The organism is Gilliamella sp. CG22 (genome assembly GCF_046635725.1).
GTDB lineage: Bacteria > Pseudomonadota > Gammaproteobacteria > Enterobacterales > Orbaceae > Gilliamella > Gilliamella apicola_I.
In genome coordinates this window covers 19,023-226,189 of the sequence record NZ_JBIDFK010000002.1, presented here as the reverse complement: position 1 = coordinate 226,189, position 207,167 = coordinate 19,023, and the positions used below count along the sequence as shown (strand labels likewise).

The 207,167-nt window shown below is 34.8% G+C and carries 171 protein-coding genes and 8 tRNA genes; 100 read left to right on the top strand and 79 right to left on the bottom strand.

All coding sequences use genetic code 11. The features are described 5' to 3' along the window. Positions 1-286 precede the first annotated feature (286 nt). The 3 genes from ACGH46_RS02755 to ACGH46_RS02745 all read right to left on the bottom strand — a co-directional run bounded on the left by ACGH46_RS02755 (position 287) and on the right by ACGH46_RS02745 (position 567). Positions 287-362 (bottom strand) — tRNA-Lys (locus ACGH46_RS02755). 18 nt (positions 363-380) lie between these two features. Further along, positions 381-456: transfer RNA gene (locus ACGH46_RS02750), tRNA-Val, on the bottom strand. Between the two features lie 35 nt (positions 457-491). Beyond that, positions 492-567, bottom strand: a tRNA-Val gene (locus ACGH46_RS02745). A 205-nt stretch (positions 568-772) separates the two neighbouring features. Between ACGH46_RS02745 and ACGH46_RS02740 the strand changes: the two genes are divergently transcribed. The 6 genes from ACGH46_RS02740 (at position 773) to tusA (ending at position 5,046) form a co-directional block, all read left to right on the top strand. Beyond that, positions 773-1,717, top strand: coding sequence for a PilN domain-containing protein (locus ACGH46_RS02740; RefSeq protein WP_411604008.1), 945 nt, complete (start codon positions 773-775; stop codon positions 1,715-1,717). Then, complete coding sequence (locus tag ACGH46_RS02735; protein ID WP_411604005.1) at positions 1,707-2,180, top strand: hypothetical protein; 474 nt, start codon at positions 1,707-1,709, stop codon at positions 2,178-2,180. The genes ACGH46_RS02740 and ACGH46_RS02735 overlap by 11 nt, the downstream gene beginning before the upstream one ends. Continuing rightward, on the top strand, positions 2,177-2,548 hold the full coding sequence (locus tag ACGH46_RS02730) for a hypothetical protein (RefSeq protein WP_267351261.1): 372 nt from the start codon (positions 2,177-2,179) through the stop codon (positions 2,546-2,548). Before ACGH46_RS02735 ends, ACGH46_RS02730 begins: the two co-directional genes overlap by 4 nt. A gap of 17 nt (positions 2,549-2,565) precedes the next feature. Beyond that, positions 2,566-3,861: a secretin N-terminal domain-containing protein gene (locus ACGH46_RS02725; protein WP_411604002.1), complete on the top strand. Its 1,296-nt coding sequence runs from the start codon at positions 2,566-2,568 to the stop codon at positions 3,859-3,861. A 121-nt stretch (positions 3,862-3,982) separates the two neighbouring features. Further along, a complete protein-coding gene (locus ACGH46_RS02720; RefSeq protein WP_267351257.1) occupies positions 3,983-4,798 on the top strand; it encodes a Cof-type HAD-IIB family hydrolase in 816 nt (271 codons plus the stop codon). An 8-nt stretch (positions 4,799-4,806) separates the two neighbouring features. After that, a complete protein-coding gene (gene tusA, locus ACGH46_RS02715) occupies positions 4,807-5,046 on the top strand; it encodes a sulfurtransferase TusA (protein WP_411597448.1) in 240 nt (79 codons plus the stop codon). Positions 5,047-5,083: 37 nt separating this feature from the next. On the opposite strand, the gene ACGH46_RS02710 is transcribed toward tusA, so the two are convergent. Beyond that, entirely contained in the window at positions 5,084-5,488 is a 405-nt protein-coding gene (locus ACGH46_RS02710; protein WP_267360425.1) for a protein YgfX, read from the bottom strand. Positions 5,489-5,904: 416 nt separating this feature from the next. Between ACGH46_RS02710 and ACGH46_RS02705 the strand changes: the two genes are divergently transcribed. The 4 genes from ACGH46_RS02705 to ACGH46_RS02690 all read left to right on the top strand — a co-directional run bounded on the left by ACGH46_RS02705 (position 5,905) and on the right by ACGH46_RS02690 (position 9,430). Then, the gene (locus ACGH46_RS02705) at positions 5,905-8,448 is read left to right on the top strand and encodes a penicillin-binding protein 1A (RefSeq protein ID WP_411604150.1); all 2,544 of its coding nucleotides are present in this window, start codon (positions 5,905-5,907) and stop codon (positions 8,446-8,448) included. 13 nt (positions 8,449-8,461) lie between these two features. Next, positions 8,462-9,025: a 16S rRNA (guanine(966)-N(2))-methyltransferase RsmD gene (gene rsmD, locus ACGH46_RS02700; RefSeq protein ID WP_267351251.1), complete on the top strand. Its 564-nt coding sequence runs from the start codon at positions 8,462-8,464 to the stop codon at positions 9,023-9,025. Further along, complete coding sequence (locus tag ACGH46_RS02695; RefSeq protein ID WP_267351250.1) at positions 9,025-9,282, top strand: DUF1145 domain-containing protein; 258 nt, start codon at positions 9,025-9,027, stop codon at positions 9,280-9,282. The genes rsmD and ACGH46_RS02695 overlap by 1 nt, the downstream gene beginning before the upstream one ends. A 72-nt stretch (positions 9,283-9,354) precedes the next feature. Then, positions 9,355-9,430, top strand: a tRNA-Gly gene (locus ACGH46_RS02690). 269 nt (positions 9,431-9,699) lie between these two features. Here ACGH46_RS02690 and ACGH46_RS02685 read toward each other — a convergent pair. The 3 genes from ACGH46_RS02685 to ACGH46_RS02675 are packed head-to-tail and all read right to left on the bottom strand — an operon-like array spanning position 9,700 to position 13,580. After that, entirely contained in the window at positions 9,700-11,055 is a 1,356-nt protein-coding gene (locus ACGH46_RS02685; protein WP_411603999.1) for a hypothetical protein, read from the bottom strand. 3 nt (positions 11,056-11,058) lie between these two features. Further along, positions 11,059-12,429 (bottom strand): DUF6384 family protein, encoded by a 1,371-nt coding sequence (locus ACGH46_RS02680; protein ID WP_411603996.1) that lies wholly within the window; start codon positions 12,427-12,429, stop codon positions 11,059-11,061. Beyond that, positions 12,429-13,580, bottom strand: a complete 1,152-nt coding sequence (locus ACGH46_RS02675) for a hypothetical protein (RefSeq protein WP_267351245.1) — start codon at positions 13,578-13,580, stop codon at positions 12,429-12,431. Before ACGH46_RS02675 ends, ACGH46_RS02680 begins: the two co-directional genes overlap by 1 nt. Before the next feature lie 730 nt (positions 13,581-14,310). Between ACGH46_RS02675 and ACGH46_RS02670 the strand changes: the two genes are divergently transcribed. The 5 genes from ACGH46_RS02670 (at position 14,311) to ACGH46_RS02650 (ending at position 28,707) form a co-directional block, all read left to right on the top strand. Beyond that, on the top strand, positions 14,311-19,485 hold the full coding sequence (locus ACGH46_RS02670; RefSeq protein ID WP_411603993.1) for an autotransporter outer membrane beta-barrel domain-containing protein: 5,175 nt from the start codon (positions 14,311-14,313) through the stop codon (positions 19,483-19,485). Between the two features lie 351 nt (positions 19,486-19,836). Next, complete coding sequence (gene sstT / locus ACGH46_RS02665) at positions 19,837-21,087, top strand: serine/threonine transporter SstT (RefSeq protein ID WP_267351241.1); 1,251 nt, start codon at positions 19,837-19,839, stop codon at positions 21,085-21,087. A 255-nt stretch (positions 21,088-21,342) separates the two neighbouring features. Further along, positions 21,343-21,948: a TetR/AcrR family transcriptional regulator gene (locus tag ACGH46_RS02660; protein WP_411603990.1), complete on the top strand. Its 606-nt coding sequence runs from the start codon at positions 21,343-21,345 to the stop codon at positions 21,946-21,948. A 406-nt stretch (positions 21,949-22,354) separates the two neighbouring features. Next, positions 22,355-27,400: an autotransporter outer membrane beta-barrel domain-containing protein gene (locus ACGH46_RS02655; protein ID WP_411603987.1), complete on the top strand. Its 5,046-nt coding sequence runs from the start codon at positions 22,355-22,357 to the stop codon at positions 27,398-27,400. A gap of 311 nt (positions 27,401-27,711) precedes the next feature. After that, a complete protein-coding gene (locus ACGH46_RS02650) occupies positions 27,712-28,707 on the top strand; it encodes an MDR family oxidoreductase (protein WP_411603985.1) in 996 nt (331 codons plus the stop codon). A 100-nt stretch (positions 28,708-28,807) separates the two neighbouring features. Here ACGH46_RS02650 and ACGH46_RS02645 read toward each other — a convergent pair whose 3' ends face one another. Genes ACGH46_RS02645 through ACGH46_RS02605 form a run of 9 tightly spaced genes read right to left on the bottom strand, consistent with a single transcriptional unit; the run spans position 28,808 to position 41,433 of the window. After that, a complete protein-coding gene (locus ACGH46_RS02645) occupies positions 28,808-29,644 on the bottom strand; it encodes a DUF6708 domain-containing protein (protein WP_411603982.1) in 837 nt (278 codons plus the stop codon). Between the two features lie 38 nt (positions 29,645-29,682). Continuing rightward, positions 29,683-30,522 (bottom strand): DUF6708 domain-containing protein, encoded by an 840-nt coding sequence (locus ACGH46_RS02640; protein ID WP_411603979.1) that lies wholly within the window; start codon positions 30,520-30,522, stop codon positions 29,683-29,685. Positions 30,523-30,565: 43 nt separating this feature from the next. Then, positions 30,566-31,405, bottom strand: coding sequence for a DUF6708 domain-containing protein (locus tag ACGH46_RS02635; protein ID WP_411603976.1), 840 nt, complete (start codon positions 31,403-31,405; stop codon positions 30,566-30,568). A gap of 45 nt (positions 31,406-31,450) precedes the next feature. After that, positions 31,451-32,278, bottom strand: a complete 828-nt coding sequence (locus tag ACGH46_RS02630) for a DUF6708 domain-containing protein (protein ID WP_411603973.1) — start codon at positions 32,276-32,278, stop codon at positions 31,451-31,453. Positions 32,279-32,322: 44 nt separating this feature from the next. Next, positions 32,323-33,150 carry a DUF6708 domain-containing protein gene (locus tag ACGH46_RS02625; RefSeq protein ID WP_411603970.1) on the bottom strand — a complete coding sequence of 276 codons (828 nt, stop codon included), beginning with the start codon at positions 33,148-33,150 and terminating at the stop codon, positions 32,323-32,325. 48 nt (positions 33,151-33,198) lie between these two features. Continuing rightward, on the bottom strand, positions 33,199-34,032 hold the full coding sequence (locus ACGH46_RS02620) for a DUF6708 domain-containing protein (RefSeq protein WP_411603967.1): 834 nt from the start codon (positions 34,030-34,032) through the stop codon (positions 33,199-33,201). 27 nt (positions 34,033-34,059) lie between these two features. Then, entirely contained in the window at positions 34,060-38,079 is a 4,020-nt protein-coding gene (locus ACGH46_RS02615) for a toxin VasX (protein WP_411603965.1), read from the bottom strand. Positions 38,080-38,107: 28 nt separating this feature from the next. Next, the gene (locus ACGH46_RS02610; RefSeq protein WP_411603964.1) at positions 38,108-39,037 is read right to left on the bottom strand and encodes a hypothetical protein; all 930 of its coding nucleotides are present in this window, start codon (positions 39,035-39,037) and stop codon (positions 38,108-38,110) included. A 2-nt stretch (positions 39,038-39,039) separates the two neighbouring features. Continuing rightward, positions 39,040-41,433, bottom strand: a complete 2,394-nt coding sequence (locus ACGH46_RS02605) for a type VI secretion system Vgr family protein (protein WP_411603963.1) — start codon at positions 41,431-41,433, stop codon at positions 39,040-39,042. 556 nt (positions 41,434-41,989) lie between these two features. Between ACGH46_RS02605 and ACGH46_RS02600 the strand changes: the two genes are divergently transcribed. The 8 genes from ACGH46_RS02600 (at position 41,990) to ggt (ending at position 50,784) form a co-directional block, all read left to right on the top strand. Beyond that, on the top strand, positions 41,990-42,217 hold the full coding sequence (locus tag ACGH46_RS02600) for a ChaB family protein (protein ID WP_411603960.1): 228 nt from the start codon (positions 41,990-41,992) through the stop codon (positions 42,215-42,217). A 384-nt stretch (positions 42,218-42,601) separates the two neighbouring features. Then, positions 42,602-44,038, top strand: coding sequence for a 6-phospho-beta-glucosidase (locus ACGH46_RS02595; RefSeq protein ID WP_267359201.1), 1,437 nt, complete (start codon positions 42,602-42,604; stop codon positions 44,036-44,038). Between the two features lie 51 nt (positions 44,039-44,089). Beyond that, positions 44,090-44,407 (top strand): PTS cellobiose transporter subunit IIB, encoded by a 318-nt coding sequence (locus ACGH46_RS02590; RefSeq protein ID WP_411603958.1) that lies wholly within the window; start codon positions 44,090-44,092, stop codon positions 44,405-44,407. A gap of 150 nt (positions 44,408-44,557) precedes the next feature. Further along, a complete protein-coding gene (locus tag ACGH46_RS02585) occupies positions 44,558-46,567 on the top strand; it encodes a BglG family transcription antiterminator (RefSeq protein ID WP_411603955.1) in 2,010 nt (669 codons plus the stop codon). A 2-nt stretch (positions 46,568-46,569) separates the two neighbouring features. Next, on the top strand, positions 46,570-46,911 hold the full coding sequence (locus ACGH46_RS02580) for a PTS cellobiose transporter subunit IIA (protein WP_411603952.1): 342 nt from the start codon (positions 46,570-46,572) through the stop codon (positions 46,909-46,911). A gap of 12 nt (positions 46,912-46,923) precedes the next feature. Beyond that, positions 46,924-47,415: a hypothetical protein gene (locus tag ACGH46_RS02575; protein ID WP_411603949.1), complete on the top strand. Its 492-nt coding sequence runs from the start codon at positions 46,924-46,926 to the stop codon at positions 47,413-47,415. Positions 47,416-47,429: 14 nt separating this feature from the next. Next, positions 47,430-48,791, top strand: coding sequence for a PTS cellobiose transporter subunit IIC (gene celB / locus ACGH46_RS02570; RefSeq protein WP_267351552.1), 1,362 nt, complete (start codon positions 47,430-47,432; stop codon positions 48,789-48,791). Positions 48,792-49,080: 289 nt separating this feature from the next. Further along, on the top strand, positions 49,081-50,784 hold the full coding sequence (gene ggt / locus ACGH46_RS02565; RefSeq protein ID WP_411603946.1) for a gamma-glutamyltransferase: 1,704 nt from the start codon (positions 49,081-49,083) through the stop codon (positions 50,782-50,784). A gap of 155 nt (positions 50,785-50,939) precedes the next feature. Here the strand turns inward: ggt and rplI are convergent, their stop codons facing one another. The 6 genes from rplI to ACGH46_RS02535 all read right to left on the bottom strand — a co-directional run bounded on the left by rplI (position 50,940) and on the right by ACGH46_RS02535 (position 54,781). After that, a complete protein-coding gene (gene rplI, locus ACGH46_RS02560) occupies positions 50,940-51,389 on the bottom strand; it encodes a 50S ribosomal protein L9 (protein ID WP_411603943.1) in 450 nt (149 codons plus the stop codon). A gap of 22 nt (positions 51,390-51,411) precedes the next feature. After that, the gene (rpsR, locus tag ACGH46_RS02555) at positions 51,412-51,639 is read right to left on the bottom strand and encodes a 30S ribosomal protein S18 (RefSeq protein ID WP_025314965.1); all 228 of its coding nucleotides are present in this window, start codon (positions 51,637-51,639) and stop codon (positions 51,412-51,414) included. Positions 51,640-51,643: 4 nt separating this feature from the next. Next, the gene (gene priB / locus ACGH46_RS02550; RefSeq protein ID WP_411596968.1) at positions 51,644-51,949 is read right to left on the bottom strand and encodes a primosomal replication protein N; all 306 of its coding nucleotides are present in this window, start codon (positions 51,947-51,949) and stop codon (positions 51,644-51,646) included. After that, positions 51,936-52,319 carry a 30S ribosomal protein S6 gene (rpsF, locus tag ACGH46_RS02545; RefSeq protein WP_065559156.1) on the bottom strand — a complete coding sequence of 128 codons (384 nt, stop codon included), beginning with the start codon at positions 52,317-52,319 and terminating at the stop codon, positions 51,936-51,938. Before rpsF ends, priB begins: the two co-directional genes overlap by 14 nt. Before the next feature lie 343 nt (positions 52,320-52,662). Further along, positions 52,663-53,736 (bottom strand): lytic murein transglycosylase B, encoded by a 1,074-nt coding sequence (mltB, locus tag ACGH46_RS02540; RefSeq protein ID WP_411596900.1) that lies wholly within the window; start codon positions 53,734-53,736, stop codon positions 52,663-52,665. A 55-nt stretch (positions 53,737-53,791) separates the two neighbouring features. Continuing rightward, on the bottom strand, positions 53,792-54,781 hold the full coding sequence (locus tag ACGH46_RS02535; protein WP_267351759.1) for a 2-hydroxyacid dehydrogenase: 990 nt from the start codon (positions 54,779-54,781) through the stop codon (positions 53,792-53,794). A 226-nt stretch (positions 54,782-55,007) separates the two neighbouring features. Here ACGH46_RS02535 and ACGH46_RS02530 point away from each other — a divergent pair, with 226 nt between their 5' ends. Together ACGH46_RS02530 and ACGH46_RS02525 are read left to right on the top strand one after the other, a co-directional pair. After that, a complete protein-coding gene (locus ACGH46_RS02530; RefSeq protein ID WP_267351559.1) occupies positions 55,008-56,270 on the top strand; it encodes an AmpG family muropeptide MFS transporter in 1,263 nt (420 codons plus the stop codon). A gap of 8 nt (positions 56,271-56,278) precedes the next feature. Then, positions 56,279-56,929 carry an NAD(P)H-dependent oxidoreductase gene (locus ACGH46_RS02525; protein WP_411603940.1) on the top strand — a complete coding sequence of 217 codons (651 nt, stop codon included), beginning with the start codon at positions 56,279-56,281 and terminating at the stop codon, positions 56,927-56,929. 65 nt (positions 56,930-56,994) lie between these two features. Here ACGH46_RS02525 and ACGH46_RS02520 read toward each other — a convergent pair whose 3' ends face one another. Next, positions 56,995-57,186, bottom strand: a complete 192-nt coding sequence (locus ACGH46_RS02520) for a hypothetical protein (RefSeq protein ID WP_267351562.1) — start codon at positions 57,184-57,186, stop codon at positions 56,995-56,997. A 392-nt stretch (positions 57,187-57,578) separates the two neighbouring features. On the opposite strand from ACGH46_RS02520, the gene trxB reads away from it, so the two are divergent. From trxB to ACGH46_RS02460, 12 genes are all read left to right on the top strand, one after another. Then, on the top strand, positions 57,579-58,532 hold the full coding sequence (trxB, locus tag ACGH46_RS02515) for a thioredoxin-disulfide reductase (protein WP_411603938.1): 954 nt from the start codon (positions 57,579-57,581) through the stop codon (positions 58,530-58,532). Between the two features lie 16 nt (positions 58,533-58,548). Continuing rightward, positions 58,549-60,264: a heme ABC transporter permease/ATP-binding protein CydD gene (gene cydD / locus ACGH46_RS02510; RefSeq protein ID WP_411603936.1), complete on the top strand. Its 1,716-nt coding sequence runs from the start codon at positions 58,549-58,551 to the stop codon at positions 60,262-60,264. After that, positions 60,258-61,889 (top strand): heme ABC transporter ATP-binding protein/permease CydC, encoded by a 1,632-nt coding sequence (cydC, locus tag ACGH46_RS02505; RefSeq protein WP_411603933.1) that lies wholly within the window; start codon positions 60,258-60,260, stop codon positions 61,887-61,889. Before cydD ends, cydC begins: the two co-directional genes overlap by 7 nt. A 225-nt stretch (positions 61,890-62,114) precedes the next feature. Further along, positions 62,115-62,432, top strand: a complete 318-nt coding sequence (rsfS, locus tag ACGH46_RS02500) for a ribosome silencing factor (protein ID WP_065559148.1) — start codon at positions 62,115-62,117, stop codon at positions 62,430-62,432. A gap of 4 nt (positions 62,433-62,436) precedes the next feature. Beyond that, positions 62,437-62,907: a 23S rRNA (pseudouridine(1915)-N(3))-methyltransferase RlmH gene (gene rlmH / locus ACGH46_RS02495; RefSeq protein ID WP_267351570.1), complete on the top strand. Its 471-nt coding sequence runs from the start codon at positions 62,437-62,439 to the stop codon at positions 62,905-62,907. A gap of 14 nt (positions 62,908-62,921) precedes the next feature. After that, positions 62,922-63,386 (top strand): rRNA maturation RNase YbeY, encoded by a 465-nt coding sequence (ybeY, locus tag ACGH46_RS02490; protein ID WP_267351572.1) that lies wholly within the window; start codon positions 62,922-62,924, stop codon positions 63,384-63,386. Between the two features lie 105 nt (positions 63,387-63,491). Further along, entirely contained in the window at positions 63,492-64,364 is an 873-nt protein-coding gene (corC, locus tag ACGH46_RS02485) for a CNNM family magnesium/cobalt transport protein CorC (RefSeq protein WP_267378026.1), read from the top strand. Next, positions 64,357-65,898 carry an apolipoprotein N-acyltransferase gene (gene lnt, locus ACGH46_RS02480; protein ID WP_411603930.1) on the top strand — a complete coding sequence of 514 codons (1,542 nt, stop codon included), beginning with the start codon at positions 64,357-64,359 and terminating at the stop codon, positions 65,896-65,898. The genes corC and lnt overlap by 8 nt, the downstream gene beginning before the upstream one ends. A 225-nt stretch (positions 65,899-66,123) precedes the next feature. Continuing rightward, the gene (locus tag ACGH46_RS02475) at positions 66,124-67,032 is read left to right on the top strand and encodes a glutamate/aspartate ABC transporter substrate-binding protein (protein ID WP_267351577.1); all 909 of its coding nucleotides are present in this window, start codon (positions 66,124-66,126) and stop codon (positions 67,030-67,032) included. A gap of 151 nt (positions 67,033-67,183) precedes the next feature. Continuing rightward, entirely contained in the window at positions 67,184-67,918 is a 735-nt protein-coding gene (locus tag ACGH46_RS02470; protein WP_065559143.1) for an amino acid ABC transporter permease, read from the top strand. A 1-nt stretch (position 67,919) separates the two neighbouring features. Then, positions 67,920-68,621: an ABC transporter permease subunit gene (locus ACGH46_RS02465; RefSeq protein ID WP_267351580.1), complete on the top strand. Its 702-nt coding sequence runs from the start codon at positions 67,920-67,922 to the stop codon at positions 68,619-68,621. After that, positions 68,618-69,343: an amino acid ABC transporter ATP-binding protein gene (locus ACGH46_RS02460; protein ID WP_065559141.1), complete on the top strand. Its 726-nt coding sequence runs from the start codon at positions 68,618-68,620 to the stop codon at positions 69,341-69,343. The genes ACGH46_RS02465 and ACGH46_RS02460 overlap by 4 nt, the downstream gene beginning before the upstream one ends. 60 nt (positions 69,344-69,403) lie before the next feature. On the opposite strand, the gene recD is transcribed toward ACGH46_RS02460, so the two are convergent. Then, positions 69,404-71,251, bottom strand: a complete 1,848-nt coding sequence (recD, locus tag ACGH46_RS02455; RefSeq protein WP_267351581.1) for an exodeoxyribonuclease V subunit alpha — start codon at positions 71,249-71,251, stop codon at positions 69,404-69,406. A 24-nt stretch (positions 71,252-71,275) separates the two neighbouring features. Continuing rightward, positions 71,276-72,853 carry a mucoidy inhibitor MuiA family protein gene (locus ACGH46_RS02450; protein WP_411603928.1) on the bottom strand — a complete coding sequence of 526 codons (1,578 nt, stop codon included), beginning with the start codon at positions 72,851-72,853 and terminating at the stop codon, positions 71,276-71,278. A 232-nt stretch (positions 72,854-73,085) separates the two neighbouring features. Here ACGH46_RS02450 and nadR point away from each other — a divergent pair, with 232 nt between their 5' ends. Further along, complete coding sequence (gene nadR / locus ACGH46_RS02445) at positions 73,086-74,321, top strand: multifunctional transcriptional regulator/nicotinamide-nucleotide adenylyltransferase/ribosylnicotinamide kinase NadR (RefSeq protein WP_220216660.1); 1,236 nt, start codon at positions 73,086-73,088, stop codon at positions 74,319-74,321. Positions 74,322-74,323: 2 nt separating this feature from the next. Next, the gene (pnuC, locus tag ACGH46_RS02440; protein WP_267351585.1) at positions 74,324-75,019 is read left to right on the top strand and encodes a nicotinamide riboside transporter PnuC; all 696 of its coding nucleotides are present in this window, start codon (positions 74,324-74,326) and stop codon (positions 75,017-75,019) included. A gap of 174 nt (positions 75,020-75,193) precedes the next feature. Here the strand turns inward: pnuC and ACGH46_RS02435 are convergent, their stop codons facing one another. From ACGH46_RS02435 to ACGH46_RS02410, 6 genes are read right to left on the bottom strand one after another with little or no spacing between them, the layout of a single operon-like run. Beyond that, positions 75,194-75,820 (bottom strand): protein-L-isoaspartate(D-aspartate) O-methyltransferase, encoded by a 627-nt coding sequence (locus ACGH46_RS02435; RefSeq protein WP_267351587.1) that lies wholly within the window; start codon positions 75,818-75,820, stop codon positions 75,194-75,196. A gap of 5 nt (positions 75,821-75,825) precedes the next feature. Then, positions 75,826-76,848, bottom strand: a complete 1,023-nt coding sequence (truD, locus tag ACGH46_RS02430; RefSeq protein WP_411603925.1) for a tRNA pseudouridine(13) synthase TruD — start codon at positions 76,846-76,848, stop codon at positions 75,826-75,828. Positions 76,849-76,878: 30 nt separating this feature from the next. Then, positions 76,879-77,355: a 2-C-methyl-D-erythritol 2,4-cyclodiphosphate synthase gene (ispF, locus tag ACGH46_RS02425; RefSeq protein WP_267359168.1), complete on the bottom strand. Its 477-nt coding sequence runs from the start codon at positions 77,353-77,355 to the stop codon at positions 76,879-76,881. Beyond that, positions 77,346-78,062, bottom strand: coding sequence for a 2-C-methyl-D-erythritol 4-phosphate cytidylyltransferase (ispD, locus tag ACGH46_RS02420; protein ID WP_411603923.1), 717 nt, complete (start codon positions 78,060-78,062; stop codon positions 77,346-77,348). Before ispD ends, ispF begins: the two co-directional genes overlap by 10 nt. Positions 78,063-78,073: 11 nt before the next feature. Further along, positions 78,074-78,367, bottom strand: a complete 294-nt coding sequence (gene ftsB / locus ACGH46_RS02415; protein ID WP_267359165.1) for a cell division protein FtsB — start codon at positions 78,365-78,367, stop codon at positions 78,074-78,076. 21 nt (positions 78,368-78,388) lie between these two features. Next, positions 78,389-78,706, bottom strand: coding sequence for a TusE/DsrC/DsvC family sulfur relay protein (locus tag ACGH46_RS02410; protein ID WP_065559132.1), 318 nt, complete (start codon positions 78,704-78,706; stop codon positions 78,389-78,391). Positions 78,707-78,898: 192 nt separating this feature from the next. Between ACGH46_RS02410 and ACGH46_RS02405 the strand changes: the two genes are divergently transcribed. Further along, a tRNA-Ser gene (locus tag ACGH46_RS02405) sits at positions 78,899-78,986 on the top strand. Positions 78,987-80,314: 1,328 nt separating this feature from the next. On the opposite strand, the gene ACGH46_RS02400 is transcribed toward ACGH46_RS02405, so the two are convergent. The 9 genes from ACGH46_RS02400 to ACGH46_RS02360 all read right to left on the bottom strand — a co-directional run bounded on the left by ACGH46_RS02400 (position 80,315) and on the right by ACGH46_RS02360 (position 89,850). Further along, the gene (locus ACGH46_RS02400; protein WP_267359164.1) at positions 80,315-81,499 is read right to left on the bottom strand and encodes an aminotransferase class I/II-fold pyridoxal phosphate-dependent enzyme; all 1,185 of its coding nucleotides are present in this window, start codon (positions 81,497-81,499) and stop codon (positions 80,315-80,317) included. 29 nt (positions 81,500-81,528) lie between these two features. Continuing rightward, complete coding sequence (locus tag ACGH46_RS02395) at positions 81,529-83,385, bottom strand: FAD/NAD(P)-binding protein (protein ID WP_267359162.1); 1,857 nt, start codon at positions 83,383-83,385, stop codon at positions 81,529-81,531. Continuing rightward, a complete protein-coding gene (gene leuD / locus ACGH46_RS02390; RefSeq protein WP_267359160.1) occupies positions 83,382-83,948 on the bottom strand; it encodes a 3-isopropylmalate dehydratase small subunit in 567 nt (188 codons plus the stop codon). Before leuD (ACGH46_RS02390) ends, ACGH46_RS02395 begins: the two co-directional genes overlap by 4 nt. Then, positions 83,941-85,362 (bottom strand): 3-isopropylmalate dehydratase large subunit, encoded by a 1,422-nt coding sequence (leuC, locus tag ACGH46_RS02385; RefSeq protein WP_411603921.1) that lies wholly within the window; start codon positions 85,360-85,362, stop codon positions 83,941-83,943. Before leuC (ACGH46_RS02385) ends, leuD (ACGH46_RS02390) begins: the two co-directional genes overlap by 8 nt. After that, complete coding sequence (locus tag ACGH46_RS02380; RefSeq protein WP_267359156.1) at positions 85,352-86,587, bottom strand: MFS transporter; 1,236 nt, start codon at positions 86,585-86,587, stop codon at positions 85,352-85,354. Before ACGH46_RS02380 ends, leuC (ACGH46_RS02385) begins: the two co-directional genes overlap by 11 nt. A gap of 80 nt (positions 86,588-86,667) precedes the next feature. Further along, positions 86,668-87,069: a cupin domain-containing protein gene (locus ACGH46_RS02375; RefSeq protein WP_267378004.1), complete on the bottom strand. Its 402-nt coding sequence runs from the start codon at positions 87,067-87,069 to the stop codon at positions 86,668-86,670. A 14-nt stretch (positions 87,070-87,083) separates the two neighbouring features. Then, the gene (locus ACGH46_RS02370; RefSeq protein WP_411603919.1) at positions 87,084-88,094 is read right to left on the bottom strand and encodes a taurine catabolism dioxygenase TauD; all 1,011 of its coding nucleotides are present in this window, start codon (positions 88,092-88,094) and stop codon (positions 87,084-87,086) included. A 10-nt stretch (positions 88,095-88,104) separates the two neighbouring features. Further along, complete coding sequence (locus tag ACGH46_RS02365) at positions 88,105-88,686, bottom strand: cysteine hydrolase family protein (RefSeq protein ID WP_267359150.1); 582 nt, start codon at positions 88,684-88,686, stop codon at positions 88,105-88,107. Between the two features lie 3 nt (positions 88,687-88,689). Next, on the bottom strand, positions 88,690-89,850 hold the full coding sequence (locus tag ACGH46_RS02360) for a LeuA family protein (RefSeq protein WP_411603915.1): 1,161 nt from the start codon (positions 89,848-89,850) through the stop codon (positions 88,690-88,692). Positions 89,851-90,057: 207 nt separating this feature from the next. Here ACGH46_RS02360 and gap point away from each other — a divergent pair, with 207 nt between their 5' ends. Next, the gene (gene gap / locus ACGH46_RS02355) at positions 90,058-91,059 is read left to right on the top strand and encodes a type I glyceraldehyde-3-phosphate dehydrogenase (protein ID WP_411604148.1); all 1,002 of its coding nucleotides are present in this window, start codon (positions 90,058-90,060) and stop codon (positions 91,057-91,059) included. 52 nt (positions 91,060-91,111) lie between these two features. Then, positions 91,112-91,678 carry a TetR/AcrR family transcriptional regulator gene (locus ACGH46_RS02350; protein WP_267351595.1) on the top strand — a complete coding sequence of 189 codons (567 nt, stop codon included), beginning with the start codon at positions 91,112-91,114 and terminating at the stop codon, positions 91,676-91,678. Between the two features lie 267 nt (positions 91,679-91,945). Here ACGH46_RS02350 and ACGH46_RS02345 read toward each other — a convergent pair whose 3' ends face one another. Both ACGH46_RS02345 and ACGH46_RS02340 read right to left on the bottom strand, forming a co-directional pair. Then, a complete protein-coding gene (locus ACGH46_RS02345) occupies positions 91,946-92,854 on the bottom strand; it encodes a LysR family transcriptional regulator (RefSeq protein ID WP_267351597.1) in 909 nt (302 codons plus the stop codon). A 14-nt stretch (positions 92,855-92,868) separates the two neighbouring features. After that, positions 92,869-93,759 (bottom strand): LysR family transcriptional regulator, encoded by an 891-nt coding sequence (locus ACGH46_RS02340; RefSeq protein WP_267351599.1) that lies wholly within the window; start codon positions 93,757-93,759, stop codon positions 92,869-92,871. Positions 93,760-93,865: 106 nt separating this feature from the next. Here ACGH46_RS02340 and ACGH46_RS02335 point away from each other — a divergent pair, with 106 nt between their 5' ends. From ACGH46_RS02335 to ACGH46_RS02280, 12 genes are all read left to right on the top strand, one after another. Further along, entirely contained in the window at positions 93,866-94,561 is a 696-nt protein-coding gene (locus ACGH46_RS02335) for an SDR family oxidoreductase (RefSeq protein ID WP_267351601.1), read from the top strand. 11 nt (positions 94,562-94,572) lie between these two features. Beyond that, positions 94,573-95,478, top strand: a complete 906-nt coding sequence (locus ACGH46_RS02330) for a DMT family transporter (RefSeq protein ID WP_267351603.1) — start codon at positions 94,573-94,575, stop codon at positions 95,476-95,478. 508 nt (positions 95,479-95,986) lie between these two features. Next, positions 95,987-96,607, top strand: a complete 621-nt coding sequence (locus tag ACGH46_RS02325) for a hypothetical protein (protein ID WP_267351605.1) — start codon at positions 95,987-95,989, stop codon at positions 96,605-96,607. Between the two features lie 34 nt (positions 96,608-96,641). Next, complete coding sequence (locus ACGH46_RS02320; RefSeq protein WP_267351607.1) at positions 96,642-97,391, top strand: AfsA-related hotdog domain-containing protein; 750 nt, start codon at positions 96,642-96,644, stop codon at positions 97,389-97,391. Positions 97,392-97,405: 14 nt separating this feature from the next. Continuing rightward, positions 97,406-98,236 (top strand): hypothetical protein, encoded by an 831-nt coding sequence (locus ACGH46_RS02315; RefSeq protein ID WP_267351609.1) that lies wholly within the window; start codon positions 97,406-97,408, stop codon positions 98,234-98,236. Position 98,237: 1 nt separating this feature from the next. Further along, entirely contained in the window at positions 98,238-98,486 is a 249-nt protein-coding gene (locus ACGH46_RS02310) for a tautomerase family protein (protein ID WP_267351611.1), read from the top strand. Next, entirely contained in the window at positions 98,467-99,144 is a 678-nt protein-coding gene (locus tag ACGH46_RS02305; protein ID WP_267351612.1) for an HAD family hydrolase, read from the top strand. Before ACGH46_RS02310 ends, ACGH46_RS02305 begins: the two co-directional genes overlap by 20 nt. A 54-nt stretch (positions 99,145-99,198) precedes the next feature. Continuing rightward, complete coding sequence (locus ACGH46_RS02300; protein ID WP_411603911.1) at positions 99,199-100,374, top strand: acetyl-CoA C-acetyltransferase; 1,176 nt, start codon at positions 99,199-99,201, stop codon at positions 100,372-100,374. 26 nt (positions 100,375-100,400) lie between these two features. Continuing rightward, the gene (locus tag ACGH46_RS02295) at positions 100,401-101,582 is read left to right on the top strand and encodes an MFS transporter (protein ID WP_411603908.1); all 1,182 of its coding nucleotides are present in this window, start codon (positions 100,401-100,403) and stop codon (positions 101,580-101,582) included. A gap of 14 nt (positions 101,583-101,596) precedes the next feature. Continuing rightward, positions 101,597-102,370 (top strand): SDR family NAD(P)-dependent oxidoreductase, encoded by a 774-nt coding sequence (locus tag ACGH46_RS02290; protein ID WP_411603905.1) that lies wholly within the window; start codon positions 101,597-101,599, stop codon positions 102,368-102,370. A 25-nt stretch (positions 102,371-102,395) separates the two neighbouring features. Beyond that, positions 102,396-103,187, top strand: a complete 792-nt coding sequence (locus ACGH46_RS02285) for a hypothetical protein (RefSeq protein WP_267351619.1) — start codon at positions 102,396-102,398, stop codon at positions 103,185-103,187. Positions 103,188-103,216: 29 nt separating this feature from the next. Then, on the top strand, positions 103,217-104,221 hold the full coding sequence (locus tag ACGH46_RS02280) for an aldo/keto reductase (RefSeq protein ID WP_411603903.1): 1,005 nt from the start codon (positions 103,217-103,219) through the stop codon (positions 104,219-104,221). A gap of 282 nt (positions 104,222-104,503) precedes the next feature. On the opposite strand, the gene ACGH46_RS02275 is transcribed toward ACGH46_RS02280, so the two are convergent. The 4 genes from ACGH46_RS02275 to ACGH46_RS02260 all read right to left on the bottom strand — a co-directional run bounded on the left by ACGH46_RS02275 (position 104,504) and on the right by ACGH46_RS02260 (position 109,720). Continuing rightward, positions 104,504-106,099 (bottom strand): bifunctional aspartate transaminase/aspartate 4-decarboxylase, encoded by a 1,596-nt coding sequence (locus tag ACGH46_RS02275; protein ID WP_411603900.1) that lies wholly within the window; start codon positions 106,097-106,099, stop codon positions 104,504-104,506. Positions 106,100-106,128: 29 nt separating this feature from the next. Further along, the gene (gene aspT, locus ACGH46_RS02270; protein WP_267359133.1) at positions 106,129-107,829 is read right to left on the bottom strand and encodes an aspartate-alanine antiporter; all 1,701 of its coding nucleotides are present in this window, start codon (positions 107,827-107,829) and stop codon (positions 106,129-106,131) included. A 387-nt stretch (positions 107,830-108,216) separates the two neighbouring features. Beyond that, entirely contained in the window at positions 108,217-108,615 is a 399-nt protein-coding gene (locus ACGH46_RS02265; RefSeq protein WP_267351626.1) for a hypothetical protein, read from the bottom strand. A 37-nt stretch (positions 108,616-108,652) separates the two neighbouring features. Further along, a complete protein-coding gene (locus tag ACGH46_RS02260) occupies positions 108,653-109,720 on the bottom strand; it encodes a class I SAM-dependent methyltransferase (RefSeq protein ID WP_411596971.1) in 1,068 nt (355 codons plus the stop codon). Positions 109,721-109,872: 152 nt separating this feature from the next. Between ACGH46_RS02260 and ACGH46_RS02255 the strand changes: the two genes are divergently transcribed. From ACGH46_RS02255 to ACGH46_RS02180, 16 genes are all read left to right on the top strand, one after another. Further along, complete coding sequence (locus tag ACGH46_RS02255; RefSeq protein ID WP_267351630.1) at positions 109,873-110,592, top strand: beta-ketoacyl synthase chain length factor; 720 nt, start codon at positions 109,873-109,875, stop codon at positions 110,590-110,592. Beyond that, the gene (locus ACGH46_RS02250; protein ID WP_411596918.1) at positions 110,574-111,368 is read left to right on the top strand and encodes a lysophospholipid acyltransferase family protein; all 795 of its coding nucleotides are present in this window, start codon (positions 110,574-110,576) and stop codon (positions 111,366-111,368) included. Before ACGH46_RS02255 ends, ACGH46_RS02250 begins: the two co-directional genes overlap by 19 nt. A gap of 26 nt (positions 111,369-111,394) precedes the next feature. After that, entirely contained in the window at positions 111,395-111,658 is a 264-nt protein-coding gene (locus tag ACGH46_RS02245; RefSeq protein ID WP_065559113.1) for a phosphopantetheine-binding protein, read from the top strand. A 4-nt stretch (positions 111,659-111,662) separates the two neighbouring features. Next, complete coding sequence (locus ACGH46_RS02240; protein ID WP_267351635.1) at positions 111,663-111,911, top strand: acyl carrier protein; 249 nt, start codon at positions 111,663-111,665, stop codon at positions 111,909-111,911. 222 nt (positions 111,912-112,133) lie between these two features. Next, positions 112,134-112,487 (top strand): hypothetical protein, encoded by a 354-nt coding sequence (locus ACGH46_RS02235; protein ID WP_267351637.1) that lies wholly within the window; start codon positions 112,134-112,136, stop codon positions 112,485-112,487. After that, entirely contained in the window at positions 112,457-113,842 is a 1,386-nt protein-coding gene (locus tag ACGH46_RS02230) for an AMP-binding protein (RefSeq protein WP_411603897.1), read from the top strand. The genes ACGH46_RS02235 and ACGH46_RS02230 overlap by 31 nt, the downstream gene beginning before the upstream one ends. After that, positions 113,835-114,212, top strand: a complete 378-nt coding sequence (locus ACGH46_RS02225; RefSeq protein WP_411603894.1) for a 3-hydroxyacyl-ACP dehydratase FabZ family protein — start codon at positions 113,835-113,837, stop codon at positions 114,210-114,212. Before ACGH46_RS02230 ends, ACGH46_RS02225 begins: the two co-directional genes overlap by 8 nt. Next, the gene (locus tag ACGH46_RS02220) at positions 114,203-115,954 is read left to right on the top strand and encodes a glycosyltransferase family 2 protein (protein WP_411603891.1); all 1,752 of its coding nucleotides are present in this window, start codon (positions 114,203-114,205) and stop codon (positions 115,952-115,954) included. The genes ACGH46_RS02225 and ACGH46_RS02220 overlap by 10 nt, the downstream gene beginning before the upstream one ends. Further along, the gene (locus tag ACGH46_RS02215) at positions 115,944-116,360 is read left to right on the top strand and encodes an acyl-CoA thioesterase (RefSeq protein WP_411603888.1); all 417 of its coding nucleotides are present in this window, start codon (positions 115,944-115,946) and stop codon (positions 116,358-116,360) included. Before ACGH46_RS02220 ends, ACGH46_RS02215 begins: the two co-directional genes overlap by 11 nt. Positions 116,361-116,362: 2 nt before the next feature. Continuing rightward, positions 116,363-116,968, top strand: a complete 606-nt coding sequence (locus ACGH46_RS02210; protein WP_411603885.1) for an outer membrane lipoprotein carrier protein LolA — start codon at positions 116,363-116,365, stop codon at positions 116,966-116,968. Positions 116,969-116,972: 4 nt separating this feature from the next. Next, positions 116,973-119,261 carry an MMPL family transporter gene (locus ACGH46_RS02205; protein WP_411603882.1) on the top strand — a complete coding sequence of 763 codons (2,289 nt, stop codon included), beginning with the start codon at positions 116,973-116,975 and terminating at the stop codon, positions 119,259-119,261. Between the two features lie 34 nt (positions 119,262-119,295). Continuing rightward, on the top strand, positions 119,296-119,874 hold the full coding sequence (locus ACGH46_RS02200; RefSeq protein WP_267351650.1) for a DUF3261 domain-containing protein: 579 nt from the start codon (positions 119,296-119,298) through the stop codon (positions 119,872-119,874). Beyond that, complete coding sequence (locus ACGH46_RS02195) at positions 119,871-121,052, top strand: beta-ketoacyl-[acyl-carrier-protein] synthase family protein (RefSeq protein ID WP_411603879.1); 1,182 nt, start codon at positions 119,871-119,873, stop codon at positions 121,050-121,052. Before ACGH46_RS02200 ends, ACGH46_RS02195 begins: the two co-directional genes overlap by 4 nt. After that, positions 121,052-121,522, top strand: a complete 471-nt coding sequence (locus ACGH46_RS02190; RefSeq protein WP_267351654.1) for a 3-hydroxy-fatty acyl-ACP dehydratase — start codon at positions 121,052-121,054, stop codon at positions 121,520-121,522. Before ACGH46_RS02195 ends, ACGH46_RS02190 begins: the two co-directional genes overlap by 1 nt. A 13-nt stretch (positions 121,523-121,535) precedes the next feature. After that, positions 121,536-122,267: a 3-ketoacyl-ACP reductase FabG2 gene (locus tag ACGH46_RS02185; protein WP_411603877.1), complete on the top strand. Its 732-nt coding sequence runs from the start codon at positions 121,536-121,538 to the stop codon at positions 122,265-122,267. Next, complete coding sequence (locus ACGH46_RS02180) at positions 122,264-123,490, top strand: beta-ketoacyl-ACP synthase (RefSeq protein WP_267351658.1); 1,227 nt, start codon at positions 122,264-122,266, stop codon at positions 123,488-123,490. The genes ACGH46_RS02185 and ACGH46_RS02180 overlap by 4 nt, the downstream gene beginning before the upstream one ends. A 95-nt stretch (positions 123,491-123,585) precedes the next feature. Here the strand turns inward: ACGH46_RS02180 and sohB are convergent, their stop codons facing one another. Continuing rightward, positions 123,586-124,695 carry a protease SohB gene (gene sohB / locus ACGH46_RS02175; RefSeq protein ID WP_267377952.1) on the bottom strand — a complete coding sequence of 370 codons (1,110 nt, stop codon included), beginning with the start codon at positions 124,693-124,695 and terminating at the stop codon, positions 123,586-123,588. A gap of 152 nt (positions 124,696-124,847) precedes the next feature. Here sohB and ACGH46_RS02170 point away from each other — a divergent pair, with 152 nt between their 5' ends. Together ACGH46_RS02170 and ACGH46_RS02165 are read left to right on the top strand one after the other, a co-directional pair. Then, positions 124,848-126,548: a formate--tetrahydrofolate ligase gene (locus ACGH46_RS02170; protein WP_411603874.1), complete on the top strand. Its 1,701-nt coding sequence runs from the start codon at positions 124,848-124,850 to the stop codon at positions 126,546-126,548. Next, on the top strand, positions 126,548-126,970 hold the full coding sequence (locus ACGH46_RS02165; RefSeq protein ID WP_411596925.1) for an RnfABCDGE type electron transport complex subunit B: 423 nt from the start codon (positions 126,548-126,550) through the stop codon (positions 126,968-126,970). The genes ACGH46_RS02170 and ACGH46_RS02165 overlap by 1 nt, the downstream gene beginning before the upstream one ends. A 62-nt stretch (positions 126,971-127,032) precedes the next feature. Here the strand turns inward: ACGH46_RS02165 and typA are convergent, their stop codons facing one another. Continuing rightward, positions 127,033-128,859, bottom strand: a complete 1,827-nt coding sequence (gene typA / locus ACGH46_RS02160; RefSeq protein ID WP_065559098.1) for a translational GTPase TypA — start codon at positions 128,857-128,859, stop codon at positions 127,033-127,035. A gap of 155 nt (positions 128,860-129,014) precedes the next feature. Beyond that, the gene (gene hemG / locus ACGH46_RS02155; protein ID WP_411604145.1) at positions 129,015-129,545 is read right to left on the bottom strand and encodes a menaquinone-dependent protoporphyrinogen IX dehydrogenase; all 531 of its coding nucleotides are present in this window, start codon (positions 129,543-129,545) and stop codon (positions 129,015-129,017) included. 149 nt (positions 129,546-129,694) lie between these two features. Here hemG and glmU point away from each other — a divergent pair, with 149 nt between their 5' ends. The 3 genes from glmU (at position 129,695) to ACGH46_RS02140 (ending at position 134,352) form a co-directional block, all read left to right on the top strand. Beyond that, positions 129,695-131,071 carry a bifunctional UDP-N-acetylglucosamine diphosphorylase/glucosamine-1-phosphate N-acetyltransferase GlmU gene (glmU, locus tag ACGH46_RS02150; RefSeq protein ID WP_411603871.1) on the top strand — a complete coding sequence of 459 codons (1,377 nt, stop codon included), beginning with the start codon at positions 129,695-129,697 and terminating at the stop codon, positions 131,069-131,071. 13 nt (positions 131,072-131,084) lie between these two features. Next, positions 131,085-132,917: a glutamine--fructose-6-phosphate transaminase (isomerizing) gene (gene glmS / locus ACGH46_RS02145; RefSeq protein WP_411603869.1), complete on the top strand. Its 1,833-nt coding sequence runs from the start codon at positions 131,085-131,087 to the stop codon at positions 132,915-132,917. A 550-nt stretch (positions 132,918-133,467) separates the two neighbouring features. Next, entirely contained in the window at positions 133,468-134,352 is an 885-nt protein-coding gene (locus ACGH46_RS02140) for a hypothetical protein (RefSeq protein ID WP_411603866.1), read from the top strand. Between the two features lie 519 nt (positions 134,353-134,871). On the opposite strand, the gene ACGH46_RS02135 is transcribed toward ACGH46_RS02140, so the two are convergent. Then, a complete protein-coding gene (locus ACGH46_RS02135; RefSeq protein WP_411604142.1) occupies positions 134,872-135,390 on the bottom strand; it encodes a DUF4225 domain-containing protein in 519 nt (172 codons plus the stop codon). A 397-nt stretch (positions 135,391-135,787) separates the two neighbouring features. Between ACGH46_RS02135 and ACGH46_RS02130 the strand changes: the two genes are divergently transcribed. From ACGH46_RS02130 to rlmKL, 4 genes are all read left to right on the top strand, one after another. Then, entirely contained in the window at positions 135,788-137,683 is a 1,896-nt protein-coding gene (locus ACGH46_RS02130; protein WP_411603863.1) for a PTS mannitol transporter subunit IICBA, read from the top strand. 77 nt (positions 137,684-137,760) lie between these two features. Then, complete coding sequence (locus ACGH46_RS02125) at positions 137,761-138,939, top strand: mannitol-1-phosphate 5-dehydrogenase (RefSeq protein ID WP_411603860.1); 1,179 nt, start codon at positions 137,761-137,763, stop codon at positions 138,937-138,939. Next, positions 138,929-139,480 (top strand): MltR family transcriptional regulator, encoded by a 552-nt coding sequence (locus ACGH46_RS02120; RefSeq protein ID WP_220215665.1) that lies wholly within the window; start codon positions 138,929-138,931, stop codon positions 139,478-139,480. Before ACGH46_RS02125 ends, ACGH46_RS02120 begins: the two co-directional genes overlap by 11 nt. 131 nt (positions 139,481-139,611) lie before the next feature. Further along, complete coding sequence (gene rlmKL, locus ACGH46_RS02115; RefSeq protein ID WP_411603857.1) at positions 139,612-141,732, top strand: bifunctional 23S rRNA (guanine(2069)-N(7))-methyltransferase RlmK/23S rRNA (guanine(2445)-N(2))-methyltransferase RlmL; 2,121 nt, start codon at positions 139,612-139,614, stop codon at positions 141,730-141,732. Between the two features lie 82 nt (positions 141,733-141,814). On the opposite strand, the gene ACGH46_RS02110 is transcribed toward rlmKL, so the two are convergent. After that, a complete protein-coding gene (locus ACGH46_RS02110) occupies positions 141,815-142,243 on the bottom strand; it encodes a universal stress protein (protein WP_065559088.1) in 429 nt (142 codons plus the stop codon). A 582-nt stretch (positions 142,244-142,825) separates the two neighbouring features. Here ACGH46_RS02110 and ACGH46_RS02105 point away from each other — a divergent pair. Continuing rightward, on the top strand, positions 142,826-143,410 hold the full coding sequence (locus ACGH46_RS02105) for a Maf family protein (RefSeq protein ID WP_411603855.1): 585 nt from the start codon (positions 142,826-142,828) through the stop codon (positions 143,408-143,410). Positions 143,411-143,444: 34 nt separating this feature from the next. On the opposite strand, the gene ACGH46_RS02100 is transcribed toward ACGH46_RS02105, so the two are convergent. The 10 genes from ACGH46_RS02100 to ACGH46_RS02055 all read right to left on the bottom strand — a co-directional run bounded on the left by ACGH46_RS02100 (position 143,445) and on the right by ACGH46_RS02055 (position 152,841). Next, positions 143,445-144,113 carry an ABC transporter ATP-binding protein gene (locus ACGH46_RS02100; protein WP_411603852.1) on the bottom strand — a complete coding sequence of 223 codons (669 nt, stop codon included), beginning with the start codon at positions 144,111-144,113 and terminating at the stop codon, positions 143,445-143,447. Further along, positions 144,113-145,324, bottom strand: coding sequence for an ABC transporter permease (locus tag ACGH46_RS02095; protein WP_411596939.1), 1,212 nt, complete (start codon positions 145,322-145,324; stop codon positions 144,113-144,115). Before ACGH46_RS02095 ends, ACGH46_RS02100 begins: the two co-directional genes overlap by 1 nt. Positions 145,325-145,373: 49 nt before the next feature. Continuing rightward, positions 145,374-145,847, bottom strand: coding sequence for a DUF4418 family protein (locus ACGH46_RS02090; protein ID WP_267377917.1), 474 nt, complete (start codon positions 145,845-145,847; stop codon positions 145,374-145,376). Between the two features lie 15 nt (positions 145,848-145,862). Further along, positions 145,863-146,522 (bottom strand): ABC transporter ATP-binding protein, encoded by a 660-nt coding sequence (locus tag ACGH46_RS02085; protein WP_411596940.1) that lies wholly within the window; start codon positions 146,520-146,522, stop codon positions 145,863-145,865. Between the two features lie 9 nt (positions 146,523-146,531). Then, positions 146,532-147,671: an ABC transporter permease gene (locus tag ACGH46_RS02080; protein WP_411603849.1), complete on the bottom strand. Its 1,140-nt coding sequence runs from the start codon at positions 147,669-147,671 to the stop codon at positions 146,532-146,534. 16 nt (positions 147,672-147,687) lie between these two features. Further along, positions 147,688-148,974: an ABC transporter permease gene (locus tag ACGH46_RS02075; protein WP_411603847.1), complete on the bottom strand. Its 1,287-nt coding sequence runs from the start codon at positions 148,972-148,974 to the stop codon at positions 147,688-147,690. Between the two features lie 23 nt (positions 148,975-148,997). Further along, entirely contained in the window at positions 148,998-150,248 is a 1,251-nt protein-coding gene (locus ACGH46_RS02070; RefSeq protein ID WP_411603844.1) for a Fe-S-containing protein, read from the bottom strand. 98 nt (positions 150,249-150,346) lie between these two features. Further along, positions 150,347-150,913 (bottom strand): iron transporter, encoded by a 567-nt coding sequence (locus ACGH46_RS02065; RefSeq protein ID WP_267351689.1) that lies wholly within the window; start codon positions 150,911-150,913, stop codon positions 150,347-150,349. Between the two features lie 77 nt (positions 150,914-150,990). Beyond that, positions 150,991-152,196 carry an FTR1 family protein gene (locus tag ACGH46_RS02060; RefSeq protein WP_411598934.1) on the bottom strand — a complete coding sequence of 402 codons (1,206 nt, stop codon included), beginning with the start codon at positions 152,194-152,196 and terminating at the stop codon, positions 150,991-150,993. Between the two features lie 6 nt (positions 152,197-152,202). Continuing rightward, the gene (locus tag ACGH46_RS02055; RefSeq protein ID WP_065559077.1) at positions 152,203-152,841 is read right to left on the bottom strand and encodes a nitroreductase family protein; all 639 of its coding nucleotides are present in this window, start codon (positions 152,839-152,841) and stop codon (positions 152,203-152,205) included. Between the two features lie 452 nt (positions 152,842-153,293). Here ACGH46_RS02055 and ACGH46_RS02050 point away from each other — a divergent pair, with 452 nt between their 5' ends. Both ACGH46_RS02050 and ACGH46_RS02045 read left to right on the top strand, forming a co-directional pair. Continuing rightward, positions 153,294-154,250 (top strand): TIGR01212 family radical SAM protein, encoded by a 957-nt coding sequence (locus ACGH46_RS02050; protein ID WP_411596943.1) that lies wholly within the window; start codon positions 153,294-153,296, stop codon positions 154,248-154,250. 63 nt (positions 154,251-154,313) lie between these two features. Then, positions 154,314-154,643, top strand: coding sequence for a DUF2645 family protein (locus ACGH46_RS02045; protein ID WP_411596944.1), 330 nt, complete (start codon positions 154,314-154,316; stop codon positions 154,641-154,643). 341 nt (positions 154,644-154,984) lie between these two features. On the opposite strand, the gene ACGH46_RS02040 is transcribed toward ACGH46_RS02045, so the two are convergent. Further along, on the bottom strand, positions 154,985-155,455 hold the full coding sequence (locus ACGH46_RS02040; protein ID WP_267351697.1) for a hypothetical protein: 471 nt from the start codon (positions 155,453-155,455) through the stop codon (positions 154,985-154,987). A 227-nt stretch (positions 155,456-155,682) separates the two neighbouring features. On the opposite strand from ACGH46_RS02040, the gene ACGH46_RS02035 reads away from it, so the two are divergent. Genes ACGH46_RS02035 through ACGH46_RS02025 form a run of 3 tightly spaced genes read left to right on the top strand, consistent with a single transcriptional unit; the run spans position 155,683 to position 159,250 of the window. After that, positions 155,683-156,807, top strand: coding sequence for a glycosyltransferase family 4 protein (locus ACGH46_RS02035; RefSeq protein ID WP_411603841.1), 1,125 nt, complete (start codon positions 155,683-155,685; stop codon positions 156,805-156,807). After that, positions 156,800-157,603 carry a lipopolysaccharide core heptose(I) kinase RfaP gene (gene rfaP / locus ACGH46_RS02030; protein WP_411603839.1) on the top strand — a complete coding sequence of 268 codons (804 nt, stop codon included), beginning with the start codon at positions 156,800-156,802 and terminating at the stop codon, positions 157,601-157,603. Before ACGH46_RS02035 ends, rfaP begins: the two co-directional genes overlap by 8 nt. A 15-nt stretch (positions 157,604-157,618) precedes the next feature. Continuing rightward, entirely contained in the window at positions 157,619-159,250 is a 1,632-nt protein-coding gene (locus ACGH46_RS02025; RefSeq protein ID WP_411603836.1) for a DUF2813 domain-containing protein, read from the top strand. 54 nt (positions 159,251-159,304) lie between these two features. On the opposite strand, the gene ettA is transcribed toward ACGH46_RS02025, so the two are convergent. After that, a complete protein-coding gene (ettA, locus tag ACGH46_RS02020; protein WP_267351704.1) occupies positions 159,305-160,972 on the bottom strand; it encodes an energy-dependent translational throttle protein EttA in 1,668 nt (555 codons plus the stop codon). 230 nt (positions 160,973-161,202) lie between these two features. Here ettA and ACGH46_RS02015 point away from each other — a divergent pair, with 230 nt between their 5' ends. Further along, entirely contained in the window at positions 161,203-162,057 is an 855-nt protein-coding gene (locus ACGH46_RS02015; protein WP_411603834.1) for a hypothetical protein, read from the top strand. Between the two features lie 53 nt (positions 162,058-162,110). On the opposite strand, the gene nfsB is transcribed toward ACGH46_RS02015, so the two are convergent. Next, positions 162,111-162,755 (bottom strand): oxygen-insensitive NAD(P)H nitroreductase, encoded by a 645-nt coding sequence (gene nfsB, locus ACGH46_RS02010; RefSeq protein ID WP_411603833.1) that lies wholly within the window; start codon positions 162,753-162,755, stop codon positions 162,111-162,113. Positions 162,756-163,203: 448 nt separating this feature from the next. On the opposite strand from nfsB, the gene leuA reads away from it, so the two are divergent. From leuA to leuD (ACGH46_RS01990), 4 genes are all read left to right on the top strand, one after another. Next, positions 163,204-164,751, top strand: coding sequence for a 2-isopropylmalate synthase (gene leuA, locus ACGH46_RS02005; protein ID WP_220215692.1), 1,548 nt, complete (start codon positions 163,204-163,206; stop codon positions 164,749-164,751). Between the two features lie 69 nt (positions 164,752-164,820). Then, the gene (gene leuB / locus ACGH46_RS02000) at positions 164,821-165,900 is read left to right on the top strand and encodes a 3-isopropylmalate dehydrogenase (RefSeq protein ID WP_220215693.1); all 1,080 of its coding nucleotides are present in this window, start codon (positions 164,821-164,823) and stop codon (positions 165,898-165,900) included. A gap of 68 nt (positions 165,901-165,968) precedes the next feature. Continuing rightward, positions 165,969-167,378 (top strand): 3-isopropylmalate dehydratase large subunit, encoded by a 1,410-nt coding sequence (gene leuC / locus ACGH46_RS01995; RefSeq protein WP_411603830.1) that lies wholly within the window; start codon positions 165,969-165,971, stop codon positions 167,376-167,378. Positions 167,379-167,388: 10 nt separating this feature from the next. Beyond that, positions 167,389-167,991 (top strand): 3-isopropylmalate dehydratase small subunit, encoded by a 603-nt coding sequence (gene leuD, locus ACGH46_RS01990; protein ID WP_267351714.1) that lies wholly within the window; start codon positions 167,389-167,391, stop codon positions 167,989-167,991. A gap of 322 nt (positions 167,992-168,313) precedes the next feature. Here leuD (ACGH46_RS01990) and ACGH46_RS01985 read toward each other — a convergent pair whose 3' ends face one another. From ACGH46_RS01985 to yccX, 5 genes are all read right to left on the bottom strand, one after another. Beyond that, positions 168,314-169,729, bottom strand: coding sequence for an RNA polymerase factor sigma-54 (locus tag ACGH46_RS01985; RefSeq protein WP_411596973.1), 1,416 nt, complete (start codon positions 169,727-169,729; stop codon positions 168,314-168,316). Continuing rightward, on the bottom strand, positions 169,729-170,454 hold the full coding sequence (gene lptB / locus ACGH46_RS01980) for an LPS export ABC transporter ATP-binding protein (RefSeq protein ID WP_065559064.1): 726 nt from the start codon (positions 170,452-170,454) through the stop codon (positions 169,729-169,731). The genes ACGH46_RS01985 and lptB overlap by 1 nt, the downstream gene beginning before the upstream one ends. Position 170,455: 1 nt before the next feature. Further along, positions 170,456-171,016 carry a lipopolysaccharide transport periplasmic protein LptA gene (lptA, locus tag ACGH46_RS01975; RefSeq protein WP_065559063.1) on the bottom strand — a complete coding sequence of 187 codons (561 nt, stop codon included), beginning with the start codon at positions 171,014-171,016 and terminating at the stop codon, positions 170,456-170,458. 3 nt (positions 171,017-171,019) lie between these two features. After that, positions 171,020-171,583 (bottom strand): LPS export ABC transporter periplasmic protein LptC, encoded by a 564-nt coding sequence (lptC, locus tag ACGH46_RS01970; protein WP_267359066.1) that lies wholly within the window; start codon positions 171,581-171,583, stop codon positions 171,020-171,022. 101 nt (positions 171,584-171,684) lie between these two features. Then, a complete protein-coding gene (gene yccX / locus ACGH46_RS01965) occupies positions 171,685-171,963 on the bottom strand; it encodes an acylphosphatase (RefSeq protein WP_411603827.1) in 279 nt (92 codons plus the stop codon). A gap of 163 nt (positions 171,964-172,126) precedes the next feature. On the opposite strand from yccX, the gene ACGH46_RS01960 reads away from it, so the two are divergent. Continuing rightward, positions 172,127-172,726, top strand: a complete 600-nt coding sequence (locus ACGH46_RS01960) for a CHAP domain-containing protein (RefSeq protein ID WP_411598940.1) — start codon at positions 172,127-172,129, stop codon at positions 172,724-172,726. A gap of 142 nt (positions 172,727-172,868) precedes the next feature. Here ACGH46_RS01960 and ACGH46_RS01955 read toward each other — a convergent pair whose 3' ends face one another. The 7 genes from ACGH46_RS01955 to ACGH46_RS01925 form a co-directional block, all read right to left on the bottom strand. Further along, complete coding sequence (locus tag ACGH46_RS01955; RefSeq protein ID WP_411603826.1) at positions 172,869-175,505, bottom strand: filamentous hemagglutinin N-terminal domain-containing protein; 2,637 nt, start codon at positions 175,503-175,505, stop codon at positions 172,869-172,871. Between the two features lie 332 nt (positions 175,506-175,837). Next, a complete protein-coding gene (locus ACGH46_RS01950; RefSeq protein ID WP_411603823.1) occupies positions 175,838-178,768 on the bottom strand; it encodes a filamentous hemagglutinin N-terminal domain-containing protein in 2,931 nt (976 codons plus the stop codon). A 706-nt stretch (positions 178,769-179,474) separates the two neighbouring features. Next, entirely contained in the window at positions 179,475-182,060 is a 2,586-nt protein-coding gene (locus ACGH46_RS01945) for a filamentous hemagglutinin N-terminal domain-containing protein (RefSeq protein ID WP_411603821.1), read from the bottom strand. Positions 182,061-182,573: 513 nt separating this feature from the next. Then, positions 182,574-185,408: a filamentous hemagglutinin N-terminal domain-containing protein gene (locus tag ACGH46_RS01940; protein ID WP_411603818.1), complete on the bottom strand. Its 2,835-nt coding sequence runs from the start codon at positions 185,406-185,408 to the stop codon at positions 182,574-182,576. A gap of 734 nt (positions 185,409-186,142) precedes the next feature. Then, positions 186,143-188,932 (bottom strand): filamentous hemagglutinin N-terminal domain-containing protein, encoded by a 2,790-nt coding sequence (locus ACGH46_RS01935; protein WP_411603815.1) that lies wholly within the window; start codon positions 188,930-188,932, stop codon positions 186,143-186,145. A gap of 1,009 nt (positions 188,933-189,941) precedes the next feature. After that, entirely contained in the window at positions 189,942-192,956 is a 3,015-nt protein-coding gene (locus ACGH46_RS01930) for a filamentous hemagglutinin N-terminal domain-containing protein (RefSeq protein WP_411603812.1), read from the bottom strand. Between the two features lie 832 nt (positions 192,957-193,788). Beyond that, complete coding sequence (locus ACGH46_RS01925) at positions 193,789-195,480, bottom strand: ShlB/FhaC/HecB family hemolysin secretion/activation protein (RefSeq protein WP_411603810.1); 1,692 nt, start codon at positions 195,478-195,480, stop codon at positions 193,789-193,791. 193 nt (positions 195,481-195,673) lie between these two features. Between ACGH46_RS01925 and ACGH46_RS01920 the strand changes: the two genes are divergently transcribed. Together ACGH46_RS01920 and pabB are read left to right on the top strand one after the other, a co-directional pair. After that, positions 195,674-196,243, top strand: coding sequence for an anthranilate synthase component II (locus ACGH46_RS01920; protein WP_411603807.1), 570 nt, complete (start codon positions 195,674-195,676; stop codon positions 196,241-196,243). A gap of 7 nt (positions 196,244-196,250) precedes the next feature. Continuing rightward, positions 196,251-198,005, top strand: coding sequence for an aminodeoxychorismate synthase component I (gene pabB, locus ACGH46_RS01915; protein ID WP_411603804.1), 1,755 nt, complete (start codon positions 196,251-196,253; stop codon positions 198,003-198,005). 45 nt (positions 198,006-198,050) lie between these two features. On the opposite strand, the gene ACGH46_RS01910 is transcribed toward pabB, so the two are convergent. From ACGH46_RS01910 to ACGH46_RS01900, 3 genes are read right to left on the bottom strand one after another with little or no spacing between them, the layout of a single operon-like run. Further along, entirely contained in the window at positions 198,051-198,635 is a 585-nt protein-coding gene (locus ACGH46_RS01910; RefSeq protein WP_411603801.1) for a membrane integrity-associated transporter subunit PqiC, read from the bottom strand. Continuing rightward, on the bottom strand, positions 198,635-200,272 hold the full coding sequence (gene pqiB / locus ACGH46_RS01905) for an intermembrane transport protein PqiB (protein WP_065559049.1): 1,638 nt from the start codon (positions 200,270-200,272) through the stop codon (positions 198,635-198,637). Before pqiB ends, ACGH46_RS01910 begins: the two co-directional genes overlap by 1 nt. A gap of 15 nt (positions 200,273-200,287) precedes the next feature. Next, complete coding sequence (locus ACGH46_RS01900) at positions 200,288-201,538, bottom strand: PqiA/YebS family transporter subunit (protein ID WP_411603799.1); 1,251 nt, start codon at positions 201,536-201,538, stop codon at positions 200,288-200,290. Positions 201,539-202,039: 501 nt separating this feature from the next. Here ACGH46_RS01900 and recA point away from each other — a divergent pair. The 7 genes from recA (at position 202,040) to ACGH46_RS01865 (ending at position 207,167) form a co-directional block, all read left to right on the top strand. Continuing rightward, positions 202,040-203,080 carry a recombinase RecA gene (gene recA / locus ACGH46_RS01895; protein ID WP_267351741.1) on the top strand — a complete coding sequence of 347 codons (1,041 nt, stop codon included), beginning with the start codon at positions 202,040-202,042 and terminating at the stop codon, positions 203,078-203,080. Next, a complete protein-coding gene (locus ACGH46_RS01890) occupies positions 203,080-203,580 on the top strand; it encodes a regulatory protein RecX (protein WP_267377868.1) in 501 nt (166 codons plus the stop codon). Before recA ends, ACGH46_RS01890 begins: the two co-directional genes overlap by 1 nt. A 206-nt stretch (positions 203,581-203,786) precedes the next feature. Further along, a complete protein-coding gene (gene alaS / locus ACGH46_RS01885; protein WP_267377866.1) occupies positions 203,787-206,420 on the top strand; it encodes an alanine--tRNA ligase in 2,634 nt (877 codons plus the stop codon). Between the two features lie 135 nt (positions 206,421-206,555). Continuing rightward, positions 206,556-206,756 carry a carbon storage regulator CsrA gene (gene csrA / locus ACGH46_RS01880; RefSeq protein ID WP_065559044.1) on the top strand — a complete coding sequence of 67 codons (201 nt, stop codon included), beginning with the start codon at positions 206,556-206,558 and terminating at the stop codon, positions 206,754-206,756. Positions 206,757-206,885: 129 nt separating this feature from the next. Next, positions 206,886-206,978 (top strand) — tRNA-Ser (locus tag ACGH46_RS01875). A gap of 20 nt (positions 206,979-206,998) precedes the next feature. Continuing rightward, positions 206,999-207,075: transfer RNA gene (locus ACGH46_RS01870), tRNA-Arg, on the top strand. Positions 207,076-207,096: 21 nt separating this feature from the next. Next, positions 207,097-207,167: transfer RNA gene (locus ACGH46_RS01865), tRNA-Arg, on the top strand.

Below are 207,167 nucleotides of genomic sequence, written 5' to 3'. Positions count from 1 at the left end.
CACTTCGTGTTGTTCAAATTCGTTCCAGACGAATTTGTCGAACGCTTGCGTTCTCATCGCTTAGGTTTACTTAAATTTATATTGTTAATTATGTTGAAAAACGAAGAAAGAAAGTGGTGGGTCGTGAGCTTGATTATTCGGCACTTCGTGTGCCTCACCCCTTCGGGGCCAACACTTCGTGTTGTTCAAATTCGTTCCAGACGAATTTGTCGAACGCTTGCGTTCTCATCGCTTAGGTTTACTTAAATTTATCTTGTTAATTATGTTGAAAAACGAGGAAAGAAAGTGGTGGGTCGTGAGCGATTCGAACGCTCGACAAACGGATTAAAAGTCCGCTGCTCTACCGACTGAGCTAACAACCCATATAAGAAAACTAAAAGTGGTGGGTGATACCGGGTTCGAACCAGTGACCCCCTCCTTGTAAGGGAGGTGCTCTCCCAACTGAGCTAATCACCCCAAATGTTTTATTGCTAAAACGTCACGGTAAAGATTGGTGGGTGATACCGGGTTCGAACCAGTGACCCCCTCCTTGTAAGGGAGGTGCTCTCCCAACTGAGCTAATCACCCTTACCGTGTGGATGTGCATTATAAGGCACGTCTTATTTCAGTCAACCTTTTTTTTCATAATTTCGCAAAATTAACTTTGTTCGATTTAATTTTAATCTTATTTTGCGTAATACTTCGCAAAAATCCCTTTTTTTCATTTTTATTTAATCAATCCTTATTATGCTTGGTCATAAGGTAATTTAAAATCATAAGTACACAATCGATCATGTTTATCCGAAAATGTCGTATTAAAATATATATTGAACCCCAATGGTTACGGTATCAAATTATCTATTTGGTTAACACTCAAACAGCAAAACAAAATGAGACTACCGTTAACTACCCTTATCAAAACTTGAGTGATGTTGAACAACTGATTCTTGAGCTGAAGAACCGTATTCCAACACAATCGGTTTTTGAACTTTATCTTAATGAAAATGATTTCCAAACCAAACAACTCAAACTTCCACCACTTAATTTAGCCTTAGGCGAACAAGCTTTATATGTTGAAGCATCGATTTATCAATTATTTGAACTCACCGCTACAAACGTTTGTTATGATTTTATTTATTCTGCTGACAAATCTTATCTTAATGTAACAATATGTAAACGTGATTATGTCAATGAGTGGCTGGATTTATTTAAAAAACACAATTTAAGATTACACTGTATTGGTGGAGTAATTAATGAAGAGATAATCAATTTTTTACCCTGGCGACAAGAAAAACAGAAAAGGCATAAATTTTCGTTACTTGTTACTATGGTGTGCATAATGGGGATTGCTTGCTGTTCTATGGGTTATTTATGGCATCAAACGCAACTTAAACTCAGTCATTACACCCTATTAAATGTCGAACAACAACATAACGAAAAACGGTTAACTCAACAATTAGCAACTTTTATTCCTAAGCTGTCGGTTAGCCAACAACAAATTTATCACTTTTTAACACTACTTTCAGAACAATTACCACCTGTTATATGGTTAGAATCATTCCATTATCAACCGCAACAAGTGATAATTTCCGGTTATAGCTTTCGTTATATTGAGATTATCAATTTTAATCAAACGTTATTACGGCAGGATAACATCATAAAAAGTCAGATTCATGACATAACCAGACAAGAACACAATTTGTCATTTAAAATGGAAATCACATTTAATGAAGAGTGATTTTTTTAATCGCCCACTTTGGCAGCAATATACTATCGGTTTTGTTACTATCATCACAATGATCATCATTAACTATCTATTTTTTATTGAGGATATTGCTAATCAAGCCAAACAGCAATTTAAACAGCATCAGATTCAGAGTGAAAAAATAAAACAGCTACAAACCCAAATTGACCGATATCAAACCAAAATGAATAGATCATTCATTTTACTTTCAGAAAAAGACTTGGCTCATGCGATTACACAAAACCAGTTAACTTTACATACATTCAGATACTATCGAACGGATAACAAAACGATGTGGGATATTGAGCTCCATGGACAATTTACTAATTTTCTAAACTTATTATCGACCTTTAACCACAATAGCTATTATCTTGATTTATCTGATTTTAGGATTCTTCGACAAAATACTTATCTAATCATATCGTTTACATTATCTTTCGATAAGGAAACAACATGAATCATTATTTATTCTCTAGCTTAATTTTTATCATGATGATTTGCTTTAATGCTGATGCAAATCACCGTTTGGCACGCGATCCATTCAATCTGACTGATTTGATATCGTGTACCGAACAAACTAACCAATTATTAGCACAGATACAAAGCTGGCAACTTAGCGGAATCATACAATCACAGCACAATAATTATTATCAAATCTGGTTAACGTCAACACAGCAATGGTTAGCAATAATCAATAGTGAGATTCCTCCAATGTTATTGCCTTGGCAAATCAAAACGCTTACGAATGATAACGTTGTTTGGCAAGCAAATCTGGCTCAATATTGTCAAGATAGTATTGTCTGGATGATGCCATTAAACAAGTGATATGAGGGAATTAACGTATGGCTAACATCCGATATCTTTTATTAAAACACCTCAAAAAATGGCAAATTATTAGCACTGTTTTATTCCTTGCTCAAGTCAATACTAGTTTAGCAACTAACAATCAATTATCTAAAATAAACCATTCGGAACTTATCACGTTAAATTTTAATCAAACTGATATTGGTATTATTTTGCAAGCATTAGCTGACAGTAAACAACTTAATTTGATTATGACTGAAGACATAGCACAAAAACAGACTATTAAGCTTCGAAATGTCGATTGGCATAAAGCTTTAATGATTATAATCAATAGCGCTAACTTACAAGCTAAAATTGAGGACAATATCTTATTTATTTCAAAAGCGGAAGATCCCGAACAGATTAATCAAAAACAACGATTAGATAAATTATCACTTGAACAGCGTTTACCCTTAGATACTTTACCTATACGTATTGAGCATGCCGATCTGAACACATTATTGGATATCATCCATAAGCAAGCGCTATTGTCAGAACGTGGTAAAGTGATTGTTGATAAACGGACTAACTCGCTAATCATCACTGATATTCCCCCTAAATTGACAGCGATTAAAAGTCTTATCACATTGTTGGACAAAGCAATACCACAAGTCCACATTGCCGCTCATATTGTCAATATGAGTGATGAAAGTATGTCAGAACTGGGGATTAAATGGGGTTATGTGGGGCAGCCTTCGCAGTTAATCAATAAGTTCGATGTAAAATTGGGCGCTGCCAGTTCAACGGCTAATCTGGGCTTTAATCTTGCGAAAATGTCTGGCAGTTTACTCAATTTAGAGTTATCTGCACTACAGGCGGAAAATCAACTTGAAATTATTGCCAGTCCTAACTTACTGACCGCCAATCAAAATATGGCTTCAATTAAACAAGGCACTGAAATTCCTTACGAAGTATCGAGCGGTAGCAGTGGCTCGACTTCCATTGAGTTCAAACAAGCCGTTTTAGGATTAGAAGTGACGCCTAAAATCATTGGAGAAGAGAAGATGATTTTAGATCTCCATATCACTCAAAACACCGCTGGGCAAGCGATTAAACGCAGTGATGGCGGTGAAGCCCTCGCTATAGATACGCAAGAAATCAAAACCCAAGTCAAGGTAAAAAGTGGCGAAACAATTGTACTTGGCGGTATTTTTCATCAAATAAATAGCAAAAACGATCATAATGTACCTTATGTTAGCCAAGTCCCTATTATCGGTAGTTTATTTAAGTACAAAAATAAAAAGCAACAAAAGCGAGAATTAGTCATTTTTATTACACCGCAATTAGTTGAGTAAATGTGTACAGAGTTGTATCATACCCTATATTTTATATTTTTACTTTGAGGTCAATAAAGGATTCAAAGTATTGTTTTTTAAATCATTGTGATTTTCACTTTTTACACTAGTAGAGAATATTATGTTTCATGTTGTCGCTTCAGATTTAGATGGCACCTTATTAACGCCTGAACACAGTCTTTCACCTTATACCAAACAAGTTTTGCAAGCATTACGTCAAAAAGGCATTCATTTTATTTTTGCTACAGGGCGACATCATATTGATGTTGCGCAAATGCGTGAAAATATGGAAATTGATGCATTCATGATAACGTCAAATGGCGCCCGAGTTCATGATAGTCATGGAAACTTAATTTTTAGCCAAAATGTCGAACCGACGCTCGCCAGTCAAATTGCCCAAGAGTGCACTGACGATCCACTAGTGTTTACCCATATTTACCGAGGTGATCAGTGGTTAATTAATAAAGAAGATGCCTATTCTCTTAGCTTTCATCAAGAAAGCCGCTTTACTTATGAGTTTTTTAATCCTTTTGACTTTGAAACAGATGACATTGCTAAAATCTATTTCACAACAAGTGATGATGCCCTTCATCCACATTTAGTCAAATTAAAAAATCGGCTTGATGAAAAGTATGGTGATCAAGTCAGTATTGCCTTTTCATCATTAAATTGCCTTGAAATTATGGGCGCTAATGTTTCCAAAGGCAGTGCGTTAAAAAAAGTGGTCGATAAATTAGGATTAGCATTAAACGATAGTATTGCATTCGGTGATGGCATGAATGATTATGAAATGTTAAAAATGGTTGGAAAAGGGTGTATAATGCAAAACGCCACACCAGATTTACGACAAAAATTACCTGAATTAGAAGTGATTGGTTCAAATGCTGATGATGCCGTACCGCATTATCTTGATAAACTTTTTTCAATTAATCCCTAACCAAATTATTGATAAAAATGAAAGCCGACAAAGAACTTAACACAATTGGATTACGCTGTCCTGAACCCATAATGATGGTTCGCAAAACGATGAGAGAGCTTGCTGTTGGGCAAGTTCTTCTTGTGATTGCTGATGATTTGGCAACAACTCGTGATATTCCCAGCTTTTGCCGGCATATGGATCATGAACTATTAAGTTCACAAATTGAATGCCCACCTTTCTATTACTGGATAAAAAAAACGCATTAAATGCAGGTCAACATGTCGCTAAAGATAGATATGTTTATCAATTAAAATCAAGTTGATATAGATAATATCGAAGTGTTCGCCAATCGCTAGTTGTCAAATTATCGCTCATCAAAAAAAGGGTACAGTGTTGCCCTGTTCGCCTTGATTTCAAATTCAAAAATAGACTATAACGAAGTATTAAGGGTTTTCGCATTAAATGCCATCGCTGATTGTGCCAATAAATCTGATTGATGTGATGAAATAAAGCTAATTCACCAGTTATTGTTTGAAAATAGCTAAGGCTGCGCCACCACTCAACTATCAATAAAATGATCACCACAAATGTATAGGCGTTAAATGAGGTATCGGCAAATAAAAATAGGCTAGCCATTATTAACAATAAATAAAAACTTGATGAAATGATGATTTGCAAGTAAGATTGCTTAAGTTTTGTACTCCACATAATGATCACCCAAAAATAATAACGTCTAACTTTCTCATACTTTGCTAGAAATATTTTAGAATTAATCAATAATTGTGAAACAACACGCACATAGAATCGTATACGATAAATCGTTACTTATTTATTAAAATGGTTAACTTTAAAATTACGATAGATACACTAAAATCAAATTTTTAATGTGCAATTGAAAGATGATTGAATGATTTTTAGAAAGAGTATTTTATTGTGTTGTTCGATTAAATTGAGTGCTAAGTATTGAAAACGAACAAAGGGACTTATCACTTTTTGTTTTATGCAATTTACTATAATTAGTATATACTCATCGACCTAAAAAAAGTTAAAAACCTTACAGGAAATAGAGTTTTTTTAATTATTTCCAAATTTACCTTAAATCAATTAGGTAGGAATGATTAGTGATGTTAGTTAGAGTAATAAAGTTTTTTCTCAAATTTTTTGCTGGTTGCTTACTGTGTGGCTTAGTCATCGGTATAGCTGGTTACGCCTATTATTCAAAGGATCTACCAGATGTTGCTACACTAAAAGATGTGCAATTACAAACACCGTTACAAGTACTCAGTAAAGATGGTGAGTTAATTGCGATTTTTGGTGAACGTCGACGTACGCCTCTTAAATATGATGAAATACCTAAAACGGTTATTAATGCGGTTATTGCCACCGAAGATTCCCGATTTTATGAACATTTTGGTATCGATCCAATCGGAATTATTCGTGCAATGTATATTGGATTAAAACAAAAAGGATTTTCACAAGGTGGAAGTACTATTACTCAACAAGTTGCTAAAAACTTCTTTTTAACTTCTGAAAAAAGTATTTCTCGAAAAGTAAAAGAAATGATCTTAGCGATCCGCATGGAAAAAGAGCTGTCCAAAGATGAGATCATGGCACTTTACTTAAACATGATTAACTTTGGTTCACGAGCTTATGGTGTTGCCGCAGCTTCCTATACTTTTTTTGGTAAAACACCTGATCAATTAACTTTAGATGAAGCCGCTTTATTGGCTGGTCTTCCGAATGCGCCTTCTGCATATAATCCAATTTCGCATCCTAATAAAGCATTAACAAGACGTAACTGGGTATTGGGACGAATGTTAGATCAATCCTACATTACGCAAGCGGAATATAATGAAGCCATAAAAAAACCTTTAAATGTCAGTTACCATTCTCCACAGATCGCCTTTTCTGCTCCTTATATTGCTGAAATGGCACGGCAATTTATGTTTGAAAAATTTGGCGAAAAAGCCTATACGGACGGTTATAAAGTTTATACAACTATCTCAAAACAAGACCAAAGTGCCGCAACAGAATCAATACAAAAATCGATCATTGATTACGACAAACGACATGGTTATCGTGGTGCTAATAAAATTTTATGGAAAGAAAATGAAACCGCGTGGGATGACGCAAAAATCCTCGAAACATTAAATAAATACACCTGTTATAGTGGAATCTGCCCAGCCGTTGTGCTGAAGTCTACGGATAAACAAGCATCAATTGTTTTAACTGATAATAGTCATGTTGAGATTTTGTTCGATGGCATGAAATGGGCAAGACCATTTATCAATGATAATAAACAAGGCGCTTATCCACATAAAGTATCAGATGTGCTAAAAGCGGGTCAGCTTATCTGGGTGAGAAAAGTTAACGACTTATGGGAACTGTCTCAGCTACCCACTGTCAATGCGGCATTGGTATCATTGGATTCTGAAAATGGTGCGATAAAAGCGATTGTCGGTGGTTTTGATTTCAATCTCAGTAAATTTAACCGTGCGACGCAAGCACTGCGTCAATTAGGCTCAAACATAAAGCCATTTATCTATACTGCAACGTTAGAACATGGCTTAACAATGGCAACACTCCTTAATGATGCACCGATTGTTCGAACAACAGGCAGCACGACCTGGAAACCCAAAAACTCACCACCGCAATACGCAGGCCCTTTACGTCTACGCATTGGTTTAGGTATGTCTAAAAATGTCATGATGGTACGAGCCTTACGTGCGGTTGGAATCGACTATGCAGCCACTTATTTAGAACGATTTGGCTTTCCTAAAGAAAATATTTCGCATAACGAATCGCTTGCTTTAGGTTCTGCATCATTTACGCCTTTACAAGTAGCAAGAGCGTATTCAGTTATCGTTAATGGCGGCTATTTGATTACCCCTTATCTAATTGAAAAGATTGAATACACAAGTGATAAAAGTATTATCTATCAACATCAACCTGTTATCGCTTGTCACGACTGTCAAGATGATCTCATTATTACTGACTCAACACCTCAAACTAATAACGATGTGGAAAATGCTACCAATGAATCTGGCAGTGAAGAGCCTGAACAAGCGAATCTCAAAGCGGATGATAATATCATTATTCCTGACATTGAAATTAATCATGAAAATAATAATAAGCCTATCACACCAATTTATGCACCACATACATTAAGTAGTGATATTGCCTTCATTATGAAAGATGGGTTACGTTCAACGGTATTTGGTGGTTCAGATTGGCAAGGAACAGCATGGCGTGTTAAAGCTTTAGGTCGACGAGATGTAGGCGGTAAAACGGGGACAACCAATGCATCTAAAGATGTTTGGTTTTCTGGATTTGGTGCCAATATTGTCACAACTGTATGGATGGGTTTTGACGATCATCGTCGTGAATTAGGAAAAACCTTCCGCGCTGAAGGCGGGGCCAATACGGCCAATCCAATATGGGTTGACTATATGAAAGAAGCATTAAAAGATGTGCCTGTTGTTACCGATGTTCAACCGGAAAACGTAATTAGTGTTACAATCGACCAAAAAACAGGATTATTACCACAATCTGGTGCAAACACCATGACAGAATATTTTATTAAAGGCACTGAGCCTACCCGTTATGCAACTAAAGAAGTCGGTACCGAAACAACAGATTCGGACGGTAACATTTCTGAACTATTCTAATTGAGGTATGATAATGAATGGTTCAATCAGAATAATTGGCGGAAAATGGCGAGGACGTAAATTAGCTGTACTTGACAAGCAAGGGTTGCGTCCGACCACAGATCGCATTAAAGAAACACTGTTTAACTGGCTAATGCCAGTTATTCATGACAGCACCTGTCTGGATTGTTTTTCAGGTAGTGGTTCATTGGGATTCGAAGCCGCTTCACGCGGGGCTAAAAGCGTGACGTTACTTGAAAAAGACAAGCAAGTCGCGAGCCAACTCAACAAAAATAAACAGCTCATAGCAAGTCATGCTATCGATATCTACCATACAGACACTTTAAATTGGTTGAATAAACCCGCCCAAAAAAAGTTTGATATCGTGTTCATCGATCCCCCCTTTCATCAAGGTTTAGTTGCCGATACGGTAAACTACCTTGAGAAAAATAACTGGCTAAACGCCTCATGCTACCTCTACATTGAGACAGAAATCGATCACAATGTATTAAGTTATATTCCGAATAACTGGCATTTACATCGCGAAAAAACCGCCGGTCAAGTTCATAGTTATCTATTTATACGAGAAGAAATTTGATGTTCATATTATTTGGTAAGATTTTTTATTCTATAGTTTGGCTATTTTTATTCGTCAATTTAATCCACCCCTACCCAACACCAGCCAATGTTGTTGCCTATGTAGGTTTACTCATTTTTACGCTTTTGCACGGTTTACAAGCTTGGATTCTTTACTCAACGATGACCAATCAAGAAAAGCGAGAGGATAAATTTAAACCACTTAGACTATTTATTTTTGGTTTTTTTGAATCACTTAGCTGGAAATATAAAAAATAGTTAAAAAAAAATCTTGCGACCTCAAAAATTTTTTGTATAATGCTCACCACTTCTTACGAAGAATTCCAAAAAGCGGGAATAGCTCAGTTGGTAGAGCGCAACCTTGCCAAGGTTGAGGTCGCGAGTTCGAACCTCGTTTCCCGCTCCAATTTCATCCTTATAAAAATTCTATACATACCCGTTTATTATATTATTTAATTGTGTTAATAATTATTACCCATTATATTGTCTGTGTAATTCCCTTTTGATAATCGTAGATGTTTTACTTATTAGTAAAGTGAAATGTACTTTGTCTTTTCTCAAAAGACAAACAAAAATAAAGCAAAATAAAAACTCAATTTATTTTGCCCTATATATCGTCGTATGCCTGCAATGCCAAGCGTTTGCTTTACTAATATTATTTTGTTTGCTAAACAACTAAAAACTATTTGTTGTTTTAAAACCACCTCCACCAGATGAGGAACTCGATCTAAATCCACTACTTCTTGAAGAAGAACTCCTTGACGAAGAACGGCTAGAAGATGAACTACTTACTGACCAACCTGAAGAATGCGTTTCTTGTCTGACTACTCTATAGGCTAACAGTGTTTGAATGATGCTTTCAGGAAAAACACGACTATTGAATAAGTTATTCAATAAATCATCAAGTTTTGATGATGATAGATTAAATTCATAAAGAGAACTCGGAATATTATTTTCTTTAAATATATAAAGTGCTTGTTCAAAGCGATGATAAGTATTCTCCAGTTCTCTAATCGTTTTTAGTAACGTGATAAGATAGGCTTCCGTATCCTTAATTTGTTGGTTTAGCTCTAAAATTCTTTCTAACAAAGCATCATCTTCTTTCGATTGAGTCTGCAAAGTTAAATCCGTTAACTTATTAAAAGTTTGTTCTTGGAACAATTTAGCAAGTTGATTTGAAATTGTCCTAAACTGAAAACTTTCGCCTTTTCGAACTTCTTCTAAGGTATTTTCAGTCTCCAGTTTTTGTTTTTTATAATCTGCTAAATCTTGCTCAGTTTGAGCTAATTCCATTTTTGTCTCGGGTAATTTTAAGCTTTTTTCAACTTTATATTCTTTTTGTTCTTTCTGTTTCGAAATTTGTTCGTAGACGTTTTTTTTATTTTCAAAACGCAATTTAGACTCTTTTATTAACGCCTCAAGTATTATCTGATTTTTGTAGTTTTCAGAAAAATTGACAAATCTGGCTACCCAAGCATCTAACTTACGAAATATCCCAAAAGCTTTATAATTACTTTCGCCAAATCGGCGATTAACCAAATAGTTGTAATAACGATTCTTATGATATTGTGCTAATTTGGTTAAAAATTCTTGTTTAGATGCATTATAGTTTTTTGTTTCGTTGGTTAACGCTAATTTAGCTTCGTTATAATGATTAAAAATCGAGACATAATCAGCATCACTTTCAAGTTGCATAATCTTCTTTGTTGTTAGCTCATCTAATCGCAACAGCACTTCTGCCATTTTTTGATTATAGTCTTCAATGACATGATCTAATTGACCCGATTTATCTTCTAAATTACGGCATAACTCTTGTAATTGTCGGATGAACTTTTGAATCTGAACATCATCATTTTTAGGCGATTCTAATAAATAAATCGTTGCTATCTTCTGATATTTTTCGACCTGTTCATTTTTCATATCCACAATTTTTTGACGAGAATCTTGCAACTCTTTTTTCGCTTTTGTTAATGAAACATTTACACCCGAAAGTTTATCCTCAATATTTCTTTCAATCTTTTTAGGTTGCATTTTTTACCACTCCAAAATCCGTCCTGACTTAACCGAATTTGGGCAAATAAACATTAAACGTCCTTTCGGTTTATTGCATAATTGGTTATTATCAATATGCCCATCATCAATTTTATCTGCTCTGACACTATTATAGGCTTTTTCAGTTACCTGTTGACCAAACATATCCACAAATTCTGTTTCGCCCGTTTCAATACTTTTTACCCATAACGAAGTGGTATCTCCATTAGGCAATGTTGGAGTAACAATAATGTACCAAGATTTTCCATTCGTGTTTTCATGTGTCCGCTCAACACCCGATTTATAATACGGGTTATCAACAATCGTTAACGTCAAATTAGTTTGAGCAAGCTTAAGATAATAAGCTATCATTTTTTGATAGTTTTCTACATTATCAAAACTGAGATTTTTTAAATCTGCTTGTAACACATCTTGTAATGCAAGCACAGGCCCCATATCCGAATCAGGCACATTAAGTGCTAAAAATTGATTATTATCAGCTTGGATTTTATTTGCTATCGCCTTCGCCCTATCAATAGAATTGTAGAGCATTTCAATTTGACTAAAATCGACAACCTGTTGTCCTTGATTCAGATTGTCAATAACTGAATCAACCGCATGTTGTAATACAGGATACTGCTTACTTTCCTTGATAAATTGGTCACTTTTAATTAATTCTGCTAATCGTCTATCATCTTCAAGCAATGTATTTAATGTTTTCATTTGCAAACGTATTTCAGATAATTTATCACTTACGGTAAGACTGGCTTGCTTAAATTTATTATATGTTTCTTGTTCACTTTCGGTAATAAAAGAACCAGCAACCGTTGGTTTAACCAACGTCGGAATTAAATCTTGATTAAGCAGACTTGCAATAGAAGCTTTTAATTTTTTGGCGGGAATCTGTGCATAATGAATAGGATAATTATCAATTTTGGTAAACTGATTTTCTAACTCAGTTAAGGTGTTTTTAGACATTAAAATCTGACTATAATAGTTATCGATGTTGGCTTTGATATCTTTTGTCACACTTAATTTACTGTAAACCACTATGACAGATAAAAACAAAATAACACCGACAACTATTGATATCGCCTTTCTTTTAATATAACAGAGTACCAACAAATGCTGAAACCAAGAACGCTTAGGAGCATTAAAACGTAATCGATGATCAAACCATCGATTAATGCCTTCTTCAATGATTTGATTATCGACAATTTGCCCTTTAGCTTGATAGTAGGATTTAATACTTTCTTTTAAATTACTCCGTAATTTATCGCGATCCAAATGCTCAAGTAACAGTTGCTGTTTTTGGTAAAGCTCATCAATTATTGCCATTGCACCTAATTGATCACTCAGTTTAATATCCTGCATCAACCCTCAACCTTCAAAATGATATTATTAAAGCGTTGTTTTCCTTCTTCAACAATCCGATCTATTTCTTTGGCGTTATCAATCGACTCATTTCTGAGTTCTGCAATTAATTGTTGGCTTGATTCTTGGTAATTTACAATTGATTCGACCAAAGCTCGCAATGAATCCGCTTTAATGGTTGAGCCATAACCTGCTTTTAAACCTTCTTCTAGTTGTTTATTACCAGAAGTCGCAATGCTTTCAATACCTTTACTCATACCTTCTTTCATTGCCTCTAAGGTTTTCGTACTTTCACTTAATCCTGTTAATGAAGTAATTGAAGCACTTAAAGCAGTAAATACAATTTCGTTGGTTGAAAAAAAGCTAACACTTTGTTGATAAACACGTTCTTTCACAGAAGTGGTTTGCTGTAATCGGGCAAAGACTGCTTCGGCAGAATTATAAGAAACAGTTAAATTATTGGCGAGATCTAACACAATTTGATAACGACTATCTTCTTGTTGAACATTACGTAATGCTTCATCTCGTAAAAGTTCTAGACGAGCACGTGCGACAGGATCATCAACATTGAAATTATCAACTTCAGCAATAGCCTCTGTTAATTTTTGTTTGCAGTCATCAAGGCGAGCAGTAGCAATTTGCAATACTTCGTGCGCAACAATTTGAGCTTGTTTTAAGCCAAAACGGAAATCTTGATAAGCATTTAAAATAACATGTTCACGTTGAACCTGATTGCCAGTTTCTTTCGAAACCTCTAAATAGGTTTTCTTAATCAAGTTAAATCGATCTGGAATAGAACCGCGTTGAAAGGTCATCCAACCCATTTTGATTTTTTCGATAAAATCTAATTTACCGTCATCTAGCCAACCCAACATTTTTTCCATATCCGTACGAATACTGTCAAAATGGCTGACAATTTTGGTATAGCGATCTGAAACGTGTACACCGTCTATTTGCTCCCGAACCACTTCATTAAATGCACTTTGCTGTTGAAGTGTTCGCGCAATGGCAATAATACGATTTTTATCAATTTCAGCAATATTATCTAATAGTTTTAAAATCGGCGCATCGGCTTGAGGTTTAATCATAATTCCGATTTTATTTAACAATTGTACAGCTCTATCTACATATGAAACAACCTGACTAGACATCCTTTTTATTCCTTTAACCATTTTATCTTTAATATTAATCGCTTAAGCGAGCTGATTGAATTATATCTTAATAAAAAACTAATCACAATTTGAGATTAGTTTTAATTAAAGGTTAATAATTCAAATTTAATAATAAAAACGCAACCCCCGTTTTTGGCATAATATTCCCAATATATTTCAAAAATATGAGCAAAGATGTAATTTATGTTTTGACATATCGCCATTTTGAGAATGGGAGTAATTGGCTATCGCTGACAATAAGGTTGCAGTTAATTTTTTTATAAAAAAATGACTAAGAAAATGGATTCAATCTATTGGATAAAAAAATAAACTATTTAAATGAATATCAAAAGTAAACAATTTAACTAATCATGATTGCTTATTTTTTGATTGCCAATTTTATTGCTATATGGTAAAAAAAGCTTAGTTACTTCTTTTTTAGTTTTATTTTTTTAAGTAAAAAAACAAACAAATTACAATTTTACACTTTCCCATTTTTAGTAATATAAACTGTTTTCATATTTAGCATTAACAATATTCTGTTGCTAGTCAAAAAAATCGTTTCCAATTATTAGTTATATAAATAGGTATATGTTCAAAAAATTAAGCGTTACTTTGTTTTTTAACATAATTGCCAGATTCACGTAATGAGTTCTCAGCTGTCATTTTCAACTATTTGCTCTGTCGATTCAGAGTTCTGTTTAATTGTTAATATAAATGAGAGATTACCATGAATAAAATATATAAGTTGGTATGGAATGCACAGCGTCAAGCTTTTATCGTAACTTCAGAAAAAGCACAATCTAAGAGTAAATTATTTTTCACCAATTTACTGTCAATAACAACATTAACGTTAGCCTCGATTTCCATAAGCTATGCACAATGTATTGATAATCTTTCAGACATTAATACGAATTGCCAGCAGCAGAGTGATCAACAACCATACGACAATCATCAAGTTAGCCAGCAAACTCCAAAATATTTTCAATATCCTTACTCAATAACTAATTTAAACAATTCGGTGGAAATCACACTGCCAAATCATATTGAATCGAATGACGATGGTTATGATTACTCAAGTAGTTCTGATGTCGATAATTTAACTGTGAATCAGCCAGCGGGTGAAATCATTGGCGGTAAATATGGCATTAACATCAATCATAATGGTAAAGGCTCTACAAATCTTACCATTTCTGGCAGTGTTATTGGAAAGACAAATGCGGGGATACAAGTCACACATGCAATTGATGCCCAAGATTTAAATATTACAGAATTAGTTGGTGCTAATATTCATGGACAAGAATTTGGTATCCAGGCAATAAATAACGGGCGTGGGGTAACAACAATTACCACCTCAGAATCCGTGATCGCTGATAAGGGGATTGCTATTAATGTGGAAAATAACGTTGATACTAAAGGTTTAAATATCACGCAATCGGCTGGCGTCATTCATGGTATATTAGCGATTAGAGCTATGCATAATGGTAAAGGTTCATTGAACATCTCAACATCGGGAGAAGTCATTTCTGACTCAGGAGATGGAGTCTACGGAATCAACAATTCAAACGCAAGTGATATTACTATTGGTCAATATGGCGGTTCAATCAAAGGTGCTCTAAATGGGATTTTTGCTAATAATGCAGGCAACGGTTCAACTACAATCACAACGGCTGGAAACATAACAGCACAAACACAATATGGCATATTCGCTCATAATGATTACAATACTCATGATTTAACAGTTACCCAGTCTAATGGACATATCACTAGTCAATCCCACGGTATGAAATTGGAAAACTATGGTAATGGTTCAACAGTCGTAACCACGTCAGGGGATATTATTAGTCAGGAAGGAGATGGGATATTAATCGATAATTTAAACAATACCAAAAAACTTACATTTAACCAATTAAAAGGCAGTATAACTGGCTATCATCAAGGTATTAATTTAATCCACACTGGTAATGATGCTATGTCAATTACAGCCAATGGGGATATTATTGGTCAACAATCAAATGGTATAGCCGCTTTTGGCGCTGCAAATACTCAAGAATTAACTATCAATCAATTGAAAGGCAATATTATTGGTTCCACTATTGGTATTTTTGCTCAAAATGGCGGCACAAATTCAACACTGATAACCACTTCTGGCAACGTGACAGGACAAAATTTAAGCGGAATATCTGTTCAGAATAATACTAATACGCATGATATCACCATTAACCAAGCATCCGGTACAATCCATGGGAATTTAAATGGGATTGAAACTTTCAATATGGGTAATGGCACAACGTTAATTACAACTGCAGGTGAAATAACCTCAAGCTCATCAAGTGGTATCTATTCGATAAATTATAACAATGCGAAAGATATTAATTTGATTCAGTCACTTGGAAACATTTCTGGAAAAAACTATGGTGTTTATCTTGATAATAACGGTAATGGTTCAAGCTCTATCACTGTAGCTGGCAACGTTACTGGCGGTAGTAAAGATGGTTTATTTGTTAATAATCATACTAATACTAAAAATCTAACCGCTAAACAATCTTCGGGTATGATTCAAGGAAAAGAGAATGGTATCAATTATAACAATTCTGGTAATGGCTCAACCTATATAACAACTTCAGGCAGTGTAAGTGGTGAAGAAAATGATGGTATATATGCAATTAACGATATTCATACACATGATTTGAATGTTATGCAAACGAAAGGTAGCATTAATGGATATCTAAATGGAATCAATATACAAAATAAAGGCAGTGGCTCAACATCAATAATTTCATCGGGTGATGTGGTTGGTAGCCAAAAAAATGGTATTCATGCATTAAATGATCAATCAAGTACTAACTTTGTTGTTTCGCAAACATCGGGATTGATTAAAGGATTAATTTATGGCGTTTACATTGAAAATAATGGAACAGGATCAACATCAATTAATACATCTGGAGATATTGTTGGCGGTCAAGAAGACGGCCTTTATGCAGTAGGAAATGATAATACACAAGAAATAAAAATTGGTCAATTAGACGGCAATATCACAGGATCAAATCATGGCATTAATATTTTAAATAATGGTCAAAATTCCAGTACCATTACCACATTAGGTAAGGTTAATGGATTAGAAGGTCATGGTATTAATGCTATCAATAATTCTCATGCTAAAGATCTGACCGTGATTCAATCATCTGGCGAAATTAATGGTAAATTAAATGGCATAAAAATGCTCAACAATGGAACACGTTCAACCCTAGTCAGTATAGCCAGTAACGTTACCGGTAACTCGCTTGATGGAGTAGAAGTTATAGGACAGTCTTCAACCAATAATTTGATATTTGGACAGATAAAAAACAGTGAAATTAAGGGATATATTAACGGCGTTAATTTATTAAATAATGGACAAGGTTCAACAGGATTAAAAGTGGCAGGGAAAATAAATAGCCAAACCCGAGATGCTGTCCTTGTGGTTAATGATACCAACACGAACAATCTTTCGTTTAAACAAGAGAAAGAAGGCAATATAGAAGGCGCTTTAAATGGTGTTTACCTCACCAATCAGGGACGTGGATTTACGCATATTGTTAATGAAGGTTCAATTCTTTCTAATGGTGGTAATGGTATTTTCGTGGTAAATAAAAATTTGACACAAAGCCTCAAAATTGAATCGTCTGGTAATATTAAAAGTTTTGATAATGGTATTAATGCCTTAAATGAAGGAAAAGGCTTTACTTCATTATTATCTTCATCAAATATTACAGCTAATATGGGTTCAGGAATTCTTTTAATTAATAGAGGAACAGCAACCGATATGACCATTAATCAATTAAATGGTGTAATCTCGGGTTTTGATAGTGGTATTAAAGCGATAAATAATGGTACAGGCTTCACGCAAATTGATATATCGGGCAAAGTGATTAGCCAAGATAATATATCTGGGAATGGTATTTATACTTCAGGTAAAGAAAATGCGAAAACCTATATTAATCTTAATCAAGGTGCTGATGTTTCATCAGCAAATAATATTGCGATAAGAAATGAATCAACCGATTCCATCGTCTCACTAAATAATGGTTCTAAAGTAAGTGGAGAAATCAGATTAGGTTCGGGCAATGATACCTTGATCATGAATCAAGGTGCCGATATTTCTGCACTCACTATCATTGATGGTAGCGAGAAAAAAAATCAAATCAGGCGCGCATCTGAACTTGATACGCTCATACTGAATTTACATCTTACAGGTTCTTCAACCTCTGATGGTGCCATTAATAATGTTGCTATTTATAATTGGGAAGATATTACACTTAAAAATACAGGTAGATTAACATTAACCGGTGATCTTAACACCAACAAGCTAACGCTTGAATCTGGTGCTGTAGTTGACCTGCACCCTTCTCTTCATCAAGTTAAAGTTAATGGTAACGTCTACAATGGTGGAACAATCACTTTAAGCAACACTTTTGCCGGCGATAACATGACAATAAGTGGTGATTACATAGGTAATAATGGTAAATTAATACTCGACACCGTTGTTCAAGATAGTAATAGTCCAACAGATAAATTGATTGTAAACGGTAACACATCGGGCAATACATTTATCAGCATCAATAATGTTAATGGATTAGGTGCGGATACAGGTAATACCAATGGCATTGAAGTCGTTCATGTTGATGGTACGAGTACGAATGATGCATTTAGCATTGAAAATCAACATATCGATGTGGGTGCTTACGAATATATCCTATATAAAGGCGATATTAATAAACAAAATAATAATTGGTATTTACGATCATTTTTGATTAAAGATCCAGAGCAACCAATCAATCCGGACAACCCAACCAACCCCGAAAATCCGACTAATCCAACTAATCCGGATAACCCGAACAATCCAGATAACCATACAGAACCTACCGACCCGATTATCGACCCTGACCCGCAAGATCCTAATGTAACCCCTGGAACAATAACATACCGAAAAGAAGTCCCAATGTTTGCTGCCATTCCCGCCCTATTACGTCAAGCTGATAATATTATGCAAGGCAATATGCACCAACGTATCGGCAATACGCCATTTTTAGATTCACCGATGACTTGGGGCCGATTCATCAATAAACGGATCAATTTACAACAGAGCGGTATAGCTAACGCGCATAGCAAAGGAAATTATACAGGCTTACAGTTAGGTAGTGATATTTTGCAGAATAAAGAATGGCGTATGGGGGCTTATTTTGGTTATTTGCGTGGAGATTTAAGTGTTGATGGCTTTGCGAGTGGCAAAAATGGTCGAGTGGGGAGTAACAAAATCGATTCATACTTTTTAGGTGCATATGGTACCTATATGCAAGACAATGGCACATATGTGGATATTGTTTTACAAGGTGCGCATCATCATACCGATGTAAAACCGAATGGAAATAAAAACAGCAAACAAAAAGGATACGGTTTCAGTGCATCGATCGAAACAGGCAAACCCTTTAACTTATCGGATAGTGGCTGGAAGTTAGAACCACAAGCTCAAATCATTCACCAATGGTTAAATTTGGATGATAGTCATGTGAGTGGAAACACTAAAATTAAACAAAGTCATATCAATAAATGGTTATTCCGTGTTGGTGGTCGATTTGAAGGTCTATTCCAAACCGAAACCGGTATTTTACGTCCCTATGCAAGGGCGAATTTATTCTATTCACCTAATGGTGCCGATCGTATTAACTTTGCCAGCCAGAGTGCATCAACAAAATTCAGTAATGGCGCAAAATACCTCAGCTCAGAAATTGCACTCGGTGGCAGTTATGAATTAAACAATCAAATGAGTATTTACACTGAAGTTGGGCATACGTGGACTAATGGCGGAAAAGCGAGAGTTAAAGCGCCATTCAGTAGTTCAATAGGTATTAAAGCCAACTGGTAATATTACTGAGCATCCTAATTTAAAAACAGATAAAACCGATAACATTGTTGCTATCGGTTTTATCTTGAAATTTGTTTACTACTTTTATAATTTAGCCCCAATCATTCATCCAATCACGCTTACAAATCGATAAAAACTAAAAATACATTTTTAGACTTTGTGATATTAATTATCATCTTCTAGCAACGATTTAAATCGCTTTCACATCACTGCGTAATTAATCTTAATAATTATCTCAAGCGCTATATAAAAAAACATTATGATAATGATTATTTTCTATAAAGATACTAATGAATTATGGTACTGTTTCGGCTTGTTATACAGATTTTGTTTCAAAATAGGAAAACAATTATGAGTCAATCATCCAATCCATTAGTTCGTTTCTATCTGAAAGTGGGATTAATACCACAGATACTATTAGGATTAATTTTAGGCATTATTTTGGCTGCCGTCTCAAAAGAAACCGCCTTAGATATGTCTTTGATTGGAGAACTATTTATCAATGCGCTTAAATCCGTTGCGCCAATATTAGTTTTGATTCTCGTTATTGCCTCAATTGCCAATCACCAACAAGGCAAGCAAGCAAACATGAAACCCTTAATTGCACTTTATTTGACTGGAATGATGTTAGCAGCATTATTAGCCACGGTTGCCAGCTTTCTATTTCCATCGCAAATCTCATTTGGTGATACACTTGAAAATTTAACCTTTACTCCACCTAATGGCATTTCTGCGGTATTAAAAACCTTATTAGAAAAGATGATCGATAATCCAGTTAGTGCCCTTATCAACGCCAACTATATTGGCTTAATTATATGGGGTGTGGGCATTGGTTTAGCCTTAAGGCACTCAAGTGAAACAACCAAAACCATGATGAGCGATTTATCTTATGCTATCTCATTTATTGTGAGAATTATCATCCGTTTTGCGCCCTTAGGTGTATTTGGACTTGTAGCATCAACACTGGCAAAAACAGGCTTTGGCGAATTATTAAAATATGCGCATTTACTGATTGTATTAGTTGCTTGTATGCTAATTGTTGCATTAGTGATTAATCCCCTACTCGCATTTCTGGTTATGCGTAAAAACCCTTATCCATTAGTATTTACATCTTTAAAAGAAAGTGCGATCCCCGCCTTTTTTACCCGTAGCTCTGCCGCCAATATTCCTGTTAATATTGAAATTTGTAAAAAATATAAAATGGATGAAGATACCTATTCGGTTGCTGTGCCACTTGGTGCTGCGATTAATATGTCTGGGGCGGCAATCACCATAACCGTTCTGACACTTGCCACTGTCAACTCAATGCCAGCAAGTGCGAATATCCATGTCGATATCTACTCCGCACTTTTACTCTGTATTATTACTTCTATATGTGCTTGTGGTGCATCTGGTATTGCCGGTGGCTCACTGCTTCTTATTCCGGTTGCCTGTAGTATGTTTGGCATACCGAATGAAATTTCAGCAAATGTAATTGGTATTGGCATTGCAATAGGTGTCATTCAAGACTCCGTTGAAACCGCATTAAACTCATCCAGTGATGTGGTGTTTATCGGTGCTGTATCATCAGCAGCGCAAAAGAAACAATCGGCATTAAATTAACATCTTATTTTTTAATGAAGGATTATTTAAACAATCAGTTAATCAAACAAAATACTTCACTGCTTCAATACCTCCCAAAAGCATGATAATCTAACCATTATCATGCGAAGCGTTGAAAGTCACATTTTAACAATGTTATGTGACACCTTTCATTTTGGTGTCTATAACCTACATGCACAATAAGATTGCTTTTATCAAAACGACTCATTATTATGAGAATCTTTTTAACAATTTGACAACCCCCTATAAATCACTATGTCAACACAGTTATTCTCAAAAAAAGGTAACGACACTAAAGCAGCATTGATCCGTAGTGGCATGGCGTTAATGACAACTTATGGCTACCTATCCTCAAATCTAGAAAGTATATTGAAACAGGTTGGTGTACCCAAAGGGTCATTTTATTACTACTTCAAAAGTAAAGAAGATTTTGGGCGAGCCATTATCGCGTCTTATGATAGCTTTTTTAGTCATAAATTAGATAAACATCTAACCGACAGCTTGATATCATCACCACTCGCTAGAATCAAAGCTTTTTATGAAGATGCTAAACAAGGCATGGCAAAATATGATTTTAATCGTGGTTGCTTAATTGGCGAACTAATCCAAGAAGAATCGTTATTACCGGAAGGGTATGCACAACTACTTGAACAGATTTTACAAAATTGGCAGACCAAACTAGAACACTGTTTATTACAGGCACAACAATGCGGAGAACTGAGTTCAGCGGTAAACTGTAAAGCCCTTGCAGAATTTTTTTGGATTGGATGGGAAGGCGCCGTAACTCGGAGTAAATTAATAAAAAAATCGGCACCTTTAGATCTGTTTATTCAACTTTTTTTAGATAAAATAATTCAATAATACCAATGGTTAATTTTGATTTATTCCCTCCTAACCAATTCATGTTACGCACGCTTAAATAACCTTTAAAAGACAATTTATATTATTTTGATTGCCTATCACTAGGCAATATGATACAAATAATAGCGAATTATCGTACTATCTTTTCAAGCAAAAAATAATCGATAAATTCAATATACAATCTTTCCACCTTGTACTTCGTTTCATCATTTTATTTGTAAATAACGCAATTTTATTTTTATTCATAAACATCTTTACATAATGCATTAAATTTTCATAAGTTTTTTGTATCTCGTTACAATAAAAACAAAATATTCGTTGGTTAATTTTCTATCAGCATTTTCATTTAAATTACAAGCTATATTTTACATAAATATAAATATCTCTGATTAAGTGAGAGGAAATAATGAACAAAATTTATAGGCTTATTTGGGATGCAGTACGTCAAAGTTATGTACCAACTTCGGAAAATACCCAATCAAAAGGTAAAAGTTTTTCGGTCAAATTGCTTACTGTTGTCAGTTTGAGTTTTGTATTAACACATTACAGTTATGCAAGTGACACGGCAAACGATTTAAATAATGCAATTGCTACACAAAAACATAATATTAATCAATCATTAAACTTGCCATACAGCGGTAATCCTCTACAGAATTTTATTAATCACAGCGCTGGCATAAGTATTTTTGCCACCTCAAAAAACATCACTATATCAAACGATATTACCAACTCGAATGATGGATACGATTACACAACCGACAGTAACACCAGTGATTTTACTTTTAACCAAGCGGCTGGCTCCATAACTGGTGAAGCCAGTGGAGTGAATATTACTCACGGCGGTATTGGTTCAAGTAACATCATGCTATCAGGCGTGATTACAGGAAAAGCTCAGAATGGGCTCGCGGTAAACAATACCGAAACCACAAAAGATTTAAAAGTATCACAAATGGGTAACAGTAGCATTCAGGGTAAAAAAAATGGGATCAAAGTCGAGAATAAAGGTAACGGAACCACAACACTAACCACTTCTGGACGCGTTGTTGGTGAAGCAGCCAACGGAATACAAGCTGATAATGCGACAAGTGCAAAGGATCTTAAGGTTATCCAACTGATAGGAAGTATATCGGGCAGAACAAATGGTATTTATGCAAACAATAGCGGAACGGGCTCGACAACGGTCACTACCTCTGGCGAAGTCATTGGTAGCCAACATGAAGGAATTTACATATTTAATGATACCACAGCCAAAGACATCACCGTTACACAAATGAATGGCAGTAGTATTAAAGGCCACGCAAATGGTGTCAATATTATAAACAGCGGTATAGGATCGACGTTGATTAATGCATCAGGAAGTGTTGAAGGTCAAACAGCAAATGGCATGTTTGTCGTCAACAAAGAACATACAGAAGATCTCACCGTTAACCAATTAGAAGGCACGATTCATGGTAGTACAAATGGTATTAACATGACAAATAATGGTAACGGTTCAACACTGGTCACGACTTCAGGTGATGTCATTGGTGATCAAAATGACGGGTTATTCAATGCTAATCATGCCAATGCCCATGACCTCACACTTAATCAGTTATCCGGCAAGATTCAAGGTAAGCAAAACGGGATCAATATGGCGAATAATGGTAAAGGCTCAACCTTTATCACCACCTTAGGTAATATTATTGGTACTGAAAATGATGGGCTATACTCCTATAACGGTAACAATACGCATGACCTTACTGTGCATCAATCTGGGGGCACTATAAATGGCAAGCTTAATGGCATCAATCTTGCCAACCAAGGAAACGGATCAACCACCATTAACTCAGTGGGTGATGTCATAGGCGAAAATAATGATGGCATGTATGTGGCGAATGATGTCAACACGCAAGATCTGACGATTAAACAAAACGGTGGCAAAATCAGTGGCAATACGAACGGGATTAATCTTGCTAATAAAGGAAAGGGATCCACATTCATAACCACACAAGGAAAAGTGTTAGGCAACCAAAATGATGGTATGTTTGCCCTTAATGATACTACCACTCAGCATCTCACCGTCGAACAATCAGACGGAAGTATTCAAGGTAATAAAAATGGCATAAACATGGCGAATAAAGGCAATGGCTCGACCCAAATTACCACATCGGGTGAAGTCATTGGGAAAAATAATGATGGTATGTATGCCTTTAATGATATCAACACACAAAACATCACCGTCAACCAAAAAGGTGGAAAAATTTCTGGTAATTTAAATGGAATAAACATGGCCAATAGCGGTAAAGGTTCAACCACTATTACCACCTCAGGCGAAGTATTAGGCAATAATAACGACGGTTTATATGCGGCGAATCAATCAAACACTCAAAATTTATCTATTACACAATCGGCAGGCATCATTAACGGGAATGCCAATGGGATCAACATTGCCAATCATGGCAATGGATCGACTTCTATTTCAACATCAGGCGTGATAAAAGGACAGAAAAATGACGGTATGTACGCCTTAAATGGCGCCAATTCACATGATCTAACCGTTAAGCAATCATCAGGAAATATTTATGGTGCATTAAACGGTATCAATATGGCAAACAGTGGTCTTGGTGAAACCAACATTACCACGTCGGGAGATGTAATCGGTGCAAAATACGATGGGTTATATGCTGTTAACGATGTCCATACAACAGATATGAAGATAAATCATATACAAGGTAACATTACAGGCCAAAAAAACGGTATTAATATTACTAACAAAGGTGAAGGGTCATCTTATATAACATTAACCGGTAATGTAACCGGTTCAACTTATGATGCAATCGTTGCTTCAAATGATTCAACCGCTAATGATTTATCAGTAATACTTGATAATAATGCCACCATTACAGGACAACTCAATGGCATCAATTTAGTGAATAAAGGTCGTGGTTCAACCTCTATTAACATTAATGGATCTGTCCTAAGCCATTCTTTAGATGCAATCATTGTGGCTAATGATGTTACAACAAAAGATCTGATCTTTTCGCTCCAAAATCAGGCACATATTCAAGGAAGTAAAAATGGGATCAATCTGACTAACCAAGGATTAGGATCGACAAGCATTACTGTCGAAGGTAACATTCAAGCAGGGCGTGGAGATGCGATCTCAGCGTCCAATAAAAATAAAGCTCAACATTTATATATTGAACAAAAGGCAACCAGTAGCGTAACCAGTTCAGATAATGGTATCAATGTGAGTAATTTAGGAACAGGGATTTCATCTATTACTGTATCAGGAAATATTAATGGTGATAACGGTTCGGGAATACTAGTTAAAAACGGCAATACATCAAGCGATCTCATCTTATCCCAAACGGCTGGTAGCATAATTGGACTAAATAGTGGGATTAATGTCACCAATAACGGGACAGGCATAACTAAAATTGATATCGCAGGCACGGTAGTTGGTAAGGGGCAAAATCAACTTAACCTTCCTGGTGCTGGCATTTACTCATCAGGTAATGTTGGGACAAAAACCTATATCAATCTTAATGCAGGATCGGATGTTTCAGCCCTAATAGGCGCATCAATTAAAAATGAAATTAGTGATGCGATAATTACCCTTAATGATGGTTCAAAAATCAGTGGACAAATCCTACTTGGAACGGGTAATGATACTCTCACCATACATAAAAATGCGAATATTACCGACCTCACGATTATTGATGGCGGTAGTGATACAATGCGCAGTTCACAATCATCGTCAACCGATACACTGAATCTTTACCAAGATATGACAGGATCATCAACAAGTACGGGGCGTAGTGGCGATGTATCTGTGCTAAATTGGGAAAATATCAATGTAGGGCAAGCGATAACATTTACATTAACAGGCGATTTAGATACTCAAAACCTTACCTTAAACGCTGATTCTGTTTTGAAATTACAAACATCATTAAATCAAGCTACGGTAAACGGTACCATCAATAACGCAGGTACCATAACGCTGAGTAATTCAAAGGCTGGCGAAAATTTAATAATTAACGGTGACTATGTCGGCAACAATGGTAAATTAATACTGGATACCGTGGTACAAGGTAGTGAAAGTGATACCGATAGATTAAATGTGAATGGTCATGTAACTGGACAAACACAATTACAGATAAATAATGTCAATGGAATTGGGGCGGACACCACAAATACAAATGGCATTAAAGTGGTAAATGTGACCGGTAGTAGTACCAATGACGCATTCAATCTTCAAGGTGGACATTTAGATGTCGGCGCTTTCGAATATTATCTTTATAAAGGTGATCTCAATAAGCAAAATGATAATTGGTATTTACGCTCCTATTTAGACAACATAAATGAAGATCAAAATACCGACAAGAATAATACTCATTCAAAGAATGAAGAAAATAACTCGGATAAAACTGATTCTAACAATGATGAAAATAATCACGATTTGAACCCTATTATTGATTCAAATCATCAGAAAGAAGAAAAGCATAATACCAACAACAAACGCTTAACTTACCGAAAAGAAGCCCCACTTTATTCAGCGGTGAGTGAGCAATTACGTCAAGCGGATATTATCATGCTCAGCAATCTACACCAACGCATAGGTAATACGCCAAGCAACGATGTCACTAACACATGGGGTAGATTCATTGCAGCACGCAAAGATATCAAACAAAACGGCGTATTAAATACTCACAGCAAAGGAAATTACACTGGTTTACAATTAGGTAGTGATATCTGGCAAGATAATGATTGGCGTATAGGCGCTTATTTTGGTTACCTATACGGTGACTTAAAAGTTAACGGGTTTGCTAGTGGTATAAATGGACATGTTGGAAAAAATACGACTGACACGTATTTTATTGGTGCTTATGGGACTTACACGCATGATGACGGCAGTTATCTGGATTTAGTGGTGCAAGCTGCACGACATAAAGTCAATATCAAACCAAACAGTAACACCAACAGCAAACAAAAAGGCTATGGCGCCACCGCTTCAATCGAATTAGGTAAACCGTTTACATTCAGTGATATGGGTTGGAAGCTAGAGCCTCAAGTACAGATTATACACCAATGGCTCGATTTAGATAAAAGCCATATAAAAGGTAACACAACCGTCAAACATAGTAATAATAATGCTTGGCTATTCCGTATTGGGGGTAGAATCGAAAACGATTTTGCTCTGGATTTTGGCACGTTACGACCCTATGCGCGAGTAAACCTGTTCTATTCGCCAAATGGTGCTGATCGTACCCACTTTGCTACACCAAGTTACACCAAGACAATCCGTAGTGGTGCGTCACATACCAGTACTGAATTAGCGATTGGTGGAAGCGTTGACATCAACACGCAATTTACCGCCTACGGTGAATTGGGTCACACTTGGTCAAATGGTGGCAATGCCAGAGTCAAAGCCCCAATAAATGGGTCAATAGGCCTCAAAGCCAACTGGTAAATTAATATAACAACCCCATTAAAACCGATATTGGTGATCAAACAAATATCGGTTTTTTTATATTTAAACCGTTATACAAGTTTAGGCTGACTAAAATAAGCGTAAAATTAACCCCATTAGTTAATACGATTGATGGCAATTTTAACGCATCAATAGCTTGATTAATATCTGTTGCAATAGACTAGACAATCGGTCTATAATTTTTAGACCGACTGTCTAGCAACATTAAATCAGCCTGTTCACTGACTACCTGTTCTACCAATTCAGTGAGTAAACATACCTTAGATTGCCAAATGTAATAAGGAATAACCATGTCATTCAAAGCTATTGTGTTAGAAAAAGATGAAAACCACGGTTTTACAAGTTCTATAAAAACCGTCCCCCAACAACAATTACTTGCTCAGCAAGGTGACACATTAATCGAAGTTCACTACTCAAGCATTAACTATAAAGATGCATTAGCACTCACTAACAAAAGTCCCGTTGTCCGGCAATGGCCAATGATACCGGGTATTGATGGCGTGGGTTGTGTTATTGAGTGTGCAAATGGTCACTATCAAAAAGGGGATATGGTCATCTTAAACGGTTGGGGATGTGGTGAAACCCACTGGGGATGTTTAGGACAATATGCCTACTTAAAATCAGAATGGTTAATTCCGTTACCACAAAATATCACGCCTTATCAATCAATGGTTTTGGGTACTGCCGGCTATACCGCCGCCTTATGTGTAAAACGACTGCTTGATTTCGGCATCAAACCGCAAAATGGCGCTATTCTTGTAACGGGTGCAAGTGGTGGCGTGGGTTCCGTTGCCGTTGCCCTGCTAAGCAAATTAGGTTATAGCGTAACAGCCTCGACCAGCAAAATGGATGATCAAGACTACCTACGCAAACTTGGTGCAACCAATATCATTGACAGCCAACCATTAAAACAAGCAGGCAAACCACTCCAAAAAGAGCAATGGGCAGCCGTTGTTGATGTCGTTGGATCACACACACTCGCAAATGCGTGTGCACAAACACAATATGGTGGCATAGTAGCTTGCTGTGGATTGGCACAAGGTATGGACTTACCTGCAACGGTTGCGCCGTTTATTTTGCGTGGCGTAACATTAGCCGGTGTTGATAGTGTGATGGCAACTTATCAAAATCGTTTAGCGGCATGGCAGTTATTATCCCAACAACTTGATGCATCAATGTTATCCCATATTGGCAAGACCATAACTTTAAACGACTGCAATGATATCGCCACTAAAATGATAGCAGGACAAATAAAAGGTCGTTATGTGGTTGATGTGAAAAAATAAAGTTAATCTTGATGCCTTAAAAGCATTCAAATTAAGATAATTAAGCCAATCAATACCGACAAAAAAAATGTTGACCTTAAATACATTATGTAAGTGTTGACTATGGCTTAATATGATATTTTTGTTTAATGTCGGCTAGCTCCTCATGCGTTGTGGCATTAAACGCTTCGACCATCCAGTCTGGCCAACCTTGACCTTCTATAATCTCTTTTTTAAATTGAAGCTCTTCATCAGTCTTATATTTGCCTTCATTTAAGTCGATTAACTCATCAAAACACATAAAATTATTGACCCAACCCCAGACCAGATAACTGCCTACACCAGCACGTAATGGGTCTAGCAGTATATGGTCGATTGTTTTATGGGTATGAGGTTTACACACCATTAAGATGGTGCTATTCAGTGAGTTTCGAGAAAAGTTATGCACCACTACCCCTTGTAAATACGCCCAGTCATACTCTTTAATTCGCTTTTTATTGGGGTGGAGAAGATAAATTGGGTTATAAAGAATTCTAAAACTAAAAAAGTAACTTTCGTTCACATAAACCTGACCCGTTTTGCGGTTAAAAATTATTGGGCTTCCACGACGTGTAAAAAGATTTTGGTATAAACCTGGCAAAATAATATTAAAAAAAGCAAATATCATAGCTAATAAACCAACAATATCTACCATAAAAAAATATATATCTTCTTTATCATGAAAATTTATAAGACTAAAACATAACTCGAACCCTATAAAAATTCCTGTTACTGCCATAACAAAAGCTATAAGAAAAAGAAATGAATAAAAAATCTGATCCTCTTCTATTTTACGAATAAAAGCACAATAATTATCATTGGCATAAAGTAGGCGATCATCCTCCCCCGTTATATATGTCGGGCCTTTATCTAAATCGCCAATACAACCGGGTATTTGTGGGCGGTATTTTGATGCCATGTTAATTCCTTATTATTTTTTCTTTATATCCAAGCTTATTATGATGCTTTAACATTATACTTTTGTTTGATATCAGCTAGCTCGTCATGCGTGGTGGCATTAAACGCTTCGACCATCCACTCTGGCCAACCTTGACCTTCTATAATCTCTTTTTTAAATTGGAGCTCTTCATCAGTCTTATATTTGCCTTCGTTTAAATCGATTAAATCATCAAAACACATAAAATTATTGACCCAACCCCAGACCAGATAACTGCCTACACCAGCGCGTAATGGGTCTAATAGTATATGGTCGATTGTTTTATGGGTATGAGGTTTACACACCATTAATATGGTGCTATTCAATGAGTTTCGAGAAAAGTTATGCACCACTACCCCTTGTAAATACGCCCAGTCATACTCTTTAATTCGCTTTTTATTGGGGTGGAGAAGATAAATTGGATTATAAAGAATTCTAAAACTAAAAAAGTAACTTTCGTTCACATAAACCTGACCCGTTTTGCGGTTAAAAATTATTGGGCTTCCACGACGTGTGAAAAGATTTTGATATAAACCTGGCAAAATAATATTAAAAAAAGCAAATATCATAGTCAATGAAAGAATTATAGTTACCAATGAAGCATATATATCTTCTCTATCATCAAAATTTATAGGTATAAAAAATAATTTGACTCCTGCAAAAATTCCAACAGCACTCATGAGCAGAGCTAAAAGAAAAAGAAATAAATAGAAATTTTGATCTGATTTTGTTTTACGAATGAAGGCACAAAAATTATCATTGGCATAAAGTAGGCGATCATCCTCCCCCGTTATATATGTCGGGCCTTTATCTAAATCGCCAATACAACCGGGTATTTGTGGGCGGTATTTTGATGCCATGTTAACTCCTTATTCCTTATTGTTTTTTTGATATCCAAGCTTATTATGACACATCAACATTATACTTTTGTTTGATTTTAGCTAGCTCGTCATGCGTAGTGGCATTAAACGCTTCGACCATCCATTCTGGCCAACCTTGACCTTCTATAATCTCTTTTTTAAATTGGAGCTCTTCATCTGTCTTATATTTGCCTTCGTTTAAGTCGATTAAATCATCAAAACATATAAAATTATTGACCCAACCCCAGACCAGATAACTGCCTACACCAGCGCGTAATGGGTCTAATAGTATATGGTCGATTGTTTTATGGGTATGAGGTTTACACACCATTAATATGGTGCTATTCAGTGAGTTTCGGGAAAAGTTATGCACCACTACCCCTTGTAAGTACGCCCAGTCATATTCTTTAATTCGCTTTTTATTGGGGTGAAGAAGATAAATTGGGTTATAAAGAATTCTAAAACTAAAAAAGTAACTTTCGTTCACATAAACCTGACCCGTTTTGCGGTTAAAAATTATTGGGCTTCCACGACGTGTAAAAAGATTTTGGTATAAACCTGGTAAAATAATATTAAAAAAAGCAAATATCATAGCTAATAAACCAACAATATCTACCATAAAAAAATATATATCTTCTTTATCATGAAAATTTATAAGACTAAAACATAACTCGAACCCTATAAAAATTCCTGGTACTGCCATAACAAAAGCTAAAAGAAAAAGAAATGAATAAAAAATCTGATCCTCTTCTATTTTACGAATAAAAGCACAATAATTATCATTGGCATAAAGTAGGCGATCATCCTCCCCCGTTATATATGTCGGGCCTTTATCTAAATCGCCAATACAACCGGGTATTTGTGGGCGGTATTTTGATGCCATGTTAATTCCTTATTCCTTATTATTTTTTCTTTATATCCAAGCTTATTATGACGCTTCAATATTATACTTTTGTTTGATATTGGCTAGCTCGTCATGCGTTGTGGCGTTAAACGCTTCGACCATCCAGTCTGGCCAACCTTGACCTTCTATAATCTCTTTTTTAAATTGAAGCTCTTCATCAGTCTTATATTTGCCTTCGTTTAAGTCGATTAAATCATCAAAACACATAAAGTTATTGACCCAACCCCAGACCAGATAACTGCCTACACCAACGCGTAATGGGTCTAACAGTATATGGTCGATTGTCTTATGGGTATGAGGTTTACACACCATTAAGATGACGCTATTGCGTGAATATCGGGAAAAGTTATGCACTACCACCCCTTGTAAATACGCCCAATCATACTCTTTAATACGTTTTTTACTCGGGTGTAAATAGGTAAGCGGATTTTTTAAAAATTTAAAATTATAAAAATAGCTTTCGTTGACATAAACTTTACCTGTTTTACGGTTAAAAATGATTGGAGCACCTCGGCAAGTAAATAAGTTTTGGTATAATTCAGGTAAAATCGCATAAAACCCTAAAAAACAACCTATCAAAGCGGATATACTTACAATTTCGATTTTCACATCATGTGAAGTATTATATACAAAGACTAAAAGTGATACTAAAACAGTTGCTGGAATCAAACAAATAAACGCTAATAAATAACCCAATGTATGACCAATTTGTTCTATTTTCGGTTTTCGAATGAAAACACAATAATTATCATTAGTATAAAGTAGTCGATTATCGGCACCCATTAAATATGTAGGACCTTTATTTAAATCGCCAATACAACCGGGTATTTGTGGGCGGTATTTTGATGTCATATTAACTCCTGATTCCTTATTATATAGCGTTATATCCAAGCTTATTATGACTCAACATTATACTTTTGTTTGATATTGGCTAGCTCGTCATGCGTGGTGGCGTTAAACGCTTCGACCATCCAGTCTGGCCAACCTTGACCTTCTATAATCTCTTTTTTGAATTGGAGTTCTTCATCAGTCTTATATTTGCCTTCGTTTAAGTCGATTAAATCGTTCGCACACATAAAATTATTAACCCAACCCCAGACAAAATAACTGCCTACACCAACCCGTAATGGGTCTAACAGTATATGATCGATTGTCTTATAGGTATTGGGTTTACACACCATTAAGATGACGCTATTGCGTGAATATCGGGAAAAGTTATGCACCACCACCCCTTGTAAATATGCCCAATCATACTCTTTAATACGCTTTTTATTCGGGTGTAAATAGGTAATCGGATTTTTTAAAAATTTAAAATTATAAAAATAGCTTTCGTTGACATAAACTTTACCTGTTTTACGGTTAAAAATGATTGGGGCACCTTGGCGAGTAAATAAGTTTTGGTATAATTCAGGTAAAATAACATAAATCCCCAAACAACAACATATAAAACATGATATACCTAAAATTTCAGTTTTCACATCATATGGTGAAGTATTGAATACAAAAACTAACAGTATCGATAAAATAGTTGCTGGAATCGAAAGAATAAATGCTAATAAATAACCCAATGTATGACCAATCTGTTCTATTTTCGGTTTTCGAATGAAAACACAATAATTATCATTAGCATAAAGCAGTCGATTATCGGCATCAGATATATATTTTGTGCCTTTATCTAAATCGCCAATACAACCGGGTATTTGTGGGCGGTATTTTGATGCCATGGTTTTACTCCTTATTCCTTATTGTATAACGTTATATCCAACTTATTATTATGACGCTTCAATATTATATTTTTGTTTGATTTTAGCTAGCTCGTCATGCGTGGTGGCATTAAACGCTTCGACCATCCAGTCTGGCCAACCTTGACCTTCTATAATCTCTTTTTTAAATTGGGTTTCTTGTTCCCATTTGTATTTACCGTCATTCAAACTAATTAAATCGTTCGCACACATAAAATTATTAACCCAACCCCAGACCATATAACTGCCTATTCCCGAGCGTAACGGATCTAACAATATATGGTCAATTGTCTTATAACTATTAGGTTTACACACCATCAAGACGGTAGAATTAAGTGAATATCGAGAAAAGTTATGCACCACTACCCCTTGTAAATATGCCCAATCATACTCTTTGATACGTTTTTTACTCGGGTGTAAATAGGTAAGCGGATTTTTTAAAAATTTAAAATTATAAAAATAGCTTTCGTTGACATAAACTTTACCTGTTTTACGGTTAAAAATAATTGGTGCCCCACGGCGTGTAAATAAGTTTTGATATAATTCAGGTAAAACAACATAAAACCCCAAACAACAACTTATCAAACATAATATACCTATACTTTCAATTTTCACATCATAATCATTTGAAGTATTAAATACAAAAACTACAAGTATCATTGAAATTGTTGCTGGTATTAAAAAAATAAATGATAAAGAAAAAGCGAATATATAAACTATTTGATCTGATTTCGGTTTCCGAATGAAAGCACAAAAATTATCATTGGCATAGAGCAGTCGATTATCTGGCCCCGTTATATATTTTGTGCCTTTATCTAAATCGCCAATACAACCGGGTATTTGTGGGCGGTATTTTGATGCCATTATATTCTCCTTGTTTTAATAATTGACTTACATTTTACCTTTTTTAGTGATGATTAGTGGTATTTCTTCACGATTATTGTATTGAATAATTATTTGGTACTTATTAATAAAATATCCGGGTTTACTTCCTGCTGACCATATATCAACGGTTAATCCATCCATATCTAGATCACTTGGTTTTTCGTAAATCATATAAGCTATATCATCTTTTGCGGGTTGGGTTAACACATTTTTAGTGCCGTCTGGTAAAGTTTTGATTAATACAAATTCAGATGGTTCACGGATATACATTGGATGTATTGAATACCTTCTCTGCGCATTTTCTAATGTAGGATTATCATATTGCTCAAAGAATTGTTTTTTATCCAATATTATTTTATAGCCATTTACACCTAATGGGTCATTTATATGATTTAATTTGATCCCTTTATCTGTGCTTGCTTGATATTTTACATCGATATAACTATCATCTTTGCCAAAATTTCTGATAAAAAACCTAATATAAACAGTTAGGTTTTCCTTTTCATTTAAGCTTGCAAATTTTGGAATATTCAAATAAAAATAGATATGCCTTTGATTTGGATTAGCTGAATTTAATGTCGGAATTTGTGGTGGTGTAATATTCAATTTTTTTACATGCAAAAAAGTTTGAATATTATAAGTCACAATTGCATAATCATTTAAAGCTAAACCAAACCCACTGTGGTCACTGTAATCTTCTTCTTGATATGCACTGTACCCCAAAAAATTAAGCTCTTCCTGTGTGCCAAAACAGCAGCGGTTTAGCCAGTGTTGAATAGGGGTTAAATTATCGTATTTTTTACTGAACATAATCGCAATTGCCCCTGCAATTACCAAAATGACACCAACAAGTATAATGATCCACGCTCCAGAAAATAGAAGAATAAAAGAGCCAATCCCAGAAATAATAGCACCACCAAAACGAAGAGCTGCATATTTTTTATTATCCATATTCATCATATCTAATGAACTGTATAACTCCCCAGCAGCCTCGATCATAGACATTACCCCAAATACTCTATTGATTATTTTAGATATCTTGCTATTTAGAATAATTTTAGCATCAAGTCGATTCACATTTTTACCTGCAATAAGCGCATCTTTCAGTTGCATATTTAATGTGATATTTTTATATTGGCTAGTTATATCAACAGCAAGAAGTCCTAAAGTTAACAATTGGATTGATAGCTGTTTTTTGGTTATTTCGTCACCATTACCTTCCTTAACTTTATTCCACTCTTTAAGGATATCGTTAATATTCATTAAATTAATACATCCTAATACCCCACCCACCGCAAGATTGACTTTAAAGGTAAATTTTCCTTTTTTTAATTCATTTTCAGCTTTTTCTAGATCAATTTTAATACTACTCTGATTTTTTTGATTCTCATTAAACACGACAACATCTTTCACTTTTCCTATTTTTTCATCAATTTTAGTTTTGGCTCGGTTGGTGTTTTTATCACTGGTTTCGTTCAATATTTGGGTCGTGGTTGTTTTGCCTCGATTAGCATGTTCTAAGCTGTCAAGACGTATTTTTTGCTGATATTTTAATTTGAAATAATCTTTATAGGCTTGCTCCATAAATTGTTTTAAATTATAAGGGCTTAATTTACCGTTAATACTGTTTATAAAGTTCACAAATAAAGTTTTAGTGTGTACGTCAGGAAAACATAACGTAAATTTAACCTTTTGCACTTTGCCCGATCCCGTTTTGACTGGCTTTTCATCAATATCAAAATTGTCGAGAAAGGCAAGTTCGTGTGGGTGATAAATGCCTCTATTAAAAAAAGACCGGTGCATTTGGGTGAATAAATTCTGAATTTTAGCAATATTTGCGGGTCTCACTTCCACATTAATTTCAACCGGCAAAGCCCCAAGTTTAGCTAGTTGATCAAACGCATTTAATCGCATCCACTCGGTTTTAATTGGAAAACGTAAGGTATCTTTTGCCAAAATTGCCTGCTTTTTTAGTGCTGTATTTGCTAGCGGTTTGCTTTCTAGTGTAACGGCTGTTTCAGCGGTTTGGGTAAGATTAGAAAGCTGTTGTTCAATGGCTTTAAGTTCTTTGTTAAGTTGCTGAATTTGGGTTTCATAGCTCCTCTTTAACTTTCTAAGCTGTTCACGTGCAGCGGGATCACTGGCTGGAATGTTTTGCTTTTGCTTTTCCAATTCGGCTATTTTTTGTTGGTTTTGTTCGATTTCAGCTTCTGCTCGTTGCTTGTTTTCAAGTAATACTTTTGTTTTATTTTCTAACTCATTATCATGTTTTTCTTCTGCATAACTATTAATAACCGAAAAAATTTTAGTCGCTTGTGATATCAGTTCAAGGGGTTTTAACAGACTATTATCAGTCAGATCAACATAAAGTTCTTTATCATGATCGATCCCTTTAGGGTTATCGTATTCACTGATGTAGTAAATGCTTTCAGGATTACTGAGTAGTTCGTCCCATAATGCGCTGTCTTCATCCAATTTTATTTCGGAATGGGTGGAATCGAGTAACATATTTGTCACTTGTGATAGATAGACTAGTTGCGTTTCTTGACTGCTAAAATCAAATTCACGTTGCCAAAAATGGTTGGTATTGACGCTAAGTGGTTTTGTTTCAGTAAAAGCTGAGGTAAAGCCATCTTTGCCAAATAACCAACGAGCATATGTAAAATAGTCTAATGACCACTCTTTATGGTAGTTCACTACTTCTTTATATGCTTTTTCTAATTCAATATCGAATTTTTTAATTTTACCTTGATCGATGAATTTATCAAAATCCTCAAGCTTTTCCCTTTTTTCTGCATATAAACGGCTTACACGAGTAAGCATTCTTGTCGATTCGGGAATGCCATTATAGCCATTATTACTATCCAGACCCGAATTTTTGAAATATTCAATCTCTTCTTTTACTTTTGCAATTCGTTGATCATAAACAGATATAATAGAAGATCGGTATTGTTCAATTAATTGCAATATTGTGCGTTTTTTGAACATAACCGGTTTATAATAGTTAAATTGTCGCTGTAACTTTGGATTAATGGTTTTGAACATGTTTTTCGCGCGTTGTGCATAAATTTTATTCAAATTATCAATGTCGTCAAAACCGTTTATTGTTTCTTCCGCTAAATTGATTTCATCGTCAGTCAGTGGCTGTTCATTAAATTGATGCAGATGTACAATGCGCTGTGTGTTAAGTTCTTCGGCAATGCCAAATGTGTCTTCTAATACTACTCCACAAGATATTGGTTTCGATCCTTTATATAACAGGCTAGCATGCGTTGCAAATTGTCGCTTTTGCTGTTTAAAACTGTTAAAGGAATGCGCCGATTCAAAGAAAGGTAATTCATTATCATCAAAACGAAACTCCAATACTTTGCTTGGGGTTTCGGTATTATTTACCTGACCAAAGATATCGGTAAACGGGACAGCCCGGTTACCGGTTGCTTCTGCCGGTGACTGAGCTAAATTAGTAATATCTATTTTGGTAAAACGGGATAACACTTGATTGTCTTGCTCTTCTAGATAATTTTCAACGGCTGTTGTACTCCAAGGTTGCGAACTGTATGCTACCCATGCTTGAGTATAGTCTTGTTGTAGATGAATAAATGCTGCCGGAATAGTGTGACAGTGGTTTTTACAGGCTTTTGATAATGGTCTTGGTTCGGTACAAGCGAGTTCGTGGTTGTTTTTTAACCTTAATGCCCCTTCAATACATTCATATGTATGGATTATTCGACTGTTTATATCTTCACCTTGTTGTTGCATTACATAGATGTAACCGTCTCGCAAAGTTCGTAAAATATAACCGTATTCGTTTAATTCTTCATCGGGCATTCGTGATTTAAAATTTAAATTTTTTGTATAATTTGCCAACTCTTGATAATCGGGATCCGCACCAACCGTTTTATGTGGTTTCATTTTTATCACCGCCTGACGCAATAAAAATACCGGAATTCCAGTACGACCACACGCCAGGCAATTACCACAGGCTTCGTTTTTATTTTCTATGACAATGTTTTCTGCTTTATTCATCGTATACTCTTTAATTCTTTCTTTTTCTTTATTCTGTTAATAAATGGATTTGACTTTCAAGGTTAATCTTGGCATCAATGACATGTTTAGAGAATGTACCGGGTGCCAGTTGTGCTTTAGGTATCTGTTCAAGTACTTGTGGATGTGTTGTAAATAGATGTTGATACCGTAATCCATTTAATCCCCAAAACAGGATATCAGCAGCATCGGTTAAGCCTAATTTGTCAGCTTGTTCAATTAATTGTGTTGCCTGTATAATTACCTGCTTTTCAAGTGGCACATTTTTTTGTTCCTCAAATCGTGTGCGGTTATTTGCCCATGCATTAACAAGCGTGCGAATGACCCTTAATTTTTTTAAACGCTCACAGTATTCAATACTCCACCCTTGTTCTATTGTTGATTCGTCTTTATTTATATAAGGAATAAATTCGCCATTGTGAATTGACGGATAATAATAGTTTTCAATTTGTGAAAATTGCGCTTTGAGCCATGCGTTGTCTTGGTCTGAACCAAATTCATGTAAAAATTGCATCCGGAAAGGTTCAAAAAAGGGATAATAATGTTGTCGCAATGTTTTCGCGATGTTATTTCCAATATTAATAATCTGTTTTGCCAATATTGACGGTTTAAGATCGGTGACAATAAATGCACAGATATACCGTTTTGACCAAAAACATTCAACCGAGGCTTGCATCGTGATTTTATCAATGATTGCTTGTTCTAAAAATTGATAAGGTTCAGCAAGCATAACTAATGTTGGGCATACGCTTGGATCATAATCTAAATCAGTGCGTAAAACCGTTGTAAGTTTTTTTTCGCCAAATGATTTATCTTCACCATATAAACTCTGTAATCCTCTACGTGATAATGGACTGACCGAATTAAGTGCGATTTTATTATCAACTAAAAGATAGCGATATTTGTTGAAACTGGCTCTTTTATTTAATTCTCTAAGCATATTTAATCCATTTCGGTACAGAGTTTAACATCTAACTCGCTTGATTTTAGTTGAATTTTTTTGTTTAGGGTCGCAGGTGACATTTTTTGCATTGCATTACATTTAAGATAAACATTATCTGGCGAGCCGAGTTCAATCCCTGCCTTGCTGATTTTGATGTACGAGCCGCCACAAACAAACGTCATGTCTTGCGCTGCGGTAAAGCCTACTTTGCTGTCGACACTGTTTATTTGTATATCTTGTTTTGCCGCCAAGGCTAGTTGGTCGGTTTGGGCTTGTACATCGATATCACCTTGATTAGCAAACACTTTCATCCCCGATTTTTGTGCCAGTAAGCTAATCGCTTCTGATGTGGATATGGTAATATTTTTTAACGCCGTGATATCCGTCTGGTTTGACGTTGTGACCGTTACACTGTTGGCACTGGTAAGCTGGATATTTTCAGGACTGGTTAACGCTATGCCTTGTTGGGCATAAGCAAGAATGCCAGGTTGTGATATATTGGTTACTGCACTTTGTAATTGTTGTTGTGAATCAACATCAGGCGCATGACTTTGCGCTTGTTCCGCCGCATTTTGGAGTGCCTTAGCTATCGATAACGCATTTTCCAGTTCGGCAATTGCCCCTTGCATATCCAGTTGTTTGCCTTGCGCTTTCGGCTCGGTCTGACTGGTCAAATACAATCCTCGATTCGCCGCAATCGCCCCCCATTCATCGGTACGCAGTTCAAACCCTTCACCCCGTTGCTCTTTGTTGTTGTTAACAAGATGCCCAATATTGAGTTGTGTTTTACCGTATTCGGTCGCCAGCTTGATATGCTCTTGCCCCCGTTTGTCATCCATACGTAACTTGTTATTGGTTGGGGTACGAATCACATTGCGATGTTTGTTTATTGTCGTCACATGGTCTGGGTGCGCACTGTCATGCAGGGCATGGGCGATATACGGGCGGTCGGGATTACCGTTAGTAAAGGCTATGGCAACTTCTGTGCCGTCAATCAGCGGAAAATGGAAGCCATATTGATTGCCGGCATAACTTCGGGCCAGTCTGACCCATAAACTTTCTTCGCCACTGCGCCACTGTGCTAAGTCGAAGTTAAACTTGACCCGATAACGACCGTGTATATCAATGTAACCATACGTATCATTGTCAGGACTGGTCACTCTGGCCGGTAGTGTCCCTTTTATTTCCGGAAAAGGTAACACTTGTGGGCGGTAAGGGATTAATACATTAAATGGTATTGCCGTAAATTCGATTTGATAAGGTTGACTGCGGTCTCCCCTGCCCCGTGTGGTTAAGATGATTACGCCGTCTTGAATGTTATCTAAAGGACTGTTTTCGATAAACACCTGTTGACCCGGTGCCAGCGTAAAATCATTACAATATCCATAAATAATCTGTTGGTGGCTGATTGCCTGCTGATGCCGAATTTTGGCATACCATTCTCCACTTTCTACAACATTTTCTTCTTTGTCTTGTCGTCGGTTTTTGTAATGTTCATCGTATCGGTAATCGTTACCATATGTCGTGGTTGAATTGACAGCCGTGTTGGCAGTCGATAGCATGTTATCTTTTGCCTGACGATAATTGTAATCGTTTACTGTGACGGTTTGTAATGTAGTGTGTGTGGTTTGCGATAATGCCCATATACTGTCACAACTGCGGTCTCCCATTCCGCTTGGGGTCTGGTATACTATGCTACCATGTTTGGTAAAGGCTTGTTGTTCATCCCCCAGTACAATCACCCCACAATGATGTTCAGCATGGGTTTCAAAACGTAGCCATATCCCGACATCTGCCAGTAAGCGCAAGATAAAGTTTAAATCACTTTCTTTCCACTGCGTTATCAGCTCTCTTATCGGGTAGGTTTGCATTAATTCTAAGCGGTAGTCTATGCCGGTAAAACCATGTTGGCGTAAGATTGATTCCACCACACTAACAACACTTTGATTTTGATATATGGCACAACCTATATTGTTGTTTAATAATGCTAATTTAGGTTGTAACACGATTTGATAGCGGGCTTCATCTTTACTGGTCGACAGTAAACTAAACTCGGTTACCACGCCATGAACGGTGCGGGTTGACGGTCGTTTATCCAGTGAACTTATTCCACCAACCAGTGCATTCATTGACGCCGGTAAAAACGAAAACGATGCCGGTTGTTTTAAGATTGCATCGGTTGACAGTGAGCGGTTAGCGGTCGTAAATATAATGGTATATTGCCACAGGTTATCGAGCTGTTCTTGAAGGTCGACCGAATAAATGGAAATATCATCTAATTCGCTGGATTTATCAAGTTTAAGAATATAACGATTTTGGGGGGTGTCACTACCTTTAAAGGCATTAAGACCGGCAGAAACTAGATTAAGCAAAGACTGATTTGAAATTGACATCCGAGTATTCCCTTACAAAGCATATCCCATACAAAATAATGTTTGTAAATATTTATTAAAGTTATTAAATGCAAAAAAGATTAATGAGTAATCAATAAGTTTATAAATTACCTTTTTTTTAGTGATAAATCAACCAATAAATTAATAATATAGATTAGTGGTTTCATTGATTGATTACTTAATTTTTCAATCAATTTGTACATTGTTATTGTAAATTTACATTAGACGTTAATGTGGTTACTTAGTTAATTTTACTTAATAGTCGTCATTTACAATTTAATTAGGTGAGATATTGGTATTTAATTAAACCTAATTTTTGGGGAAAACTGTGTTGTTAACATTGTGTATTATCGATGTAATTTGTGGTTTTATTGTCAATGGAAACATATTTGAATATTTTCATACATCGGTTTAGAGATTATGATTGATTATTTTTTGTTAATTCCTTATTGTATTGAATGCGTAAAACTTTAATGTTCAGTAATCTTTTTCAGACGCTATTTACCCACCATTAATTTTGCAATTATGTATAATTCATTTTTAAAGGGGATGTGATATGCCATACAAAACACGCAATGATTTACCTGAATCCGTACGTCATGTACTGCCAGAACATGCTCAAGATATATTTAAAGAGGCATTTAATAGTGCGATTAAGGAATACCAAGATCCGAAAAAACGCCGAGACAATAGTCCGCCTGAGCAAGTTGCCTTTCGTGTTGCTTGGTCGGCGGTAGAAAAAGTTTATCATAAAGGCGAAAACGGCAAATGGGTAGCTAAATAATATTATCAATATGATTTGAGTATTAGAACAATACTAAAGCCAACTATGATAGTTGGCTTATTCATATGTTTAATCTAGTGTGATATTTTGTCAAATCTGAAGCTCTTACTCAGTCAAATAGACTCTTTTATGGTTAATACCGATTTCTATTGTGATGATCAATATATAGTGTGAATTTCTTTTAGCGTTTTGGTTGATATCTGGCAACTATAATTAATTTATTTTCCTCATGTTTTATTTTCTCCTTTCTTGTATTTGCTGTTTTGCTAAACCTGCCATATTGCACTGATATTTTCCTTATCAATACGGAAAATGTTGGTTAGTAATTCTTTATTTTTCCTTTTATACTAAATTTGAATCGTCAATAAACATAGGTGCTTGATTATGAATAATAAAGGTTTACCAAAAGATTTTTTATGGGGAGGAGCCGTTGCTGCTCATCAATTAGAAGGGGCTTGGCAAGCGGGTGGAAAAGGAATAAGTGTTGCCGATGTCATGACCGTTGGTTCGCCAAAAAGTTATCGTAAAATTACCGAAGGAATTATTGAAGGTGAGTATTATCCTAATCATGAAGCCATCGACTTTTATCATCATTATAAAGACGACATTAAACTTTTTGCCGAAATGGGCTTTAAATGTTTTAGAACGTCGATTGCTTGGACACGGATCTTTCCTAAAGGTGATGAGCTTGCGCCAAATGAAGAAGGCTTGAAGTTTTATGATGATCTTTTCGATGAATGTTTAAAATATAATATTGAGCCAGTTGTCACCCTTTCACATTTTGAATTGCCTTATTATTTAGTCACCGAATATGGTGGATTTCGTAATCGAAAATTAATCGATTTTTTCGTTCGTTTTGCCGAAGTGTGTTTTGATCGTTATAAAGATAAAGTCAAATATTGGATGACGTTTAATGAAATTAATAATCAAGCCAACTTTGATGAGGATTTTGCGCCATTTACCAACTCAGGGATTTATTATCAAGCAGGCGATAATCGTGAAGAAATTATGTATCAAGCGGCTCATTATGAGTTAGTTGCCAGTGCTAAAGCCGTGCAAATTGGTCATGCGATCAATCCCGATTTTCAAATCGGTTGTATGATTGCTTTTGTACCTATCTACCCCGAAACCTGTAAGCCGAGTGATATATTAATGGCGCAAAAAGTCATGGAACGTAAATACTTTTTTGCCGATGTGCATGTCCATGGTCAATATCCAAATCATATTATCAAATATTGGCAGCATAAAGGCTTTAAGTTAGATGTAACCAGCCAAGACTTAGAGGTACTGGCAAACGGCACCGTCGATTATATTGGCTTTAGTTATTATATGTCCAATGCCATCAGACATAAAGCAGGCAACGATCGTTATGAATTTAATGAAAAAACCGATTTGATCGGTAATCAATACGTCAAAAAATCGGATTGGGGTTGGCAAATCGATCCTGAAGGATTGCGATACGCATTAAATTGGTTTACAGATATGTATCATTTGCCGTTATTTATCGTGGAAAATGGTTTTGGGGCTTATGACAAAGTCGAGGCTAATGGTGCAGTACATGATCATTATCGTATTGAATATTTGCGTGAACACATTAAGCAAATGAAGCTGGCTGTTTTGCAAGACGGTGTTGACTTAATGGGCTATACCCCTTGGGGCTGTATCGATTTAGTTTCGGCAGGCACGGGCGAAATGGAAAAACGTTATGGTTTTATTTATGTCGATAAGGACAACAAAGGGAATGGCACGTTAAAACGTAGTCGCAAAGATTCATTTGCATGGTACAAAAAAGTGATTGAGTCAAATGGTGAAGTTTTATAAAAATTCTGATTTATAACCCATTTTATGGATAACAACTTTTTAGGAGAAGCTATGAAAAAAGCGTTAATTATTTGTGCTGCGGGTATGTCTTCATCGTTAATGGCAAAAAAAGCAACCGAATATTTTACCAATAAAAATAAGGCGATTTCAGTTGATGCTGTTTCAGCAACCGAAGGCAGTAGTATGATTAAAAATAGTGATTTTTCCCTGTTTTTAATTAGTCCACAAACAATGATGATGTTAGATAAATTCAAAAAATTGGGCGATGAAGTCGGTAAGCCTGTTGTCAGTATTCCTTTTCAAGCTTATATCCCTACTCCTTCGGGTATTGAACAATTAGCGAAATTGATTGAGGAAAATATCCAATAGTTTTAGATCATTGCTGTTTTCAGTATTGGGCGCCGTTTTTGACCATTTTAGGGTCGGCGCCCGGCGATGTTGCTTAGAGTTTGCCTGATTAGCAAACTAAAGCAACCACACTATTCTTTATCTTTTTAGCTGTTATAGGTGTGGATGATAATGATTAAAAATAAACAACGCGATCTTATTAGCCTATTAGTCGGCTCAAAAAATCAGTTTAAAAGCAGTGCGTTGCTGGCAACTGAGTTATCATTATCCGATAGAACTGTTCGTACTTATCTTAACGATTTGAAAGCATTGATTGAATGTAATGGCGCCAAAATTGTCAGTAAACAAGGCTATGGTTATCAATTGCAAATCTTGGATAGAACGGTGTTTAATTCGTTTTTGATTGAACATCATTTATTAGATCGGCATGAAGAACAAGCCAATATACGAGAAGTCTGTCACCGCAAACACTACATTCTTAATCTGCTATTACTGGAATGTCAAAAAATCGATATTGAAGCATTATCCGAACAGTTATTTATTAGTTCATCACAACTCAATAAAGATATGCTGGAAATAAAAACTCAGCTTCACCCCTTCGAACTGACTTTAAAGAAAAATAAACAGCTGTTTTATGTGGACGGTGCAGAAAAAGCCAAACGTCATTTTATTATGAGCTATTTTTTTCATGAAGAATCCATCAACTTTTTGCAGCGTTTAACTTATTTAAATAAGTTTAGTGATGCAATCAGCTTTGACACGTTAACCATTATTATTTTAGATGAGTGTCGTGAAGCAAACATAAAATTGTCCGATGTGATGATGCAAAATATTGTGTTGCATCTTTCTTTAAGCATTAAACGTTTACAATCTGGTCTGACCATTCAAAATCTGGATATGCCAGAAACAACTAAAAGTTCATTGGAATTTCACGTTGCGAAAAAAATAATTCATCGCATTGAGACAGTAATTGGTTTTGCTTTTCCGAAAGAAGAACAGATGTATTTAACCTTGCATTTGATGAGTAAATCTAACTTTATCCAACAAGATTTAGATGCGCAACTGAGCTTAATGTTAACCGATTTATTACTTAAGATTCAGCTTGAAACAGGCTATCAATTTTTGAAAGATGAGCAATTAAAAAATGGCTTGGTTCAACATTTAAAACCGATGTTAGTAAGGTTAGCGCAAAATATCAAACTTGAAAATCCATTACTTAATGAGATCAAAACCTGCTCGCCCGAATTATTTGACTTAGTTAAGCACTATTTTAAACAACTCCCTAATCTAACTAAGTTAACTGTTTCTGATGATGAATGGGGTTATTTAGCCCTGCACTTTTTGGCTTCCGTTGAAAAACTGAAAAATGCGCAAAAAATGAGAGTATTAATTATCTGTGCAACCGGATTGGGTAGCGCTCAGCTTTTAAAAAATCGGGTCGAGTGTGAATTTGATGAGCGTATTAAAATTATTGATACCCGAGGCTATTATGAAATTGAACCCGACATGTTAAACGAAGTGGATTTTATTATCTCTTCAGTCGATCTTTCTGCCAAAGTCTTTAAAATTCCGGTTTTTCATGTTTCTGTTTTTTTTACTGAAGAAGATGTGCAAAAAATTCGGCGTTATCTTTCTTCACGTCATGTCATAACTTCATCCAATCTGAACTTGATGTCATCGGCTCATATCGTCAATGAAAAAAGTCATTTGTCCTATCTTGAGCAAGTCGTTGAAGAGGTGACTGCTGATTACTTTTATTTTTGCCAATGTCCATTAACGAAAGACGATATTTTAGATCTTTTATTGGAGCGTTTAGCGGTCAATGAAGCCTGTTGTTATAAATCAAAGATGATTAAGCAAATGGCTAAACGAATGACGTTGGGAGATATCTTTTTTAGTCCTAACATTGTGGTACCACATCCTGCTGTTCCTGTCGGAAGATTATCTAAAATGGGGATTGCGCTGATTCCTCATGGGGTCTATTGGGATAAAAACTACCCTGATATTCGCTTTATTTTTCTTATTTCACCGTCTGTTTATCAAAATCCTTCTTTAGCAATGATGACAAAAGCAATCGTCAATTTGATTGATGACTCAGCGATGCAACACCAGTTATTACAATGCCAAACTTTTTCCGAATTTAAATCACTGTTTATTAAACTTATAGAAAAGGGAGCGTAACAATGATTTCAAAAATGAGCTCAGAAGATATTCAACTAGTCGCTTTTAATATTATTTTGCATAGTGGCAATGCCAAAACCAAAATCCATGAAGCCTTTCAGGCAATGCGAACAGCCAAGTTTGACCAGGCTAATCAACTTCTTGAAGAGGCTAATCATGAAATTTTAGCAGCCCATCAATCTCAAACCGAATTACTGCAATCTTATGCCAATGGTATGCAAATCGAAATGGAAATTATTATGGTGCATGCTCAAGACCATTTAATGACAACCATGACAATGCGTGAAATTGCAATTGAGATGTCATTTTTATACCAAAGATGTGATCAGCTATCGGCTAACTAAAGAGGTTAAGCAATGATGATAAACGCCCAATTAGATAAGTCTAAAAAATTGAGTTTAACCAATCTTTATTTTAATCGTTTTTTAGCGATTCGCTACTCGACTGCTTTTTTGCTATTTTTGAATCTTTACTGGGCTGTTTTTTTGCTTGGCTCGAAGTCCTACACCGCTATTTTGCCTATTACGCTTTTTATTTTGGGTGGATTAACCGCTTTTGAACAAGTAAAGCTTTATCGCAATCATGATAACTTTCTACCTTTTGCTAAGTTATTATTTCAAATGATGCTTTTAATGTGTGGCGTATTAGTTATCACCCTTTATACATCTTTATTTCATATCTTTTTTCCATTTTTAAAAGATTCGCAATCTGTTTTAAATACGATCATGGGGCTACTAATTGTGAGCGGTATAATGGCTTTTTTAATGCTTAAAAGATTGGCAAAAATTCAACGTAACGAGGATAAACATTTTAAACGAATCCAAGCTTATGAAGAAATTATTAATTAGATGAGGAAAACAAAATGAATACCGGATTTGTGTTTTTACAAAAGTATTTAATGACACCAATGGCAAAAATATCACAATTTAAAATTGTGCGCGCGGTAATGGCTGCCGGTATGGCATCAGTACCTTTTTCAATTGTTGGCTCTATGTTTTTAGTTTTTAATACCTTGCCAATGACATTCACGGGTTTAGAAGGTTTTTTTGAAAATACGTTTTTTCGGGTCAGTGATCTGTACATGATTGCCAATACCGCTACAATCGGTATTTTAGCGCTCTATTTTAATTTTGTTGTGGGCTATGAATTAACCAAAATTGAAGCGGAAGAGACAGGCTTAAAAGTGAATGCCCTTAACGGTGCAATGTTATCGGCTTTTGCATTTTTTATGACTTTACCGGAATTAGTCATGCAAAATGGGGTGATTACATTATTCAGTGATCAAAGTAACCTTGTGTTTAATGGTCTACGTTTAACGCCTTTTGTGTTTCGCTTAGGCACATCGGGGATCTTTATTGCTATTGTCATGGCAATAGTCGCCACGCATCTTTATTTTTTATGTGTCAGACGAAATTGGGTTGTTAAAATGCCCGAAACCGTACCATTAGGTGTTTCACGCTCCTTTACGGCGTTGATTCCAACGTTTGTTATTGCTTTTTGTATCATTATTTTAAATGGCTTTTTAGTGTTTATGGGGACAGATATCTTTGATATTGTCAGTATTCCGTTTACGTTTGTGACTAACTTAACCAAAAGTTGGTTAGGGATTATGGTTATTCTTTTTTTAATCCATGCATTATGGGTTGTAGGTATTCACGGGGCAAGCATTATTGGGGCATTTATTACGCCAATTATGTTAGCCAATATGACCGAAAATACCGCAGGTGCACATATTCCATTCGCGGGTGAATTTAATAATTCATTAGTCATTTTAGGTGGCTCAGGTTCGACACTGTTAATGACGTTTTTTATTGCTTTTTTTGCTAAATCAAGCCAGTTAAAAATTTTAGGTCGTGCGTCCGCTGTTCCTGCCATATTTAATATTAATGAGCCGATTATTTTTGGTATGCCGATTGTTTATAATCCCTATTTAGCTTTACCTTTCTTTTTAGCACCAATGGCATGTGGAACATTAGGTTACTTTGCTATTAGTTCGGGTATTATGAATCCAATCATTGCTTTAGTTCCTTGGCCGTCACCAATGGGATTAGGCGCCTTTATCGGGACAGGTGGAGATTATAAGGCGGCCATTGTTGCGATACTGTCTGCTATTTTAGCGCTATTTATCTATCTTCCGTTTGTTAAACTTTATGACAATAAATTATTTAAAGAAGAGCAAGGCAAACCAGTTGATGATGTTCAAGAAGTTGTCGAAGCCGATTAAAAATAAACAAGTATAACCGTTTTATCAATTTATAAGTGTTAATTTAAGTCACGATTAATCATTCATTAATCGTGATTTTTTTTGATGAGGTTTTGCAAACTAAAAATTGTGTTGAATTATCAATACGTCCATTAACAATCACTGAACATAATTTACTCAATGCATGAATCTTCTATGCTATATTCATCTATTCCTCCACTTCAATTTTTGACTCGCTTTTCACATTAATAATAACGATGCCTAGCGACAAAAGTGGGGAAGTTATCATGTATTTAGCAGGAGGTGTTGTATGTCCTATTTGAAAAATCTGTTCATTAAGTATTGCTGTTTTGCTTTGTTTTTATTGGTATCTCAGCAAGTGCTTGCTGTTGAAACTCATCAACTAAAATTAGAAGCAGGTGCAGTTGCTTCACCGGATAATTATGGTGCTATGGCAGCGAAGGAAATACTTGAAAAAGGTGGAAATGCAGCCGATGCCGCCGTGGCTACTGCATTTACCCTTGCCGTGACCTATCCTGAGGCTGGCAATATTGGCGGTGGTGGATTTATGACACTTTGGATGGATGGAAAACCTTATTTTATCGATTATCGTGAAGTTGCCCCCCATAATGCCTATAAAACCATGTTTTTAGGTAGTAATAATGAAGTGATCTCTGGTTTAAGTCTTTATTCTCATCAAGCTTCTGGTGTACCGGGTACGGTTGCCGGTATGTGGGCTGTTCATCAACGCTTTGGTCAATTAACCTGGCAAGAAGTGATGGCGCCAGCAATCCGCCTTGCTAATGAGGGTTTTATTGTCCCACCGCAACTTATTGAACGTTATAAAGAAGCGGTTGTGACTGCGCCAAACAACGGTTATTTTAAGCAATATTTTGGTAATATGAAAACCAATAAACTATTTAAACAACCTGAATTAGGTAACGTCTTAAATAAAATAGCGCAGTTTGGTCGTGACGGATTTTATAAAGGGGAAACAGCCAAACTGATCGCCCAACAAATGAAAAACAATAATGGTTTTATTACTGAATGTGATTTAGCAAATTATCAGATTAAATGGCGTGATCCTTTGATTGCCAATTGGCATGATATGCAAATCGTAACCGCTCCCCCACCAAGTTCAGGTGGCATTGGGCTGGTTCAACTATTATTAATGAAGCAAGTATTAGCTGATATGTTTAAGGATATTAAGCCCAATTCTGCGCAATATATCCATTTATTAGCAGAAATTGAAAAACGTGTTTTTGCTGATCGCGCCGAATACATGGGCGATCCTGATTTTATCAGTGTCCCCGTTGCAAAACTTATCGATCAACAATATTTAGTTGAACGTGCCAAACAAGTTAATCCTATTACGATTTCGAAAACTGAGCAAGTGAAACCGGGTTTAGACTGGCAACATGAAAAGTTACAAACAACGCATTTTTCAATTGTTGATAAGTGGGGAAATGCAGTATCAAATACTTATACGTTAAATGGTTGGTTTGGTTCGGCTATTATTGTCAAGGGTACAGGTATTTTACTTAATAATGAAATGGATGATTTTAGTAGCAAGCCCGGTATTGCTAATCAATTCGGTGTGGTGGGAAATGATGCAAATGCCATCGAACCCAATAAACGTCCATTGTCATCCATGTCTCCAACCCTATTTATCAAAAATAATAATGTAGAAATGGTGATAGGTACCCCTGGTGGTTCGCGCATCTTCACATCTATTTTTCAAGTCGTGGCTAATGTTTATGATAATAAGATGTCATTAAAAGATGCAGTGGATGCGGTACGTTATCACCACCAATTATTGCCGAACAATGTGATTTTTGTTGAGCGGTTTCAAACAACTGTACCGAATTTGTTTAAAAAAGAGTTAGAAAACATGGGATATCGCTTCGTGCAACAAGATTTTAGCGGAGATATTCAAGTGATTAAAATTCATAATAATAAACCAGAAGCCGTGTCAGATATTCGTGGTAGAGGTCAAGCGATTATCGTCAATTAGAGGATAAATTTAAGATTACATTAATAATCAATGTCTTGGGTAAATTGTGCTATCAATGATTAGGATTAAACTTAGATTTTTTCTAGATAAGTATGGTAAAAAGTAAATAAAAAGCCCGTCTCATTGACGGGCTTTTTATCGCGATTTGAAGATAATTATTCTGCAATAATTTCAACAATAATTTTAGCAAAAGCTTCGCTGTGTACTTGGAATAACACTTCAAACTCACCTGTGTTACGTAATACACCATTTGGTAAGCGAACTTCGCTTTTTGATACTTCAATACCACGAGCTTTAACCGCATCAGCGATATCACGTGTACCGATAGAACCAAATAAACGACCTTCATCACCAGCTTTAGAAGTAATAGTCACTTTACCAAGTGCATTAATTTCAGCAACGCGCTCTTCTGCGGCTTTTAATGTCTCAGCAAGTTTTGCTTCTAATTCAGCACGACGCGCTTCAAAGAATTCGATATTCTTTTTAGTCGCAGGTACTGCTTTACCTTGTGGAATCAAAAAGTTACGCGCATAACCCGCTTTAACATTAACTTGATCACCTAAGCTGCCTAAATTAGCAACTTTATCGAGTAGAATAATTTGCATTATATGTTCCCTCTGTTGCTAATTACTGATGGTTGTCAGTATATGGTAATAATGCCAAGTAACGAGCGCGTTTGATAGCGCGAGCTAATTGACGTTGATATTTTGCGCTAGTACCAGTAATACGACTTGGTACGATTTTACCACTTTCAGTGATATAGCTTTTTAATAAAGAAACATCTTTATAATCAATTTCTTTAACGCCTTCTGCAGTAAAACGGCAGAATTTGCGACGACGGAAATAACGTGCCATTTGGCTATTCTCCTAATAGTTTAATTTGGTCAGCATGTAACACAAGTTGACTTGTTTGATTACGTTTAGTGTGTGTACTAATAAAGCCACTCACTAATACTTTGCTGCCTTTTTTTATGTAACTTAACTCTTGTTGTCCGCTGGCAATAACGGGCATTATACACCATGCTTGCCTTGTGAGTTCTGCTTCAATTTGTTCAGAAACATGTTCTAAATAAAATTGGCAGTGTGACACTCCACTTGGACTGATTTTTCTTATCGGGGTCTTGGTAACAATACCCGATAACACCAAACGATTATTCTTCGGAATCATCGTCCATGTTTACTTCGCTAAAATCTTCTTCAGCGTTACGACGCTCATCTTTAGCTTTTAACATTGGTGAAGTTTCAGTTACAGCATGTTTAGTACGCATAATTAAACTGCGAATGACTGCATCATTGAAACGGAAGTTATCTTCAAGCTCGTTAACAGCTTCTTGAGTCGCTTCAACATTCATTAACACATAATGTGCTTTGTGCAGTTTTTCGATAGGATAGGCTAATTGACGACGACCCCAATCTTCTAAACGATGAATTTTTCCACCGTCAGTCGTTAATGTACCAGTATAACGTTCGATCATACCCGGTACTTGTTCACTTTGATCTGGGTGAACCATAAAAACAATTTCGTAATGACGCATTATCGCTCCCTACGGATTAATCAGCTTTCTGTCGGGGCAACCGCAACCCATTGAAAGCAAGGAACATGAAAATTTGGCGGTTGAAATCGACGGGGCATTATATATCAACTGACCTTAATTGACAAATGAATATGTTAAGTTTAATAAATTTTTGTGCCAGACTAATACTGATGATAATTGTTTGATAACAATAAATTTATGGAATACTTCACGCAAATTCTTAAATAATTCTTGATAAGTCTAATCATATTTTCATTCTTGGCTTTCTTTACCAATTAAAAAGGTCACCCTTTGGTGACCTGAATATAGCAAAACATTTATTGTTTATCTTTATGTTGTAATCTTATTTTGCCGCTTTTACGGCTAAGCCTAACTGCCATACTGCCATTGCATAATAGCTACTGTGATTATAACGGGTAATGACATAAAAATTAGGTAATCCATACCAGTATTGATAATGATTCCCCATATCAAGCCTTAACAAGCTAACCTGTTTATTGCCATCTAATGTGCTTTGTGGTTTCAATCCTGCTTTGGCCAATCTTTCGATCGAATATTTGGTACTAAACCCTGTTTCAAGCGATAATGCCTGTCCATCGGCTTTTACAGCCACTTTTTTCCCTTTTTGCCAACCATAGGCTTTAAAATAGTTGGCAACGCTGCCAATTGCATCTACGGGATCCCACAAATCAACATGACCGTCATGATTAAAATCCACCGCATGATTTCTAAATGCTGATGGCATAAATTGACCGTACCCCATTGCCCCAGCAAATGATCCATTTAAATCAAAAGGATCAACACCTTCATCTCGACACATAATTAAGTAATCTTCTAACTCTTTAGCAAAATAGGCCGAGCGTCTTGGGTAATAAAAAGCAAGTGTCGAGAGTGCGTCAATAATTTTTGTTTTTCCCATGACTCTACCCCACCCTGTTTCAACACCAATAATACCGACAATAATTTCAGGTGGAACACCATACTCTTTATAAGCTTGCGCTAACTCTTTTTCATATTTATGCCAGAACTCTACTCCTCTTGGCAGATTGCTAGGCGTGATAAATTTATTTTTATAGCGGATCCAAGCACCATTAGGGCCAGTCGAAGGTCCCGATTGTGGTGCTTGTTTGTCCATTAAATTTATAACCCAATCAAGTTTTGTGGTTTGTGCTAGTACTTCTCGAAGTTGTTCCCGATCAAAGCCATGTTTATTGACCATTTTATCGATAAACTTTTCTTGTTCAATAGCCAATGGCGCATCGTTGACAATGACAAGATCATGCTCTTTTTCAAGATAAACACCACCCGATACATTTGATTGACCTCGATGTTGTTGCATCGGCGATGTCGTCGAGTTGTTACTTTGGCAAGCAACAAGTAACCATACCATACTGAATAAAATGACAATACGTTGCATAACCCATCCACATTTAAAGAGTTAAATAATAAACAGCATAATAATGTATTTCATGCTATTCAACAATGTTTTGACAAGGTTGCCCTTGAGAAATTTGCTTGATATTGGTTAATGTGGTTTCGGAGATATTCAATAAGGCTTCTTGCGTTAGAAAAGCTTGATGCCCTGTAAAAATCACATTATGACACGATGATAATCGACGGAACACGTCATCTAAAATAACATCATTCGATTTATCTTCAAAAAAGAGGTCTCGTTCATTTTCATAAACATCCATTCCTAATGCACCAATTTTGGTTTGCTTTAAGGCATCGATTGCGGCTGTCGCATCAAGTAATCCACCACGACTGGTGTTAATAATCATGACGCCATTTTTCATTTTTTTAAATGAATCTTTATTAAGTAGATGATAGTTTTCAGGGCTCATTGGACAGTGAAGCGTAATCACATCAGATTTTGCATAGAGTTCATCAAGTTGGACATATTGCGCACCTAATTCGACTGCAATATCATTTGGAAAAGGATCATAAGCTAAAATATTCATACCAAAACCTTTTAGGATTCGGATCACTGCTTGTCCAATTTTACCAGTACCAATCACGCCTGCGGTACGATTATGCATGTTAAATCCAGTTAAGCCATCAAGGGCAAAATTCGCATCGCGAGTCCGTTGGTAGGCTTTGTGAGTACGTCGATTAAGCGTCATCATGAGTGCAACGGCATGTTCGGCTACTGCTTCAGGTGAATAAGCCGGTACACGGACAACCGTAATGCCTAATTTTTTGGCTTCAGCGATATCAACATTATCAAATCCTGCACAACGTAACGCTAAGATTTTTACCCCACAATGCGCAAGTTTTTGTAAAACGGTTTTATCAACTTCATCATTAACAAATACACAAACGGCATCATAACCTTGTGCTGTGACTGCTGTTTTATGACTGAGTTTATGATCATAATATTCGATATTAAAACCAAATTTTTTATTGGCAATCTCTAAATGTTCTTTGTCATAGTGTTTACTACTGAAAACCGCAATTTTGATTGAATGTTTCATTTTTTTGCACCTCTGTTCATGGTGATTAACGCATGTTTAGTTGTCTCTGTTTTTTATAGTTTTATTAAAACTATACAGACATTGTAAACCTAAATAAAATAATTTCAGCTCAATGCTATTATGAATGAATTGTTTGCTTTGACCTTAGTGATTATTTTGACAATGATATGTTATGATAGCACTTTGCTAAAAAACTAACCAATAATGTTAAATAATGAATAGAAAGCAAGACTCCATTGTTAAGACCATTTTCACGACTAAAATGCTAATATGTATTTTTACTGGATTCGCATCAGGCCTACCTTTTTATCTTTTATTGCAATTATTACCCGCTTGGCTTGATAGTGAAGGAGTCAATATCAAAACAATTGGCGCGTTTACTTTAACTCAAATACCTTATATTTTTAAGTTTGTTTGGGCACCCTTTATGGATAACATCGCTTTATTTAATTTGGGACGACGCCGTGGATGGATGTTTATTTCACAAATTATATTAGTGATTTCCATTGCCAGTCTAGGATGCTTTTCTCCTTCGTTAAACATCTGGTTGATTGCAAGTATTTCATTCATTATTGCTCTCTTTTCTGCCACGCAAGATATTTCACTTGATGCTTTTCGACGTGAATTATTGTCAGACCAAGAGTTAGGATTAGGTAATAGTATTCATACTAATGCTTATCGTATAGCAGGTCTAGTCCCTGGCTCGCTATCATTAATTTTATCCAGCTATTTGCCTTGGAGCAGTGTTTTTATTATTACAGCACTCTTTATGATTCCAGCTGTTATTATGACGCTTTTAGTTAAAGAACCTCAGAGTTATACCCCTAAAACCCATTCCATTGAAGATATTATTATTAAACCCTTTAGTGAATTTATTACACGTAATGGAGTGATTAAAGCGCTTTTGATTTTAGCCTTTATTTTCTTATATAAATTAGGTGATAGTATGGCAACCTCGTTAGCAACGCCTTTCTATCTACAAATGGGATATGATCGATTAGATATCGGTTTAATTGCTAAAAATGCATCGTTATGGCCAAGTGTATTTGGTGCTTTAGTCGGTGGAATTTTAATGATAAAAATTGGCATCAATCGAGCACTTTGGTGTTTTGGCTTTGTACAAGTTGTCTCAATATTAGGTTTTGCTTGGCTTTCAATTGAAGGCCCTTTTACTGAAATCGCCCTTTTCCAGAAAGTTTTATTAGCACTTGTAATTGGATTTGAAGCCCTTGGTGTTGGACTTGGATCCTCTGCTTTTGTTGCTTTTATTGCAAAAACTACTAACCCACTTTATACCGCAACGCAATTTGCATTATTTACCAGTATTGCATCCATTCCTAGAACGTTAATTAATGCTACTACTGGTATCCTTGTTGAAGATTTAGGATGGACATCCTTTTATGGTTTATGTACGATTCTTGCTATACCAGGAATGTTATTACTTTTTGTAGTTGCGCCATGGAATAAAAAAACTTAGGAGAGAATATGGATCAATTAACTCAAGCATTAAATTTTCGGCATGCATGTAAAAAGTTTGATGAAACGAAAAAAATCGCTCAGGCTGATATGGAATACATTTTAGAAGCGGGTCGATTATCACCGTCTTCTTTCGGTATTGAGCCTTGGCATTTTGTCGTTGTGGATAATGATAAAATCAAAACGGAATTACGTGCTGCTTGTTACAATCAAGAACAGGTAACTAGTTGTTCACATTTTGTCATTGTGCTTTATCGTAAAGCCAATAATTTTACATTACAAAGTGAATATTTGCGTCGTACCGTCGCCCGTGGATTACCGAATGCTAATGATCAAACTGCAATCGATACGGCAAGTCAATATTTCATCAATTTTTATGAGCATGGTTTAGCAAATGGATTAACCGTTAATCATTGGTCAGAAATGCAAGATTATCTTGCTTGTGCCAATATGCTAACAGCGGCAGCGTATCGAAGTATTGATTCGTGTGCTATTGGGGGATTTGAATACGACAAAATTGTGCAAATACTTGAAAAATATATGCCGCAATTTAGTGCTGAATCTTATGGTATTGGACTTGGTTTAGCGTTTGGTTATCGATTAAAAGAGCCAACAGCAAAAATTCGCTGGCCACTAAAAGATCTTACAACGTATTTATAAAATTAAAAAAAACTTCCGTGCCTAATGGCGACGGAAGGAACAAAATGAAAAAAACAACACCGAATTTATTTAACCGATTGGTATAAGGTTTCGGCATCTGTTGATGCCGAATCCATAATAAACACCACGCCAGATAAAATATTGCCAATTTGTGGATCGGTAATATTTTGTTGTAATGACGTTAATATTTCTTGCGCCCAATTGATTTTTCGTAGTACGGCTTCTACGTTTTCTTTTGAAGGATTATTCACTTTCATTTCCCTCCATCTTGCTAGGATTTCATCTTTAAAAATAATGAATAATAGTTATCAAAATAAGTAACAGGTTTTGAATAAGAAAAAAACACATTTTAAAGGCAAAAAAGATAAAAATAAAACAAATGTTGTTTTAAAAAACTTAAATTCAATTAAAAAAACCGAAAAGAAAAAGATAATCGCATTTTAACCAATTAAATAAATATATTGTGTCTACCTATCGCTACAATAATCAATTTTTTTGCCAGAATGAGATCAATAATGATAGACTTGTGAGCCAGAAATATCGTTAATATCAATTGGTAGACTGTTTGTTGGCTGTCAGTAATTAAAAAATTTTCTGCACGAAAATTGACAATAAGATGCCAGAACAAAAATGAGTAAGGATTTTAAAGATGAAGACTAAACATGTACGTTTGTTAATACTGGGTTCTGGTCCAGCTGGATATACCGCAGCGGTGTATGCCGCACGTGCTAACCTTTCCCCTACCTTAATTACCGGATTACAGCAAGGCGGACAGCTTACCACTACAACAGAACTCGAAAATTGGCCAGCAGGTGCACCTGATTTAACAGGCCCTGAATTAATGGTCAAAATGCGAGAACATGCCGAACGATTTAATACAGAGATTATTTTCGATCAAATTGATCGTGTCGATTTTAGCAGTAAGCCTTATAAGCTTTATGGCAGTGAAACAGAATATCATTGTGATGCATTGATTATTGCAACGGGTGCGTCTGCCCAATATCTAGGCTTGCCTTCTGAAGAAGCTTTTAAAAGTAAAGGGGTATCAGCTTGTGCGACTTGTGATGGATTTTTCTATCGTAATCAGAAAGTGGCTGTCGTCGGTGGCGGTAATACAGCTGTCGAAGAAGCACTTTACTTAGCTAACATTGCAAGTGAAGTTCACTTAATTCATCGTCGTGATACCTTTAGAGCAGAAAAAATATTAATGAATAGATTGCACGAAAAGGTACAACAAGGAAAAGTGATTTTACATACTCATCGCATTGTTGATGAAATTTTGGGCGATAATATGGGCGTAACGAGTGTCAGGTTACTCAGTACTCAAGATCCCAATATCAGTGAAGAAGTCGCTGTCATGGGCGTTTTTATCGCCATAGGTCATAAACCAAATACCGAGATTTTCGAAGGACAGCTTGAGTTAAAAAATGGTTATATCAAAGTCAAATCCGGTACTGAAGGGCGAGCAACACAAACCAGTGTCGAAGGAATTTTTGCAGCAGGCGATGTGATGGATCACTTTTATCGGCAAGCCATTACTTCGGCAGGTACGGGTTGTATGGCGGCATTGGATGCAGAGCACTATTTAGATAATTTAAAATAAAAAAATATTGATATTCATGTCATTAGATAAACAACGTCAAACTTATTTATTAAATTGGCTAAAGCAGCATGCAAAAGGATATCAATCTGACTTGCGTGCCTCGACTTTAACCGGCTTTTTGTTAACCATTTTTGTGATCTTTCAAGCGGCTTTGTTAGCGACGATCTTACAAAAGTTAATTATTGAGCAACACAGATTTTTTGACATTTTGCCTTATTTTGGTTGTTTGGTTATTGTGTTTTTAGTCCGCGCTGGTTTACTTTATTTACGAGAAAAAATTAATTTTATTTTAGGCAAAAAAGTTAGAAAACAGATTCGTCATCAATTAATCAATCAGCTTGAAAAATTGGGCCCTGCCTATCTAAATCGAAGCACCACCGGTGCATGGAGTACATTAATTATTGAACAAGTTGATAATCTCCAAGATTTTTTTGCCCGCTATTTACCGCAAATGCGTTTAGTGAGTATGGTACCTATTTTAATTTGTATCGCAATTTTCCCTTTTAATTGGGCTGCTGCACTGATTTTACTCGCTACAGCCCCATTAATTCCGATTTTTATGATTTTAGTGGGTATGGGTGCTGCGGATATTAATCGTCGCCACTTTAAAGCATTGAGTTATCTAAGCGGTCATTTTTTAGATCGATTAAAAGGTCTAAATACCATTCGGCTGTTTAATCAAGGCGAAAAACAAGCTCAAGAGATTAAGCGTGCATCCGAAGATTTTCGCGTTAAAACGATGCAAGTTTTAAAAGTCGCTTTTTTGTCTTCTGCCGTTTTAGAGTTTTTCACCTCGATTTCAATCGCCATTGTGGCGGTATATTTTGGATTTTCTTATTTAGGCGAGTTTGATTTTGGTTCTTATAATGGCACAGTCACGCTTTTCGCTGGTTTTTTTGCGTTAATTTTGGCGCCAGAATTTTTTCAGCCTTTACGTGATTTAGGCACTTATTATCATGCGAAAGCCGAAGCTATTGCTGCCGCTGATAATATTGAATCTTTTTTAAATGATGAAAATTCATCAATAAATGCTGAACATCAAGTAAAATCGATTCCCTTTAATGAGCCATTAAAATCTATTGAAGCAGATAACTTAATCGTGTTATCCAATGAGCGACATCCTATTGTTGGCCCTTTATCATTTTCGCTAAAGGCACCTTTTAAATTAGCATTAATAGGAACCAGTGGCGAGGGGAAAAGTTCGTTGATGCAAGTTTTACTTGGTTTTTTGCCTTATCAAGGTTCATTAAAAATCAATGGGATTGAGTTTAATCAGTTAAATATCACTGATTGGCAAAAACAAGTCAGTTGGATTGGTCAACATCCCTATCTTTTAAATAGTTCTGTACGAGATAATATTTTACTTGGTAATCCGCTTGCCAGTAATGAAGAACTTCAAGCCGTCATTTGTAAAGCACAGCTTATTGACGTTGTAGCTAAACTGCCCGAAGGATTAGATACCCTTATTGGCGAAGATGCTATCCGTTTATCGATTGGACAAGCACAGCGCGTGGCTTTAGCCAGAGCGATGCTAAAGTCTTGCCAATTATTGATTTTAGATGAACCTACAGCAAGCTTAGATCAAGAAACAATTAATCATTTAGAACGACATAATATTGCCCCTAATACGATTACAATTACCCATCAGTCGGACGATATGCAGTACGCAGATCAAGTTTGGCAACTGACTCATGGTCAATTAAATTGTAACGTTAAGGAGATCACATGCTAGCGATTTTGCGTCCATACATTGCTCTGTATAAACACTATTTTTGGCAAATCTTAATTGGTTTATCTTTATCGATTCTCACCCTGTTTGCAAGTGTGTTTTTGCTCTCTTTATCTGGCTGGTTTTTAGCGTCGACCGCTTTTGTGGGGGTAGCTGGTTTGTATTCTTTCAATTATATGCTTCCTGCTGCTGGGGTTCGGGCAGCAGCGATTACCCGAACGGCAGCACGCTATATGGAGCGTTTAGTTGATCATAATACAACCTTCAAAATTCTTGCTTACTTAAGGACATTAGCTTTTCGCAAACTATTACCATTAAGTGCCAATCAATTAGCACAATATCAAAAAGCGGATCTGCTTAATCGATTTATTGTCGATATTGATGCGCTTGATCACCTTTATTTAAAACTTTTTTCACCCATTGTAACTGCATTGATAATGATCGCAATTTTATTTATCGGATTAAGTTACATTAATCTACCTATTGCGCTCATCATTACCATTATTCTCACGCTGACTTTGCTTACTGTACCTGTGATTTTTTATTATGCCGGTAAACAATTAGGCGAGACATTGGCAAAACAGCAAAGCGATTATCGTTCACAACTGATTAGCTATTTACAAGGACAAGCTGAACTCACTTTATTTAATGCCCAAGCAAAGTATCGTGATAAACTTGATGAACTTGAATCACAGTGGCTTAGTAATCAACAACGTCAATCAACGTTAATGGCGCTATCGAGTGCATTAATTTTATTAATCTCAGGTTTTTTAACACTGCTGGTATTATGGCTGATCACTCAATATACACTTTCGCCATTAGTTGCCTTATTTGTCTTTGTTTGTCTTGCCAGTGCAGAAATTTTAATGCCCATTCCTAATGCCTTTATATTTTTAGGGCAAGTCATCGCATCGGCATCCCGTATAACGGCTATTTTTAGTCAAACACCTGAAATTACCTTTGTGAAAGAAGGTAAAACACTTGATTTGACAATGGCTAAATTACACTTTGATAAAGTTAATTTTAGTTATCCAAATCAACCTTTTATCATATTAAAAGATTTTTCGTTAACGGTTGAATCTGGTGAGCATATTGGGTTGATTGGTAAAACCGGCTCTGGTAAATCAACACTGCTCAATTTGATTAATCGCATTTGGGAACCCAATTCGGGGTCAATCTATTTGAATGATACACCTATTAACCAGTTGGATGAAAAAACACTTCGCCAAGCTATTGCTGTCGTTCCGCAAGTTATTACCATTTTTAGCGATACGTTACGGCAAAATTTGCTGATTGGTAATGAGCAGGCTACCGATCAGCAATTGATAGATGTTTTGCATCAAGTTGAGCTGGATAAATTACTTATTACGGAAAAAGGTCTCGATTTACTTATTGGGCAAGGTGGGCGTGCGTTATCGGGTGGTGAAATTCGCCGTATTGGGATTGCTCGAGCATTACTGCATCATTCACCCTTGATTTTAATGGATGAACCAACCGAAAGCTTGGATCAACAAACGGAACAGCAGATCATTAAACTTATCCAACAATCCTGTAAAGGTAAAACTTTACTTATGGTAACACATCGTTTAATTGATAATCCGTTATTTGATCGAGTAATTTCGCTCTAACTTAGCGTGTAACATAGTGTTATTATTTATATGTTTTTTAGGATAAATTTTTAGAGAACGTACATTTTGTGACTGTTTAACATTTTAAACAGTCAAACTTGAATAAGTGACAAACCAGTTAAGATGTTTAAATTTTTTGTAAGATAACTTTTGCCTAATGGTTATCTACACTGCAATTTTTAAAATATGTTATACTAGTGCTTTATTTAGATTGATAGAGAGTTTATTTTGCAACAGTCATTACAAGATTTCATTACAGATAAAATTGATGATTTAAAAGGCAAGGATATTGTCATTCTTGATGTGAAAGGTAAATCAAGTATTACTGATTATATGGTCATTTGCACCGGTACATCAAATCGTCACGTGTCTTCAATTGCAGGGCATTTAATTGATGAAGCTAAAAAGCATGGGTATCTTGTTTTAGGTAGTGAAGGACAAAGTGATGCTGACTGGGTTGTTGTCGATATGGATTCTGTGATTGTGCACATCATGCAAGAAGAAAGTCGTCAACTTTACGAACTTGAAAAACTTTGGGGTTAATTAGGTGAAAATACAGCTCATTGCTGTAGGCACTAAAATGCCTAATTGGGTCACAACAGCTTTTGATGATTATCGCTTTCGTTTTCCGAAAGATATGCCTTTAGAATTAATCGAAATACCGGCAGGAAAACGTACTAAAAATGCCGATATCGTTCGTATTTTAGATAAAGAAGGCGAATCGATGCTTAGTGCTTGTGGCAAAGGTAACCGTATTGTCACGCTAGACATTCCCGGTAGACCTTATACTACTCATAATTTAGCCGAGCAATTGGAACGTTGGAAGACAGATGGACGTGATGTCAGTTTATTAATTGGTGGGCCTGAAGGACTTTCACCAGCTTGCAAAGCAGCAGCAGAACAAAGCTGGTCATTATCCCCCCTTACCTTACCTCATCCTCTTGTTCGAGTTATTGTGGCTGAAAGCCTGTATCGAGCTTGGAGTTTAACCACTAATCATCCTTATCATCGTGAATAATGACAGAGTTTATCATGAGTGAAATTATCTTAGATCTGCAAGTAGCAACAACGCAAACTGATCGCCTTCCCACTGAACAACAAATCATGCAGTGGCTAAACGTTATTCTGCCTCAATTTATGGATCAAGCAGAAATAACGATTCGTATTGTTGATGAAGCTGAAAGCCAACAATTAAATCATACCTATCGACAAAAAAATAAACCGACCAATGTGTTATCTTTTCCTTTTGAGTCGCCAATTGATATTGAAGTGCCACTTTTAGGTGATCTCATTATTTGTAAACAAGTCGTCGAAAAAGAAGCACAAGAACAACATAAATTATTAATTTCGCATTGGGCTCACATGATAGTGCATGGCTGTTTGCATTTACTCGGTTATGATCATATTGTTGACGAAGAAGCAGAAGAAATGGAAAGTATCGAAATTGATATTATGAAACAGTTAGGATTTGATGATCCTTATCAACCCATTGACTAATTAAAACAAATCATTACACTATTCTCATTCAATTTATAATTCACATTAACTAAGCTGAGTATAAGAATAATTTACATCATGCAAAATAACTAAGGAATCAAGCAAATGAGTGATGATAATCACCGGAGCCCTAAAAAAGGGTTTACTTTATGGTTAAGTCAGTTATTCAATTCAGAGCCCAAAGATAAAGAAGAACTGATTGAAGTAATTCGTGAAGCCGAAGAAAACGAACTGATTGATCCTGATACTCTCGACATGATCGAGGGAGTAATGGATATTGCAGAACAGCGTGTTCGCGATATTATGATTCCTCGTTCTCAAATTGTAACAATTAAAGATAATTACACGCTTGATGAGTGTTTGAATATTATTTCTGAACATGGACACTCTCGTTATCCTGTCATAAGTGAAGATAGAGATCACATTGAAGGTATTTTGTTAGCTAAGGATCTTCTTATGTTTATTCGTCAAGGTGTGGATAATTTTGATCTGAAAAAAATTTTACGCCCTACTGTTGTTGTGCCAGAAAGCAAACGTGTTGATCATATGTTGAAAGAGTTTCGAATGGAACGCTATCATATGGCTATAGCTATCGATGAATTTGGTGGTGTTTCGGGCTTAGTCACCATTGAAGATATTTTAGAGTTGATTGTTGGTGATATCGAAGATGAATTTGATGAGATTGAAGATCGTGATATTCGTCGCTTATCCCCTCAAGTCTATACTGTTCGAGCACTGACACCTGTTGAAGACTTCAACGATGTTTTTAAAACCGATTTTAGTGATGAAGAAATGGATACCATTGGGGGGTTAGTCATGCAACATTTTGGGCGTTTACCCTTACGAGGCGAAAGTATCACTATTGAAGGTTATCAATTTAAAGTGACCATTGCCGATCGTCGACGGATCATTCAGCTTCATGTCACTATTCCTGAAGGGGCAACCGTTCCTAATCTAGAGTTACCTGAAAATGCTTAAACATCTGGCATTAGCTATAATTTTCGGGAGTATCGCTGTTTTCAGCTATGCTCCTTTTCATATTTGGCCTTTAGCATTTATATCCTTTGCAGGACTGTTATGGCTCATAGCTAATAAGTCTAAAAAGCAAGCGATGCTGATAGGGCTTTGCTGGGGAATCGGCTATTTTACAGCCGGTGTGCATTGGATTTATATTAGTATTAAACAGTACGGCGAATTACCATCATCTGTGGCATTAATCATTTTAGGATTTTTGATCCTTTACCTGTCACTTTATCCAATGCTTTTTGCGCTATTACTTAGCTGCTTAAAACGATTTGCACCGCCGTTTTCATTGAAACAGCTAGTCTTTGCTGCTCCTATTTTTTGGCAATTAACTGAATTTTTACGTGGTTATATTTTAACTGGTTTTTCATGGCTTGAGTTAGGTTACAGTCAACTTGACAGCCCATTACGAGCTTATTTTCCCCTTATTGGTATAAATGGTGTGACATTATTAACCACCATTTTAAGTGGTTTAATAACATATTGTTTGTTTAGACTTAAACAAAAAGCTTTCACAAAGCACTTTTTTGGTGCATTAATTGCACTTTTTGCGTTCTCGATTGCACCATTTTTATTCAATCAGATTAATTGGACTAAGGTAGATAAACACCGAGTGGCTAATTTTGCGTTGATACAAGGTAATATAGCACAATCATTACGGTGGACTCATCAACAACTAAATCAAACTATTGATACCTATACCAAATTGACCAAAGCAAACTTTGGAAAAGATAAAATCATTATCTGGTCAGAAGCCAGTATTACAGATTTTGAAATAAATCAACAGTCATTATTGCAGTATCTTGATAATCAAGCCAGAGCAAATGAGACAGAAATCGCCGTTGGTATCATCGATTATCGTTTCAATGGAGGAAGATATGATGATGACGGTAATGTTTATAATACGCTACTGGTATTAGGTGATAAAACACCTTATGAATATCCAACCAATAATCGGTATCAAAAACACCACTTAGTGCCATTTGGTGAATTCACTCCATTGGAAGCCGTACTTAAACCGATTACGAATCTATTGGGTATTCCCATGTCATCGATGCAATCAGGTGACATAAAGCAAGCACCATTAATAATGAAAGGGTTTAAATTTACTACTGTGATTTGTTATGAAGTGATTTTGTCTGATTTAATGTGGCAAAATTTTTCAGCTGATACTGACTTTTTACTGACCGTTTCTAATGATGCTTGGTTTGGTAACAGTATTGGGCCTAAGCAACATCTTCAAATGGCACAAGCCAGAGCATTAGAGTTTGGTCGTCCTTTGATAAGGAGTACCAATAATGGCATCACAGCCATTATCGATCATCATGGTAAAATCATCCAACAATTACCCCAATTTGAAACATCAGTGTTATCTCAAACCTTATCCCCTACAATCGGTTTAACACCTTATGCAAGATGGGGAAACAGACCTTATTTAATTATCATGCTTCTTATGACACTTCCTTTTTTTATAAAAAAAAGGAAGTGATGTTGAGACTGGCATAATTATTGCTTAAATCTAACTAATTCTGATTAAAATTACTTCGTTCAGTTGTGACAAAATTTTGGTCACAATTGTTCGCATCTAGCTCCAATGATATATAAATAAACAGTAAAAAGTACTTTTATAGTAAAAAATAAGTTATAATATACGCCCTTTGTAAAAATATTAAATATATTTAATATGATACAAATTAAACAGTAGGAGATGAGTATGAACATAAAAACAAAATTAACCAAATTAGTGTTATCATTTGCAATGTTAGGTCTAATAAGTGGTTCAGCAGTTGCTGAAGAACTGACTGGCACATTAGCCAAAATTAAAGATAGTGGTGTGATTGTTGTTGGTCATCGTGAATCTTCTATTCCATTTTCCTACTATGGTAAAAACCAAGAAGTGATTGGCTATTCACAAGATTACTCTAACTTGATTGTTGACGCCGTCAAAAAAGAGTTAAATATGCCTGATCTTAAAGTAAAATATTTACCGGTTACCTCTAAGACACGTATACAATTACTGAATAACTACACATATGATTTTGAATGTGGTTCAACAACCAATAATCTTGAGCGTCAAAAAACGGTTGGTTTTTCAAATAGCATCTTTATTGTTGGTACACGTTTTTTAGTTAAAGCGGATAGCAATATCAATAGTATTGAAGACCTTAAAGGTAAGAACGTTGTAACTACAGCTGGAACAACGTCAGAAATTCGTTTAAATCAAATCAACAATAAGGAAAAATTAAATATTCGTATTATTACACCAAAAGATCATGGTGATGCTTTTAATGCGCTTGAAACCGGTCGAGCAGCAGCATTTTTAATGGATGATGCATTATTAGCAGGAGAGCGTTCTCGTGCCATTAATCCAAGTGAATGGAAAATTATTGGCGAACCACTTTCATATGAATCTTATGGTTGTATGTTAAGAAAAGGTGATGTCCAATTTAAGCAATTAATGGATAAAGCAATTGCTGATGCTCAAACATCCGGAAAAGCATTAGAATCATATAACAAATGGTTCACTCAACCAGTGCCACCAAAAGGGGCCAATATGGAACTTGAAATTTCACCAAAAATGGTTGAGTTATTTGCAAATCCTAATGATAAAGCATTAGATTAACACTTTTCTTCTCTTTCTAATCCCATGTACTAAATGTGAAAACATTTAGTACATAATCTAATTTATGTGAATTAAATATATTATGAGTTTTAATCGAATACTAGCTTTGGAACCTTTTACAGCCTTTTGGAAACATCTTTGTGATTCCATAATGAGCTTTAATTGGATGCTATTTTTTGAACCGACACCTTATGGAGACGGTATTTACTTAAACTGGCTACTCGATGGCGTTTTTGTGACAGTTTCGTTAGCAATCACCGCATGGATCATTGCATTTATACTAGGATCATTGGTTGGTATTTGCCGAACATTAGACAACAAGCTGTTAAACAAGTTTGCTGCTTGCTATGTCCAGCTATTCCGTAATATTCCTTTATTGGTACAAATGTTTTTATGGTATATGTTATTTCCTGAATTATTAAGCGGAAGTTTCAAAACATGGTTTATGTCTGAACTGTCCCCTAATATCAGTGCGTTTATTACCGCTGCAATTGCGTTGGGATTATTTACCTCTGCACGTATCGCTGAGCAGGTAAGAACAGGTATTCAAACATTGCCAAAAGGTCAACGATATGCGGCAATTGCTCTTGGTTTAACAAACAGACAAGCGTATTGTTATATTTTATTACCGAATGCTTATCGGCGCATCATTCCGCCATTAACTTCCGAGATGACCAATATTATTAAAAATTCATCCGTTGCTTCTACAATTGGGTTGATCGACTTAATTGGACAAATCGAACGTATCAATGATGCAACAAACTGTATTATTGAAGTGTTATGTGGCGTAACGCTTGCTTTCGTGTTGATAAACTATGCGGTTCTTTTCATTATGCGAAATGTTGAAAAACACATGCGTTTACCAAATATGAGTCAAGGAGGATAATATGCAGTTAATTAATTGGATTGCCGATATCCCTTCATTGGTCATTGAAAATTATCCATTATTATTAAGTGGATTATGGTTAACAACCAAAATTACTTTTATTGCCGTTGTTTTTGGTATAGTTTGGGGAACGGTACTGGCGTTAATGCGTCTATCAAATATTAAAATATTGAATGTTTTTGCCAAGTGCTATGTCAATTTATTCCGTTCCATTCCACTTTTATTAGTGCTGTTATGGTTCTATTTGGCACTACCACAGGTTATTAAACATTTGTTTAATCTTCCTCCTTATGCAGATGTGCGTATTGCTTCGGCTATGATTGCTTTTGCGCTTTTTGAAGCCGCTTATTATTCTGAAATTATTCGAGCAGGAATTAGCGCTGTTGCTAAAGGTCAATATCATGCTGCTTATGCTTTAGGAATGACAAAAAGCCAATCCATGCGTTTGATTATTTTACCTCAAGCATTCAGATCAATGATTCCATTACTGTTAACTCAAGGAATTATTTTATTCCAGGATACGTCTTTGGTTTATGTAATGAGCTTAATTGACCTGTTTGGTGCAAGTGTCACTCAAATTGGTAGTGTGCAAGGCGGCACAGTCAAATATTCTATGATTATTTTTGCAGCAGCAATTTATTTTATAATTTGTTTTACTGCTTCATGTTTAGTTAATTATTTCAAAAAAGGGATAAGTCGATGATCTCCTTAGAAAATGTATCAAAATGGTATGGACAATTTCAGGTATTAAAAAACTGTACTACACGAGTTGGTAAAGGTGAAGTTGTCGTGGTTTGTGGTCCTTCTGGATCAGGTAAGTCAACGCTGATTAAAACGGTTAATGGTTTAGAGCCCGTACAAAAGGGTAAAATTATTATTGATGGCACTGAAGTGACCAGCAAATCAACTAATCTAGCAAAATTACGCTCTAAAGTCGGGATGGTGTTTCAGCATTTTGAACTGTTCCCACATTTAACGATTTTAAAGAATTTGACGTTAGCTCAAATCAAAGTGTTAAAACGATCTGAAAAAGAAGCGCGTGAAAAAGCATTATCATTGTTAGATCGTGTTGGTTTACTTGCACATGCCAACAAATATCCTGCGCAACTTTCTGGCGGTCAACAACAGCGTGTTGCCATTGCACGTGCACTCTGTATGGATCCAATTGTCATGTTGTTTGACGAACCGACTTCAGCACTTGATCCTGAAATGGTTAATGAAGTGTTAGATGTCATGGTCGAACTAGCTTATGAAGGCATGACCATGATGGTGGTGACCCATGAAATGGGCTTTGCTCGAAAAGTGGCACATCGTGTTATCTTTATGGATGCTGGCGAGATTATTGAAGATACATCTAAAGAGCAATTCTTTAGTAACCCAGAATCAGATCGTGCTAAAGACTTTTTAGCGAAGATTATTCATTAATATATAAAAAAGCACCAGCTATTATTAGTTGGTGCTTGCTTAATCTACTTTTTAATTCTTTTACTTTTGCGAATAATTTGTTATTTGTTTAACTAATCCACTTTCCCGATGTATTTGACTTTTAACTACCCGCTCTAAAATTTTTGTATCAGCGTAAATGGATACTGACTCTTTAGCCCTAGTGATTGCAGTATAAAGTAAAGAGCGATTTAATAACGGTGAGAATTCAGTAGGTAGTATTATATTTACATGATCAAATTCAGAACCTTGTGATTTGTGTATTGTCATTGCATAGGCTGTTTCATGTTCAGGTAGTCGATAAGGTGAAAAGCCTTTAATTATGCCATCCGAAAAAGGAAAATAGACTCGCAATTTAGAACTATCATGTTTTGCATTTAGTGTAATTCCTATATCACCATTGTATAAACCTAACGATGTGCTGTTACGTAAAATCATAACTGGTCGACCGATATACCATTGTTCACGTTGCTTTAAATTAATCAATTTATGTTTAGCTAATAGCAGTTCAATTTGTTTATTTAATCCTTCTACGCCAAATTTTCCTTCACGTACAGCACATAATAAACGGCATTGAGCAAATTTAGCCAAAACAGCAGCTATATCATTATTTGAGTGATGCCTAATGGCATTTAAGTAATCTTTATAATGTTCAACACAGTCTTCTAAAAGCGCTTGGTAGGTTTGACGTGATGAAAGTTCATAATAACTAACATCTTGCAAAGTATTATCAGCAAGTAGCTTTTTAACATTATGATACTGCTCTTCTTTTACTGCATTTGCTAACAATCCAATACCGGATGACTCGTTAAATCGATAACTTTTTTTCAGTAAACAGATGCTATCAGCAATTGTTGTTACTGGTTGGTTCGTAATTGGGATGGTATAGCCGGTTAACTTGCTTAGCTCATCGGCTCTTGATTGGCTGTACCCATTTGAAATAAAGTGACATAAGTCTCCAAAGACCGCTCCGGCCTCAACTGATGAAAGTTGGTCTTTGTCACCTAATAAAATTAGTCGAGCAGAAGCAGGTAGGGCTTCAATAATTCTCGCCATCATATTGAGATCAACCATTGAGGCTTCATCAATTACAAGAACGTCGATATGTAATTGGTTATTCTTGTTATAACTAAACGAGCGATTATCAGTTTTTGCGCCCAATAGTCGATGAAGTGTTACTGCTTCGGTTTTAATATTTAATGATTCAAAAGATAGCTGTTCAATTGCTCGCCCTAATGATTCTGTTAATCGAGATGCTGCTTTGCCGGTTGGCGCAGCTGCTACGATTCGTGTTGCCGGGTTGTTTAATACTATTCCAGCTAGAATTTTAGCTACGGTAGTTGTTTTACCTGTACCCGGCCCACCAGAGATGATGGCAACTTTTCGTGTTAATGCAACAGCAACAGCAATCTTTTGCCAGTCAATACTTGCGTTATTGTGAGAAAATAGTTGGTCGAGTATTTTTTTTAAATTGATGTTTGGCGTAATATCCAATTGAGTTTGATTGAAATAGCGCGCAACAAAACGTTCATCTAACCACATGCGTTGAAAATAGAGTTTGTTTTCAATAAAAACTAAAGGTGCTAGTTGATCTCCAAAACTGACAACATGTTTATTAGACGCTAACTTAAGTACATTAACCCAATCGTTATTCGTCGGTGAATTAAGTTCTGACCAGATTTGTGGCTCAATATTTTCTAATCGAGTAAGATCAAGGCACACGTGCCCTGCTCTTACTTCCATACTTAAGGATAAAACTAAAAAAGCAAAACGTTTAGCAATGACTTCATCTTCACAATCAATTTTATTAACCAAAAATTGAGCCAAATGAAGATCTAATAAACTGATCTGACTATTTTGCTTAAATTGTTCTAACCATGTAATTAACATACTTTATACTTTGTTTTATTCGGTTTATAAACCATATATATCTCGTTCTTTACCATCTGGATAAGTGATTTTAAAACTTAGATTAAGGTTTTTACTTTCATTTGGGTTTAAGGTGAATTGCCACGTTAATAATCCGGTTTGTTTGTCATATTTTGCGCCATCATATTTGGTATCATTAAGTGTTACCGCTTTATTTAAGATAACAGGTAGTTGATCCTTCACAATAATATTTATTGGCAACGCTTTGGTATTTTTGACCTCAATAGTATAAGCATATTTTTCTGAAACATCATCACCAAATAATGTAGGCGTCGAGGTCTCTTTTATATTACGATTTCTGGAAACTAAGATATTTTTATCACGCCCTAATGAAAAATCCAATGAGCCTTTAGTATTTTTGGTTGAAATCATCGTTTCCCCCATAAAATTACCACTGAAAAAGATATTGGCTTTTCCTGATAATAAATTCAGCTTATCCCAATCATTTATTTGCGCTAGTAAGTATGCGTTATTATTAAATTTAGGCATTGAAACATATTGGTAATTTGCTTTAACATCTTTAGTTTGTAATGTGATTATGTTATTTTTACTATCGTTTTTGATTGTATAAGGTAATTTAATATCAAATTGGGTATTGATACCTAATGTATTAACATTGCCAATTTGACTAGGATTAACCAATTTCGATTTGGCGTCACGTTCATAGTACTCTTGTTTTTCAGAGCTGGAAAAAAATAAACCGCTTTTTTCATTATAAACGTCAATATACCATGGATTAAAAACTGGTGGAGTAATATCTTTGCTCGGATTAGATGTCGATAAACTAAAATCAACATTTTGCCAATCTAAACCAGTGTTTTGGTGGATTTCTGCTTTATATGTTAATTGGAGTGGCGAATTGATATCCGCTACTCGCACATCATAAGCTGGTTCCCAACCTGCTTTAGTTGTGATATATGAAAGCGTGATAGGTAGCGTTATATCTTTGTCAGAAGCGACTTTGACTATAACGGCATTGTGTAGTTTTCCATTGTTAGTTTGCTTTTCATCTAGTTGTTTTTGATATTCGCTTATCTGCTCGTCTAACTGAACGACTTCTTTTTGTAATCGATTTTGTTCATTTAACGCTGTGGTCATATTAGTTTTCACAAAATCTAATACATTTTTCATTGCTGTTAAGTCATCAGGTCCTTTTTTAGCTAAAGTATCTAAACGGTTACCTTGTAAAAGCAAAATTTGTTCCTTAACAGCTTTGAGTTGGATGTCTACTGTATCGCGCTTTTCTTGTAATTGTTTCTGTTTTTCAATAATTGATTGAATATCTTCGGCGTTACGAATATTAGCCAGATATTTATCATTAAATGATGTAGATAATACTCGGACATCACTATTATTACCAAAACCTACATTGATTGTATTTGGTTTAACCTCATTAGCAATACCTGTTAATACTATTTCACTTTCACCTTTGGTTAATGAAACAGTTGACTGACCTTGTAATTCTGCGCCCTGAATAAATAATGTCACTTTATTTAATTTAACGTTATTATCAGCCAAAGCACTTCCCGAAATTAATGCAATTGCTAATGCAATTTTTTTCATTGAATTATTTCCTCATATCATTCTGATTTTATGTATTAATTTACAAATTTTACTTAAAATGAAGATTGCCTATTTTTTAGGATTATAAAAGTATCCCCTATTTTATATTTAATTACTATTAGATTTAAATTAAAAAGATAAAATTATTTTAATTGTTTAATATATTGAACATTTAATAAAATTAGTATAAATTATGTTACAGATATAAAACACAAAAAAGAGAGGTGTTGCTATGAGTAATTTTAGCTATCTAAAACAGGCAATTAAGCGAAAAAATTTATCCCTACAAACCGTTGCCGATGCTTGTAAAATGACCAAAGGTTATTTAAGTCAACTTATCAATGATAAGGTTAAAAATCCTAGCGCACAAAAACTAAAATCCCTTCATCACTATTTACAAATTGAAGAATCGACGATAAATAAAAAAGTTGGTGTTATATTTGGTAAGTTTTACCCATTACATACTGGACATATTCATTTAATTCAACGAGCCATTAGTCAAGTCGATGAACTTTATGTTGTGCTCTGTTCAGATACTATCCGTGATATGGCACTGTTTGAACAAAGTGCAATGTCTCGCCAACCAACAATTAATGATCGTATTCGTTGGTTACTGCAAACGTTTAAATATCAAAAAAATATCCATATTGAATTATTAAAAGAAGATGGGATTCCTGCGTATCCAAACGGTTGGCTTGAGTGGAGTGATCGTGTCAAAAAACTATTTAGAGAAAAAGGCATAAAACCTAATTGCGTCTATTCGAGTGAACCTCAAGATGTCGCTATGTATAAAGATTTATTCGATTTAGAAACAGTACTTATCGATCCAGAACGGAAATTTATGCAAGTCAGTGGGACTCAAATCCGTCAAGCACCGCTGCAAAATTGGCAATATATTCCGACTGAAGTAAGACCATTTTTTGTTAGAACCGTTGCTATTTTAGGCGGAGAATCCAGTGGAAAATCAACACTGGTTAATAAACTCGCCAATGTATTCAATACGACTAGTGCATGGGAATATGGTCGCGATTATGTATTTTCACAGCTTGGGGGTGATGAACGTGCTTTACAGTATGCTGATTACGATAAAATCGCATTAGGTCACGCACAATATATTGATTTCGCAATAAAGCATGCCAATAAGGTCTCTTTTATTGACACTGATTTTGTCACCACTCAAGCTTTTTGTAAAAAATATGAAGGTAAAGAACACCCTTTTTTACAGGCGATGATCAACAACTATCGTTTTGATTTGGTGATACTGTTAGGTAATAACACGCCATGGGTTGCTGACGGACTACGTTCGCTAGGCAGTCCAAAACAACGTAAAGATTTTCAACAATTACTTATCTCAATTCTTGAAAAAAATAATATCAAATATATTCCAATTGATTCGCCTGATTACGAAGAACGCTATTTACGTTGTATTGAATTGGTTAATCAACTTATTAATGATAAAGAGTATTAAATATGAATAAATTAAGTCATCTTGCTATATTTATTGGGCGTAATAAATTTTACCCTCTATTTTGTGTACTTTGTGTTACGTTAGCCTTTTTATATACTGATCCTTTTACCCATTTGAATTTACGTTATTTTGTCTCTTATGTTGGTGCTTTTTGTGGGCTACTATGTGTTATTTTATTGGCTAAACGCAAAAATATGGGAAATGTTATCGGTATGCTGGCAGTGGTTGCTGAATGTTATGCCAACTACTTGGGTAACAATATTGGTGCAGGCTTGCCAACTTTCTACTATTTTGGATCGCATATTGTTGGGTTAATCACTTGGGAAAAAAATCAAGACTCACATAAAAATGTTAAAGTGCGTTCGTTGAGTGAAAATGCTTTTCTATATACCCTGATTTTTTTAATCGCAGCAGTATTTTTCAACGTCTACTTAACCAACGCAATTGGTGTTGAAAATACCGTTTATCAATTAATTACAAACTGTTTTATCTTCGGATTAGGCGTTGTAGCTCAACTACTATTAATGATGCGTTATTCATTCAATTGGTATTTATGGGTGATATTAAATGTGTTAGTGATTGGGTTAAATATTTATACAAATAATATTGTTATCGCAACACAATACTTAATCTACCTGTTCAATGCCATTTACGGGATTTGTGAATGGAAACAATCTGAATCAAAACAAACGACCTAACATATTGTTTATCATTAGCAGATTGTTGTTAAATGGATAATTTAATAAGCAAAAAATAGAAAATAATAAACTTATTTTCTATTTTTTGACTAGCAATGAGATAAACCTAAATTGATATTTTAATTTTTGAAGTTACCCTATCAAGATATTGGCATTAACATAGATAAACAGCCATTATTCAATTTCACCTTTCACCAAAGGTACAAATTTTACTTCGCCCATATTTTTCGTTATATAACTATCGCCACTACGCTCAATTAATTGTAAAACTTGATGGTTTACCCCTACGGGTATCACTAATCGACCTTTATCTGCTAATTGTTTAACAAGATTAATTGGTACTTCAGAAGCGGCTGCGGTAACAATAATCCCATCAAAGGGACCACGCTCTGGCCACCCTAACCAACCATTACTATGTCGAGTAGCAATATTGTGAATGTCGAGTTGTTTTAAACGACGTTTAGTATTCCATTGTAAACTTTTGATTCTCTCGATCGAACAGACATGATCAACTAATTTTGCCAAAATTGCCGTTTGATAACCTGAACCTGTCCCTATTTCAAGAACTTTTGAATCGGGTTCAAGCTTTAACAATTCAGTCATACGGGCAACGATATAAGGTTGTGATATAGTCTGTCCACTACCAATGGGCAAAGAACGATCATCATAAGCTTGATGAGAAAGGGCTTCATCAATAAAATGTTCTCGTGGTGTTGAGGCTATCGCGGCTAATACACGTTCATCTTTGATTCCTTGCTGACGCAATAATTGAATTAGAGACTGCATTTTTAAACTTTGCATATTAGTTACTCATTTCCTGTAATCAATTCTCGTATTACACTTGTTGCATAACAACCTGATGTTAAATAGAAGGTAATCTCAATACTGTTATCATTTATCCATTGCCAATTAAGTTGCTGAGGACGCAATAATATCGAACGTCTTGCCGTTTCAAGACGCTCTTTTTTAAATAATTCAGTAAATAGTGACCAGTTGGCTAAACATTTTTGTTCAAATTCGAGTGAACAAGATTGAGTACCAAGTTGAGAATCCCCAATCATAGGCGCAGTAATATTAATTTCACCATTTAATAGGCGTGACTGTAGTAATGACAGGTCATTCGATTGCGCAACAAACCAACTTCCTCGTTGGGCTAATTGCAAAATATCACCATCTAAAACGGTTTGATATAGACCTTGTTCGATACGTTTACTGACAACATCATTAAAAATGGCACTACGTGCTGCTGAGAGATAAAAACTTCTTTTTTTACGGTCTTTAACGGTAATTTCACCATTAGCCCATTTTAAAGCTTGAGTTATATTATTATCATCTCGACCAAAGCGCTGCTCGCCAAAATAATTAGGAACGCCATGTTGCTTAATTGAAGCTAATTTTGATTCAAGTTCAATAGTATCACTTAAGTTAGTGAGTTTTATATTAAAATAATTACCTTTTAACGCACCTATTTTTAATTTTTTATTATGCCTTGTAACCTTTAAAATCTGACAGCCTGCCAAATCAAAACCAGTAAAATCAGGTGATTCCTTTCCTGGCATATGTAAACTGAACCATTGCCGTGTCACCGCATGGCGATCTTTAAGACCGGCATAACTCACCAATTTTGGCGAAATACCGACATATTTAGCTAACTGTTCAGCAACAAAAATAGTATTACAATCTTTTTTTTCAAGATAAACTAAAACATGTTCACCTTCGCCGGTTAATTCAAAACCAAGATCTTCTGTTACCACAAAGTCTTCATATTGTTGCTTGTATTGTCCCGTTGTTTTCGGCTTTCCATATAAAAAATTAAGTTCTGCTAACACGTGTAATGCCTATTAAGTAAATGAATCAATTTAACGTTTTTGAGAGAGTAATACTACCGCTTCACATGCAATACCTTCTTTGCGCCCAGTAAAACCTAGTTGTTCAGTCGTGGTGGCTTTAACACTGATTTGATCAAAATGAACATTGAGATCTTCAGCAATATTAACTCGCATCTGATCAACATGAGGACGCATTTTGGGTTCTTGTGCAATAATAGTGGTATCTAAATTGACCAACTGGTAACCTTTTGCTTGAACAATGCCATAGACCTCTTTGAGTAATATTCGACTATCAATACCTTTATATTTAGAATCAGTATCAGGAAAAAGTTTTCCAATATCGCCTAGTGCTAATGCGCCAATTAGCGCATCAGTAATCGCATGTAACACAACATCACCATCAGAGTGTGCAACCAAACCATATTGATAGGGTATTTTTACACCAGCTAAGGTGATGGGCCCTTCCCCTCCAAATTTATGAACATCAAATCCGTGCCCTATTCGCATAAATCACCTTTTTGCATTTGGTTAGTTAAAAAAAATGAGGCCAGCGCTAAATCTTCTGGATGTGTAATTTTTATATTATCCCGACGGCACTCAACTAATAGAGGATGTCCACCAGCATATTCAATCGCTGAGGCTTCATCAGTAATTGGCACATGATTATTTAAAGCAAGTTGTAAACAAGACTTCAACTCACCAACCTTAAATAGTTGAGGCGTTGCAGCCCCCCACAAATACGTACGATCTTCTGAAGATTCGATAACGTTGTCATTGGTCTGGTAAGCTCGTTTGACAGTATCACTGATACGCGTTGCTAAAATAGCACCTTGTTGTGTTTCAAACACGGTGTTTATCAAACGATTTATATCATTATGATCAACACAAGGTCTGGCTGCATCATGCACTAAAGCCCATTGTTCATCATTTAAAAGCTGTAGCCCAGCTAAGACTGAATCAGCACGAGTTGAACCACCTTTGACAACATGAATTCGAGAATGAGTTGCAATAGGTAGAGTTGCAAAAAGATGATCTTTAGCATGGATAGCAACAATAATCTTGCCTATTCGTGGATGAGATAGTAACTTTTGTAATGTATGTTCTAAAATGGTCATTGAACCAATTTTAAGATACTGTTTAGGCGTTTGGCTATTCATTCGGCTACCAATCCCAGCTGCCGGAACGATTGCAATAATATTACTCGTGTTGTTCACATAATGCCTTATTATTGATGAGAATTTGAGTCGATAATGATTCGGTAAAAATATTCATTAGGCTTAACCATGCCTAAATGGCTACGTGCTCGCTCTTCTATCGCTTCTGAACCACGTTGCAAATCATTAATCTCGGCAAACATCTGTTCATTACGGACTTTAAGTTTATTGTTTTGTTCATGCAAGCTTGCAAGCATTTGCACATTTTCTTGATAATCATAGACATTATTTTTTCCAAACCATAAAGAGTATTGCAGATAACCAAGTAACATCAGCAATATTAATACTATTTTCCATTGCCTCATACGTTTAATTTTACCTTTAATCTAGATACATTTTACTGGTTTAGGTAATCCAGCCAATTTCGTTGCTTGTTTTGCCGGACCTTCTGGGAATAATTTATATAAGTAACGGCTGTTGCTTTTTTCTGGTCCAAATTTTTTTTCTAATGCTTTGACTAATGCTCGAATCGCAGGTGACGTTTTATATTCCAAATAGAAATCACGAACAAACAAGATAACATCCCAGTGCGCCTGAGTTAATTCGATCGATTCTTGTAACGCCAGTTCTGGCACAAGTTCAACAGACCAATCCTGCCAATTTTTTAAATAACCGTTATCATCTGTTTTTATCTGTTCTAACATTTTTTTAGTACGCTGTTTTATTTTCTGGATATTATACTCAATTATATGCAATCCAACACTAATTTTGATGTTTAAAGTCACAGTATGGAGCCAATAATGCTTAAAATTGACGAAAATTAAAGCAAACAAGCTTTTTTTCAAAAATAGCTATTTACAAATAAGTCCGACTCCTTTAATATTCACAGCCATTGCGGAAGTGTGGCTGAGCGGTTGAAAGCACCGGTCTTGAAAACCGGCGAGGGGCGACCCTCCCAGAGTTCGAATCTCTGCGCTTCCGCCATTTTTCAATTCAATGTATTGAAAAAGGTGAAGTTTTTAGTAACGTCGAGTATTTCCCCATTTTTCTATCCATGCTAAAATCGTTAATAATTATTAAATAGTTATAATAATTTTAAAATCTGTATATAGTAAATTTTTATAACAACATCGAATTTACCTCAATTCTTTTTAATTGGACGTTAGACCTGTACAATTTCTTCATATAAACTTATAACATCAGTGACTTTTATTCCATAAAATTATGTTATATTAATAATAACAAATTCATTCTTACCCTGAATCACCTTAGGATAAAACTTAGGAAAAATTCCCCAGTTTAAATGCAATAACCAGTACGCAATTATTGGTCAAAAATATTAATTTGGCATATAAACTACCTTTGCAAAATTGCACTTAAATTAGTCGAAGTTATATTACTTAAAACGTCCATTAAAATGAGGGCACATAATTGGTAGGTACTATTAATATTTAAGTGATTTTTATTAATCCCATCAAATACTACCAAATTTAATTAAACTATTTATTTTGAGAAAACTATAAGCATATAAAGACCAGTATTTTATTGAATTTTTAATGAATCTGATCTTGAAAGAAAAAATAGAATAAACAAGATTCATTTATAAAGAAAAAATTGTTGAGCAAGCAAGTAGAAAAATAAAATTTAAATTAACATTGCCTGAAAGCCTAAAGGGGGATGAACTAAATAACATCACAGTTGATATTATTTCGATAACAACCTTACTATTTTTCCTGATCTAGTAGCAAATTCTTTACTATATTTTACAGAAAATTGCAGAAAAACAAAAAATGATGATTAATATGTACCATGATAGCCAATCTTCAGGTTGTATTATATTACGGATAACTAAGCCTTATGGCCTTCGCGGTAGCTTTCACATCTTAGCTAATGTAATGCACAATCCCAAGCCCTAAATTTCTTGAACACCTCAGTGATGTGTTAGGGTAAACCCACTGAAACGAATGGGATCAGCTCTCCTACGAAATTCGTTTAAACTTGCATTCTACGACTTAGTCCTATTCCGAGCTCAGCATGGCTACAAAGAAACAAACATTCATTGCATGCCTATGCCTTCGCTATTTTTGTATTCTCCATTTCCGACAAAATCTTTATAAACTTTTAAGTTTTCTTAAGCTTTAATCTAATGCTCAGCAAGTTTAACCGCTTTCATATCTGATGTTTTACATTTTTTATCTTGTAAAATACCAACGCCAAAATCCATTTTAAACGCTTGTTATTATCTATAAATACTTAATTAAACGAAAAATGGAAGTCATTTTACAATCAGCAATATTTGAATCCATAAAAAATTATTCTTGGTAATATTTTATCATTTTCAATGCTTCAACAAGCCTTGAGATATCAACCAATTGAAGACAAGCTAAGCTCAACCTTCCATTAGTAAGAATATAAATAGCGTATTTTTTTGCTAATTCAGAAATTTCTAAAGTTGTAAGGTTAAGATTGATAAACATCCCATTACTGTTCTGATTTGTCACTAATTTATCTAATCCCACTTCAAAAAGAGCCTCGAGTAATGCTTTCTTACGTAAATGTAAACTATTAGATAATTGAGTTAATTCTTCATACCATATAGTTGCTAATGTTTTACTTCCAATGACTTTTGCAACTTTCTTTGCGATATTCTGAGGAGGCATTGAGTATGTTGAACGCACAATCTGTTTAGCATATATTTCAAAACCCTCTACAATTTTGTTATCCTTAGCAAAACAAGTCAATGTGCCCAGCCTCTCACCATAAAGTCCCAAGCTTTTCGAGAATGAATTAACAACAAAAAAATAATCTAAGTGCTTATACAACGGCAACAGAACATTTTTATCTTGTTCTATACCATTAGCCAATCCCATATAGGCAAAATCCACAACAACCGACACTTTTTTGTCTTTTGCTAAAATTGCTACAATTTCCCATTGTTCTAAGCTTAAATCAACGCCTAAAGGGTTATGACAACAACCTTGAATGAGAAGAATATCCCCACTTTCCATTCGAGAAATAGATTTTAACATTAGCTCGAAATCCAGTTCCCCATTCTCATTCAGAGAATAGTGATAATAGGAAAAATCTAAGTTAGTATTTTTGGCAATTTCAATATGGTTACCCCAAGTAGGACTGCTAAACCATACTCTACGGCACTGCTCAAATCGTTTGAGAATAGAGAAAATTAACCATATTCCTCCTGATGCTCCTATTGTTTGAACAACAGATTGATAATACTGGTTGGATGTTTGAATGCTCAACAAAGAAGCAATTTCTCTACGAAATGTATTTTCGCCAAGTATAGAGAAATCAATGTTTTCTTCATCTATGATTGAAGCATTAGGACTGTTTAAGACGGTAAATCCCGTTGTTTTATTAATTTCACTTTCAAAATACCCAAGACATAAATTCATTATATTCTCTCGATTATCTTTAGCGATTAGGGATGCAATCTCTGCTATGGGATCAAGTGTGATCTTATTTTCAATATAAAACATACTAATTGTTCCTAGATTATTTCAATACGTTATTTATTTTTCACGCAAATTGATAGCACAGCCTTTGCAATCGAGTCAGCATCAATCATAAAATCAATCCAGTGTGATGGACGACTACTTCCTGATTGCATAAACCAACGTACATGCTCTGTGGGAATACCTAATACAAACAGATGGTTATGAATTGTCCCATCTGCACCAATTGGATTAAAAGGGGAGGGAGTTACATTAACGCCACCCGTTTCGAATACATTGCCTTCTTCATCTCTATTTATGAAGGGAGTGTAAATTCCACGTTCATATAATTTAATAGTTAGCGGGTTTTTGTCCTGCTGGAGATTAGCAATAGGAACTCGAGCATCGATTAATGTTGTGACTTTTTGTTCATACTGCTCAAGCATATCTGATAATAGAATATAGCAGTGTTCACCTATTTCAAATCGTGCTTTAGGCGGTGCTATCGAAACTATCCCAACTTTAATCAGTGCCAAAAGTTGTTTTATGCGAAACAAAGGTGGACCAGCTGAAAGCAATGTGATGATAGGAACATAATCATGGAGGAACGATTGATGTGTGTCTGGAGTCAATCCCCCAAAATCAATAGCCTCACGTAAACTATCACGAGAATAACGCAATACATCTAATGCACTTTTTAAAGGTGAATTTACGTTCCCATCGATAGCTTCTGATAAATCAGACAATAATAAATCGATTAAGTTTTTTTCCCATTCCTCAACACTATTGAAAATTTGCTCATCAAAAGGTCTTGCTAGCCGTTTGAGATCAAGCGGTGTAATTTTTTTACTTAATATCTCCGAGGCAATTGATGCTAATAAAACACTATCTTCAACTTGCTGTTCTTGGATCATTGTAATAAATTGATCTGCAGCTATCCGACCGAGTTGATTAAAAATAAGTTGTCGAAAATAAATTAAGTTAACTTCAGCTTCTAATAAAGGCCAAACATCATAATTGAAATCTAAGTTATCTGCCATTTTCTGACGTAAAACCGCAATCTTCTCAATTGTGAAAATGATACCACTGAATTTATAATCAGCTGGTTTCTGATTGCGTCCTCTAGCTAAAATGGGTAAACCACTTCGCGAACCACAATATAAAATCGGTTCTTTTCCTGAAGGAAAATAAATTATTTGATTATTATCAGATTCTATATATTTACCACCACGCCCTTCTGTTAATTCAGCGATAATATCAAAGAATGAAAGACCTATACCAATAACACCCACCTTCTCTTGGGGATATATAGATGTAAAATCCATTTCATTTGCTGAATCGCTGGCATAAAATGTTACTTTATTATCAGTTTTTGCAAAGTCTTCCAGCTTTTTAAAATATCCTTGATATTTGTTAGTAGAGTGACCAGTAGTTATTACTACCGCTCTGTTAATCCAAGAACCATGTTGCTTTGATACAACAAGATAGCTTTCATTCTGCTTTTCAATATCAATAATAGTATCCTTGTATTCAATTAGTTGTACATTTTTAGGAAGGTTAGATAATATTGTTTTATATAAAAAATATAAGTACTCACCATAATACTTTCTTGGGGCAAATCCCTGATAATCATCAAAGTCGCTATATTCATTTTTCCACCATTCGGCAAAAGAAGGACCACATCCGGGTGCTGCTCCTTCAATAGGCCCATGGCCAGAAAATGCAGAAATTTCCGTAGATAGTGTGTTCATAATGTAACTTTTACTTTGCGAACTATCCCAAATTCGCCCCTGTCCAATACACCGATCATCGACTACAATGATATTCAATTGTTCTGTTAATTTAATTTTATTAAGACGAGCAACTAGTCTTTCAAGAACAGACATTCCACGCGGACCAAGCCCGATAATAGTAATAGTATTTATTGTCATTTTTTATTCCTATATTCAAATAATTTTATTTTATTTAATGATTTCATGGTTTCTTTTACATCATCAAGATTATCTATATAACGTTTCTTAACGATTGGCTCAATTTTTAATTGAAATATTTCGTTTTTGGTAGAGACCTGTTCTTTGACTAGATCTATTCCGATTTCCATGTAATGATCATTAAGTAATTGTGACCAAAGTCTTTCAATATCATCTTCTTTTAAAATTAAAGGTAATAGATCATTAATCGAAGCATTTTTATAAAATATATCGCCAAAGCTTGGGGCTATAATGATTTTAAATCCCCAATCTTTCAGCCCCCAAACAGCAAACTCACGCGAAGAACCAGTCGCAAACTCACGACCTGCAACTAAAATCGTAGCACGTTGATATTTAGGATTATTCATAATGAAGTTAGGATCTTCTCGCCAATCAGCAAACAACGAATTTTCATGCCCAAATCTAGTAGGTTTGTAGCAAAATCTGGCAGGCATAATTTGGTCTGTATCAATATTGTTTTTAAGCAGTGGCATCCCTCTGCCGCGATAAAATTGTCTATTCATTATTTAGTAACTCTAGATCATCTACTGTTGGAATGTGGCCTTTGATTGCCGAAAGTGTTGCGATTCGTGGGGAAGTAATATGTGTCCTAACTCCAATTCCTTGTCTTCCCTCAAAATTTCTATTACTGGTTGAAACAACTCGTTTACCTGATTTTAATTTATCACTATTCAAACCTACACAAAGAGAGCATCCAGAAAGGCGGCGAAAGTCGGCGCCTGCTCTTTCAAAAATTTTATCCAATCCTTCCTTCACTGCTTGTCTATAAACAGCCATTGAACCAGGTACAATCAACATATTTACATTAGAATGAACTTCGTGATATTTAAGAAGAGATGCTACAACTCTAAGATCCTCAATACGTCCATTGGTACAAGACCCAATAAATACATTAGTGATTGGTAACATGGAAACAGTTTCTCCTTCATGTAATCCCATGTATTCAATAGCCTGTCTAGCAGCTAGACACTCGCTTGGATCATCAATTTTTTCAATAAAAGGGATCTTTTCTCCTAGTGATATTACTTGAGAGGGATTTGTCCCCCATGTAATCATAGGTTGAATTTGTTCGGCATCAATTTGGACATATTTATCGAATTTTGCTTCTCGATCAGTAGCATAAGACATCCATTCTTGAATCATTTCTTGAGAAACTTTTATTTGACGCTTTGCTAAAGCTTTTTGAAGATAGCTAATAGTAGTGTCGTCAGGAGAGATAATTCCTGCACTTGCACCAGCCTCAACGGTCATATTACAAAGTGTCATGCGTTGTTCCATCGAAAGTGATGAGATTGTACTACCTGTATATTCAATAATATAACCCTGCCCACCTCCAGTTCCTATTTTTCGAATGATCGAAAGTGCTAAGTCTTTAGCATCAACATTCACTGATAATTTGCCATCAACTTGTATACACATTGTTTTAAAAGGGATTGCTCGTAACGTTTGGGTAGCTAAAACATGTTCTACTTGGCTAGTTCCAATACCATATGCTAAAGCACCAAATGCACCGTGTGTTGTTGTATGAGAATCACAGCAGACTAATGTTATTCCAGGTATCACTCTGCCTTGCTCAGGTGCAATAACATGGGTTATCCCTTGCTCGTATGAACCCAGTTTATTATGCTTGATGCCGTGTAATTCACAATTTCTTCGTAAGAGGTCAATTTGAGTCCATGTTAAAGAATCTTTATTCATATCAATAACAGACGTTGTAGGTGTATTATGATCTTCAGTTGATAATGTTCTATCGGGTCTATGGACCTTTATACCTTTTTCTTTTAATCCTTCAAACGCAGGTGGAGTATTAATTTCATGAAGAAGATGCAAATCTATATAGATAAGAACTTCTCCCGCTCCTAAAGAGTCAACAATATGTGATTGCCAAATTTTCTGAACAATTGTCTTAGGATTCATCGACTTCACCAATAGATGCTAAAGGCTCTTTATTTCTAGGAAATAAAATAAAACATAATAAAGCCGAAAATGTTAAAATAGCTACAGTTGCCCATACAGCTCTCCATCCGTAGACATATGCGACACGGGAAACTAGAATAGGGGTTAGAAACGATGAGATAAATACAGTGGTGCCTACCATACCTAATGCAGTACCTGCACGATTAACGCCTGCTCTAACAGCCGCTTCGGTGTAAGCAATACCATGCCAGGCGTGGCCAAACAAGCCGGTTAACACAAGAAATACAACTCCCATATACGTGTTACTTACCATTAAACAAAGCACCAAAGAAGTAATTCCACCAAGGATAGCGAAATACTTTAACAAAGGAATACGATTCTTTTTTCTGTCAGTGTAGTAACCGGACCAAATCCTAAGTATTCCTCCACCTATCTGAACACCAATGAGAATAATAGAAATCGATGCTAAATCTATATTTAGAACATCTCGCATATAGACTCCCCCGAATGTAAGTACTGCCATTTGAGGTACAGTTAGAAAACCAGCAGACATAACAATTTTCCATACTTCAAAACTTTTTAATGGTGAAGATACTGAGAGAGTTGATTTGTCAGTATATTTTAATTCGGTATGCTTAGAGTTGATAAAGAATACAACAACAAGGCCGACAATAAAACCTATAGTGGCTAATACAATAAAAGTCACTTCAAAACCATATGTATAGGCTAACCAAGGAAACAAACCTGTTCCAATTGCGCCTCCAACAGGGATTGCAGTTTGGCGTATACTCATAGCAAAGCCACGCTCACTATCATCAAACCACGACATTATCGTTCTACCTGATGATGAGTTAATGCTACCACCAAAGATTCCTGCTATTGCTAAAGTTCCTGCCAAGTGTAAATATTTAACACCATCATACGAAGCCTCCGGAGTAAGTGATACAGCTATTACAACAAATACTCCTGCTGATGACCATAAACCTAGAGTTAGAACTGTCTTGTCCCCTAACTTATCTGTGAGGATTCCCCAAATTATCTCTGAAGCCGCAACACCCAGCCCCATAGCACCTAAAACAAAACCAAGTTCATATAATGAAAAATTATAAGCATCTCGCATTAAAATTCCTGTTATAGGAATACCAGCAAATCCCATTGCAAATGTTGCTTGTGCGAGCACACCAACGCCAAGCACAAACCAACGATAATTATCTTTTTTATTCATTTTTTCCTCAATTAAATATAGTCAATTGCAATTAAAAATAGTTGGTTATATTTAGGGCTTATATCCCCTAAATATATAGTTCAATCAATTTTTTTTACGGGTTCTAACCAAATAATCAAGCTGATACATCCAATATCTGATGCCCATGACTCATGCACAGAACCAGGCCTAAGTAATATCAGATCATTTTTTTTCACTGTACCCATTGATGTATGCATTTCACCCTCCAATATATACATTAACTCAAACCCTGTATGTAAATGCAGAGGGCTATATCCACCTTTGTTATAACGAATAATTGCTCCTGAGGCTCCATTAGATTCTTCACCTTTAAACAACCAATGGACTTCTGCATTTGCACGCCCATTAGTAACAATAGGTTCGAACTTAATGTCTTCTTTGCGTAGTCTTTCACGGAGCGTTCCAATTAGGAGCCTTGGTAAAATTTCAGGTAACTGATCAATTTTGAATGGTAAGGTCATAATTTATCCTTACCTCAATTATCGATAAAGCAAGTTGGATCGTTCACTGTTGCCCAGTTTGAATATTCATGAACTTTAGACGTATCAGAAAAACTATAAGTTTTTAGTAACCAACGTTTACGTCCTTGTTCTGGATCGTTGACATCTATCCACTCTCGATTATGGATGCCTGTTTGATTACCAAAAATTAACATTTCTCCTTTTTTAATCATATGACGTAATTTTTCAGATTGACTCATTGCATCTTTTAGTTCCAACAGAGCTTTAATTGCTCTAATATCATTAGGATCTTGAGGGCGTGTGAATGTGTCTTGATAACGAATTTGATCTTTTTCAAGTAAAATTGCATGTATAGTGGAACTATGCCAATTTTTGTTACTTTCTCGAGAACGGTCATCGACATCCGTTTGAAATATTTTTTGAGATAATATTGAGATGGTTTTTTCGCTCAAATGTTTTTTTAACTCTTTAGCATCGATGTAGTTAGTATAAATAAGCTCAGATTCGTTAACACGTAAACCTAACAAAGATACATAATCAGCTCTTACCATATGATAAGAACGATCGCAGTGATAAATTAAGTCACCATCGGTAAAACCTGTTTTTTTACCTTTGAATTTATTGAAAGAAACTAGATCGGTAAAATAATCACCATTATTACGGCTTTGATATGAAAATAAAGGGGCGCTTAGAAGTTGGGATATGAGTTCCATGAAACCTTCACTAATGAATGTATTTTTGGCTAGATATTTATGTTCTGTTGGATTATCTAAATTAAGCTCAGGTAATTCATGCTCTATTGGGCAATTACCCAAGATATGAACATGATTACCTTTCTCTGTACGATCAGTTATGATTGCATTGCAGGCATATATCAAGCTTTCTGGCACAACACCTTTAGCAATAATTGTGGAAATATATTTCTTAAATGCAGGATAATCACTATAGGGATTATTTGTATTTAATGTTAAAAGTTGATCAAGCTGTTCTTTTTCACTCTGTGCAAATGTAAAATTTAATTTCATGCATATTTCCCTATTTAAAAGTTAATTCATTAATGGTAACAATATTTGCAATTTTGCTAATAATGTGGACGGCACATTCATGGCTATGTTTATCCGATGAAGCAATACAATCTTCAAGGACTTGCACATTATAATTTCTGTCATGCGCAGAAAGCGCTGTTGAAAGGACTACAAACTCTGATGAAACACCTGTTAAAATAACTTCCTCAATATTATTCAGGCGAAGCAACATATCTAAATTGGTATTTAAAAATGGATCAATTTGATGCTTGGTAATAACTGACTCTCCTTCTTTTGGCAAAAGTTCATCACAAATTTGTGTTGCCCAACTGCCTAAGATTGCTTGTTCTTGCCCTTTAACATGTTTAAATAGTTTAGAGTTAGGTAACCACTCAGCATAATTTTTACTAAAACCAAAAACTACGTAAATGATCGTCATGTTATATTTTCTTGCTAAATCTAATACTCTTGTAATATTTTTAATGATATTGCGTTCTTTTGATTGCTCATAAAACCCATCATGTCCAACACTACCTTCTGGATGAACAAGTTCATTAATAACATCCAGAACCAATACAGCTTTTTTAGTCATCATTTAGTCCCTGCTGTATTGAGAAACAAAGCTCTCAACTTTTATTTCTAATTCAGAAAGCGTTAAACAAGTATTTTCGAATCGATTATTAATACAGTTCTCATAAAGATCATCAAGTAACTTAGGCTTAGCTGCAATACCCTTTTTATCGAGTAAATGTTTTATTATCGACTTACCTGAATGGCGTGAAACAAATAATTCACGTTGGCGATTAAAAATATTTGGTTTAACAAACTCATAGGTGTTTGGATCAGCGAGAATACCATGTTGGTGTATTCCCGCAGCAGTACCAAATACATAAGGTCCAAAAATGGGTTGATTTCGAGCTGTATCCATAAAAATAGTGCTACAAAGCAATTGGTATACATTATATAGTTTACTTAATATGATATCGGTATAAACATGATAAATATCGCGTTTAAAAAATAACGTTGAGGCAACGGTTTCTAAAGATACGTTTCCAGCTCGTTCTCCGATACCGCCTAGCGTTACCTGCACTTCATCAGCACCAGCTTCAATACCAGCAAGAGTATTCGCTAATGCAAGACCCAAGTCATTATGACAATGAGTTGAAACACTGATATTTTCCCCCACTTCTGATTTAATAAACCGGATAAGATTTCCAAATTCGAAGGGGGAAGAGAATCCAGTGGTATCAGCTAAAATAATCTGATTAGCACCAGCATCTACTGCGGCATGAGCCATTTCTTTCATAAAATCATAATTAGCACGACTAGCATCTTCAATACCAACAGAAATACGACAATCACTATTTTGATAAACAAAACGAACGGTATTCATCATTTCATCAATAGATTGTGCGCGAGTAATATTACGTTTATTCCTTAAGTGAATATCACTACCTGTAGCCACGATCTGAATAGTATGGTTTTTACTTCTACCAGCTGCATCAAACGCAAGTTGTACATCTTTTTCCAACGTTCGAGAAAATGTTGCAATCCCTGATAAAGTTAATTCCTGACTAATCAACTTTGTAGCTTCAAAATCAAATTTAGATGAAGCAGGAAACCCCGTTTCAATATGATTAACTCCCAAGGCCTCTAACTCTAAAGCTAAATTAAGTTTTTGTTTTGGATTCATCGCATTTTGTGGCGCTTGTTCCCCATCTCTTAACGTTGTATCCAGTATAGATATTTTTCTCATTTTACCCTCTTTTTTTAAAATAACATACATACTGGTATGTATTAAATCACACAAACAATAACTTGTACACAAATAAAACAAAATAATATATTTTAATATTTACAATAATTTAACTAATTGTTGCTTTTAAAATGTCGTGGTGTATTATTACATAATATACATACTAATATGTATTTATTAAAAGTAATATAAACATAAACGGAGATAATTATGATAAATGTAGCTATTAATGGTTTTGGTCGTATTGGGCGTAGTTTTATGCGTGCGTTGTATGAGAGTTCGCATAATATCAAAATTGTTGCGATCAATGATTTAGGTTCGATTGAACAACTAGCACATCTTTTAAAATATGATACGGCTTTTGGACGTTTTGCTAAAAGTGTCGAAGTAAAAAAAGGTTGCTTGGTGATTGATGGTCATGAGATTGTGGTATATCAAGAGCGTAATCCTGAAAATCTCCCATGGGCGAAACACAAGATCGATATAGTACTAGAATCAACAGGTGTCTTTAACGATGGAAAAAAAGCTCAAGCCCATATCAAAGCCGGGGCTAAAAAAGTTCTCATCTCTGCGCCTGCATCAAATGTTGATTTGACTATTGTTCAAGGTGTTAACAACACCATGTATAATAAAGATGAACATCACATTATTTCAAATGCCTCATGTACTACAAACTGTTTAGCTCCGTTAGTTAAAGTATTACATGAGCATTTTGGTATTAAATCGGGATTTATGACAACTATTCATGCTTATACACAAGATCAAAATCTACAGGATGCTCCACACCGTGATATGAGGCGAGCACGTAGTGCTGCTCAAAATATTGTTCCTACATCAACAGGTGCTGCGCAATCAATTGGTATTGTCATCCCTGAGTTGAATGGAAAATTAGATGGTAGTTCTGTACGGGTTCCGGTAATTACAGGATCAATGATAGATCTAACTCTAAATCTAGAGAAAGAAGTGACAGAACAACTAGTAAATGATACCATTAAACAAGCAACCAGCTCTAAAAAAATAGATGGTATTCTCGTTTATACAGAAGATGAAATTGTATCATCAGATGTTATTAAAAATTCAGCTTCATCTATTTTTGACTCTAAACTCACTAAGGTTATTGATGGAAAACTACTCAAAGTTGTTAGTTGGTATGACAATGAATGGGGGTTTTCAAACCGTTTAGTGGATACTATTTTACAGATTAAATAAATAATTAATTAAAATCATACTATCGACTGATGGTATGATTTTTATGGTGAAAATGAATAATAAACAAAATTCCAAAGATAAACTAATTAAAGCTATGGCTGATCTTCTATTAGAAAAAGGTCTAGCTGCTACTAGCCCAAGAGATATTTTAACTCGTGCTGAAGTCGGTCAAGGTAGCCTTTACCATTATTTTAATGGTAAAGAGGATCTGTCCCTATATGCAATAAAATATAATGTAGATCAACTAATAAGTTTTAATGCTTCAGTGCTAAATACAGATAAAAATGCATATAATAAACTTTCAGATCTGCTATTAAGAGCTCGTAACATAGATAGAGGATGTGTAGTTGGTCAAATGGCTCGAGATAGAGCTATTATGGAAAACAAAAAGTTAGCGTCAGAGGTTAATCGTGGATTTGAGTCTATGAAAAAAACGCTAGAAAGTCTTATAAAAATTGGGATTGCTGAGGGTAGCATTTCTAATATTCTTGCACCATTAGAAGCAGCAACGCTCTTAATGTCTGCTTTGCAAGGTGCGTATATTTCTGCAAAAGGATTGCAAGATGATTCCTATTTCCATCTAACTATTAATACATTATTGAAGATATTTACGCCATAACATAAGTTTTACAATCCTGTTTTTCACTTGTTTTTATCAACTCCATTTATTACTAGTCGTGGACAATATGATTGTTTCCACTAAAAAATTGAACTGATGTCGTCTCTGGGGTTTAGATAAAAATCGCAGGAGAAAATTTAATGCTAAAAATTCAGATAAAAATTTAATGAAATAAATAAAAAGATATAAAGTTAGCACTTTTATTTAATCCAGCACTTACATCATTTTTTCAATTAAAATCAGATCTTTTTATTTTTTTATGTACTTTTATTCTGATTTTTTAAAATAATTAATTATTGCGTCAGTGGTGGAATTTTTTCTTAAGTTTTTTCGCCAAATTAGAAAAATATCGATTTTTAATTTTAAATCTTGACTCCTAATTAATTTTTTATATGCAACTCCCTCAACTTTTGCTTGTGTCATTGACTGAGGCAATAGCATCATTCCTTTACCTAACGATACTTCAAGTAACATAGATAAATTATCTTGTAGTTCTGCACGCCGTACAATTGGAAGTTTGAGCGTTTTAAATACTCGTTCACACTGTTCATAAAAAACAGGATTTAAGTATTGTTTAAACCAAAAGAGTGGTAAATCGGTCACATCATCAAGATCTACTCTTTCTTGCTTACTACAGGGGTGACTAGTAGGTAAAACTAAAATCATCGGTTCTTTATAGACTAATAGCGAATTTTCGTTGATATCTCTCATTTGATAATCAGAAACAAAAGCAAAATCAATATTTTCTTTTTGTAGCTCTAACAACAGCTCTTTGGATGTGTAGTTGTGTTTATAAATTTCGGTTTCTTCGCTAAAATCCGACAAAAATAATCTAAAGTAAGGAATAAAGTCAAAACAGAGTGTTTTAGTTGTCCCTAGCACTACTTTTTTCACTTCTCTCGATTTGATCGATTTGGTTATGGAACAAAGATCATTTAATAATCGTGTTGCTTTTGATTTAAGATCTTCTCCTTCTTTAGTTAAAACCACATTATGGGAATTTCTCAAAAAAAGGGTGACCTTTAACTTTTCTTCTAAATCCCTGATTTGAATTGAAAGCGGTGGTTGGCTTACGCCTAACTTTTCAGCCGCTCCTCTAAAACTACGTTCTTCACAAACTGCTACGAAATACTGCAACTGCTTTATAGTAGGTAATCTTTTACTATAAATATCCACTATGCCTTAAACCTCTATACATTTAAATCCACATAATTTTCAATATGTTCTTTGAAAATTCTTACTCTATTAGGCATGTAATTTCTATCCTTAAATATTAAATAAATAGGTCTAGTGCTGCCAATCCAATCTGGTAATATTTGTATCAACTCCCCCTTTAATATACTATTTTTGACAAATTGAGATGGGACAAAGCAAATTCCCATTCCTTCTTTTGCAGCCTCAATGATCAGTTCCGTATCATCCATGACTAAACATGGGATTGACCTCACTTCATAATACTCATTTTGGGTTTTATTGGTCAGTGACCAAGTTAAATTATGATTAATATTGATTAAATTTTTATCCAATAAATCAATTGGATGAGCACAACCACCAATTCGTTCTAAATATTCTTTAGAGGTACACAATATATTTTTGGATAATAAGATTCTTTTAGCTACCCAACTGCTATCGGTTAGATCTCCTACTCGGATAGCAATATCAATATTCAAATCAGCCAAATCGACAACTTTATTAGTTGCCATCAAATCTATTTTTATATCTGGGTATTTTTTCATAAAAGAAAAAATACACTTACCAAACCATTGATGTGTCAGGCTTATTGGTGCTGTTATTTTAATTGTGCCCGATAATTTTTTATAATAATCATTTAAATTTTCAGCTGTTTCGACAAACTCCTCTACTAAATTGGTAAATTTAGCAATATACATTTGTCCCAATGTCGTCAGCGTTATTTTTCTACTGCTTCTGAACATCAAAAGACCACCAATAGCTTCTTCTAACTGAGTTAAGCGCCTACTGATTGTCGGAGATGGTATTGAAAGCTTAGTTGACGCTTTAACGATACTACCTTCTTTAATTACATTAACAAATATGAGTAAGTCATCGATTGATAATTTCATTTTTGGAATTTAATGTTGTTATTTTGATCATAGTACTATAAATGAATTCTAAATAGAATGAAAAATAGTTTATTTATAATTTTTTATTTTAAGAGGAAAAATATTCATGAATATATTTGTTACTGGTACAGAAAGTGGAATTGGTCATCAAGTGGTAAGCATTGCTTTATCACAAGGGCACAAAGTTTTTGCTACTTATCTGTCAGAGAAAAAAATAAACGAGCTTAATTCAGATAGTTTATTTACTTACAAACTTGATTTGACAGATCCACTACTAATTAAGAATGCAATTTTAGAAGCTGGAATACATTTGGGAACCATAGATGTTTTAATAAATGTCGCTGGAGTATCATATTTTAACGATCCTTTCACAACAACAGATACAGAGTGGGTAAATACACTTAACGTCAATGTAAGTGGATATTTTTTCTTAACCCGTGGAATACTTCCTTTTTTGAAAAAAAGTCAAAATCCTCACATAATTAATATTTCATCAATATGGGGATTAAAAGGAAGTAAAGATATGTATTCTTATTCAGTGTCTAAACATGCAGTACAAGGTCTTAGTGAAGGATTAAAAGAATATTGCAAGCCTATAGGTATTAAAGTTTCCAATCTTGTTTTGGATAAAGTTGACACTGATTTTAGAGAACATATGGAAAAATATATAAGTTTTAACGATGAACAAAAATCTCGCATGCTTAAACCAAGTAATGTTGCTGAAATAATCATGTTTTTAATTAATACGCCGAAAGAGTTATTAGTGTCATCAATAACGTTAGATGCTTTTTTATGGAAATAAGGAAGATTAAAATGAAAAACAATAAATTAGCTTTTTTACTTGTCACTTTATCTGCCTTTTTTTGGGGTTCTAATTTTAATGCGGGCTCGATTGTTGTGGCATCTGTCACCCCTCTTACAGCTGCATCTGAACGTTTTATTATCGCTGCTATTGCCATTTTTATTTTTATGCTTATTAAAGATAAAAATAATATCATTGCATTTAAATCAAATTGGAAACCGTATACTCTTCTTGGTTTATGTGGTATCACCGGATTCAATTTGGCTTTCTTTATGGGATTACAAACAACATCTCCGATTAATGGTGCACTTATCATGGCAACGTCACCTATCACAACAACGTTAATTGCGTCAATTGTTGATAAATATCGAGTGTTATGGTCACAAGTAATTGGCATGTTAATAAGTTTGGTTGGTGTGATTTTTGTTATCAGTAATGGCGATATTAATAATATTATCAAGTTGCATTTTAACCGTGGTGATTTAATCATTTTATTGGGTAATTTAGCCTGGGCAATCTATACTGTCGGATGTCGTAAATTTATCAGCAACTCAACACCACTACAAACCACAAGTTTTACCATGTTAATAGGTACAGTAGGCATTGTTCTATTTACAATATTTCAGGGTAATTTAGTGAATGCAATCATTAATATTTCATTGTGTCATCACTTAATACTTATTTACATGGGAATAATTGGTTCAGTACTGGCTTATTTATTTTGGAACGTCGGTATAAAAAATCTTGGTGCGGCAAAAACGTCTGTATTTTTCAATTTAGTCCCCGTTTTTACTCTATTATTGGCTTTTATAAATGGCTTGATACCAACTGCTTTACAGTTAATCGGTGCTTTCATGGTGATTGGTGGCGTTATAGGTGCAACAGGTGCGTATAAAACTGTTATGAAAAAGGATTAATCAAAACGATGTAATAAATATATTCACAAACTGATTTAATAGTGTGGCAACTGACCACATTATTGAACAAATATCTTTATTAGCGAGTTTTGTCATGGCAATTCAGAGTATCACAATACAATAATATGGCGATAACTGATTAATCATAATAAAACTCAATACCCATCTTTTTAGATCAGACAAATGGAATTTAGTTATTCAAATCCTTGCGTCAATATCAAAACACACTCTCTTGAATGATTTGTGTATAGCACTCTGCCTTTCATTCTAAATTTCTAACCATCATCACGAAATCATATTAAGAAAAACATTTAATTATCAATTAAATCATCAAGTTAAAGTTTAATAATTCCAATCAAATTCAATCGACTTAACACAGAAAATATTCTCTTTGATATCAATTTCATATCACAAAATAAGTATTTTTGTATTTTGTTATTTCCGTTTAGTCTTTCAACAGTTGTACAACTAATGATCACTTTTGTATATCAGAAAGAGGAAATAAAAAATGCCATCACAATATTTATTAATAAACCGATATCCTGTAAAAAAAGAAAAAGGACAGGAAATTGAAACATTCGCTTTAACCAAATCTAAAGATCTTATCAACAAACATAGTTTTTATATTTCGGATGATAAAGAAGAATTGATTGAATTTATCGCGTTAGGCTCGTTAAATGAATTAGCAGATTACGAAAAAAGTTTTGCACAGGATTTTACCGAATATGCTAACTATCTGTGCGGCGATATTAAGCGTGAATTACTTTTTTATGTTGAAAGTCCTATCCGTTCCGTTACTGTCATTCCTCAAACAAATTTTGTTCAACTTCGTCATGTCGAAGTATTACCTACAGCCTATAACGCTTATTTAAAATGGCGCAACGAAACTATTTTCAATGTTGTTAAAAGTAACGCTGACAAAATCACTTCTTTTGATGCTTATCATTCACTCATTAGCCAAATTCCTGGCGTAATGTTTATCTCATGCTTTAACGGAGCTATTGAAGATTACATAAAACCATTTACAGATGAGCACTACAAAACGATTGTTGCACAAGCAGGAGACAGCTACATCACCGGTGGTAAAGAAGGACTTTATACAAAAATCTATAGAAAATTAGGTGGTTAATAGATTTCCACTATTAATTATAAGGAGAATCATTTTGAATAAATTAGTTGTTGTTGGCGATAAATTCAATGAATTTGCAAAACTTGATGGAACGATTACGTTAAGCCAACTTGCCATAATGGCACAAATGCCTGCAAAAGTTTTTAACATTAAAAATCATTTATTTCCTGGATTGGGGTGTAAAAATGATGAAATAAGTAAATTTAACATTAGCAACAATAGCCCTGAACATTTGGATTTGAGTTCATTATTTTCATTTTATGGTAATAATTTTGCACCGAATATTTATACTCATCAACACAACACTTATAACGTGCTAATCGGTCAAGCAAAAAAATTGGATCAATCTAATTTTGAATTACCTTTTATTCTTGATGAAAGAAATATGCTTATGGGTGATCATCAAACTGGTAGTCATGTACAGGGAATGATTATTACTGAAGCTTTCAGACAAACTTTTATTGCAATAACAGAAGAATTTTTTCTCGCAAAAGAAAATAAAAAAGACACCTATTTTGTCATCAATGAAATGAATGTCAATTTTGAAAACTTTTTATTTCCTTTACCAGCCATCATTCATTTTGAACTTCTCGACATAGACCAAAATAATTATCGGTCAAAGTTGAAAGCCAAAATAACAATCAAACAGGCAAATAAAATTTGTGCCACGATGTTGACCAGTTACGTGGTATATCCGGCGAAAGAACTTTTAGAAAAAGAATCAAAGTTAGCTAAAGATGCAGTGGCTTTATATTTGACTGAATATAAAAGTTTTATGGCATAAAAAAGGAAAGCGTTATGTCAAAATTCCAATTAATTCCAACAACACAAGGCCCTTTATATCCACCTTCTGAAGTGGTTGATAAGTACGGTAACTTTGTCGTTGTAGGAAATTTAATCAAGGAGAATAATGCCATCTCGTGGGGGATGGCGTTAGTTTCCCCAAAAAGCCAATTACCCAAATTTGGTGAAACATGTGCTTATACAATTACTGAAGAATTAGATATTAAAAATGAAAAAAGACTCGCAGAAATAGAGCTTTTTACATTACCGCTTCCGCTACCTTTAAATAATTATCCAATGGTCTTTGCACCGGAACAATGCCCTAATGCTTCACAAATCCGACGCCCTAGTCTTCCATTAAGTAATGGTTATATCTATGACTATCGGGAAAATGACGGACTTCGAAAACTCAATAAAATTGTACTAAGTGATTGGTTAAAAGCGCAAGGAACACTTGATGTAACCATTGATGGTTCCGTTGCTCGATTTGATTTTTGTTTTAAAAACTTAATACCAAATAGCCTTTACACCGTAATGAGCTTAAGAGAAAAAGATCTTAATCCGCAAGAATTAACCCGCCCTGGGCCTTTAGGAATTCCTAATGTTTTTGTGACTGATAATAACGGTTTTGCTAACTATTATGCCATTTTGAACAATCCTTTTCCAAAACATGAAAAAGACAGTAATCGAATTATCAACGTCATTGTGCTGTTCATGAGTTCACAACAGTCTTATGGCGGTGCAATTGGATATTTTGGACTAGGAGGCGATGTCCATGCCCAACTCAAATTGAGTCAAATAGATTTATTTGACCATTTAATTACAAACCCAATTAAGGAGAAATAACATGCCACATATCAATATTATCAGCTGGCCGATATCTGATGATGAAAAAGCTAAAAAATTACTCGAAGAAATAACAGTTGCGACGCATAAAATTTTAGGTTGCCCTATCGATAAAATCTCGATTAGCCTTCAAGAAGTTTCCCCTTCACGGTGGTCAGATGCAGGCGTGATAGGAACTGATCCTAACTTTCTAACCAAAAGCAGGGCTTATATAAGTAAGGACGCTGAGCATGATGCAAACAAAAAGTAATACAAATCAAGCTATAGCTGCATTTTTTGATGTGGATGAAACACTTATAACGATCAAAAGTATGTTTAATTTTTTTGAATATCTGTCTGAAGTAAAAGAACTTCATGATCTCAAAGTTCAATTTGATGACGCATTCAAACAAGCAAGAGCTAACAATCGACCAAGAGAAGAACTCAATTCCATGTACTACCAATTACTTTCGGGTATGAGCATGGATGAACTATTTTCAATCGGTAAGATTTGGTTTGAGCAAAATGTTGTCAACAAGAATGCCTTTATTCAAAAAACAGTTGATCGCTTACATCAACATCAAACTAGAGGCGAACGAACAGTATTTGTTTCTGGGTCAATGCTACCGCTTTTAAAACCGATTGCTGAATATTTAAAAGTCGATGACATTTTGTGTGTTAATCCGGTTGTTGACCAACAGCGAATTTTGACAGGTGAAATTACAGGGATACAAACTATTGGAGCGGGTAAAGCCACCGCAATCGAAAAATTTGCCTTAGAACAAGGAATCGATTTAAGCAGTAGCTACGGGTATGGAGATGATATTTCTGATTTAAATATGTTGTCTTGTGTCGGTCATTCTGTTTACGTCGGCGATCATCCTACGATGTTACAACTTGCCAAACAAAATAACTGGCAAGTTTTATGATTTAAAAAAAGCAATGTTAAAGATAATTAACATTTAGATTGGAGAAATTTTAATATGGAAGAAATTGTAATTGTAGCGGCCAAAAGAACCGCTATTGGAGCATTTCTTGGTAGTTTTGCTGACATACCAGCAACAGAATTAGGCGCAATGCTCATTAAAAATATGCTAAAAGAATCGAATATTCCTGCTAACGAAATCGATCAAGTCATTATGGGACAAGTTTTAACCGCTGGTTGTGGACAAAATCCAGCAAGACAAACAGCGATCAAAGCAGGTTTACCCGAAAAAGTAACGGGATTAACGGTGAATAAAGTCTGTGGTTCGGGTTTGGTGGCTATCAATTTAGCTGTTCAAGCAATTAGAAATGGCGATGCGCAAATGATCATCGCAGGAGGACAAGAAAGCATGTCAACCGCAGCGCATGCTGTTAAAGGAATTCGTAAAGGTAACCGTTTAGGGAATTCGGCATTAATTGACACACTCGTTAATGACGGATTAACCGATGCCTTTCATCAGTATCACATGGGGGTAACAGCTGAAAATGTTGCCGAAAGTCATCATATTACTCGTGAAGAACAAGATATTTTTGCACTGTCCTCGCATCAGAAAGCCTTAAATGCAATAAAGAATAATTGTTTTGTCAATGAAATCATTCCAATAACTTTAGCCACGAAAAAAGGTGAAGTCGTGATTGATAAAGATGAAGGACCGAGAGAAACAACGCTGGAGAAATTATCAACATTAAAACCTGTCTTCAAAAAGGAGGGAGTTGTCACTGCCGGTAATGCATCATCCCTTAATGATGGTGCAGCAGCGGTAATAGTATGCAGTAAACAAAAAGCAATATCTTTAGGATTAACACCTATGGTCACGATATCTGCTTTTGCCAATACTGGTATCAATCCTTCTGTTATGGGGCTGGGTCCGATTAGTGCCATCGAAGCTTGTTTGAAGAAAACAGGTATGTCTATTGATGATGTCGATCTGTTTGAATGCAATGAAGCATTTGCTTCGCAATCTTTAGCTGTCCAAAAAGTATTAGCGTTAACTAACGATAAACTTAATGTTAACGGTGGTGCAATTGCATTAGGACATCCGATTGGTGCATCAGGTTGTCGTGTCTTGGTTACACTTATACATCAACTAATATCACAGAATCTCAATGTCGGTATTGCTGCATTATGTGTCGGTGGAGGTGAAGGGGTGGCAATGAGTATTCATCGAAATTAAAGAGGAATTAGATTATGGAATCAGGCATGAAATCAATACAGAAACAAGAACAATCAACTACAAGTATTCTTGTTTCTGCCGTACTTATTGTGCTTTTAGTCGGTTCAGTTTATATCAGCCAACTCATTTTTCAGGAAATTTCAAAAAGTTTTAACATTGATATTTTAGATGCAAGAAGTATATTTAGCTTATCTTGTTTTTTCTACGCTATTTCCTTTTTTATTTATGGTCCATTATCAGATAAAGTATCAACAAGATTTTTAGTGGTATTTGGGAGTATTGGAACCATTATTTGTCTTGGTTTATCTGGTATCGTCGAATCATTCAGTCTCTATTTAATCATTATGTCATTAATCGGCTTTTTTGCAGCATCAGTTCCGGCTGCATTATTTGCCTATACGGCTAAGAATACACCTAATGAAAAATTGCCTCAAGCAATGGGAGTGATGATTTCCGCCTCTATTGTCGGTATTATTTTTAGCCGTAGTGTAGTAGCCATGATGACTGATTATTGGTCTTGGCAAATTGCCTTCTTTATTTATGCATTGTTAATTGTTTTTTCTTGTCTTTTTATTCCAATGGGTATAAAAAACACGAACAACAATACTTCCAACATGAGTATCGCAAGTACTTATCTCACCGCGGCTAAGTTACTACTAAATAAAACGGTACTTATTTTTCTGTTTGTTGGTTTTCTTCTGTTTTTTGTTTACCTTGGATTATCATCATTATTAACCTTCTATTTAAAAGGCTCGCCTTTTTATCTTTCATCAACGGTATTAGGATGGTTAAACTTTGCAGGAATCAGCGCCGTCATTGGTACTATCATCACAGGCAAATTATCTCAATTTATGACTAAAGGTAGATTATTAATTATTTGCCTTGTATTTGTCAGCATATCAGTTATCACTATCGGATTTAGTACCAATTTATTTTTTATCGCCATAGGTATTTTTTGTTTATTTCTTTTTGTGTTTGGACTGCAACCTATAGTCATTTCAATACTTAATCAGATTGTACCGATTAATTCAAGAGGCGCTATTTCTTCTTTATATCTTTTATCTTGTTTGGCTGGAGGAAGTATTGGTACTTACGTATTAGGTATTTTCTATGAGAACTTTAATTGGAATGGGGTAATGATTACCAGTATTAGTCTGACGATCATCAATATAGTGATAGCGCTATTCGGTCTCAAATTAACAAAATAATAGGAAAAAATAAAATGGAAACTATCATGATAACGGGTGGAACTGGGTCAATTGGCAAAGGGATTGCAAAAGTTCTTCTAGAAAATAATTATAAGGTTATCCTTGTCGGAAGAAATTCAGATAAATTATCCGCTACGCATCAAGAATTAGAGTTGTTAACAAACAATAAGCATATTCTTACTCAGATCATCGATATTACTCAAGAAGATCAAGTTGCCGAAAAATTATCGTCTATTTGGGCAAACACGCCAATTGACGGATTAGTTAATGCTGCAGGTCTAGGGGAACCGATTGATTATTTTTTATCCACTAAAAATGATTGGGACGAATCTCTTCAAAGTAAACTTTGGGGCTCAATCAATATGACCAAACAGGTCACAAAATTAATGGCAACCAATAAGCGTGAAGGAAAAATTGTCATTATTAATGGAACATTTTGTTACGATCCAAACCCCGATTTCATTATAAATAGTACCGTCAATGCAGCCCTATCAGGCTTTACTAAAGCTGCTTCAAAGTATTTAGGAAAGCATGGAATTCGCATCAACGTCATTAATCCTTGGATTACCGAATCTGAATCTTGGTACAAAACCTCAACCAGACTCGCACAATCTTTCTCAACAACTGCGGAATCATTAAATGATAATTTCAGAAAAATGAATCCATTAAACAAATTTACTGATGTCAATGATATAGGCAATGCCATTGTATTTTTATTCAGTAAAAAAGCTGGTTATATCAACGGTGCTTCAATCAATCTTGATGGTGGAGCATCAATCGGTTATTAAAACAATTTTAAGGAGAATACCTATTATGAAAAAATTTTTACTATCTACCCTCATTTTTATCTTTTCCACTTTTTATGGAGCGATGAGTATGGCCGAATTAAAAACTGTTTCTAAGTCATTTAATGCTCCAACTGGGATTGCCTTTGACAGTTCTGGGGCGATGTATGTGACCAATTGGTCTGGTAATTCAGTGGTTAAAATAGATACTAAAGGCAACAAACAAACCGTTTATTCGAATATTTCCTCACCCGCTGGAATTGTCATAGATAAACAAGATAATATCTATGTATCTTCTTATAGTGATGATTATATTTTAAAAATTACCGCAAATGGAGAAGCTCAAAAAATTTCTGACGGTTATCATACTCCGACAGGCATTGCATTTTCAAATTCTGGAAATTTGCTTATTACCAATCGTTCGACGGGTGAAATCGTTTCACTCAATTTGAACAGTGGTCAGAAAGAAATTATCGTACGAGGATTATCTACTCCAGTCGGCGTCACACAACTTCCTGATAATAGTTTAGTGGTTTCTCAATATAGCGGTCGTTTAACAATGATTGACCCGAATGGCAATAAAACTGAGTTAGGTAGTGGATTTACTCGACCAGGTGTTGGTATTGTCACTGTTTCGCCTAGTGTGGTTGCAGTAATTGATAATGGAGCCAATATGGTACGTCAGATTGATGTGAAAACTAAAAAATTAGATACATTAGTTTCATCGTTATCAGGTGCTGTAGCATTAGCTTTATACAATAATCATTATTATATAGGAACATGGGGAGATGGAGCGGTATATAGGTTTAATAATGATTAATTATGACGGACAAATTGGAGAACTTTTAAATGCATAAATTACCACAAAGAACGTTAGGCTCAGATATTAGTGTCAGTGCAATAGGTTATGGAGCTATGGGACTGAGTGAGTTCTATGGCCCTACTGATGATCAGCACTCAATTAGGTTGCTACATTCCGTTGTGGATAGTGGCATAACCTTGATTGATACAGCTGATATGTATGGTCGTGGGCAAAACGAATTACTCATTGGAACATTGCTAAAAGAATTAACTTCATCACAACGAGAACAATTATGTATTGCAACTAAATGTGGAATAGATAGAAACAATACTATTGGCTATGAAAGAAAAATAAATAATGCTCCTCAATACATAAAATCATGCTGTGAAGCATCTTTAAAACGATTAGGTATTGAACAAATCGACCTCTTTTATATTCATCGAATCAATCCCGAAAACCCCATTGAGGAAACAATGGAGACGATGGCAACATTAGTAAAAGAGGGAAAAATTAAGCATGTTGGTCTTTGTGAAGTACCTAAAGATTTATTAATCCGCGCACATTCAGTCTTTCCAGTCGATGTTGTTCAAACTGAATATTCACTTTGGACTCGGGATATTGAAGATAATCTATTACCGCTATTAAAAGAGTTAAATATTGGACTGGTTCCCTATTCTCCGCTTGGGCGTGGTTTTTTGACAGGAAAATATCAGTCAGGAAAAGATTTTGCAGACGGTGATTTTCGTAAAACTAACCCAAGATTTTTAGATGCGAACATAGAGCACAACAAACTACTATTAAATGCACTAAAACCGATGACAATTAAATATGATTGTACAAGTGGTCAAATTGCTTTAGCGTGGTTGCTTGCGCAATGGGAAAGTGTTGTTCCTATTCCTGGTACAAAACAAGAAAAATATTTGTTCGAAAATGTTAATGCCTGTTTTGTTACGCTTGAAAAAGAAGATCTTACCATTCTCAATGATTTAAAAAATCGTATTGATATTAAAGGAGACCGCTATACACCAGAAGGTATGAAAGGTATCTTTTAAAAATACTCTGACTGAGCATTGAACAATGAGAGCCTAATGTTGCTTTATTGAAACAATCAATCAGCAATATAGGTAACAGGTGATACACAATTATTGCTTAAATATTATTTTTATACCGCATAGAGATAATAAAAATCATTAAAAAATAATCAGTTTGGAATATCCATAAACGCTATTTTAGTTTGTTCATTATTAAAATTTTGATATTAGATATTAAATAAAAAAAAAGCCCGAATAATTAGGGCTTTTTATGTGATTTATTATAACGATTAAGTTCGTTTTCTATTTTTTCTTGCCTTTGTATTCATCATAATACTCTTGAGCCAGTTTACGCATCGATAAGCCAATTGCCGCATATTGATACTCATTTAAGTTAGCTAATGAGGCACGAGCTGAAGGATGTTGTACAGCAAACCCTTTACCCGGTAATAGCACCACACCCGCTTCATCAGCAATTCTAAATAGCAATTCAGAAGGATTTTTATTTTTGAGAATCCATTTGGCAAACTTATCATCATAAAGTTCACGACAAATGTGTTCAAGGTCGATTAGCGTATAATAATCAACACTGTTTCCATCTGTTTTATGTTTCAGACCCACATGCTGATATAGCGAAGCCGCACGACGACGTATTAATGTTTTCAACGTTGTTTTATAGCTCTCATCCGTGTCCATCATTTCACAAAGTGCAAATAATACCATTTGCACTTGTTGAGGTGTTGAAAGTCCTGCTGTATGGTTTAATGCAACTGCACGACTGTCAGCAACTAAACGATCAATAAATTTAAGATTTTCAGGATCGGTAACAATTGAGCTATAACGTTTATTTAAAACTTGTTTTGCTTTACTTGGCAATGATCGAATTGTTTTATCAATGACATTATCTTGTGCGGTTGCAATTACCCCTAAACGCCAACCGGTTGCCCCAAAATATTTAGAGAATGAGTAAACTAAAATGGTATTTTTAGGGCAAATAGCAAACAAAGATTGGAAATCATCGGCAAATGTACCGTACACATCATCCGTTAAAATAATGAGATCAGGACGTTTTTTAACAATATCAGCTATAATTTTTAAGCTTTTATCATCAATTTTTACGGATGGTGGATTGGAAGGGTTAACAAGGAAGAAAGCTTTAATAGCAGGATCTTCTAATTTGCGTAATTCAGATTCAGGATACTGCCAATTTAAATTAGGATCCGAATTAATTAATACTTCAACTAATTGATAATCATTTAAGGCTGGAATTTCAAGATAAGGGGTAAAAATTGGTGCACCAATTGCAATTTTATCGCCATTATGAATCAAACCATTTTCTTTCATCGAATTGAAAACATAAGCCATGGCGGCTGTACCACCTTCGGTTGCAAAAAGGTCGATATCATCGATATTTAGATAGCTTGCCCCCATTTGTCTTAACACATAGGATTTGACGACTTTTTCGCTGAACCGTAGCATTCGATCAGGAACAGGATAGTTACAACCTAAAATTCCTTCTACCATTTCTTGTAAAAATGCATTTTCATCAAGACCAAGTTGATCACGAATATACGAAAATGCTTTACCTAAGAATGGAACACCAGGGGTATTGTAATTTTGACGAATAAAATGCTCAAAGCGCCCTGTTAATCCACCTTTAATTGGAAAACCACCTACCCCTTCATTGAGATAAGAATAAGACATTTCGGATTCTTGAATCGCAAAAACACCAAGCTGGAAAAAAGCTTGACGCGGCCAAGTTGCTAAAAAATTAGGATTACCACGTCCTGCATTTAACATAGCATGATCAGGATGGCTTTGGGCAAGTTTAATTAAGTTATCTTTTAATTCAAAAGGACTTAAATTAGCATATTTTGCGTAATCTGATTTGTTCTTCATAATCTTTTACCTTTAATTTGAGTTTTTGCTTAAACAAAAGCCACAACCAATGGACCTAATAAAGTTAGGAATACATTCGCCAGTGCGTAGGTAATAGCAAAAGAATTAGTCGGTGTTGAATTACCTGCTTTATTTAGCACTTCACCAAAGGCTGGGTTAGCACTTCGTGAACCCGCTAAAGCTCCGGCAAATACAGCGGAGTTTTTATAACCAAGCACATATTTACCAAAATAAATCGCCAGTAACATCGGTAACAGAGTAACCACAACCCCGATTAAAAACAGTGATAACCCTTGTTCTTTAATGGTATCGATTGCTTGAAGACCAGAACTTAAACCCACGACAGCGACAAAGCCTGCTAAACCAAAATCTTTTAAAAGTTGCAAAGCGCCAGTTGGAATATTGCCTACGGTTTGATGGAAAGATCGATACCAACCAAATAAGAGACCAGAAAGTAATGCACCGCCACCTGCGCCTAGGGTAATTGGAATATCGCTAACCCGAATCACAATTAATCCAATAATCAGCCCAACGACAAGTCCTAAACCATGAAATATCCAATCTGTTTTTTCGCTTTTGGTAATCGGTGCACCAATTCGATCTATAACACGTCGAAGATCACTATCCGCCCCATAAATGGTTATCACATCACCTAGTTTTAAAACAATATCATTGTTTAATGGAAGGCTTTGACCATCGCGATGAATCGCAACTAAATAGATACCATGTTTTAAACTGATTACTTCGTCAGATGAAAGTACTTGTGTTAAATTCTCACCAACATAGCGAGAATTACGCATTTCAACATCTTGAGTATTCATCACCACATCCATTCCTGATGCAGAATTAATTTCTGTACCCAAAAGATCATTCGCTTGAATCATGGCATCACGGTGACCAACAACTAAAATAATATCTTTAGCTTTAATCACTGTTTCAGGTGTTGCCTCAAGAATTTTATTGCCTCGTTTTATTCGTTCAATGCTAATGCCATTTACCGTTTTTTCAATATCAGAAACACTTTGATTGATCTTATTTGTCACCCGATACAAACGACCACTAATATCAGATAAAGCAAAATTTTGATTAGCACCTAATAACATCGAGCCATGAAGTTGTTCAGCCTGCGCCTTAATTGCATCATCGCTGATATCTCTACCCATGATTTTAGGTAAAATATTAACACAAACAATAATGGCACCAAGGGAACCAAAGATATAAGTTACAGCATAGCCAATGGTAACATTACCTTGTAAACGACTTAGCTCTTCTGCGCTTAAACCAAGCTGAGTTAACGCATCAGAAGCAGTACCCATAATAGCAGATTGTGTCAATCCCCCTGCGGCAAGACCGGCTGCCAACCCTTTATCTAAATCGAATATTTTTGCTAAAACAACGACAGTCACAAAACCTGCAACCGCAATGAAAAGTGCTAAAAAGATTTCTCGTAATGTTTTAATACCTAAAGATCGGAAAAACTGGGGGCCACTTTCAAACCCAACAGCATAAATAAATAGTGCGAAAAGTACCGCTTTAACGCCAGCATCAACAGTTACACCAAATACACTCAGTGCTACAGCGACAAGCAATGAACCGGCTACGCCACCCAGCTGAAATTTACCGATACGAATCCCACCAATTAAATAACCTAAACTCAATGAGAGAAATAATAATATTTCTGGTGAGTGTTTGAGTCCATCTAAAATCCAATTTGAAAGCCATTGAAACATAATCATTGTCCTCAAGTGCTAAAATGATGAATTAAGAATATATGAAAAGATATAAAAAGGAATTTGAAGAATATTCACTATTTTTTATGAATACATTAATATATTAAACTGCTATTTAAAGAATAGAAAGTTAATTTTAACAATTGATATCATCGTTAGAAAAATGGTAAAAATTTTTTTTTGTTCCTTTTTGAAAATAAGGAATTTTTACTGTAATAACTTATTTAAACTAATTAGAGAATACTTTAGAAGATTAGTGCGTTATCATTAAAAAATGATAACGCACTAAAATAGGTAATTATTAAGTACACAATAAAGTGAGCTTAATTTTTATCAATTTTGGACAAATTTATGTAGAGATTAAATTCCATTCCAAATTGATTTTATTTACTGGACTTTGAAAATATTTTGGCGAATTCTATAATCTAGATCATTGACCCAACGATTATAGTTACGATGAACTTCACCCTTCTTATTAATTAAATTTGGGCTGACTGATTTATATTGAATTTTATAGCCTTCTGAAGAGAAATTGATATTCATGGTAGCTTCATATTTTAGATTTAATAACGATGCACGAATATTGTTGTTATCAATTAAATCTAGTTTCCAAATACCATATCGAGTATCACGTTTTTTATTCACCGCTAAAATAGCATTTTTAACCTGCTCTTTACTCAAACCTTGCGATGATGACTCAACTGTTCTTGGTGCCTCATATTTATTGGCACAACCAAATAATAGACAGATAAAAAAAGTGGCTATTATCAACTTAAAAAACTTCATTTGTTTACTCCTTGAATAAAAGTGATTAATTTTTGATTTAACGTTTTTTACAAATTAACAACGTATGTCCATAACCTAAGCCATCAATATCTTTTTCAACATGAAACCCTGCTTCATTTAAACATTGATAAAATATTTTAGAATGGTAAAAACGACTATTGCCATTTGCTAAACAGGTGAAATATAAAGACGAGGCATTCAGACTTAATGCACCGGCCTCAAATGTCTGCCTATCCCAAAACAAATCCATAATGCAAACCGTTGCATCATCTTTCATACTGCGATGAATTAGTGTTAAAATGCGAGTAATTTGTTCTCGACTAAAACAGTCAAGAAACTGACTCATCCACCAAACATCAGCTTGATTGGGTAAAATCTCATCTTTCAATAAATCAACTTCAAAGCCCTCAATCCGATCAGATAAACCAGCTTGTTGAATATTTTGCTTGGCAACATGAATTTGCTGCGGTAAATCCAAAAGCGTTATTCTAATATTCGGATTTTGTTTAGCACAAAAAAGTGCCCATTTACCTGTATTGCCTCCCACATCATAAATATGCTTTGGATTTAATTGTTCAATATGTGAAAAAGCGGCAGGAAAGGAATGATCAGAATAGAAATGGTCAAATTCAAACCAGCTTTTTTTGGCTTTTTCAGGTAACACTTGTAAGGCAGGATATATGGTTGACCAATCACCAAAAACTTTTAAACCTTCTGGTTTTCCCGATTCAAGAGCAGATTGAAGATAGCGCATGCTTTCATAACAAATATCTTGAGTAAAATTAAGATTAACTTTCGTCATTTTGTCATGCAATAAATAATGACCAATTTTTGCCAAAAAATAACGGGAATGCTGTTGATAAATGACATGCATACTTAAACCAATATCGAGTAATAATTGAATTGCATATTCAGATAAATCAATCTCTTTAATGATTTCATCAACCGTTATTCCGTCAGTACTTGCTCGGTCTATACTTGCTAATATTCCTTTATCTCTCATACAAAGGACAGCTTGAAATAAAATAGGCGAAAATGCGATTTTTTGTGCTTCCGTTATCGCCTCTAACGCAGAGTATTTATCTTCGTTATATCCATATCTAATGTTTTCTTGTCCAGTCAATCTATTGCCTTTTTGTTGATTTAATGTATTGTATTAGTAAATTATCCGTTAAAGGATATTTTTTTGTAATAATATTACAAAATAGTGTTAAGTAAAGAATTAAATAATTAAAATGCTAAAAAATTGAAATAAAAATGAATTTTTCTTTTACCATTGAAAATTGGTTTGCTTTATCTTCTGGTCTCTCAACAAAATCTGACTGGGAATTATGGTCAACATCTTTTAATCATAATTGGGATATGCCCTTACCAAAAACAAAAAAAATACCGATGATGCAAGCCCGTAGAATGAGTATGGGCTCTCGATTAGCTGTGGATGTTGGACTTGAACTGATTGACAATCATCATTTGGATTTAGCGATTTTCACCAGCCAACATGGTGAATTGGAAAGAACCCATAAAATCCTAACTTCGATGAATCAAAATCATGATATTTCACCGACCGATTTCGCACTTTCTGTGCATAATACGGCATCGGGATTAGTCACTATCATCAGTAATAGAAGTATACCTATTAGCTCAATTTCTGCACACAATGACAGCTTTCAACAGGGGTTAATTGAAGCATTTTCAATCTTACATCATGGTAACAAAAAGGTCTTGCTTGTCGATTTTGATGGTTTTGTTCCAGAAACCTATCAAAAACAGATTAATTATCATGTTCCTGCTTATGCCGTTGGCTATATATTAACAAGCGGTGATCAATTAAGTTGTCAAAGCATCGATAAATCATCACAGGTCTACCAACCTATTTATCCTCAATCAATCGCTTTTTTACACGCTTATTTGTGTAAACAAAAACATTTTATTATTCAAGGAAATTCTCAAGATTGGCAATGGACATTAAATCAGTAACCTCAAAAAAAATCTATACTTTAAATCAATGTTGGCGATTATTCGCAATAGCATTTGGTTTCCTATTGTTTGGCGTTTTTGGTTTTGTTGTCTTATCAATTTTTTGGTTTAGTTTATTAAGACTAGCCATTTGGAATAAAAACGACCGAATAACAGTTGCTCAGTATAGTATAAGTATTTGCTTTAAAATTTTTATCGGCATTATAAAATCATTAGGGATTATTCAATATCAATTTGATGGACTAGAAAAACTGAAACAAGATAAAAATTGTCTGATTGTGGCTAATCACCCTTCTTTGCTTGATGTGGTACTGTTAGTTTCTGTTATGCCACGTTGCGATTGTTTAGTCAAAGGCGCATTATTAAATAACGTTTTTATTAGTCGTATTATCAAAACAGCCGGATATATATTAAATGCGGAATCGGAAAAGATATTACCACAATGCCAACAAATATTATCCAATAATGGGCGAATACTCATATTCCCAGAAGGAACTCGAACCGTTCCAGATCAACCGATGAAATTACAACGAGGTGCAGCAAATATTGCATTACGTTGCCATGCCGATATTCGGCTTATTCATATTCAATGCGATCCTCCTTTTTTGATAAAACAACAAAAATGGTATGACATCCCTATCAAAAAAACATCATTCAACGTTACGGTTGGTGAAAAAATTTCGATTGATGATTTTGTCGAGCCAAATACAACCGTCGCAGCAAGAAAATTAACACGATATTTAACCTCTGTCCTGATTCAGGCTGAGAATATTTAAGTTAGAGCAAAGATAAAGGTACTTTAATGGAACAACTACACAATGAAATTAAAACGTTAATAATTAATGTATTAAATTTAGAAGACATCACGCCTGAGGATATAGATACTGAAGCTCCCCTATTTGGTGAAGGCTTAGGCTTAGACTCTATTGATGCGTTAGAACTTGGTTTAGCAATCAAAAACCAATTTGGTATTGTATTATCCGCTGAAAGTGATGATACAAAAAAAATGTTTTATTCTGTTAAAACATTAGCTGATTTCATCGTGTCTCAACAACAAGGAGCCTAAATATATGGACAAGCAACAAATTTTTGAACAAGTTCAATCTGCACTTGTACAACTTTTCGAATTATCGCCAGACGATATTAAACCCGAATCAAAACTTTTTGAAGAGTTAGATCTTGATAGTATTGATGCTGTTGATTTAGTCGTCCATCTACAAAAAAAGATTGGTAAAAAAGTTGATCCTGAGACATTTAAATCGGTAAGAACAGTCCAAGATGTTGTTGAAGCAGTAAACAAACTAGTTAATAATCAATAATAAAATAATAATATGAACAAAGTTAAGTCAATAATAAACAAGATAACCAATATTTTATTTGTCTTTTATCCATTTATTATTTACTTATCTCTACACTACCAACATGTTGAATTAGCTATTTTTTATTTGATATTTTTATTTGTTTTTAGGTTAATTACATTACCAAAACTATTTTCAAATATTAAATGGCTAAGCATAGTTGTAACATGTTTTGGGTTATTGTTGACCGTAATTAGCTGGCTATTTTCAAAATATCAACTCCTACTGTTTTATCCGGTAGCCGTTAATTTGATATTTTTTATTGTATTTAGTTACTCATTAACTCAACCACAAACAATAATTGAAAAATTTGCCAGAATGAACAATCCACAATTACCCGATCAGGCTATACGTTATAAACGTAATGTGACTATTTTTTGGAGTCTATTTTTTATTTTTAATGGCTCTGTCGCCTTAATAACATGCTTACTTGAAAACATGTATTGGTGGACAATTTATAATGGCTTAATTAGCTACCTTTTAATCGGAATTTGTATGGGAATGGAATGGCTAATCCGTCAAAAATTTCAACGTTAAATCTATTATCACAGCAGTTACTGCGATCAGAACAAGAAGTTATCGCATTTAGACACAAACAACCTTTAACCGTTGCGGATCTTAAAACCAAAGTATTCGAAATTTGCCATGCATTAAAACACGATAATAACCAATTATGGGCATTATCAATGCATGATAGTTTTAATTTCGTAGCGGGATTATTGGCATTATTTTATTCAGGAAAACAGCCTCTACTCCTTAATCCATCTCATCAAGAGATGCACCAATACTACACCGCTCTTTTAACCGATAACGAGCTGAATAGCAGTCAATTTATCGATAAGAAGATCATCAATATTAATCAATTACCATTAGCAAATTTTTGCAATGAAAAACAACAATTAACTTATGATTTTAAACAACAGACATTAACGCTATTTACCTCTGGCTCAACGGGTCTGCCAAAACCAATTGAAAAATCGGTTTACCAGTTACAACATGAAATTGAAATACTTAATAAGGATTGGGGAAAAACAACTTATGATCTAGTCATTGCATCTGTTTCACATGAACACATGTATGGATTAACGTTTAAAATCATGTTATCACTGTGCTGTAAAATACCCTTTGTTTGTGAACCCGTGCTTTATCAAGAACATTTGGCAACATTCAAGAATAAACGTATTATTTACATCACAACTCCATCGATTATTAAAACGTTAGATAATCATTTACCCGTGATTAATTGTGATAAAGTGATTTCATCCGCAGGTAAATTAAGTTATCAAGAATCACAATTTTGTTTCGAAAATTTAGGCGTATTACCAAATGAAATCTATGGTTCAAGTGAAACCGGTATTATCGCTACTCGACAACAAACCCAGCCGAATACGCCATGGACGCTTTTTTCTTCTATGCGAATTGAGTATGATCAACGTTGGCAACAAGCCATTTTATACACGCCATTATTAGATCAACCAGAAGTTCTGAATGATAAAATTAAAATAGTCAATAATAAGTACTTTCATCTATCGGGACGAAAAGACAAAATAATTAAGATCTCTGAAAATCGAGTTTCACTTACCCATATAGAAAATAAAATTAATCAACTTAACGAAGTTGAACAGGTAATAATTATTCCATTAGAACAAAATAATCGAACAATACTTGGTGCCGTAATTCAGTTAACGCCAAGCCATAAAAAACTTTTGCAAACCTACAATCATTTAAAATTAACACAATATTTTCGACTTTTATTAAAAGATACATTATCATTAATTGAAATGCCCAAAAGATGGCGATTTGTTGAGTTTCTTCCTAAGAATTCTCAAGGAAAATCCAGTTACATTGAATTAAAAGCATTGTTTAATGCGTTAAAGAAGAATAATGAATAAAAAATATGTAAATGAAATAATAACCAATGTTAGCGAAATAGATCATTTGACTAAAACTGAAGCAAGCATTGAATTTACTGTTCCAGATGATCTTTTCTGGTTTAAAGGACACTTTCCGTCTCAACCATTATTACCGGGCGTTGTTCAACTAAACTGGGCGATTTATTATGCTAATAAAATCTTTGGTAGAAAATTTAATCTAATATCAATCGATCTTGTCAAATTTCAATGCCCTGTTTTGCCTAATGATCCTATTATTTTAAATTTAGTTTGGCATAAACAATCCAATAAACTTGAATTTAAATATACTATTACCAACAATGATGGTCATAAAGTTGCTAGTTCAGGAAAGTTAACCTTATGTCAGTAGCGTCATTACATCCAGCAACAGATTATTGCTTTATTATTCCTTGTTATAATCATAGCCAAACGCTATCAGACGTACTTAAACGCATTGAATCTTATCAATTAACTTGTATTTTAGTCGATGATGGTAGCGCCCCCGATGCAGCGCAGCAACTTAAACAAATCACGAGCCAATTTACGTGGGTAACCTTAATTCATTTACCGATTAATCAAGGTAAAGGAGCGGCGGTTATGGCGGGGCTCAATTATGCTTTAAATCAAGGCTATACCTATGCGATACAAATCGATGCAGACGGACAGCATGATACCAACATTATTGCCGAATTGATTCATCAGTCACAATTAAATCCGCACGCACTTATCTCGGGTTGCCCTGTTTATGATAGCTCTGTTCCTAAACATCGGCTCATTGCCCGATATATTACTCATTTTTGGGTCTGGGTTGAAACTTTATCATTCTCAATTAAAGATAGCATGTGCGGATTACGTATCTATCCTTTGCAACAAACATGTAATTTAATTGCGCATTATCAAATTGGCAAAAGAATGGATTTTGATACAGATATTATGGTGAGGTTGTACTGGCAAGGTATGCCATCGATTTTTGTTCCTACTCAAGTCACTTATCCTGAAAATGGGATTTCACACTTTAAACCATTAAAAGATAATTTACTCATCACATGGATGCATACCCGATTAGTTTTTGGAATGTTGCCACGTATCCCAACATTAATTAAACGAAACACATCCCAAAAGGCTTCACCGTCACATTGGTCACAGATAGAAGAAAGAAAAGGTCTTTGGGGAATCAAATTGATCCTCAAACTTTACCAAATTTTTGGCAAAAAAGTAGCAAAAACGATCATGTTTCCGGTTATAAGTTATTTTTGGTTAACTGGAAAAAAACAACGTCAAGCATCAAAAAACTATTTGCAACAAGTTAAACAATTTTATGAAAATGTCCCGTTAGTTGATAAAAAACAACTGACTTCTTTTCGGCATTTTCAGCGTTTTGGCGATTCACTCTTAGATAAATTAGCCAGCTGGCAAGGGGATATCAACATTCAAGATATTTATTCATCCAGCAAACAAATATTTTTCGATTTAATAAATAAAAAACAAGGCATAGTATTAATCTGCTCACATCTCGGTGACATAGAAATGTGCCGAGCCATTGCAGAATGTTCACATGATGTAAAAATTAATGCATTAGTGTTTAAAAAAAATGCCGCACGATTTAACCAAGTATTAAAAGAAGTCAATCAAGCCTCAACCTTTAATTTAATTGAAGTTGATAGCTTAGGGCCAGATACAGCAATCTTACTTAAACAAAAGCTTGAAGCCGGTGAATGGGTCGCTATTGTGGGTGATAGAACATCAAGCAATCCTCACCAAAGAATTCAAGAAAACAGCGTAATCTGGGCTGATTTTTTGGGTAAACCAGCGCCATTTCCTAAAGGTAGTTTTGTTTTGGCATCAGCTTTAGGTTACCCTGTCTATTTAGTTTGGGGGCTGAAACCCAATGGGCGTTATCAAGTCTATTTAGAGCATTTTGCTGATAAACTGATTACATCAAGAAAAAATCGCCAAGCTGAACTTGAAATGATCATTCAAAATTATGCAAAAAGATTAGAACATTACTGTCTTTTATCCCCTTTAGACTGGTTTAATTTCTTTGATTTTTGGCAATTCAGTCAACCCGATCCCAATAAATTAAATATAAGAAATAAAAGCAATGAAAAATGATTTGAAATACAGCGTAACAATTGAATATACCACTTCATTCCATGATACAGATGCAATGGGAGTGGTATGGCATGGTAATTATCTAAAATTTTTTGAAAAAGCAAGAGAAGCCCTATTCCAAAAATTTAATTACGGTTATCAAGAAATGATCGACTCTGGCTATTTGTGGCCGATTGTTGATACACGAATAAAATACATATCGCCGTCGATAGCAGAACAAACATTAAAAATTGTTGCTACCTTGGTAGAATACGAACATCGGATAAAAATTAATTATCTCATTTTAGATGCTAAAACCGAAAAAAAAATGACATCGGGCTATACCATACAAGTTGCCGTCTCTGCTTCAACACAAGAAATGAGCTTTATCACCCCTCAAATTTTCTTAAATCAATTTGGATTATAAAAATGAATAAATTTATTGCGCTCCTATTGACTACCCTTGCAATATTTTTTTCAAGCCTAACTTACGCTATCACACTTAATGAACTGCAACACCAATTCAGTAAAAATGAGGTGATTCGAGCGGATTTTACGCAAAATCGTTATATAAATGGATTATCCAATCCGCTTCATTCAACCGGAAAGATGATTTTATCCCAAAAACGGGGATTATGGTGGCAACAACAAACGCCTTTTACGATGACTTTGAAAATGAATAATCAAAGAATGGAGCAACGCATCGATGATCAAACGCCTCAAATTATTACCGCTGAAAATCAACCTCAATTATTCGAATTTAACCATTTGCTAACAGCTATTTTCACTGCTGATAAACAAAAGTTAGAAAATAACTTCATGATAAATTTGTCTGAACAAGAGCATCAATGGACACTTATCCTTACCCCCAAACTTGCGCCATTGAACAAAATATTTAAAGAGATAATTCTGACTGGTCATAAACATTTAAATACGATAACACTCAATGATATGCAACATGATAAAACAGTGATCACTTTTTCAAAACATCAAACGACTAATTTGACAGAACATGAACTATCATTATTCAAATAATTCAATGAAATCAAAAAAACGAGCTTTTTGGTGGCTGTTAGTCGTTATGGGTTTGATGCTTGCGCTCGGTTATCTTATTTTGAATAGCAAACTTAACAGTAGTGTCTTATCACTGTTACCGAAAGAACAAACTCACGATGTGCCGACAGAACTTATTAATGGATTTCAAGACAGGCTTGATAAACAACTGGTTTGGTTAATCAAACCGACAGATCCCCATAATTTAGCCCCCATAACATGGTGGTACCAAAATCTAAAACAACAGTCTTTCATCGCTCAAGTTAATGGGCTAATTGATGAAAATTTTCAGCAAAATTGGGGGACTTTTACTTATCAATATCGTTATCAATTATTGGATGCAAAAACCATTGAACGACTTAAAACTGGCACTCAATTTAGTTGGATTCAAAGCCAACTTTATTCGCCATTTAGTGGTGTTAGTGCAGCTGAACTTAACCACGATCCCTTATTACTTACCCGTTCATCTCAACTAAATCAACTAAGTGACACGCATCATTTAACAATAAAAAATAATTGGCTAGCAGCCCAAGATGCACAAGGTGATATCTGGTATATGATTTATGCTGAATTAAACGGTTCATCGTTTAATATGAACGCTTCACATCAAATGGTGACACAACTTAATTTGTTAGCTGAACAGTTAAAAACAAAGTGGCCTGATACTCAAATTTTAAAACGGGGCGTACTGTTCTATAGTGATCACGCAAGTACTGAGGCAAAAGCAGATATTACCACGATTGGCAGTTTATCCATTATTGGCATTATTATATTAATGATTACGGTATTCCGCTCTGTCAGACCTGTTTTTCTTTCATTGTTATCAATTTTTATTGGTATGATTTGTGGATTAGTTGCGGTTCTCTCAATATTTGGTGAAATTCATATTATGACACTTGTCATGAGTACCAGTATCATCGGCATCACAATTGATTATTCATTGCACTATCTAACCGAACGTTTGCTTCATGGCAATCGTGAATCAGCAATGAGCAGTTTGAAAAAATTAATTTCTACATTGTTCATTGCATTATGCACCAGCTTTATAGCCTATCTTATTTTATTAATTGCCCCATTTCCTGGTTTAAAACAACTTTCTGTTTTTGCTGTATTTGGGTTAACCGGTGCATTTTTAACAGTCGTATGTTGGTATCCTTTTTTAGTTAAAAAATTACCTGTTCGTGAACAAGTTGGTCAACATTTATTAACTTTTTGGCTTCAGCTTTGGCAATCGAGCGTGATGCAGTGGGGCATGGTGATCTTTGCATTAATCTTTATTGCTTATGGATTAATACATTTAAAAGTTGATGATAATATTAGTAAATTACAAACTTTGCCAGCCGAACTACAACAACAGGAAAAACAGATAGTCAGTATTACACACCAATCAAACGAACAAAAGTGGTTTATTGTTTTTGGCGATAATGCTCAGCAAACATTACAGCGGCTTGAAAATTTTATCCCACAATTAGAACATGCAAAACAACAAGGCGTATTTGCACAATATCAAACAATTAATTTACCTTCTATTAAAAAACAGCAAAAAAATGTTGCGCTGATTCAGCAATATGCCCCTGAAATCCTAGCTTCATTGCAACAATTAGGTATTAATGCAAATCCACCAAACATTGTGCAACCTATTGATGTTATCACTCCCGAACAATGGCAACAAAGTGTAATTAGTCAAGGTAGAAAGTTACTCTGGTTATCATTGAAAGATGGGAAAAGTGCAACATTAATTCCCATTAGTGGGATTGAGCAATTAACTGAACTTAAAGCGTTATCCAAACCAGATCAAGGTATTTATTGGTTAGATCGCCGTTCAGAATTTAATACCATGTTTACCCATTATCGAATCCATTTATCACAATTAATGACTGGAGCCGTATTATTTATTTGTTTGTGCTTTATTTTTTATAATATCAAACAAGGTTTAAAATTTGCGTTAAAAAGCACATTACCTACACTGTTATCAATTGGTATCGCGCTATCGGTACATGGTATAATAGGGCAAACAATAAATTTATTCTCAATGTTAGCACTGATTCTTGTCATTGGCATCGGTATCGACTATAGTCTATTTTTAAGTAATGATAAAAGCCAAACTCAAAGTGCACTATTGGCAGTGATTTTGGCTGCCTTAACAACATTATTATCGTTTGGTCTACTCATTATTAGCCATACTAGTGCAATTATGGGATTTGGTTTAGTTTTAACAAGTGGCATATTTGGCGCTTTTTTATTTGCTCCACTTGTTATAAGAAATAAAACATAAAACACAAATAAATAGAAATATCAGGAATTTTTGGATGAAGAAATATTTAGTTTTACTGATTTTAGCACTAACAACACTCATTTCAGCGTGCGCACATCAATCTGAACAACCAAAAGCTTGGTTAACTAAGCAAATTAATATCAAATTGCCATCGCCCAAATTTAATCAACCTTATCACGACCAACAACTTCTTAAATTTAAATACCACAATCACGAAAATTCAATTATTACGTTAGTGGATGCGAATCAAAATCAATTGAAAGTTGTGGCATTATCTGCATTAGGAGTGCGGCTATTTGAACTTGAATATGACGGAAAAAATGTTAAAACTAAACAGAACATTTTTGTTAAAGAACTGCCTCCTCCAGAGCAAGTTCTATCAGATATTTTGTTTAGCATTTTACCAACCAAAGAGTGGCAATCTTCATTACCGAAAGGTTGGATTCTGGTTGATAATGAATTTAACCGAATCTTATCAGATGATAAAAATGAACCTATACTGACCATAACTTATCAAGAAAAACTGTCTGATCAGATCCGCAAACCGATCCGAATTGAACATCAAATATTTGGATATCAAATTATTATACAAAGTATGGATACAGCTAAATGATATATATAGCGGCACTTGGTGCAATTAATGCTTTAGGTAATAACCTTACAGAGATAAAACAAAATTTAACAGAAAAATCTGGCGCCAGACACTGTCTGGTTGAAGAAAATCACTGGTTATTAAATGGTAAAAAAACCTGGTTAGGCAAAGTGAAAGACAACTTGCCTGATATTCCAGAACATTTATCCCAATATGGAACACGCAATAATCAATTATTGTATGCAGCTTATTTACAAATTCAGCATGAAATTCATCAAACTATCAAAAAATACGGTACTCAACGTGTTGCTATCATAATGGGAACCAGCACATCGGGAATTCATGAAGGTGATATTTATATTAAACATTGTTTAACCAATAATAACCAACAAAACTTATTTACCTACAATCAGCAAGAATTGGGGGATCCTTCTTCGTTCCTTAAGGCTTTACTAAAATTACAAGGCCCAAGCTATACCATATCAACTGCTTGTACGTCGAGCGCAAGAGCAATTATCAGTGGTAAGCGACTTATTGAAGCAGGTATTGTTGATGCTGCAATAGTGGGCGGTGCAGATAGTCTTGGCAGAATGCCTATCAATGGTTTTAATGCCCTAGAAGCCCTATCAGAAAATCCTTGTATGCCTTTTGCCCAAAATCGTAATGGAATAAATATTGGTGAAGCAGGCGCAATATTTTTATTAACGAAAACTGAAACTAGTGACATTGCTGTTTTAGGTACTGGCGAATCCTCCGATGCTTATCATATATCTTCACCTCATCCCGAGGGCATTGGCGCTGAACAAGCGATGCAATTAGCGCTGGATGATGCCAAATTACAACCAAGCCAAATTGGTTATATTAATTTACATGGTACAGCAACCATATTGAATGATATCGCTGAAAGTAAAGCAGTCTACCGATTATTTAATCAAACATTACCACCCTGTAGCTCAACAAAACATCTGACCGGGCATACTTTAGGTAGTGCGGCTGCCACCGAATTAGCTATTAGTTATTTATTACTTGAACAAAATATTTATCTACCTAAACAAGATTTTTCAATATCGCAATATGATGAAAATCTGGATAAAATCAACATAGTTACTCAAGAAATGATGTTAAAAAAACCTATTATAATGTCAAATTCTTTTGCATTTGGAGGCAATAATACATCACTTATAATTGGAAAAGTTTAATGCAATATCATTTAGCAAGTTATTATTTACCACACGAAAAACCAATGGTCATGATTGAAAAGGTTCACTTTGTTGATGCACAGCAATGCATTTGCAGTGTTGAGGTAAATAAACAAGGCATACTATCCCCTTTTTTAAATGAAGATGATACGTTACCAAATTTTTATGCCATTGAGTTAATGGCTCAAACTATAGGTGTATGGAATGGTTATCATGGCATGGTGAGTGATAAAAAACCCACACTTGGTATGTTATTAGGCGGACGCGCAATTAAAAGTACGTTAAACGCCTTTCCATGCAATAGTCATTTAATGATTCATGCAAATTTGGTACTTAATGATGCCAAATTGGCTAATTTTGAATGCAAAATTATGATCAATCAAGAAATCGTTACAACCGGAAAATTAAATGTTTATGAACCAGATGAATGCGAATTAGACAATTTATTTGGTCAACAGCGATTTGGATAGGAGAAGAACAATAATGGAAAGAACAGTACTTGTCACTGGGGCAAGTAAAGGAATTGGTCAAGCGATTGCTTACAAACTTTCACAAGATGGTTTCACTATCGCCGTTCATTACCACAGTGATAAGCAAGGAGCGCTTGATACTCAAGCCACCATTGAAAAATTGGGTGGTAGAGCACGTTTAATACAATTTGATGTCAGTAACCATTCGCAATGTCAACAAACGATTGAGCAAGATATTGCTCTTAATGGCGCCTATTATGGTGTTGTGAATAATGCAGGAATCATACGAGATGGCGCCTTCCCTGCATTAACAGAAAATGATTGGAAAGATGTTATTCATACAGATCTCGATAGTTTTTATAATGTTCTTCATCCTTGTATTATGCCAATGATTGGACTACGCCGTGGCGGGCGTATTATTGTTATCTCATCTGTCTCTGGCATAGCAGGCAATCGAGGACAAGTTAATTATAGCGCAGCAAAAGCGGGGATAATCGGCGCAAGTAAAGCATTAGCACTTGAACTGGCTAAACGAAAAATCACTGTTAATTGTATTGCTCCGGGATTAATTGATACTGGCATATTAGATATGGAGCCCATTGCACTGCAAGAAGCAATGAAAATGATTCCATTAAAACGAATGGGACAGGTTGAAGAAGTTGCGGGGCTTGCCAGCTATTTAATGTCAGATTTAGCAGGATATGTCACACGCCAAGTCATTTCAATCAATGGAGGAATGATATGACCAAAAGAGTCGTTATAACAGGTATGGGTGGTGTCACGGCATTTGGCAATGACTGGTTAAGTGTACAAACAAATTTAAAGCAATTAAATAATGCCGTCAGATATATGCCTGAATGGGAAATTTATGACGGACTGCACACAAAATTGGGTGCCCCTATCGACAATTTTACCTTGCCAGAACATTATACCCGTAAAAAAACTCGCTCTATGGGTAGAGTGTCATTACTGTCTACTAAAGCAACAGAACTAGCGTTAGAAAAAGCAGGATTATTAGATGATCCAATCCTAACGAATGGTGAAACAGGTATCGCTTTTGGTTCTTCAACAGGAAGCACTCAGCCGGTTGCTGAATTTGCAACTATGTTAAACGAAAAACATACTAACAACATAACGGCGACCACCTATATACAAATGATGCCACATACAACAGCGGTAAACACTGGCTTATTTTTTGGATTAAAAGGTAGATTGATAACAACCTCGAGTGCTTGTACTTCTGGAAGCCAAGCTATTGGATATGCTTATGAAGCCATTAAATACGGGATGCAAACTATTATGGTTGCTGGAGGCGCTGAAGAGTTATGCCCTTCCGAAGCTGCTGTATTTGATACTTTATTCGCAACAAGCCAATTAAACGATCAACCCAAAAAATCACCACGACCTTATGATCGGGATAGAGACGGACTGGTTATTGGTGAAGGAGCCGGTGCACTTATACTGGAAGAGTATGAACATGCCAAAGCCCGAGGTGCTAAAATATATGGTGAAATTATCAGTTTTAAAACCAATTGCGATGCTAGTCATATCACACAACCACGCCAAGAAACCATTCAAATCTGTATGGAACAAGCTTTACAACAAGCAAGATTAGATCCTAAACAAATTGGTTACATTAGTGCTCACGGTACAGCTACCGCCAGAGGTGATATAGCCGAAAGTAATGCTGTTGCCAATATCTATGGTAACCAAACCCCAATATCGTCATTAAAAAGCTATTTTGGACATACACTTGGGGCTTGTGGTGCAATTGAAGCTTGGTTATCTGTCGAAATGATGCATAATGGTTGGTTCAACCCAACTATTAACCTTGAAAATGTCGATCCTGCTTGTGGTGACTTGGATTATATTGTCGGTTCAGGCCGAAATTTGGATATTGAATATATGCAAACCAATAATTTTGCTTTTGGCGGTATCAACACTTCAATTATTATTAAACGTATCTAGTTTTTTCTAAAAATAACAACTGTATAACTTAATTACAGTTGTTATTTTCTAGGGGGAAGTAATTAATACTCCGTTTCAAGCGAATAAAAAGGGCATTACAGGCCATTTCCTTGCCTGAAAAACAATCTTTCAACGCTTTTTACCACATTTTTTGAAATTTTCTCAGAAAGTTTTTGTCTACGTTGATAACTGACAGAAATAATCTTATGCGAATCCAAGTGAGATAAAATAAAATCATCACTGGTACTGATTTCATCCACCAAGCCTTTATCTTTCGCTTGTGTTGCAAACCAGTGTTCACCCGTTGCCACTTGATCGATATCGATATTGGGACGATACTCTTTAACAAAATCTTTAAATAACAGATGAGTTTCTTCAAGTTCTTGTTTGAATTTTTGGCGACCTTCATCAGTGTTTTCACCAAACATAGTTAACGTCCGTTTATACTCACCTGCTGTTTGTAACTCAATATCCACATCATGCTTTTTAAGTAAGCGATTAAAGTTAGGAATCTGAGCAACCACACCAATCGAACCAACGATAGCAAAAGGTGCTGCAACAATTTTATTGGCAGTACATGCCATCATATATCCACCACTTGCGGCCACTTTATCAACGACAGCAGTAAAAGGAATATTACGAGTTCTGAAACGTAATAATTGTGACGCAGCTAATCCATAACCATGTACAACACCACCAGGACTTTCAAGTTTAATCACGACTTCATCTTCAGGTTTAATAATCGCTAATACCGCCGTAATTTCTTGACGTAATTCTTCAACTTCGTGCGCATCCATACTACCATTAAAAGATAACACAAATAGTTTGGGTTTGGTCTTTTCGTCCGTTTGGTTAATGGTCTGTGAATCTGGCGAATCTTCGGTGAGCCCAGCTTTAGGCTGTTCGCCCGCTTTTTCCTGTTTCTTTTTTTGTTTAGCGGCTAATTTTGCCTGTTTCTTCTCAAGCTTTTTCTGTTTTTTGAGATCTTTCATAAACTGCTTAGCTTCGAGCTCGTCCATGCTCGACATTAACATTTCATCTTTAACTTGTTCATACTCTTGACTGACATCTTTTACCGATAAGCGACCAGCAATCGTTGCCGATTTGCGACGCTGACTTAATATGAAGATCAGCACGGCTAAAATTGCAACAACAACAGTAGCTGTTTCAGCTAAGAAAAGAGAATATACTGAAAACCAATTCATTTAATAATTATCCTTTGATTGAATATTTTATTTATTATAACAATATAATTGAGGATTGTGCCGAAAATCAACAAAGATAAAAATTGTCGCTTTATTCGGCAATTCAAATTATTTATACTGTTAGCCCAATTTATTGTTATATGAGAACGAATATGTCTTTACGCCCAATTACCGAAATTGCCAATCACTGTAATATACCTGAAGAATTTGTCCTTCCTTATGGTAAACATGTAGCCAAGATCGATTTATCCATTATCAAAGAAAATCAAAACAAAACAACAGGCAAATTGGTACTTGTTACTGCTATAACGCCAACTCCCCTTGGAGAAGGTAAAACGGTCAATACCATTGGGCTAAGTGAAGGATTGAATTACTTAGGCAAAAAAGCGATTGCTTGCATTCGTCAACCCAGTCTTGGACCGGTATTTGGTGTAAAAGGTGGCGCAGCCGGTGGTGGGCAAGCCGAAGTATTACCGATGGAGACATTAAATTTACATTTAACGGGTGACATCCATGCGATAACAGCAGCGCATGATTTAGCATCGGCAGCATTAGATTCACGACTTTATCACGAAGATCGTCTTGGTGATGAATTCACAAACGAAACGGGATTACCTCGTTTAAATATTGATATTCATCGCATTGTTTGGAAACGCGTCATTGATCATAACGATCGAGCATTACGTAAAATTACTGTTGGCGTCGGTGGCGGTGTAAATGGCGTTGAACGTCAAGATGGATTTGAAATTACCGCTGCTTCTGAGCTTATGGCAATTTTAGCTTTAGCTTCGGATTTACAAGATATGCGTGAACGCATTGGACGTATTATTTTAGCTTATAATACTAATGGCGAACCAATAACGGCTGAGCAACTTGAAGTTGCAGGTGCAATGACAGTATTACTTAAAAATGCCATTAACCCAAATCTGATGCAAACTGTCGAAAATACACCGGTTTTAATTCATGCCGGGCCTTTTGCTAATATTGCGCATGGTAACTCTTCTGTTATTGCGGATCGCATTGCATTAAAACTTGCTGACTATGTGGTGACTGAAGCAGGATTTGGATCGGATATGGGGATGGAAAAATTCTTCAATATCAAATATCGCCAAGCAGGAATCAAAGCCGATTGTGTTGTATTGGTAGCGACTGTACGAAGTTTAAAATCTAACAGTGGTAAATATAACATTAAACCGGGTCAACCCATTCCAAAAGAGATATCGGAATCTAATGTTGAATTACTTGAAATTGGTGCAGCTAACTTGGCATGGCATATTAATAATGCCAAAAGTTATGGTTTACAAGTCATTGTAGCTATAAATCGCTTTCCACATGATAGCGAAAAAGAACTTGCTTTCTTACAAAAATACGCGGTTGAACATGGCGCATTGGCGTGTGAAATTAGTGAAGTCTTTACACAAGGTGGTAAAGGTGCTGAAAAACTGGCTGAGCATGTTATCAAAGCTTGCGCTATGCCGAGTAAAATTCAATTGCCCTACCCAGATAACATGCCATTGATTGATAAGATTCAAACTATTGTAAAAAAATATGGTGCTAATAAAGCAAACTTATCCGCTAAAGCATTGGAAAACATTAAAGAGATCGAAGCATTGAAACTGGATCATCTGCCACTTTGTATTGCTAAAACTCCTATGTCAATTAGTGCTGATGCCAACTTAAAAAATGTCCCTACTAACTTTGATGTCGATATCAGTCATCTAGCCATATCCGCTGGTGCTGGTTTTATTCGAGTTTATGCAGGAAACGTCATGACCATGCCTGGACTTGGTACCAATCCAGCATATAGGCAAATTGATATTGACAAAGATGGTAATATTATAGGTTTAAGCTAATGCAAGAAGTGATTATGCAAACCAAACAACAATATAAAGCATTTATAGATGAACAAAACTGTATTGGCTGTGGCAAATGTATTCGCGTTTGTCCAACCGATGCAATTGTTGGCAGTAAACAAGTTTTACATTCCATTTTGCCACAATTATGTACCGCATGTAGTAATTGTATTAATACCTGCCCAACGGACTGTATTACTTTAAGCACTTTAGGCGTGAGACTAAGTGACGCAGAAGAGTTACAGTTAACGCAGAAAAAACAGCAACGGCTCAATCACAATCAGTTAGTTCCACCGACAATATTATTTCCTCGCACTGTGCCAACAAGTAATACTCAAAAATCGGTCAATCAAACCGATCGTAAACAGTCAATTGCTGATGCGATTGCCAGAGTAAAAGCCAAAAAAAACCTCGCTAAGTAGCGAGGTTTTTATTTAAGACTCTATGCCAACCAATTATTCATTCGGTTAACATCAAACATGTATTAGTCTTTATTGCCACTTCTGAATGCTCGTTTACGATCATTTTCAGTTAAATGACGTTTACGAATACGAATCGATAATGGTGTAACTTCGACTAATTCATCATCATCAATAAACTCTAATGCTTGTTCTAATGACATCTTAACAGGTGGTGAAAGTGTTGTCGCTTCATCAGTACCTGACGCACGCATATTGGTTAATTTTTTTCCTGTTAAACAGTTAACCGTTAAATCATTTGATCGAGTATGAATACCAATAATTTGACCTTCATAAACTTCAGCACCATGACCTAAGAATAATTTACCACGATCTTGCAAGCTATAAAGCGCATACGCTAATGCTTTACCCGTACCGTTCGAAATCATTACCCCGTTATTACGTTGTCCAATTTCACCCGGACGCACATCATCATAATGACTGAATGTAGAATAAAGTAAACCGGTACCCGAGGTCATTGTCATAAATTCAGTTCTAAAACCGATAAGACCACGGCTTGGAATCACATAATCTAAACGTACACGTCCTTTACCATCAGGTAACATATTGGTTAAATCACCTTTACGTAAACCAAGTGCTTCCATCACTGAACCTTGATGTTGCTCTTCGATATCAAGCGTCACTTGTTCAAATGGTTCTTGCTTTTTACCGTCAATGTCACGATAAATAACTTTAGGGCGTGATACTCCTAATTCATAACCTTCACGACGCATATTTTCGATTAATACAGATAAATGCAATTCACCTCGACCAGATACTCTAAATGCATCCGGATCTGGCGTTTCTTCTACACGAAGCGCAACATTATGCACGAGTTCTTTTCTTAAACGTTCCAAAATTTGACGTGAAGTGACATATTTACCTTCTTTACCGGCAAAAGGTGAACTGTTGACATTAAAGAACATCGTTACAGTTGGTTCATCAACACTTAAAGCAGGTAAAGCTTCAACACAACTATTATCACAAATCGTATCAGAAATACCTAACTCACCTAATCCGGTTAAAGCAATAATATCACCAGCTTCAGCAACTTCTGCTTCATAACGTTGCAAGCCTAAATGACCTAAAACTTGCCCTACTTTACCCGTTCGTTTATTCCCTTCACTATCAATAATAGTGACTTGTTGATTTGGTTTTACACGACCTCGTTTAATGCGACCAATGCCTATAACGCCAACATAATTATTATAATCAAGTTGTGAAATTTGCATTTGGAATGGGCCGTCTAAATCAACTTTCGGTGGCTCAACATATTTTACAATCGCTTCGAATAATGGCGTCATATCTTCAGCCATATTTTCATGGTCAAGCCCTGCGATTCCCATTAAAGCTGAAGCATAAACAATCGGAAAATCTAATTGTTCATCAGTCGCACCTAAATTGACAAACAAGTCAAACACTTGATCGACAACCCAATCAGGACGCGCACCCGGACGGTCAACTTTATTAATAACAACGATTGGTTTTAAACCATGAGCAAACGCTTTTTGTGTCACAAAACGTGTTTGTGGCATTGGGCCGTCCATTGCATCAACCAGCAATAGCACAGAATCCACCATAGACATAACACGTTCAACTTCACCACCAAAATCAGCATGTCCTGGGGTGTCAACAATATTTATACGGTAACCATTCCAGTCAATCGCTGTGTTTTTAGCTAAAATGGTAATACCACGCTCTTTTTCAAGCGCATTTGAATCCATTATTCGCTCGTTATCGTCACCACGCAAATTATCAAGCGTACCTGACTGTTTCAACAATTTATCAACCAAAGTTGTTTTACCATGGTCAACGTGAGCAATAATGGCTATGTTTCTTAAATTTTCAATCACAATTAAAATCCCAATTAGGAGACAGATTCTTTAGGCGCAATATTGTACACCTTTTTGATCCAAATGTTGATCTATATCATAAAGTTTCTTTAAAAGAGTGCAATAAATTGATAACCATTTAGAATTTTTAAATTATATTACAAAAAATTAGATTATTAACACACTTCGGCATAAAACTGATCAGCAAACTCTTCTACTTTTGACCAATCTGTATATTCAATCATGGGTTTACTTACATCGGTATCACCTTTTCCAAGCCACATAATAAAACGGATCATATTACGGTCAAACCAATTATATTGTGGATAATAAAGTGCCCCGGCAAAGACAGCTTTGATGGTCGGTTTCCATAATATTTTAGCTAAAAACTTTCTGGTATATAAATTGGTTTCAGGGGTATTTTTATTGAGCTTTCTTGCCACCATATTCACCCCAAAAAATCCAGACTTTATTTGATTTAATTGCTGATAATGAGCATCAATAAATTTTTTCATTATTTTACTGTAAAAACCATAACGAATTGAACTTCCAAGAAGCACTGCTTGATAGGGTGTTAAATCGATTTTGGTATCCGGTAATAACTCAATCACGTCACAATCACACTTGTGACCCAAACGATTTTTTATTCGCTCCATAATTTTGAGTGTTTGTTTTTCGTGCGTAGTATAAAGTAACAAGACTTTAATAGCAGTGGTCATAACATTGCCTCTTTATTTTAAATATCGACTAATTATCAATATTACTTTTTTTATGATAAAAATTAACAAATTCGGGATGATTTCATGCAAAACTTTGATTATAGTATTAAGCTAATTTAACCAGACCGGAACTGAATATGACGATTTCACCTCCAAAACTGAGTGCAATTATTTTGGCGGCAGGAAAAGGCACACGGATGTATTCCAACCTTCCTAAAGTTTTACACAAAATCGGCGATAAACCGATGTTACAACATGTTATTGATACTGTTCAACAACTTAATCCCCATTATATCAATATTATCTATGGACATGGCAAAGATCAGCTTGAAAAGGCACTGGAAAATCAATCCGTAAATCTTGTTTTTCAAGCTGAGCAACTCGGAACAGGACACGCAGTCCAGCAAGCCATACCTTATATTCAAGATGAAGAAGATATTTTGATTTTATATGGTGATACGCCACTTATATCGGTTCAAACATTGCAAACTTTAATTAACAATAAACCCAAACAAGGTATTGCACTGTTAACCGTTAAACTGGATGATCCAACTGGCTATGGACGTATTGAGCGTAAAGATGGCAAAGTGACCGCCATTGTTGAACAAAAAGATGCCACGTCAGAACAGCAAAAAATTAATGAAATTAATACGGGTATTATGATCGTAACAGGAAAACTATTGAAAAACTGGTTATCTCGTTTAACAAATCATAATGCACAAAAAGAGTACTATCTGACTGATATTATCAATTTTGCTTATCAAGATGGATATGACATTATTACTGCTCACCCTATTGAACAATTTGAAGTTGAGGGAGTCAATAATCGTCTACAATTGGCCACACTAGAGCGCCACTATCAACAGCAACAAGCAAAACGTTTACTTAACGCTGGCGTGACTCTACTTGATCCCGAGCGATTTGACTTACGAGGTATACTTTCACATGGTATGGATGTCACCATTGATTGTAACGTCATCATCAATGGCAATGTCAAATTAGGGAATAACGTCTTTATCGGTGCTGGATGTATCTTAAAAAACTGCATCATTGGCGATAATAGTGAAATTAGTCCTTATAGCATAATTGAAGATTCAATCATTGCAGAACAATGTACGATAGGGCCTTTTGCTCGATTACGACCTGGCTCAAAACTCGATGAAAAAGCACATGTCGGCAACTTTGTTGAACTTAAAAAAGCCCATTTAGGCAAAGCCAGTAAAGCGGGGCATTTAAGTTACCTTGGAGATAGTGAAATAGGGAGTAACGTTAATATCGGTGCAGGCACTATCACTTGTAATTATGATGGTGCAAACAAATTTGAAACCATTATTGAAGACGATGTCTTTGTTGGCTCTGATACACAGTTAATTGCCCCAGTGAAAATTGGTAAAGGCGCAACCATTGCAGCAGGAACAACGGTTACTAACAACGTGGGGGACAATGAACTTGTGGTAAGCCGTGTTAAACAAAGACAAATTAGTGGCTGGAAGCGACCTACAAAATCAAAATAGCGAGGAGTAAACTGTGTGTGGAATTGTCGGTGCCATTGCTAACCGTGATGTAGCAGAAATTCTGTTAGAAGGCTTAAAACGATTAGAGTATCGGGGTTATGATTCGGCTGGTCTTGCCATTATATCGCCTCAAGGTAAATTACAAAGAGTAAGGCGAGTTGGAAAAGTCAATAAACTGAAAGAAGCACTTGATAGCAAACCATTAAAAGGCTCGATAGGCATTGCGCATACACGTTGGGCTACACATGGTGAACCGACAGAACTCAATGCGCATCCCCATATTTCCGATTATATTGCCGTTGTTAATAATGGTATTATTGAAAACTATGAACCACTCCGTGAAAAGTTGATTGCTAAAGGCTATCAATTTCGCTCAGAAACAGATACGGAAGTTATTTCCCACTTAGTTCACGATATTATTTCAACTGATAATTGTTCATTAATTAATGCGGTAAAAAAAGCCATACCATTACTACGAGGAGCTTATGGTACCGTAATTATGGACATACGAAATCCTGACCAACTTGTGGCGGCTCGTTCCGGTAGCCCGTTAGTAATTGGTTGTGGTATCGCTGAGCATTTTATTGCCTCAGATCAACTTGCTTTATTACCCGTGACCAATCAGTTTATCTATTTAGAAGAAGGTGATATTGCACTGATTACACACAAAACCGTTTCTATATTTGATAAAAATAACAATCAAGTTAAGCGCCCATTTGTCACCTCTGATGTTAAATATGATGCAGGAAGTAAAACAGGCTATAACCATTACATGCAAAAAGAGATATACGAACAACCTAATGCAATTAAAAATACATTGGAAGGTCGTATACAGCATGGCAAAGTCAATTTATCCGAATTAGGCGAACAATCTAACACGATACTTAAGCAAGTTGAGCATATCCAAATTGTTGCTTGCGGTACCGCGTATAATGCTGGTATGGTTGCTCGCTATTGGTTTGAAGCATTAGCAGGGATTCCTTGTGATGTTGAAATAGCCTCAGAATTTCGCTATCGTAAACCTGCTAAGCGTAAAAATAGTTTATTTATTTCACTATCTCAATCGGGTGAAACCGCTGATACACTTGCCGCATTAAGGTTAGCAAAAGAAAATCACTATTTAAGCACCTTAGCCATATGTAATGTCGCTGCTTCAACGTTAGTACGTGAAGCCGAACTGGTATTATTAACCAAAGCAGGGGTTGAAATTGGTGTAGCTTCAACGAAAGCATTTACCACTCAATTGACTGTATTACTACTACTTGTTGCAAAATTAGGTCGATTAAATCAGATGGCTCAAAGTACGGAACAAGCAATTGTCCATGCTCTTCAAACCTTGCCCAATCGTATTGAACAAGTACTCATTGCGGAACCGAAAATCAAAAAACTGGCCGAACAATTTGTTAATAAACATCATGCGCTCTTTTTAGGGCGTGGCGAGCAATACCCGATTGCCATGGAAGCATCATTAAAATTAAAAGAGATCTCTTATATCCATGCAGAAGCCTATGCCGCAGGTGAACTGAAACATGGGCCTTTAGCACTTATTGATGCCGATATGCCCGTCATCGTGATGGCGCCCACAAACGACATGCTAGAAAAGCTAAAATCAAATATTGAAGAAGTTCGGGCTCGGGGCGGTCAACTTTATGTTTTTGCCGAACAAGATGCAGGATTTATAAGCGATGATACAATGCATATCCTTAACCTGCCTTATATTGAAGAGTTAACGGCACCTATCTACTACACCGTACCGACACAATTATTAGCCTATCATGTGGCTTTAATAAAAGGTACAGACGTTGATCAACCTCGTAATTTGGCAAAATCGGTGACTGTTGAATAGCTTTTTAAATATATTATCTAACAGTCTTAAATTTTAAATTGACCTATCAGACAAGCCTCTTTTTTAACGAGTTTAAATAACCCAATATTATCCTTAGACTGATTGGGTTAAGTAAAAATTGATTAATTCAAATAATTATTCCCACGATTGAAAATTAAATTTTTACCTATAATTAACGAATAATTTAAATTTTCGTTGACTTTAAAAATTTAATAACTTAGCATTTATTTTACTTTGTTAACATTTTCTTTACGCATTAATTATAAGAAACTGTTATTCATATAAAAAAAATGCTATACACCCCTAAACTCAATGGGTCTCAAATAAATGACCTTACCGAAAAATGAGATAAATTTAGTTAACGGTAGTCGTCGAGGAGTCATTAAAGATGGTTATCAAATTTCAAGGGGAAAAAGGTATAGATAAGTGGCATTATGATATTAGTATCTGCACGTCATGGTAAATTCTAACTGAGTTTCACTAATATTTATGCAGTAATATAAACTTTTACTGCATAATTTTTTGTCATACAAATTATAGAACAGTTAAAATGAAAAAAATATTATTAAGTATAGTTTTTTTTGCAATAATTCCATTTTTATCACAATCCCAAGAATTAGAATGGTTCTTAGATGAAGATGAGCAAGGTCTACTATTTATAGCATTAAAAATTAATGATCTTGATGAAGAACTTACATGTATACTAGATACAGGAACTACAGAGGTCTTAAATTTACCAATAGATATTATTAATAAAATTGAAGATAAAGTTGAAAAAGATGATAAACGAAAGCGTACTGATATACTAGGCAACATCCAATATTCTCGTCAATTTATGTTACGAAACGTTAAAATTAATAATTTATTTTATGAAAAATTAGAAATTGAAGAGTATAAACCTTGGGGAGCTATTTTAGATATAAATACTGGAGAGAAAAAAGCAAAAAAAGAGCAACATTTTGATTATCAACATGTTGCAGTAGCTGGTTTAGGCTTTTTTGTAAATAAAGTCGTTACTTTTGATATCATAAGTAACAAACTCATTTTATCTGATAATTTTACAAAACAAATTGAAAACGATTGGTTAGAAATACCTTTCACTAAAGGTTCAAAAGGACATTTAATATTAAATGCTACTGATGATGTCAAAAGTTATGCATTAATATTCGATACTGGTGCAGGAAAAAATATAATTAGTTCTAAAAAACTTTCTAATAACAAAGAATTAATAAAATTAAAGGAGTTTCCTTTTTATATTACGGAACTATCTTTTGTCGATATTCCTAATTTCAAAGATGATTTTATAGTACTTGATGGGTTAACTGATGATTTGCCTGCTGATGGCATACTTGGCAATGATTTTTTATATAGTTATATCGTTAAGATTGATTTTAAAAATCAGAAAATGTGGATAAAACCTCAACCGGAAGAATAATATATCGTAAATTTACAGTATTTAAACTTACTACTCTATCAACATATGCAATATATGAAACAAGAACCAATTTAAAACAATAAAATGGGCATTAAATAAAAAAACTCCATCATAACTAAATTTATAGTAAAAATGGAAAAAATTAAATAAGTTAAAAATTAAATTAGAAAGCATGACAAGCAAAAAATATAAAGATTTATTTCCATTTTTTCTTTTTGTTAAATTCTTTAGGGTATTCAACCCACCATATCGCAAAAAAATCAATAAAAAACAATACAAATGTTGACCATATTAAAAAATTATAATCTGAATTATACTTGGAAATATCTCCCCCTTTAGATAATAAAAAACCATGAGAAATAGTGACAATATAGCTATAAATTAGACTGATACGCCTCTTCCATATTAACTTAGCATTATATCGATAATCATTAACGGTATATTTTCTAAATTGAAAAGAAATAATAATTCCGAGAAAAGAATACAAATAAAATAAAAAATAATTTAAAAACACCACGTTTATTCATTAACCTCTTCATTATTTTCATCGGAATATATAGGATATGTTGAACCGTCTGGTGTGATACATTTGTAATAACCCGAACTTTTATTAGGATCCGAATTGTCTGCCATAACAAAATTACATGAATGGATTATTTCACCTACATTATTAATATTTTCTGGTTGAGGAATATATAATGCAGGTTCATCAGTCTCTTTATTTTTAAAGAAAATATTTTTAGCTTCATCTACAATGTCAGTTAGAGATATAGCATCACTCACTATCTCAACCGTTAGCCATTTTCCACTCATCCTTTTGAATGCTCTTTGCAAATCCTGAACACCATAATAATATAATTTAAAAACTTCTTTATTTACTGGATTAAATTCATTGATTTTTAATGTTTTATCTAATTTAGGTTCTAATTTTAGTTTACCATGAACTGAAATGCCCAAATCGACGAAATCATAAGCAAGCGAACCAACATATTTAGACACACCCAACACTTGAGCAAATTTTGATCGTGATGATTTTATAAATATTAAACGATATTATCAAGGCAAATAATTTAATTAACTTTATGATTTAAAATTTCTTTTTTTATTATTGGTTATATTTTAAACCGATTACATATAACCATGATCAACTATAATCAGTCTTTTTGAAAATCATTTTTGTTATCGTTTTAAATTATCAATTAAAAATATTACATACTGTTTTTTCAAAATTTTTCAGATTTTTTTCCTGCTGCTTTTGAATATTTTTAATTCATCACTATTAAAATGTGATTTATATCACAAATTTTAAAAATACCCCTCCTTTTGCAACGTGATCTTGATCACGTTTACTGACTTTTTCTAATGAATCCACGCCATGAACGTATCTAAAATAGTGTTAATTCAATGACATCAATCAATAAGGAAGGTAACGAAAATGAGTCGTTCAAACATAAAAGTTAAAGTCCAAAATTTTGGGCGTTTTTTAAGCAATATGGTTATGCCAAATATTGGCGCATTTATCGCATGGGGGTTGATCACCGCTATTTTTTTATACAATGCAAGGGATCCCAGTGCTGGAGGTTGGTTTCCAAATGAACGTGTATCAACATCGTTTATTGGGCCGATGATCACTTATTTACTGCCACTATTAATTGGTTATACCGGCGGTAAACTCATGTATAACGACCGTGGCGCCGTTGTTGGTGCGATTACGACTATTGGCGTAATTGTCGGGTCATCTATACCAATGTTTTTAGGCGCAATGATAGCTGGTCCTTTAGGCGGCTTTATGATCAAGCAATTTGATCGCTTAATAGATGGTAAAGTTAAAAGTGGTTTTGAGATGTTAGTCAATAACTTTTCAGCTGGCATTCTTGGTATGATGCTTGCACTAATTGCTTATTTTGCTATTGGTCCAGCTGTGGCTTGGTTAACCAATATATTGATTATCGCCGTCCAATTTATGGTTGATCATGGATTATTGCCACTCACCTCTATTTTGGTCGAACCGGCTAAAGTTTTGTTCCTCAACAATGCCATTAATCATGGTGTCTTTACCTCATTGGGTGTGACACAAGTAGCAGAAACCGGTAAATCGATTTTCTTTTTAATTGAAGCCAATCCGGGTCCCGGTTTAGGGCTTTTACTGGCCTATATGTTTTTTGGTAAGGGTGCCGCAAAAGGATCGGCTAGTGGTGCTGCGATCATTCATTTTTTTGGCGGAATTCATGAGATTTACTTTCCCTATGTGTTAATGAATCCCCGCTTGATTATTGCCGTTATTATGGGCGGAATGACCGGAATATTCACGTTAACAGTTTTTCATGCAGGTTTAACAGCTCCAGCTTCGCCCGGTTCGATTTTTGCTGTAATGAGTATGGCAAAAGGTTCCTATCTTGGCGTAACGCTTTCGGTCATGGCGGCGACGGCTGTCTCTTTTGTTATGTCAGTGATTTTATTAAAAACAACCAAAACATCGTCTAAAAGTCTTGATGATGCCAAATTAAGTCTCTCAAGCATGAAAGATGAGGCTAAAGGAAGAAAAAATGAAACGTTTGATCTAACTAAAGTCAAAAAAATAATCGTGGCTTGCGATGCAGGCATGGGCTCAAGTGCAATGGGTGCCGGTGTTTTACGCAAGAAGATTGAAAATGCCAACTTGGCAATCAATGTTAGCAATCTAGCCATTAATGATCTGCCCGATGATGTAGATATCGTCATTACGCATCAAGATTTAACGCACCGAGCCAGACAGTATGCCCCCAATGCTTGGCATATTTCGTTAACTAACTTTTTAGATAGTGAGTTATACAGTCAATTAGTCGACCAACTTAACCAGGCATTAGGAATTGAACAAAAGATAACGACAAAAAATGCCCCCCAAACTTCCGATAATTCCCCTCTCTTCCAATTAACCGACAAAAATATTTTTTTAAATTTAACCGCCAAAACAAAAGAAGAAGCAATCCGTTTTGCCGGTCAAAAATTAGTAGAAAATGGCTATGTTGACCCTGCCTACATTGAATCGATGCTAGAACGTGAAAAATTGACTTCAACCTATTTAGGTGAATTTATCGCTGTCCCTCATGGCACTATTGAATCTAAAAACAGTGTAATTAATACAGGTATCGTATTTTGCCAATACCCCTCAGGTGTTCAGTTCGGTGATAACAAAGAGGATTACGCCAAAATTGTTATTGGGATAGCTGCACGTAACAACGAACATTTGGACGTGATTGCAAAGCTGACCAACGCTCTCGATAACCCCAATACCATTACAAAACTCACAACAACTCACAGCGTGAAAGAGGTTTTAGCCTTATTAGGCTAATGCTGTTTTTGTACGCCTTACGTTTAGGTAAGAAAACTCGAACATTATTGAAACTCACAAGATATAAGGTATAAATTATGAAAGCATTACACTTTGGCGCGGGTAATATTGGACGCGGTTTTATTGGTAAATTATTATCTGATGCAGGATTTCACGTCACTTTTGCTGATGTCAATCAGCAAATTATTGATGAATTGGCACATCGTCATCAATATTCGGTCAATGTAGTTGGAGAAGAAGCAAGTACTGAGATAGTCTATCACGTCGATGCCATTAACAGTACATCACCTTACATTTGCCACCACATTGCAACGGTTGATTTAATTACAACCGCTGTTGGTCCACAAGTATTGAATAAGATTGCCCCAATTGTTGCTCAAGGTATTTTGAAAAGATATCAACACGATAATCAAGCGCCGCTAAATATTATTGCCTGTGAAAACATGGTTCGTGGTACCACTCAATTTAAGCAAGCAATCTTTGCACTATTACCTGAAACCTTACATCAATGGGTAGAAACTCATATTGGTTTTGTTGATTCCGCAGTCGATCGCATTGTGCCACCGACCCTATCACCATCAGGTGATATATTAGCCGTAACAGTTGAAACCTTTTCAGAATGGATTGTCGATAAAAAACAATTTATTGGCACTATTCCGAATATAGCCGGTATGGAGCCTGTCGATAATCTTATGGCTTTTGTTGAACGTAAATTATTTACGCTCAATACCGGGCATGCCATTACGGCCTATTTGGGCTTTTACTACAATTTCGCAACTATTCGTGATGCAATATTGAATGATCAAATTCGTTTTATTGTTCGTGGAGCAATGGAAGAAAGTGGGCAAGTATTGATTCATCGCTATAATTTTGATGATCAAAAACACATGGCATATATCGAAAAGATTTTATCCCGTTTTGAAAATCCCTATTTACACGATGATACCGCCAGAGTTGGACGTCAACCCATACGAAAATTAGGAGCAAGTGATCGTCTCATAAAACCGCTACTTGGCACATTTGAATATCAGATTAACAATTGTAATTTATTGATTGGTATTGCTGCTGCCCTTAACTATCGGAATAATGATGATGAACAAGCAGTGCAATTAGCAAAACAGATTGTTAATCATGGAGTGATACCCACTTTTTGTCAAATTTCGGGCATTGATAGTCATAATCCAGTTGTTCAACCAATCGAAGAACTTTATACTGCAATGCAAAATCATCAATTTTTATTAAAAGATGTCGGATAAAAGGCTACAAGAAGATAAAATACTAGAAAAACTCAATCAGCAAACTGATATTCACAGTTTGCTGACTGTCGCCATTAAACTGATCAACAAAAGTGTGAATCGGTTGATTCTCAACATTTTTTGTAAGGAACCCCATGCCATTAAATTTGTGATTCCTTCACTTATTGGTAAAAATGGGCCTTTAAATGATACATCTGTTTGTTTAAAATTGCTTTTTGCTTTGGGCATTTTAAGCCGTGCAGATTATGAAGATATCGAATTACTTATTGCCATTTTAGATGAGCTGGATCTTAGTGATAAACACTATCATTATAGTGATGACGAGATTCTTGGACCGATAAGCTTATTACATGATATGGTGTTACCACAAAATTGGGTGTTACAACAAGATCAAGTTGCCGAACTCGGGATTGTCGATAATTTTAAATCATCCATTTTACAAAATCGTTATCAGCAAATGATCCGTTCAGCACTGATTATTGCGATCACCGATCTTATACTTCGAATTAGTAATAAACCTAAACATAAAGATCATGATTAACTGTCTATTACCGACTTTTTAACGTAAAAATTATTTTAAGTGGGTAAAGTTAGCGGTAATGATCGGCTTTATTTCCTACTCTTTCATTTAGTCGGTATAATGCCACCATTTTATTGTAAATTGGGTTATTCATGAAAACGTTATTTGCCAGCACCTCGCGCGGACTTGAGGAGTTACTTAAGAAAGAGTTAGAAGAGTTAGGCTCGATCAATTGTAAAGTTACTCAAGGTGGTGTCTATTATGATGCCGATGAAACAACGTTATATCAGTCTTTATTATGGTCTCGTTTAGCATCACGCATTCTATTACCGCTTGCTGAATTTGATATATATAGTGATTTGGATCTCTATTCTTGCGTTTTTAATCTAAAATGGACTGATATTTTTGCCGTCGATAATTCATTTGTCATCAATTTTGTCGGGGTAAATGATTTTATCCGTAATAGTCAATATGGTGCATTGAAAATCAAGGATGCAATTGTCGATCATTTTGTCCGACAAACAAATACACGTCCTAATGTTGCAAAACACGATCCCGATATTCGAATTCATGCTTATCTTCATAAAAATCGTGTTACGCTATCCCTTGATTTAAGTGGAGAGAGCCTGCATCAACGTGGTTATCGTCAACAAACAGGTCAAGCACCACTAAAAGAGAGTTTAGCGACAGCAATTATTTTACGATCAGGCTGGCAAATTGATGAACCGCTACTTGACCCTATGTGTGGTTCGGGTACATTGTTAATTGAAGCAGCCATGATTGCAGCTAAAATCCCACCAGGATTTCATCGAAAACAATGGGGCTTTTTAGCATGGAAAGGGTTTAATCCTACACTTTGGAATGATCTGCTATTAAGAGCAAAACAGAATATTTGCCACCCCAAAGGCGTTTTTATTGGTTATGATAATAATGCAATAGTGTTGGAACGTGCACAACAAAATGCACATTATGCAGGCGTGAGCGATTATATTAGTTTTGCCAAACAAGATGTAACTCAATTAATCAATCCACTTTCATCCGAATCATCAGGCATGATTATCAGCAATCCGCCTTACGGTGAGCGTTTAGAAAGTGAACCTGCACTCATTGCCTTACATACTGCGTTAGGTCAACTTATTAAACAACATTTTGGTGGTTGGCGCCTATCACTGTTTAGTGGAGCCCCACAACTATTAGATTGCTTACAAATGCGTGCAGATAAGCAATTTAAGGCAAAAAATGGCCCACTGGATTGTGTGCAAAAAAATTATGTCATCGCCAAACGTGATAACACGCTACCGGTTTCTAATCCTAATTTACCGGCAGCGGATTTTGCGAATCGATTACGTAAAAATAAGCAAAAACTGGAAAAATGGGCTACTCAAGAGCAATTGGAATGTTATCGTCTTTATGATGCTGACCTGCCTGAATATAATGTTGCCATTGACCGTTACAAAGACAAAGTTGTCGTGCAAGAATATGCAGCGCCCAAAAATATTGATCCTCAAAAAACACGGCAACGGCTATTTGATATCATTAATGCGACTATGTCTGTATTAGAATTAACAGCCGATCAACTGATCTTAAAAACTCGGGAAAAGCAAAAAGGTAAACAACAATATCAAAAACTTGCTCAAAAGCAGGATTATTTTTTAGTGCATGAATACCCCATCAATCACCGTAAAACCCAATTTTGGGTAAATGTGACTGATTATTTAGATACAGGCCTATTTTTAGATCATCGCTTGGCACGTAAAATGATAGGTGAAATGAGTGATAATAAAGATTTTCTTAATCTGTTTGCTTACACAGGAACGGCCACCGTTTACGCAGGGTTGGGCAATGCAAAATCAACCACCACCGTGGATATGTCACGTACCTATCTGGAATGGGCAGATCGCAATTTAAAACAAAATGGTTTAACGGGTAAAAAACATCGCTTAATTCAAGCTGATTGTTTGCTCTATCTTGCACAATGCAATGAACAGTTTGATCTCATTTTTATCGATCCCCCGACATTTTCAAATTCTAAACGCATGAATGAGACATTTGATGTTCAACGTGATCATCTTAAGTTAATGAGCGATCTAAAACGATTATTAAGACCAAATGGCGTTATTGTCTTTTCGAATAATAAACGAGGTTTTAAAATGGATGCCCACGGTATGCAAAAATTGGGCTTAACCTTTCAAGAAATCACTAATAAAACACTCTCATTAGACTTTAAACGCAATAAACAGATTCATTGTTGTTTTATTGTCAAACATCTATAATTACAAACCCTCTTACGAGGGTTTGCTTAATCCCTTAGTGTCTGTTTTGCTATTTGCTTAAATTAACTGTTTTTTTAATTTTTTAGCGCACCACTAAAACCGAGGTTTGTGCGCCACGAACAACACCTGACGCATTCGATCCAAGCAGGTGAGTCGTGATATTAGGACGTCTGGATCCTAAAATAATTAAGTCTGGCTTGATTTCGTTTGCTATTGATAAAATTTCGTCACGTGGATTACCAAATGCAATCGAAAAAGATAAATTTTCGCGCGGAAGATTGATGGTATCGAGTAACCGGTGAAATGCTTGTTCTGTTTGCACCGTTGCCTTATCTTTAAATTCATCAAAACCAAATGAATAAGCATTTACTATAGCGGATGCAATAGGTAAAACGTGGAAAAAAATAACGTCTGCATTCGATAATTTGGCTAAACATTCCAAATGTGGAATCACTTTTTTGGTTAGATTATCTTCAAGAATATCAATCGGAACTAGAATTTTTTTATACATAATAAGTACCTCGCAAATAACATCTGATAACATATCTTTTATGTTAAAAAATAGAGTTAGTGAAAATAATCATACTAGTTTTAAATTTATTCGCTAATGTTTTTTCGATAAATAAGCTTGTAGATACTTACTACTGTTTTAACTTGTTTTCGATAAAACTAAATGTTAGGTACTATGGCATCAATCTTGTTCCTAATCGTTAAAATGGTTTACCGTGGTGATCTAAATCAATTTATCGTAAGCAATAAAGTTATCTCAAAAATGTAATTTAGGTGAACGCTGAATCATTGATGATACTTTACGCTTTCAAGCAATGTTTGATAATGTTATTTTTATGATTACTTTATCGGGGAAAAGAGACTAATTGAGATCATCTATTGTCCAGACCAATTCAGCCGATGTTACAATTGATGTAAACAATCACAAAAAGCGTAGAGGTAAACAATTAATAGAAGAAGATCCCCAAAATGTCAATGAATATTAATTTATTACATTATTCGCAACCCCTAAGACTATTGATTATAAGGAGCATATCGGGTTTAATACTCTTCCTTCAGCTTGGATTTTAGAAGATAACTTAACATGAAAATCATATTAGCATCCACATCACTTTCACGAAAAAAAGTACTGGAAAAATTAGCCATTCCATTTGAGTGCGTGGCCCCTATTTGTGACGAAACTCCACTCCCAGGAGAATCTGCAAAACAATTAGTTGAGCGTTTAGCAAAGCTTAAAGCCCAATCATTAGTAGCTCAATACCCAAATAGCTTAATTATTGGTTCTGATCAAGTAGGCGTTTTAGATGATCACATTGTTTGTAAACCCCATACTGTCGAAAACGCCCGTATGCAATTAAGAAATAGCAGTGGTAAAGCGTTTTATTTCTATACTGGTATGACTGTTATCAATACCGTCAATGGACAATCCACCACAATTTGTGAACCTTTTAAAGTTACTTTTCGCCAGTTAACCGATGCTGAAATTGACGCATATATTTTAAAAGAGATGCCATTACAGTGTGCTGGTAGTTTCAAATGTGATGAGCTCGGCATTACTTTATTTGATAAATTAGAGGGTGAGGATATCAATTCGTTAGTGGGTTTACCCTTATTAAAATTGAATAAAATTATGATAACAATGGGATATAATCCGCTTTTGATCTCATAAGTCAGTGTTCACTAAGTAACACACTGACTTATCTTTATTCATCGGTCAATCGACCCGCTGACATTTTCATGATTTTTTGGCTATAACTTGCCACATCATTATCATGAGTGACAATTAATAACGCAGTACCTTGATGATGTATATCGGATAAAAGTTGCATAATATCGGCGGCGCTTTCGTCATCCAAATCACTTGTTGGTTCGTCTGCGATAATGATTTGAGGCTGGCAAATCAGTGAGCGTAAAATTGCAACACGTCGCATTTCACCGCCTGACATATTAGCAGGATAAGCATCTTGCAGATAACTGACCTTCGCCTTTTCAAGTAGGCTTTGTGCATAACTTAAACACTGTTGATTTTGGCGTTTGGTTAAATAAAAAGGTAAGCGAATATTTTCTAATACTGTTAAATTTGGCAATAAACTGCTACCTTGTGGAATGTAACCAATTTGTTGATTACGGAACGCAGACACTTGCTGATCATCCAGCTCAAATAAATTGGTCTTATTAAGTATGATTTTACCTTGAGTTGGCGTAAGTAAACCGGCAATCATGTTAAGTAAAGTTGTCTTACCACTGCCTGATTTCCCCATTATGCAAACAAACTCATCTTTATTCATTGTAAAACTTACGTTATTTACTGCTGAAAAAGCTTGCTTACCTCGTTGATAATCCTTGCGTAAATTTTTAATCTCCAACAACATTACTCACCCTCTCTTAATGTGCGATAAGTATCAAATTTAGTTATGGATAACGCAGAGTAGATACATGAAAATGGCCCTATAATTAAAGTAAGAATAAACACTATTGTGGCATAGATTAATGCATCTAACAGTGAAATGCTCATACATGGCAAACCAATAGACTGGCAAATCAATAAGCTAAACGCATATAACAACACCGCAGCAATGACAATTCCAGCGATAGCGCCTAATGCACTAATAATTAATGATTCACGTAGTAACATGCTGACAATATCACGACGTGAGGCGCCTAAAATACGCAGTAGTCCAATTTCTCGTTTACGCTCATTTAATGTCGAAGAAAAAATGATAAAGATCACCGCAATAGCCAGTATCCAGAAAGTAGCAGACAGACTATACACAATGGTCGAAAAGCTGTTTAAATATTTAGCTATATTGCTTAACATACCTTTAGTCATAACAAAGTCAATATTATAATCTATAGCATATTTGGGCATGATTTGATTGACGACATCTTTAGGTTGAGAATCGGGATCAACCTTGATAAAAATCGACGAGGCATAATTGGCAAAATGATCGACATCACCTTCAATTAATTTTGCTTCTTTCATTAAAGACTGTGCCGCTGACATGGTCATAAATACCGAGGTGTCAAACCCCATACCTGTTGAATCCATTTTTGCTGCCACTTTATAGGGATGATTATAAAACATAATTTCATCCCCAATATTTGATGTGATTTTTGCGCCGACCACGACTTCATTATCGTTTAATGGTTTAGTTAGCTGGGTTTGCAACCAAGGTTTTATAACAAAATCGCTATGTTGATCAAAACCAATTAATTGCACTTTAGAACTGCAACATCCAGCGTTTAGCGAAGCAATAAAAAGTTGCGGTGAAATGGACTGTATTCCTTTAATATTTTTGATTTTTTCCATTAAATCAACTTTCAAATAAAAGCTACTCGGTTCTCCACGCAATAATGCAACTTCAAGATTTTTTTCATAGCCATAAGGGACAATCAGGATATCCGCACCTAGACGATCGGCCATACCCGAAATCCCTAAACTCAGGTTTTTCATTAAGACACTACCACCAAACAACGTCGCCGAAAATAGCATGATAATGATAATTAAACTACAACTACGAAAAGGTCTACGCTGTATATTTCGCCATGCTAAATTAGCAATAGTTATTGGGGTTTCTTGCATGTTTTAAATCCATCTATCTACTATTTTTTAATATTCTTATAATTCACACTCAAATTTTTTTAACGATTTTATTCAAATAGAATACATTAATTAAAGACACCAAAAATAAAACACCAGATAGTAAAACTAAAGCTGGTTTAGCGCCCATATTACAACGCATCATCTCGTTTGAGCATACCCCAATTAAAACAGTCGGAATGGCGATGGCCAAAAGTGAGATACAAGCTAACGCCATACTTAAACCAAGACGAACAAACATTGTCCGACTTAGTAACATTAATGTGCCAATGGCGATAATCAAAGCACCGATACCTAATTCGGCTCGGGCTGTCCAAAAGCACTTCATAATTTTACCAGCTCCTGTATGACTATGTCCGGTATTAGCAACCTGATTATGTATGTCGTTAGCCGTATTTATTAGGGTATCGGGATGTGGACAGACAGGTAAAATATACAACGGAAATAGGATAATCATCAATCCAAGAAACATAATAAATAGTGATAAAATTATTCGATTTTTCATATCATTGAAGCCTTATTAATTATTAATCACACGGGCAACTTTGCCATGCTCTAAAACAACCGTGGTTTGTGCATGTTTTGAAACTTCAACCGAATGTGTTACAACAATAATAGTGCTGCCCTCTTCATGTAGTTGATGAAGTAAGTTCATTACCATTGCTTCATTACTTTCATCTAAATTGCCAGTAGGTTCGTCAGCTAATATTAATTTTGGATAGTTAATTAAGGCTCGAGCGATACATACACGTTGTTGTTCACCACCTGACAACTGGCGAGGTAAATGCTTAGCTCTTGCTGCCAGCCCTACCCGCTCTAATGCTTGCAAAGCTTCGTTTTCGTCAACCATACTATGATAATATTGCGCTACCATCACGTTTTCGAGTGCCGTTAAATAAGAGACTAAATGAAACTGCTGAAATATTAATCCAATTTTATCTCGGCGAATTTCGGTTAATTGTGGTAATGAGAGTTGAGTAATATCCTGACCATCAAGAATTACTGATCCAATTGAAGGTTTATCCATACAACCGATAATGTTCATCAATGTGGTTTTACCACTCCCTGACGGTCCCATTATGGACAACCATTTTCCTTCTTCCACGGCTAAATTCACTTCCGATAATGCATGCAGTGAACCATAAATTTTAGAGACATTATTAACTTCGAGTATATTCATACTTATTTCCTATTCGCCACGTAACACAAGCGCTGGCTCAACTTCAAGCGCACGTTTTACGGGAATTAAACACGCAATGACTGTCACAATAGCTGAAATAACAATTGTTATTGGGATAAGATAAAACTCAATTACAATAGATCGACCAAATACATTAGTACTTATCACCTGTGCAAAAATCAGTCCACACACCACGCCTATCATTCCACCGGTTATGCCTAAGATTAACCCTTCTGCCAAAAACTCTTTAGCGATACTTTTGTTATTTGCACCAATGGCTTTTTTCAGTCCAATTTCTTTTCGACGCTCCATGACAACCGTCATCATAGTCGTCGCAACACAGATCATGGTCAGTATTAGTACCACCAAAGTGACTAAATAAAGTAAGGAAGACAGTTTACCCAATACGGAGGATTCAGATTGTGTTACCCATTTGATTAAATGAGGATCTACCGTTAAAGAGTTTGCTTTTATTTTATCAATATAGTGTTTTAACTCATCTTGTGTAGCTGTAATACTCACTTCTACCACTTCGGCTTTATCGCTATCTTTCAAAAATTTATCTAAATCATGTAAACCAATAAAAATATAACCGTCTTCAGTGCGTCCTGTTTTAACAACACCCGTAATTGTTAACTCTTCGTTATAGCGAGAATTTTGTTTGGTTTTTCCTAAAACCGGCATTGTGCTACCAATGGTTAATTTGGCAAAGTTTGCAATATCGGTTCCGATTAAAATTTCATGGGAACGTTTAGGTAGTTCGCCTTCAATTTTCCAGTAAGGACTTGTTTTAATCACTTGTTCAAAATCCGTACCGACCATAATATAAGGCTGTTGGTTACTGCGAATAGATTCATAACGAAACGGGGTTACGCCAAGTAGTTTTTCTTTGGGTAATAAACTTACCGCTTGTGAGACATCTGCCATTGTCATCATTTGATTATCAGCAGGCAAGAACAACATATTGGCGCCATAGGAGCGAAACTCTTTTCCCATTTGGCGAGGAATATCATAACAAAGTGTTATCATACCAAGTAAAACTGTTGCCCCTATTGCCACACCAAGTAAAGCAATAAGAATACGTGAACGGCGACGAATAAGAGAGCTAAATACTGTTTTGATGATAAAGCGCTGATTTTTATTAATCATGATTTTGACCTTTCAATTACCGTCCATGTAAAACATCAGTTGGGCGTAAAAACATCATAAAACGCAATGCCGGTAAACTTCCCATAAACGTAATAAAACTCACCATAATCAATACCAATGGGATGATGAGCATTTTAGGCTCAATAAAAGAACCAAATACCGTGTGACCAATAATCTGTGCAAAGCCAAGACCGATAAAATAGCCGAAAATTCCGCCTAATAATGCAATAATAAAAATCTCGGTTAATACTAGCATTGCAACAGCTTTATTGGTTGCGCCAAGTGCCTTTAAAAGTCCGATTTCAGTACTCCGCTCAATGACATTAGCAGTCACTAAATTAGAAATAGCAAGTGCTGAACAAATTAACGATAGAACCGTTAATAAAAGCATTAATAACTGCGTTTTTTGTAAAATAGATCCCTCTGATTCGGCGACTTGCATAATGGCTTTTACTCGCACATCTGGCATCAACTCTTCTATTTGATAGGCGATCGAACTGATATATGCTGTACAATACCAAGTATCCCATTCTGCTCTTGATAAGCTATTGGGATCTTGCGCTGCTTTACGAGCCAATTCATTCTCTGGCGTTGTTAATGCACTCACTTCGACCCGTTCAACAAGCCCTTCTTTATTGGCTAAGTGTTGCGCAACAGGGAGAGAAACATACAGTTGAGAATCCTCAATTCCGCCACTATGAAAAATGTTATTTATGGTCAATGTAATCGTATTTTTAGTGTGTGGCGAAATCAGTTCAATAGTATCACCGATTTTTAAATTCCACTGTTTAGCGACTGTCTCGCCAACCATCACTCCTTGCAAGTTATCATCTTGCATGGCGCTTCCTTCAATCGTCCACCATGACTTCATCGCTAACATCCCCGTATCCACTTCATCGCCCGTTGGAATATTAAGATGTTTATTAAACCATGTTCCGACCAGAGTAATTGGTTTATCGTTAAAGGTTGCTTGTGTGGTAAAATATGGGGCAAAATCAACAATATTATATGCCCAGAAAATCATTTTAATTTTGACTAAATCATCTTGCTTGATATATTTAATAGTGGCTTGATTTTCATCATTATCAATTTGATACAGTTCACTGACCAAAGCCGTTCCACGTGGCACAATGTTTAAATTAGCGCCATAGGCTTTAAGTTCTTGATTCACTTTATCACCCACATCAAACATGACATTCAACATGGCGGTTGCTAACGATACTCCTAAAGCAACGGTTAATGCTATCAAAAACAGCTTCTTTTTTTGACGAACTAATACGCTTAGTAACATTGTGCGAAACATATCTTCTTCCTTTGGGAAACCATTTACTTAAAGCGGCTTTTTTCTGCTTCAAGGTGAGCTGTACGAATTACCATGTTTCCGTCAATAATTTCATATTTAAGTGGAACCGGATTACAACCACCTGAAAATCCGATAGTGGCAATATTCATAACGACATCACATAAAATACAAACGACTTGATTGCCACGCTGATAATAACCACTTGCACCACAAATATCACAAGCATCAAAGCCTACTCCATAAGCATTTTCACTCTTCTTGATAACGATAAAACGTACTAGCGTTCCATCGCTTGCTTGAAAACCATACCGATGCAAATTGCCGTCATTGACTTGAGTAAGTGGGATAACAACTAAACCCTCTTTATTTGCTGAAACCGGTTCAGCTGGCGTTAACTCTACCCCTTTTTCAAATATATAACGCGCACGTGTAACGGTATAAGCGGTCATTGCCATGCCAGCCATGAGTAATAACGAGGTTCTTCTATCTGTGCGTAGCTGTGCTTTAAGTTTACGAATCTGAGCCGGATTACTTCCTACTAACGAAGTCGTTTTAGATTTTATATATAAAATAACCGTGAATAACAGCACAATTGCCATAAAAATAAATGTAAATAAATTGACATGTGCCAGAATAAAAATAACTAAATCCATCATCCATTTTTGTGTGGAGATAAGACGTCGGACAATTAAAATTTGAAGTAAATTAATGCTGTTTGCAATCGTGTATATCAGCAAGGATAAAACAGAAATGGTAATAACCCATTTAGTTGATAACCGTTCACATATTCGACACGTAAATTGACCAATTAATACCGCTAATAGCAACGCAAAACCATAACCAATCCATTTAAACAAATAATCATTATTAAAAATCGACTCCATTCCTACATCAAATTGGAAAGGATAAAGCATTAGATTAGGTAAGCACTGTGCCATTATTAATCCAATTGCCAATATGAATAAACCATTAAATATGCGGTTAAAAAATAGCGCCGACGAGCGGACTTGTATAAGTATAATAATTAACAACGGGATAGTAATAACTAACCAACAAATAATGACACCAAGATCATAATATTCACGCACTGCAAATGCCGTGTTACGTTTTAAAATGGTATAAGTTAATGCAACAATTGAGCCTAAAATAAAACCGACAACGATAAATTTTTTGATAGGACGGGGATTGAATTTAGTCAGTAGCGCACAAAGCAACGCTATCATAATTGCGGGAACAAAAGTATTATCAGTAACGTTGATAAGGTATTGAAGCATAATAATTGCCTAGCCATTACAATTTATTATTGACGAGTTTAAATCTCGTCAATAATGGAGTACTTTTTTAAAATTTTCTTATTGTTACAAAACAAAAGTTACCAAGCTCGTGGGATATAATCAAAGTCCCAAGATACTTCAATAGGTTTGCTCCAGAAACGACCTTCTACGCCAGTTTCTTGATCTACATGTAATAAGTAACCTTGTTTTTCTGGATTTTCAATAGTGAAGGTAACTTTATATTTTCCAGCTCCATCAAGTTTAACATTATTACCATAGTGAGGACCGTCAGAAGCATTCATCGGCATGAAATTACCTTCGATTGTTTTATCACTACCTTGTTTTTGAATTTTATATTTTACGGTTAAGTAAGGAACAAAATCACCGACACCATATCCTAAATTATTATCAGCTGTAGCTGAAATGTCAGCTTCAAGGTGCATATCCGATTTTGATGCAGGTAGTCCTCCCATTCCAGCGGGTTCCATATCCACTGGTTGGAAATATACGGCACCGATATGCAAAGGCCCTACCGTCACTTCATCACCAATAGGAAACTCTTCAAACCCTTTTTCTTCACCAGGTGCTGGCGCTGATGCAGCATACGCAAACGAAGATATTGCAAGTATTGACGAAATTCCTGCGGTTAATAATATTTTTTTCATTTCAAACTCCTCTAATTTTAACTACTCTTTATTACGAAATAACTAAATTGCTATCGCTACCAATACTTGCTTTTTTTCTATTTTTTCCGTCTTTTGAGATACTTTGTTTTATAGTACGAAATGGAAAATGCAACGACTATCACCATGAAGATTTGTGGGAGTAATGTTTCAACAGTTGGATATATTCCAAGCACTTCAATTGAGCGTACAAAATCAACGGGAGTTACATGGATAATATCAGCTTCTTGTAACTCTTTGACACCACCACCGGCAAAAGCAATAGCCATGATATACATTAATATACTCGTGCCAATAAAAAATGGTTTAAGAGGCAGTCTCATTGTTCCAAAACGAATGATAATAAAGATTACGGCTAATACTAGCGTTCCGATTGCTAGCCCATACCAAACCATGTCCATGTGTTCTTTACTTTCACTCAACATAGCTTGATAGAATAAGATTGTTTCTGCACCTTCGCGGAAAACCGCTAAAAAGGCAGCAAATCCTAATGCAATACTACTGCCTGAAGATATAGCACTTTTAACCTTACCTTCTACATAATTTTTCCAAGCTTCTGCTTCAGCTTTTGAAAACATCCAATTACTTATGAAAAATAAGACCACTGTCGCTAATAACATTGCGACACCTTCAATAATCTCTTGATTTGCCCCGCTAAGATTGACAATGGAATTAAGTGCAATTGCAGCAAGGACACTAGCAAAAACGGCGAAAAGTGAACTCATATAGACAACTTTCACCATTTGAATATTTCCTGAACGCACTAAGTAGGCTGAGATAGCAGCTATCACTAATATTGCTTCTAAACCTTCCCGGAAGATAATGATAAATGAAGCTAACAACACACTCCAACCGCTCTCTTTTTTGCCGTCTAATTCGTTAGCATCTTCATGAAGCATTTTCAAAATGACATCGATCTCGGCACGAACAGTTTTATTTGAAGCACCATCTGACATTAAACGCTTAATTTTTGCGAATTGATATTCAGTATCGGTTCCACGCTTACCCGAAATATAAGACATAACTGCGCGTTCAACACCGTGTTTTTCATAAAAACCAAAATAAGCATTATTAACACGTGCTTTAGCCTTTTCAGGATCTTTCATAAAATAGAGATCATAGGCATCATTAAGAATGACATCCATTTCGTCAATAATCGCATTCCATGTTTCATATTTTTTTTCAGCTGCATAAGATGAAGAAACAAAAGCAACTACGCTAACAAAAAATAGCAATGTTAGCGTTAAATATTTTTTCACAGCCATAATCTCTTATTTTCCTAATAACATTAAACCTATTGGTTTATTGTCTGAAGGTAACTGCAATTCTTGACTAATAACGTCTGGTTTGATGGCATGAATATAACGTGCACTTAAATCCAAAGCCGCTGAAGCCAAGTAGACGTTTTGACTCATCGCACCTACAGCAATATTGCCAAAATTATTAGCTTTTTCTTCTTTGATATTATTAAATGCGGCTGAATCAGTAACGAAAATCAGCACATAATTAGCTCGTTTTACAAAATTTTGTAAACCAACATCGGCACGAATATCTTTATTGTTTATTTCTTTTAGATAGTGCCCTTCCCATTCATACAAAAAGGTTCCCTTTTCACTTGCAACATAGATTCTTACATAAGGTTGTTTACCCGTACCCATTGGAACAGTCCATCCTGTTGTTCCTCGATTCAAACCACTTGCAGCCCAAAGCACAGTAGAAAGTTCTTCATCCGAAATTTGTCCATTAGGAAAACCAGGACCAGGTGTTGATGACCGTTTTGTTAAACTTTCAAATAAACTCATGCCATCTTTTGTTTGAGGAGCAGGTAAAGTAATATCGGCATAACATAGAGAGATAGAAAATAATGATGAGAATAAAATGACAACTATTTTTCGCACAATATACTGCATAATTACCTCTGACATTTTTGTAATCTAATGGAGGTGCTATCTTATTGCTAATAATTCCAATTATCAATACAAACTATCATTTTTATCATTAAAGTAATAAGAAAATTAGCGATAATTTTTTAACGTATTGATTTGTAATCACCTATTTTTTAAAAAAACGTTAATACCTTTAATCCGATTAAATTACCTTTACTTAAATTTTTTATAACTAACTTTTATCTTATTGATTACTGAAATGTTATAGACACGTTGTTATCATTAACACAATTTTTAATTCAAAATTAAATGCTTCTTCTCGAAATCTTTGTTTGCAGGATAGGGACATTGATAAAAGTCCTTTTGGAAGGTAGATTTTTATTAGCAAAAGCGTACAAGAATAGAAAAAATTTGCCACAAGTTGAATTTAATTCATTTGCTTCGTAAAATAGCCAAAATTTTATTTTTGGCTGATTATGCAACTTCATTTAGTCGTTAATACATTTGGTTCTGACCTGCAACGCCGTTACGGCGAAAAAATTTATAAACTGACTTTACATGGTGGTTTTAGCTGTCCTAATCGTGACGGAACTATCGGTGTTGGTGGTTGTACCTTTTGTAATGTCGCCTCGATCATTGATGAGTCCATTCAAGTAAAAACGATTTCACAGCAGCTTGCCCAACAAGCGCATCAGATGAAAAAATCCAAGCGCTATCTTGCCTATTTTCAAGCCTATACCAGCACTTATGCCGAAGTTGAAATACTCAAAAATATGTATGAAGAAGCACTCAATAGTGCGGATATTGTCGGTCTTTGTGTCGGTACTCGCCCAGATTGTGTGCCAGATGAAGCGCTGAATTTACTTGCCAGTTATCAGGCAAAAGGCTTCGAAGTTTGGCTTGAGCTTGGCTTACAAACGGCTCACGATAAAACGTTACACAATATTAATCGTGGACATACATTTGATGTCTATCATCAAACGGTGCAAAAGGCTCGTCGTCTTGGTATAAAAGTTTGTACTCACTTAATCATTGGTCTGCCTAAAGAAACCAAGCAGGATAATTTAATGACGCTTGATAAAGTGTTAAATAGTGGTGTAGATGGTTTAAAACTGCATCCGTTACATATCGTAGAAGGCAGTATTATGGCTAAAGTGTGGCGTGCAGGTCGGCTCGACATACTCTCTTTAGAGCAGTATGTCGATATTGCTGGCGATATTATTAGGCAAACACCAGCCCATATTTTGTATCACCGCATCTCTGCCAATGCTCGTAAACCTACCTTACTTGCCCCTGATTGGTGCGAAAATCACTGGCAATCAATGAATTCTGTAGACCACAATTTAAGGCAATTTGGTGCTCAAGGTAGCGCGATTAATGACACATATCATTGTAAACAATCTAAAGATTCAATTGACAATTTAGGCAGTTAGCGGTTTAATTCCTAACAAAGATTTTAAAAAAACAACATAATTTAAGGATTCTATTTTTTAAGGATGAAAACATCAAGAGTTAACATTGCATCTAAAAGATTTGCAAGCGTTGTTAAAGTTAATATTCTTCCATTTATATACTGTATTTTTTTATTTTTTTTAATAAAGATTTTTTCAGCAGATAAATATGAATGGTTGGTCGATTCAGGCGTGTTCAATAATCTATGTCAATTACCAGTAGGTGGACGATTAACAACTGAACCCATCATTGTTTTAATTCCCTGCTTTCTTATTTTATTTTTACTCAAAAATAAAATGATCCGATACACATATATGTTAATTGTGCTTATCTATCTTTTGTGGTCTTTTTATTTGCGTTTCAATTGGTGCTAAAGGTAAAATTAAAAAGTCTGTTTAGATAATTTGTTTTTAACAGCCCCATTAAGGTTTAATTTTGCTAATAAAGCTTTGGAGTACAATTTTGTGAAAATTAGATCCTTTATGCTATTAAAAAGGATCTAAAACGGCATTAAGAATCAATATCAACGTTGATAGAATTGCCCACAACAATGCATGTTAACGTATTAGTATGAATTAAAATAAAAAGTGTAAAGATCGTTAGATTGTGGAACCGAAATAAAGAATAACCAAAGCGAAATTACCGATTTAAAATCATTTAACATCGCTTTGGTTCATTAAGATTTAGGGGGATTTTCAATAAAAATGATTCAAATCTAAACTTTTGAATGATTGTCTAAACGTTCATTTATATCGCTGACAATTTTAGATAATGTTTCACGCTCTAAAAGAGAAATATCAATTTCACACTCTTTGTTATCATACTTAATGCATAATGTTTCATTAACACTACAAAATAATACTAATAATCCTAATGGCAGTAGTAAAATAGATAGAATGATTTGCCCAATATCCCCAAAATGTGAAAACAAATCGATAATTTCTTTTATTCCTAAACAGACTATTATTGCGCCGATCAATCCGCCTTTAAGATTATATGTACGAGTAATGGAAAGAGAATGAATACTTTTTATTGGAATTTCTCTTTTTTTACCGGCAAGATTGGATAAAGGATTCTTGCTAAAAGAATTAGTTAATTCATCAATGTTGACAACATCATCATTAATTTCAATTTTAGTTTTCTGCCAAGGCGTTAGCAGTGATTGTTTGAATTGATGTACGACCATTTTTTTCCTTGTTATAATTTTTAGATAAAAATAAAGAGTTAACTTTATGGGCGCAGAATATTATCATTTAAAAATCATTCAAACAATAAAATTCATCATATTTTTAAATTAAAAGCGCAAGCAAAAAACGACCTATTTTTTCGCTAAAAACTAACGATAAAATCTATTTTTTGTACCTTGTCTAGCAACAAGTATATAATATGCCTTTCACACTTGAGGCAATGTGCATGCAACTCGCTTTTTGTATCTATAAATATTTTCCTTTTGGTGGTCTGCAACGTGATTTTTTGCAGATTGCTAATACTTGCTTAGCTCGTGGACATAAAGTTCGTGTCTATGTGATGGACTGGCAAGGCGATAAACCTGTCAATTTTGATATCATCTTAGTACCCAAAAAAGGGCTTTCAAACCATCATCGAAACCAAAATTATTATTATTGGGTAAAAACACATTTACAAACGCATCCTGCTGATTGTGTTGTTGGTTTTAATAAAATGCCTAATTTGGATGTCTATTTTGCAGGCGATACTTGTTTTGCAGAAAAAGTGTCACATAAGGGCTTTTTTTATCAATTATTACCACGCTGTAAGCATTACTTGGCATTTGAAGATGCGGTATTTAATCCACATCACCACACACAAATAATGGCTCTTACTAAACAGCAAATACATGACTTTGAAAAGTATTATTACACCCAACCTTCACGTTTTTCATTACTACCACCTGGTATTGCACAAAATCGTCAATATAATTCTGATTCACCAATAAAACGTCAACTATTAAGACAAACCAATCAGATAAATCAGGATGATTTTGTCATAGTACAAATTGGTTCAGACTTTAAACGTAAAGGGGTTGACCGTACATTATATGCGATTGCTGCATTGCCTGAAGACTTAAAACAAAAATTGGTTTACTTAGTTGTAGGACAAGACAAAGCTGATGATTATCAAAAATTAGCTAAACAGCTTGGTATTTTACCGCGAGTTCGCTTTTTTTCGGGTCGTGATGATATTCCTGATTTTCTATTTTCAGCCGATTTACTGCTGCATCCGGCAAGACAAGAAGCCGCAGGTATGGTATTAGTTGAAGCATTAGCAGCAGGTGTACCGGTCATTGTATCTGGCATTTCAGGTTATGCCTATCATATCCACGATGCTAATGCTGGCGTTGTACTTAACGAACCGTTTGTTCAATCTGAACTCAATCAAGCCGTCTATCATGCCATCACGGATAAACAACAATTGTTAACTTGGCATAATAATGCCATCCACTATGGCGAAACAGCGGATTTATATCATTTGGCTGAACGTGCCACAGACATTATTTTAGGTTGTAGACATTATGAATGAAATCAAACTTAAATCACCGTTCGATCAGATATGGAAAAATAAAGATCCGTTTACTGAAGTTGAATTGATTTCGGGCACTATCTATCGAGCAGTTAATCAACGAAAAACATTAAATTTTGAACAAGATGGACAATCATATTTTATTAAAATTCATCGTGGTACAACAATAAAAGAGATCTTAAAAAATCTGTTATCATTCAGATTGCCCGTTTTAGATGCCAAACAAGAATGGGATGCAATACATCGTTTAGAGCAAGTGGGTGTCAATACGATGGATGGACGCGCTTTTGGGCGTAAAGGTTTCAATCCTCTTACCCGTCACTCCTTTATTATTACCCATGATCTTAATCCTGCTATTAGTTTAGAAGATTTCACACAATCATGGGCGACAACACCGCCTAGTTATCACTTAAAGCGTTCATTAATTATTTATCTGGCAAAAATGATCGCCAATATGCATGCAGCAGGTGTTAATCATCGTGATTGTTATCTGTGCCATTTTTTACTTGATTTACCACTGTTTGAAAATCATCAACAACTAAAATTGTCGGTTATTGACTTACATCGAGCACAAATTCGTCAGCAAGTACCCACTCGCTGGCGTGATAAGGATCTGATTGGACTCTATTTTTCATCCCGCAATATTGGCTTAACAACGCGAGATATTTGGCTATTTTTAAAAGTTTATTTTAATAAGCCGTTAAAAACAATTTTACGAGATGAACACAAGTTGATTAGTCACACTCAACAAAAAGCAGAAAGAATTCGTAAACGTACGGAAAAATATCATCTTTAGCAATAAGGAGATACTATGTTTATTGAACAAATCGATATTGAAGGATTTCAAGGAATAAGCCGATTATCATTAAAATTAAATTCACAAGCCAGTGTTCTGATTGGTGAAAACCGTTGGGGACGTTCAAGCTTAATCCGTGCACTAACCCTTTTATCACTGGATAAAAAATTTTATCAATTTGTTGATTCCGATTTTTATCACGATAAACATGAAAATTATGGCAATAAAATTAGTATTACTGCAACTTATTGCGAATCTTATGAAAATGAGCTGAATAACCAAAGTCATCAACCTTTACAAGCTGTTGCTTATCAAATAGAACAAGATAATTTTAGACGAATTACTTATCAACTCACGGCTAATAAACACAATACAAATATTATTAGCCAACATAATTTAGTTGATTATCACAACAAGCGCTATACGCTTTCCGATCCAGATTCATTCATTGCAACCCTTATTGAACTTAATCCAGTAGTCGCCCTTAAAAATGCAACGAATACGCCTAACCTACCTGTCACCAATCAACCTTTATCAGAATATTTTATAGATCAACTTTCTAAACAGTTACACGAACACTCAGCACAGTTAAGTCAAGTTGAATTGCAACAAGGCTTAAAAGCTGGACGTGCTTTATTAGAATACTATTTTGGCAATCCTGAACAACGTTATCAAAATGTCGCAAAGAAAAATAGCCCTCGTAGTGAAGATTGGAATTCACTTGAACGCATTAATAATATTTTAGATGAGCTTGATAATCGCTATTTACGGACAGCTTTGTTAGATATTTTCGGCTCTATTATGATTGCCAAAAGTGATAATCCTTTAACGCAAAACGCAGTACCAATTTTAATTTTAGAAGAGCCAGAAAGCCAACTTCATCCAATTATTTTATCAATTGGTTTCCGATTACTAAAAAATCTACCTACACAAAAAATCATCACCTCCAATTCAAGTGATCTCGTTTCTCTCTTTCCATTAGAAAATATTTATCGGTTGATTCGTCTACCTGATCAGATAGTGACAAAATATATTGCACCAAATTCATTGAGTGTTGATGATAACCGTCGAATCTTATTTCATGTTCTCTATCGACGGGCAAGTGCTATCTTTGCACGTTGCTGGCTATTAGTGGAGGGTGAAACGGAAGTCTGGTTACTACGAGAACTCGCAGAACAAAGCGGATATCATCTTAGTTCTGAAGGCGTGCAGTTACTGGAATTTGCTCAATGTGGTTTAAAACCATTAATTAAGTATGCCAATAAAATGGGGATTCACTGGTATGTCATTACCGACGGCGATATGGCAGGTAAAAAATATGCTGAAACGTTAAAATCTTTGTGTCCTTCGGATAAAGACCCGAATGAGTATTTAACTATTTTGCCCGCTCGAGACATCGAGAATTTTCTTTTTAAAAATGGTTTTAGCCATGTGTATAAATTAGCGGCCTATCATACTGTTGAATATATTGATTTGCCCGTCCATAAAATTATTCAAAAAGCGATCCATAATAGCTCAAAACCTGATTTAGCGATTGCAGTTTGTGATGATGCAAAATCAAGAGGAGTAAAATCGATTCCTCCTCTTTTAATTGACGCTTTTTCGAAAATAATTAAAGCCTCAAATAAGCTCGATCCAACATTATAGCCAGTTAAGTCCCTGTCATATTCCGCCGTAGTTATCGGCGGAAGTCGATACAACCTATTTTGCTATACGTTTGTATTTGGCACGTTTCGGCTCTAAGGCTTCTGCCCCTAAAGTCCGTTTTTTCCACTCTTCATATTCGGTAAAGTTACCTTCAAAGAACTCCACATGCCCTTCATCTTGGTAGTCTAAAATATGGGTTGCAATACGATCTAAGAACCAACGGTCATGCGAAATAACTAATGCACAGCCCGGAAACTCTAATAACGCATTTTCCAGTGCTCGCAGTGTTTCGACATCTAAGTCATTGGTTGGCTCATCGAGTAATAGTACATTACCACCAACTTGTAATAACTTAGCTAAATGCACCCGACCACGTTCACCACCAGACAACTCACCCACTCTTTTTTGCTGATCAACGCCTTTAAAATTAAAGCGACCAACATAGGCACGGCTTGGAATTTCGAAGTTACCAATACGCATAATATCTTGCCCATTTGAAATTTCATCCCAAACAGTCTTATTATCATCCATACTGTCACGGAATTGATCGACAGAGGCAAGTTGTACGGTATCACCTAATGTGATAGTTCCTGAATCTGGTTGTTCTTTACCCGATAGCATTCTAAATAGCGTCGATTTACCCGCACCATTCGGACCAATGATCCCAACAATCGCCCCTTTAGGAATACTAAATGACAGATTATCGATTAATACTCGATCACCATAGGATTTAGTTAAGTTTTGCACTTCGATAACTTTATCACCTAAACGTTGCCCAGGCGGAATAAAGAGTTCATTAGTTTCATTACGTTTTTGGTAATCGTTGCTATTAAGCTCTTCAAAACGGGCTAGACGGGCTTTGCTTTTTGCTTGGCGACCTTTTGGATTTTGGCGTACCCATTCAAGCTCTTTTTCAATCGATTTACGGCGAGCAGATTCGGTTGCCGCTTCTTGCGCTAATCGCTGATCTTTCTGTTCAAGCCAAGATGAGTAATTACCTTCCCATGGAATACCTTCGCCTCGGTCTAGCTCTAAAATCCAACCAGCAACATTGTCTAAGAAGTAACGGTCATGGGTTACAGCGACTACAGTGCCTTCATAGTCATGTAAAAAGCGTTCTAACCATGCCACAGATTCAGCATCTAAATGGTTAGTCGGTTCGTCAATTAATAACATGTCCGGTTTTTCCAGCAATAACTGGCAAATAGCAACACGGCGACGCTCACCACCCGATAAATTTTCGATTTTTGCATCCCAATCAGGCAGGCGTAGCGCATCGGCAGCTCGTTCTAATTGATTATCCAGATTATGCGCATCTTGCGATTGAATAATTGCTTCAAGTTCAGCTTGTTCTTTGGCTAATTTGTCAAAATCAGCATCTGGATCAGCATAAGCCGCATAAACTTCATCTAAACGAGCCAATGCTTTTTTGGCATCACCAACAGCTTGTTCAATTGCTTCACGTACAGTTTGCTTAGGATCAAGTTTAGGTTCTTGCGGTAAATAACCTATTTTTATGTCCGGCTGTGGACGAGCTTCACCTTCAATTTCGGTATCCACTCCTGCCATAATTCGTAGTAATGTCGATTTACCTGCCCCATTTAAGCCAAGAACACCAATTTTGGCACCAGGAAAAAAACTTAAAGAGATATCTTTTAAAATATAACGTTTAGGAGGAACAATCTTCCCAACACGATTCATGGTATAAACATATTGCGCCATAAAACATCATCCGTTTGTTAAATTAATCATAGCCAAGTTAATTTTACTTGCTATAAAAGTCATGCCGTATATTGTAACGATTCTGTCAATGGGGTCTAGGGTTATTTGTCGAATTGATTAGATTTATTCAGTCTCTTTTATGTTTAACATGCAATATAATTGGTTTTATATATAATTAATAACCTATTAAATTGACAGTATGAGTGATAAAGACCATTTTAGGAGCAAGAATGAGTAACATCACCGTTAATTGCCATATTGATCGACAATATATTGTCGATAATTATTACGCGCTACTATATTGTTTGGATGATGTGTTTACACAAAAATTAGATGATTCAATTGCTGATAATATGCGTAATTTTACCTTCACCTTCGATAATGAAAAAATAGTGAAGCTAAATAACGATAAAAACGAAGTCTGTACTTTCTATTACTCTGATCTATATCAAATAAAAGAAACCACAACTGGGTTATTTTTTTTTTATAATAAGATAATTTTTGAATTTGTTCGTTATGATCTGTTTCAACAGGATGAGTTACTGCTGCTAAAAGATTATCTGGCTCCTTATTTAAGCAAAAACCAACAACCCGAAATAGCAACGGTAAATTATCGATTTGACTATCAACAAGTATATGCGTTTATTTGTTATCAATATCGAAATTTAAGAAAAATGATGTTTATTACATCTACTATTCTTTTCTTGATGAGTTTGTTGGTATTTGCAAAAAATCCTCCTTTATCAGCACTAATTTTCATACTGTCTATTTTATTACTTACCATATTTTTGGTTAATTTTAAACAACAATCAAAAAAGCAGGTTATAACATTGAATGAACGCTTTGGCAGTATGACCTGTATCTTTTATAATGATCATCTAATAACCAGTAGCGAAAAAAGAGTAGAAAATTATTTTAATATTAACTATGCTGAATTTTTCAAAATCGAGAAAACACCAAAAGGTTATGTGTTTCTTATACAGAAACATATGGGTTATTTCTTTTTTTATGAAGAGTTTACTTTAGAACAACAACAAGCGCTGGAAGAGAATCTGAAACACTATAGCAATTATTCAGAGAAGTAATATCATACCCTTTTTACTCATCCCACCTAATACGAGGTGGGATGTTAATCAGATTATAAGAAGGTGAAGATTTGATCTTTCGGCAGACGTGATTTAGGACGATGCGCATTACCATCATCTTGAGCACGATAACCTAACGTTGCAACCACAATGCTTTTCAATCCTTTGCTTTTAAGATCTAAAATTTCATCCATTTTAGCAGAATCGTAACCCTCTATTGCGGTAGAATCAACACCAATTGCCGCAGCGGCAAAAAGCAATTGCCCTAACGCAATATAGGCTTGTTTACCTTCCCAACACTGTTGCGATTCAGGTGTCTTGCTGTTTAAATTTACAAAATAACGTCGACCCTGATCTTGAGACGCCTTTAATTCCGCCGAAGGCAAACGTCCGTCTTTCTCTTCTTGATTAAGGAGATTGACTAAATGGGCTTCATCCAACGGGGTTTTAATGCAAAAAACAATAGTATGTGATGAGCCGGTGACACGCGGTTGATTAAAATCAGCTATTGCTGGCAAAATTTTATTTTTAGTGGCTTCGTTATCAATAACATAAAAATGCCACGGTTGAGAGTTAACCGAAGATGGACTGTTTCTTAATACTGTTAAAAGTTGTTCAATCACCTCAGCCGGAATTTTTTTAGTTGGATCATAATGTTTTGTGGTATAACGTTTTTCTGAAATTTCAACTATGTTCATTTTAATGTCCTTAATTAATGATTTAAATAATTAATACCATAAGAAATAGTATAACCAGAATGATAAGACGCTCAATATATTATTTTGATAGGACGAACTTTGAAAATTAGTCGAGAATAATAGTTAGAATAAGGCATAGACAATTTTAGTTTAGAATATTTTTTATTCATTGACAAATAATCGTTGACACATTCATCAGCATTTGATAAAAATAACACCAATTTATTTTGTATAACTGTTGAATTTAGAGATTTTTATGTTTATTAACTTTTTAACTCACAACCTCAGCCTCCTCCTCGCATTGTCTTGCGCGGATAGCTTGTGTTTGGAGTAAAAGTTTTAAATATAAAATACTCGACAAATTAACAAGAACCCGCGCTAAAGTGCGGGTTTTTTGTTTTATAACGCTAAACACCGAGATAGCGCTAAATAAGAAAAGGAAAAAACAATGAGCAACCAAGTCATTATTTTTGATACAACATTACGTGATGGCGAACAGGCATTACAAGCAAGTCTAAGTGTAAAAGAAAAATTGCAAATTGCATTAGCTTTAGAACGAATGCGAGTTGATGTTATGGAGGTTGGTTTTCCTGTTTCATCTCCCGGTGATTTTGAATCGGTACAAACCATTGCAAAAACCATTAAAGATAGCCGGGTTTGTGCGCTATCACGCTGTATTGATAAGGATATTGATGTTGCAGCTGAAGCATTGAAAGTTGCGGATCAGTTTCGCATTCATACGTTTATGGCAACATCGACGTTACATGTACAAGATAAATTAAAAATGACATTTGATGATGTCGTTGACAGGGCTGTGCACTGCATTAAGCGTGCACGTAATTATACTAATGATGTGGAGTTTTCTTGTGAAGATGCAGGTCGTACCCCAATTGATAACTTATGTCGGATCGTTGAAGCGGCAATTAAAGCCGGGGCAACGACGATCAATATCCCAGATACTGTCGGTTATACTGTTCCTTATCAATTTGGTGGCATTATTCGTACCTTATTTGAACGTGTCCCGAACATTGATAAAGCGATTATCTCTGTTCATTGTCATGATGACTTGGGTATGTCGGTGGCTAACTCGATTAGCGCGATTCAAGAAGGTGCTCGGCAAATTGAAGGGGCGATGAATGGTTTAGGTGAACGAGCAGGAAACACCGCTTTGGAAGAAGTGATTATGGCGATCAAAGTTCGTCAAAATATCCTAAATGTTCATACTAATATCAATCATCAAGAAATTTATCGTACCAGTCAAATTGTCAGTCAAATTACCAATATGCCAATACCGGCGAATAAAGCCGTTATTGGCAGTAATGCTTTTGCGCACTCATCCGGTATTCATCAAGATGGTATTCTAAAAAACCGAGAAACCTACGAAATCATGACCCCAGAATCAATTGGGTTAAACCAAATTCAATTGAATCTTACTTCACGTTCAGGGCGTGCAGCGGTTAAGCATCGCTTAGAAGAATTAGGCTACCATGATACAGACTATAATTTAGATCAAGTTTATGAAGCTTTTCTTGAATTGGCAGACAAAAAAGGACAAGTTTTTGATTATGATCTTGAAGCATTAATATTTATTAACCAATTAAAAGATGAACAAGATCATTACAAATTAGATTATTTTAATGTTCAATCAGGTTCCACGGTCGTTTCGACCGCATCAGTGAGCTTAATTATTGGTGACCAAAAATTCTCTGATGCAGCAACTGGCAATGGCCCGGTCGATGCCGTTTATCAAGCAATAAATCGTATTACTGGCGAACCTATTTCAATTGTTAAATATCAATTGGCATCAAAAGGTCAAGGCGAAAATGCGCTAGGTCAGGTTGATATTGTTGCTGAATATAAAGGTCGAAAATTTCACGGCGTTGGGCTAGCTACCGATATTGTGCATTCGTCAGCTTTAGCATTGATAAATGTCTTGAATAATGTTTATCGAGCAAACCAAGTTGCCGAGGAAAAACAAAAATTACATCATGCGTAATAACGAATCTCATTTTGTTTATTGTGAACAAAATAACCAATTTAAATTAGATTGTTAAGGAATAAGAACATGTCACAAAATTACCATATTGCAGTATTACCCGGGGATGGAATTGGGCCAGAAGTGATGAAACAAGCCTACAAAGTGCTTAATATTATCCGTCAAAAATATCAACTTTCTATTACGACTAGTGAATATGATGTTGGTGGTGCAGCGATTGATATTCATGGATGTCCACTACCTAATGACACGCTGGAAGGTTGTGAAAAAGCCGATGCCATTTTGTTTGGTTCTGTTGGTGGCCCTAAATGGACACATTTACCGCCAGATCAACAACCAGAACGTGGTGCATTATTACCGCTACGAAAACATTTTAAATTATTTGCTAATATGCGCCCAGCAAGTCTTTATCAAGGTTTAGAAGAACTTTGTCCTTTACGTGAAGACATTGCAAAACGTGGCTTTGATATTTTATGTATGCGTGAATTAACTGGCGGTATCTATTTTGGTTTACCAAAAGGACGTGAAGGCACAGGTGCACAAGAAAAGGCTTATGATACCGAAGTTTATCATCGATTTGAAATTGAACGTATCGCAAAAATGGCTTTTGAAGCAGCTAAAATTCGACGTAAAAAAGTCACCTCGGTAGATAAAGCTAACGTTTTGCAAACATCAATATTATGGCGAGAAGTTGTCACAGAAATCGCTAAAGGTTATCCCGATGTCACGCTTGAACATATGTATATTGATAATGCCACTATGCAACTGGTGAAAGACCCTTCACAATTTGATGTGATTTTATGTTCAAACCTATTTGGCGACATTTTATCGGATGAATGTGCCATGATAACCGGTTCAATGGGAATGCTACCTTCTGCAAGTCTAAATGAGCAAGGTTTTGGATTATATGAACCCGCAGGCGGTAGTGCACCCGATATAGCAGGAAAAAATATTGCCAATCCAGCCGCCCAAATACTTTCTTTAGCATTATTAGTCCGTTATAGCTTAAAACGTGATGATATTGCTAAAGCAATCGAAAATGCAGTTAATCGAGCGCTGGAACAAGGCATCAGAACAATTGATTTAGCTCGAGGTGGTCAGTATGTTTCAACCGATGAAATGGGCGATGCTATCTGCCATTTTATCTAACAACATTTAATATGCTTAAGTTGAAAAAATTCGGTTAATCTTCAGGATAACAATAAAGGAATAAAGCAATGTCAACAACTCCAAAAACATTGTATCAAAAATTATATGATGCGCATGTTGTATATGAAGCGCCAAATGAAACACCTATTTTATATATCGACCGTCACTTAGTTCATGAAGTGACCTCACCTCAAGCTTTTGATGGTTTACGGGCGATGAATCGAAAAGTGAGACAACCCCATAAAACCTTTGCAACCATGGATCATAATACCTCAACCAAAAGTAATGATTTAAATGCATGTAGCGAAATGGCACAAATTCAATTAACCGAACTTGCAAAAAATGCTGAAGAATTTGGCGTTTCACTTTACGGGCTACACAGCCCATTACGAGGTATCGTCCATGTTGTCGGCCCAGAACAAGGGATGACATTACCCGGTATGACAATAGTTTGTGGGGATTCACATACCGCAACACATGGCGCTTTTGGCGCACTCGCTTTTGGTATCGGCACATCAGAAGTTGAACATGTTTTAGCAACGCAAACCTTAAAACAAGGTCGTGCTAAGACCATGAAAATTGAAGTGAAAGGTCAGGTTGCCGACGGCATTACCGCTAAAGACATTATTTTAGCCATTATCGGTAAAACAACCAGTGCTGGGGGCACAGGGCATGTCGTTGAGTTTTGCGGTGACGCCATTAAAGCCTTATCAATGGAAGGCCGTATGACACTATGTAATATGGCAATTGAAATGGGAGCTAAGGCTGGTCTGGTAGCACCGGATGAAGTCACCTTTGCATACTTAAAAGGTCGCCAATTTTCACCAAAAGGGGAAGATTTTGACAAAGCGGTAGATTATTGGAAAACCTTAAAAACCGATGACGGTGCACATTTTGATCGTGTTGTTACTCTTGAAGCCAAAGATATTGCCCCACAAGTCACATGGGGAACTAATCCCGGACAGGTCACATCAATTGATGCCACCGTGCCAAATCCAAATGATTTTGCCGATCCCATCGAAAAACAGTCTGCTCAGCGTGCATTAACCTATATGGGATTAACCGCAGGAACAAAAATGAGTGATATCAAGATTAATAAAGTCTTTATTGGATCCTGTACTAATTCTCGAATTGAAGATCTCCGTGCTGCTGCAAAAATTGCTCAAGGACGTAAAGTCGCTAACGGCGTGCAAGCTTTAGTGGTGCCTGGTTCTGGGCCTGTGAAGCAACAAGCTGAAGCCGAAGGTTTAGATAAGATCTTTATCGATGCGGGTTTTGAGTGGCGTCTACCTGGGTGTTCAATGTGTTTAGCCATGAATGATGATAAATTAGCACCGGGGGATCGCTGTGCATCGACCAGTAATCGTAATTTTGAAGGGCGACAAGGTCGAGACGCCAGAACGCATTTAGTCAGTCCTGCTATGGCAGCCGCAGCAGCAATCACTGGCTATTTTACAGATATTCGCAAACCATTTTAAGGAGACGGTCATGGCAAAATTTACAACACACACAGGACTAGTCGTTCCTTTAGATGCGGCTAATGTTGATACCGATGCGATTATTCCAAAACAGTTTTTACAAAAAGTAACTCGTACTGGATTTGGTAAACATGCTTTTCATGAATGGCGTTTTTTAGATGATATTGGCGAACAACCTAATCCTGATTTCGTTTTAAATAAACCTCGTTATAAAGGCGCCAGTATTTTATTAACACGTGAAAATTTTGGCTGCGGTTCATCCCGTGAGCATGCACCATGGGCATTAGCAGATTATGGGTTTAAAACGATTATCGGTTCGAGTTTTGCCGATATTTTTTATAACAACTCGTTTAACAATCAACTATTGTTAGTGAATCTGTCAGAAGAAGACATTGATGAACTTTTCAAAATTGTTGAAGCCAATGAAGGAATCGAATTTACTATCGATCTGGTTAACGAAGTCGTGATTGCAGGCGATAAGCAATATCCTTTTAAAATTGATGCTTTTAAACGCCATTGTTTATTAAATGGATTAGATAATATTGGTTTAACGCTACAACATGAAGATGCAATCAGTGCATTTGAACATAAAATCCCTTCTTTTTTAGCATAAACTCTTAATGAAGATATCATCGCTTATTACTATTTAAGCGATGGTATATCACCTTTTTTTAAAATAAGTTACCCAAGAACATTTCACTTAGATGACCAATATAATATATACTTCCGCAACTTATTTTTACATCAGAAAATTATGACTATAAATTGTTCATAAGGAATAAAAAGTAACAAAGAATACGACAATAAATCATCAAGATGAGTGAATTCAATTAAACAATCTAGCGATCATTTTCAATGGTTGATAGATTGTGCTTCATCACCAGTCAGTAAAGTTATCACCCATAAATGATGATTGAATAAAATTAACGGTATAACTAAAGTTGTTTGCGTTGATTTGACGGTGGAATAGATAACGCTTCTCGATATTTGGCGACGGTACGGCGTGCAATAATAATACCCTGATCTTCAAATATTGAGACTAACTTACTATCACTTAACGGTTTTTTTCGGTCTTCTGCTGAAATATATTTTTTGATTAAAGCTCGAATTGCAGTAGATGAGGCTTCACCACCAGATTCCGTATTAACATGGCTGGAGAAAAAGAACTTGAGTTCAAATATTCCCCTCGGACATTGCAAATATTTTTGCGATGTTACTCTCGAAACAGTGGATTCATGCATATCAATTGCCGTGGCAACATCAGATAAAATCAACGGTTTCATCTGCTCTGTTCCATGCTCAAAAAAAGCTTGTTGATGTTCAACAATAAATTGACTCACTTTGAATAAAGTTTCATTGCGACTTTCAATACTTTTTATAAACCAATTCGCTTCTTGCAAATTTGCACGAATATATTGACTATCGCTATCATTAGCCGATTTTGCCATTTTCGCATAGTGTTGATTAATGCGTAGGTTGGGTATGGTATCAGTATTCAACTCAACCTGCCATTTACCCGCCACTTTTTTAACTAGTACATCGGGAACAACATAATCAGGTTGCGTCGTATTCAGCAGGTCACCAGGATAAGGATGTAAATGCTTGATAAATTCAATCGATGCTTTAAGTTGTTCCTCACTCACATTGAGTAATTTTTTCAATGTTCGATAATCACGGCTTGCCAATAATTCCAAATGATTATCAATTATCTGTTTAACTAATTTTGGGGCATCTAAATATTGAATTTGAATTGACAGACACTCTTGTAGCGTTCTGGCTCCCACGCCAATTGGGTCAAAATGCCAAATCCGCTTTAAAACAGCCTCAATTTCATCAAGCTCTATTTCAGCATTACCTTGCGCTTCAAGCAGTTCTTGAGTTGTCGCCGTTAAATAACCGCGATCATCAATGGCTTGAATGATTGAAATTGCAATGGCGCGATCAGTCTCGCTAAAAGGGGTAAGATCAAGTTGCCATTTCAAATAATCGTATAGCGTTTCATGAGTTTCACCCTGATAGATAGGTAATTCATCGTTACAATAATCCGAATAAGTACCAGACGGCGTCCCAGCTGAATAAATATCATCTAAGGATGCATCTAATGGTATATCCTCAGGTATTTCTGGGCTATCTAATGCGTCACGGGTATCTAAATTTTCAGTCACCGCACTTTCGTCAACGTTAATTTCGTCATAGTGTTCAGCAATTTCTAATAAAGGATTATTTTCAAGTGCGGTTTGAATTTCTTGTTGTAATTCCAAAGTTGACAACTGAAGTAATCGAATAGCAAGTTGTAATTGTGGCGTCATCGATAATTGTTGGGATACTTTCAGCTGAAAACTAGGTTTTATCATAGTCTAAATTCATTTCCTAAGTAAACGCGTTTGACATATTCGTTACTTAAGATACTACTTGGTGTTCCATCGGCAATCAAATGACCTTTATTGACGATATAAGCTCTTTCGCAGACATCTAAAGTTTCACGTACATTGTGATCAGTGATTAAAACACCAAGTCCACGATCACGTAGATGTTTTATTATATTTTTAATATCAATTACTGAAATCGGGTCAACGCCAGCAAAAGGTTCATCCAACAAAATAAATTTTGGATTAGCCGCTAAAGCTCTGGCAATTTCAACTCGTCGCCGTTCACCACCCGATAAAGATTGACCAATACTATCCCGAATATGCGTAATATGAAATTCTTCAAGCAGTTCTTCTGCTCTTTCTAATTTTTCATTTTTATCTATGTCTCGGCGAGTTTCTAAAATCGACATGATATTATCAATAACAGATAGTTTTCTAAAAATTGAGGCTTCTTGAGGTAAGTAACCTATTCCTTTTTGAGCACGTTCATGTAATGGTAAAATACTAATATCATCGTCATCCAGATAGATTTTACCCGCATCTAACGCCACTATACCAACGACCATATAAAATGTGGTTGTTTTACCTGCGCCATTAGGCCCTAGCAATCCGACTATTTCGCCCGAATTGACTGTTAAGCTCACATCTTCCACAACGCGCCGTTTTTTATAAACTTTGGCTAAATTTTCTGCCTTTAATATTGACATTTTATTTATTCATCTCTTTTACTTGATTAGGTAAGATAGTGCTCTTAACTCGTGCGTTATTATTTGAATGTGCAGTAATGTATTGTTTTTTGACATCATAAGTAATGAGTTCACTGCTAACATGATTATCTTGTTGATACATGTGGGCATTACCTTGCAATGTTACCTTATTGTCTTTAACACTGTAGATTACTTGTGAAGCGTGACCTGTTACAATTTTATTTTTTTCAGGTAAGATTTGCTTAAACTTTACTGGTTTGCCATAAGCAGTGATTTTTTGTTTTGATGAATCTTGCATATCTGTAATAACAACTTTATCTGCAATAATAGTTAATTCATCTTGAACAATATTCACATTACCACTAAAAGTAATGGTATTTTTTTCAATATCAATTTGTTGATTATCGGCATCAATAGCAATCGGTTTATTGTTAATTGTTGTTTTTGGCGTTTGTTCTTGATTTTCATTTGAAATTTGAATATTGGATTGATCCGCAAAACAACAAAATGACACAGATAATAGTAAAAATAATGGAAGAATAACTTTTTTTTGCGAACTCATTTTTTATTTTGCCTCAGTATTATAATACGTTTTTATATTTTCAAGGATATTAGCCGTTTTGGCTTGTAAATCACCATCTAACCCAATGCCTGTTGAGTAAAATCCAATGCCTTTGAGTATTACAGGGTCTTTAGATGTGACATGTTGTGTATTTAAATCAACCACCGCTTTATCCGTTTTTACTTGTTGCAATTGAGCATCTGGCACAAGATTATCTAACTGAACATCCTGATAAAGATAAATCAATTTATCATCAGTCAAGGTTGCTTTTTTTGCTTTAATATGCCAAGTGGCAACATGATCGGCATCATAAAGGGTAAAATTAGGTAAATCAAATTCGGTATTATCCGTATCATCAAAATAACGGACATGTGCTGATTCAATTTTATAAATAATTTCTCCTGACAAATCATAAATTTTAGTTATCATTTCATCACTTTGATAAATAGGCGTATTAGATAAATCTGTAACAGGTTGAGTGACAACATCATTATCTTTCTGATAATTATAGTAAACGCCAATCACAATAATGAGAAGTAAAATACAGATTAAGTTTTTTTTATTCATAACAGAAGTCAATTACGCTCATAAAGTTATTCACAAGTTAGGAAAAAATATTATTTAATTAAGCCAGAAATTTAAGATATTTTACTGCATTTTTCATTAAATTAATATCTGACATTAAAAGAAGTTAAATTTTCTTGGAGTGGTAATTCACTAATATTAATTTGGGTAATGCGAGCAGATCGCGGTCCACCATGCTCTAACCACAGTATTAGCTGTGAAATCTGTTGATTATTACCTTGTGCAATTATTTCAACGGCACCATTTTCTAAATTCTTAACATAACCCACTAAGCCTATTTTTACTGCTTGTTGATAAGTAAAAAAACGAAAACCGACACCTTGCACCGAACCACTTACTATAATTTTAATTAGTCTTATCATGTCACAACCTTATACGACTATTTTCTTAGTCCATAATAATGAAGTTATATTGATATTTGAATCAATATATTCATATTTTATATATTTTACTTTTATTGATAAAAAGCTATGATGAATAAAAAAACAAAATCTAAATACTCAAATGATTAAATAAGGAATAACAATGAAACGACTCTTCAAATATAAAAAAAGTTTGTTTTTAATTATGTTGATTTTGTCATTAAGTAGCTACCTTTTTTGTCAACAAATTTATGCGTATTTTCTGGTTGATACAGATAAAGTAGGCGTTGTTGTCGATGAATTTAATGGTGTCAAAGTTTACTATAATGGTCATGTAGGTAATGTGAGTGGACGCAATACGTCTAAAGATGGATATAATCTCGGTTTGAAATACCAATGCGTCGAATTTATTAAGCGTTATTACTATGAGCGCTTTGATCATAAGATGCCAGATAGTTATGGTCATGCGAAAGATTTTTTTGATGATTCTATCGCCGACGGAAAAATCAATCCCAAACGTAATCTACTGCAATATCACAATGGTTCAGCGTCAAAACCTCAAGTTGAGGATATCATTGTCATGGGATGGAGCAGATATGGTCATGTCGCTATTATCAGTAAAGTCAGCGATAATGAGATAGAAATTGTCCAGCAAAACCCTGGTCCTAATGCTAGCTCTCGTGAAACGATTCCTTTAATTTATAAAGACGGTCTATGGAAGATTGATTCATTTCGAGTTTTAGGCTATCTGCGTAAAAATTAATGTTAAATTAATCATTATTAAGAGAATATAAATTTAAAAACTATTTATAATTTATATAAATAGTTAATTACGATCCCAGTTTTTTCCATCAATAAACTAGGATCGTTATTGTTTCTTGTAAAAAAGCAGTTCAATAATTTACTTATAACTCTTTACTTTTGATATCTCCAATAATCAATCCATTATTGATTAGTTCAGGAACATCAACATAAATATTAATACCATAAATTTTACCGTGCCAATCATTATTAACTTTTTTTGCTTTTATATAAAGCTCTTTATCCCCAATTAGTTGACCTTGATTATAAACTTTATCAACATCAATTTTCTGTACAGTGTTAGATCTAACTAGATTGTGATTTTCAAATTCGTTACCTGATATGAATAATTCTAATCCAGCAATAATTACACCGTTCCAATCATTGAACAGTTTAGTTGGTGTTAAATCTATCGCATGTTCAGAAATAAGTTTTCCTTGATTATAAACATCCTTAGATTTTATAGACATTGTTTTGTATACATCAACAATATTATTATTTTCAAACTTTTCTCCTGAAATATTGATATCATATCCTTGCATTTGACCTTTCCAATCATTTATTAAATAATCTGAATTGGTATTTAAGGTTTGTTCAGAAGCTAATGTTCCTTGATTATAAACTTTTGTTGAATCTATACTTAATAACTTTTCTGCAGTAACTTGGTTATGGTTTTCAAAATTTTTTCCAGTAATCGTGATATTGCTACCTTTAACGAATCCATTCCAATCATTTTTGAAATAGCCTTGACTTATCAACGCTGATTTAAAAGATGATAATTCGCCTTGGTTATATAAATCAGTAGCGTTAATTGTTAAGTTATTATACCCTTCAATTAAATTATGATTTTCAAGTTTTTCACTTGATAGTGATATATTGTAAGAAGTAATCCTACCATTCCAGTCATTTTTGAAAATTTTGCCGTAAATGGACAGATCCCCTTTTGAATTCAGTTCTCCTTGATTGTAAAGATATTCTTTTTCAGAAATAGATAAATTTCCACCTCCATAGATTACATTGTAGTTTTCTAAATTTGAACCAGTTAAAGATATTGAATTAGCTGTTAACTCACCTTTCCCTGCATTTATAAAGTAAAAAGCGTTTATATTAATGCGATCGGATAAAAGTTTTCCATAGTTATTCAAATGAATTACCGAACTATCTAAATCAACTGAAGACTTAACTAAACCATAATTTTTAAATGACGACCCCTTTATATTAATATATTTACCAATTTCAATATTTCCAGTGCTGTTATTTATAAAGTCATCACTATTTACATAAAGATGATATGATTTTATCGTGCCTTGATTTTCAAAAATACTAGAATTTAGTTGGATGTTTTGGTTCTGTGATTGAATCAAACTTTGTTTGTCGTTAAAAATAGTGTAACCAGATAGGGCAATATTATTTTCCGCCAATATTTTGTTTGCATTATACGTGTTGTTAGCTTTCATAGTTATATCATTACTTGCTTCAATAACACCATAATTTTTAACATATTGAGCTTTAAGTTGAACATTTTTTGATTTGATATCATTTGTATTTAATATATAACCGCTATCAGCAGTAAATTGTTCTCCAGCGGAAATCTTACCGAAATTTTCTACATATTGACTTTGTATATTAAGATTTTTTCCACTTTCTATAGTCGTATTGTTTCTTATTTCAGAACTATTAAAATTGATTGAGTCCTTTGCCGTCATATAATTGTTATTAATAATGATACCATTGGCATTGATGTTAAGGTCTCCAGCACTTACGCCCAACGTTCCTGAATTACGCACACCGACACCTTGTTCATTTGCACTCAATGTAATTTTACCGGCGTACATGCCACCTAAAGCAGATACATCAATACCATAATTAAATCTATCTTGATAGATTTCATCTTTTTTATTCTCAGTAAAGCTTAAATCTGTACCGACATTATTTTGACCTGCTATCACATTAATTTCTTTATTAGCCCATAATTCAGCATTAATTTTCACACTTCGAGCAATGATATCCGTATAATCTTGCCCGGTATTTTTTAAGCCTTGACCCGTAACATAAATATGTCCACGTTCAACTTGATACCCAGTCAATTTTCCGTTTTCTACTAGCGGTTTACCGGTTGTTAAAGTTGCTCGGTCAGCATTGATAAAACCACATCCATTACAGGTTATACCCGCTGGGTTGGCAATGATCACTTGTGCTTTTGGACCGGCCACTTCAATGTATCCATTCAACTGACTAATATTAGGTGAATTGACTTCATTCAAAATGACTTTAGCGCTTTGTGCGAGTAATATATTTGGGTTAACAAACTCCACTAATTGCGTTTTATATCGATCTGTTCCATTATTTAATATCACTCCTTTTTTGGATACATCAAATTGAGTATATTTATTATGTGAAACCCCACTACTCGATGGATTAGTAATATTAATTATTTTGATACCGTCAGAATGTTGATAAATATTGGGGCGTTGACTACGGTCGGCTGTATTGTCTACGACAATATTGCTAGCATAACAGCTAGCAATCAGACTAACCATTCCCAATGCGATATACGATATAAATATTAAAGGTTTTATTTTGAAGGGTTTTGCTGGGTAAATTGAACCGTGTTTTTGATGAATTATTCCAACTTTATTTTTATTACTTGCCACCATTTGATGCGATTTAACCAGTTCGGATACAACAATAAATACATTTCGAGCTTTATTAAAAATAATTCGATATAAATTTCTATTCATATTATTTCCACCTTTCATCAATTGTTAATGCATTAAGTTATATACAGCTAATTTTTAGATAAATAAAAGTTCAGTGAATATTGAAAAAATTTGACACAGTAATTAAAACTTAAGAATTTTTATCTTTTATTAATATCATCAATAAGATCTATTAATTTTTTTAGTCTAATGTTACATCAAGAACATTTAAATTAGATAAGGAGGATCAGCGAAACAATTTAAGTTAATTACAACTCATTGAGGGAATTATGATAAATTCCCTGTGATATCGATTTTTTTATTGAATAATAACAATAGGATACCTCATCAAACCTTAGTATAAAGATAAGATTTTATTGATTTTTCTGATTGTTATAATCGCGATGCATTATATGGAAAATAATCATATCCGTAATATTAGATATGATAGTTTCCGTTTTTATTGTATTTTGTTTGTCATTGGAAAAAGTATTATTATCTAAAGTGAAAAATATCTCTGAAGCCGAATTTTCGATTTTATATCGCTGATTATGTTGAGTGTTATCTAATTTATCAACATTAATTGTACCTAAATTGTTGATATTATTTCCACCTGCTACATTGATATTATTAGTTTTGATAATTCCTAACCAATCATTCTTAAATTGCTTAGTTTCTGTATATATCTCATTTTTGGCAAATATCTCGCCATTATTATAAATTTGTCCAGCTTTAATAACGAGTTTATCCTTTGCGTTTACGATTTTTCGATTGTCAAAATTTTCACTGTTTATTTCAATTTTATTAGCGCTGATTTCCGCTTGCCAATCGTTTTTAAAATTAGTGCTTTTAGTCGTTAATCGCTCAACAGCTATTAATTTCGCTTGATTATAAATATCAGCTGTATCAAGTTTTAAATTTTTATTGGCAGTAACTTTATTGTAGTTATCAAACCTACTATCTTCAAATGAAACCAAATCATTAACAGTAATACCATTTAGACTTATTTCATCGGCATTCACCTCTCCTAACCAATCATTTTTAAAATAATTACTGGATATTGCTATTTTATCCTGAGCCAATAATTTTCCTTGATTATATAATATTTCAGTAGAATTGATTTCAAGTTGTTCTTTAGCAATAATTTGATTGTAATTATAGATTTTTGATGAAGATAATTTAACTTTATTCGATTTTATTATGCCTTCCCTACCATTTTCCAATTTGCTAGCGTTTAAAGATAGCGACTCCTTTGCTAACAATTGACCAAAGTTGGATACTTCTTCAAGTTGTAAATTCATGTTATCTGCATCAATAACACCAAAGTTAGTTAAATCTGTCCCTAAGTCATCATTTTTGATACGTATTTTTGAACTTTTTAAAATACCTTGCCAATCATTTTTTAAGTTTTTGATATTTAATTCCATCTTATCTTTAAATGCGATATTACCATTATTGTACATTCCGTTAGTTAATCTTATATTAGCCCAATTACCGGTAATCCAACCATGGTTATCAAATTGCATACCGTTTACATTGATTCGATCCTCTGCAATGATTTTACCTTGCGATGTATTGGTTATTTTCGATTCAGATGTGTTTCCTAAGTTTACCGTTGGTGATTTTACTTCACCTTCATTAACGATATTATTTCCTTCTAATGAAACATTTTCTCCAGCTTGAATTGAGCCTTTATCCTTATTGGTGATATTATCACTATGTACGATTAAATCTTTTTCTGAGGTTAATTTGTTCTCATTTGTCACGTCATCTGCAACTATGTTTAATTTATCCTTAGCTTCAACTTCACCGTAATTTTCAACGTTTTTCCCCTCTAAATCTACATCTGCTGATTCAATTTTCCCTTCCCAATCATTTTTTATATTATCACCCGATACACTAATTTTATCGGTGGTTGATACATTTCCCGCATTTTCAGTATAATTAGCAGAAATTTTTATCATTTGTGCTCTTAATCTTCCAACATTTTTGGTACGTTTGGCTGTTATTGTAATAGCTACAGCATTTATATTACCTGTCCATGTACTAATAAATTCTTGACTAAATGAAGTAATATTTTTTCCTGCTGACAATTTACCCTCATTCGCAACCAATTTAGATGCTTTTAGATTGATATCTTCTTTCGCTTCAACGGTTCCATAATTTTTTACTTCTGTTTTTGCCATTAAACTGACATTTTTTTGAGCAGCAATTGTGCCATGATTTTCTATTTGTTGACTGTTTAATAAGATGTCTTTTGTTGCTTTAAGATTACCACCGACATTATTTAAAATTTTACCATCCACCGATAAATTTAACGTCCCCGCATTAGCCATAAGTATTCCATTATTACGTACACCTACCCCTGTTTCGGTACCTATCATCTTAATTTTTCCAGCATACATTCCACCTAACGCTGAAACATCCAGTGCAAACTCAGGTTGCGCAGTATTGGGGTCTGATACAATTTTTTCAATCTTAGTCAGATCTGCTTTCACTTTGCCTTGACCGGTCACAATAGTGATTTCTTTATTTGCCCATAACTTGGCATTGACATTCACACTACGTGCGATTAAATCGGTGTAATCTTGCCCTGAATTTTTTAATCCATCCCCTGTAATGGCTATTTGCCCTTTTTCAACATGATAACCAATCAATTGTCCATCTTTCATTAATGGTTTACCGGTCGTCAAGGTTGCCCTATCTGCATTAATAAAACCACAACCATTACAGGTTATACCGGCCGGATTGGCGATGATCACTTGGGCTTTTTGACCGGCCACCTCGATATAACCATTTAATTGGCTGATATTTTGCGAATTCACTTCGTTTAGTATGACTTTGGCGCTATTTTGCAGTGATGCATTACCATTAATATCACCGGCTAATTGTGTTTTACTACCGTCACGAGAGTTATTTAAAATGACGCCATTTTTTGAAACATCAAATTGCGTATATTTATTATGTGAAACGCCCCCTTTTGTTGGCGTTGCGATATCAATTTGTGTTACGCCGTTTGGTAAGCCTTGAATGGCTGGACGTTGCGCTTGATTGGCATTTTGATCGACAACGATATTATTTGCGTAACTAGATTCAACAATGCCAACCATACCTAAAGCGATATAGGATAAAAATACTAAGGGTTTTAACATAAAGGATTGATTTTTATGTTTAGAAATCACTTCAATTTTTTTTGTAGTCTGATTATGACTTGTCATGACTTGATGGGAACTAACCATTTCGGATACCACAACATACAATCCACGAGTCTTATTAAAAACAATACGAAAAAAATTCTTGTTCATAGTATTTCTCACCTTTCATCTATTTTCTAACATGCTAAGACAAATCATATTTATCTATTAAACAATGGGTCATGCTCAATAAATCCATATTTTTTTATAATTAACCAAACAAATAATTATTGAAATTGATACAACTAAAAATGACAACGATAAGATTTATATATTTGGAACCATTACCACAATTTGATTGCCCCTAAAATAAACAGGCAAATAGCAACGGAAAATTTTATATGATTTAGATAACTTAATTTTTTTATAATAAACTTTAACTTCATATTTAGTCAAAGATTTTATTTATTTTTTTGTCAATTTTCGAGTTTAACTAAGTTAGACTTTAATTCTTTTGAAGTTTATGCCACACAATAAAATCTTAATATTTGGTTTGATAGTCCACGTATTAAGGAGTTCATGTCAAATCAGATGCTTTTATTAATCCGATTAACAAATCATTGATGTTTTTTGAACAGTTAAATGATCAATGTTGTTAATAAACCTTAATCACAAAATTATCGATGAAAAACAAAATTTTATTGCAAAATAATCTGTCAATAGAGGGAAGGAAATTGAACGAAAGGATTATCAAAGGAACGAAATGTGGCATTATTGGCTTATCAGTCATTTAAACACAACTGATAAACCAATATGATATTTTACCGAGATAAAATTTTATTTATCATGATTAAAACTTTTAAATGTTGGATAAATACTAATCACTGATTTCTTGTAATTCTTTTGCATTTATCTGTCCAAAATTTTCTATCCCATTTTCAACTTTTAATACAAGAAGATTAGTATCGATAACGCCAAACCAATCATTTTTGAAATGTTTACTGACACCGTCTATTTTATTTTGGGCAAATAACTCTCCATTATTGTAAAACTCTGTTACGTTAATCTTCAATGTATCATTAGCACGGATTGATTTTCGATTATCAAATCGTCCTTCAATTATTCCTTCTTCATTTTTTTGTCCTGCTATTTTAATCGTGTTGGCACTGATTTCACCTTGCCAATCATTTTTAAAGTTGTTACTGATTATATCTAATTCTTTTAATGAATGAATTTTTCCTTGGTTATAGCCATCTGTAACTTGAATCATTAACTTGTTAGCAGCAGTGATTTCATTGTAATTTCTAAAATTTTCATAATGGGAATATATTTCATTAGTTTTTATTAGGCCTTGCCAATTATTTACAAAATTACCGCCTGATAAATATAAATAATTCACTAAAATTTTTCCATAATTATAAACATTACCATAAGCCATATCTATCCCATCACCCTCTATTAGGCCATAGTTTGTAAAATCATTATCAGAATTAGCAGAATCAATCCCAATTACAGCATAATCGAAAGATAGTTTACCGTTCCAATCATTTTTAAATTGATGATATAAAATATCTAATTTTGATTTTATCGCTATTTGACCTTGGTTATACATTTTCCCATACGATGCAATCTGTCCATAATCACCACTTACCAATCCCCAATTATCAAATTGATTTGCGATTAAGAAAAAATTTTGATCAGCTTCTATTTTTCCACGCCAAGTATTAACCACGGTTCCAACCTTTCCGGTATATAAATTTACCAATGAACCTTTGATATTACCTTCATTAACTATATTTGTTCCAGATAATGAAACAACTTCTCCAGCTTGAATTAAACCTGTATCTTTATTGATAATATTTTTTTCACTAACGACCGATATTTCCTTTCCAGATGTTAGTTTATTTACGTTCATAACATCAGCAACAATGCTTAATTTAGCCTTGGCATTTACTTCGCTATAATTCTCAAAATCTTTCCCTTCTAAGGTAATATTTTTCGACTGAATTACACCAAACCAATCATTTTTGATTTTATCACTCGATACAGTAACGCTTTCTCCTGCTGATAAATCACCCGCATTTTCGGCATATGATGCTTTAATTTCCACCTTTTCAACCGCATTCATTTTGCCCACATTTTTAGTGTGCCCAGATTTTAATACAATTGTGTTGGCGCTCACATTCCCTGTCCATGTACTAAGAAAGCCCTCACTTTCTGCGCTAAGATTATTGCCTGCAGACAATCTATTTTCGTTGGCAATCAATGTATTAGTTTTGATTTTGATATCTTCTTTCGCTTCAATAATCCCATAATTTTTTATCTCTGTTCTACCCAACACGTCGACATTTTTTTGACTGGTAATTGTGCCATGATTTTCTAATTGTTGACTGTCTAGCAAGATATCTTGTGTTGCCTTAATATTACCCCCCACATTATTTAAAATTTTACCACTAACCAATAGATTCAACATTCCCGCACTTGCCATGAGTGTCCCATTATTACGAACACCTACCCCTGCGTCAGTACCCACCATCTGAATTTTTCCGGCATACATTCCGCCTAACGCTGATACATCTAGAGCAAACTCAGGTTTTACAGTATTCGTGTCTGATACCACATTTTTAATTGTTGCCAGATCTGCACTCACTTTGTTTTGACCTGTCAGAATAATGATTTCTTTATTCGCCCACAATTCCGCATTAACCTTTACACTACGTGCAATTAAATCGGTATAATCTTGCCCTGAATTTTTTAATCCATCCCCTGTTATGGCTATTTGCCCCTGTTCCACGTGATAACCCGCCAATTTTCCATTTTCCATTAGCGGTTTACCGGTGGTTAAAGTTGCCCTGTCTGCATTAATAAAACCACAACCGTTACAGGTTATGCCTGCCGGATTGGCGATAACTACTTGGGCTTTTTGACCGGCTACCTCGATATAACCATTTAATTGACTGATATTTTGCGAATTTACTTCGTTCAATATTACCTTGGCGCTATTTTGTAGTGATGCATTACCATTGATATTACCGGCTAATTGCGTTTTACTACCGTTTGAAGAGTTATTTAAAATGACACCATTTTTTGATACGTCAAATTGGGTATATTTATTATGGGATACGCCATCATTGTTTGGTGCTGTGATATCAATTTGCGTTACACCGTTTGGTAAACCTTGAATCGTTGGGCGTTGCGCTTGATTGGCACTTTGATCGACAACGATATTATTTGCGTAACTGACGCCAGTCATACTGACCAGTCCTAACGCAACATAGGATAAAAAAACTAACGGCTTTAATAAATAAGATCGGGGATTATCGATCGAGTTATTGTTGACGTGAATACCCTTACCTTGCTGACCCTTACTAACCACAACGTGATGTGATTGTGCAATATCAGACACAACAACAAATAATCCACGAATCCGATTAAAAACAATACGATAAAAACTTTTATTCATAATATTTTACCTTTCATCTTTTTGTTAATAGCCGTAATAAATCATATTAATATTAAATTATGGACAGCAAATTTTCTAAAATGACTTCAGAATCAGATAAGACTATTAAAAAATTTAATACGAATTCAACTAAAACGGCTGCGTTATGATTAATGCTTTAAAAAGCACGCAAATGACTTACAGAACACTTAATGACTTTTATTAAGCTAACGGTGCAAACAAAATTTTTATATTGTTTAGATAACTTAATGTTTATATATTAAACTTTAAATTTTCATTTAGTCAAAGAATTTTACCTAATGAATTGTAAGCAAAATTTTATTTTCAAATTTCAAAATGGTTAAAAACGAAGACTTGTATTGATATCTTTTTTTGATAATGATTAAAGGTGAGAGATAAATGTAGATAACATTTAACATAATAGAATCTTAACAACCTGATTTAGCAAACGAGAAATAACGTTTGGTAAACCAGGTGAGTAATTTTATCAATTAAAGCTTACTGTCATGCATTTTATTGATTAACGAAAATACCATTGATCACGCCAATGTTGTTAATATAGGCTATTTTAGATTCAATATATTTTGCATTAATTATTCCATGGCTGTCGTTGGTCAATGTCCTAGCTGTTAACTTAATATAATCATCTGAAGTTATTTTTCCTTCGTTATAGATGAGGTTAGCGAGTATACTAATTGATTTATTGACAGATAGCGTTCCATAATTATTAAAATTATAGTCAATATCTAAATCAATAGTGTCTGATGCTATCCAACCAAACCAATCATTATGAAAATTTCTACCGTGTAACTGTATTTTATTTTTAGCCAGTAACTGACCATTATTGTATAAACTACTTACGTTTAATTTGAAATCATCATTGGCTTTTGCAAAATTTCGGTTATCAAAATTTCCGCCTTTGATTTCGATTTGGTTAGCATTGATTTCGCCTTTCCAATCATTTTTAAAGTTATCAGTTTTTATTGCCAATTTATCGGATGCAAAAATCTTCCCTTGGTTATAGCCGTCTTTCACTTTGATCACCGATGAATTTAATGCACTAATTTCATTATAATTATCCAACTTATTGGTATCCATTGTAATTAAATCGGCTTTGATTTCACCTTTCCAGTCATTTTTAACTTCATTGCCTTTTAAAATGATTTGTTTATTGGCAAATAATTTTCCTTGATTATAAAACTGGTTACCCCCATTAACTGACAGTAATTGACCCGCCTTGAGTTCATTATGATTTTCAAAATTACGCGTATTTATATCCACCTCATCAGATTTGATAATACCTTGCCAACTATTTACAAATGCATTGTTTACTACAGATAAAGTATGATTAACTAAAAGTTGACCATAATTATAAACATTATTATTCAAAATATTTAAATTATCAGCATTGATGACACCATAATTAGTGATAGTAGCGTCCGATTTCGTTTTGTTGATATGCATATAATTACTGGCTAATTTGCCATTCCAATCATTTTTAAAATCTTTAAGGTATAAATTCAAATTGTTATTTAGCGTAATTTGACCTTGGTTATACATATAATCTTGTAATTCCATTGTTCCATTATCCGCATTTATCTGTCCAGAATTCTCAAATTGATTAGCATGAATATCAAATAATTGCTTAGCATTGATTTTTGCTCGCCAAGTATTCACAACTTTCCCAACCTCTCCTTCCCCTAAAAATACTGAGTCACTATTGATTGTGCCATCATTGATGATGTTCTTTGCAACTATTGAAACTTTGTCCTCAGCTTTGATCAATCCTGTATCGCTATTTGTAATGTTGGTTCCTTTTAACAATAATTGCTCATCTGATAGTAATTTATTGATATTATTTATATTTTCTATCGATATCACTAAGTTTTCAGCAGAATTAACTTCGCCATAATTTTCAAAATTTTTCCCATTCAAGTTAATATTTTTAGCGTTAATAATCCCTTGCCAATCATTTTTGATATTGTCGCTTGTTAGGGTAATTTGTTTTCCTGCCGTTAAGTTCCCATTATTTTCTGCAGTTGAAGCATTAATGGTGACAGTTTCATAGGCTTTCATTTTACCCACATTTTTAGCTTGCTTAGCATTAATCACAATGTTATTCGCTTTTACATCCCCTGACCAAATACTAATAAACTCATCACTGGTTGTTGAAAGAGAATTTTTTGCAGACAGTTTTCCTTCATTGGTAATTAACGTATGGGATTGAAGTTTAAGGTCATTTTTGGCTGTGATTGTGCCTAAATTTTTAATTTCAGATTGACTTTTTAAGACAGTTCCTTCAGAGGATTGCATCGTTCCTTTATTAATAATTTTGCCATCAGCAGAAAGATTCAATGAACCGGCACTCGCCATCAGTTTTCCTTCATTTCGTACCCCTACACCATTTTCGGTACCGACCATTTTAATTTTACCTGCATACATTCCGCCTAGCGCAGAAACGTCCAATCCAAACTCAGGCTGATCAACTTGATTATTAAATCCTTGCTTTTCAATGGTATTCAAATCAGCACTTACTTTAGCTTGTCCTGTGATAACATTAATTTCATTATTTGCCCATAATTCCGCATTAACATTGACACTACGTGCAATTAAATCGGTGTAGTCTTGACCTGAGTTTTTTAAACCATAGCCATTAATTTCAATACGTCCGCCATCAACTTGGTAACTTTGCAATTTACCATTATCCATAATGGGTTTACCCGTCGTTAACGTGACTCTATCAGCATTAATAAAACCGCAACCATTACAAGTTATACCGGCAGGATTGGCGATAATGACCTGCGCTTTTTGACCTGCAACTTCAACATAACCATTTAACTGACTAATATTTGGAGAGTTAACTTCATTTAAAATCACTTTTGCACGATTTTGTAATAATCTATTACCATTAATGTCGCCAGCTAATTGGGTATTAGTTCTTCCTGTCGCATTATTGAGTATGACACCATTTTTGGATACATCAAATTGGTTATATTTGTTGTGAGAGACACCGCTATTACTTGGCGCTGCAATATCAATTTGTGTTACGCCATTTTGCAAGTTGTGCACATTAGGGCGTTGTGCTTGGTTAGCCGTTGGATCGACAACGATATTATTGGCATAACTGACATTAACCACACTAACCAAACCCAATGCAATATATGACATAAAGACTAAAGGTTTTAATCTGCAAAACTGAACATGCTGGATTGGATTAGGGTTAACATGAACTGTTTTGATTTGTTTAGCATTATTGGTTACGACTTGATGCGATTTAGTCATTTCAGATACCACAACAAACAATCCACGGACTTTATTGAAAATAATGCGATAAAAATTCTTATTCATAGTATTTACACCTTTCACCTAATATTTTGTTAAAACGTAAAAAATAAAATCATCATATTAAACAAATGATTATTTCAATAAATCTACAAAAATAGTTAAATACGGCAATACAAATAATATTTTGAATTTAATGCAACAAAAGGAAATCGATAGGATGATAAATTACGTTAACATTAGCTAGTTATCCACTAATTAACCATCATCCTTGGTAGAACAGAAAGAAACAGACACACCAAATTAACATCATTTAGATAATTTGATTCATGTATAATAAACATTAAATTTATATTTAGTCAAAGTTTTATTTGTGCATCCGTAATTTACATTTCTTTGTTAATCCAAACAATTTTTAGGGTTAGCTAAGACTTTTGATAACAAGATTTTTCTAATTTATTAATTTATCACTTAATTTATTTTCTGTTTTGTTAAAAAAGTATTTCTATTAAGCAGATAGTTGGTGTGATCAAATCGGTTTTAATATTTGGGCACTTGATGATGTTTTAATTTTATTCGGTCTAGATATTTCTATTACCAGTAATTTTATTGATATTAATTAGGTAAGTTATAGAAATTTTTATGTTTTTTGGGGATTAAAGTGAATGAGTAGAAAGCTCATAAGTTGACAAAGATTGAAAAAATTAATTTTTAAGATCCTAGCTTACCTATTGATGATATATTTCAGTAAACTAGGATCTTATCTTTACAACAAAACAGAATTAATTGATCAAATTAATCTATTCATCTTTTGCATTAGTGGACTTTCCATTAATTAGACCATGATTAACGATTTTATCAGATAAATTGTCAGTAATAATTTCAGCATTAATCACACCATGCCAATCATTGAGAAAATGATTACCCGCTAATTTAATCTCTCTTTTCGAAATCACATTGCCTTGGTTGTATGTATAATTAGAATTAATAGTTAACTGATCACCAGCTTCAACCTCACCAAAGTTTTCCATATTTGTTATAACATTCAGATCAATATTTTCAGCTTTAATTGAACCAAACCAATCATTTTTTAGGTTGTGACTGACTACTTTTACTTGTTGGTTAGCCAATAATTCACCATTGTTATTAAAATCATTCAGGTTAATATTCATTGTATCATTCGCTATTAATTTATTACGGTTATCAAATCTATTACCTGTGATTTCAATGTTATTTGAATTTATTTCACCAAGCCAATCATTTTTGAAATTATTGCTATTAATTAATAATTTGCCTTCAGTTAAGAGCTTAGCTTGATTGTAAGCGTTTTCGACATTGACATTCAGCTCAGAATTAGCAAAAACTTGATTGTAATTGTCAAATTTTGCACCTACCAACGTAATATTATTAGCTTGTACTTCGCCTTTCCAATCATTTTTGAAGTTGTCACTCGTTATAGATAAATCATTTTTTGCCAATAATTTACCTTGGTTGTAAACATTCTTAACATCAATATTGAGCAAGTCATTGGCATTCATTTCGTTATAATTAATAAATTCACCCGTTTCGTTAACTTGATCATTGTTGGTTTTAATGTTCACAAGATTTATTTGATCAGCATTAACTTTACCGTTCCAATCATTTTTAAATGAATCAAAAGATAGATTAATTTTGAAACTTGGTGTTTCTGAACTTTTAGAATGTGGTGAAGGTTCGGGTGAAATTGATGATAAAATTCCTTGATTATAAAGTATTCCTTTTACGGCGATATCGATGGATTGTACACCATTAACAGCACCATAATTTCTAAAATTATTGCCTTTTAAATCAACGATTTTCGATTGCATTGTACCATTCCAATGATTAAAAACATCATCACTAATAACATTCATATTTTCTATTGATGCTAACACACCGTTATTGGATAACATTTTGGAATTTATGGATAATTCTTTTTGCGATCGAATCAGACCTGTTGAATGATTTTGAATGTTCTGACTTGCTAGCGTTAATTTATTATCTGAGGTTAACGTATTAATATTATTTATATCTACAACGTTAATGATCAAGTTGTCAGTTGCATTAATTTCTTTATAATTTTCTAGATTTTTTCCTACAAGTTCAATATGTTTTGACTGAATCACACCAAACCAATCATTTTTGATTTGATCAGTGAATATCGCAAGAAATTCTCCCGCAGTTATATCACCAGCATTCTCAGCATATGATCCACGAATGTTCATTTTTTCAGCCGCATTGATTTTACCTACGTTTTTAGTGTGTTTTGCCAATAAGCTAATTGTATTGGCACTCACTTTCCCAGTCCATGTACTAAGAAATTCATTACTTTCTGAATTAAGAGTATTTCCTGCTGATAATTTATTTTCGTTGGCAACCAATTTAAATGCTTTTAGATTGATATCTTCTTTTGCTTCAACAGTACCATAATTTTTTATCTCTGTTTTTCCCACCAGTTCGACATTTTTTTGACTGGCAATTGTGCCATGATTTTCTAATTGTTCACTGTTTAATGAAATGTCTTCTAAAGCGTTAAGGTTACCACTTACGGTATTTAAAATTTTGCCATTTGCTAATATATCTATTGTTCCTGCACTGGCCATAAGTACCCCATTATTACGAACACCTACCCCTGCTTCAGTACCGACCATCTTAATTTTTCCGGCATACATTCCACCTAACGCTGATACATCCAGTGCAAATTCAGGTTGTTCAGTATTGGTGGTTGAGGCGACTTTTTCAATACTTTTCAGATCTGCCCCCACAATCACTTGACCTGTCACAATATTGATTTCTTTATTAGCCCATAACTTGGCATTGACATTTACACTGCGTGCAATTAAATCGGTATAATCTTGCCCTGAATTTTTTAACCCATCCCCTGTAATGGCTATCTCACCTTTTTCCACTTGATAACCAATCAATTTTCCATCATTCATTATCGGTTTACCGGTGGTTAAGGTTGCCCGGTCTGCATTAATAAAACCACAACCATTACAGGTTATGCCGGCCGGATTAGCGATAATCACTTGGGCTTTTTGTCCAGCCACCTCGATATAACCATTTAATTGGCTGATATTTTGCGAATTCACTTCGTTTAATATTACCTTGGCGCTATTTTGTAGTGATGCATTACCATTAATATTACCAGCTAATTGTGTTTGGCTACCATCACGAGAGTTATTTAAAATGACACCATTTTTTGATACGTCAAATTGGGTATATTTATTATGGGATACGCCATTATTGCTTGGTGCTGCGATATCAATTTGTGTTACACCGTTTGGTAAACCTTGAACGGTTGGACGTTGTTCTTGGCTGGCATTTTGATCAACAGCGATATTATTTGCGTAACTAGATTCAACAATACTAACCATACCAAATGCAATATAGGATAAAAATACTAAGGGTTTTAACATACAGGATTGATCTTTTTGCTTACAATACCCTTCCATTTTTTTTGTGGTTTGATTATGACTAGCCATGACTTGATGAGATTTAACTATTTCAGAAACCACAACAAATAATCCACGAACTTTATTAAAAACGATGCGATAAAAATTTTTATTCATAGTATTTTTCACCTTGTATCTAATGCTGATGTCTGAAAACAAAAGCATATTAAGTTATTAAAAATTAATTAAATTTATAAAAAAAATTAATATCCTTTTATTAACAAGCAAAGATATTAATGGGTTACTACAACTTGAAAAAAATATACAAATTCTGTCATTCGGGTATTTATGGGGATTTTCTATTAACCAACAGAAGATTAATTAGTTTTGATTATCATCAATTTTATGTCGTTAACATGAATAGTTTGACCACTGACTCAATATTTAAAAATTGACGTAAAAAGAACAGTATTTCAAATCACTCATTGGATCTTATTAACAAATAGCTATTGGTTAAATATTGTTTTTATTTGATATATAAATGTAAGTTAATCTTATTTAACATGACTAATAAATATCAAAAAAACAAATAATACTGGAACTGATTGATTTCACAATGGTGTGTCTTTTATTGATTGATGTGAAATTGTGCCTATACCACAAGGCATTCATTGGATAAATAAAGTGTACTATATAAACATTTATTTGAGGTTCGGTCAAAGACTTTATTAAATTATTTTATATATTATTGAAAGAATTTAATTCAATTTTAATTTAAATCAAAAAAATTTAACTTTAGTAAATTTTTATATCAATGTTTTGCGATTTTAATGTTTATTTTTTTAATAAGATGAAAAAATTAGTTTCTAATTAACCATTATTTTTACTTTACTACGTTTTTTCGACATTTATTGCTTTTTAAAGAATAGTGGTGGTTTTAGGGGTAAAAATTTATATGAACAGCATCTAAAAACAGCAATGTTAGAGAAAAGAAGAATTCCATTTGGTCACAATTTTTTTAAGATAGCTAACATTAAAGAGCAGGTTAAATCGGTTTCTATTTTCAGTATATGATTATTTAAATTTCGAAAAATAGACCCTGGTTTTCTAATTTTTTATACATAGAAAACCAGAATCTTAAGTTATAAACAACTGTTCAAGTTAAAAAACATTAGCAATCCATAAGTTATAGTTGATTTTCATCATTTATAATTCCTGTTATTAATCCATAATTCTCAATGTGATTCACTTTCGTTTTAATGTATTTTGCATTCATCACAGCTTTCCAATCATTTCTAAAATAATCAGCATATAACCAGATGTGCATATCAGAATCAACTCGTCCGTAATTATAAAAATTCTTTGTCACAATATTCATTAAATTACTTGTTTCAAATTTTCCATAATTCGATAACTGAGTCGAAAGAATATCTAGGTTTTCAGCTTTAATCAAACCATACCAATCATTTTTAAAATTGGTGCCGCCTATTTCTAGATCTCCAAATGTAAATAAAGTCTTGTTATTGTAGAAATCATTAACGTTGATAGTTATATATCGATTAGCTTTTATTTCGTTCATGTTGTTCATTTTTCCACCGGCGATATCCAGTTTATCGGCATCAACATGACCTGCCCAATCATTTTTAAAGTCTGCACTATATATACCAATATGATTATTAGATGTGAACCGACCTTGATTGTAGATGTTGTTAACAATGATTTGTAGATCATTAGTCGCATTAAAGGTACTATGATTGTCCAGTTTATTAGCAAATATTGTCACTAAATCAGCTTTAACAAGACTTTCATTTCCTTCATTTGAAAAATATGAGGTATTAATATCTAAATTTTCATCAGATAATAACTTAAATTTGTTATATAACTGTTTAACATCGATTTTTAGGGAATCTTGAGCAGTTATCAAACCTTTATTTTCTAATGTTGTACCGGATAGATCAATTTTGTCAGCGCTTATTGAAGCATTCATCTCATTTTTTAGTTTGTCACCCTGAATGCTTAATTCATGTTTCGCCAATATCTTCCCTTGGTTATAAAAATCCTTAGATTTAATTTTAATTTGATCTTTTGACTGTATCGAACCAAAGTTAGAAAAACTTTCATTGACGATCTGTTGGTCGAAATCAATTAAATTAGCGTTGATTGTTCCTTGCCAATCATTTTTAAAATTCTTATTCTGATTTACTTTTAGAGTTTTTATTGCATCAAATTGACCATTATTGTAAAAATCATTACTTTCAACGATTATTTTACTGGATGAGTATACCGAACCTTTATTTTCAAAATAATCATTATTGGCATATAATTCACCGACTTTTATTTTGCCAAAAGCGGTATTAATAAAGTCACTACCCACTTCATAAAAATAGCCTACATCGATAAGACCTTCGTTAACACTTTTATGTGGATTTATTAACTTGAAATAATCAGCTATTATTTTGCCATTGATGCCATTGTTATAGTTTATTTCAGCAGATATATCCAATGCGCCAGTTAAAATTGTACCATCAGAATCGAAATTTTGTGTTATAACTTCCGCATCATAAGCGTTTATTATTCCGTCTTTTTTGTTAGAAAATTCTATACTATTAATCCTGATTTCGTTTCTTCCCACTAATTCATTAAAATTCGTGATACTTTTAACATTCATAGTTAATCTATTGTCGGCAACAAGTTGACCATAATTGACAAATTCGTCACCAAAAATTTTGATATTATTTGATTCAATTTTGCCTTTCCAATCATTTTTGAATTTTCTACTGTTTATAGTGACTTCTTTTTTAGCAGCTAATTTTTTATTATTTTCAAACTGATTTGCGAGCAGATTAATTGTGTCATTTACGTTAATATTGCCTGTATTTTTTGCCATATTCGCATTAATTTTTAGATTTTGCGCTTTTATATTTGCTGAATAACTATTATCAAACTCTTTACTCGTTGTTGTAATCTGTTTACCCGAAGATATTAATCCTTGGTTACCAACCCAACTTTCTGCATTAAGCGTGATATCACCTTGCGCATTTAATCTATCAACATTTTTTATTTCTGCTTTACTGGATAATACAATGTTTTTTGAACTTTCAATTGTTGAATGGTTTTCAATTCCACCATAAGTCGTTTTGAATTCAAGGTTTTGCGCTGAACTGATATAACCAGCATTAATTACTTTGCCATCGTTGGTTACAGTTAATGTTCCTGCATTTGCCAATAACGTCCCATTATTTCGTACCCCAACGCCATGTTCTGTCCCAACCATTCTAATTTTATCCGCATACATGCCCCCTAATCTTGAGACATCTATGCCAAACTCGGGTTGTCCAACGTGATTATCAAAGCCTTGTGTATCAATATGTTTTAAATCCGCGCTAACTTTTGCTTTACCCGTTATGACATTGATTTCTTTATTTGCCCATAATTTAGCATTGATATTGACACTTCGAGCGATCAGATCACTATAATCTTGTCCGGTATCATTTAGACCATTACCTGTAATTTGAATATGACCTTTTTCGACCAAATAGCCTTCTAGGTTACCATTTGTTACAATCGGTTTACCGGTTGTTAACGTGGCTCTATCTGCATTGATAAAGCCACAATTATCACAGGTAATCCCAGCTGGATTAGCGATTATCACCTGTGCTTTTTGTCCGGCGACTTCAATATAACCATTTAATTGGCTGATATTGTTAGAATTAACTTCATTTAAAATGACTTTTGCGCTGTTTTGTAATAGTGGATTACCATTGATATTTCCTGCTAGTTGTGTATTCGTGCCACCAGTAGCATTATTAAGAATCACACCCTTTTTTGACACATCAAATTGAGTATATTTATTATGAGACACACCGTTTCTACTCGGTGCAACAATATTGATTTGTGTTGTACCATTTTGTAATTCCTTAACAACAGGACGTTGATTTTGATTGGCTAAGGGATCAACCACAATAACTTTTGCATAAGTTGTACCAACAATACTTACCATACCTAATGCAATATAGGATAAAAATGCAAGTGGTTTTAATGTGCAATATTTTGTATCGTTATTTGAATTCTGTTTAATATCCGTTTTTTTAGCTTTTCGGCTGCAACGTGATATCGCCTGATGTGATTTTACAATTTCAGATACCACAACGAACAATCCACGAGTTTTATTAAAAACAATGCGATAAAAATTTTTATTCATAGTATGTCTCACCTTTCATAGATCTACTCTTTTTTACTCAAAAAGAATCGGAATTTTCTTAAAAACCAGTCATTTTATAAAAATCAATTTATTCTATAATCAAGGCATAAATTAAGATTACTGGTTTACAAAATGACTAATATCAATTAGTTACTACAATGAAAAAATGACTACAGTGTAATTAACAATCTGTTAATTGAATTGAATCAAATCCAATTAATATCAATAGTTAATATAACTTTTTACTGCAAAATGTAATGTGAAATTAAGCTCATATCCATTAGTCATCGTTTTGTATAAGTTATCGATAGTTAACTTTCATAAAATAGGACTATTCAAATAAGGTTAATTCAAGTTATAAAAAGGAAATCTAATAGAATCTAACAACCTGTATAGCGAAATTAGATGGCTATTCTTTTATGGCTGACTGAATGCTTACAATCAACAAAAATAGTGACCTTTTTAATGTTATGTATCTTATCTTGGTGGTAAGAGTTAAGACTTTTCCGCGATTAATAAACACTTAAAAAAACTGTAATCAATTTATTAATATTTGATCGTTTTATCATCAGTTTACAAAGTAATGATAAAACCCATGATTATGCGGTTTAGATAAGATAACTTATATATAATAATCTTTAAATAAACTTTCAGTCAAAGGTTTATTTAAAATATCTTCATTAGCTTTACAAAAAATTTTTTTAATTTTTCTTCATTAACTAATGCATTAATTATTATGGAGTTATTTAATTGATTTAATTTAGTACTTTATTATTGTTTATTGAAAACAATAATAAGTACTAATTTATTGTTGGCTAAATGATAGGTAACACTAATAAGTCCAATTTAAATAGAATCCAAGTGTTAAATGATTAGTATTAAATTTGTCAGGTTTATGTAGGGGCACGCCAGCAAACATATCATAATAAAGACCAAAGTGACGTCCTCTAATTCCGATAGCCGAACCGACTAATTTTTTACCCGTCAGATTTTCGGAATTTCCCCCAAATACACCACCGGCATCCAGTCCTAAATATAATTGCTGGTTTAGTGGCGTATACCATATTAAATCATTGCGAATAAACCAGCCATTATCGGCACTTAACATCTCTTCACCATCAAATCCTCGTACCGTCCAACGACTACCAATCGAAAATCGATCCGGTGCAGTTAATTTATTACGTCGAGTGTATTGTCCTTGTGAATCAAGGCTGTATCCAAAATTTTGATTACCGAGTTTAAAAGGCACATAAACGGATAAATTAGCATTAATGATATCGGTTAAAGCACTACCGATTTCAGATTTTTCTTCAAATGCTTTTTGTGCGCCAAACCAACGTACGCCTTTTTGATAAGATGCACCTGCATAAACAACGATATTATCGAAGTAGTGACTATGCTGTAAGCCAATTCGCCAATTGCTTGTTTTGCGCCGCTGAATTTCGATTTCGGTATCATTGATGAAATTGTGAGACTCTCTTAAATTGATGCCATAACTTAATATTGTTTTTTGCGCTTCATTACGGTGCAATACTCGGCTAATTTGAAAATTATAATATTTACTTCGTCCTTTATATTGATAATCGACCACATCCGAAATTTTTTGATTATAGGTATTTGAATACATCGAGGCATCAAAAAGCCAATAACCAAATGGGACAGAATAGGCAAATAGATAATTTTTTGAGCCATAATCGTCCACTCCCTCTAAATTATGTCCACCAGAAACATAAAAACTGTCACTGAGACCAAGTGGATTATCCAAATAAAGTGTAAGCCCACCTTGATAGCGACCCGTACTTTTTGATCCCGAATTATCTAACGATAATCCTATTCGCCAATATTTCGATTGTTGACGTTGGATAACAATATCTGTTTCACCGGCCTCTTCTCCTGGTAATAATTGGATTTGAGCACTGGCAGTTGGAATTCGCTGAAAATTTTCAAGTCCTTGTTCGATAGCGCGTAAGTTAAGTAAATCCCCTTTTTTTAATGGCATATTACTTGTTAAATTGGCTCTGGTGTCACTATCTGATGAATAAAAAATATTTCTTACCGTTCCTTTCAGCAACAATAAAGTAAATGTTCCTGAATTAAGATCTTGTTGAGGCGCCAAAACCCGTGTTGTGATATAGCCATAACTAATAAGCTGATTTTGTAATTCCGTCATCAGTAAATTTAAACCTTTGCCACCCAAGCAACGACCTTCCGCTTGTTTGGCTAACGTATTTAACGGTATGGTAATTGGAAAGGCATCACGTTCTAACAATTCAACATGTTGAATCGGAAAACAAAATTCCTCTTCAGGAAAATTGATCGTCTGAATTTTTTGTAAAGGTGACATTAAACTTACATTAGGTGTTTTAGTTGACAATGCCTCTTCTGTTGCTTTTTGTCTTTCTTGTTGGTAGATCAGCTGCTGATCACTGATCTTTCGTTCTTGTGCTGTCGGTAACTGCTCAGCAAATACGTTATTTGAAAAGATAAAACTTATTACTACAATTAACAATACTCTGATTTTCATCATTTTTCCTATTATTGTATTTTAGTTTGCGCTAATGTTAATTCGATAATCGAATTTAGTCCATAAAAAAATAGACATGCGTTAAAAATAATCAGTTCAATCGTTAAAATCTTTTCTAAATAAAAGAAAATATATTAGGATATATCAGCATGAAAATTTGAAATAAATCGTTTGAAATCTCGCAGGCAATATTTTGATTATACTAATTGATAATTATGATTCTTTTACGTTTAATATTTATGATTATCTTTGTCGAGCTAAAGCCAAAGTTAAAGTGATTAAAAATAATGAGATGACAATTGACCAATTGAAAAAATTGAACTTTTCTAAAATTGTTCTCTCACCAGGACCGGGGAGTCCTAGCAATGCAGGAATAACTCTTTCCGTTCTAGCTGAATTCAATCGTAGCTGCCCAATATTCGGGATCTGTTTAGGACATCAAGCAATAGCACAGTATTTTGGATATGAGATTGTCAAATCTCCGCAACCAATGCACGGTAAACTCGATAATATTAATCATGATGGTCAAGGAATCTTTACTGGAATTGACAATCCACTGACGGTAGTGCGTTATCACTCTTTAATGGTAATGGATAATTTATTACCTACATCATCACCACTCATTGTCACCGCACGAAATAAACAAGGATTGATTATGGGATTACGCCATAAATATTTACCTATTGAGTCGGTACAATTTCATCCTGAAGCAATCAAAACAGATTGTGGTTTGCAAATCATCAAAAATTTTGTTCATCAATAGGATTTACATGAAAGTTCATATCGATTTTGAAGGTCAACATAAATATTTTTGCGATCCCATAAAAATATTAGCAACAACTAAAGTGTCATCCATAAAAAAATGCTTAGAAGAGATTGAATCATTTATTGCACAAGGATTTTATGCAGTAGGATATTTAGCCTATGAGAGTGCAATGGGCTTTAATCAGGCTAATCAAACCCAATCCAATCCGCCTCAAGATACCGATTTACCTCTACTATTATTTGGTATTTATGATAAATACTCATCTCACCCCCCTAAATCAATACCTCATTATCAGGCAGAACCATTAGTATTAAGCTGTGATACAACTATTGAAGAATATAATCAAAAAATTGATTTTATTCGTTCTCAAATTGAATTAGGAAATACTTATCAAACCAATTATACCATTCAATTTAAAGCGCCTTTTGACGGAAATCCGATTGATTATTACTATTTTCTTCAAAAAAATAATCAGGCAGATTATTGCGCTTATCTTGAACATGATGATTATCATATTTTATCGATTTCACCCGAGTTATTTTTTAGGATTGAAAATAAAACGATTACCACCAAACCGATGAAAGGCACGGTAGGACGAGGTTTGACTACACAACAAGATAATCAACAACGCCTTTTGCTGATGTCAGAAAAAAATCTAGCAGAAAATATGATGATTGTTGATTTACTTCGCAATGATTTAAGCCAAATTTCCAAACCCGGCACGGTTGTTGTACCAACGCTCTTTTCTGCTGAAAAATATCCAACCGTGTGGCAATTAACCTCAACTATTGAGGGGCAATTAATTGAAGATATTCATTTATTCGACATTTTTCGAGCATTATTTCCATGCGGTTCAATCACCGGTGCGCCAAAAGTTAGTACGATGCAAATTATCGCTCAAATTGAGAACACTGCTCGAGGGGTCTATTGCGGCACGATTGGATATATTGAACCATTTGGACATAAAATGGTATTTAACGTGCCAATTCGCACATTAACGATAAATCAGCAATATATGCATTATGGTGTGGGTGGAGGGATTACCTGGGATTCCACTTCGCAAGATGAATATAACGAAATTTTAATTAAATCAGCAATTTTAAATCGTACAATTACCATACCAGAATACATTATTGAATCACTGTTACTTGAAAATGGTCAGTTTTTTTTATTGGATCAGCATTTAACAAGATTAACTGATTCTGCAAGTTATTTTAATTTTGAGTGCAATATCCGTATCATTAAGTTAGCCCTAATGAATCTGGCAAACACCTATTCTAAAAATTTGTATAAAATACGGATTTTACTTAGAGAAAATGGGCAGTTTGAGATTAATCATAATAGTATTATCACGCCTTTGCAAATCGCCGAAATTGAGTTTGCTCCAAATTGTGTTAATAACCAGAATCTCTTTTTATACCACAAAACATCAATTCGGCATCATTTTCCGGCACTAACCCCTGCAAAAGAGTATATTAACTTTAATCAACATGACGAAATCACAGAGTTTGTTAATGGTAATATCGCGTTATTGGTTGATAATCAATGGGTAACCCCCAAAATCACCTCTGGCTTACTGGCGGGGACAATGCGGCAATTTTATTTGGAATCAAAACAATTAGTTGAAAAAACACTGACTAAAAAAGATGTATTATACGCTGAAAAAATTGCATTCATTAATAGTGTTCGCAAATGGGTGGAAATTGATGATAAAGTTTTTAACCACTTCAAACAACAATTAAAAAACGCAATGATATAAAGGTAACGATTTCGCCAACTCAATGGCGAAATGTTATCGAATCACTTAACGTATTATCAAGGTGGCAAAGTCACGCTCTTCATCCTGCCAACCTTTCGATAATGCATTGACTAATGCGGCATAGCCATTATTTTTTAACGCTATACGATGTTCAAAAAATTTTGTTTCAATATTATCTTTACTATCTTTAACAACCCAACGCCCTTTTATTATCGCATCGCCGGTGTAACTGCCATGAAATCCATCAATAAATAGTTTGACGGTCATTGTTGGGGTAGTAATTGCTTTGGTTGAAACTAAATAATGAGGTAAAAAAATCGCTAAATCTTGTTCTAAACGATCACCAAGTTGTTGTGAAAGCGATGATCCCCATAAATTGTTTGAGGCCGTAACAAACTGAATATTATCCGTTTGCAAGACAATCCCTTGTTTGTTTAAAAAACTAGCTACATCTATGGATTCAATCCATATAAAACCATGCGCTGAATTCAAGGTTTGTGAACGTTGATTTTGTAAATGACTCTCTAATTGAAAGTAATGTTTTTCAGCGGTTCCTGAAGAACAGCCAACTAATGTCGTTAATAATGCCATAATCCCAATTGTAAAAATGCGATTTATTATGCTTTTCATTATTTTTTACCTTTTGCTTTGGGTTCCAAATCTTGTTTAACAGGTGCAGAGAATATTAAAGCATTGCTTTTATCATTCAATGTGCTTAACAATGGCGTTAACTCATCCATCATTTGTTGAATTTTTTGCAAACTCTCTTTTATTTGATTATTCATTTCTGAACCAGGTTGTAATTCTTTCATTGTATCGTTCAATGAGCGTAACGCTTTTTGCAGATCTTTTGGCATCGTTTGCATCTCTTTGCTTGCCATGATCTTATTCAACGAATTCATTAAACGCTCACTCGATGCCAATGATTGATTAAACTGATCCATTGTTTTATTCAGTGGTAAATTATTGAAGTTATCTAATAATTGTAAAATTTTAGCTTGTATTTGTGCTATGCCTGTTGAAGTAGTGTCGATGGTATCATAACCATATTGCACAGCTGTTTTTTCATTGTATTCATTTTTTAAATCAGGGTAAAAATCCAAATCAATATACAGCGCACCCGTAAATAAATTTGATGTTTTAAGCGAAGCTCTTAAACCATTTTTTTGTTCTTCCATGATCTGCTTTGCAATATCGATTTTTTCATCCACTAAATCGGATAAACGATCAGGCTCAATCTTAATTAAGACCGGTACTTTTTGATTCAGTATTGACGATTCATTTAACATGTCTATGGTATAAAATGGCACTTTGCTAACCGTACCGAGTCTTATTCCATGATACTCAACCGGTGCGCCAACATTTAGCCCCGATATGGAATCTGAAATCATAATCAGGAACTCTTTATATTGAGTGTATTGAGATTCTTGTATCGACTTTTTATCATCGTATAATTGATATAATGCATACTGCTGTGCTGGAGCCCCTAATTTAGATCCGTCCGGTAAATCAAAACTGATTCCCCCAGATAACAGAACATCTAAAGAAGGAAAATTCAAACTTGCACCCATAGAAGAAAGTGTTAAATTAATTCCACCTTCTTTCCAAAATCTAACATTTTGTGTCACTAGCGCATCATAAGGCTCTTTGATGAAAATTTGATATTTCATTTTACGCGCTTCAACATCAAACAACGAGGTTTCTACATTCCCTACCCGATAGCCTCTAAACATCACTGAAGCACCACGCGGTATCATTCCGCTTTGATCACTTTCTAAATTTAACCGAATACCCTTAATACTAGGATCGGATATGGGTGGCGAATCGGACAATTCAAACGGATCGTTTTTAAAGCTATGTTTATCATTTCCTGCGACTAATTCAATATAAACACCCGATAAAATCGTACCTAATCCCGTAACTCCATCACGCCCTATTTCTGGTTTAACCACCCAAAATATGGAGTCATTTTTAAGCAAAGGCTCCATATTTTTATAGATTCGTCCTTTGATGACAACTTGATTATAATCATCCGATAACGTCACTTGATCTATTATGCCTACATCAACACTACGATTTTTAATCACCGTTTTTCCGGCAACAATACCGCTAGCATCTTTTGCCAGCAAAGTGAAGGATGTACCTCTATCAGCAAAATGAGAGTAAATTATCCAAAGCCCAACAATTACAGTAACAATAGGGATAATCCATATTGCTGAGATAGCTCTGATTTTGATAATTTTTGCTAATCTATTTGAATTTGTCATATGTTTCCTATAACGCTAATTTCTAATTGGTCTACGATCCCAAATTAATCGAGGATCAAATTTTTGCGATGCAATCATTGTCACAATTACGACGGTGGCAAAAAATACAACACCAATATCTGGATATACCCCCATCATTTGTTGATTTCTAACTAATGAACACACGACAGAAACCACAAAGATATCAATCATTGACCATTTACCTATAAATTCGACAGCACTATATAATTTTTTCATTCTCAAACAATTTTGTTTATTTTTTCGCTTAACCGCTAAGGCAAAATAACAAAGCCAGCTAAGTGAAATAATTTTCAAAATTGGAATAACAACACTCGCTGTAAAAATAATTAACGCAACAGGAACATCACCCGCTTGCCACATATAGATGACCCCATCCATAATGGTTGAAGTCGATGATGAACCAAATACAACCGTTATCATAATGCCATATAAATTTGCTGGAATATAAATTAGTAATGAAGTTGTTAGTAATGCAATCGTCCATTGTATTTTATTACGGTTTCGAATCTGACTTTTCTGCTTGCATCGAGGACATTTAGCATACTCAAAAGGAACAATAGCCTGACAACAGCTACATAACTTTAATTTTTGACTGATTGCCGTTTTACCTGTTTTTAATTCGCCTTTAGCAAAATTATTTGTTTTAATCTCATTCCAAATTGCATCCGGAGAAAAAATAACTAACGCTTTTATATAAAAAAAGGCGAATAAACAAAAAGCCCAAAATGAACTGGTTACGCCGATATTACCGTAACTCATCAACTTAACAAAGCTAACCAGTACCCCTGTTAGAAATATTTCTGGCATGCACCAGTGTTGAAATCTTTCGTATACAACTAACAGATCTCTTTTGCGATATTTTGAAAGCTCTATTTTAGAGCAAAGTAGCGCAATAATTGCTAAATTAATAACGGGAAAAAGCAATACAAACACGACAAAAAGCGCCGAAATATAACTGTAATTATCATCAAATAGTGTTTTAGGTATATCAATAACACTCACGCCATTAAAATTACCGACCAGACGAATATCAATAAATATAAAATGACTTGCTGCGATAATCATTATCAATGCACATATGGCGTAGATCATCGCTTTAAACTTCATATCTGCATTATTTTTAGCTAAGGTTGTATTACAACGAGGACATACCGCCTTATGTTTCAAAAGAATATCAGATAGCTCTACAACCAAATCGCAATTTGGGCACAATTCATATTCATTACATTGTTTATCAATGGTCATTATTTCCCTTTATGTAAGCGCTAATGAGATATGTAAAAAAAGTTAAGTTTAGCATAACATTTAAGTCTAAAGCTTTAAACAATTTGATCGACAAAAAATCGACTTCAATAAGATTAACTTAATCCGCATATGACTTATTAATCGCATTAAACTCACAGTAATAAATACCATTTTGCAGGAAAAACGAGCAAATAATATCCAATTTTTACCTTATTTACTTTCTATTTTTTCAATTATTTTTTTTGATAAACAAATTCATTGGTTTTTATTTGTCTCAATGTATTGCTGGCTAACACTTATCTCGAATTGAACTAAACTATCTCTATTTTTAGTCCCTCACTTAAGTCTAAATTAGCGCATGAATTTAGTCGACATCATGAAAAAAAACATTTTATTATGTATCAGTTATTATCTATTTTATTTAAAGCAAAAAAAACTTGATACTGTATAACAATACAGTATAATACCACCCAATATGCTAACTCAGTGGAATTTTATTATATGAACGAAAACAAACAACGTGCACTTTCAGCAGCATTAAGTCAAATCGAAAAACAATTTGGTAAAGGTTCTATTATGCGTTTAGGGGATACCCAAACGTTAGATGTTGATGCCGTCTCAACTGGTTCTTTAGGACTTGATATTGCATTAGGCATTGGTGGCTTACCAATGGGGCGAATAGTTGAAATTTTTGGACCAGAATCATCAGGTAAAACCACATTAACATTATCGGTTATTGCACAGGCTCAAAAAGAAGGTAAAACTTGCGCATTTATTGATGCAGAACACGCCTTAGATCCAATTTATGCAGCTAAATTAGGTGTACAAGTTGATGACTTATTAGTTTCACAACCCGACACCGGTGAACAAGCACTTGAAATTTGTGATGCATTAGTTCGTTCTGGCGCAGTTGATGTGATCATTGTCGACTCGGTAGCAGCATTAACACCTAAAGCTGAAATTGAAGGTGAAATGGGTGATTCGCATATGGGGTTACAAGCTCGTTTGATGTCACAAGCCCTGCGAAAACTTACTGCAAATATTAAAAATGCGAATTGTTTAGTCGTATTTATTAACCAAATTCGGATGAAAATTGGTGTGATGTTTGGTAACCCAGAAACCACAACTGGTGGTAATGCACTTAAATTCTATGCATCTGTTCGTTTAGATATCCGTCGTACTGGTGCAGTAAAAGAAGGCGAAGATGTGATTGGTAGTGACACACGAGTTAAAGTTGTTAAAAATAAAGTCGCAGCGCCATTTAGACAAGCTGAATTTCAAATACTATATGGCTGTGGTATTTCTAAAGATGGTGAATTAATTGATTTAGGTGTCAAACATAAATTAGTTGATAAAGCGGGGGCATGGTATAGCTATAACGGCGAAAAAGTGGGTCAAGGAAAAGCGAATTCAATTAAATTTTTACAAGAGCATCCCGAAATTGCCAATGAACTTGAAACTAAATTACGAGAACTATTATTAAATAGTCCTGCGGTTTTTTCTGATGAAGACGCATCACCAGAAGATGAAAGTTTTGAGTAATGAGCAAAAAACTCAATAAATCTATCTTAAATAAAGCTGTGCAATTACTTGCACAGCGTGACCATTCATCCTATAAATTAAATCAAAAACTAACACTATTTTTTGCCAAAAAAATCAAAAGTTCGGACGAAGAGTATCACGAACAATACCATCAACTTAGCTCAGAAATTAATGATGTTATTGAGTATTGTATTGAGCAAAATTGGATGAATGATGCCCAATATATTGAAAAATATATTACTATGCGAGCTAACAAAGGATATGGTAAATACCGAATTGCATTAGAACTTAAGCAACGAGGTTTACCAACCGACTTAAGCCGTGAAATTCTGAATAATTCAGATATAAATTGGTCTGAAATTGCTCACCAACAATTAATTAAAAAATTTAAACAAATTGATCCCAAAAATAAACCTTTGTGGTACAAAAACATACAATTCTTAACAACCCGAGGTTATACACAAGATGATGTAAAAAATGTGTACAGTTTGTTGACTTAAACTGGTAAAATATCTAAAATGTATTCAATCGAAGTTTGAACGATACCCTTTACGAATAAAGCTCACTAGGTCATTTTATTTTTTCCTTATTTACTTGTAATATTAGCTAGATTCACTGCAGTATAAAGAACATCTACTATTCAACTTTAGTTGTAACGGGTATATTACTATATTTAAATATCTATCATTTTTATATGGAAGCCTAAATGAAAAGCACTGCAGAAATTCGTCAAAATTTTCTTGACTTTTTCAATAGCAAAGGACACGAAATTGTAGCAAGTAGTTCCCTTGTTCCACATAATGATCCAACATTACTATTCACTAATGCTGGAATGAATCAATTTAAAGATGTATTTCTTGGTATAGATAAACGTCCTTATAGTCGAGCAACAACAGCACAACGTTGCGTACGCGCTGGCGGTAAACATAACGATCTTGATAATGTTGGCTACACAGCTAGACATCATACTTTCTTTGAAATGCTAGGTAATTTTAGTTTTGGTGATTACTTCAAACGTGATGCAATTCATTTTGCATGGGAATTATTAACCAGTAAAGAATGGTTTAATCTTCCAAAAGATAAGCTTACTGTGACTGTTTATGAAACAGATGACGAAGCTTATGCTATTTGGGAAAAAGATATCGGTATTCCAAAAGAACGTATTATACGAATTGGCGATAATAAAGGTGCACCTTATGCATCTGATAACTTTTGGCAAATGGGTGATACCGGCCCTTGTGGACCGTGTACCGAAATTTTTTATGATCATGGTGATCATTTATGGGGTGGACCGCCAGGTAGCCCTGAAGAAGATGGTGACCGTTTCATTGAAATTTGGAACATCGTCTTTATGCAGTTTAATCGCCATGCCGACGGTACCATGGAGCCTTTACCTAAACCTTCTGTTGATACAGGTATGGGACTTGAACGTATTGCTGCCGTACTGCAACATGTTAACTCTAATTACGATATTGACTTATTTAAACAGTTAATTAAAGATGCAGCTGAAATTATTCAAACTAAAGATTTAGAAAATAAATCTTTGCGAGTTATTGCCGATCATATTCGATCTTGTGCGTTTTTAATTTCAGATGGTGTGATGCCTTCCAATGAAGGTCGTGGCTATGTATTACGTCGAATCATCCGACGAGCAGTACGACATGGTCATATGCTTGGCGCAAAAGGAATATTCTTCTATAAACTGGTAAAACCATTAATTAACGTAATGGAAAATGCCGCAGTAGAATTAAATAATAATCGTGAACATGTTGAAAATACCCTGAGACTAGAAGAAGAACAATTCTTAAAAACATTAGAACGTGGTTTATTCTTACTTGATCAAGAATTAGCAAAAATTACAGGTCATGTTTTACCGGGTGATATTGCCTTTAAGCTTTATGATACTTACGGTTTCCCATTAGACTTAACGGCTGATGTCTGCCGTGAAAAAAATATCACGATTGATGAAGTCGGTTTTAATAACTGTATGGAAGAGCAACGAAAACGCGCGCGTGAATCAAGTTCATTTAGTGTTGATTATAGCAATGTGATTAAACTTGATGAGGTAACTGAATTTTTAGGTTATCAAGCAACAGAATCTTCCGCAAAAGTTATAGCGATTTTTAAAAATGGCCAAAAAGTTGACAGTATTCATGCCGGTGAAGACGCTATTGTGATATTAGATAAAACCCCTTTCTATGGTGAGTCTGGTGGTCAAATTGGCGATAAAGGTGTCTTAACCAATGCTAACCTTGAATACACCGTTTTTGATAGTCAGAAATATGGTAAAAGTATTGGTCATTTAGGGCAGATCGTAAAAGGATCCCTAAAAGTTGGTGATAATGTTACTGCAGCGATTGATGTTGAGCTACGTGAACGCATTCGTCGTAATCATTCTGCTACACATTTATTGCAAGCTGCACTGCAACAAATTTTAGGCAATCATGTCCATCAAAAAGGTTCATTAGTCAATGATAGCTATCTGCGTTTTGACTTTTCACATAATCAAGCCATAACAGCAGAGCAAATAACTGAAATTGAAAATCTGGTGAATCAACAAATACGTCGTAACTTACCTGTCGATATTGAGTTAATGCCAATAGATGAAGCTAAAAATAGAGGCGCTATGGCATTATTTGGTGAGAAATACGAAGACATTGTTAGAGTGCTAACAATGGGAGATTTTTCGATTGAATTGTGCGGAGGTACGCATGTTGATCGAACTGGTGATATAGGTCTATTTAAAATTACCTCAGAATCCAGCATTGCTTCTGGTGTTCGTCGTATTGAAGCTACAACAGGGCAAAATGCAATGGAGTACATACACCATGAATCCAATTTGTTAACGCAAATTGAACAATTGGTAAAAAGCGACAAATCTACAGTTTTAGTTCGTATTGAGCAATTGCTTGAACAAACTAAACAGTTAGAGAAAACCATAGAGCAATTAAATGCACAAAAAGCTAGCCAACAAAGTGCACAACTGCTCAATCAATGTGAAAACATTGGTAATAAAAATTTGCTAATCGCTAAACTTGATAATGTCGAAGCGAAACAATTACGCACAATGATTGATGATCTTAAAAATCAATTGAAGTCTGGAGTAATTGTTCTTGCTGCTGTTAATGGTGACAAAATTAATTTAGCTGCTGGTGTAACAAATGATTTAATTAATATTGTTAAAGCTGGCGAATTAGTATCTCAATTAGCATTAATGGTAGGTGGTAAAGGTGGTGGGCGGCCTGATTTCGCCCAAGCAGGTGGAATGGATCTTTCAGCGTTACCAGGAGCGTTATCTTCTGTGAAAAAGGAAATCAGTAATAAATTACAAGCTAGTTAGTGAGATAGATTCGATTGACTTAAAACAAGCCAACAGAGTTTGTCTTTTAAATCCATTATTGTGTTTATTGATGGACTAACGAAGCTACTTTTTATAACAGTTTGGATATATAAATAACTGAGAGTAGGAGATCGAATGTTAATTTTAACTCGGAGAGTAGGTGAAACACTAATTATTGGTGACGATGTTGTTATTACCATTTTGGGCGTGAAAGGCAATCAGGTCAGAATTGGTATTAATGCACCTAAAGAAGTTTCTATTCATCGTGAAGAAATCTATAACAGAATCCATCAAGCACAAAACAAGGCTGATGAGGTTTCTGAGCCTAAAGAATAGCAATATTTTGGGCACGAATTAAACAACTAGAACGCGTAAGCAAAAAAATGTTTGACTTATTTTTTGTAAACCGTAATATGTGCGCCACACATAATGATTTTGTTGTTCAGATAAAATCATGGTTGTTTTGGTGAGATGGCCGAGAGGCTGAAGGCGCTCCCCTGCTAAGGGAGTATGCGGTCAAAAGCTGCATCGAGGGTTCGAATCCCTCTCTCACCGCCATTTTTAAAAATTTAAAATATGCATCCGTAGCTCAGCTGGATAGAGTACCCGGCTACGAACCGGGCGGTCAGGGGTTCGAATCCCTTCGGATGCACCATTTTAACAAAATTCAAAATATGCATCCGTAGCTCAGCTGGATAGAGTACCCGGCTACGAACCGGGCGGTCAGGGGTTCGAATCCCTTCGGAT

Excerpts from the sequence above, each read along its gene's own strand:
- ACGH46_RS02740 (WP_411604008.1), top strand. The coding sequence starts at position 773 with ATGTTTATCCGAAAATGTCGTATTAAAATATATATTGAACCCCAATGG.
- ACGH46_RS02735 (WP_411604005.1), top strand. The coding sequence starts at position 1,707 with ATGAAGAGTGATTTTTTTAATCGCCCACTTTGGCAGCAATATACTATC.
- ACGH46_RS02730 (WP_267351261.1), top strand. The coding sequence starts at position 2,177 with ATGAATCATTATTTATTCTCTAGCTTAATTTTTATCATGATGATTTGC.
- ACGH46_RS02725 (WP_411604002.1), top strand. The coding sequence starts at position 2,566 with ATGGCTAACATCCGATATCTTTTATTAAAACACCTCAAAAAATGGCAA.
- ACGH46_RS02720 (WP_267351257.1), top strand. The coding sequence starts at position 3,983 with ATGTTTCATGTTGTCGCTTCAGATTTAGATGGCACCTTATTAACGCCT.
- ACGH46_RS02710 (WP_267360425.1), bottom strand. The coding sequence starts at position 5,488 with ATGTGGAGTACAAAACTTAAGCAATCTTACTTGCAAATCATCATTTCA.
- ACGH46_RS02705 (WP_411604150.1), top strand. The coding sequence starts at position 5,905 with ATGTTAGTTAGAGTAATAAAGTTTTTTCTCAAATTTTTTGCTGGTTGC.
- rsmD (WP_267351251.1), top strand. The coding sequence starts at position 8,462 with ATGAATGGTTCAATCAGAATAATTGGCGGAAAATGGCGAGGACGTAAA.
- ACGH46_RS02695 (WP_267351250.1), top strand. The coding sequence starts at position 9,025 with ATGTTCATATTATTTGGTAAGATTTTTTATTCTATAGTTTGGCTATTT.
- ACGH46_RS02685 (WP_411603999.1), bottom strand. The coding sequence starts at position 11,055 with ATGCAACCTAAAAAGATTGAAAGAAATATTGAGGATAAACTTTCGGGT.
- ACGH46_RS02680 (WP_411603996.1), bottom strand. The coding sequence starts at position 12,429 with ATGCAGGATATTAAACTGAGTGATCAATTAGGTGCAATGGCAATAATT.
- ACGH46_RS02675 (WP_267351245.1), bottom strand. The coding sequence starts at position 13,580 with ATGTCTAGTCAGGTTGTTTCATATGTAGATAGAGCTGTACAATTGTTA.
- ACGH46_RS02670 (WP_411603993.1), top strand. The coding sequence starts at position 14,311 with ATGAATAAAATATATAAGTTGGTATGGAATGCACAGCGTCAAGCTTTT.
- sstT (WP_267351241.1), top strand. The coding sequence starts at position 19,837 with ATGAGTCAATCATCCAATCCATTAGTTCGTTTCTATCTGAAAGTGGGA.
- ACGH46_RS02660 (WP_411603990.1), top strand. The coding sequence starts at position 21,343 with ATGTCAACACAGTTATTCTCAAAAAAAGGTAACGACACTAAAGCAGCA.
- ACGH46_RS02655 (WP_411603987.1), top strand. The coding sequence starts at position 22,355 with ATGAACAAAATTTATAGGCTTATTTGGGATGCAGTACGTCAAAGTTAT.
- ACGH46_RS02650 (WP_411603985.1), top strand. The coding sequence starts at position 27,712 with ATGTCATTCAAAGCTATTGTGTTAGAAAAAGATGAAAACCACGGTTTT.
- ACGH46_RS02645 (WP_411603982.1), bottom strand. The coding sequence starts at position 29,644 with ATGGCATCAAAATACCGCCCACAAATACCCGGTTGTATTGGCGATTTA.
- ACGH46_RS02640 (WP_411603979.1), bottom strand. The coding sequence starts at position 30,522 with ATGGCATCAAAATACCGCCCACAAATACCCGGTTGTATTGGCGATTTA.
- ACGH46_RS02635 (WP_411603976.1), bottom strand. The coding sequence starts at position 31,405 with ATGGCATCAAAATACCGCCCACAAATACCCGGTTGTATTGGCGATTTA.
- ACGH46_RS02630 (WP_411603973.1), bottom strand. The coding sequence starts at position 32,278 with ATGACATCAAAATACCGCCCACAAATACCCGGTTGTATTGGCGATTTA.
- ACGH46_RS02625 (WP_411603970.1), bottom strand. The coding sequence starts at position 33,150 with ATGGCATCAAAATACCGCCCACAAATACCCGGTTGTATTGGCGATTTA.
- ACGH46_RS02620 (WP_411603967.1), bottom strand. The coding sequence starts at position 34,032 with ATGGCATCAAAATACCGCCCACAAATACCCGGTTGTATTGGCGATTTA.
- ACGH46_RS02615 (WP_411603965.1), bottom strand. The coding sequence starts at position 38,079 with ATGAATAAAGCAGAAAACATTGTCATAGAAAATAAAAACGAAGCCTGT.
- ACGH46_RS02610 (WP_411603964.1), bottom strand. The coding sequence starts at position 39,037 with ATGCTTAGAGAATTAAATAAAAGAGCCAGTTTCAACAAATATCGCTAT.
- ACGH46_RS02605 (WP_411603963.1), bottom strand. The coding sequence starts at position 41,433 with ATGTCAATTTCAAATCAGTCTTTGCTTAATCTAGTTTCTGCCGGTCTT.
- ACGH46_RS02600 (WP_411603960.1), top strand. The coding sequence starts at position 41,990 with ATGCCATACAAAACACGCAATGATTTACCTGAATCCGTACGTCATGTA.
- ACGH46_RS02595 (WP_267359201.1), top strand. The coding sequence starts at position 42,602 with ATGAATAATAAAGGTTTACCAAAAGATTTTTTATGGGGAGGAGCCGTT.
- ACGH46_RS02590 (WP_411603958.1), top strand. The coding sequence starts at position 44,090 with ATGAAAAAAGCGTTAATTATTTGTGCTGCGGGTATGTCTTCATCGTTA.
- ACGH46_RS02585 (WP_411603955.1), top strand. The coding sequence starts at position 44,558 with ATGATTAAAAATAAACAACGCGATCTTATTAGCCTATTAGTCGGCTCA.
- ACGH46_RS02580 (WP_411603952.1), top strand. The coding sequence starts at position 46,570 with ATGATTTCAAAAATGAGCTCAGAAGATATTCAACTAGTCGCTTTTAAT.
- ACGH46_RS02575 (WP_411603949.1), top strand. The coding sequence starts at position 46,924 with ATGATGATAAACGCCCAATTAGATAAGTCTAAAAAATTGAGTTTAACC.
- celB (WP_267351552.1), top strand. The coding sequence starts at position 47,430 with ATGAATACCGGATTTGTGTTTTTACAAAAGTATTTAATGACACCAATG.
- ggt (WP_411603946.1), top strand. The coding sequence starts at position 49,081 with ATGTCCTATTTGAAAAATCTGTTCATTAAGTATTGCTGTTTTGCTTTG.
- rplI (WP_411603943.1), bottom strand. The coding sequence starts at position 51,389 with ATGCAAATTATTCTACTCGATAAAGTTGCTAATTTAGGCAGCTTAGGT.
- rpsR (WP_025314965.1), bottom strand. The coding sequence starts at position 51,639 with ATGGCACGTTATTTCCGTCGTCGCAAATTCTGCCGTTTTACTGCAGAA.
- rpsF (WP_065559156.1), bottom strand. The coding sequence starts at position 52,319 with ATGCGTCATTACGAAATTGTTTTTATGGTTCACCCAGATCAAAGTGAA.
- mltB (WP_411596900.1), bottom strand. The coding sequence starts at position 53,736 with ATGCAACGTATTGTCATTTTATTCAGTATGGTATGGTTACTTGTTGCT.
- ACGH46_RS02530 (WP_267351559.1), top strand. The coding sequence starts at position 55,008 with ATGAATAGAAAGCAAGACTCCATTGTTAAGACCATTTTCACGACTAAA.
- ACGH46_RS02525 (WP_411603940.1), top strand. The coding sequence starts at position 56,279 with ATGGATCAATTAACTCAAGCATTAAATTTTCGGCATGCATGTAAAAAG.
- ACGH46_RS02520 (WP_267351562.1), bottom strand. The coding sequence starts at position 57,186 with ATGAAAGTGAATAATCCTTCAAAAGAAAACGTAGAAGCCGTACTACGA.
- trxB (WP_411603938.1), top strand. The coding sequence starts at position 57,579 with ATGAAGACTAAACATGTACGTTTGTTAATACTGGGTTCTGGTCCAGCT.
- cydD (WP_411603936.1), top strand. The coding sequence starts at position 58,549 with ATGTCATTAGATAAACAACGTCAAACTTATTTATTAAATTGGCTAAAG.
- cydC (WP_411603933.1), top strand. The coding sequence starts at position 60,258 with ATGCTAGCGATTTTGCGTCCATACATTGCTCTGTATAAACACTATTTT.
- ybeY (WP_267351572.1), top strand. The coding sequence starts at position 62,922 with ATGAGTGAAATTATCTTAGATCTGCAAGTAGCAACAACGCAAACTGAT.
- corC (WP_267378026.1), top strand. The coding sequence starts at position 63,492 with ATGAGTGATGATAATCACCGGAGCCCTAAAAAAGGGTTTACTTTATGG.
- lnt (WP_411603930.1), top strand. The coding sequence starts at position 64,357 with ATGCTTAAACATCTGGCATTAGCTATAATTTTCGGGAGTATCGCTGTT.
- ACGH46_RS02475 (WP_267351577.1), top strand. The coding sequence starts at position 66,124 with ATGAACATAAAAACAAAATTAACCAAATTAGTGTTATCATTTGCAATG.
- ACGH46_RS02470 (WP_065559143.1), top strand. The coding sequence starts at position 67,184 with ATGAGCTTTAATTGGATGCTATTTTTTGAACCGACACCTTATGGAGAC.
- ACGH46_RS02465 (WP_267351580.1), top strand. The coding sequence starts at position 67,920 with ATGCAGTTAATTAATTGGATTGCCGATATCCCTTCATTGGTCATTGAA.
- ACGH46_RS02460 (WP_065559141.1), top strand. The coding sequence starts at position 68,618 with ATGATCTCCTTAGAAAATGTATCAAAATGGTATGGACAATTTCAGGTA.
- recD (WP_267351581.1), bottom strand. The coding sequence starts at position 71,251 with ATGTTAATTACATGGTTAGAACAATTTAAGCAAAATAGTCAGATCAGT.
- ACGH46_RS02450 (WP_411603928.1), bottom strand. The coding sequence starts at position 72,853 with ATGAAAAAAATTGCATTAGCAATTGCATTAATTTCGGGAAGTGCTTTG.
- nadR (WP_220216660.1), top strand. The coding sequence starts at position 73,086 with ATGAGTAATTTTAGCTATCTAAAACAGGCAATTAAGCGAAAAAATTTA.
- pnuC (WP_267351585.1), top strand. The coding sequence starts at position 74,324 with ATGAATAAATTAAGTCATCTTGCTATATTTATTGGGCGTAATAAATTT.
- ACGH46_RS02435 (WP_267351587.1), bottom strand. The coding sequence starts at position 75,820 with ATGCAAAGTTTAAAAATGCAGTCTCTAATTCAATTATTGCGTCAGCAA.
- ispF (WP_267359168.1), bottom strand. The coding sequence starts at position 77,355 with ATGCGAATAGGGCACGGATTTGATGTTCATAAATTTGGAGGGGAAGGG.
- ftsB (WP_267359165.1), bottom strand. The coding sequence starts at position 78,367 with ATGAGGCAATGGAAAATAGTATTAATATTGCTGATGTTACTTGGTTAT.
- ACGH46_RS02410 (WP_065559132.1), bottom strand. The coding sequence starts at position 78,706 with ATGTTAGAACAGATAAAAACAGATGATAACGGTTATTTAAAAAATTGG.
- ACGH46_RS02400 (WP_267359164.1), bottom strand. The coding sequence starts at position 81,499 with ATGTTTTATATTGAAAATAAGATCACACTTGATCCCATAGCAGAGATT.
- ACGH46_RS02395 (WP_267359162.1), bottom strand. The coding sequence starts at position 83,385 with ATGACAATAAATACTATTACTATTATCGGGCTTGGTCCGCGTGGAATG.
- leuD (WP_267359160.1), bottom strand. The coding sequence starts at position 83,948 with ATGAATAGACAATTTTATCGCGGCAGAGGGATGCCACTGCTTAAAAAC.
- leuC (WP_411603921.1), bottom strand. The coding sequence starts at position 85,362 with ATGAATCCTAAGACAATTGTTCAGAAAATTTGGCAATCACATATTGTT.
- ACGH46_RS02380 (WP_267359156.1), bottom strand. The coding sequence starts at position 86,587 with ATGAATAAAAAAGATAATTATCGTTGGTTTGTGCTTGGCGTTGGTGTG.
- ACGH46_RS02375 (WP_267378004.1), bottom strand. The coding sequence starts at position 87,069 with ATGACCTTACCATTCAAAATTGATCAGTTACCTGAAATTTTACCAAGG.
- ACGH46_RS02370 (WP_411603919.1), bottom strand. The coding sequence starts at position 88,094 with ATGAAATTAAATTTTACATTTGCACAGAGTGAAAAAGAACAGCTTGAT.
- ACGH46_RS02365 (WP_267359150.1), bottom strand. The coding sequence starts at position 88,686 with ATGACTAAAAAAGCTGTATTGGTTCTGGATGTTATTAATGAACTTGTT.
- ACGH46_RS02360 (WP_411603915.1), bottom strand. The coding sequence starts at position 89,850 with ATGAGAAAAATATCTATACTGGATACAACGTTAAGAGATGGGGAACAA.
- ACGH46_RS02350 (WP_267351595.1), top strand. The coding sequence starts at position 91,112 with ATGAATAATAAACAAAATTCCAAAGATAAACTAATTAAAGCTATGGCT.
- ACGH46_RS02340 (WP_267351599.1), bottom strand. The coding sequence starts at position 93,759 with ATGAAATTATCAATCGATGACTTACTCATATTTGTTAATGTAATTAAA.
- ACGH46_RS02335 (WP_267351601.1), top strand. The coding sequence starts at position 93,866 with ATGAATATATTTGTTACTGGTACAGAAAGTGGAATTGGTCATCAAGTG.
- ACGH46_RS02330 (WP_267351603.1), top strand. The coding sequence starts at position 94,573 with ATGAAAAACAATAAATTAGCTTTTTTACTTGTCACTTTATCTGCCTTT.
- ACGH46_RS02325 (WP_267351605.1), top strand. The coding sequence starts at position 95,987 with ATGCCATCACAATATTTATTAATAAACCGATATCCTGTAAAAAAAGAA.
- ACGH46_RS02315 (WP_267351609.1), top strand. The coding sequence starts at position 97,406 with ATGTCAAAATTCCAATTAATTCCAACAACACAAGGCCCTTTATATCCA.
- ACGH46_RS02310 (WP_267351611.1), top strand. The coding sequence starts at position 98,238 with ATGCCACATATCAATATTATCAGCTGGCCGATATCTGATGATGAAAAA.
- ACGH46_RS02305 (WP_267351612.1), top strand. The coding sequence starts at position 98,467 with ATGATGCAAACAAAAAGTAATACAAATCAAGCTATAGCTGCATTTTTT.
- ACGH46_RS02300 (WP_411603911.1), top strand. The coding sequence starts at position 99,199 with ATGGAAGAAATTGTAATTGTAGCGGCCAAAAGAACCGCTATTGGAGCA.
- ACGH46_RS02295 (WP_411603908.1), top strand. The coding sequence starts at position 100,401 with ATGAAATCAATACAGAAACAAGAACAATCAACTACAAGTATTCTTGTT.
- ACGH46_RS02290 (WP_411603905.1), top strand. The coding sequence starts at position 101,597 with ATGGAAACTATCATGATAACGGGTGGAACTGGGTCAATTGGCAAAGGG.
- ACGH46_RS02285 (WP_267351619.1), top strand. The coding sequence starts at position 102,396 with ATGAAAAAATTTTTACTATCTACCCTCATTTTTATCTTTTCCACTTTT.
- ACGH46_RS02280 (WP_411603903.1), top strand. The coding sequence starts at position 103,217 with ATGCATAAATTACCACAAAGAACGTTAGGCTCAGATATTAGTGTCAGT.
- ACGH46_RS02275 (WP_411603900.1), bottom strand. The coding sequence starts at position 106,099 with ATGAAGAACAAATCAGATTACGCAAAATATGCTAATTTAAGTCCTTTT.
- aspT (WP_267359133.1), bottom strand. The coding sequence starts at position 107,829 with ATGTTTCAATGGCTTTCAAATTGGATTTTAGATGGACTCAAACACTCA.
- ACGH46_RS02265 (WP_267351626.1), bottom strand. The coding sequence starts at position 108,615 with ATGAAGTTTTTTAAGTTGATAATAGCCACTTTTTTTATCTGTCTATTA.
- ACGH46_RS02255 (WP_267351630.1), top strand. The coding sequence starts at position 109,873 with ATGAATTTTTCTTTTACCATTGAAAATTGGTTTGCTTTATCTTCTGGT.
- ACGH46_RS02250 (WP_411596918.1), top strand. The coding sequence starts at position 110,574 with ATGGACATTAAATCAGTAACCTCAAAAAAAATCTATACTTTAAATCAA.
- ACGH46_RS02245 (WP_065559113.1), top strand. The coding sequence starts at position 111,395 with ATGGAACAACTACACAATGAAATTAAAACGTTAATAATTAATGTATTA.
- ACGH46_RS02240 (WP_267351635.1), top strand. The coding sequence starts at position 111,663 with ATGGACAAGCAACAAATTTTTGAACAAGTTCAATCTGCACTTGTACAA.
- ACGH46_RS02230 (WP_411603897.1), top strand. The coding sequence starts at position 112,457 with ATGGCTAATCCGTCAAAAATTTCAACGTTAAATCTATTATCACAGCAG.
- ACGH46_RS02225 (WP_411603894.1), top strand. The coding sequence starts at position 113,835 with ATGAATAAAAAATATGTAAATGAAATAATAACCAATGTTAGCGAAATA.
- ACGH46_RS02220 (WP_411603891.1), top strand. The coding sequence starts at position 114,203 with ATGTCAGTAGCGTCATTACATCCAGCAACAGATTATTGCTTTATTATT.
- ACGH46_RS02215 (WP_411603888.1), top strand. The coding sequence starts at position 115,944 with ATGAAAAATGATTTGAAATACAGCGTAACAATTGAATATACCACTTCA.
- ACGH46_RS02210 (WP_411603885.1), top strand. The coding sequence starts at position 116,363 with ATGAATAAATTTATTGCGCTCCTATTGACTACCCTTGCAATATTTTTT.
- ACGH46_RS02205 (WP_411603882.1), top strand. The coding sequence starts at position 116,973 with ATGAAATCAAAAAAACGAGCTTTTTGGTGGCTGTTAGTCGTTATGGGT.
- ACGH46_RS02200 (WP_267351650.1), top strand. The coding sequence starts at position 119,296 with ATGAAGAAATATTTAGTTTTACTGATTTTAGCACTAACAACACTCATT.
- ACGH46_RS02195 (WP_411603879.1), top strand. The coding sequence starts at position 119,871 with ATGATATATATAGCGGCACTTGGTGCAATTAATGCTTTAGGTAATAAC.
- ACGH46_RS02190 (WP_267351654.1), top strand. The coding sequence starts at position 121,052 with ATGCAATATCATTTAGCAAGTTATTATTTACCACACGAAAAACCAATG.
- ACGH46_RS02185 (WP_411603877.1), top strand. The coding sequence starts at position 121,536 with ATGGAAAGAACAGTACTTGTCACTGGGGCAAGTAAAGGAATTGGTCAA.
- ACGH46_RS02180 (WP_267351658.1), top strand. The coding sequence starts at position 122,264 with ATGACCAAAAGAGTCGTTATAACAGGTATGGGTGGTGTCACGGCATTT.
- sohB (WP_267377952.1), bottom strand. The coding sequence starts at position 124,695 with ATGAATTGGTTTTCAGTATATTCTCTTTTCTTAGCTGAAACAGCTACT.
- ACGH46_RS02170 (WP_411603874.1), top strand. The coding sequence starts at position 124,848 with ATGTCTTTACGCCCAATTACCGAAATTGCCAATCACTGTAATATACCT.
- ACGH46_RS02165 (WP_411596925.1), top strand. The coding sequence starts at position 126,548 with ATGCAAGAAGTGATTATGCAAACCAAACAACAATATAAAGCATTTATA.
- glmU (WP_411603871.1), top strand. The coding sequence starts at position 129,695 with ATGACGATTTCACCTCCAAAACTGAGTGCAATTATTTTGGCGGCAGGA.
- ACGH46_RS02140 (WP_411603866.1), top strand. The coding sequence starts at position 133,468 with ATGAAAAAAATATTATTAAGTATAGTTTTTTTTGCAATAATTCCATTT.
- ACGH46_RS02130 (WP_411603863.1), top strand. The coding sequence starts at position 135,788 with ATGAGTCGTTCAAACATAAAAGTTAAAGTCCAAAATTTTGGGCGTTTT.
- ACGH46_RS02125 (WP_411603860.1), top strand. The coding sequence starts at position 137,761 with ATGAAAGCATTACACTTTGGCGCGGGTAATATTGGACGCGGTTTTATT.
- ACGH46_RS02120 (WP_220215665.1), top strand. The coding sequence starts at position 138,929 with ATGTCGGATAAAAGGCTACAAGAAGATAAAATACTAGAAAAACTCAAT.
- rlmKL (WP_411603857.1), top strand. The coding sequence starts at position 139,612 with ATGAAAACGTTATTTGCCAGCACCTCGCGCGGACTTGAGGAGTTACTT.
- ACGH46_RS02110 (WP_065559088.1), bottom strand. The coding sequence starts at position 142,243 with ATGTATAAAAAAATTCTAGTTCCGATTGATATTCTTGAAGATAATCTA.
- ACGH46_RS02105 (WP_411603855.1), top strand. The coding sequence starts at position 142,826 with ATGAAAATCATATTAGCATCCACATCACTTTCACGAAAAAAAGTACTG.
- ACGH46_RS02100 (WP_411603852.1), bottom strand. The coding sequence starts at position 144,113 with ATGTTGTTGGAGATTAAAAATTTACGCAAGGATTATCAACGAGGTAAG.
- ACGH46_RS02095 (WP_411596939.1), bottom strand. The coding sequence starts at position 145,324 with ATGCAAGAAACCCCAATAACTATTGCTAATTTAGCATGGCGAAATATA.
- ACGH46_RS02090 (WP_267377917.1), bottom strand. The coding sequence starts at position 145,847 with ATGAAAAATCGAATAATTTTATCACTATTTATTATGTTTCTTGGATTG.
- ACGH46_RS02085 (WP_411596940.1), bottom strand. The coding sequence starts at position 146,522 with ATGAATATACTCGAAGTTAATAATGTCTCTAAAATTTATGGTTCACTG.
- ACGH46_RS02080 (WP_411603849.1), bottom strand. The coding sequence starts at position 147,671 with ATGATTAATAAAAATCAGCGCTTTATCATCAAAACAGTATTTAGCTCT.
- ACGH46_RS02075 (WP_411603847.1), bottom strand. The coding sequence starts at position 148,974 with ATGTTTCGCACAATGTTACTAAGCGTATTAGTTCGTCAAAAAAAGAAG.
- ACGH46_RS02070 (WP_411603844.1), bottom strand. The coding sequence starts at position 150,248 with ATGCTTCAATACCTTATCAACGTTACTGATAATACTTTTGTTCCCGCA.
- ACGH46_RS02065 (WP_267351689.1), bottom strand. The coding sequence starts at position 150,913 with ATGAAAAAAATATTATTAACCGCAGGAATTTCGTCAATACTTGCAATA.
- ACGH46_RS02060 (WP_411598934.1), bottom strand. The coding sequence starts at position 152,196 with ATGGCTGTGAAAAAATATTTAACGCTAACATTGCTATTTTTTGTTAGC.
- ACGH46_RS02055 (WP_065559077.1), bottom strand. The coding sequence starts at position 152,841 with ATGCAGTATATTGTGCGAAAAATAGTTGTCATTTTATTCTCATCATTA.
- ACGH46_RS02050 (WP_411596943.1), top strand. The coding sequence starts at position 153,294 with ATGCAACTTCATTTAGTCGTTAATACATTTGGTTCTGACCTGCAACGC.
- ACGH46_RS02045 (WP_411596944.1), top strand. The coding sequence starts at position 154,314 with ATGAAAACATCAAGAGTTAACATTGCATCTAAAAGATTTGCAAGCGTT.
- ACGH46_RS02040 (WP_267351697.1), bottom strand. The coding sequence starts at position 155,455 with ATGGTCGTACATCAATTCAAACAATCACTGCTAACGCCTTGGCAGAAA.
- ACGH46_RS02035 (WP_411603841.1), top strand. The coding sequence starts at position 155,683 with ATGCAACTCGCTTTTTGTATCTATAAATATTTTCCTTTTGGTGGTCTG.
- rfaP (WP_411603839.1), top strand. The coding sequence starts at position 156,800 with ATGAATGAAATCAAACTTAAATCACCGTTCGATCAGATATGGAAAAAT.
- ACGH46_RS02025 (WP_411603836.1), top strand. The coding sequence starts at position 157,619 with ATGTTTATTGAACAAATCGATATTGAAGGATTTCAAGGAATAAGCCGA.
- ettA (WP_267351704.1), bottom strand. The coding sequence starts at position 160,972 with ATGGCGCAATATGTTTATACCATGAATCGTGTTGGGAAGATTGTTCCT.
- ACGH46_RS02015 (WP_411603834.1), top strand. The coding sequence starts at position 161,203 with ATGAGTAACATCACCGTTAATTGCCATATTGATCGACAATATATTGTC.
- nfsB (WP_411603833.1), bottom strand. The coding sequence starts at position 162,755 with ATGAACATAGTTGAAATTTCAGAAAAACGTTATACCACAAAACATTAT.
- leuA (WP_220215692.1), top strand. The coding sequence starts at position 163,204 with ATGAGCAACCAAGTCATTATTTTTGATACAACATTACGTGATGGCGAA.
- leuB (WP_220215693.1), top strand. The coding sequence starts at position 164,821 with ATGTCACAAAATTACCATATTGCAGTATTACCCGGGGATGGAATTGGG.
- leuC (WP_411603830.1), top strand. The coding sequence starts at position 165,969 with ATGTCAACAACTCCAAAAACATTGTATCAAAAATTATATGATGCGCAT.
- leuD (WP_267351714.1), top strand. The coding sequence starts at position 167,389 with ATGGCAAAATTTACAACACACACAGGACTAGTCGTTCCTTTAGATGCG.
- lptB (WP_065559064.1), bottom strand. The coding sequence starts at position 170,454 with ATGTCAATATTAAAGGCAGAAAATTTAGCCAAAGTTTATAAAAAACGG.
- lptA (WP_065559063.1), bottom strand. The coding sequence starts at position 171,016 with ATGAGTTCGCAAAAAAAAGTTATTCTTCCATTATTTTTACTATTATCT.
- lptC (WP_267359066.1), bottom strand. The coding sequence starts at position 171,583 with ATGAATAAAAAAAACTTAATCTGTATTTTACTTCTCATTATTGTGATT.
- yccX (WP_411603827.1), bottom strand. The coding sequence starts at position 171,963 with ATGATAAGACTAATTAAAATTATAGTAAGTGGTTCGGTGCAAGGTGTC.
- ACGH46_RS01960 (WP_411598940.1), top strand. The coding sequence starts at position 172,127 with ATGAAACGACTCTTCAAATATAAAAAAAGTTTGTTTTTAATTATGTTG.
- ACGH46_RS01955 (WP_411603826.1), bottom strand. The coding sequence starts at position 175,505 with ATGAATAGAAATTTATATCGAATTATTTTTAATAAAGCTCGAAATGTA.
- ACGH46_RS01950 (WP_411603823.1), bottom strand. The coding sequence starts at position 178,768 with ATGAACAAGAATTTTTTTCGTATTGTTTTTAATAAGACTCGTGGATTG.
- ACGH46_RS01945 (WP_411603821.1), bottom strand. The coding sequence starts at position 182,060 with ATGAATAAAAGTTTTTATCGTATTGTTTTTAATCGGATTCGTGGATTA.
- ACGH46_RS01940 (WP_411603818.1), bottom strand. The coding sequence starts at position 185,408 with ATGAATAAGAATTTTTATCGCATTATTTTCAATAAAGTCCGTGGATTG.
- ACGH46_RS01935 (WP_411603815.1), bottom strand. The coding sequence starts at position 188,932 with ATGAATAAAAATTTTTATCGCATCGTTTTTAATAAAGTTCGTGGATTA.
- ACGH46_RS01930 (WP_411603812.1), bottom strand. The coding sequence starts at position 192,956 with ATGAATAAAAATTTTTATCGCATTGTTTTTAATAAAACTCGTGGATTG.
- ACGH46_RS01925 (WP_411603810.1), bottom strand. The coding sequence starts at position 195,480 with ATGAAAATCAGAGTATTGTTAATTGTAGTAATAAGTTTTATCTTTTCA.
- pabB (WP_411603804.1), top strand. The coding sequence starts at position 196,251 with ATGAAAGTTCATATCGATTTTGAAGGTCAACATAAATATTTTTGCGAT.
- ACGH46_RS01910 (WP_411603801.1), bottom strand. The coding sequence starts at position 198,635 with ATGAAAAGCATAATAAATCGCATTTTTACAATTGGGATTATGGCATTA.
- pqiB (WP_065559049.1), bottom strand. The coding sequence starts at position 200,272 with ATGACAAATTCAAATAGATTAGCAAAAATTATCAAAATCAGAGCTATC.
- ACGH46_RS01900 (WP_411603799.1), bottom strand. The coding sequence starts at position 201,538 with ATGACCATTGATAAACAATGTAATGAATATGAATTGTGCCCAAATTGC.
- recA (WP_267351741.1), top strand. The coding sequence starts at position 202,040 with ATGAACGAAAACAAACAACGTGCACTTTCAGCAGCATTAAGTCAAATC.
- ACGH46_RS01890 (WP_267377868.1), top strand. The coding sequence starts at position 203,080 with ATGAGCAAAAAACTCAATAAATCTATCTTAAATAAAGCTGTGCAATTA.
- alaS (WP_267377866.1), top strand. The coding sequence starts at position 203,787 with ATGAAAAGCACTGCAGAAATTCGTCAAAATTTTCTTGACTTTTTCAAT.
- csrA (WP_065559044.1), top strand. The coding sequence starts at position 206,556 with ATGTTAATTTTAACTCGGAGAGTAGGTGAAACACTAATTATTGGTGAC.